At 72.4% G+C, this 230,686-nt stretch carries 112 protein-coding genes and 4 pseudogenes (2 of these 116 cut by a window edge); 65 read left to right on the plus strand and 51 right to left on the minus strand.

Annotated features, from left to right (window positions below):
* The 3 genes in view from D7231_RS01865 to D7231_RS01875 are tightly spaced (at most 7 nt apart) and all read right to left on the minus strand, a layout consistent with a single transcriptional unit that may run on beyond the window.
* Positions 1-2,532, minus strand: partial view of a hypothetical protein gene (locus tag D7231_RS01865; protein WP_120753106.1) — the 5' portion only. It extends 951 nt beyond the left edge of the window; 2,532 of the gene's 3,483 nt are visible here — the first part of the coding sequence; its start codon is at positions 2,530-2,532; its stop codon lies off the left edge, out of view.
* A complete protein-coding gene (locus D7231_RS01870) occupies positions 2,529-4,841 on the minus strand; it encodes a hypothetical protein (RefSeq protein WP_120753107.1) in 2,313 nt (770 codons plus the stop codon). Before D7231_RS01870 ends, D7231_RS01865 begins: the two co-directional genes overlap by 4 nt.
* A 7-nt stretch (positions 4,842-4,848) precedes the next feature.
* Positions 4,849-7,461, minus strand: a complete 2,613-nt coding sequence (locus D7231_RS01875; protein WP_120753108.1) for a DUF6603 domain-containing protein — start codon at positions 7,459-7,461, stop codon at positions 4,849-4,851.
* An 835-nt stretch (positions 7,462-8,296) separates the two neighbouring features.
* Here D7231_RS01875 and D7231_RS38400 point away from each other — a divergent pair.
* A complete protein-coding gene (locus D7231_RS38400; RefSeq protein ID WP_120753109.1) occupies positions 8,297-8,704 on the plus strand; it encodes an alpha/beta hydrolase fold domain-containing protein in 408 nt (135 codons plus the stop codon).
* Entirely contained in the window at positions 8,658-8,861 is a 204-nt protein-coding gene (locus D7231_RS01885; RefSeq protein ID WP_147449671.1) for a hypothetical protein, read from the plus strand. Before D7231_RS38400 ends, D7231_RS01885 begins: the two co-directional genes overlap by 47 nt.
* A 446-nt stretch (positions 8,862-9,307) precedes the next feature.
* Here D7231_RS01885 and D7231_RS01890 read toward each other — a convergent pair whose 3' ends face one another.
* Both D7231_RS01890 and D7231_RS01895 read right to left on the minus strand, forming a co-directional pair.
* Positions 9,308-9,679: a VOC family protein gene (locus D7231_RS01890; RefSeq protein WP_120753111.1), complete on the minus strand. Its 372-nt coding sequence runs from the start codon at positions 9,677-9,679 to the stop codon at positions 9,308-9,310.
* 105 nt (positions 9,680-9,784) lie between these two features.
* The gene (locus tag D7231_RS01895) at positions 9,785-10,417 is read right to left on the minus strand and encodes a TetR/AcrR family transcriptional regulator (RefSeq protein WP_120753112.1); all 633 of its coding nucleotides are present in this window, start codon (positions 10,415-10,417) and stop codon (positions 9,785-9,787) included.
* Between the two features lie 137 nt (positions 10,418-10,554).
* Here D7231_RS01895 and D7231_RS01900 point away from each other — a divergent pair, with 137 nt between their 5' ends.
* Positions 10,555-10,974, plus strand: a complete 420-nt coding sequence (locus D7231_RS01900) for a DUF6463 family protein (RefSeq protein ID WP_120753113.1) — start codon at positions 10,555-10,557, stop codon at positions 10,972-10,974.
* A gap of 63 nt (positions 10,975-11,037) precedes the next feature.
* Here D7231_RS01900 and D7231_RS01905 read toward each other — a convergent pair.
* Positions 11,038-11,994 (minus strand): annotated as a pseudogene (locus D7231_RS01905) (extracellular catalytic domain type 1 short-chain-length polyhydroxyalkanoate depolymerase); the annotation flags it as partial.
* A gap of 433 nt (positions 11,995-12,427) precedes the next feature.
* Here D7231_RS01905 and D7231_RS36400 point away from each other — a divergent pair.
* From D7231_RS36400 to D7231_RS01915, 3 genes are all read left to right on the plus strand, one after another.
* The gene (locus tag D7231_RS36400) at positions 12,428-12,571 is read left to right on the plus strand and encodes a hypothetical protein (RefSeq protein WP_158673701.1); all 144 of its coding nucleotides are present in this window, start codon (positions 12,428-12,430) and stop codon (positions 12,569-12,571) included.
* The gene (locus tag D7231_RS01910; RefSeq protein ID WP_120753114.1) at positions 12,568-13,740 is read left to right on the plus strand and encodes a methyltransferase domain-containing protein; all 1,173 of its coding nucleotides are present in this window, start codon (positions 12,568-12,570) and stop codon (positions 13,738-13,740) included. The genes D7231_RS36400 and D7231_RS01910 overlap by 4 nt, the downstream gene beginning before the upstream one ends.
* Before the next feature lie 193 nt (positions 13,741-13,933).
* Entirely contained in the window at positions 13,934-15,115 is a 1,182-nt protein-coding gene (locus tag D7231_RS01915; protein ID WP_120753115.1) for a cytochrome P450 family protein, read from the plus strand.
* Between the two features lie 52 nt (positions 15,116-15,167).
* Here D7231_RS01915 and D7231_RS01920 read toward each other — a convergent pair whose 3' ends face one another.
* Positions 15,168-16,412 (minus strand): helix-turn-helix domain-containing protein, encoded by a 1,245-nt coding sequence (locus D7231_RS01920; RefSeq protein ID WP_120753116.1) that lies wholly within the window; start codon positions 16,410-16,412, stop codon positions 15,168-15,170.
* Between the two features lie 318 nt (positions 16,413-16,730).
* Here D7231_RS01920 and D7231_RS01925 point away from each other — a divergent pair, with 318 nt between their 5' ends.
* Both D7231_RS01925 and D7231_RS01930 read left to right on the plus strand, forming a co-directional pair.
* A complete protein-coding gene (locus D7231_RS01925) occupies positions 16,731-16,922 on the plus strand; it encodes a hypothetical protein (RefSeq protein WP_120753117.1) in 192 nt (63 codons plus the stop codon).
* A 207-nt stretch (positions 16,923-17,129) separates the two neighbouring features.
* Positions 17,130-18,050, plus strand: coding sequence for a LysR family transcriptional regulator (locus tag D7231_RS01930; protein ID WP_120753118.1), 921 nt, complete (start codon positions 17,130-17,132; stop codon positions 18,048-18,050).
* Between the two features lie 143 nt (positions 18,051-18,193).
* Here D7231_RS01930 and D7231_RS01935 read toward each other — a convergent pair whose 3' ends face one another.
* Positions 18,194-19,783, minus strand: a complete 1,590-nt coding sequence (locus D7231_RS01935) for an amino acid adenylation domain-containing protein (protein WP_120753119.1) — start codon at positions 19,781-19,783, stop codon at positions 18,194-18,196.
* A gap of 348 nt (positions 19,784-20,131) precedes the next feature.
* Here D7231_RS01935 and D7231_RS01940 point away from each other — a divergent pair, with 348 nt between their 5' ends.
* Positions 20,132-22,582, plus strand: a complete 2,451-nt coding sequence (locus tag D7231_RS01940; protein ID WP_120753120.1) for a condensation domain-containing protein — start codon at positions 20,132-20,134, stop codon at positions 22,580-22,582.
* A 66-nt stretch (positions 22,583-22,648) separates the two neighbouring features.
* Here the strand turns inward: D7231_RS01940 and D7231_RS01945 are convergent, their stop codons facing one another.
* A complete protein-coding gene (locus tag D7231_RS01945; protein ID WP_120753121.1) occupies positions 22,649-23,233 on the minus strand; it encodes a CGNR zinc finger domain-containing protein in 585 nt (194 codons plus the stop codon).
* 278 nt (positions 23,234-23,511) lie between these two features.
* Here D7231_RS01945 and D7231_RS01950 point away from each other — a divergent pair, with 278 nt between their 5' ends.
* The 18 genes and pseudogenes from D7231_RS01950 to D7231_RS02035 form a co-directional block, all read left to right on the plus strand.
* Positions 23,512-24,816, plus strand: a complete 1,305-nt coding sequence (locus D7231_RS01950; protein WP_241999546.1) for an MFS transporter — start codon at positions 23,512-23,514, stop codon at positions 24,814-24,816.
* A gap of 278 nt (positions 24,817-25,094) precedes the next feature.
* Entirely contained in the window at positions 25,095-25,376 is a 282-nt protein-coding gene (locus D7231_RS01955; protein ID WP_120753123.1) for an acyl carrier protein, read from the plus strand.
* The gene (locus D7231_RS01960) at positions 25,373-28,531 is read left to right on the plus strand and encodes a non-ribosomal peptide synthetase (RefSeq protein ID WP_120753124.1); all 3,159 of its coding nucleotides are present in this window, start codon (positions 25,373-25,375) and stop codon (positions 28,529-28,531) included. The genes D7231_RS01955 and D7231_RS01960 overlap by 4 nt, the downstream gene beginning before the upstream one ends.
* A 147-nt stretch (positions 28,532-28,678) precedes the next feature.
* Complete coding sequence (locus D7231_RS01965) at positions 28,679-29,419, plus strand: SDR family NAD(P)-dependent oxidoreductase (RefSeq protein ID WP_120753125.1); 741 nt, start codon at positions 28,679-28,681, stop codon at positions 29,417-29,419.
* A 6-nt stretch (positions 29,420-29,425) separates the two neighbouring features.
* The gene (locus D7231_RS01970; protein ID WP_120753126.1) at positions 29,426-30,736 is read left to right on the plus strand and encodes a glutamate-5-semialdehyde dehydrogenase; all 1,311 of its coding nucleotides are present in this window, start codon (positions 29,426-29,428) and stop codon (positions 30,734-30,736) included.
* A gap of 24 nt (positions 30,737-30,760) precedes the next feature.
* Positions 30,761-31,039: an acyl carrier protein gene (locus tag D7231_RS01975; RefSeq protein ID WP_120753127.1), complete on the plus strand. Its 279-nt coding sequence runs from the start codon at positions 30,761-30,763 to the stop codon at positions 31,037-31,039.
* Complete coding sequence (locus D7231_RS01980) at positions 31,036-32,403, plus strand: TrpB-like pyridoxal phosphate-dependent enzyme (protein WP_120753128.1); 1,368 nt, start codon at positions 31,036-31,038, stop codon at positions 32,401-32,403. Before D7231_RS01975 ends, D7231_RS01980 begins: the two co-directional genes overlap by 4 nt.
* A complete protein-coding gene (locus D7231_RS01985) occupies positions 32,393-33,604 on the plus strand; it encodes an acyl carrier protein (RefSeq protein ID WP_120753129.1) in 1,212 nt (403 codons plus the stop codon). The genes D7231_RS01980 and D7231_RS01985 overlap by 11 nt, the downstream gene beginning before the upstream one ends.
* Positions 33,604-35,145, plus strand: coding sequence for a class I adenylate-forming enzyme family protein (locus D7231_RS01990; RefSeq protein WP_120753130.1), 1,542 nt, complete (start codon positions 33,604-33,606; stop codon positions 35,143-35,145). Before D7231_RS01985 ends, D7231_RS01990 begins: the two co-directional genes overlap by 1 nt.
* On the plus strand, positions 35,129-36,484 hold the full coding sequence (locus D7231_RS01995; RefSeq protein WP_199739284.1) for a type III PLP-dependent enzyme domain-containing protein: 1,356 nt from the start codon (positions 35,129-35,131) through the stop codon (positions 36,482-36,484). Before D7231_RS01990 ends, D7231_RS01995 begins: the two co-directional genes overlap by 17 nt.
* A complete protein-coding gene (locus D7231_RS02000; RefSeq protein ID WP_120753131.1) occupies positions 36,484-36,756 on the plus strand; it encodes an acyl carrier protein in 273 nt (90 codons plus the stop codon). Before D7231_RS01995 ends, D7231_RS02000 begins: the two co-directional genes overlap by 1 nt.
* A complete protein-coding gene (locus D7231_RS02005) occupies positions 36,753-37,961 on the plus strand; it encodes an acyl-CoA dehydrogenase family protein (protein ID WP_199739285.1) in 1,209 nt (402 codons plus the stop codon). Before D7231_RS02000 ends, D7231_RS02005 begins: the two co-directional genes overlap by 4 nt.
* The gene (locus D7231_RS02010) at positions 37,954-39,099 is read left to right on the plus strand and encodes an acyl-CoA dehydrogenase family protein (RefSeq protein ID WP_199739286.1); all 1,146 of its coding nucleotides are present in this window, start codon (positions 37,954-37,956) and stop codon (positions 39,097-39,099) included. The genes D7231_RS02005 and D7231_RS02010 overlap by 8 nt, the downstream gene beginning before the upstream one ends.
* Positions 39,096-39,794 carry a 4'-phosphopantetheinyl transferase family protein gene (locus D7231_RS02015; RefSeq protein WP_120753132.1) on the plus strand — a complete coding sequence of 233 codons (699 nt, stop codon included), beginning with the start codon at positions 39,096-39,098 and terminating at the stop codon, positions 39,792-39,794. Before D7231_RS02010 ends, D7231_RS02015 begins: the two co-directional genes overlap by 4 nt.
* Positions 39,785-40,756: a hypothetical protein gene (locus D7231_RS02020; RefSeq protein WP_120753133.1), complete on the plus strand. Its 972-nt coding sequence runs from the start codon at positions 39,785-39,787 to the stop codon at positions 40,754-40,756. Before D7231_RS02015 ends, D7231_RS02020 begins: the two co-directional genes overlap by 10 nt.
* 2 nt (positions 40,757-40,758) lie before the next feature.
* Entirely contained in the window at positions 40,759-42,288 is a 1,530-nt protein-coding gene (locus D7231_RS02025) for an amino acid adenylation domain-containing protein (RefSeq protein ID WP_338419809.1), read from the plus strand.
* Positions 42,289-42,302: 14 nt separating this feature from the next.
* On the plus strand, positions 42,303-42,806 hold the full coding sequence (locus D7231_RS02030) for a flavin reductase family protein (RefSeq protein ID WP_120753135.1): 504 nt from the start codon (positions 42,303-42,305) through the stop codon (positions 42,804-42,806).
* Between the two features lie 112 nt (positions 42,807-42,918).
* A pseudogene (locus tag D7231_RS02035) lies at positions 42,919-43,281 on the plus strand (NAD(P)-dependent oxidoreductase); the annotation flags it as partial.
* Between the two features lie 350 nt (positions 43,282-43,631).
* Here D7231_RS02035 and D7231_RS02040 read toward each other — a convergent pair.
* Together D7231_RS02040 and D7231_RS02050 are read right to left on the minus strand one after the other, a co-directional pair.
* The gene (locus D7231_RS02040; RefSeq protein WP_120753136.1) at positions 43,632-43,964 is read right to left on the minus strand and encodes a DUF6083 domain-containing protein; all 333 of its coding nucleotides are present in this window, start codon (positions 43,962-43,964) and stop codon (positions 43,632-43,634) included.
* An 814-nt stretch (positions 43,965-44,778) separates the two neighbouring features.
* Positions 44,779-45,552 carry a class I SAM-dependent methyltransferase gene (locus tag D7231_RS02050; protein ID WP_199739287.1) on the minus strand — a complete coding sequence of 258 codons (774 nt, stop codon included), beginning with the start codon at positions 45,550-45,552 and terminating at the stop codon, positions 44,779-44,781.
* 180 nt (positions 45,553-45,732) lie between these two features.
* On the opposite strand from D7231_RS02050, the gene D7231_RS02055 reads away from it, so the two are divergent.
* The gene (locus D7231_RS02055; protein ID WP_228775452.1) at positions 45,733-46,650 is read left to right on the plus strand and encodes an IS5 family transposase; all 918 of its coding nucleotides are present in this window, start codon (positions 45,733-45,735) and stop codon (positions 46,648-46,650) included.
* Here the strand turns inward: D7231_RS02055 and D7231_RS02060 are convergent.
* From D7231_RS02060 to D7231_RS02075, 4 genes are all read right to left on the minus strand, one after another.
* On the minus strand, positions 46,607-47,152 hold the full coding sequence (locus D7231_RS02060; RefSeq protein ID WP_120753139.1) for a hypothetical protein: 546 nt from the start codon (positions 47,150-47,152) through the stop codon (positions 46,607-46,609). The two genes, D7231_RS02055 and D7231_RS02060, sit on opposite strands and share 44 nt — an antisense overlap.
* A 213-nt stretch (positions 47,153-47,365) precedes the next feature.
* Positions 47,366-47,797, minus strand: coding sequence for a spore germination protein GerW family protein (locus tag D7231_RS02065; protein ID WP_120753140.1), 432 nt, complete (start codon positions 47,795-47,797; stop codon positions 47,366-47,368).
* 156 nt (positions 47,798-47,953) lie between these two features.
* Positions 47,954-48,871, minus strand: coding sequence for an SGNH/GDSL hydrolase family protein (locus D7231_RS02070; protein ID WP_120753141.1), 918 nt, complete (start codon positions 48,869-48,871; stop codon positions 47,954-47,956).
* A gap of 768 nt (positions 48,872-49,639) precedes the next feature.
* Positions 49,640-50,416: a MerR family transcriptional regulator gene (locus tag D7231_RS02075; RefSeq protein WP_120753142.1), complete on the minus strand. Its 777-nt coding sequence runs from the start codon at positions 50,414-50,416 to the stop codon at positions 49,640-49,642.
* A gap of 294 nt (positions 50,417-50,710) precedes the next feature.
* Between D7231_RS02075 and D7231_RS02080 the strand changes: the two genes are divergently transcribed.
* A complete protein-coding gene (locus D7231_RS02080; RefSeq protein WP_120753143.1) occupies positions 50,711-51,937 on the plus strand; it encodes a serine hydrolase domain-containing protein in 1,227 nt (408 codons plus the stop codon).
* Positions 51,938-52,096: 159 nt separating this feature from the next.
* Positions 52,097-52,471, plus strand: a complete 375-nt coding sequence (locus D7231_RS02085; protein ID WP_120753144.1) for a glycoside hydrolase family protein — start codon at positions 52,097-52,099, stop codon at positions 52,469-52,471.
* An 800-nt stretch (positions 52,472-53,271) separates the two neighbouring features.
* Here D7231_RS02085 and D7231_RS37310 read toward each other — a convergent pair.
* Entirely contained in the window at positions 53,272-53,442 is a 171-nt protein-coding gene (locus tag D7231_RS37310; protein WP_194962540.1) for a hypothetical protein, read from the minus strand.
* Positions 53,443-53,514: 72 nt separating this feature from the next.
* Between D7231_RS37310 and D7231_RS37315 the strand changes: the two genes are divergently transcribed.
* Positions 53,515-53,859, plus strand: a complete 345-nt coding sequence (locus tag D7231_RS37315; RefSeq protein WP_241999519.1) for a MarR family winged helix-turn-helix transcriptional regulator — start codon at positions 53,515-53,517, stop codon at positions 53,857-53,859.
* Positions 53,860-53,923: 64 nt separating this feature from the next.
* Here the strand turns inward: D7231_RS37315 and D7231_RS02095 are convergent, their stop codons facing one another.
* Positions 53,924-54,502, minus strand: a complete 579-nt coding sequence (locus D7231_RS02095) for a hypothetical protein (protein WP_120753145.1) — start codon at positions 54,500-54,502, stop codon at positions 53,924-53,926.
* Positions 54,503-54,780: 278 nt separating this feature from the next.
* On the opposite strand from D7231_RS02095, the gene D7231_RS02100 reads away from it, so the two are divergent.
* Both D7231_RS02100 and D7231_RS02110 read left to right on the plus strand, forming a co-directional pair.
* Positions 54,781-55,029: a hypothetical protein gene (locus D7231_RS02100; protein ID WP_241999520.1), complete on the plus strand. Its 249-nt coding sequence runs from the start codon at positions 54,781-54,783 to the stop codon at positions 55,027-55,029.
* Positions 55,030-55,384: 355 nt separating this feature from the next.
* Positions 55,385-56,017, plus strand: a complete 633-nt coding sequence (locus tag D7231_RS02110; RefSeq protein ID WP_194962484.1) for a MerR family transcriptional regulator — start codon at positions 55,385-55,387, stop codon at positions 56,015-56,017.
* A gap of 105 nt (positions 56,018-56,122) precedes the next feature.
* Here D7231_RS02110 and D7231_RS02115 read toward each other — a convergent pair whose 3' ends face one another.
* From D7231_RS02115 to D7231_RS02130, 4 genes are all read right to left on the minus strand, one after another.
* Entirely contained in the window at positions 56,123-56,332 is a 210-nt protein-coding gene (locus D7231_RS02115) for a hypothetical protein (RefSeq protein ID WP_120753147.1), read from the minus strand.
* Positions 56,333-56,828: 496 nt separating this feature from the next.
* Positions 56,829-57,287 carry a hypothetical protein gene (locus D7231_RS02120; RefSeq protein WP_120753148.1) on the minus strand — a complete coding sequence of 153 codons (459 nt, stop codon included), beginning with the start codon at positions 57,285-57,287 and terminating at the stop codon, positions 56,829-56,831.
* Positions 57,288-57,515: 228 nt separating this feature from the next.
* Positions 57,516-58,463, minus strand: a complete 948-nt coding sequence (locus tag D7231_RS02125; RefSeq protein WP_241999521.1) for an ATP-grasp domain-containing protein — start codon at positions 58,461-58,463, stop codon at positions 57,516-57,518.
* Between the two features lie 367 nt (positions 58,464-58,830).
* On the minus strand, positions 58,831-59,013 hold the full coding sequence (locus D7231_RS02130; protein ID WP_120753149.1) for a hypothetical protein: 183 nt from the start codon (positions 59,011-59,013) through the stop codon (positions 58,831-58,833).
* 632 nt (positions 59,014-59,645) lie between these two features.
* On the opposite strand from D7231_RS02130, the gene D7231_RS02135 reads away from it, so the two are divergent.
* A complete protein-coding gene (locus tag D7231_RS02135) occupies positions 59,646-60,446 on the plus strand; it encodes a MerR family transcriptional regulator (RefSeq protein ID WP_120753150.1) in 801 nt (266 codons plus the stop codon).
* Positions 60,443-61,657, plus strand: a complete 1,215-nt coding sequence (locus D7231_RS02140; protein WP_120753151.1) for a glycosyltransferase — start codon at positions 60,443-60,445, stop codon at positions 61,655-61,657. The genes D7231_RS02135 and D7231_RS02140 overlap by 4 nt, the downstream gene beginning before the upstream one ends.
* Before the next feature lie 57 nt (positions 61,658-61,714).
* Here the strand turns inward: D7231_RS02140 and D7231_RS02145 are convergent, their stop codons facing one another.
* Positions 61,715-62,698 (minus strand): isopenicillin N synthase family dioxygenase, encoded by a 984-nt coding sequence (locus D7231_RS02145; RefSeq protein WP_120753152.1) that lies wholly within the window; start codon positions 62,696-62,698, stop codon positions 61,715-61,717.
* Between the two features lie 191 nt (positions 62,699-62,889).
* Between D7231_RS02145 and D7231_RS02150 the strand changes: the two genes are divergently transcribed.
* Positions 62,890-63,888 (plus strand): Lrp/AsnC family transcriptional regulator, encoded by a 999-nt coding sequence (locus D7231_RS02150; protein ID WP_120753153.1) that lies wholly within the window; start codon positions 62,890-62,892, stop codon positions 63,886-63,888.
* On the opposite strand, the gene D7231_RS02155 is transcribed toward D7231_RS02150, so the two are convergent.
* The 3 genes from D7231_RS02155 to D7231_RS02165 all read right to left on the minus strand — a co-directional run bounded on the left by D7231_RS02155 (position 63,876) and on the right by D7231_RS02165 (position 69,068).
* The gene (locus D7231_RS02155) at positions 63,876-65,093 is read right to left on the minus strand and encodes a bifunctional class I SAM-dependent methyltransferase/NUDIX hydrolase (protein ID WP_241999522.1); all 1,218 of its coding nucleotides are present in this window, start codon (positions 65,091-65,093) and stop codon (positions 63,876-63,878) included. The two genes, D7231_RS02150 and D7231_RS02155, sit on opposite strands and share 13 nt — an antisense overlap.
* An 88-nt stretch (positions 65,094-65,181) precedes the next feature.
* On the minus strand, positions 65,182-67,137 hold the full coding sequence (locus D7231_RS02160; RefSeq protein ID WP_241999523.1) for an ABC transporter ATP-binding protein: 1,956 nt from the start codon (positions 67,135-67,137) through the stop codon (positions 65,182-65,184).
* A gap of 26 nt (positions 67,138-67,163) precedes the next feature.
* Positions 67,164-69,068: an ABC transporter ATP-binding protein gene (locus D7231_RS02165; RefSeq protein WP_120753155.1), complete on the minus strand. Its 1,905-nt coding sequence runs from the start codon at positions 69,066-69,068 to the stop codon at positions 67,164-67,166.
* 522 nt (positions 69,069-69,590) lie between these two features.
* Between D7231_RS02165 and D7231_RS02170 the strand changes: the two genes are divergently transcribed.
* Complete coding sequence (locus tag D7231_RS02170; RefSeq protein ID WP_120753156.1) at positions 69,591-70,361, plus strand: TetR/AcrR family transcriptional regulator; 771 nt, start codon at positions 69,591-69,593, stop codon at positions 70,359-70,361.
* A 103-nt stretch (positions 70,362-70,464) separates the two neighbouring features.
* Here the strand turns inward: D7231_RS02170 and D7231_RS02175 are convergent, their stop codons facing one another.
* From D7231_RS02175 to D7231_RS02185, 3 genes are all read right to left on the minus strand, one after another.
* Positions 70,465-72,597, minus strand: a complete 2,133-nt coding sequence (locus D7231_RS02175; RefSeq protein ID WP_120753157.1) for an FG-GAP repeat domain-containing protein — start codon at positions 72,595-72,597, stop codon at positions 70,465-70,467.
* Between the two features lie 76 nt (positions 72,598-72,673).
* On the minus strand, positions 72,674-73,849 hold the full coding sequence (locus D7231_RS02180) for a transglycosylase family protein (RefSeq protein ID WP_120753158.1): 1,176 nt from the start codon (positions 73,847-73,849) through the stop codon (positions 72,674-72,676).
* A gap of 118 nt (positions 73,850-73,967) precedes the next feature.
* On the minus strand, positions 73,968-75,467 hold the full coding sequence (locus D7231_RS02185; RefSeq protein WP_120753159.1) for a C40 family peptidase: 1,500 nt from the start codon (positions 75,465-75,467) through the stop codon (positions 73,968-73,970).
* 388 nt (positions 75,468-75,855) lie between these two features.
* Here D7231_RS02185 and D7231_RS02190 point away from each other — a divergent pair, with 388 nt between their 5' ends.
* Positions 75,856-76,623, plus strand: a complete 768-nt coding sequence (locus D7231_RS02190) for an ArsR/SmtB family transcription factor (protein WP_120753403.1) — start codon at positions 75,856-75,858, stop codon at positions 76,621-76,623.
* Positions 76,624-76,729: 106 nt separating this feature from the next.
* Here the strand turns inward: D7231_RS02190 and D7231_RS02195 are convergent, their stop codons facing one another.
* Entirely contained in the window at positions 76,730-77,752 is a 1,023-nt protein-coding gene (locus D7231_RS02195; RefSeq protein ID WP_277875529.1) for a helix-turn-helix domain-containing protein, read from the minus strand.
* 134 nt (positions 77,753-77,886) lie between these two features.
* Here D7231_RS02195 and D7231_RS02200 point away from each other — a divergent pair, with 134 nt between their 5' ends.
* Positions 77,887-78,921: a saccharopine dehydrogenase family protein gene (locus D7231_RS02200; RefSeq protein ID WP_120753161.1), complete on the plus strand. Its 1,035-nt coding sequence runs from the start codon at positions 77,887-77,889 to the stop codon at positions 78,919-78,921.
* A gap of 111 nt (positions 78,922-79,032) precedes the next feature.
* Here the strand turns inward: D7231_RS02200 and D7231_RS02205 are convergent, their stop codons facing one another.
* The 4 genes and pseudogenes from D7231_RS02205 to D7231_RS37320 all read right to left on the minus strand — a co-directional run bounded on the left by D7231_RS02205 (position 79,033) and on the right by D7231_RS37320 (position 81,011).
* Positions 79,033-79,602, minus strand: coding sequence for a MepB family protein (locus D7231_RS02205; RefSeq protein ID WP_120753162.1), 570 nt, complete (start codon positions 79,600-79,602; stop codon positions 79,033-79,035).
* Between the two features lie 96 nt (positions 79,603-79,698).
* Positions 79,699-80,292 (minus strand): hypothetical protein, encoded by a 594-nt coding sequence (locus D7231_RS02210; RefSeq protein ID WP_120753163.1) that lies wholly within the window; start codon positions 80,290-80,292, stop codon positions 79,699-79,701.
* A gap of 147 nt (positions 80,293-80,439) precedes the next feature.
* Positions 80,440-80,664 (minus strand): annotated as a pseudogene (locus tag D7231_RS02215) (Rid family hydrolase); the annotation flags it as partial.
* Positions 80,616-81,011, minus strand: a complete 396-nt coding sequence (locus tag D7231_RS37320) for an amidohydrolase family protein (protein WP_241999551.1) — start codon at positions 81,009-81,011, stop codon at positions 80,616-80,618. The gene D7231_RS37320 and the pseudogene D7231_RS02215, both read right to left, overlap by 49 nt.
* Positions 81,012-81,019: 8 nt before the next feature.
* Here D7231_RS37320 and D7231_RS38265 point away from each other — a divergent pair, with 8 nt between their 5' ends.
* From D7231_RS38265 to D7231_RS02235, 4 genes are all read left to right on the plus strand, one after another.
* The gene (locus D7231_RS38265; RefSeq protein ID WP_338419811.1) at positions 81,020-81,169 is read left to right on the plus strand and encodes a TetR family transcriptional regulator; all 150 of its coding nucleotides are present in this window, start codon (positions 81,020-81,022) and stop codon (positions 81,167-81,169) included.
* 131 nt (positions 81,170-81,300) lie between these two features.
* Positions 81,301-81,564, plus strand: a complete 264-nt coding sequence (locus D7231_RS38270; protein WP_338419812.1) for a hypothetical protein — start codon at positions 81,301-81,303, stop codon at positions 81,562-81,564.
* Positions 81,565-81,755: 191 nt separating this feature from the next.
* Complete coding sequence (locus tag D7231_RS02230; protein WP_120753404.1) at positions 81,756-82,628, plus strand: alpha/beta fold hydrolase; 873 nt, start codon at positions 81,756-81,758, stop codon at positions 82,626-82,628.
* Positions 82,629-82,696: 68 nt separating this feature from the next.
* Positions 82,697-83,302: a YdcF family protein gene (locus tag D7231_RS02235; protein WP_120753164.1), complete on the plus strand. Its 606-nt coding sequence runs from the start codon at positions 82,697-82,699 to the stop codon at positions 83,300-83,302.
* Between the two features lie 26 nt (positions 83,303-83,328).
* On the opposite strand, the gene D7231_RS02240 is transcribed toward D7231_RS02235, so the two are convergent.
* Together D7231_RS02240 and D7231_RS02245 are read right to left on the minus strand one after the other, a co-directional pair.
* A complete protein-coding gene (locus D7231_RS02240; RefSeq protein WP_120753165.1) occupies positions 83,329-83,802 on the minus strand; it encodes a hypothetical protein in 474 nt (157 codons plus the stop codon).
* A gap of 57 nt (positions 83,803-83,859) precedes the next feature.
* The gene (locus tag D7231_RS02245; RefSeq protein WP_120753405.1) at positions 83,860-87,228 is read right to left on the minus strand and encodes an ATP-binding protein; all 3,369 of its coding nucleotides are present in this window, start codon (positions 87,226-87,228) and stop codon (positions 83,860-83,862) included.
* A gap of 342 nt (positions 87,229-87,570) precedes the next feature.
* Here D7231_RS02245 and fabD point away from each other — a divergent pair, with 342 nt between their 5' ends.
* From fabD to sbnA, 7 genes are read left to right on the plus strand one after another with little or no spacing between them, the layout of a single operon-like run.
* Entirely contained in the window at positions 87,571-88,449 is an 879-nt protein-coding gene (fabD, locus tag D7231_RS02250; RefSeq protein WP_120753166.1) for an ACP S-malonyltransferase, read from the plus strand.
* Positions 88,450-88,452: 3 nt separating this feature from the next.
* A complete protein-coding gene (locus D7231_RS02255) occupies positions 88,453-88,734 on the plus strand; it encodes a phosphopantetheine-binding protein (protein ID WP_120753167.1) in 282 nt (93 codons plus the stop codon).
* Complete coding sequence (gene asnB / locus D7231_RS02260; RefSeq protein WP_120753168.1) at positions 88,722-90,719, plus strand: asparagine synthase (glutamine-hydrolyzing); 1,998 nt, start codon at positions 88,722-88,724, stop codon at positions 90,717-90,719. The genes D7231_RS02255 and asnB overlap by 13 nt, the downstream gene beginning before the upstream one ends.
* Positions 90,716-112,087: an SDR family NAD(P)-dependent oxidoreductase gene (locus tag D7231_RS02265; RefSeq protein WP_120753169.1), complete on the plus strand. Its 21,372-nt coding sequence runs from the start codon at positions 90,716-90,718 to the stop codon at positions 112,085-112,087. The genes asnB and D7231_RS02265 overlap by 4 nt, the downstream gene beginning before the upstream one ends.
* The gene (locus D7231_RS02270) at positions 112,084-121,128 is read left to right on the plus strand and encodes a non-ribosomal peptide synthetase (protein ID WP_120753170.1); all 9,045 of its coding nucleotides are present in this window, start codon (positions 112,084-112,086) and stop codon (positions 121,126-121,128) included. The genes D7231_RS02265 and D7231_RS02270 overlap by 4 nt, the downstream gene beginning before the upstream one ends.
* The gene (locus D7231_RS02275) at positions 121,125-121,337 is read left to right on the plus strand and encodes an MbtH family protein (RefSeq protein WP_120753171.1); all 213 of its coding nucleotides are present in this window, start codon (positions 121,125-121,127) and stop codon (positions 121,335-121,337) included. Before D7231_RS02270 ends, D7231_RS02275 begins: the two co-directional genes overlap by 4 nt.
* Positions 121,331-122,335 carry a 2,3-diaminopropionate biosynthesis protein SbnA gene (gene sbnA / locus D7231_RS02280; RefSeq protein WP_199739290.1) on the plus strand — a complete coding sequence of 335 codons (1,005 nt, stop codon included), beginning with the start codon at positions 121,331-121,333 and terminating at the stop codon, positions 122,333-122,335. Before D7231_RS02275 ends, sbnA begins: the two co-directional genes overlap by 7 nt.
* On the opposite strand, the gene D7231_RS02285 is transcribed toward sbnA, so the two are convergent.
* From D7231_RS02285 to D7231_RS02315, 7 genes are all read right to left on the minus strand, one after another.
* Positions 122,314-123,042, minus strand: coding sequence for an SDR family oxidoreductase (locus tag D7231_RS02285; protein ID WP_120753172.1), 729 nt, complete (start codon positions 123,040-123,042; stop codon positions 122,314-122,316). The genes sbnA and D7231_RS02285 overlap by 22 nt on opposite strands.
* A gap of 146 nt (positions 123,043-123,188) precedes the next feature.
* Positions 123,189-124,508, minus strand: coding sequence for an aminotransferase class III-fold pyridoxal phosphate-dependent enzyme (locus D7231_RS02290; protein WP_120753173.1), 1,320 nt, complete (start codon positions 124,506-124,508; stop codon positions 123,189-123,191).
* 75 nt (positions 124,509-124,583) lie between these two features.
* Complete coding sequence (locus D7231_RS02295; RefSeq protein ID WP_120753174.1) at positions 124,584-125,414, minus strand: TauD/TfdA family dioxygenase; 831 nt, start codon at positions 125,412-125,414, stop codon at positions 124,584-124,586.
* A 13-nt stretch (positions 125,415-125,427) separates the two neighbouring features.
* Positions 125,428-126,192, minus strand: coding sequence for a 3-oxoacyl-ACP reductase FabG (gene fabG / locus D7231_RS02300; protein ID WP_120753175.1), 765 nt, complete (start codon positions 126,190-126,192; stop codon positions 125,428-125,430).
* Positions 126,185-127,621 (minus strand): coproporphyrinogen-III oxidase family protein, encoded by a 1,437-nt coding sequence (locus D7231_RS02305; protein WP_120753176.1) that lies wholly within the window; start codon positions 127,619-127,621, stop codon positions 126,185-126,187. Before D7231_RS02305 ends, fabG begins: the two co-directional genes overlap by 8 nt.
* 58 nt (positions 127,622-127,679) lie before the next feature.
* A complete protein-coding gene (locus tag D7231_RS02310; protein ID WP_158673702.1) occupies positions 127,680-131,759 on the minus strand; it encodes a type I polyketide synthase in 4,080 nt (1,359 codons plus the stop codon).
* Between the two features lie 181 nt (positions 131,760-131,940).
* The gene (locus D7231_RS02315) at positions 131,941-132,852 is read right to left on the minus strand and encodes a helix-turn-helix transcriptional regulator (RefSeq protein ID WP_158673703.1); all 912 of its coding nucleotides are present in this window, start codon (positions 132,850-132,852) and stop codon (positions 131,941-131,943) included.
* A gap of 679 nt (positions 132,853-133,531) precedes the next feature.
* On the opposite strand from D7231_RS02315, the gene D7231_RS02320 reads away from it, so the two are divergent.
* Complete coding sequence (locus D7231_RS02320; RefSeq protein WP_120753179.1) at positions 133,532-134,242, plus strand: hypothetical protein; 711 nt, start codon at positions 133,532-133,534, stop codon at positions 134,240-134,242.
* 49 nt (positions 134,243-134,291) lie between these two features.
* Entirely contained in the window at positions 134,292-135,560 is a 1,269-nt protein-coding gene (locus tag D7231_RS02325) for an SDR family NAD(P)-dependent oxidoreductase (RefSeq protein WP_120753180.1), read from the plus strand.
* 28 nt (positions 135,561-135,588) lie between these two features.
* Here the strand turns inward: D7231_RS02325 and D7231_RS02330 are convergent, their stop codons facing one another.
* Positions 135,589-135,936, minus strand: coding sequence for a VOC family protein (locus tag D7231_RS02330; RefSeq protein WP_120753181.1), 348 nt, complete (start codon positions 135,934-135,936; stop codon positions 135,589-135,591).
* A 215-nt stretch (positions 135,937-136,151) separates the two neighbouring features.
* On the opposite strand from D7231_RS02330, the gene D7231_RS02335 reads away from it, so the two are divergent.
* The 6 genes and pseudogenes from D7231_RS02335 (at position 136,152) to D7231_RS02360 (ending at position 211,822) form a co-directional block, all read left to right on the plus strand.
* Positions 136,152-137,189, plus strand: coding sequence for a GDP-mannose 4,6-dehydratase (locus D7231_RS02335; RefSeq protein ID WP_120753182.1), 1,038 nt, complete (start codon positions 136,152-136,154; stop codon positions 137,187-137,189).
* A gap of 246 nt (positions 137,190-137,435) precedes the next feature.
* Positions 137,436-166,001 carry a type I polyketide synthase gene (locus tag D7231_RS02340; RefSeq protein ID WP_120753407.1) on the plus strand — a complete coding sequence of 9,522 codons (28,566 nt, stop codon included), beginning with the start codon at positions 137,436-137,438 and terminating at the stop codon, positions 165,999-166,001.
* Positions 166,002-166,012: 11 nt separating this feature from the next.
* On the plus strand, positions 166,013-171,379 hold the full coding sequence (locus tag D7231_RS38735) for a type I polyketide synthase (protein ID WP_120753183.1): 5,367 nt from the start codon (positions 166,013-166,015) through the stop codon (positions 171,377-171,379).
* A gap of 50 nt (positions 171,380-171,429) precedes the next feature.
* A pseudogene (locus tag D7231_RS38740) lies at positions 171,430-178,293 on the plus strand (SDR family NAD(P)-dependent oxidoreductase); the annotation flags it as partial.
* A 311-nt stretch (positions 178,294-178,604) separates the two neighbouring features.
* Entirely contained in the window at positions 178,605-179,795 is a 1,191-nt protein-coding gene (locus tag D7231_RS02355) for a cytochrome P450 (RefSeq protein WP_120753185.1), read from the plus strand.
* A 209-nt stretch (positions 179,796-180,004) separates the two neighbouring features.
* Positions 180,005-211,822 carry a type I polyketide synthase gene (locus D7231_RS02360; RefSeq protein ID WP_479685687.1) on the plus strand — a complete coding sequence of 10,606 codons (31,818 nt, stop codon included), beginning with the start codon at positions 180,005-180,007 and terminating at the stop codon, positions 211,820-211,822.
* An 89-nt stretch (positions 211,823-211,911) separates the two neighbouring features.
* Here the strand turns inward: D7231_RS02360 and D7231_RS02365 are convergent, their stop codons facing one another.
* The 7 genes from D7231_RS02365 to D7231_RS02395 all read right to left on the minus strand — a co-directional run bounded on the left by D7231_RS02365 (position 211,912) and on the right by D7231_RS02395 (position 223,384).
* Complete coding sequence (locus D7231_RS02365) at positions 211,912-212,778, minus strand: ABC transporter permease (RefSeq protein ID WP_120753187.1); 867 nt, start codon at positions 212,776-212,778, stop codon at positions 211,912-211,914.
* A 97-nt stretch (positions 212,779-212,875) separates the two neighbouring features.
* Entirely contained in the window at positions 212,876-213,877 is a 1,002-nt protein-coding gene (locus D7231_RS02370; protein ID WP_120753188.1) for an ATP-binding cassette domain-containing protein, read from the minus strand.
* A 121-nt stretch (positions 213,878-213,998) separates the two neighbouring features.
* Positions 213,999-219,350 (minus strand): type I polyketide synthase, encoded by a 5,352-nt coding sequence (locus tag D7231_RS02375; protein WP_120753189.1) that lies wholly within the window; start codon positions 219,348-219,350, stop codon positions 213,999-214,001.
* 67 nt (positions 219,351-219,417) lie between these two features.
* A complete protein-coding gene (locus D7231_RS02380; protein ID WP_120753190.1) occupies positions 219,418-219,612 on the minus strand; it encodes a ferredoxin in 195 nt (64 codons plus the stop codon).
* A gap of 76 nt (positions 219,613-219,688) precedes the next feature.
* A complete protein-coding gene (locus tag D7231_RS02385) occupies positions 219,689-220,867 on the minus strand; it encodes a cytochrome P450 (RefSeq protein ID WP_120753191.1) in 1,179 nt (392 codons plus the stop codon).
* Between the two features lie 29 nt (positions 220,868-220,896).
* Positions 220,897-221,952 (minus strand): DegT/DnrJ/EryC1/StrS family aminotransferase, encoded by a 1,056-nt coding sequence (locus D7231_RS02390; RefSeq protein WP_120753192.1) that lies wholly within the window; start codon positions 221,950-221,952, stop codon positions 220,897-220,899.
* Positions 221,953-222,004: 52 nt separating this feature from the next.
* Positions 222,005-223,384, minus strand: a complete 1,380-nt coding sequence (locus D7231_RS02395; protein ID WP_120753193.1) for a glycosyltransferase — start codon at positions 223,382-223,384, stop codon at positions 222,005-222,007.
* A 714-nt stretch (positions 223,385-224,098) separates the two neighbouring features.
* Here D7231_RS02395 and D7231_RS02400 point away from each other — a divergent pair.
* The 5 genes from D7231_RS02400 to D7231_RS02425 all read left to right on the plus strand — a co-directional run bounded on the left by D7231_RS02400 (position 224,099) and on the right by D7231_RS02425 (position 228,779).
* Positions 224,099-224,746: a LuxR family transcriptional regulator gene (locus D7231_RS02400; RefSeq protein ID WP_120753194.1), complete on the plus strand. Its 648-nt coding sequence runs from the start codon at positions 224,099-224,101 to the stop codon at positions 224,744-224,746.
* A 289-nt stretch (positions 224,747-225,035) separates the two neighbouring features.
* Positions 225,036-225,890, plus strand: a complete 855-nt coding sequence (locus D7231_RS02410; RefSeq protein ID WP_277875530.1) for an amidohydrolase family protein — start codon at positions 225,036-225,038, stop codon at positions 225,888-225,890.
* Positions 225,891-226,105: 215 nt separating this feature from the next.
* Positions 226,106-226,573, plus strand: a complete 468-nt coding sequence (locus tag D7231_RS02415; protein WP_120753196.1) for an RICIN domain-containing protein — start codon at positions 226,106-226,108, stop codon at positions 226,571-226,573.
* A 181-nt stretch (positions 226,574-226,754) separates the two neighbouring features.
* Entirely contained in the window at positions 226,755-227,735 is a 981-nt protein-coding gene (locus D7231_RS02420) for an LGFP repeat-containing protein (RefSeq protein WP_241999524.1), read from the plus strand.
* A gap of 45 nt (positions 227,736-227,780) precedes the next feature.
* Positions 227,781-228,779 (plus strand): alpha/beta hydrolase, encoded by a 999-nt coding sequence (locus tag D7231_RS02425; protein ID WP_277875531.1) that lies wholly within the window; start codon positions 227,781-227,783, stop codon positions 228,777-228,779.
* Positions 228,780-228,962: 183 nt separating this feature from the next.
* Here D7231_RS02425 and D7231_RS02430 read toward each other — a convergent pair whose 3' ends face one another.
* Positions 228,963-229,733 carry an SDR family NAD(P)-dependent oxidoreductase gene (locus D7231_RS02430; RefSeq protein WP_120753199.1) on the minus strand — a complete coding sequence of 257 codons (771 nt, stop codon included), beginning with the start codon at positions 229,731-229,733 and terminating at the stop codon, positions 228,963-228,965.
* 121 nt (positions 229,734-229,854) lie between these two features.
* On the opposite strand from D7231_RS02430, the gene D7231_RS02435 reads away from it, so the two are divergent.
* Positions 229,855-230,493, plus strand: a complete 639-nt coding sequence (locus D7231_RS02435) for a TetR/AcrR family transcriptional regulator (RefSeq protein WP_120753200.1) — start codon at positions 229,855-229,857, stop codon at positions 230,491-230,493.
* Positions 230,494-230,608: 115 nt separating this feature from the next.
* Positions 230,609-230,686, plus strand: partial view of an eCIS core domain-containing protein gene (locus D7231_RS36915; protein ID WP_199739291.1) — the start only. 1,875 nt of this gene lie beyond the right edge of the window; only the first 78 of its 1,953 coding nucleotides appear in the window; it begins with the start codon at positions 230,609-230,611; its stop codon lies off the right edge, out of view.

A 230,686-nucleotide genomic window follows, 5' to 3' on the forward strand; every position in this document is an offset into this window, starting at 1 on the left:
TGCGTACACCGTGAGCGAGCCGTCGACCAGGTTGGGGACGATCCAGCCGGCGAGCGGATTGCCGTCGTCCAGGTGGGTGGCCGGGTCCGTGCCACGGGCGGCGTCCATGAGGTCCAGCCCCAGACGCGCGGCCTGCGGCAGGCGCGGCGGCAGCTGGATGACGTGCTCGGGAGCCGCCCCCAGAGCCTCGGGGACGCGCTGCGGGCGCAGCGCGTCGGCCACCACCGGGTGCCGGAGGCCGCTCGCCCCGCCGGTGCCCGCCGGGGTGATGACGTCCAGAGAGCGCCCGAAGGAGTCCACCAGGGTCAGCCTGAGGAAGCGGAACTGACCTGCGCGCAGCTGCTGGAAGCCGGAGTCCGGCCAGCCTTCGAAGGGCACTGGCAGGGGGCCCGGGTCGGGGCTGGTGCGGTAGGCGTCACCGATCAGCTCCACCAGCTCCGGCGGCGCGCCCAGCGGCGGGACGCCCTGGCCGGGGTCCTGGCCGATGAGCATGTCGCGCAGCCCCGCCAGAGAGCTGGACAGCACGTCCCCACGAGCCACCCGGTCGGCCAGCGCGTCGCAGTGGGGGGAGAGTTCGGGGTCCTCGGGCGCGTACTGCCGGAGCTGGTCGGCCAGGCTCCGCGGCAGGTGGTCACTGAGCAGCGTCCGGCCGGTGTAGGTGCGCGCGGCCTCGGGGAGGGGCTGCGGGCAGGTGTAGTGGTCGCCGTCGAACTCCCACTGGTCGTGCGGGAGAGGGTGGTATTCGACCTCCCAGAGCAGGTGGAGGGGGTGCCACGGCTGTTCCCAGGGATCGTTGCCGAAGGCCGGGGCGGTGCCGGTGCGCGGAGTCGCTGCTCCTGTGTCCGCCGGGCTGCCCGCCGGGCGCGCGGCGGCGCCGCTCGGGTCGAGCAGGAACGCTTCGCGCAGCAGGGCGCGGGCGGAGTCCGGCATGGCGGAGTGCTCGCCGGCGCCGAGGTCGAGCGTGTTGCACGCGAGGTCCGGCCGCTCGGCGGTGAACACCGCGTCGGTACCGGGGAGTTGTACGGAGGTCACGATCCGGTCGCCGAATCGGCAGCGCAGCGTCGCGTCGTCCGAGACGGGCAGGGTGCCGGCGCCCTGGAGAACGACGGCCGGGTCCAGGGCTCGGTGGAAGGGGGCCGGGGCCACACGCTTGAGGCCCCAGCCGGCGGGCAGGCCGTGTGCCCGGGCGTACTGGCGGACCGATTCCGTCAGTTGCGCGGGCGTGTCTCCGCCGGGGAGGGCGGACCGGAGGCGCTCGGCCGCTTCCCGGCCGGCGCGTACGCGCGCTGCGAGGCTGCCCTCGCGCCCGGGGTCGAGCTCTTGCGTCAGCTGCTGGTGGTGGTAGCCGCGCGGCAGTACGGGCAGGCCCTGGAGGCGCCACATGCCGTACAGCCTCCGGCGCAGCCCGGCCAGTTCGCGCTCCGCCCGGTCGTAGGCGTGCTGCGCGGCGTTCAGGGCGGCCTCGACGGACCGGGCCCGGCGCTCGTCCTCGGGGGAGGCGGCCTCTTCCGCGGTGCCGGGCGGCACCGCGTGCCAGGCGTACGAGGCCGTGCCCTCGCCGAAGCCGGCGGCGAGCAGGATGTCGGTGAGGCGGTGCGCGTTGTCCGGGTCGTCCGCCCGGGTGAGGGTGTTGGACTGGAGCTGGTCGAACAGCGCGGGCGCGAGGGTGAGGGACGGGTCGGTGGCCGCCTTGTCGGCGGTCAGGGCGGTGAACGCGGAACGGGCACTGTCGGCGACGGCCACGGTCGGGTCGGGCCGCTGCTCGCCGGAGGGGTCGTAGTGGGGCAGCACGCTGTGGACGCGGCCGGTGTAGACGGTGCGGGTGCCCGGGGGCGGGGTGCCGTCCGCCTGCCAGCCCAGGGTGGCTTCCAGGGCCTCGCGCGCCCGCGGGTCGGCGAGCGGGTCGTCGGAGGCCGACGCGTGCCAGCCGACGACCTGGTAGCCCAGGCGATCGAACCGGTGAGGCAGGTACGCCAGGGGGTCGTGGAAGGAGAAGACGTTCTGGCAGTGCGGCTGGAACGCGGCGAAGGACAGGGTTCCCGGGCCGGTCGCGGTCAGGAAGGTGGGCCGGTCCGCCGCGGATTCCGTCCACTGCGCGGCCTCGGTGCTGCGTCCGATCCGGGTCGGCGTGACGTGACCCCCGCCGGGGCGCAGATAGGGCACGCTGCCCGTGCGCTTGTCGAGGAAGTCGCTCTCGACGACCCATGCGGCGGTGGCGTAGTCGCCCGCAGCCGTGTAGGCGTGCCGGACGACCAGCCAGCGGTTCGGCGCGGGCGGGAGCGTGACCTCGCCGCCGGGCGTGGTCGCCCGGCGCAGCGCTGCCGGGAGCTCCCAGTGCAGGTACACGCCGTCGTGGCCCGCCTCCTGGGAGAACTCGGTGTCCGTACTCGCATAGGGCGACGGCTCCGGGGAGCGGTGGACCCCGAGCAGGTGGTAATTAGGCAGCCACCGGAGGAAGGAATCCTTCCTGCGCACCTGGTCGTTGACGACCAGGGCCCGGAGCCTTACGGGGACCAGGAGGTCGGTGTTCATCGGGTGGTTCCTTTGGTTCCTTCGAAGGAGAGGGTCAGCTGCTCGGGCGCGCGCACCAGCTGCACGGCGAACTCGGCGGGGGAGAGCGGGGATCCGGGCTTGACGTCCTCGGCGAGGCGGGCCGCCAGCCTGCCGACGTTCAGCACCCGTGCCCCGGCGGGGGTGGTGACGGTCAGGGCCGGGTCGGCGCCGACGGGCACCGAGCGCCCCAGCGGCCGGCCGACCTCGCCGGGGGCCAGGCTGCGCAGCGCCACGTTCCCCTCCTCGTCGACACCGAAGTGCAGCCCCTGGGGCGGTTCGCTGATCGTCAGGCGGTCGGGCATCCGGTCGAAGAGCATCAGCAGGACGTCGGCGCCCAGGGCCTCGCTGCGGATCACCTCGACCGGGGCGTTCCCGGACGCGGCGCCGGCCTCGAAGCGCAGCGTCGGCCAGCCCGGGACGAGGGCCGAGCGCAGCAGCAGACCGGCGGTGGGCACGGGCCCCTGGCCGTCGAGCAGGTCGTCCAGTTCGGCGTCGGTCGTGGCGTCGGCGCCGGGGTGCCGGTCCAGGCTGCGCGCGCCGTCGAGCAGGGCGTGGAGCCAGCCGCGGTCGACGTGGAACAGACGCAGGCTCTCGGGCGGGAGCATCCGCTGGTCCGGGACGAGGTAGTCGAACGGCACTCCGCTGAGCGTGCGCAGCGTGGCCAGCCATGCCGCTGCTTCCCGCGCGTCCGGGGACGGGGAGGGAGACGGTGACAGTGACGGCGGCTGCTGCTGCGGCTCCGGCTGCGGGGCGGAGGAGCGCGGCGGTGCGTCGAGACGGTACGTGGTGGGGGTGGCGCGTACGGCTTGGGGGTGCGGCTCGGGCTCGTCGGGAGTGGCGCTTACGGTCCGGGGCTGCGGCTCGGAGTCGTCGGGGGTGGCGAAGGACGCGGCCAGTGCGTCGAGGGCGTCGCCGCGCAGCAGCTCCTCGAACTGCTCGCGCGGCGTCGGGGCGGCCGCGGGGGCGGCTGCGCGGGGGGCCGGTCCGGCGGACAGGGAGCTGTGGAAGAGCTGCCGGCGGTACGTCGCGTACTGGCGGTCGGTCGCCCGGCGCAGCCGGCCCTGGTGGCGCAGGCGGACCAGGGTCGTGGCGAAGCCGGGGTCGGCCAGGGCCAGGGCGCGGCCGACGTTCCAGGCGCAGGCGTAGCCGGTGGCGAAGGTGCCGGTGTGCGGCTCGTGGAGCAACAGCCCGTCGGCGTCGGGGAAGTGGCCGTCCGCCGGCCGGGGCAGCTCGGGTGCGACGCGGGGGAGGAACGGGCCGCTGTACCACGCGAGGGCGCGCTCGCCGGAGTCGGTGATGTGGGTCATCGGGACCATGCCCTGCTCCAGCAGGGTGCCCAGCTCGTCCGGCAGCCCCGCGCCCGCGGCGGGGGCCGGGCGCAGCGGGGCGGCGCTGTGTTCGCCGTTCCCCGGGGCGAAGCGCCCGGCCAGCCGGCCGAAGCCGTCGCCGGATGCGGCGCAGGAGGTGAACGTCCAGCTGTGCAGGGACACCAGGCGCACGGGCTTGCCGCCGGCCTGCGGCCCCGGCGGCGTGTGGCCCTCCAGCGAGACCAGGTGGGCCACGTACCGGCCCCGGTCCGCGTCGGGAAAGCGGGCCGTGGTGATGACCGCGCGTGCGTCCCGGCCCGGCCGGCTGCTCTGGCCGTCGGCGGGCGCGGCGTCCTCGCCGCCCGAGCGGACGTGGGCGAGGAAGGCGAGATCGGACGGCTCCGGGAGCAGCTGTGCCAGCAGTGCCTGCGGAACGTCGACGACCCGGCAGGGAGTGTCGAGCAGGGTGGGGTCGACGGCGTCCCGGTCCAGGGCGGGCCCGGAGACCGCGGCGTCGCCGTCGAGGAGCGCGCGGACGGTCACCGAGGCGGTGGCGCCGAGGGCGTTGGGGTCGCCGGGCAGCTCGCCCTCGCCGAAGAGCAGCAGCGCCGTCCAGGGGGCCCGGGCGGGGTTCCGGATGCTGCCGGTGAAGGGCTCGCGCTCCCACGGCAGGGACGCGGGGTTGAGCGTGATGTGCGGGAGCAGGCCGTGGAAGGGGCCCTGGCTGTGCGCGGCCGGGTACACGGCGTGCACCCAGGAGGGGTCGAGGCGGAACTGCGAGGCCCGTACGCCGACGATCTGTGCCACCGGGTCGAGGCGGGCGCCCGGCAGGTGTTCGGCGGGGAGCTGCTGGTCGACGGTGATCCGGTAGCGGCCGGCCTCGATGCCGGGCAGCAGGTGGTCGTGGAAGGTGACGGAAGTGACGGAGGTGGCGGGAGTGTCGTCCGCTGGTGCGGACTGCTCGGTCGGGTGCGTGGTCATGAGGTCCTCACGAGTGGGCGAGTCGCAGGGGCGGGGAGGAGAAGGCCGCTTCGCGGGCGTAGCGGTCGAGCGCCGCGCCGGCGTCGAGCGGATAGCCGGCGGCGGACAGGGCGGCGAGTGCGGCCCGCCGTGCCGCGGTCTGCTCGGGCGCGTCGACCCGCAGCGCGCCGGTGCCGTCGGCCTCCTCCCGCTCCCCGCGGACCCCGGCGGGGGCCGCGTCCGGGTCGAGCGGCAGGATCCCTTCGGGCAGCGGGGCGTGGTCGAGGCGGCCGCTCCGGCTGGAAGCGGCGGCCCCGGGCAGGCGTGGGGCCGGTACGGCGATGCGCGCTCCGCTGACCAGTCCGCGGACGAAGGGGTCCGCGCCGAGTGCGTCGTCGGCCTTCCCGGCGCCCCACAGCGCGGCCGGCTGCGGCGTGCTGTGGACGCTGACGCTCCAGTCCTGCCAGTGGTCGGCGGGCAGCCGGCGCCAGAGGCCGTCCTCGGTCTGCTTCTCGACCGTGACCGAGAGCGTGACGTCGAGGCCGGTCTTGGCCATCGGACGGATGCTGACCTTGGCGGGGCTGTTCCCCGTCCCGTTCACCCCATCGGTGGGGCGGTTCCCCGTCTCGTCCACCCCGTTGACCGTCAGCGCGGAGGCGGGGAAGGCGGTGCCGACGGTGAAGGCGAAGCCGTCGGCGGAGGCGGTCCAGGTCTCCGGACCGCCCGACGGCGGCGCCTGCGCGGCGTGGTCGGGGTGGAGGCCGTCTACGGGGGCGAGCGTCAGCGGGTGCTGCGGCAGCAGCGTGCGGAACTCTTCCCAGCCGATGGGCGCGGGACCGGTCCTGGGCTCGCCGAAGTCGATCGGGATGGAGATGCCGAGCACCTTCACGTGTGCGGTGCCGCCGAACGGCGGGCCCCACACCGACAGCCGGGCACCCAGAGACGCCTCGCCGCTCCAGCCGAACAGCAGCCACACCTGGGCCGTGATCTCCGCCCACACGTCCACCTCGTAGTGGAACGGCGCCCACTCGACCAGGGCGTCGAACCCGACGTCGACCCGGGCCTTGGCCCACGAGCTGTCGTACCGCAGGTCCAGCCGGCCGCCGGCCATGACGGCCGAGGGGGTCAGCGCGAAGTAGCTGGTGCCCTTCAAGGTCACCGAGGAGCCGGAGGTCCAGTCGACGCCGACCGGGTCCGCCCGCGGGTAGTGGGCGGGCGGGGCGTAGCGCGGGTGGTAGCCGCCGATGGTGAAGACGAAGTCACCGGGGTGGTCGCTGTTCCCGAACCACAGGCGCAGCGCCGCCCCGCCGGTCAGGTGCACGGACCGGTCGAGCAGGAAGCTGTCCGGGGCGAGGCGGGCGTCGACGGCCAGCATGTCCGCGGAGCGCCGGTAGACCGCGGAGATGTCCAGCTCGCCACTGGCGTACGGCTCTCCCATCTTCTTCTCCGGGTCGGGGAACTGGGCCTTGGCCGAGCCCAGCAGCCCCACCACCAGGTCGTCCGGGCCGAACTCGGCGAACGCCAGGGCCTTGCAGTGGACGATCTCGAAGACGTCCGCGTTCAGGCCGAGGGCCAGCCAGGTGCTGCCCTCGTGTGGAGTGATCCAGGCGGGAGCGTCGTCGGTCCCCTCGGTCAGCTCCTTGAGCACGTCCAGCGGCTCGGGCGGCGTGTCCTGGCCCGCTCCGTCGATCCCGCGCAGCAGGGGGAACCCGGCGACCTGGTCGATGGCGGGCACGCGCAGGCTGCTGTTGTAGCCGAAGCCGGCCTTGACGCCGGTGACCCGGAAGGCCGGCGGGCCGCCGAACTTCGCCCCCAGCTCGGCGTACAGGAAGAGCGACCGCGTGCCGTTCTTGAGGCTCTCGTACGCGCCGATCGCCGTGAAGCTCGCACTGGGGGTCTTGATCAGGGCACTGCCCTCGATCAGCCGGTCATAGGGCGAGTCCTCGGTGACCGGCTTGTTCAGGAACGCGCCGGATATCTCCAGCGGCGGCTTACGGAAGGACAGGCTCAGCCCGTCGAGCCGGCCGGAGGGGGTGAAGTCCTTGCCGTCCAGGGGAATGCCCAGACCCAGCCCGTCCACGCCGAGCTCCAGGGGGCCGGCGTGCACTGCGGCGTCACAGAGGACCCAGATCTTCTCGTCCTGGTAGCTGGCGCCCAGGCGCCGCAGGAGCAGCGGGCCGAAGGAACGGTCGAGAGTGACCCATGCGGCGGCGGGAGTTGCGGGGTCGTCGGGTGCGGCTAGTGCTGCTGGGTCGGTGGGTGCGGCTGGTGCCGCCCATGGCCCGGCGGCCGGCGCAGAGTTGAGCAGTTTCGGGTTGGGGGCTCCGTTCTCGCGGCCCTCGGTGGGCTTCGCGCCGGCGAGGCGGAGCATCAGGGGGGTGCGCTGCTCCCCTCCCCACTCGTAGTCCAGGGCCACCAGGGCGCGCCCGCGGGTCTCCTCGGGAAACCTGGGGTGGGTGCCGTCCAGGCGGGAGATCTGTTCGTTGAGCGCCTTCACCTGCTCGGCGGTGAGGGCGTCGGAGGCGACGACGGCTTTCACGCCGGTGATGCCGAGGTCGTGTTCGGGGGAGATGCGGTCGCCGACCAGGGGGAGGTCGCTGAGTTTGGCGGCGAGTCGCGCATCGACGAGTAGGGCGAACAAGAGGCACCTTCCGGGCCGGGAACGGGAAATCGAAGGGGAGGAGAAAAGGATTACGTCTCGGAGCAAGGGCTGTTCGGCATCAGGCCGGCGTCCTCGGTGAGTTCGGTCCTGGCGAGCCGGGTCCGCCTCATCGGCTCCGCGCCCTCTCCACAAGTGCCGCAACGCACAGAGGCACTGGCGATTCCCCTTCTCGCTATATCTTCCGTCGGTCACAGTGCCCCGCCCGGCGGGCGAAGGCCGCGGGCGTCATGGTCGAGCGATGCGAGCCGACAGTCGAGCGGTGAACGCTCAATCATGTTCAAGGATCAACCGAATCGGTTTGTTCAATACTTGACCGAATTACCGGCGATCGACTACGCGCAAAGCAGGCGATGATGCAACGTCATAAATCTATGCGCACACCTGATCCGCAAGCCAATTGCCGGTGTGTGGTGTGCTTCACATGTGCCCGTCGGTCCCGTTCCGGGATGGCCCTGCGACGGCTCGCGCGGCTGTCGCCGCGGTGTCATCGAAATTTTCACGAAGGGATTTCTGGGCTATCGTCAATACGGCCCGCCCGGCAGGGGCCGGGCCGCCGGCGCGTCTGCGGGTCTCCTGGGAACCCGCTAGGAATCCGCGCATGCAGGCGAGTTGGCGCCTCCTTCGGTGTCTGCTGTTTCCGTCGGCGACTTCGCCGCGGCAACCGGAGGTTCGGGGGCACCTGGTGAGTGCCATCGCCGCCTCCCGAATGCGGGGCAGGTCCGACAGGACGGCCAGGGCCTGACCGTGACCCGACTGCGCGTCACCCTGTCACGCGGGGGCTGGTCGCTCGGTCGCGGCCGCAGGCCGAGGGCGTGTGTCCGGCGGTGGTGTTTTTTCACGGGGTGGCTGGATTGTCGGCGACCTGGACACCCACGACAACGTATGCCGCCGGCTGTGCCGCGACCTGGAGGCGGTGGTGGTCAGCGTCGGCTACCGGCTCGCCCCCGAGCATCCCTTCCCGGCCGGGTACGACGACTGCCTGGCCGTCGCCCGCCATGTCGCGGCTCATCGCGCCCGGTTCGGCGGGGGCCCGCTCGCGCTGGCCGGGGACAGCGCGAGCGCTGACTTCGCCGCGGCGGTGGCACTGGCCCTGCGCGACGACGGCACCCCGGTCGCGGCCCAGCTCCTCGCCTGCCCTGCCACCGACCTTCAGTGGCCGCACCGCGTATCCCTCGATGGTGGAGAACGCCACCGGGCACCTGCTGACCGCAGCCGAGTGTGAGAACGACATCCAGCCGTACACCGGCGGCGACCCCGCCGGGCTCATCCACGGTTTCCTCAACTACGACACCCTCGTCCCCGCAGCCGACGCCGCCGTCACCCGGATGTACAACGACTTCCACGAGCTCGTCCACGGCGCAGCAACGCTGGGGCAATGAGTTGATCCTCGACGGCCGGCCTGCTCCAAACGAGTGAACGCAGTCACTCACACGAGGGTAGCCAGTCAATGAGCGTGGACCGAGAGCGGCGCGGGTGAGACAACGGCATTGCAGGCCGTCCAGGAGACGAGTTCACCTCACTCCCGGCCAAAAGGAGTCGACATGCGTCGTATCGCTATCGTTGTTTTCGCGACTCTTCTCGGTATCTCCCTGACGGGACTTGCGGGGCCGGCTGTGACCGCAGCCGAAGCCGCACCCACAACCGTCACGGCTAACCAATGCATGTTGGGGGGCGGAGACGTTGTCGTAGTCTCACCCACCCTGAAAATCTGTTCCGGTGGTATTTTCAACGGCCAGATCGTTAAGGGCTAATAGTTGTGTCGTGGATAATGCGGCGCGCTATCCCATGTCTTCAGTCTCGATTCGAAGCCCACTGAACCTGTCCGTCAGCCTCGGCAGATGCAGAAGGGGTGACCGGCCGGATCAGTGAGAACCCGCGCTGCGGCGGCATCATGAGGCTGGTGATCGGGCTTGCCCGCGCCCAGCTCCAGCAGCCGGGCCTCGGCTTCGTCCAGATCTACGACGTCGAAGCAGAGGTGCATCTGCTGGGGAACGGTCTGGTCAGGCCAGCGCGGCGCCCGGTAGCCGTCGACCCGTTGAAAGCCGATGAAGAGCCCGTCCGCACGGCTGAGACCCGCGAAGTCGGCGTCTGACTTCGGATGAGGTTCGAAGCCTGCGGCTTGCTGATAGAACGCCGCCAAAGCCGGCGGATCAGGGCAGTCGAGCGTAATCGCAACCAGCTTCATCTGTAGGGACATGGCACCTCCGGCCGGCCAGTGGACGTTCGTATCGAACACCCTGATGAACACCCTAGAGACAACTGCCTATGACTGAATGGGAAACCGGTAAGGAGAACGGCCCTGTCAGCGCGGCTCGTTGGCCCTGGCGGGGTCGCTGTGGCGCCGGTCGGCCAGGGCGGTGATTCCTGCTGCGGCGGCGGTGACGAGGTCGGTGACCATCGCGTCGTCGACGGGCAGTTTGATGATGTACAGGGCGGATGCCAGGGAGCCGAGCAGCAGTAGGTGGGCCATGGCGGGGTCGACGGTCCCGGCCAGCTCGCCGCGGGCCACGGCCTGTTCGATGATTTCGGCGAAGGCGGCCTGTTCGGCGGCCAGGAAGGTGTCCTGGAACCGGGTTTCCAGTTCGGGATTGACGGCAATTTCGCTGATCAGGGCGGGCGCCAGCTGTCGGGCCGCCGGGGCGGCCATGCGGATGTGAAACGCGCGGACCAGCGACAGCAGGTCCCCGTGCAAGGAGCCGGTGCCGGCCAGGGGAGGCGGCTGCTGGTCGTACATGGTGGCAGCGAACGCCAGCTCGGCCTTGGAAGCATAGCGGCGGTAGATCGCCGCCTTGCCCACCCCGGCGCGCGCCGCGATCTGATCGACGGTCAGAGCCGGGTAGCCGACTTCGTCGATCAACTCACGCGTTGTCCGAAGGATCTTGTCATCAACGCGACTGTCTCTGGGGCGTCCACCCCGTTGCCTTCTCGCCGTCATGCCTGCACTATACGGAACGAGAGTATCGAAACCGTAGTACCGGAACTATGGTTTGAAGATCTCGTGCTCCTGTTCCGCAGAGACAACCGCGGCGAAGCCGCACTGCGCGGGCTTCGCGACGAGAACGGAGAACTCGAATGATCAAGTGGGCCGGCTGGATCATCACGTTTTTCGGAACCGCACACACGCTCCTCGCCCTGACGGCGGAGAGGGCCGCGCGCCACGCCGGAACATGGTTCAGCGGCGGACTCTGGAGCGAGGACCTTGCCGACATGAGTCCGGCGGGCAGCGCGTACTGGCTGAGCCTGGAAAGCTTCGGCATACCGCTCGCTCTGGTCGGCCTGACGGTGCTGTGGCTGGACCGCCGAGGCATCACCCCGCCGGCATTCATCGTCTGGACGCTGGCGGGCTGGACCGTCGTCGACGCTGTGGTCCTCCCGTTCACGCCCTGGCCGCTCATCGGGCTCGCCTGCGCCCTGCTGCTGATCGGAGCCCGCCGCGCCCGCAGCGCCCGCCAGGACAGCCCCGCGCCCAAGGCCGGGCTTCCACGAGCGTGAACATAGGACGCGCCAATGACGGTGGCATGTCGGTGTGAGGCTCCAGCAAGTTCGTCGCTACGAGCCGTCCAGGCCCCAGAACCGGGCCGTGTAGTAGCTGGAGCAGAGGGAGTTGAGGTAGTAGGTACCGCTGGTGCCGCACTGATCGGAGCCGTTGCCGGGGTTGACCGCAAGTCCGTGGCCCATGCCGGTGACGGTGTACACCTGCACGGCAGGCCTTCCGGCGGTGTCGTTGTAGGTGTCCAGGATGGTGTTGCCGGGGAGGGGCCGGGTGCTGGAGGGCGTCTGGCTGATTCCCTGGACGTTGGTCCACTGGTCACGCAGTTCGGTGGCGTTGGCGGGCGCGACGGTGGTGTCGGCGGTGCCCTGCCAGATCGCCAGGCGTGGCCAGGACGTGGTGCCGCCGGGGGCCGAGGCCCGTACCAGGTCGCCCCATTGCGCGGGCGTCTTGTTCGGCGGGCTGAACATGCAGGTGTAGGCGGCGATGACGGAGTCGGCGCAGTGGGCGGGGATGCCGGAGTCGATGGCACCGCCGGCGAACACGTCGGGGTAGGCGGCGAGCATGTCCGCGGTCATCGCACCGCCGGCGGACAGCCCGGTGATGTAGACGCGGCGGGTGTCGCTGCCGTACTGGGCGACGGCCTTGTCGACCATCTGCTTGATGGACAGTGACTCGCCCTGGCCGCGCGCGGCGTCGCCGGGCTGGAACCAGTTGAAGCAGGAGTTGACGTTGTTGGCACTGCTGGTCTGGGGGAAGACCAGGGCGAAGCCGTACTGGTCGGCGTACTTGGGCCAGCCCGAGTGGCTGTAGTAGTCGTTCGCGCTCTGGGTGCAGCCGTGCAGGGCGATGACGAGAGGGGCGTTGGCGGGCAGGCCTTGGGGAGCGTACGTGTACATGGACAGGTTGCCGGGGTTGGACCCGAAGCGCGTGACCTGGGTGAGACCGCTGCCGGCGGACGCGGGCGGTGCGGCGCTGAGCAGGCCCGCGGCGAGCGCGAGGACCGCGATCGCGGTGGACATCCAGCGGCGGCTGCCTCGTGCCGGGCTGTGGGTGATGGGCTGCTGTGCCATGGACTACTCCTTGGCCTGGTGACATCGCCTCGGGGGCCGGTGCTGGTGCTGGTGCCGATGTGACGAGCAGCATGCGGCGGTCATTCCGGTTCGGATATGTGCGGGGCATCCAGGCTTCGTTCCGGTGTTGTGTGACGGCTCGCTAGGCGGCTCGCCATGACGTCCTCCATGGCCGACGACTTCCGGACCGGCTCCAGCCGATCGTCCTGTGCCATCACGCTGCCGGCCTACGACGGCCTACGACGGCCTACGACGGCCTACGACGGCCTACGACGGCCTACGACGGCCTACGACGGGCCTCGGGGCATCTACCGCAACCGCCGCGATTGCGCCAGACTGCGCCCCGTCCACCGGTCTCACCGACACGAGAGGGAGCAACGCCATGGCAGGCAGGCACTCCGGCGGGAACGCGCAGCAGGAGGACTGGGACCCGGACAAGCACGGCGGCAGCGGCAGCGGTGAGCCGACGTCCGACGGCAGCACTCCGCAAGGCAGCGGCGACCACCGTAAGGACGACGACAAGTGACACCACGGTTCGCCGCGCTCCGGGCCGCGTGCACGGACGATCTCGCGGCGAAGGGCTACTTCGACCGTGCGCCGTGGGTACGCGACGCGGTCTTGACGGTCGAGCGAGAACGGTTCGTCCCGCGCGACGTCTGGGTGTGGACCAAGGACGGCTACCGCGCCCTCTCCTGCGGCAAGGAGCCGGAGGAGTGGGCGAAGGCCGTCTATGACCCCGTCAAGGCGGTCGTCACCCAGATCAACGACGGAAAGGACACCCCCTCCACCGCGGAGGGGGCGGAGGGGTTCGTGTGCGGCTCCGCGACGTCGTCCGTGTCCGCGCTGGACATCGTCTGCATCAAGCTCGGGCACCTCGACCTCGGCCGCGGGCACAAGGTCCTCGAAATCGGCGCCGGCTCGGGCGTGAACACCGCGCTCCTGGAAGAACGCGCGGGACCGGGGAACGTCGTCACGATCGAGCTGGACGAGGCCCTGGCCGAGCTGGCCCGGCACAACCTGTTCGCTGCCGGGTACACGGCTCGGGTGGTGTGCGGCGACGGCGAGGAAGGTTACGCCGACGGCGCCCCGTACGACCGGCTGATCTGCACCGCGTCGGCCCGGTCCATCCCCCGGGCCTGGCGTGAGCAGGTGCGCCCCGGCGGGATCATCCTCACCCCGTACGGGACGCTCTTCTCCAACAGCGGGCTCCTGCGCTTGACCGTCGGCGCCGACGGCACGGCCGAGGGCCGGTTCGTGCACACTGCTGCGTACATGTGGCTGCGCGCGCACCGGACGCCCGGCGGCCGGCCCCCGAACGTCGGCGCCGAGCGGCTGTCGGCGTCGCCGGCGGACCCGGACAAGGTGCTGGACGGCGACTGGCACGCTGACTTCACCGTCGGGCATTTGGTTCCCGGCCTGATGATGCAGCGCATCGTCGGCGACGAACCGCGCATCCTGCTGTGGGACGGCGAGCAGTCGTTCGCGTCCGTGTGCTGCGACGGCTGGGACGAGAGCGACAGCGTCATGCAGCAGGGCCCGAGGTCCCTGTGGGAGGAGGTCGTGGCGGCCCGGGAATGGTGGGACGAGCAAGGTCGCCCGGAGATCACCCGGTACGGGCTGACCGTCACGGGGGACGGCGAGCATCACGTGTGGCTTGACGCTCCGGAGCACCGCCTGCCCCAGGGCGGGGCCTGAGGCATGCCGTTCACTACCAGGGCGTGCGCCCTGGTAGTTCGCTGGGTAGCCGCGCCTAAATGCGTACCCAAGCGCATTGCTTGACCAGTCTTTGACCCACCTTCATAAGGTAATGTGCTGGCAAAGGGATGGCTGTATCCGTCGAGCCCGGACCGGGCCGCGGCAGACCCGGCGGAGCAGCAAGGAGATCACAATGAGCGACCCGCTGTCGTGCCCGGAGTTCCTCCAGGACCCCTACCCCTTCTACGACGAACTCCGGGCGGCAGCGCCTGTGCAGCAGGTGACCGCCGGATCCGGCGGCAGGCCCGGCTACCTCGTCACCGGCTATGCCGAGGCGAAGACGGCCTTCACACACCCGGGACTGTCCAAGGACACCGCCCGGTTCTTCGCCGGCCGCTCCTCCGGCCGCAGCCTTCACCCCGCGGTCGCCCGCACCATGCTCGCCACCGACCCTCCCGAGCACACCCGCCTGCGCCGCCTGGTGACCAAAGCGTTCACCGCGGGCGCCGTGACCCGCCTGCGCCCATACGTCCAGCACACCGTCGACGGCCTCCTCGACGCCCTTCCCAAAAACGGTGAAGCCGACCTTGTCGCCGGCCTCGCCATCCCGCTGCCGGTCACGGTCATCTGCCAGCTGCTCGGCGTGCCCGAGGCCGACCGGGACCAGGTGCGCACCTGGTCGAACGACCTGTTCGCCGCCGGGCAGCCCCAACGGATCGACGCTGCCTCCCACGCAGTGGCCGGATACATGGCCGATCTCATCGAGGCCAAGCGTCGCGTCCGGGACGACAGCCTTCTGCACGACCTCATCACCGCCAGGGACGAAGGCGAACAGCTCACCGAGGACGAGCTCGTCTCCCTCGCCGTTCTCCTGCTCGTCGCCGGCCATGAAACCACCACGAACTTCATCGGTAACGCCGTGCTGGCTCTCCTCCAGCACTCCGCCCTCCTCGACCGCGTACGAAGCGATCCTGAAAAAATCGGCACCCTGCTGGATGAACTGCTGCGCTACGACTCGCCGGTCGGCATCGCCACCTTCCGGTACAGCACTCAAGCGATCACCCTCGGCGGGGCCGAAATCCCCGCCGGTGTACCCGTGCTCATCTCGCCCGGAGCAGCCAACCGAGACCCTGCCCGATACCCGGCGCCCAACCGTCCCGACGCCGATCGCGACGCCAGGGGCCATCTGGCATTCGGCTACGGAATCCACCGTTGTTTGGGCGCGCCGCTGGCTCTGGCCGAGACGGAGACCGCCCTCCGCACGCTCCTGACCCGGCACCCTGGACTTCGCCTCGCGGTAGCGCCCGAAGAGCTGCGGTGGCGTTGCACGCGGCTCATGCGGGGCCTGGAATCCCTGCCGGTGCTCACGCAATAGCTCGATCCCCTCACCCGATGCCCTCACTCGGCAGGCCCCGCCCTCCCCGGAGTCAGGAGCCCGCCGAGTCCAAGGGGCCGTGGGTGTGTTCCAGGGCCTCGGCGAGGATGCGCCAGATTTCTGCGGACAGGTCTACGTTGCACGCCCTGTGGGCTTCTTCGCCGAGTTCCTTGAGCTGTTGCAGGCCGTTCCTCAGCCGGCCCTCCGTGATCAGCAGCCGCGCGTCGAGAACTCCGAGGCGGATGCGGTCCCTGTAGGTCAGGAGCAGTTCGTCCTGGTGCAGTTCGTCCAGGAGGGCGCGGGCGTCGGTGAAGCGCTGGTCCTCGAAGGCGAGGTGGGCCTTGAGGGTCAGGAGTTCCTGGGCGAGCAGGGGAGTGCAGGCGAAGGCGAGCGCCGACTCCGCCTCCTTGAGGCGCTCGGCGGCGGTGCCGGTGCGAGGCGGCGCGCTCTGGAGGGACAGGGAAGCCGCTGCCAGTCGCAGGCGGATCCACAGCGTGAGGTCGGAGTAGCTGTCGAGCCCGTCGATGGCGCGCTCCAGGTACTCGCCGGCGGCCTGTTGATCGCCCTGCCGGAACCGTACCGTCGCGGCAGACCACAAGGCTTCGGCCTTGAGGGTTCCGTTGCGGTCTCCGATCAGCTCGATCAGCTCGTCGACGTGGGCGCGTGCGTCGGGGAGGCGGCCCTCTTCGGCCTCGGCGGAGACCAGCACCATCAGAGCGGCACCGGTGTCGGAGACCGAGAGGCGGGATTCCTTGGCGATGCGGACGGCACAGCTCGCGACGTTGATGGCCCGGTTCACCTCGCCGGTCGAGCGCAGGCAGCGGGCGAGCGACACCCAGGCCCGGCACCGCAGTTCGGGCAGGCCGAGTTCATCGGCGATCCGGCTCAGCTCTTCGAGGCAGACGAGCTCCCGGGTCTTGTCGCCGCGCTTGTTCCACCGGCGGGCGACCATCCAGAGCGCCTGCCAGCGCAGGAGCGGGTCGGTGCAGTCCGTGCGGTCCGTGCGGTCGAGGCAATCCAGGAGCGCGTCCATGGCCTCCTCGCACTCCGCGGAGGCGGCGATGCTCAGGGCCTGGGCGAGGGTCGTTCCGCTCGGGGGCATGTCGAAGGCGCTGAGGTCGACGTCCAACCGCTTCGCCAGGTAGGTGACGACGCGCTCGGTGGGCGGCCGCGCGCCTGATTCGAGGCGCGACAGATAGCCTGTGGAGATTCCGTCACCCACGAGTGCAGCCTGGGAAAGCCCACGCATGCGCCTCAGTTCCTTGAGACGTTGCCCGAATCGCGGCTGTTCTAGCATCCGAATCCCATTATTCAGGGTGTTCAACGGTGTTCCCCCGTGGCGGACGGGACGTCCCGTCGCCGTAACGGGGAGTCGATCCCCGCAGGGAAGTGTAGAAGTGATCATGGAAGGTTGGCAACTGCTTTGCCCGCCCTGTACTTGAGTTTCACCCCGGCCCATGCTCGATGCGGATCTTGACTTGTCAGTTCTTGGCAAGTCGTTGCCATGCTGAACTGGCCAACACTACGATCCAGTTCAGCAGCCGGCACCGCAGGGTTGTCTTCCCTTCCCTCTCCTTAGCGGCCCGGTTTTCTGTGCTCTCTTACTGGAGAAAACGTGAACAAGTCCGTCCGCAGACTGCTCATCGGTGTTCCCCTCCTTCTCGCCCTGTCATCCGCGGCCTTCACCGCGGCAGACATTGACTGGCCGGCCTCGGGCAACGGCACCACCCCACCGGCCCCCGCCGGCATCGTGGCGGCGGGTCCGTCCGCCCACGACATCGACTGGCCGACGCCTGGCGAACGGTAGAGGAGTCGCCTCCGCGTAAAGCGAGCAGTACGGGCATATCAACTACCGCAGAATGCAGAATCAAGCGAGATGGGGGAGATTGGCGTGATTCGATTCAGGATGTGTGCTCGTGTACGCGCCACGCCGGAGATGGCCGGGCGTGGCACCGTCTCCGACGGCAACGGCACGAGTAGTACCGGTTCCACCGCGGTGTTCGTGAGCTGACCGATGAACATCAAACATCTCTGCGCGTTCTTGGCGGTCGCCGAGGCCGGCAGCTTCACCGAAGCGGCCCGCCTCCTGGGACTCGCCCAGCCGACGGTCACCGCTCGGATCAAGGCCCTTGAGCAGACGCTCGAAACGTGCCTCCTCCACCGTACGGCCGAGGGAGCCCGGCTCACCCCCGCAGGCCGCCGGCTGCACCGTTACGCGCGCCGCATCGTACGGCTCAGCGAACTGGCCCTGGAGTCCGTATCGGGCCCCGCCGGTACCCCGCCCTCGCTGGTGATCGGTGCCGCCGAGTGCCTCACCACCTACCGGCTGATCCCGGTCATCGAGTACCTGCACCTCAGGCACCAGGCGCTCGAGGTGTCACTGCGGTCGCTGAGCGACGACGCGGTGTCGCTCGTGCGCGACGAGCAGGTCGACTGCGCGTTCTTCATCGGCTCCCGCACCACGGCGGAGGACGTCAACCACCTTGTGCTGCGCCCCGAACGCCTGACCCTGGTGGCTCACCCGTCGCACCCGCTGGTCGGCGCACCCGTACGGTCCACCGCGGACCTCGCCCCCCACACCGTGGCCTGCGCCCACCGGGGGAGCGGCTACCAGCACAGCTTCGAGACCGCGCTGGCCGAAGCGGGGGGATCGGGTGCCGGCATCCTCGCCCTCGGCTCGGTGGACGCGGTCAAGCGCAGCGTTGGTGAGGGCATCGGCATGGCGCTGTTGCCCACCGTCGCCGTCGCTGAGGAACTTCGGCTCGGGCAGCTGCGGTGCATCGACTGGCAGCCGCCGTTCGAGGTCTTCTCCCAGTGCGTGTGGCGCCGCGGCCTTGAGGACAACCCCCTGTTCCGCACGGTGCTCGACGCGGCGCAGCAGGTGATGGAAGAGCAGGAGGCGCCGTTAGACCGCGAGCTGGAGCCGGCCTGCTGAGTACGCGAGACCTGCTGAGGACGCGAGGCACGCCCGGCCGAATGCCTCCGGCCGCAGCAGAATGACGACCGGGTTCCCGCGGAGGGAGCCCGGTCGTCGCATGTCCGCCGGGGAGGACGGGAGCGGACAAAGTAAAGAGCGGATCAGGCGGCGGCCGACGGCTTCTCCGTGACGAGCATGGCGGCCAGAACTCCCCGGTCCACCTTGCCGTTCGCGTTGAGGGGCAGCGCGTCCAGCGCGGTGATGCTTCCCGGCACCATGTACGCGGGGAGCCGCTCGCCGAGTCGCTCAAGGAGGACTTCCGTGTCCTGTACGGAACCGGTGTACGCGGCCGCGAGGCCGGTCTCGCCGTCGGGGCCGTGCAGGGCGACCACGACGGCTTCCGTCACCCCGGGCTGCGCGAGCAGCGCGGACTCGATCTCGCCGAGCTCGACGCGGTATCCGCGGATCTTGAGCTGGTGGTCGAGCCGCCCGAGGTGGACGAGCACGCCGTCGGCGGTCGTCACACGGTCGCCCGTGCGATACCAGTGCCGGGATGTGAGCGGCTCCGAGCCGTCATAGGGACGAGCCCGGCCCCCGTCTCTCTCCCCGTCCCTCTCCTCATCGAAGGAGAAGAACCTGCCCGCATTGTCGGCCGGGTCCAGATATCCGGGGAACCGCTGCGAGCCGCGTACGCACAGCTCGCCCTCCTGGGCGGGCCGGCCGGCCTCGTCGACGACGAGGTGCTCCTGCCCTGGGTAGGGAGTGCCGATGGGAACGGTTCCGTTGGACGGCCGGGGCCAGTCCTCCGTGCGCGCGGGCAACCGGAACTCCGTCCAGGTCACGGTCATTTCCGTGGGGCCGTACGTGTTCTCCAGCGTGGCGTGCGGGGCCGCGGCGCGCCAGGCCTCCGCGTGGGTCACGGTCAGCGCCTCACCGCAGAACAGGCTCCAGCGCAGCGTCGGCATGGAGCCGGGCTCCAGCGCGCGCAGCCGCAGGGCGATGGAGGCCACGGACGGGACGGAGTTCCAGTGGGTGATGCGCCGGCGGTTGACGAACCGCACCGGCGAGAGCAGTTCGCGCTTGCCCGGCACGACGAGCGTGGCACCGGAACCCCACGCGGCGAACATGTCGTACACCGACGGATCGAAGGTCAGGTCGAACGTCTGGGAGACGCGGGCGCCCGGGCCCAGTTCGTAGCGCGGAATGACGTGGCCGAGAAAGGCCGAGACGTTGCGGTGCGTGATGGGCACGCCCTTGGGCCGTCCCGTCGAGCCCGAGGTGAACAGGATGTAGGCGAGGTCGTCGGGCCCGGCCGCGGACTTCGGGAGCGTGGGCACGGGGCCCGTGCACAGTCCGGCCATCCGCTCGGCGGAGACGCGCAAGACCGGAACGGGCATCTCCGCGTGGCCGGGCGCGCTCTCCTCGGCGATGACGAGATCCAGGCGTGCGTCGCGCGCGATCGTCGCGTTGCGGGACGCGGGGAAGGCCGGGTTGAGCGGCACGACCGTGGCGCCGAGCCGCTGCACGGCGAGGTACCCGGCGTACGCGGTCGTGCTCCGCGCCGCCAGCAGGCCGACCCGGGACGGGACGCCGCCGTGCTCGGCGACGAGCTCGCCCGCCAGCCGGTGGGCGGCGGCGTCGAGTGCGGCGTAGGTCAGGTGCTCCCCGGCGACTTCGAGTGCGGTCCGCCGGTCGCCGTGCTCGGCGACGGAGCCGGCGAACCAGTCGTACATGGTCCAGGTGGCGTTCATGGTGTCCGGTCCTCTTCCGTGACGCGTTCCGTGACGCCTCCCGTGGCGCGTTGCGGGGTGCTTCGCGCGGCGGCGCACTGCAAGGGCGCGGGAACTGCCGGCGCCGGTAAAAGGGAAGGGAATTGATGCCGAGGGCGTCGCGAGGATGGTATTTATACGCGGCCGAAATCCGTCAAGGGCAGGTGTGCCGGACCGGGCGCGGCCATAGAGAATCCGAATCCCGTGTTTGCCGTCGCCGCCCTCCTGCGGCGATCATGCCGCTGCCCTCTCGATTCCGTGCAGACGGCTGTATGCGGCTGTACACGGCTCACACGGCTGTACACGGCTCCCGATTCCCGGTGAGGACCCATGACTCCGGCACCCGAAGAACTCCCCAGTTCGCCCGCTCAGGAAGCCCTGTGGTGGATTCAGCACCGCGCTGAGCGCAAGGACCTCTACAACCTCACCTGGCGGCTTCGGGTGAACCGGCTCGACCGGGCGGCCCTGGCCGCGGCCTGGCAGCTCGTCGTGGACCGGCACGAGGCCCTGCGCACGGGCTTCGCCCGCCGTGGAGAGGCGGTCGTGCAGCTGATCCACGCCACCGGCGAGGGGACGCTGCAAGAGGTGGGCTGGGACGAGGCGCCCGGCGACCGAACGCCCGAGGCGCTGCTCGATGACGTGGCCGCACAGTTCCACGCGGCACCGTTCGACCTGGAATCCGTGCCGCTGGCCCGGCTTGCGCTCGTCGCCGCGGGTCCCGTCGAGGAACTGCTGGTCACGGTGCACCACTCGATCCTTGACGGCTGGGCGCTGCAACTGGTGATGGACGACCTGAAGGCCGCCTACGAGGCGGTGCTGGAGCGCGGGCCGGGTCTCGACGCCGCGCAGGTGTTCCCGGAAGCGGCCGTGCCGTACCGGGAGTTCGGGCAGCAGGCCCGGACCGGTCCGCGGGCCGTCAGCGACCGTGCGTTCTGGACCGGGCAGCTGCGCGGAGTGAAGGCGGCCGCACTCGTGCCCGACGGCCCGTCCGGAACACACTCCTCCGGAGCGGCGCTGCGGCACCGGCTCTCCGGCGGTGCCCGGGCGGCCGTCGCGGCCGTCGCCCAGCGGGTGGGCTGCACGGCCTTCGCGGTGCAGCTCGCCGCGGTCCGCGCGGTGCTGGCCCGGGGCGGGGCATCGGGACGGACCGCCCTCGGTGTCGTCGTGGCGAACCGCATGAGCCCGGAGGACCAGCGGCGCGTCGGGTACTGCGCCAACACGGTGCTGCTGCCGGACGCGGTCACGGACGACGAGGGCTTCGACGACGTCGTCGGCCGTGCGCGGGACGGCCTCTGGGGGAGCCTGCCCTACCAGCACGTCGGCTTCTCCGAGGTGTTCGCAGAGCTGTCCGCGAAGGACCGGGCGGCCCTCGGCTCGACGCCTCCCGTGCTGATCACCCACCACGGAGGAATAGGCTCCGGGCTCTCGCTCGGCCACGAGCCGGCACAGCTGCTGCCCAGCCCCTCGACCAGCGCACGATGCCAGCTCCTAGTCGGCATCTTCGAGGAAGGGGGGCACACCGTCCTGGAGATCGAGTACGACACGGACCAGCTGCGGGAGAGCACCGTACGGGCCTTCCTGAACGACATCGAGAGCGTGCTGCTCGCTTCGGCCTCCCCGGGCGTGCTCGTCCGTGACCTCCAGGTCTCCTCGCGGTCCGCCGCGGGCGTCCCCGCGCTGCCGCAGAGCGCCGCCGCCCCCGAACGCGCCGCGTCATCCGCCGAGCCCGCCGCTGACGTGCTCGCCCACTGGCAGCGCGTGCTCGGCACGGACGTGCGCATGGACGACGACTTCTTCGACGCGGGCGGGCACTCATTGCAGGTCCTCGAACTCGTCGCCCTGGTGGAGACGAACACGGGCCGGCAGCTGGACGTGGCGGAGTGGCTCGACGAACCCACACCGCGGCGGATGGCCGAGCTGCTCGCACCGGCCGGAGCGGACGCGCCGGGCAGCGGCCCGGCCGTCGCCCGTGACAGCGGACCCGTGACCATGCGGGACGGAGAGCCCGGCGGCCCGCACCTGCACCTGGTCCACGGTGCGGGCGTGGGCAGGATCCCCTACCGCGCCCTGGTCGACGCGCTGCCCGCCGACTGGCGGGTGACCGTCAGCGAGGACGACGGTACGGGCGCGACGACCGTCGAGAGCGAGAGCGACGGTGCGGGCGCGACGACCGTCGAGGCCATGGCGGAGCGCTACCTCGAACCGCTGCTCTCCGACGGGCGGCTGCCGGACCTGCTGGGCGGCTGGTCCATGGGCGGGCTGCTGGCCCACGCGATGGCGGCCGGGCTCAAACGGCGCGGCCATCGCTGCCCGCCGCTCCTCCTGCTCGACTCGCCCACCCCCGGCGCCTTCAGCGATCCCGACCGGGGCGATCTCGACGCCTTCGCGCGCAACGTGCTGCGCGCCGCGGACGCGGCGGTGCGGCCACCGGACCGGCTGCACCTGGAGCAGCGGGCCGAGCGGGGCATCGGTGTGCTCGCCGCGCTGCTGCGGGCCGCCGGGGGCGAGGCACCGGCCGAGGCGCTGCACGCCCGGTACACGTTGCACGCGCGGCACGTGGCGGCCATGAGCCGGTACCGGGACGCGGCCGTCGCCGACGCCCCGGGGCTGCTGGTGGCCGCCGATCTGACCGACGAGGACGTGGCGCGGTGGCAGCGTCTTTTCACCACTGAGCCGGTGACGGTGCGCCTGCCCACCGACCACTACGCACTGCTGCGGGGCGACGCCGTCCGCCAGGTCGCCGACCTCGTGGCCAAGCTGCTGCCGGCCACGGTCCGCTGACGGCGGCGCTCCTGCGACGCGCGACGGGGCGGATCCGTAAGACCGGGCCGGCCTGCCTGAGATCCCTCAGGCGGGCCGGCCCGTCGACGTTGCAGCCTGCTTCGCGCTGTACCGGCGGGCCTTGGCGCGGTTGCCGCAGATGCGCATCGAGCACCAGCGGCGGCTGCGGTTCTTCGAGACGTCCCAGAAGACCCAGGCGCAGCCGTGCTCGGCGCAGCGCTTGAGCCGGGCCGCCTCACCGGTGACGGTCAGCTCGCTCCAGGCGATCGCGAGGCCGGCCAGCGCCTTCCTGACCGGCGGCAGCCCGGGGACGGGGGAGAGGGCGGGGGAGGGGGCGCCGCCGTCGCCGGTGCCGCGGCGGACGGTGATGAGCACGGGCAGTTCGCGCAGTGCGTCGTCGGCGCCGGCCAGGAGTGCCGTATCGGCGGTGTCGCCCACGTGGACGCCCAGCTCCTCGCGGATGCCGGTGCGCAGGCGCAGGCACAGGGCGTGGTCCTCGGCGCCGACCCGGCGGCCGCGGTCGAGCAACCCCTGGTCGGCCAGCCAGGCGGAGAGTCCGCCCGCCGTGTCGAGCTCGTCGGTTCCGAGCTCCACGTCGACGGTGTTGGCAAAGGCTTCGATCAACCGGGCCGAAGCCGGGGCTTCGAGCATGAGCCACCTCCTAGGAAGGTCACCAGACTACATCCGGCTAACCGGCTAAAAGATTGACCGGGTAGCGGAGGCGGTCCGCGCTGTGCCAGACTCGACCCCTCGGTGATCACCAGTAAAGCCGTTAGACGGTTAGGGGACGACTGATGAGTGACCAGGTCCAAGCGACTCGCGTGGATGAGCGTGCTGAGGAGCCCGCCCCGCGTCACGCCGCGGAGCCCGTCTCACAGCACACCGTGGAGTCCGCCCCGCGGCGCCCCGCGGACTCCGTCCCGCAGCACATCGCGGATTCCGCCGCCGAGCCCTCCGCGCGCCAGGGCACGCGCAACACCGTCGTCCTCCTGGTCTTCACCGCGATCACCAACCTCGCCGACGGCGTCACCAAGATCGCCCTGCCGCTCCTCGCGACCCAAGCCTCCGGCTCCCCGGCCCAGGTCTCGGCGGTCTCCCTCACCCTGTCCCTGCCCTGGCTGCTGGCGGCCCTCCACGTCGGGGTGCTGGTCGACCGCGCCGACCGCCGCCGCCTGCTGTGGGCGGCCAACGGCCTGCGGCTGCTGGCGCTCGGCGCGCTGATCCCGGTCGCGGCGGACGGGGGCATCACCATCCCCGTGCTCTGCGCCGCCGGCGCGGTGCTCGGCGTCGCCGAGGTCATCGCGCTCACCGCGGCCTCGGCCCTCATCCCGGCGCTGACCCCGCCGGAGGGCCGCGAACGCGCGAACGCCTGGATCGCCGGGGCCGAGACCGTCTGCAACGAGTTCTGCGGCCCCTTCGTCGGAGGCCTCCTCCTCGCGGCCGGCACCGGCCTCGCCCTGGGCGTGACCTGGGTGTCGTACCTGGCCGCCGCCTTCGTCCTGATCCTGCTCGCCGGACGCTTCCGCGCAGCCCGCCCGGCCACGGCCACGGCCACAGTCGCGGCCACGGCCACGGCCACGGAGACGCCGGCGCCGGCGCCGGCGCCCGAGAGCGTCAACCAGCAGATCGCGGGCGGACTGCGCTACCTGTGGCGGAACGTGCTGCTGCGCACCATGGCCCTGATCCTGACGGTCCTGTGCGCCTGCTGGGGCGCCTGGCTGGCGCTCATGCCGCTGTTCGCCACCGACGTCATGGACGTCACCCCCCGCGAGTACGGCGCGATCCTGAGCGCCCTGGGCATCGGCGGCCTGGTCGGCGCCCTCGCCGTCACCCGGGTGAACCGGCTCTTCGGCCGCCGCTGGGTGATGTTCGCCGATCTGGTCGGCACCTTCGCGATGATGGCCGTGCCGGCGCTGACCACCAGCGTCTGGGCGGTCGCCGCCGCGGCCTTCGCCGGCGGCATGGGCGGCACGCTGTGGACGGTGAACTCCCGGACCATCGCGCAGCACCTCGTCCCCGACGGAATGCTGGGCCGCTACAACGCCGTGAGCCGCCTCTTCAGCTGGGGCGCCATGCCCATCGGCGCCGGCCTGATGGGACTGCTGGCCGAATGGCTCGGCCTGCGGCTCGCCTTCGCGGTCTTCGCCGCCTCGGTCGCCGTCACCATCCTCCCCTTCCTGCGCGTCCTGACGCGCCACGCGCTGGCGGAAGCCTTCGCCGAGGAGCGCGCGTAACGCACGGCGGCGCGCCGGGCCCCCGAAGGGCACGGCGCCGCGCAACGACACAGCCCCTCCCCTCCGAAGAAACGACATAGCACCTCCCCTCCGAAAAGAGGAGGCCGGAACCACCGGCCTCCTCTTTTCCATTGAAAAATCCTATGGCAACTCCCGTGCACGGCGCCCCATCAACTCTGTCGATGGGAGTGCAGATCTCCGGTTGACCCTCCTTCGGAAATTCCTGAATGATCAGCCGGGCGTCATCAAGAGCGACCGTTGCCTGAGGAGTCTGCGTAATGAACCGTACGGACGACGTGACCGACGGGGAAATCATCTCGGTTATCAGAAGGCACGTGCGCGTGCCTTTCGAAAGCCATTCCCTGCTGGCCGAGGCCGGACTGGATTCACTGTCCGTCCTGCGGATCGCCAGTGAACTGATACCCGACCCGGACCAGGAAATCGACCCCACCGGACTGGCCGCGGTCCGCACGGTCGGCGACCTCCGGCAGTGGCTGCACGGCCTCCTCTCCTCCACCGCGGCAGAAGGTCTCCGATCCTCCGTGGAGAGCGTCCGATGACCGTCGCACCGCAGCTCGCCACGCTGCCGCTGACCGGCGCCCAGCAAGGGCTCCTCGTCGTGCACCGCACGGTGCCCGTACCGCACCTCTACAACGTCGTGGCCGAACTGGAACTGGACCCGGAACTCACCCACGACCACCTCGGCACGGCGCTCACCGCAGTCCTGGCCGTCCAGCCCGCGCTCCGCCTCGCCGTACGCGAACGGCCCACTCCGCACGCGACCCTGGGCACGGTCCCCGACCAGGCCCCCCTGCACACCGAGGCCACCGGCACGGCGCACTTCGCCGCACGCCGCGCGGAACTGCTGGCCGAACTCGGCGCCACCGTCTTCGACCTCGCACAGGCCCCGCTGCTGAAGGCCGTCCTGCTGCACACCGACGACCGCTCCCGCGCAACGCTGCTGCTGGTCGTGCACCACCTCGTCTTCGACGGCTTCTCGCTGCGCCAGTTCGTACGCGACCTCGACGCCGCCCTGCGCGGCGACCTCGACACCGAGCGCGTGCGCACCGCCCGCGAACGCGCCCTGCACCGGGAGCTGGCCGCACAGGTCGCGGCCGCCGACGGCGACGACGTCGAGCAGGCGGCCGCCGGCCTCGCCGAACGCCTGCGCGCCGTGCCCGCCACCGTCCTCAACCCCCGCCCCGGCCGGCCCGCCGGCACCGGCTTCACCGGCGCACGCCACGAGATCCGGCTCGCCCCCGAGAAGTCACGAGCCCTCGACGACCTCTGCTCGGCGCTCGGCGTCAGCCCGTTCGTGTTCTTCTCGGCCGCCTACGCGGCACTCCTCGCCCGGCACTCGGCCAACACCTCGGTCGTCTTCGGCACCCCCGTGATGGCGCGCCGCACCCTGGGCTCCTTCGACCTGTGCGGCTTCTTCGTCAACACGCTCCCGCTCGTCGTCGACGTCCGCTGGGACCAGCGCTTCGACACCTTCGTCAAGGAGACGGTCCAGGCCGAGGCGGACCGGGTCAGGAGCAACGCCGCCGTCTCCTTCGACCGCATCGTGCGCCACGCGGACCCGGACCGTACGACCAACCGCAACCCCGTCTTCTCCTGCATGCTCGCCATGCAGGACGCGACCGGCGCGGAGCCCGGCTCACCCGTCCGCCGCGTACGCGAACACGGCAACGGCACCGCCAAGTTCGACCTCTGGCTGGGCGTCACCCCCGGCCCCGACGGCTGGCTCCTGGAGCTGGAGCACGACCGCGAGCTCCTGCCCGAACCGCTCGCCCACGCCCTGGCCGACTCGCTGACCACCCTGCTGGCCCGGGCCGTCGAACACCCCGGGACCGTGCTGGCGGACCTCTTCGCCGACGCCCCCCTCGCCGACTCCCATGCCCACGACGGCTACTGGCGCCGGCCGCCCCACCCCGGCCTGCACCGCTGGGTGCACGCAGCCATGACCCGGCGCCCCGGCGCGATCGCCGTCGAAGAGGACGGCCGCTCCCTGACCTACGGCGAGCTCGACGCGCTCGTCCGCTCCGCCGCGGCAGGGCTGGCCCGGCGCGGCGCCGGCCCCGGCACCGTCGTCGGCCTCACCACGCCGACGCTCGTGGACACGGTCGTGGCCGTCCTGGCCACGCTCGCCCGGCGCGCGGTCTTCCTGCCCCTGGACCTGACCCTGCCCGCCGACCGGCTCGCGTACATGACCGAAAAGGCCGGCTGCCGGCTGGTCATCGGCCGCGGACCGGTCGACGGCACCGAGGTGGTGACCCTGCCCGAACTGACCGCAGCGGGCGGACAGGACGGCCCGGACCCCTCGCCGCACGGCGAAGGAAGCGCCGAGGACGGGGTGTACATCATGTTCACCTCCGGCTCCACCGGCCGCCCCAAGGGCGTCCTGATGGACAACGGCCCGCTGGTCAACCTCACCGCCTGGCAGCTCGACGCGCTGGAGATGGGCGAAGACACCCGCTTCCTGCAATACGCGCCCCTCGGCTTCGACGTCTCCTTCCAGGAGATCCTGCCCACCCTCATCGCCGGCGGGACCCTTGTCTCCCGCGAGCCCGCCGACCGCAGGGACCTGCCCGCGGTCCTCGCCCGGGTGCGCGCCCACCGGGTCTCCCACGTCTACCTCCCCGTCGCCGCGCTGCGCCCCTTCACCCGGGCCGCCCAGGACTCCGGGGACGACCTGCCCCACCTGCGCTACCTGTGCGTCTCCGGAGAGCAGCTCCTCCTCGACGACGGCATCCGGCGCTTCTTCGCCGACCGCCCGCACATCCGCCTGGTCAACCTCTACGGCCCCACCGAAACCCACGCCGTCACCACGCACCGGCTCACCGCCGACACGCAGCCGTGGCCCTCCCACGTCCCCATCGGCCACCCCATCACCCACGTGAGCGCCCACGTGGTGGACGCCACCGGCCACCTCGCCCCCCGCGGCGTGCCCGGCGAGCTCCACCTCGGCGGCGCCTGCCCCGCGCAGGGCTACGTCAACGACGCTCAGCGCACGGGCGAACGCTTCCTGCACGACCCCCGCGCCGGGCAGGACGGCGCCCGCATGTACCGCACCGGCGACCAGGTGCTGCGTGACGAACACGGCACCCTGCTCTTCCTGGGCCGCGACGACGACCAGGTCAAGATCCGCGGCTACCGCGTCGAGCTCGGCGAGCTGGAAACCGCGGCCGCCGCTCACCCCGGCGTACGCCTCACCGTGGCCGCCGTCCTCGGAGACGGAGCCGACCGGCAGCTGATCCTGTTCTTCGTACCGGAGGCCGGCAGCGCAGCTCAGCCCGACGACGTCCGCCGGCACGTGGCCGGCGCGGTCCCGGGCTACATGGTGCCCTCCCGGATCTTCGCGATCGACTCCGTGCCCACCACCCGCAACGGCAAGGTGGACCGCACGGCCCTCCTCAAGGAGGCCGGGCAGGCCATCCGCGAGGAGGCCGACCGCTCCGGAACCGGGGCGGTCACGACGACCGACGACCCGCTACAGGCCTGGCTCCAGGAACTGTGGGGCAAGCTGCTCGGACGCACCGACGTCCCTCTCGACCGCTCGCTCCTGGCCTACGGCGCGCACTCGCTCAACGTGATGACCGCCCGCGCCGCGATCGAAGAAGAGCACGGCGTGCAGATCCCGGTCCTCGACTTCTTCCGCGACCCCACCATCCGCGCCCAAGCGGCATGGATCAGCACGGCACGCGGCGGACAGTGACGCAGCCCCCCGCCCCGATGCACGCCTGCTCATGGAGCTCACCCGGCGACCGGGCCCGCCGAACAGTCCGCTGATCACCGCCCGCGCCGGCCCCTGCCCGGTCGAGTTCCCCGCCCGCCCGACCACCGCACCACTGGAGACCGCACGATGACCGACCCCGCCCCCCTCGCCGTCGTCACCGGCGGCACCCGCGGCATCGGCCTCGCCCTGTCCCGGCGCCTCGTCCGCCTGGGCCACCGCACCGTCGCCCTCTACCGCTCCGACAAGGAAGCGGCACGCGCGGCCGCCGACGAGCACGGCCTGATCGCCGTACAGGCCGACGTCGCCGACCGCCGCTCCGTGCGCGAGGCCGCCCGGCACATCCTCACCGAGCACGGCACCCCGCGCGTGCTGGTGAACAACGCCGGCATCAACATCGACCGCCCCTTCCTCGACCTCACCGAATCCGACTGGCACCGCGTCCTGGACACCAACCTGTCCGGCCCCTTCCACCTCACCCAGGCGCTCGCCCCGGCCATGCTCGCCGCCGGAGACGGCACGGTCGTCAACATCGGCGCCACCACGGGCATCCGCCCGCGGCTCAACGGCGTCAACTACGCCGCGGCCAAGGCGGGACTGCTCCAGTTCACCAAGTGCCTGGCACTGGAGCTCGCCCCCACCGTCCGGGTCAACTGCCTGATCCCCGGCATGACCGAAACCGAGGAGCTCATCACCCGGTTCCGGCTGAACGAACCCCAGCACCGCGCCGCCGTGCTGTCCGAGATCCCGCAACGACGCATCGGCTCCACCGACGACATCGCCGACGCCCTCGAATACCTCGTGGGCCCGCTCAGCGGCTACGTCACCGGCCAGAAGCTGATCGTCGACGGCGGGCAGTTCATGTGGTAGGAGATCATGACCGAGGCCATCCTCACATCAGCCCGCGCTGCCCTCGCAGCCGCCCCGCCCACCGGCGACCCGGCGTACGAACGCTACTGCCGCGAGCTCGCCAAGCGCCTGGCCGCCCACTGGCCGGCCGTCCTCGACGCCAACGCCCAGGACCTCGCCCGCGCTGAGGAACGCGGCCTGTCACCCGTCCTCCTCGACCGGCTGCGGCTGACCGACGCCCACCTCGGCCGGCTGGAGCACCTCACCGAAGCCGTCCTGAACGAACTCGGCCGGGTCACCGCCCGCGACCCCGGAGTCCCCATCGGCGACTGGGGAGTGCGCCTGCGCTCGCCCAAGCCGCTCGGCGTGGTGTTCATGGTCTACGAAGCACGCCCCACCGTCACCGTGGAGGGCGCCCTGCTGCCCGTCGCGGTCGGCAACGCCGTCCTGCTGCGCGGCGGCAAGGAGATCGCTCGCACCAACGAGGCCCTGTCCGCCGTGGCACGCGAGGCCCTGGAGGCCGCCGGGCTCCCCGCCCACCTGGTCACCGTCCTCGACGACCCCGACCGCGCACAGTTGCGCGCCCTGCTCAAGCGGCCCGACGCCGTCGACGTCCTCATCCCGCGCGGCAGCCCCTCGCTCATCGACTACTGCCGCAGCGCCTCCACCATCCCGGTGATCGCCAGCGGCGGCGGCGTCAACCACGTCTACGTGCACAAGAGCGCCGACCTCGGCCTCGCCGCCGAGGTCGCCCTCGACAGCAAGCTGCCGGAGCCGACCGCCTGCAACACCGCCGAAATGATGCTCGTGGACGCCGAGGTCGCCGACGACCTCGTGGCCGCCGTGCTGCACGCCGCCGAACGCGACAACCGGCAGGTCACCGTACGCCTCGACCCGCGCGTCCCCCGGCCCGGCGGCGAAGCGGGTGGCGACAGCGGCGCCGGCGGCGAGCGGCCCTGGCGGATCGACGAACTCCAGGAGCACGACCTCGGCCGCGAGTTCCTCGACGCCACCATCGGCGTGCGCGCGGTCGAGGGCCTGGACGAGGCCCTGGCACACATCCGCCGGCACGGCTCCGGCCACACCGAGGGCGTGCTCGCCGCGGACCGCGGCGTGAGCGAGGAGTTCACCCGCCGGGTCGACGCCGCCGCCATCGTCGTCAACGGCTCCCTGCGCCTGCACGACGGCCCCACCCTCGGACTCGGCTCCGAGATCTCCATCAGCACCGGCCGCATGCACGTCCGCGGCCCGGTCACCCTCGGCTCCCTCGTCACCCACAGCTGGGTCGTCGAGGCGCACGGCACGCTGCGCAGCTCCGTGACCGCCCACCGCCCCTGACCCTCGACCTTCCACGGAGGAAACATGATCACCGGACTGGACCGCGACGCGGTCGCCGAGTCCGTCAAGCGCGTGGTCATCGCCGAGTCCCGGCTGTCCCTCAAGCCGGCCGACATCGACGACCACGAGCCGCTCAACGGGGAGATCCTGCGCGTCAACTCGCTGGGATTCGTGGGCATGCTGGTGCGCCTGGAGGACGAGCTCGACATCGTCCTCCCCGACGACCTCTTCGTCGGGCGCAGCTTCGAGACCGTCCACGACCTGATCGAGATCGTCCTGCTCGGGGCGGAGGCGTCGCAGTGAGCCGCACCGAACCGCCCACCCGGTGGCGCAGCGTCCTGCCGCACCTGGACGAGCAACCGCCCCCGGACCTGACCCCGCCCACTGCCGGCGGCGGCAGCGTCCAGGTCAACCTGCCGATGCAACTCGTGCGGCAGAGCGTGCAGCAGAAGGAGTACTGGGACATCCCCGCCGAGGTCGTCGACGCCTACCGGGCGTTCCGCCCCACGCCGCTGTGGCGGGCCAGGGGCTTCGAGCGCGCCGTCGGGGCACGGGTGCCCGTCTACGTGAAGTACGAAGGCGGCAACATCTCCGGCAGCCACAAGCTCAACACCGCCCTCGCCCAGGCCTACTACTACGCACGGGCCGGCGTCCGCGAGCTGGTCAGCGGCACCGGCGCCGGGCAGTGGGGCACCGCCCTGGCCGCCGCCTGCGCGATGTTCGGCATGAAGTGCACCATCTTCATGGTCGGCAACAGCCTGCGCCGCAAGCCCTACCGCGGCACGCTGATGCGTACCCTCGGGGCCACCGTGCACGCCAGCCCCAGCACCCTCACCGACGTCGCCCGGCGGAGCGAAGCCGGCGTCAACAGCCTCTCGCTGGCCATCGGCGAGGCCGTGGAGTACGCCGCCCGCACCGAAGGCGCGGCCTTCTGCATCGGCAGCGGCGAGACGTACAGCATCCTGCACCAGTCCGTGATCGGCCTGGAGGCCGCCGACCAGCTCGCCGGCCTCGACGCCGAGATCGACGCGGTCGTGGGCTGCGTCGGCGCCGGCTCCAACTTCGGCGGCATCGCCCTGCCGTTCTTCTCGGCCGCCGCCACCGTCGGCACCCGGCCGCCGCTCCTGGTGGCCGCCGAGTCCAGCACCACCCCCAAGCTCACCCGCGGAACGTACGCCTACGACCACACCGACGCCACCGGCACCGGGCCGATGGAGGCCATGTACACCATCGGCAGCGCGTACCCGATCCCCGACTCGCACTCGGCCGGGCTGCGTTTCCACGGCGCCGCCAAGGTGCTCTCCGCGATGCGCCACCGCGACCAGATCGAGGCCACCGCCGTCGGCCAGGTCGAGGCGCTGGAGGCGGGCCGCCTGTTCACCCGTGGCGAGATGGTGCTGCCCGCCCCCGAATCCGGCCACGCCCTGGCCGCCGCCGCCCGCCTGGCCGGCTCCGGCGCCGAGGGCAACAACGGACCGCTGCGCGCCGAGAAGGGCGTCGTGGTGTGCGTCAGCGGGCACGGCTACCTCGACCTGGGCGCCTACCAGCAGCTGCTGGACGGCGAGCTGAGCGACGAGGCGCCCGACGCGCAGGCGCTGCGCCTGGCCATGGGCGACCTCCAGCGGGTGGACCGGCTCGCGGAAGCAGGATCCGGCCATGAGCGCTGACGTCCTGCCCGCCACCGTGGACTGGCCGCTGTTCGACTGCGTCCAGGTCAACCTGGCGCTCCTGGCCGACCGCCTGCACGGTGCGGGCACCCACCTGAACCTGGGCGCCGTGCTGCGCTTCCGGCCGGCCCCCGGGCTGGGCGGCCTGCCCACGGTGGAGCGCTCCGCCGAGGAACAGATCGCCGACGCGGCCCCCGCCCTCGGACTCACCGTCCAGGACCTCCGCACGACCGCGGCGGGGGAATCCGTCCGGCCGGCCCCGGGCCGCTACGTGATCGCCGACGCGTACCACCTGCCGTGGGTGCCGTACTTCGGGCAGCGCCACATGGACCACAGCTTCCTGCTGGAGACGGCCGCCGACGGCAGCGCCGTCGCGGTGGACGGCTACCACAACGAGACGCCGTGGGGCAGTGCCCGCCCGGTCAGCCACCCGCTGAGCCCCGCCCAGTTGGCAGCCGCCGTGCCGGGACCAGCCCTGGTCGCCACGCTCGGCCCGGCCGGCGGGCCGCTCACCGCGCCCCGCCCCGGACTCGACCTGGCGGACGAAGAGACCACCGACCGCTACGTCGCCGCCTACGCCGAACACCCCGACCGGGCGGCCGCCCTCGACCGGCTCACCCTGGAGACCTGGCTCCTGGCCCGCTCCCGCAAGCTGCACGCCCGCTTCCTCACCGCCCGTGGCCTGCTCGCCGACCTCGCTGCCGAAGAGGAGGCGGCCGCGCACGTCAAGGCCTGGGAGTCCCTCGCCGAGAGCGTCTACCTCGCCTACCGCCGCGTCGAACGCGGCCGGCCCGAGCCCCGGGAGCTGTCCACCCGCCTCGCCGGTCAGCTCCGCCGGGACCGGGAGGTCTTCGGCACCGCTGAACCCCGCACACCCCAGCAGGGCCCGGACGACCGGCCCGCGGTACCCGCCGCGCTCCGCGAGCGCGTCGCCGCCGTCGCCGCCGCGGTGCTCAGGACCGATCCGGCGGCCCTGCTCGACGGGCAGCCGCTGGCGGCCGTACCCGGCTTCACCTCCTTCCGGGTGGTGGAGATCGTCGAACGCCTCGAACGCGAACTGTCCGTGGAGTTCGCCGCGGACGACCTCGTCCCCGAGCACCTCCACCACATCGACGGCATCTGCCGCATCGTGCTGCGCGCCCTGCCCACCGGGACGGCCCGGCCGCCGGCCCGACCCGCCGCCCGCACTGGAGTCAACTGATGCCCGACCCCACCCACCTGCTGCACGACCTGCTCGACCAGGCCGCCGCCCGGTGGCCCGACCGGCCCGCCGTCACCAGCGGCGACCACACGCTCAGCTACCGCGAACTCGACGCCGCATCACGGTGCCTGGCCGCTTGGATGCACGCGAGCGGGCTGCGGCGCGGCGACCGGCTCGTCGTCTGCGCACCCGGATCCACCGCGCTCCCGCCGCTCGTCTACGCCGCCTCGCGGGCCGGCGTGGCCTTCTCGCTGCTGCACGAGCAGGTCCACGGCATCCAGCTCGACCACGTCCTCGACGACTGCGAGCCGGCCCTGCTCGTCACCGACGACACCGCCTCGCAAGCCGCCGCACAGCGGCGCGGACTGCGCACCGCCACCACCGGGGAGATCGCCGCACTGGCCTTCGCCGCCGCACCCGTGCCCGCTTCCGTGCCTGAGGCGGTGCGGCCCGGCCCCCTCACCGTCGACCCCGTATGCCTGATCTACACCTCCGGCACCACCTCGCTGCCTAAGGCCGTCGTCTCCACCCACCAGCAGCTGACGTTCTCCGTCGACGCCATCCAGACGGTGTTGAACTACCGACCGGACGACGTCGTCTACAGCCCGCTGCCGCTCTCCTTCGACTACGGCCTCTACCAGCTCTTCCTGGCCACGCGGGCCGGCGCCCGCGTCGTGCTCGGCCGGCCCGCCGAGGTCGGCCCCGCCCTCCTCGGCAACCTCGTCCGCGCGGGCGCCACCGTGCTCGCCGCCGTCCCCTCGGTCGCCGACGCCCTGGCCCGGCTGCTGCGCAGGGCACACCAGGACACCCCGCCGCTGCGGCTGCTCACCAACACCGGAGCGGCCATGCCCGGTCAGACGCTGCAAGCCCTGCGAGCGGCGCTGCCGGACCTGCGGGTGCAGCTGATGTTCGGCCTGACCGAGTGCAAGCGCGCCACCATCATGCCGCCCGACGGCGACCTGGAACGGCCCGGCTCCAGCGGCCGCGCACTGCCCGGCACCGAGGTCTTCGTCATCGGCGAGGACGGCCGCCGCAAGCCCCCGGGCGAGGTCGGCGAGATCGTGGTGCGCGGCCCCAACGTCATGGCGGGCTACTGGCGCCGGCCCGAACTCACCGCGCAGCGCTTCCACCGCGTCGAGGGCCTCCTCCCTCAGCTGCACACCGGCGACTACGGGTGGGTGGACGAAGAGGGATTCCTGTACTTCGACGGCCGGCGCGACGACATCTACAAGGAGAACGGTTTCCGCGTCAGCGCCACCGAGGTCGAGGCGGCCGCCCGCCGCGTCCCCGGGGTCAGCGCCGCCGCTGTCCTGCCGCCGCAAGGCGCCACCCCCGCCCTCCTGTTCGCCGTCAGCGAGCCGGCCGCCGGCGAGCCGACCCCCGCCGAGGTGCTCCAGGGCATGCGCGAACAGATCGAAGAGTTCAAGATCCCGCGCCGCTGCCTGATCGTCGCCGCCCTGCCGCTGACCGGTAACGGCAAGGTCGACCGCAAGGCCCTGGCCGCCCTCACCCAGGAGGTCACCGGTGCCCGAGCCCAGTAGCACCCTCCGGTCCGTCCGTACGGCCCTGCCTGTGCCGCCCGAGGTCCTGGCACACATCCCCACTCCCGCGTACGTCTACGACGTGGCCGAAGTCCGCCGCAACCACGACGCGCTGCGGGACGCACTGCCCGCCGGCGCGGGCCTGTACTACTCCCTGAAGGCCAACGCGCACCCGTCCCTGCTGACCGTGCTGCGCGAGCGCGGGGCCCACCCCGAGGTGTGCTCCACCGGCGAGCTCGACGCGGCGCTCGGCGCGGGCTGGCCGGCCGCCGACGTCCTTTACACCGGGCCCGGCAAACGGGACGAGGAGATCGGTTACGCGCTGAGCCTGGGCGTGCGGCAGTTCTCCGTGGACTCCCCGTACGCGATCGACCAGCTGGACCGTCTGGCCGGCCGTGCCGGAATCGCCGCCCAGTGCCTGCTGCGCGTCAACGACGACCAGCCGGTGCCGGGCCAGGGCCTGGCCATGACCGGCGTGGCCTCGCAGTTCGGCGCCGACACCCGATGGGTGCTCGACGAGCCGAAACGTTTCGTCAGTCGTCCGCACGCCGAGGTCACCGGTTTGCACCTGTACATGGGCACCAACCTCGGCGACGTCGACGCCCTGCTCGGCCAGTTCGCCCGCTCGCTCACCACCGCCAAGACCCTGACCGCGGCTCTGGCGGAGCACGGCGTCCGCATCCGGGTCCTGGACCTCGGCGGCGGCTTCGGCGCCCCGTTCGCGGCGGAGGGCGAACGGATCGACCTCTCGGCACTGCGGCCCCGGCTCACCGCGCTCCTCGACGCGGAGCTCCCCGGGCGGCACCACGACGGCACTCACGTCGTCTTCGAGTCGGGCCGCTACCTCGTGGGCACGGCCGGAGTGCTCCTCGCGGCCGTGCTCGACGTCAAGCGCTCGCACGGCAAGGACGTGGTCGTCCTCGAATCCGGCATCAACCACCTGGGCGGCATGTCCGGACTGCGGCGACTGCCCACCCTCAACCCCCGCCTGGTATCCGGCGGTAGCGGTAGCGAGGGCGGCGGTGAGGGCTACGGCCAGGGTGGTGGTGGGCGCGGACCGGCCCTGGACGCCCTGGTCGCCGGCCCCCTGTGCACCCCGCTCGACACCTGGGCGCGCTCAGCGAAACTGCCCGCGCTCCGCCCCGGCGACCTGCTGGCCGTCCCCAACGTCGGTGCCTACGGGCTCAGCGCCAGCCTCGTCGCCTTCCTCGGCCACCCGCTGCCCGCAGAGGCCGTGATCGACAGCGACCGCCCCGGCGCGGCCCCCGACGTCACCCGCATCAACCTCACCCGTACCGCCGTCCCGGCCCCGGCCGGCCCCACCCCTGGAGCGAAGTGATGGACGCCCGATTCTCCGAACTGCTCACGCCCTTCCTGAAGTTCCTCGGCGAGCAGGAGATCACCCCCGACGCGTCGCTGCGCGAGCTCGGCCTCGACTCGATGCAGGCCATCGAGCTGCTCTTCGCCATCGAGGACACCTTCGGCGTGACGCTGCCCGACGACGACATGAACGACACCACGTTCGCCACCGCCGGCAGCCTCTGGACCGTGATCAGCGCGGCCATCGACGCCCAGGGCGCGGCGGACGGCACCCGAGTGACCGCCGCATGAGCGCCGCCGCACACGCCACGACCCCGCCGGCCGCCCCCGTGGCACCGCTGACCGCCGCGTCCCTCGCCCAGCGCACCGACCAGGTCGCCGCGGTGGCCGCCGAGCACCTGGCCCGTACCGACCGCGACGCCTCCTTCCCCGTCGAGGCGCTTGCCGAGATGCGCCGCACCGGCCTGCTCGGCCTGCTCGTCCCCGCCTCGCACGGCGGGCTCGGCGGCACCACCGAGGACGTGGTGACCACGAGCATCGCCCTCGGCCGCACCGACATGTCCGTGGCCATGATCTTCGCGATGCACTGCCAGCAGGTCGCGGCCCTGGTGCGCTACGGCAACCAGCGGCTCCGGGACGAACTGCTGCCCGAGATCGCGGCGGGCCGCGTCTACCTGGCCTCGGTCACCACCGAGGCCGGCAAGGGCGGCCACCTGCTCAGCTCCGAGTCGGCCCTCACCGCCCGCGACGACGAGCTGCTCATCGACCGCTTCGCCCCCATCGTCACCGGCGGCGAGTACGCGGACGGCTTCCTCGTCACCATGCAGAGCCCCGCTCCCGCGTCCCCCAACCAGGTCTCGCTCGTCTACGCCCACCGCGACCAGCTCACCGTCGAACGCTCCGGCGACTGGCAGCCGCTGGGCATGCGGGCCAGCCACAGCGTCGCCCTGCGCCTGACCGGCACCGTCCCGGCCCACCACGTGGTGGGGGAGCACGGCGACTTCCGGACCATCGTCACCACGGTCTTCGCACCCATGGCCCACCTCGGCTGGTCGGCCTGCTGGCTCGGCACCGCGGCCGGCGCGCTCTCCCGCGTCGTCAAGCTGCTGCGCGGCCCGCAGAGCCGCGGCCGCGTCAACCTCGACTCCGAGCTGCTGCTCACCCGGCTCTCCCAGGCCCGGCAGCGCATCGAGACCGTCCACGCCCTGCTCGCCCACACCCAGCAGGTCGTCGCCACCACCGACGACCTCAGCGTGCCGCGCGTCCAGCTCCTGCTCAACAGCCTGAAGATCACCGCGGCCGAGGAGTGCCACCAGGCCGTCGACGGCCTCATCGACGCCGTCGGAATGCGCCACGGCTACCTCAAGGACTCGCCCACCCGCCTCGAACACAGCCTGCGCGACCTGCGGTCGGCCGCCCTGAACTACAGCAACGACCGCCTCCACCTCGTCGACGGCAAACTCGCCCTCCTCGACGCGGAGGTGCGCCTTGCCTGAACTGCTCCACGCGGAACCCGGCACCGCCGCGAGCCACCGCCCCCGGGCGGCCGCCGCACTGGCCGCCGTGCCCGCCGACGCCACGGCTTCCCAGGTGTGGGCGGCGCTCGGAGCGGCGGGAATCCTGCGCGACCTCTACGACCGGGGCGCCTCCCGGCCTGCCGCCCCCGACCCCGGACGGCTCTCCGAACTCCTCGGCGCCGTCGACGCCCGCGGCGACAACGGCATCACCCTCAGCGTGCTGGTCCAAGCCGCCAGCGCACTGCCCCTGCTCGCCGCCTGCGCCCCGGAAGCCGGACCCGTGCGCGCAGCCCTCGACGAGACGCTCTCCGGCACGGCCACGGTCGCCCTCGCCGCCACCGACGACGCCGCGGCCGGCTCGGACCTGACCGGCCTCGGCACCGAAGTGACGATCGGCCCGGACGAACTGGTCCTCACCGGCGGCAAGCGCTGGATCACCACCGCATGGGAAGCCGACCGGCTCCTGGTCCTCGCCCGCCACCGGCCCGGACGCCACTTCACCAGCTTCACCTGGGTCCTCGTCCCCGCCACGGCCCCCGGCGTGCGCATCCGGCCGGCCGGCACCGACCTCCTCACCGGCTCCGCGACCGGGCACGTCGAATTCGACGCCGTCCGGCTCCCCGTGGACCACCTCGTCGGCCGCCCCGGCCGCGGTATGGCGGCCTTCGCCCGCCACATGGGCACCGAACGGCTCGCCGGCGCCCTGTGGGCGGTCGCCCTCACCCGCCGCGTGCTCGCCGACACCAAGCAACGGCTGACCCGCCGTCACATCGACGGACAGCCTCTGTGGCACAACGACGTCGTACGCCAGCGCTACGCCACCTGCCTCGTACAGGTGCGCCAGCTGCGCGCCCTGTGCGACAGCCTCGGGGAGCAGGTCGTGGACCGGCACGACCTCGCCGCGGCCGCCCTGCTCAAATCCGCCGCCGGACTCGTCGCCGAACCGGTGCTCGCCACCTGCGCCCAGCTCCAGGGAGCCGACGGCTTCGCCCGCGACGGTGCCCAGCACATCCGCAGCGAAGCCGCCGTCCTGGGCATCGGCGGCGGTGTCACCGAACTGGTCCTCGGCACCGTAGCCGACAACGCCGACGCCCTCCTCGCGGAGCTGTCCCCATGACGACCCTGACAGCCCCGACAGCCCTGACAGCCCTGACAGCTCAAGTGACACCCGGCGTCTGGATAGCGCAGGACGAGCGCGACCGATGGATCCCCGCCGACCCGCACCCCCACGACCGGGCGGCCGCCGCGAACCTGCCGCGCTGGCGCGTCACCGAGTTCCTGGCCGCCCGGGCGCTCCTGCGCCACCTCCTGCGCGCCGTCCTCCCCGAGCAGGCGGACGCGCCCGTCCACGCCGGCGAACACGGACGCCCCGTCCTCGCCGGGCACCCGGACACCGGCATCAGCATCTCGCACGACGGCGCATCCATCGCCGTCGCGGTCGCCCCCCACCGCCGGGTCGGCGTCGACGTCCAGCAGCCCGCGGACAGCGCGCCCGACACCCTGCTGCGCCGCTGCCTCGGCAAGCACGCCCGGACCGTCAGCACGCTCCCCGAACGGCAGCGGGCGCTCGAACTCGCCTGGGTCTGGACCGTCCAGGAAGCCTGCGTCAAAGCGGCCGGAACCGGCCTGTCCGGCCGGCCCTGGACGATCGACGTCCCTCCCGGCCGACCACGCGGGCAGTGGGACGCCTACGAGTGGATCAGCCTGCGCGAGCGGTCCCGGACCCCGCTGAGCTGCGCCTTCTCTGCACTGTCCAGCTCTGTCCCGCACAGCTCTGTTTCCCGCAGCGACGTGGAGACCTTGTGTTCCTGACCGAAGCCCCGGCCACGATGCCGGATCTCAGCTGCTACACGACGAACCTGCTCGCCCACCTCACCCCGGACGTCCCCGATGTCCGGCGCCGCCTCGCCGAAGGCATCCGCCTCGCGGTACGCACCGACCTGCCTTCCGGTGAACTGGCCTTCTCGCATCACCCCAGGGTGGACACGACCGACGACGGCCGCGAGCTGGCCTACCGCGGCGCCGCCGACTGGCAGGCCGCGCGTAGTGCCCTGCTCGACGCCCTGCACCGCGAGCACCGGGTCCTGGCCGTCGGCAACACCCGCCATCTGCCCTGGGCGGCCGCCCACGGACAGGCGGACGCCCCGCACTGGCTGCTGATCCGCGATCACCGCGACGACCGCTGGCTGATCGCCGACCACTTCGCCGCCCTCACCCCGTTCGGAGAGCAGGAGCCCTACCTCGGCTGGATCAGCGACGCGGAGCTCGCCACGGCCCTCGCGCCGCTGACCGAGCCTCCGCGGGAAGTCACCCGCCGGGACGGGCTCGCGCTCGGCCAGGAGGTTCCGCTTCCGCCCGTCGGGCACTACCGCTGGCTGGACCGGCAGCCCGTGACGCGGGCTTTCGGCGCCGCGCCTGCGCCTGCGCCCGCACCTGGCCCCGGGACCTGGACCCTGGATCTGGAGGCGTCGCTGACCCGGATCGCCGACGTCTTCCGCACCGATCCCACGGCCCTCGCCCGGTACGGCGACGACCTCTGGGCCGCCGCCCGCCACCACGCCTACCAGCTGGCGTTCGCGGTCACCGACGCAGGACTCGACCCCGAGCGGGCCGCCGCGGTGTCAGCCGCCTGGAACGAACTGCCCAAAACCCTGCGATTCGCGGCCCAGTCCGCCGCCCGCGGCCGGCCGCGCCCCGCAGTGGTCGACCGCTCCATCGAAGCGCTCCTCACCGCCCAGCAGGCCCTCAGTACGGACCTCCCCCGGAAGGGATGATCATGAGTCGGACCCTGTACGAGTGGTTCGCCGCCGCCGTCGACCGCCACGGCGGCGAGCCCGCCCTGGAAGCGGGAACGGACCGGCTGACGTACCGGCAGCTCAGCGACCTCGCCGACCGGGTGGCCGGTGAACTCGTCGCCGCCCACGGCGCGGTGCCCCGCCGAGTGGGCCTCCTCGCCGAGCGCAGCGTCCTCGCCTACGCCGGATACCTGGCGGTGCAGCGGCTCGGCAGCACCGTGGTGCCCCTCAACCCGTCCTTCCCGGCCGCCCGCACCACCGCCGTCGCCTTCGCGGGCGAGCTGGACATCGTCCTGGTGGAGGGAGACACCGACGCGGCCGCCGCCCTGCCGGTCCCGGCGCTGCCCCTCACCCGGGAGGCGACCGCCCCCGTCGCCCCGCTCCCCGCGTACGCGGGCGATGCGGACGCCATCGCGTACATCCTGTTCACGTCAGGCTCGACGGGCGCTCCCAAGGGCGTACCGATCCGGCACCGCAACGTCTCCGCCTACCTCGACCACATCGTGCCCCGCTACGCGATGGGGCCCGGCAGCCGCGCCTCGCAGACCTTCGACCTGACGTTCGATCTGTCGGTCTTCGACATGTTCGCGAGCTGGGGGAGCGGGGCGACCCTCGTGGTGCCCGGTCGCGACGACCTGATGGCCCCGGCACGCTTCGTGGCCGCCAAGGAACTGACCCACTGGTTCTCCGTCCCCTCCGTCGTCTCCGTCGCGCGGCGACTGCGCAGCCTGGCCCCGGGCAGCATGCCGACCCTGCGCTGGAGCCTGTTCTGCGGAGAACCCCTGACCTTGCAGCAGGCCGAGGCGTGGCGGGCCGCGGCGCCCGGCAGCCGCGTCGAGAACCTCTACGGCCCCACCGAGCTCACCATTAGCTGCACCGAGTACCGGCTCCCCGCCGACCCGGCCGACTGGCCGCGCCCCGCCAACGGCACGGTGCCGATCGGCACGCCCTACCCGGGCCTCGAACACGTGGTCCTCGACCCCGAAGGACTGCCGAGCGAGGACGGCGAACTGTGCGTCCGCGGCGCCCAGCGCTTCCCCGGCTACCTGGACCCGGCGAACGACGCCGGCCGCTTCGTCGTCTACGACGGGGTGCGGGCGCAGGCGTTCGACGGCAGCGGGCCCGTGACGGACGACCTCTGGTACCGCACCGGCGACCGCGTCACCCGGCAGCACGGACAGCTCGTCCACCTGGGCCGCCTCGACCAGCAGGTCAAGGTCCGCGGCTACCGCGTGGAACTCGGCGAGATCGAGGCCGCACTGCGTGACCAGCCCGGCGTACGCGACGCCCTGGTCGTGGCGCTGCCCGGCGCCGACGGCGAATCCGACCTCGAAGCGGTGTGCACGGGGGCCGACCCGGCGCCCGAACGCCTGCTGGCCGCACTGCGGCTCCGGCTCCCGTCGTACATGGTGCCGCGCGGCGTCACCGTCTACGACGAGCTGCCGCTGAACACCAACGGGAAAGTCGACCGCAAGACCGTGACCGCCGAGATCGCGGCCCAGTACGCCTGAATGCGGGGAAACCGATGACCACCGAAAGCCTCCTGCCCGCACGTCCCACCGTGTCGGACGACGCCTTCCGCCACGCGATGGCCCGCCTGCCCACCGGCGTCGCGGTCGTCACCGCACAGGGCCCCGGCGGACCCGTCGGCTGCACCGTCAACGCCGTCATGTCCCTGTCCCTCCGGCCTCCCGCGCTGCTCGTCTCGCTCGCCGCCGCGAGCCGCACGCTGGAACAGATACTGGACAGCGGCTCCTTCGCGGTCAGCGTCCTGTCGTGGGACGCCCGGCACCTGGCACGGCAGTTCGCCACGGGCACCGCGGCCCAGCGCTTCGACGGCGTGTCCTGGCAGCCGCAGCACGGCGTGCCGGTGCTGACGGCGGCCTCCGTGGCCGCGGTGTGCGACGTCAGCGACACGGCCCACATGTTCGACCACACGCTCGTCGCCGGCACCGTGACCTGGACCCGCGCCGACGAGCGGACCCCCACCGTGCTCTACGGCAACGGCCAGTACGAGGTGGGCCGCTGACGGCCGCCGCGTACTGCCCATAACTGCTCGTAACAGCCCGTAGAGGAAACACCCACTCCCCACCGATCCCCACCGAGGATTCGCATCTCCCATGAGCAGACCGGTCGTAACGCTCGGCATCGTCGGCCTCGGCCGCATCGGCGTGCTCGTCGCGCAGCGCATGGCGGCCTTCGACATGGAAACCGTCGCGTACGACCCGTACGTACAGTCCGAGCGAGCCGCAGAGATGAGCGTGAAGCTCCTGTCGCTGGACAAGCTGCTGGAAGTCTCGGACTTCATCACCGTGCACCTGCCCAAGACCCCGGAGACGACGGGTCTGATCGGCGACGAGGGCCTGGACGTGTACGCCTCGGAGCTGTGCACGGACTCCCCGCTCTTCCGGTTCGACCAGGTGGTCTGCACCCCGCATCTCGGCGCTTCGACACACGAGGCCCAGGAGAAGGCGGGCATCGCCGCCGCCCGCTCGGCGTGCCTGAGGCCGAAGCGAAGGGAGCGAGCACAGCTGGCCCGGGGGCGCTGCATCGGAGGGTGGTGGGGCAGGGCGAGGCTCAGCAGCTGTGTCAACTCGCCGGCCCTGCCTGCGTCAAGCTCGGGAGAGGCAAGCAGGGCCGGGCGTAACAGCCTTGCTGAGGGCGGAGACGAGTGCCTGTCTGTTCGAAGCGGACATCGTGGATGAGGAGTTCTTCGGCGCCGTGGTCATCCACAAGGTCGGATTGTGTTGTCGTTACTGAAGGGACGTTCGTCGACAGAACGGGATGTGATCGCACGGGGCCTACTGGGGGACACCGGGGTTGCCGGGCGGCTCCTCACCGCCAGGCTGTCGGGTCAGGGTTCTGCGGTGATCCCTTCGATGGGTAGGCCGTCGAGGGAGCGGTTGCGGAGCCACCTGGCTACGAAGATCGGGCCGAGGTGTTCCGGGTGGTGCCGGCGTCGGCTGCAGACGCGCCGGTGTTCGATGTAGCACTTGCCGCCGGTGCCGCGGCCGGCGACGGCGTAGCCGTCAGCGGTGATGGACCAGCGGAGCGTCTCGTCCTTCGCCTCGGCGGCGGGGACGGTCTCGGGTTCGAGGCGGATCCATCCGCCGGTGGTCTTGGGTCGGAGTTTCTGAATGCGGCCGCATTCGGGACATGCGGCGTCTGGTGTGCTGTTGACCCCCATTTGAGGGAGCTTGCCGGGTCGGGGTTCGGGGGGTCAGGGGTTCGCTGGCCGTTTGTGCTGGTGGCTGTGGGTGCGGGTGGGCTGCTGGTCGGCCCGCGGGGTGTCGCCGAGCCCGGTCGTGTGCAGGGCGGCTGGCTGGTGACACGGCCTTGTCAAAGGTTTCCCGGCCTCGCTCGGGGCTGGGTTCGTTGATTCTGGAGCGGGGTGAGCTTGATGGGTATAGATGGCGTGAACGGTTACAACGTCTGCGGGGGGAGATCATTATTGCTCCGCCGACGGAGCCGGAGGAGGATGACGATTGAGCGTGATCCGGATGGCCGGCGCTGGTTCGCGCGCTTTCAGGTGAAGCCGGAGCGGACGGTGAAGCGCCCGTCGGAGGACACGCAGTGTCCGGATCATCCGGGGACACGGCTGGAGCGGATGCTGGGTCGGCGTTGGTTCTGCCCGGAGCGTGGAGGGGCCCTACCTTGTGGTCGGGGCCTCTGCGGCCGGGCTATGTTGTCAAGCGAGGTCGCTGGAGTCGGTGTTGGCGCCGCACAGGACGACCATGACGGTTTCGTCCCGGCCCGGAATCCAGGAGCACCACGCCGGCCCGTCTCCTGACGAGCTGGTGCCCCTCCGCTGTGGCCTTCAGCCTGATCAGGTGCCCCTGAGCGGCTGTTGTTGTTCCGATCTCGAGCGGTGTCGCTCGAACGGGAGTCTCAGTATCAGGTGATCGCGGTGGGTGCCGGGCATGAGAAGGCGGCGTACATGGCCGTCTCGGCGCAGGCCGTCGGGTGAGGCTCGCCGTGGTCCCCAAGGAGGACCGTCGCCCCTACTCGGGTCGCCGACGCGCGAGATGGACGATGATGTCGGCGGCGATCTCGACCGTCTCGGGCAGGACCCGCGTGATCGCGTCGTACGCCTGCTGGCGCCTTGATTGCGGCAGTTGGAGATACGCCGAGACGGTCGACAGGTAGCCAACGTAGCCAGGAGCGCTCATCGTCAAGCGCCGCGTGACGACGGCCTGCTGAACGTCGAGGAACCACGGAGACCGTTGCAGCTCCGTACCCGGCCACTGCATCTCCTCATCCGGAGCAGTCCCGTCGGGAGACGGAACCTCATCGGTTTCCAGGAACGGCGCCCGTGCCGCGCGCGCAGAATCCTCGACAGTTGGGTCAGCCAGCTGAACCGGGCCACCGAATGAGGCGAACACACCCTCCGGCTCCAGCAGCGCGGCCACTCGTGACCACCGATCCTCCGGGCGTGTCCAATGCAGGGCTGCCGCCGCATAGACCAACCCATAGGTTTCACCTGGCTGCAGGTCCTCAAACGCGGCCCGCACGGTCGTCACGTTCGCGGGCACGGTCTTGTTCAGCTCGGCGAGCATGGCGGCGTCGGGCTCCGTCGCCGTGACCGTGACCCCGTGCTCAGCGAACAGGCGGGTTGCTTTGCCTGTCCCCGCACCGATCTCCAGGGCCGTCCGAACCGGCCGGCCCGCGTACGTCATCACCAAGTCGAAGAGCTCTTCGGGATACCCCGGCCGGAACCTTTCGTAGGCTTCCGCGATCGCGCCGAAGCTCAGTGCACGAGCAGACATGCCGAGCATCCTGGCACGATCGGGGCAAACAGCGCTTGGCAATACTCAGTGGCTTGGCCTTCCGATCTCGAGAGGTGTCGGTCGAGCGGGAGTCTCGATCGGATGACTCCGGCAGATGCCTGGCATGAAAGCAGGGCCTCTTGGTAGCTCGAAGGGTGTCTACGCCAACAAGCAGTCCAGAAGGCCCTGTTGTCGCAGTTCTACGCCTTCGCGGAGGCAGGGTCCACTTCGGCCGCCCTCGTGTGTGACTGCCTCGCTCACCGGTTCGGGAACGCCGGCGACCACGGGGCGCGCGAGCGCCGCTACCCGACGGACATGTCCGACGCCGAGTGGACGGCGGTGCGGCCGCTGCTGCCGATGCCGGCCTGGCTGCGAGGCCGGGGCGGACAGCCGGAGGCCCACTGCCACCGCGCGATGTTGGACGCGATCCGCTACCAGGTCGACAACGGGACGAAGTGGCGGGCGATGCCAGCCGACTTCCCGCCGTGGGACCGGGTCTACGCGTTCTTCCGCCGCTGGCGCGACCACGGTCTGGTCCGCGAGTTCCACGACCGGCTGCGTGGAAAGGTCCGGGAGAAGGCGGGGCGGGAGCCGGAGCCGAGCGCGGGCGTGATCGACTCCCAGTCGGTCAAGGCGGACGCCGTCGTCGGCGCCGACAGCCGGGGCTTCGACGGCGGCAAGCTGATCAACGGCCGCAAGCGCCACGTGGTGGTCGATACCCTCGGCCTGCTGCTGGGGGTGATGGTCACCTCGGCGGACATCGGCGACCGCGCCGCCGCCCACGTCCTGCTCGCCCGGGTCGCCGCCGCGTACCACCGGTTGGCCCTGGTTTGGGCCGACGGCGGCTACACCGGCAGGCTCGTCGAGTACAGCCTCACCGTCCTCGCCCTGGTCCTGGCGATCGTCAAGCGCAGTGACGACATGCGCGGCTTCGTCGTGCTGCCCGAGCGCTGGATCGTGGAGCGGTTCTTTGCCCACCTGATGCGAAGCCGCCGCCTGGTGCGCGACTTCGAGCGATCCACCACCAGCGCGGAGGCGATGGTCTACTGGTCCGCGACGATGCTCATGACCCGTCGCTTTGCCCGGCCACGGCCTTCGCGAGCGTGAACCGGCCCGGCGCCGGCTCGACCAGCCACCCGCGAGCTGTCAGCCGCTTCGCCTTCGACCGCAACGCCTCGATCTTCGCAGGCACCGGATCCAGGCCGAAGCAGCCGGCCATCTCCTGGCAGGTCAGCGGTCCCTGGCCGAGACGGTCTCGGTCCGCGAGAACCTGCACGATGCGCTGATAGTCCGCCGACAGCGCCGACCAGGCCAGGCCCGCACGCCACATCGGTACCACCGATTTGGACTTCGCCGCCTCCGAAGGTGCAGGCAGCGCGGGCGGTTCACCACGATCCGACGGCTCCTCGGAGGCGCCCGGGTCGCCGGCGTCGCCTTCGCCCGGGGACAGCACCTCGTCGACGCGTGAACGGGCGATGACCCACTCGTTCCACTCCCGCTCGGCCACGACCAGCTCGGCCTGGATACGGTCGGCCTCCTCCCGCAGGTCGTCCATACGACGGCGAGCGGTCAGCTCGCGCTGTTCCAGCAGCCCCACGACCGACGGCATCCCCGACCTCCACCAGAGCGACGACTCGACACCTCACCACTCTCCGAAACCGCCGACCCCATGCCTGAACAGCGGAAACGCAGCCCTCAAGCCCGGAAAGACAACAGCCGCTGACGGGCCACAGACCAGACTGAAGGCTGCCCTCACATCCGCTGAGCCGCGAAGGGTCAGGGAGAAACAGATGCACTCCTGGCCGCCGGAAAGGCGGCCTGCTCACCCAAGACGGTGCTTGGTAAGGCGACGCGCGAGGAGTGGGACGGCGGTGCCTGCCAAGAGAGCGGCGATCGGTATCGCGACGTCCACCCAGGGATTCCGGAGCGGCTTGTACACGGCGGTGCCGTCCTTGATCTCGATGAAGCCGCGGGGCCGGGCCATGACTCCTCCGCCTCCTCCACCTTCGCCGTTCATCGCTGCTCCGGCCTTGCGCCCCGCACCACCCCCGAAGCCGAAGCCGAAGCCGATGCCGACCTCGGCGACCGGGATGACAGTGATGCCCTCGGCGGTGACGGGCTCGCCGTACACGATCGTCTTCGAAACCCGGCTCCCGAGCTCGTCAGCCAGACGCTCCATCAGGGCGGCGGGGGCGTGGGTAGCGGGCGTGTTCACGGCCGGGGCAGGCCGGTTGGTGTCGTGCGGGGCAGCCATCGATGTCTCCTTCGGTGCTGTGTGCGGCGATGCCGAGGTAACGCCCACGCCGGACTCGCCGCCCTCCACGGACTCATCTTCAACACCCTGGCAGCCGCAGCAGGAGACCTGCCGGCGTGCGGTTGTTGCTCCCGCCGGACAATTCTCCGGATGCGGTCAGCGCCGGGAACGGGAGCCGTCCTGGAGCGCGCCGAGCACGGCCTCGGCCATGGCCCGTTCGCCGTTGGCATTGGGATGGACGGCGACGGCCGGGCGAGTGGGCCGGGTGAAGAGGCCTTCGACGTAGCGGTCGTCGAACGGCCGGCAGGCGTCGTGGCCGGTGGTGACGGCCGTGGTATCGACGTAGAGGGCGTCGTGCGTGTCCGCCTCGCTCAGCAGCATGGCGTTGAGGCTGTGCAGGACGCCGCGCAGGTAGGGCTGGTCGCCGTCGGCGACGCGCAGGGACTGGCGGCAGCCTTCGGTGTCGTCGCCGATCACCTCCGGGTAACCGACGAGTGCGACGCGAGCGTGCGGGGCCCGCTGGTGAATGGCAGTGAGGACGTCGGCGACCTTCGACGCAGTGCTGTCGATGCGCTGCTGGAGCTCGTCGGTGCCGCCTTGTGCGTAGCGCCGCTCACAAGGGTTGCCGCGGGGGACTGGTGTGCCCAAGGGAGTCGTACACAGGAGAATGATCTCGCCGAACATGATGTCGTTGCCGCCGATGCCCACGGTGACGAGAGTGGTGTCAGGGCTGAGCGCGTCGAGCTGAGCGGGGTTGCCCATCCCCTGCTGCGGCTCCCACATGTCGTCCGTCTTGGCGCCGCTGCAACTGACGTCGGTGAAGTCCGTGATGCCCAGCGCTGTGCGCGTGAGGGAGGGGTAGTCGGCGTCGGACCGGGCGCACCTCAGGTGCACCTGGCGGGGGACGAGAGGTCCGGAGGTGAAGGAGTCGCCCAGAGCGACGTAGCGTTCGCCGACCGCGGCGGCTGGGGACGGTGTGGCAGATGCGGGGGTAACGACCCCCGCTCCCAGCACCGCGGTGACACCGAGCGCGGCGAGGGTTGCCCGGACTCTGCTCCGATTCCGGCGTTGCATGTGCATCTCCTGTGCTCAAAGGGGGGTTCTGTTCCTAGCGGTGTCCAAGAGTTGAGTGCAGTGGAGTAGGGCGTCAATCAACGGCTGTGCGCAACAGCCCGGTTCCGGACGGCCGATGGGCTGGGCTTGACGACTCGCCGCCGGGGTGTCAGTTCCGGGCGGCAGAGTGGATACCGATCCGGCCGGTCAGACCATGCTCGCCATGACGGTGACGATGACGTCGCCGAGGAAGACCCGCCGAGTAATCCGAGCCGTTGCGCCGGCGCCAGCCCTTCGACCTTTTGACGGTGCAGGTCAGGAGGCACGGCCAAGCATGGGCAGCTGCCGCGATACGGCTGAGCCCGGCGTGGGCTCAGCCGCTCAGCTGATCAAGATCGTGGCTGAGCGTCCATCTGTCCCTGGTCGGTGACTGTGGCTCAAGCCGCCAGCGGTTCCGGACTGTCCCCGCGCACGAGCTCCGCCATGGCCCGCACAGTCTCCACCGACCACACAGGCCGGACCACCCCTGCGCCCGACAGGTAACAGGGTGGCCCGGTTTTGTTTGCGGTTGTTGTACTCGGCCTTCCCGCTGCGCAGGTTGAGGAGGGCTGCGGGTGGCGCTATGAGGGCGAATCCCCCTCCGCCCGCCGACGGGCGCAGCCGCCAGGCCGTGCGTGAAGCGGCCCAGTTATCTGCGGCAAGAGGGAAGTGGTGCCAACCGTCGCACAACTGCCCGCTGGGAAAGGCCTGCTCGCGCCGGGCTGAGGCGGAGGACCGGTACGGCGGCCGTCACTGACTCGGAACGGCGATGCCGGCTGCGCGCAGGTTCGCCTCGACCAGCGTGTTCAACCGGGCGATGGACGGCGACTGGTCCTCCCGGTGGTGGTTGACCATTCCGTACCGGGAGGCGGCGTCGGACTGGTTCCGAAACCCGGTCGGCATCGCCAGCAGCGCGCGGTTGGTGAGCAGCTTGTCGGCCAGTATGGACGCCAGCTCCTCGATCCGCGGGTCGTCCGGATCCCAGGCCCTCGCATCCCAACCGCGCTTGGTCAGCTCGACGGACTCGGGATCGTCGAGCGAATGTTCAAGCCGGGTCAGGAAGCTGTCGAAGATCTCCGGGACCAGCGCCCGGGCCAGCACCAGAGCCTCCCGTTGACCAGCCACGTAGTCGGGACTGAAGCCGAGTTCGGCGAGTCGGTCCAAGACCGCGCAGGCCCGGTCGGGCAGCAGGGCCCGGTCGCCATGGTCGAGACGGTGCAGCCTGTCGCGGCGCGCGATCAGGTCTTCGATCCGTTCGGTGAGCTGGTGATGGACGTTGTCCAGGGTGGCAGCGAACGTCTTGGGATCGGCGTCGAGCAGGCCACCGATCTCGGCCAGCGGCACGCCGGCCGCGGCCAGGGTCCGGACCTGGACCAGCCGGAACAGCTCGCCCGATCGGTAACGGCGGTAGCCGGAACCGTCGCGATCCGGCTCGGCGACCAGGCCGAGCCGGTGATAGTGCCGCACGGTCTTGATCGTGACACCGACGAACGCCGCCGCCTGACCGATCGTGAGCCCGTCAGCCATCGGGTCAGCGCACCTCCAGATCGTGGGCGGCTGCGGTCTCGCGAACCGCGTCGGCCGGGAAGTCCGGACGATCACAGGAGCGAGGATAGCGCGCACCGGTTTTAGCCCATCCTCCTGCCGCTGAGGAGGACCGGGACGCCTGCGATCGGTGCCGGTCACCCCTTGATCGCGATAGCGGGTTGACCTTGACCTTGACCTTGGGTCAAGGGTGCAGGCTCTTCACATGGCCGCTCGAAGGGCCAGGCAGCCACCAGGGCCGCCGTGGGAACTAACACTGTGAACAGGAGATTCATCATGGGAACAAGCAACAGCGGCTTCTCCGACGCAGGGCTGCGCCGACTGCGCGAGGTGCTGGCACGGCATGTCGAGTCCAAGAAGATTCCCGGCCTTGTCGTCCTGGTCAGCCGCGGCGGCCAGACACACGTCGAAGCGATCGGGACGATGCGTCATGATGGTGGCTTGCCGATGCGCCGGGACACGATCTTCCGGATGGCGTCCACGTCCAAACCGGTCACGATGGCGGCGGCGATGATCCTGCTCGACGAGTGTCGGCTGCGGCTGGACGAGCCGGTGGATCAGTGGCTGCCGGAACTTGCCGACCGCCGGGTGTTGAAGCGGCCCGACGGACCGCTGGACGACACCGTGCCGGCGCAGCGGCCGATCACCGTACGGGACCTGCTGACCTCCACGTTCGGGCTCGGAGTGGACTTCGAGTCGATGGCTTCCCCGATCAGGGCCGCGACCTTCGAGCGTCTCGACTACAGCGTGGCATCCGGGCCGGCGCCGGAGCCGGACGAGTGGATGCGCCGCCTCGGCGAGCTGCCGCTGCAGTACCAGCCCGGAGTGCGGTGGCAGTACGACCTCAGCAACGAGGTAGTCGGTGTGCTTGTCTCCAGGGTCACGGGACAGTCGTTGGAGACGTTCCTGCGCGAACGCATCCTCGATCCGCTGGGGATGAAGGACACCGCCTTCCACGTGCCCGCCGACAAGATCGACCGACTGCCGCCCCTGTACGGGCCCGACCCGCAGACCGGCGAGTTCATCGTGTGGGACGAGGCAGCAGGGGGGAGGTCCAGCGTGCCCCCCGCGTTCCAGGGCGCCGGCGGCGGGCTGGTCTCCACCGCCGACGACTACCAGGCCTACTTCCAGATGCTGCTGAACCACGGGATGCACGGGAGTGAACGGATCTTGTCTCGGGCCGCCGTCGAGCTGATGACCACCAACCGTCTCTCGCCCGAGCAACTAGCCGCCCGGGAAGCCATGTTCAGCAACGTCGCCCACCTGTCGTCCGGCCAGGGGTCGAACGGCGGCTGGGGCTTCGGGATGGCGGTGCGCACCTATCGCGGCGACTACGCGCCCATCGGCCAGTTCGGCTGGTTCGGCGGTACCGGCACCACCGCCTACGCAGACAGGACCAACCAGCTCACCGGAGTCCTGCTCACCCAGGTCGGACTGTCCACCCCGGATTCGCCGCGTGCCATGAACGACTTCTGGACCACGCTCTACCAGGCCATCGACTGACAACGAGCTCGACCGTTACTTTGCGGCTGGGGCCTCGGCAACGGCTCGGTCGGCGCAGCCCTCGCCGCCCGCGCGCTGCTCCGGCGCCGGCCGGACGACCCCGACCTCACCAAGGCGCTGCCGCTGCTGGAGCGGGCCTGCACCGCGCAGTTCCTCCACATGTCCGGCCTGTGCCACAGCAGGGCCGGCCTCATCTGGATGCCGGCGCAGGCCACAGCACAGGACGACGCCGCGCCGGACCTTGCCGTGCGGGGCGATGCCGCAACAGCGGAGACTCCTGGTACATGCCGCACATGGGCCGGTGCAGCGCTCGACCGGCAGCTGACGCGGCTCGCCTGGCACCTGGTCCGCCACCAGGACCGGGTGGCCTTCCCCGGCCACCAGCTCTACCGCCTCTCGACCGACCTCGCCACCGGCTCGGCCGGCATCCTGCTCGCGCTCCACGCAGCGCTCACCCGGAAGGGCACGCCCCTTCCCCTCCTGGACCACCGCGGCGGCGCAGTGCCGACCGCGGTGAGCAAGAAACAGCGGTAACGCGGTAACACCACCGCTGACCGATCACCCCCGCCCTATTGACCCGATTTCACAGGGAGAGGTGTGTCATGGCCTTTGTTCTCGACCTTCAGGCCCTGGAAGAGGAGTCCGAGTCCGTCATCGAGTCGCTCTGGTGCAGCCACTGGACCACGCGCACGTGTATGTGACGACCGGCCGATGAGGGGTGCGGGACCGTCCCGGGATGTTGGCGGGGACGGTCCCGCGCCCTTGCTGTAATCCCTCCAGGCCGCGGTGGGCGTCAGGTGGCGTTGACGGTGACCTTCCACTGCAGGCTGGGGTGCTGGCACTGGTGATCAGGGCGTGTGGGCCTGCATGTGCGCTGAGCGGTGATGTAGCTCTTCCCGGGGCCGTCGACGCGGAACTCCGCGGTGGCGTCTCCATCCGGCGTTTCGTGACTGTCGGTACGGGTGAGCACATCGGTTGAGGACGCTTCGGGCGTACTCCACGTCCACTGCTCGCCATTGCCCCGGACGGTGCGAAGACGGACGCTGACCTGGTCGCCGGTGTGGAGGCTGAGAACGCGCCGATTCGAGGCGTTGGACAGAGCCGAGGAACCGGTTGGCTGATCACGCGGTCCGAGCGGGTCCGGCCCAGGATCCCGGCCGACAGCCGGCCGGGGAATGAGCGAGCCGCGCGGCGTCGCCAGTGCTGGTCACAGCCGAGAAAGTGCGCCGACGACTACTGGCGAGGCGTTTCGGCCGCCAGGCCGTCAACGTGGGCGGCAACCCGCTGGAGCAGTTCCATCAATTCCTCGTGCTCCTCGGGCGAGAGGCACTCCATCATCCGGGCTCGTCGGCAGACAGGAATGCCGCCATGGTCTCGTCGAGTTCAGCGATGGAGATCGGGCCGTACGAGATGGTGTTGAGCACCTGCCACGCCCGCCGGTTCAGCCCGTCTGCCGCGAACAGCCGGCCGAGGCTCTGCTCGATGGCCCTGTCGATGTGCTTCAACCAGTAGCCGAGCGGCCGCTGCTCGCGGACGTTGGGCAGCCGAGTCGGCCGATCGACCCCACGCTGTTCAACGTGCTGGACGCTGTCGAGGACCGTGGCGATTCGTGCGCCGTCACGGGCGTTGCCACCGCGCTGGGCGTGGATCAGCCGAGGGCCAGCCGGCTGGTGCTCCGTACCGTCGAGGAGGGGTGGCTGGCCCGCCGGACGGCCCCGTCGGACGCCCGTCGCACGCTGCTCACCCTGACCGACCGCGGGCGGGAGCAGCTCGACCGCACGCACCAGTTCCGGCAGGAGCTCTTCGCTCGGGTGATGGCGGACTGGCCGGACGCCGACCGGTCCGAGTTCGCCCGGCTCATCACTGCGTTCGTGACCTCGTTCGCCGAAGTGGTCTCCGGCACTGACCAGCCTCCGCGGTAAGCACGGCGGTCACAGCCACAGTGGGTGCCGACCCCCGTACGGCACCCTGCAGCGGCGAAGCGTCCTATGAGCCGGTACGGGACGGCATCCAGTGGTGGGTGGTGAAGTCGCCCTTTTCCAGGGTCTCGAAGGGGGCGCTGCTCACACACTTGCCGACGCTGTTGACCGGGAGGCCGTCCATAGCCCAGCTGTAGCCGAGCCGGTCCTTCTTTCCGCCTTTGCCGCTGTCGAGGATGGTGAAGCCGAACCGTTTGCCCTTCAACTCGGCGGCAGAGGGCATCGGTACTCCCGGTGCGGCCTTGACCTGGGCGTCGGTGACGATCCCCGTCGCTACGGCGACCGGCCCGCCGGTCAGCAGGCAGTCGATGCGGCCCTTGAACCGCACGTCGAACTTCTTGCCGTACTGGTGGCTGACGTCGAAGGTTCCTCGGGCCTCGCCGCCGAACCCATGCGCGTCGATGGTGAAGTAGGCGTTGTCACCGGGGTTCCGCTTCAGCTTGCCGGAGCCGACGACGGAGGGCTCGTCCTTGCTTTCTGCTGCGGCTGATCCGCCGGCTGTCGTCACGCTGACGACGGCAGCGGCGGCGCAGACGCCCAGCGATACGGCGGCGGTGGCGAAGGAGCGGCGGCGTATCCGGGTCATTGTTCCTCCTGGTCGTCATGGAGAGCGGCCGGGTCCGTGTCGGTTGCGCATTTCGCGTACCTCCCGGCCGCTCGCATTCAGCCTGCCGGTCCTCACCGCCAGACCACATCACTCCTCAGGCGGCACTCGTTCCGCCGCACGGTGGAACGATGCTCCTCCTACGAGGCGACATCGGTCCCACATCTCAGCGGTATGGCGGTCCGCTTGCCCCCCCACCTGCCCGGGCGAATGCGGGCGCGTCGTGAGGTGCCGGCCACCGTGCGGGATCATGCAGCCGGATGATCTTCTCAACGCCATTCCGACCTCCGCCGAGCCCGATTACCCGGGCGACGAAGAGCTGGAGACAGCAGTGGGGTGCGCCGTCGCTCATCCTCAGCAAGCTGGGCGACCTCGACGGGAACACCGCCGGCAGCCACTGCGCGTTCGGCTGGCCCGACACCTCCTACGGAACCGGGGTGTCCTACCGCGACGCCGACGGCCCCGTAGTCCATCTGCTCCAGCTCGCGGAGGACGAGGACCTCGGATGAGGCTGGGGCGACGCCGGAACGATGTACTTCACGATCCCCGCGAAGGCATTCACGGCAGGGGACTTCAGCAGCGCCAGCCCCCCGAGGTAGGCCACCGGCCGGGCCAGGGTGGGATGGCTGAGGGCGGGGCGGAACGACACCTGGTCACCCACCACGCAAGGGGTGCTCACCAGCTCGGTGGCAGGTGTCAGGCGCGGTCGCCGGTGCATCAGGTGGGCCAGGTCCGTAGGGGAGGCGGGTGCGGACGTGGCGGCCGGTAGGGGGAGGGCCCGGCCGCGCCAGAAGGCGTTGCCCTGATGGGGCCGGTGTTCCCCGTAGTGTCCGCCGGCCCACTTCACGGAGGGTGGTCAGCGCCATGACCAGCAGCGGCAGGAGCTGCAGCGCGTGCATGCCGACTACGTGCGGGACCCGCAGATCGCCGCCGGTCGTCGACCAGCCGGTCAGCGGCATGGAGGGACCGCCGTCCGGCACACCGACGCTCATCCGTGCCCTGCTCGACGTGGGCGGCATGAAAGTCGCCGAAATCGCAGACGTACTGACGGCCATCGACGATCCCGTGCGTCCACTGCACAAAGTGCTCGGCGCCGCCGCGGACCGGCTCGCTACCGCGGACACCGAGCGCGATGACACCGAATCGGCGGCCGCGCATGCCGTCGTCGCCGACCTCATCTCCCGGCGTGGCTGGCAGGCGCACGAGTCGGCCCCTGCCGCGGTCGACCTGTCAAAGGCCCTTGCGGCAAGGGCCCGGTTGGGGCACGAGGCGTTCGTCGAGGTGCTCGACGACTACGCCGATGCCGCCGAGCAGATTGCCCGCGCCGGCCTCGCGTACGTGGACCGGCGCGTGGCGGTCGAGAGCATGATGGAAAGCGTGGTGATCGGAACCGTACTGGGCGAGGCGGTGTTCAGCGCGCTGCGCAGACTGGCCCACGTGGATGCCTCGGCGAAGCTGTACGGCACAGAGGGGCCGCCGGAGCGGACGACGGGCTGAGCTGGCCGCAAGCTGGAAGGGGCCCACCCGAACGGCAGCGCCGCAGGGGGAGGGGCTGGGCGAACACGATGGTTCGACCAGCCCCTTACGGCTGCGCCGTATCGTTCAGCACGTTTCCGTCTTGCCGTAGTTGCCGAAGGTGCAGTGGTAGGCCGCCCCCGAGCCCGGGGGAATGGTGAAGCAGTCGCTGTCCGGCCCCCAGCCGATGACGACTCGTGCCCGCTGCGTGTTGCCGCATGCGTTCCACACCCACGCGACCTGCCCGGAAGCCTCGTTGTAGATGTCCGTCGAGACGCAACCTGGGACGTCCCCCATCACAGATGCGTCCTGGCCAGGGGCGGCGACCGCGGGTCCTGCCGCACAGGCGAGGGCGGCCGCTGCCGCCGGCAAGGTGAACAGAACTTTGCGTGACACAGTGGACCGGTCGCCACCCCCGCCCGCAGGGTCCGGCGTTCCCCCGTGGGCCTCCGGATACCCGGCCGTGATGCCTGCAACCCTCCCTGCTCGGGAGCGGATCGGCGAACCACTCGCGGGTCACGTGAGGCGGCGACGCCCCACGTGTTTTCACTTGTTTCCACCTCAGAGAAGAGCACCGGCGGAACCGGCCCTGCCTACTACGGCCTTGCAGCTCGCGAGGGGAAGTGGGTGGCTGGGGCCGCTTTCGACTGCCGACGCCGTCGAAAAAAGGAGTCCCGGAAAGCTCAGGATGAGAGGAAGCGGGGTGAGGGCGGCTCCTGAGCCGGTCGGCTCGAGTCGTCCGCCGCCGCTGCCGGCGCGAGGCCAGGACGGTGATCAAGGCGGGCCACCCAGCTCAGCCCGGCTCAGGCCCGAAGCCCTCGGCCCTCGCTGTACGCCCTGCCCCCGCCGTCCCTGCGATTCCGGCTGTCCCGGCTGCCTCCGCCGGATGCGAGGTGCCCGTTGCCGGGGGACGGCCGGCCGGGGTCGGCCGGTAGACGACGAGCGGGCAGACACCACAGGCGCGCGGTTCGTCCTGCGCGAACCATCGGCATTCGGCGCGGATTCCGCACCGCGGGAGGCCGTCAGCCTGGTCCGGCCCGGCTTCGGGCCGGGCGCCGGCCAATCGGCCGATCAGGGAACAGTGCCGGCCACTCCAGTGCTCGCAGGCCTCTTGCGCACAGGTGTCCGCGAACCGGAAGCGGGACTCCGGGTCGCCGTGTCCTGTGCACGCCTCGATGAACCGCTCGTCGACGGGCATGGTGGGGCGCACGTAGCCGAGGCGCCCGTCCTCTCCCAGCATCGCGATGAGCACGGCTCCTTCGTGGCAGGCGGAGCTGGGGCACAGTGTGCCTCGTTCCACGGTTCCCGGGGTCGGTACCGGATCGGTGCCGGAGCCCGCGGGCGCCACCTAGACCTCGACCTGCCGCACGCGGATGCCCTGGGTACCCTCAGCCGAGCACCGGGCTGTGCGCCGCGCGACCTGACGCCTCCGGCAGGGTGAGGGGCCGGTGGTCCGTATGCCGGCCGGCACGCTTCACCGTCATGAAGGTCGTGAAGCTTCTGCATTCGACAGAAGAAAGTCGAAGAAGTGGTCGGCCAACGGTTCCCCCAGCAAGGGCTCGAGGAAGAGGAACTGCCCCTGAGGGTTCACTTCGAGCCAAACGGGTTCGCCGTGCGGTGTGAGCTTGATGTCGATGATCCCCATGCGCAGGTCGAGTCGCTGCAGTACTGAAGCGACTTGCCGGGCCACTTCCGCCGGGACGCTCCATTTGGAGATGGGGACACTCAAGTCAGGGCGCCAGTCAAGGCGGTCCGTCTCGATCAAGGCAGCGTAGAAGCGATCGCCGAAGCAGTTGAGTCTCACGTGCCGCCTGCCAGGGATGTACTCCTGGTATACGGCAGGGCACGCGGTGAAAGACTCCTCGGGGATGGAAGAGGGATCATCGATGTACTGAGTGAACATCAACGGGCCGCTCGCGCCGACCACTGGCTTGACGATGATCCGTCCCACCTGCCGAGCGAAATCAATGACATCCTGGCGCGATTGAGAGACGAGGGTCCGTGGAACGCGGAACCCCGCCTCCTGCGCCACGGAAAGCTGGTACAGCTTGTCCGCGGCGCGGTCGGTCGCCTCCGGTAGCGATACCCACAGGCCTCGATAGGCTGCCGAGAGGATCCCGCCGAGGGCGCCACGGCAATCGTTGTTGACCAGACGTCGCTGAAAGTCGTCCGCTGTCAGAGCCGAGACCTGCTGATTCGCCCTCATTCTCCGCCACCACAGCACCGAGACATCGGCTAGAGGCAGGGCAACCCCATCGGACGTCAGGACCGTGGCGGACGGGTCTCCGTCAGAACTCCACGCCAGGCTGTGCCGCCCGCTGATCCGGTCGCACTCCATGATGTGGAAATCGGCGTACCCGCGGCGGGCGGCGGCTTCCCGAACGGCAAGGGTGTGGAGATCGTCCCTGACGGACACCGTGAGGATCATTGCTCAGGGCAGTCCACGCAGCAATCGTCGCTGCAACCGCACGAACAGGACTCGGACGCCGACCCTGCCATGCGGCTGGCATCGATCCTGAGGCCGGTGGTGGCACGAACGGCCTCTTCCCAAGCCTGGAGTTCATCGGGAGTCTCCAGACGAACATAGGAATCAGGCTGTGCTCTGAGGACGACCGGGGGAGGCACCGCAGAACCGATGCTTGTCAAGCCCTTCGTCCTGCCTACGGATTCCCCAAGTTGAAATGTTGCCATTGAGATCATCTCCGGGGAAGGTGTGAGGTGTGGCGTGGATGTTCCCCTGACTCCATGACAGCACCACCACCGTGTCGATGCACGTTCTGACGCCATAGGTTTAGTCAGTCGGGAGGGTAGTCGTGGTAGTGGCCCCAGCCGAGGACGTCCTGCTCGGGCGGGGTCTTATAGACGTCGTCCTTCGTCTCTTCCCGCGCTTTCCCGGCTCGTTCCGCCTCGCCCCGTCGCCGGTGCTTGTCCTCGGCGGCATGGGCCTCCTTGTGTTTTCTCTTCGGCAGCCAGCTCATGGCCCGAATCCCATCTTTCTCGCACTTCAACCTCAATTTCAGGTTCACACGCGTAGGCGGGGCGTGCATCCCTCCCGACGGTCTCGAAAGACCTGGGAGGGTCGCAGTCCCGGCTCGTCGAGCGACTGAAAGTGACTGTGCGGGGACTGGGGTAGTGCTTATTTGAGCCTCCCGGGTCGACCGGCAGGTCAGCCCCGGCAATCCGGACCTGGGGCGGAGCCCGCCACCCGCCTGTGCCGACCTTGGGCAGCAAGGGCGCCGGAAAGATCACCACCGGTGTCCTGCCGGCCCGGGTCGGCCGGCGCCTATCGGCCAATGGGCGTGTCTTCATCCGCCGCGAGGATGACCGGCTGCGGGGTCTGCCCTGGTCGTCCGCCACCATCGGCCTCTCACGCCCGCCGGCTGTGGGCCGGGCCCGACGGAATCTGGACGAGCCGGGGGACCTTCTACCGCCGGGGCATACGCCTGACCGGGCTCGGTGGCCTCCTGGCGGCCTCCGCCGTCGGCTACCTGCTGCTCGGCGGCTGACATGGACGGGTGAGTCGCTCGTCCCTACCCGCGGAACCACAGCGGCGAATTTGACCCTCCCCTTACGTCAGGCTTCAGTCTGATGCCGACGAAAGGGCAGGTGGATGAGCTACTCCGTGGGGCAGGTGTCGGCTTTCGCCGACGTGACGGTGCGTACTCTGCACCACTACGACAAGGCGGGGCTGCTCTCGCCCAGCGAGCGCAGCCACGCCGGATACCGGCTCTACAGCGAGGCCGACCTGGCACGTCTCCAGCAGATCCTCTTCTACCGTGAGCTGGGCTTCCCCCTCGATGAGATCGCTGCGATCTTCAAGGAGCCGCAGGCGAACGCCGTGGAGCACCTGCGAGCCCGCCAGCGGCAGCTGAGTGAGGAGATCGCCAGGTTGCAGCGGCTGGCCGAGGTGGCGGAACGAGCCATCGAGGTCCAGCAGACAGGGGTGTCCCTGACTCCTCAGGAGCGCTTCGAGGTCTTCGGTGAGATCACCTTCGACCTGAGCTACGCCACCGAGGCGGAGCGGAAATGGGCGCACTCGGAAGGGCAACGCGAGGCGATGGCGCGCGCCGCCGCCCACACCAAGGAGGACTGGCGCCGGCTCATGGGCGAAGCCACCGCCTGGCGCGCGGAGCTGCTCGCGGCCTTCGACGACGGGGAGCCGGCCAACGGCGAGCGGACCATGGACCTGGCCGAGGAGCACCGCCTGCACATCTCCCGCTGGTTCACCACCTGCCCGCCCGACATGCACCGGCGCATCGCGGACGACTTCCTAGCCGACCCGCGCGCCTTCGCCCTGGTCGTACCGCCGTCGCAGCAGCGCCCGGGCCTGGCCGCCTACATGTCCAAGGCGGTCCACGCCAACGCCGCCCGCCACGCAGGCGGCCCCGCCGACTCCGAGGAGCACCGATGAGGATCCTGATCGCCGCGGCCGGATCGCGCGGCGACGTCGCGCCCTATACGGGCCTGGGCGCCGCACTGCACCGGGCCGGGTACGACGTCGCCCTCGCCGCCACGGACGCCTTCGCGCCCCTCGTGGGCGCCGCCGGGCTGGAATTCCGCAGCCTCCCCGGCGACACACGGGCGCGTGGTGACGTCACCGACAGACGTGAACTGATGCGCACCGCCGCCGCCTTCATCACCGAACTGGGCCAGGGGTTCGCCGACGCGGCCGACGGTGGCACGGATCTGCTCCTGCTGTCGGCCACCACGGCCCCGCTCGGCTGGCACCTCACCGAAGCCACGGGCATACCGAGCCTCGGCGCGTACCTCCAGCCCACCGCACCGACCGGTGACTTCCCGCCCGTCGTCACAAGCTCCCGCTCACTGGGCCGCCTCGCCAACCGCGCAACCGGACGCTTCGCCCTCCGCATGGCCGACCGCGTCTTCGAACGGGCGGTCACAGAACTGCGCCACCGTCTCCAACTGCCCCCGCTCCCGCCCTCCGCCATGCGGCGACGGCAGGAGCAGGCGAACTGGCCCGTCCTGCACGGCTTCAGCACGGCATTGGTGCCCCGCCCCTCCGACTGGCGTTCCGGTCTGGAGGTCGTGGGCACCTGGTGGCCCCACCACGATGCGGCCCAACTGCTTCCCACGGAACTGGAGGACTTCCTTCACGCCGGGCCCCGGCCCGTCCTCATCGGCTTCGGGAGCATGGCGGCCGGGGACGGGGAACGGCTGAGCGAGATCGCCGTGCGAGCCTTGCGCCTCGCCGGGCTGCGCGGCATCCTTCAAGGCGGCAGTGCCGGGCTCGCCGCCGAGGGCGACGACGTGCTCACCATCGGCGACGTGCCGCACGCCTTGCTGTTCCCGCGGCTGGCGGCGGTCGTCCACCACGCCGGAGCGGGAACCTCGGCCGCCGCGTTGCGCGCCGGAGTGCCCGCGGTCACCGTCCCGGTGACTGCGGACCAGCCGTTCTGGGCGGGACGGCTCGCCACCCTCGGCGCCGCCACCGACCCGATCCCCTTCCGGTCCCTCACCGCCGAACGGCTCGCCGACGCGCTCACCCGGGCAGTGAAACAGCAGACCTACGCGCGAGCCGCTGAGAGAGTGGCGCGACACATGGCGACCGAGGACGGGACAGCCCAGGTTCTCAAGGCCGTCCAGCGACTGACGAAAGGCTGATGCCGGCGCGTTCCCGGTGGTGGGGAGGCGCACGCCGCCCGCGGCCCGCAGTGCCGGTTACGGCAGGGCGATTTCGGCGACCTTGGACCGGACGTAGGCGCGGGCCGTGACCGGCGAGTGGGATACCCGGCCGATCGGGGCGGGGAGTGACTCGACGACGGTGTACGGATCGCAGTCGTAGAAGTAGACCAGGGACATCAGCTCTTCGGACGGGGCGTCGGCGGGCGGGGCCGGTACGCGGTGGCGCCCGGAGCGCCAGCGGTCGCCGGTCCAGCGGGCCATCAGGTCACCGATGTTGACGGTGAGCGCCTCGGGGTCGTAGGGGGCGTCCTGCCAGCCGCCGTCCTCGGTGTGGATTTGCAGGCCGCCCTTGCCGGGCTGGCGGTCGAGGACGGTGATGGTGCCGAAGTCGGTGTGCGGGCCGACCCGGAACTGGCCCGGCCGCGGCGCTCCCGCGGTGGTGACGGCGGGATACCAGTTGAGGGTCAGGGTCCAGTCGGGGCGGGTGGTGTGGCGGGTGAAGAAGTCGAGGGGCCGGCGCAGGGCCGCCGCCAGGAGTTCGAGCAGCTCGTCGGCGAGCGCTCGCATGGAACGTGCGTAGAGTGCGAGGAGGGGTCGCAGAGCCTGGGGTTGGGACGGCCAGGTCTCCGGCAGCAGTCCGGACCCGACCGGTCCGGCCCCGGCGGGGAGCGCAGCAGTGTCGTCGTACGGGCCGGGGGCCACCGACCAGGTCTCCAGCAGGTCCGGTGGCGTCACGAGGCCTTCTGCCCGGCCGGTGGCCACCGCTCCCGGTCCGCGCCAGCCGTACTGGCCGGCCTGGGCCAGGAACGGCAGCTTGGCGTCGACCGGCTGATGGAAGAACATGCGGGCCGCGGCGCGGATCGCGGCGGGCAGGCCGGGGGGAACGCCATGACCGGTGACGAGCAGGAAGCCCGCTCGCTCAAGCGCCCCGTCGACGGCCGCGGCGAGACGCTCGCGGCTCCGGCGGTCACCGGTCCGCCACAGCGAGAGGTCGATCGTGGGAAGGGTGGAAGCACTCATGCCGCTCTCCTCCTGCCTCTAGTCCTGCCGCGTCCGGGATGTCGTGAAACGGCCCGGTCATAGTCCTTCCCGAGGGCGGGCGTCACCCAGCCGCCCGCCGAGAAGTGGGAGGAACAGGCAAGAGCGGCCGGTGGTTCGGGAGAATACGGCAGGGCACGGGCCACGGCGTGAGCGCAGGGGAGGTCACGGTGATGGGCACAGAATCGGGCTCGGGCACCTTCGACACTCTGGAACTGGAGTTGCTGCACGCCCTCCAGCTCGACGGACGGGCGGCACTGAGCCGCATCGCGCACCGGCTGGGCACCTCGGAACGCACGCTGGCCCGCCGCTACAGCAGACTGCGCACACTGGGCCTGCGCGTCGTCGGCCAGCCGGTCCCGGCACGGCTGGGGATGACCCGCTGGCTGCTGCGTCTCCACTGCGCTCCCGGTTCCGCGGGCTCCGTCGCCCACGCCCTTGCCCGCCGGGCCGACACCAGCTGGATCTCACTGGCCTCCGGGGGCACCGAGCTGTACTGCGCCCTCACCACCCCCACGCCGCACGAGCGGGACGCCCTGCTCCTGGAGAAGCTGCCCCGCACCCCCGGCCTGACGGGCATCGGCGCACACTGCCTGCTACGCCTCTTCACCGACATCACCAGCACCTGGTACGCCCACGGCATACCCTTCGGCCCGGCCCGCAGGGACGGGGAAGCGGGCGCTCCGGTGCCGGCCCCGGAGCGCCCCGAACTCCCCGGGCCCCTGACCCTGGACACCACCGACCGGGCCCTCCTCGCCGAGCTGGCCGAGGACGGCCGGGCCGGCCTACCCGAGCTCGCGGCCGCCACCGGCCGCTCGCCCTCCAGCGTCCAGCGCCGCCTCGAACGCCTGAAAGGCCAGGGCGCACTGGGCTTCTCCGTGGATTTCGCGCCCCGGCACCTGGGTTATCACCTGATGACCCACCTTTGGCTGCGCGTGACCCCCGGCCACGTCCCGGCCGTCGGCCGCGTCCTGGCGACCCACCCGGAAATAGCCTTCGCGGCCGCCACCACCGGTCCGCACAATCTCGTGGCCACGGGCATCTTCCGCGGCGACCACGATCTCCACCACTACCTCGACCACCGCATCGGCTCGCTCCCCGGCATCCAGTCCGTCGAGACCGCCCCCATCCTCCACGAGGTCAAACGGCTCTCCAGGCCTCAACTTTTCTGACCGCGAGCAACTTGAGGTGTGATCCGGAGGGGCGGAGCGATCCGGTAGGCGTGGGCGGGCGGATGGTCGACGGGAAGCTCCGGCCGCCACGCGCGAAGGCCCTGGGCGGACGGTACGAAGAGCGGGCCCGGCAGTGCGTCCGCTCTCGCCCACTCCCACCGGCTCACCAGCTCCGGCTCCATCCCCATCGGGCTCCCTGCGTACGCAGGGACCACGGTGACTGCGGTTGCCCGGTTCGTGCCGCCGACCTCGTCCAGCAGCAACGCGATCACCTCCACGTCCTCCGTGCGCGCGGACAGCGAGGTCTCCTCACGCAGCTCACGGACCGCGGTCTCCTCGATGGACTCCCCGGGATCGACCTTCCCACCGGGGCACTCCCAGACCCCGGAGCGGTGCCGGCCCAGCAGGATCCGCCCCTCGGCATCGGTGACGATGACGCACACCCCGAGAACGGTCTGGGCGACGGGCGGCCGTGTGCCGCGCTGTCGGCTGGCCACCCGTGCGCGCGGAACGGTCTGCTGCCGGCGCGCGGTGATCAGCTGGCAGACCACCGGGTCGCCGTCCACGGGCGACGGCAGAAGCGTGACGTTGTCGACGAGGAACCCGGCCTCGACGAGCAGGTCCTCCCACAGGGCGGGAGTGAGGACCCACATCGAGGTCGTGAGCATGCCCTCGCTCCCCAGCCGTACGCCTTCGGGTCGCGGACTGACTGCCGTGGACGGACCGACGCCGTCCCTGTTGGTGTGCAGGACCGAGAAGACCAGCCGTCCGCCGGGACGGAGATGGGGAGCGAGCGCCGGGAGGAGCCGGTTCGGGTCGATGAAGCCGACGGAGTGCATCGCGTACGCGACGTCGTACGGCTCCTTCTCCTGGCGGAGGTGGTCGAGGATGTCGGCCTGGACGAAGCGCACGCCGGCCTCGTCCTCGCCGTAGCGGTCGAGTGCCCGCTGGTGCTGGGTGGGCGAGCCGTCGACCGCGTCGACGACGGCACCGTGGGCGCGGGCGAGGTGCACGGCGTAGCGGCCGGTGCCGCTGCCGATGTCGAGGACCCGGCAGCCGGTGAGGTCGCCGAGGACCTCGTCGCCGGGCCCGTCGCCGTAGAATCCCCAGTCCATGCGGTCGGGTTCGGGCGGGGTGCTCCCGCGGTCGAGATGGAAGCGCCCGAAGTCCGTCCACACCTGGCGGTCAGCGGCCGTGTCGTTCATGAACATCCCCTCGTCTCTTCCTTGGTACTGGCGTCGCCCCGGGCCGACGCGTGGTCGGTGCTCGGCGGGTGCGGGTGCGGGGCGCCGCTCACCGTTCGCCGCCGTTCTTCACCGCGTCGGCCGGAGGGCGCGGCCCCGGCACGGGGGCGTCCTGATACTGCTGGTACTGCCGGGCCTGCATCTCGTACAGCGTTCGATAGTGACCTGGTTCGAGAGCCATCAGATCGGCGTGACCGCCGTGCTCGATCAGGCGCCCGTCGTGGAGGACGTAGATCACGTCGGCGTTGGCCGTGGCCGCGAGCCGGTGGGTGATGAGCAGCACGGTGGTGACGCCGTCATCGGTGAAGGAGCGCAATGAATCGAACATGTCGATCTCGGCTTTCGGATCGAGCGCGGCGGTCGGTTCGTCGACGATCAGCAGGTCGCGTTCCCGGTAGACGGCGCGTGAGACGCCGATGCGCTGCCACTGGCCTCCCGAGAGCCGCACTCCGCGTTCGAAGTCCTTGACCGCGATGGAGTCCCAGCCGTGGGGCAGTTTCTCGACCACGGTGCGGATGTCGGCCCGCTCGGCCGCGGCTTCGATCTTCTCCTGGTCCAGCGGCCGGCCGGCGTCGCCGATGTGGATGTTGGCCCGGACGGTCATGGGCCAGCAGTCGACGTCCTGCGGGAGCAGGGCGACCCGGTCGAAGACGCTTTCGCGGTTGGCCTCGCGGACGTCGACGCCGTTGTAGGAGACGGTCCCCGCGGTGGGCAGGTAGAGGCCGGCGATGAGGCCGGCGAGCGTGGTCTTGCCCGAGCCGTTCTCGCCGACCAGGGCCACCACCTTGCCCTTCGGGATGGTGAGCGACACCCCTTGGAGCGCGTCGCGTTCGGCACCGGGGTAGCGGAACGTGACGTCCTGGAGCACGACCTCGACGCCCTCGCCCTCCACGCCGGCGCCATGGTCGGGGATGGCGTGCTGGGCGCCGAGCTTGATGGAGTTGTTCATGTCGGTCAGGTACAGCGACTCCTCGCACATGCGGTTGAGCTGGGAGACGATCTGGTTGAGGTAGCCGGTGGCGTTGCGGATCGCCAGCACCGCTGTCCCGGCCGCGGCGAGTGGCATCCCGCCGACGACCAGCAGCCACCACAGCAGTCCGTAGGCGAGGATGCGGGCGGTGCCGGACATGGCGGCCGTAACGACCTCTGTTCTCGCCTCGGCGCGCGCCAAGCGGGCCTTCTCCGCCGCCGCGGTGCGGCCCATGTCTTCCTGCGCGTGGATCAGCAACCGCCCGGCACCATGGACCCGTAGTTCCGGGGTCGCGCCGGCCCGGGTGATCGGCCAGAGCAGGACGTCGGTGGCACGGCGGTGGTCGATCCAGGCGTGCTGAGAGGCGTAGGCGCGGCGCATGACGACGACCGCGCCCCACCAGCGCGGTGCCGCGATGAGCAGAAGCGCGGCGAGCAGCAGGGGGTGCAGTGTCGCGAGAACGACGGCGGCTGCGCCGAGGCTCATCAGACCGCTGATGATCCATACCGAGCTCGACAGCATGCGCCGTACGGAGTCGGTGCCGTACTGGCCGAGGGCGAGCTGACGGTGGATGTCCTTGTCTTCCATCGCGGACATCTCGACGCGCGTCATCATGCCGTAGTACGCCGTCCGGCATGACAGCTCGATCTTCGGATACAGGCGCCCCTCGACCTGGACGATCAGACATCCCAGGAGCACCGACCCCGCCGAGGAAGCGCCGCCGAGCAGGAGCGCGGGCAGGGCCTCGCGCAGCTTGTCCGGGGTGGGCCCGCCGGCGAAGAGGTGCACCAGCACCTGGTTCGTCGCCACGAGCAGGAACGCCGACATCGCGCCGGAGGCCAGTTGCGCGGCCACCAGCACCACCAGGGCGCGGGGATCTTCACGCCACGCGATACGGCCGATCATCGCGAGCATGCTGGGGAACTGCCGGGCCATGGCCCAGAAGCTCATGCGCAACAACGGGTCGGAGTACTTCGCCCATGCCTTGTCGTGCCGCAGCGCGCCGGAGAACAGGAGCATCTCGCTCTCCGACAACGGAGCCCGCTTCTTGTCCGTCACCGTCACAGGCCCCGTCCCCCTCGGTCCAGACTGAGTTCGTAGAGCTCCTGGAAGAGCCCGCCGCCCTTGACGAGCTGGTCGAATGTGCCGTGCTCGGCAATGCGCCCCTTATCCATGACGATGATCCGGTCCGCCACCTTCGTGTTGATCAGCCGGTGCGTGACCACCACCGTGATCCGGCCCGGGGCGATCTCGCGCAGCAGCCGGAACATCGCGTGCTCGCCGCGCGGGTCCATATCCGAGGTCGGCTCGTCCATGACGACCACGGCCGGCCGCCGGTACAGCACGCGGGCGCAGGCGATGCGCTGCCACTGCCCGCCCGACATCGACACTCCGCCCCACAGCTCCGTGGCGAGCAGGGTGTCGAGGCCGCGGGGGAGTTCCTCGAAGGCTCCCCGCATCCCCACTGCGTCGACGGCTTCCCACACCCGGTCGTCGTCGAGGGTGACGGGCTGGCCCATGGTGATGTTGTCGCGCGCGGAGACGGGCCAGTAGCCGAACTGCTGGGTGACGAACCCCGTCTGCTCCCACACCTCGTTGACGTCGATGCGGGACACGTCCGCGCCGTCCCAGAGGACTTGCCCCTTGTCGGGGGTGTAGAGGCCGGTCATCAGGCGGGTGAGGGTGGACTTGCCCGACCCGTTCTCGCCCAGCACCGCGACGAGTTCACCCCGGCGCAGCGTCAGCGAGACCCCGTCGACCGCGGGGCGGTCCTTGTTCGGGTAGGTGAAGACCGCGTCCCGGACCTGGATGGTCTCCGGCTCGCGCGGCGCCGGGACGGTGCCGGCCGCGGGCATCAGGGCTTGGGACCGTTCGATGAACTGCTTCCAGTCCCCGAGGAACAGCGACGAGTGGAACAAGGATGCCGCGTAGTGCACGACGTTGGTCAGGTTCCCCAGCGCGGTGCGCACCGCGAGGACAGCGGTCGCCGCGATCGCCAGGGACATGCGGCCGGACACGGTGAGCCACAGCAGCGTGCCCCACGCCAGCGACAGGCACAGGCCACCGAAGACGGCCGCGACGAGGTTCGCGCGCAGCTGCCGGCCCGCCCCGCTCAGGGTCCGGTCGTCCAGGCGCTTGGAGAGGGTCCGGTACCAGTACGACAGGTACCCGGCCATGCTCATCCCGCGGACTTCGTCAGCGAGCTTGCCCGCGGTGACGTGCCAGCGCATCATGCCGCGCACGTTGCGGCCCGTGCTGTTCGCGGTGTGCACCTGGTGCTCGATCCGCGCCTCCGCCATCGCCCCCACCCCCGACGGCAGCACCGCCAGGACCAACACCGGCAGCATCAGCGGATGCAGCGCGGTCAGGACACCGAACGCCGCCACCAGCTTGATCAGCGCCGACATGAACGACTGCACGTCGTAGATCAGCCGGTCACAGCGCACCGAGCCGGTCTCGGCCGCCTCGTGCTCTTCGGAGAACTCCGGCCGCAAGAACGCCGACAGCTCCACCCGCAGCATCGCCTCGACTACCGCGACGTCCGCCGCCGTCATCAACCGCGGCTTCAGCCGCCCGACCGACCACGACGCCAACCCGTACGCGACCCTCCCCACGCCGGCCGCGACCGCGATCACGACCAGTGCCGGCAGCGCCTGGTGCACCCGGTGCGACACCGAACCGGACCCGAGGACCGGCACCATCGCCCGAGCCGTCGCCGCCAGCGCCACCGCCGACCCGATCCCGTAGACGACCTGCGCACCGACCATGACGAGCACGTCACGGCGGTCGATCCGCCACGCCATCTTGAACACCTGCGTCAGCACGGCCGGGATCGTCGTCACCAGCTGCCAGACGCCGTACTGGTCGAACGCCGACTTCGTCCACTGCGCCTTGCGCTCGATATCCACCGGCTCCGGATACGGCGGCCGTGTCCGGGCCTGTTCGTCTCCTTGCACACTCTTCATGAACGTCCTTCCTGATCATGTTCGAATTGCAAACGCACCTCCGTGGCATTTGTGAGCCGATCCTGGTGGTGATGCATCACGCCTCCTCGTTGACGAGCGGGTCGGACGAGTGATCGGAAAACGGCCCCCGGGCGGATGTGGTTACGGCCATTCGAGGGCGTTTTCTCGTGCAGGAATTCGAGTGACCGTCAATCGGCTTGCGATCGCTGGGCGGGCGGACCGCGGGGTGGTGTGCGATTCACTCGGCCGTGGCCGCTCACCCGATCCGGGCCTTGTGTTGCTCCCGGAAACGGCAGGCCTCCGCCCGCCGGCCGGTGGTTGCCGGTCGGCGGGTGCTGCCTCTTTGCAACTGACCGGGTGATGCCCCGGAAAGGATGGTCGTGTGGCGTCGCCGGCTTCCCGGCCCCGGCCGGTTGTCTGCGGCAGGCGGTCCCGTACAGCGTGCGTCTTCCGTACGATGTACACGCGTCCGTACACCGTGCCGCCCGGGGGCTGTCCCGGGCCCGAGAAAGAGGAGGCCGCATGCCGGTCGACGATGATCAGCCGAAGCAGACGATCCCATCGGTGTGGACCCGGCCCCAGCGCCGCAAGCGGGAGCAGCCCACGCTCAGCCGGGACCAGATCGTGTCCGTCGCCCTGGAGCTGCTGGACGCCGACGGCATCGACGCGCTGAGCATGCGCAAGCTCGGCACCCGCCTGAACGCCGGGGCCACCTCGCTGTACACGCACGTGGCCAACAAGGACGAACTGATCGAACTGGTCGTGGACGAGATCTACGGCGAGATCGAGGTGCCCGGCCCCGACACCGCGGACATGCGGACCGAGTGGCGCTCGGCCGTCACGAGCTGCGCCCAGAGCCTGCGGTCCGTGTTCCACCGGCATCCCTGGATCGTCTCCGCGCTGGGTGAGGCGGGCGTGGTCTCCCTGGGGCCGAACGCGATGCGGCTGTCCGAGGGCATGCTCGCCGTCTTCGAGGAGGCCGGCTTCTCGCTGGAGCAGGCGGACCTCGCCGTGAACGCGGTCGTCTCGTACGCCATAGGGGTGTCCACCACCGAGGCCGCGTGGCTGTCCAGGCTCGCCCGCAGCGGTCTGAGCGAGCAGGAAGGCGTGGACAGCCTGTGGCCGGCGGCCGAGCAGGCCGCGCAGGCGTACCCGCGGCTGCGCAGGCTGTACGCCACGCAGCACCTCCAGGACTCGGGCGGCACCCGCAACGACAACTTCGGCGACGGGCTCGACTGCGTCCTCGACGGCCTGGAGATCCGGCTCCGCCGTACGCGGGGCGCCGCGGACTGAAGCACACCGCCGCCGGGACATGCCCGTGCCCCCGCTTCCGCCTTCGACGGCGGGAGCGGGGGCACGGGTGGGAGTGGGGGTGGCGGCGGCGGATCCCGGCGGACTACCAGCCGGTGCCGATCCGGGTGCGGTCGCCCAGGGCGTTGGTGCCGGTGCCCGTGCCCGGGTAGAAGTAGAGGCTCCCGGTGGCGCCGGCGGGTGCCTCGACGGCGTCGACGTCGCCCTTGCCGTCGCGGTTGAAGTCCGCGCCGACCAGCTGTCGCATGGTGTCCCAGCCGGTGCCGATCCGGGCACGGCCGCCCAGGGCGTTGCCGCCGTCGAGCGAGCCGGAGCCGGGGTACGCCCAGAGGTTGCCGTCCCGGTCCACGGCCACGAGGTCGGCCTTGCCGTCGGCGTCGAGGTCGCCCGGGCTGGTGAGCTCGGTCATCGTGTCCCAGCCGGAGGCGATGCGGACGCGGCTGCCCAGGGTGTTGCCGCCGTTGAACGAACCGGAACCGGGGTAGGCCCACAGGACACCGTCCTTGTCGACGGCCAGCAGGTCGGGCTTGCCGTTCCGGTCGGCGTCCATCGTGGTCAGCTCCCGCATGGTGTTCCAGCCGGTGCCGATCCGGACCCGGTCCCCGAGGGTGCTCATGCCCTTGGCGGCACCGGTGCCCGGGTACGCGTACAGGATCCCGGTGCCGGAGTCGACGGCGAGCAGGTCGGCCTTGCCGTCCCCGGTGAAGTCACCGGCGGCGAGCTTGCTCAGACCGCCCCAGCCGGTGCCTATCTGCACGCGGTCGCCGAAGGTGCCGTTGCCGGTGCCGGGGTAGAGCCACAGCTTCCCGGTGGCGGTCTCGATGCCGACCAGGTCGGGCTTCCCGTCGCCGGTGAAGTCGGCGGAGGCCAGCCGGGCCATGCCCGCCGGGGCGGGGTCGTCGGGCCAGGTCGTGTGGACGACCATCCGCCGGTCGTCGGCCTCGTTGGCGATCCACAGCTCGTCGCTGCCGGGCCAGTAGGAGAGGTTCTCGATGTTCACGCCGGTGCGCGTGACGAGGCGCACCGGCTCATCGGGCCTGGCGTGGTAGAGACAGCTGGGGATGTCCACGCCACCGTTCTTGGCGTCGACGAACTCCGGGCAGGGGCCCGCGATGGCGAACCGGCCGTTGTTCATGGCGATGCCCTGTGTGCCGCCCATCGGGGAGGCAAAGGCCTCCGACGCCTGGACGCGTCCCGAGGCGTCGGCCTTCAGCCGGCCGGTGACCGGGTCGATGGGCCAGCGCACGACCGGCGCCGTGGCCTTGCCGAACTTGTCCTCCACGCTGTACGGATCGCCCTCCGCGGTGACCAGGGCGGGCTGGGAACCGCTGAGGTCCAGTGATGCCGCGGTCAGGCACGGGCGCTGCGGGACGTTCGCCGGCGGGTATGTCCCGCAGCCATCTCCTCCCGCGCCGGTGTACGCGTAGCTGCCGGTGCGCGGCAGGACGTAGTCGAAGCCGCCCCCGTGCGTCCGGCCGGCCGCGTCCACGCCGACCGAGGCGTCGGCGGTGGTGTCCATCTTCCAGATGTCGTTGAGATCGAACACGTCGAAGCCACTGCCGATGGACGCGACATAGAGGCGGCTGCCCGCCCAGACCACGCCGTTGGCGTGCCCGCCCAGGGCCGCGAAGTTCTTGCTGTCGTCGGAGAGCCCGGCCAGGAGGACGTGCCGATAGGTGACATGGGACGGATCGGTGACGTCGGCGAAGGTGATCCGCTCCCGCTTGTCGCCGGACGCGCTCCAGCCGGCGATGAGCACCTTGCGGCCGTTCACCAGAGTCTGCGCCTGGGGCGATTCACCGGATCCGGCGAGGCCCTGCGGATACCAGGCCGTGGTGCCGTCGTCCTCGGACGACCAGCAGAAGCCCTGTGCCCCGGCGATGTCGGACGGGTGACACAAGGAGCGGGCCGAGGTCACGTTCGAGGTGTCGGCCAGGACGCCGTTGATGCCGGTGCGCTTGAGGGAGGGATGGGCGGACTGGAACGTGGAGACGCGGCCCGCGTCGCGGCCGTTGTCCCACTGGAATCCCAGACCGTCGGTGCTGATGCGGGTGACGGCGTTGTAGGTGGCGATGCCCCCGTCGGGGACGGCGGGGATAGCGGGGGCGGCGACGGCCGGGCCGCCGGTGGCGAACCCCACCGTCAGGGACGCCAGCGCCCCCAAGGCCGCGGCGATGCCTCGGGCTGCGGCGCGGGTTCCGCGGACTGGTCTGGTCATGGCGATGACTTGCCCTTTCCGGAGAATGAGGTGGGGCCGCCGCCGCGATGAGTGCGGCGGCGGCCCGTGAACGGCATCAGGAATAGGCGTTCCAGCCGCCACCGAAGTCGGTGGGGTCGGTGTACGTACCGTCGCCCTTGCCCCAGTAGACGAGGGCGTGGCCGTCGGACTTCCGGCGCACCATCAGGTCCGGCACGCCGTTCTTGTTGATGTCGCCTACGCCCGTGATGACGTCGTACCGGTCCCAGCCTGCGCCGAGGTCGGTGGGGTTGGTGTAGCTGCCGTCGCCCTTGCCCCAGTAGACGAGGGCGTGGCCGTCCGACTTACGGCGCACCATCAGGTCCGGGACACCGTTGCCGGTGATGTCGCCTACGCCCGTGATCACGTCGTAGTTGTCCCAGCCTGCGCCGAGGTCGGTGGGGTTGGTGTAGCTGCCGTCGCCCTTGCCCCAGTAGACCAGCGCGTGGCCGTCGGACTTCCGGCGTACCAGCAGGTCGGATACGCCGTTCTTGTTGATGTCGCCGATGCCGGTGATGGCGTCGTAGTTGTCCCAGCCTGCGCCGAGGTCGGTCGGGTTGGTGTAGCCACCATCCCCCTTGCCCCAGTAGACGAGGGCGTGGCCGTCGGACTTCCGGCGTACCAACAGGTCGGACACACCATTGCCGTTGAGGTCACCGGCACCCGTGATCGCGTCGTACCCGTCCCAGCCGCCACCCAGGTCGGTGGGGTCGGTGTACGTACCGTCGCCCTTGCCCCAGTACATCAGCGCGTGGCCGTCGGACTTCCGGCGCGCCAGGAGGTCCGGGACCCCGTTGCTGTTGATGTCACCGACATTGACCAGCGGCGACATTGCGGGGCCGGCTTCCTCGTCCGGGTAGGGGTCGGGCCCGCCCTTGCTCAGGCCGGTCCCGGGAGCGCATGTCCACGCGCCCGGGCCCTGATCTTTGAGGATCTTCTCGGCTATGAGTATCTGCTGCTTCTTCGTGGCCAGATCGGGGCGCGCCGCGTATGCGGTGCCGCCGTAGTGCTGCCAGTTGTCCATGTTGATCTGGAGGCCGCCGTAGTACGTGTGGGTGGGGTCGACGGCGCTCCAGTTGTTGGTGCTCTCGCATTGGGCGACCTTGTCCCAGGTGGCGACCGACGCCGCGCTCGCGGGAGTGGCGCCGAGGGCGCCCGCGGCGAGGGCAGTGGTGAGGGAAAGGAGCACGGCAGCCTTACGGAGCCGCTCGGTGGTGGGAACGCGGGTGTTCACGGGCGTGGGAATCCTCGCTGTGTGGGGCGATCGGGTGAGGTGGTGCTGAGGTGGTGCTGACGGCAGGGGCCCGGGTGGGTGTCCAGCGACCGGGCCCACTGCCGACGGGGGCCGGGGGTCAGGAGTAGTTGTCCCAGCCGGCGCCGAGGTCGGTGGGGTTGGTGTAGCTGCCGTCTCCCTTGCCCCAGTAGACGAGGGCGTGGCCGTCGGACTTGCGGCGCACCATCAGGTCCGGGACGCCGTTGTCGTTGATGTCGCCTACGCCCGTGATGGCGTCGTACTGGTCCCAGCCGGCGCCGAGGTCGGTGGGGTTGGTGTAGCTGCCGTCTCCCTTGCCCCAGTAGACGAGGGCGTGGCCGTCGGACTTCCGGCGTACCAGCAGGTCGGATACGCCGTTCTTGTTGATGTCGCCGATGCCGGTGATGGCGTCGTAGTTGTCCCAGCCTGCGCCGAGGTCGGTCGGGTTGGTGTAGCCACCATCCCCCTTGCCCCAGTAGACGAGGGCGTGGCCGTCGGACTTCCGGCGCACCATCAGGTCCGGCACGCCGTTGCCGTTGATGTCACCCACGCCCGTGATCACGTCGTAGGCATCCCAGCCTGCGCCGAGGTCCGTCGGGTTGGTGTAACCGCCGTCTCCCTTGCCCCAATAGATCAGGGCGTGGCCGTCCGACTTCCGGCGCACCAAGAGGTCGGACACACCGTTCTTGTTGATGTCGCCGATGCCGGTGATGGCGTCGTACTGGTCCCAGCCGGCGCCGAGGTCGGTGGGGTTGGTGTAGCCGCCGTCTCCCTTGCCCCAGTACACCAGCGCGTGGCCGTCCGACTTCCGGCGCGCCAGGAGGTCCGAGACGCCGTTGCCGTTGATGTCACCGACGTTGACCAGCGGCGACATGGCGTTCGCGGACGAGTTGTCGACGATCTTGTCGTAGCGTCGCGGGGAGAAGCCGGACCTGCCGAAGTAGGGGTAGTCGACCGTGCGGTGAACGGCTCTGCCGGTGCTGCCGCCGGCCTCCTCGAAGGCGTCGTACTGCGTGTGGGCCGCGTCCTTCCAGCCGTTGAAGATGACGACATGGCCGTCGTTGCCCGCGGCGGGGTTGAGCAGGATGTCGCCCGGCTTGAGGTCCTCCTTGCCTATGGAGGACGTGAATTCGGTCAGGGTGGGGGTGGTCTCGCCCCAGTTGTTCGCCGAGGAGGTGGCGAGGTTCCAGGCCATGGAGACGAAGCCCGAGCAGTCCGTGCGGTACTTGTGACCGTACTGCGTGAGGTAGGAGACCTGGCTGTACGGCACGGCGTCGTCCGTCCAGGTCTTGGCTCTGGTGATGACCTCCTCACGGCTGATCGGGCCGCCGACGCTCGAGTCCGTGAACAACGAGCGGCCCTTGGCCGCCGGAGCGGCCGCGTCCAGCTGGGCCCGGGTGGCGGTCGTCGGGTTCGGCACCGTCGGGGTGAAGCGGGTGATCGTGCCCAGGTCCACCGCGCTCTTGGTCCGCGTGCTCTTCGTCTGCACGCTCTTGGTGGGCGCGGCGGCAGGCGAAGCGGCCGCTGCGAGGTCGAGGTTCGTGAGGGTGACCGCGCCGACGACGGCGGTGGCCAGGGCAATGCGGACTGGCAGGTTCATGACAGTTCCCTTGTCAGGCGTGAAGTGTGAGGCATGGGCAGGACTCGCGGGAGATCCGCGCGGTCACTGAAAAGAGGCGGTGCGCACAGCCGGCCCGGAAGTGGGGTTCGGCATCAGGGGCAGGTCGGGCCCGGTGATTGGACCTTTACGGGCTTCGGTACTCCCCGATCCGGACCCTTCGACATGACACCCCCCGGTCATCAACGCCGTGCGCTTTCTGAGAACACCGTACGCCCGTCCGTACAGTGTTCGCAACCTCCGTACGCCGTGCGCTCAAGTGGCTTCCCGGCTGCTTGGCGTGGGCGGCGGTCCGACGTCGAGCGGCCGCAACCGCCTCACTGCTTGACATGCAGGCATTTGCCTGCATGATTGAGGTGTGAGCAGCGAGATGGACCGGGTCTTCAAGGCCCTGGCCGATCCGACCAGGCGGTTCGTGCTGGACAGGCTGCGCGAGAACAACGGCCAGACGCTGGGCGAACTGTGCGAAAGCGTGCGGATGGCCCGGCAGTCACTGACCCAGCACCTGGGCGTGCTGGAGGCCGCGAACCTCGTCAGCACCGTCCGCAGGGGCCGCGAAAAGTTGCATTACCTCAACCCCGTGCCGCTCCACGAGATCCAGGAGCGGTGGATCAGCGCCTTCGATCAGCCCCGGCTGGACGCGTTGAGCGCACTGAAACAGAAAGCGGAATCCTCCATGAATGCTGAGAGCGAGCCTCGCCCGGAGTTCGTCCACACCACCTACATCGCCGCCACCCCGGAAAGGGTCTGGCAGTGCCTGATGGACCCGGAGGCGACGGCGGCGTACTGGTACCACCACAACGTCTCCGACTGGCAGCCCGGATCGCCCTGGGCGCACCGCCGTGTGGACGGCTCGGGCACCGATGACGTGGTGGGCACCGTGGCCGACGTCGACGAGCCGCGCCGGCTGACCCTGACCTGGGCCGGTCCCGGCGAGGACCGGCCGCACGGCGAATCCCGGGTCACCTTTGAACTCCAGCCCTACGGTGACACCACGCGTCTCACGGTCACCCACGTCAACCTGCGGGACGACAAGGAGTACCGCGCTGTCTCCGGCGGCTGGAACTTCGTGCTGGCCAACCTCAAGACCTACGTCGAGACCGGCACGACGCTGCCCGTCCCGGCCTGGCGCCCCTGAGAAAGGCTGGCCCGGGCGCCCCTGAGAAAACACAGCCCGGCGCATGCTCGGTGCATGCGCCGGCACCGTCCGCACCGGGTGTGCCGGGCCTCGGACCCGTTGTCGTTCAGGCCGGACGCGGCCGCGAGCGGAAGGTGCGGCGGTAGGTATCCGGGGGCACGCCGACCGCCCGGTTGAAGTGCCGGCGCAGCGTCGTGGCGGTGCCCATGCCGGTGGCCGCGGCGATGGCGTCGACACTGTCTTCGGTGGTCTCCAGCAACTCCTGGGCGTGGCGGATCCGCTGAGCCAGCAGCCATTGCAGCGGGGTCGTGCCGGTCACCGACCTGAAGTGGCGGCCGAGGTGGCGCGAGCTCATCCGGGCCTGGCGGGCGAGGTCTTCGACGGTCAGCGGATGGTCAAGCCGTTCGCTCACCCATGGGAGCAGCTCGGCGAGCGGGTGATTGCCCTGTGCGGGCACGGGAGTGGTGACGAACTGGGCCTGGCCCCCGGGCCGGTGCGGCGGAACGACCAGGCGGCGGGCGAGCGCGTTGGCGGTCGACGAGCCGTGGTCGAGGCGGACCAGGTGCAGGCACAGGTCCATCGCCGCGGCCTTGCCGGCGGAGGTGAGCACGCTGCCGTTGTCCACGTAGAGGACGTCCGGGTCCACCTCCACGCGCGGATAGCGGGCGGCCAGGGCCTCGGTGTGCACCCAGTGCGTCGTCGCGCGCCGCCCGTCCAGCAGGCCGGCGGCGGCCAGCACGAACGCGCCCGTGCAGAAGGAGACCACGCGCGCCCCCGCTTCGTGGGCCGCGCGCACCGCGTCGACGAGGCCGGCCGGCGGGTCCTCGTCGACATCGGCCCAGGCGGGGACGATCACCGTGCCGGCGCGCCGGAGGTGGTCGAGTCCGTAGTCGGGCTCCAGTGTGAACCGGCCGACCCGCACCGCGCCCGGCCCGCAGGCCACGACGTGGTAGTCGGGGCCGGCCCCACTGGGAAGGCTGTCGCCGAAGACCTCGTAGGCCACGGACAGCTCGAAGTGGAGCATGCCGTCGGTGACGGCCAGGGCGACAGTGCCAGCGTCAGGGCCAGTGAGGGCGTCAGTGCCAGTGCAGGCGTCACTGCCAGTGCCAGTGCCGGCGTCAGTGTCCACGTCCGGAATTGTACGGGTCATGTCGTTCCGGACACTCGTGTGAGAGACCCCCACTCGCCAGGATGTCCGTAACGGATCGCCGGTGGAACGTCATCGGATCCTCATCGGATCGTTTCAACAACGGGGGAGAACCCATGGGATCGAAGCCTGCCGTAGCGGTGTTCGGCGCGTACGGGCACACCGGCCGCTTCGTGGTGGCACACCTGCGAGAACGCGGGTTCGTCCTCGTGCTCTCCGGTCGCGATGCTGGCAAGCTGGAGGCGCTGGCCGCGTCCGCGTCCGCTTCCGGACTCGACGCCCGTCCGGCGTCGGCCGGGAACCCTGACTCGCTCGACCGCGCGCTGGCCGGCACGGCGGCGGTGATCAACTGCGCCGGGCCCTTCGCCACCACAGCCGCCCCCGTCATCGAGGCGGCACTGCGCGCGGGCATCCCCTATGTGGATGTCACGGGCGAGATCGAGTCCGGCGTCGATACGTTCGCGGACTTCACGGACCGGGCCCGCGCGGCGGGAGCGGTGATCGTCCCCGCGATGGCTTTCTACGGAGGCCTCGGCGATCTGTTGGTCACCGCGGCGATGGGCGACTGGACGGCGGCCGACGAGGCACACATCGCCTACGCGCTGAGCAACTGGCACCCCACCACCGGAACACGCGCCACGAGCAAGGTCTCCCGCCTGCGGCGAGGCGGCCGGCGCATCCGCTACGCCGGTGGGCAACTGGAGTACCGTGACGACGCGTCACCGAACCTCCAGTGGCCCTTCCCCGACCCCATCGGCTCCAGGGCCGTCATAGGGGAGTTCACCACGGTCGACGTCGTCACCGTTCCCAGCCACCTGTCCATCTCCGACGTGCACACCCACATGACGGTCGAGGCGGCCAGGGAGGTGCTGGCCCCGGACACGCCGACGCCCGCCGCGACCGACGCGTACGGGCGATCCGCGCAGACCTTCCTCGTCGACGCCGTCGTGCGCCGCGGCGGCACCGAACGCCGTGCCGTGGCGCGGGGCCGGGACATCTACGCCGTCACCGCCCCGCTCGCGGTGGAGGCGGTCCACCGCATCCTCACCGGCCGGACCCGGGCGACGGGCGTCGCCTCCGCAGGCAAGATGTTCGACGCGCCCGACTTCCTCCGCGCGCTGTCGCAGCACATCTCCGTGGAACTGCACTAGCGGCGCGCAGAGGGCCGGGAAACACTCCGTCCGGCACGTCCCCGCGTAAGCCCGTGTGCCCATGAGCGGGGCTCGGCCGCCACTCCCGCACGGGGCAGTTCCAGCGTCGGCCTACGGGTGGTAGAGCTCTTGGGCACGAGCGGAGTCGACGGGACCGTCCTGGTCCAGGGGCAGGAAGTAGCGCAGCTGCCATTCCTGCGAACGGCCGGCCTGGCGGTTGGTGGTGGTCACCCAGGGCGGGTAGACGCGGAAGGCTCGTTTCCCACCGGAACCGTCCACTGATACGACGCCGTGCCGGCGGAGCGCGTCTATGGGAAAGACGAACTGGCCGAAGTGGTGGTGGTCACGGCTGCTGATGACGAAGAGGTCGACGGGGTCCGTGACGTCGAAGGGCTGGATGGGCCCGCCCGGGGACCTCTTCCACACGGTGACGAACTGGCCGACCTTGGTGGGGGTCGTCTTGGCTACGCGGAACCGGACGGAAAGGCCGTCAAGGGTGAATTCGTGCGCGGCGTACTCGGCACTTTCGGATTCGGGAATCGGCTGCGAGCAGGTGAATCCGCAGGGGTCGTAGACGAGCTCTTTCGCCGCTAGGAGATCACTGTGGGCCGGGGTGGTGTCCGACCACGGTTCGAGTCCATGGGCGTGCGGAGTGGATGAGGACTCGTGGTTCGCTGTCATACGTCCACCCTGTCACAGGGGCGTTCCCAGGAAGCGTCCGAGCGCGGCATGGACTGTGTCGACGAAGACGTCACGGTCCTCATCGGTTACCGCTCGTCAGAGAGGAAGGAAGGTGACCACGGCCGTGCCGTCGTTGTGGTCGATCTCGCCGCCGGCCAGACAGAGCTTTCCGTCGGCCAGCGAGCTGTAGACGTTGTTGCCGTTGAAGTGGTGGCCCACGAACCACGTCCCGCCGGTGACGGTGCCGGTCCACTCGGCCACGCGCGTGCCGTCCTCGCGCGGCAGCGTGGAGACGGTGCCGGTCAGGGTGCTCTCGCCGGCCGGGTGTCCGCCCTTCGAGGCGGACCAGTGGTCGGTCTCGGTGATCGAGGGGGTGAGGAGCTGGTTGGGGCTCGCCTGCAGGCAGCCGGTGACGGACTTGACGGAGCCCTTGAAGGTGCCGTGCCAGGTCCGGGTCCTGATCAGGGGGAGCGTGGAACAGGAGTAGTCGCCCGACCAGCTGGTGGTCGTCGGGCGAGGGGTTGCTCTGAGGGGCGGGTCGAAGGTGTAGTGGATCCGCCCGACGCAGGTTCCGGTCGCCGGGCTCGTCGCCGCACCGTTGGCGGAGGCGGAGGCGGGCGCGGGCAGGCCGAGCATCAGAAGGAGGGGAAGGACGCCGGCGGAGACCGGGAGGATGGCGCGCTTACGCATACCGCGGTGATCCTTTCGGGCCGGAATTCACTTTGCCCTGCCCAGTCTTCGGGCGGGTCGCGGCCCCTACCACCGCGCCCGGGCGGCGTGTGGTTGCACCACCCGGCGCACGAACGTACCCGCGCCGGTCAACTCCCTCGCATCACGTCAGTCGATGACCGCGGTGGCTTCGATCTCGACCAGGTGGTCGGGTGTGTCCAGGGCTGCGACACCGAGCAGAGTGGCCGGTGGGACCGGTGTGCTCCCCAGCTTCGCGGCCGCCCGAGCGATCCCCTCCAGGAGCAGGGGCATCTTGTCAGGGGTCCAGCCGACGACGTAGGCGGTCAGTTTCGCCACATCGTCGAAGGAGCCGCCGACCCCGGCCAGGGCGGTGGCGTGCAGCGGTACCCGCAGCCGCTCGGCGGTGGCGTGGGAATGGCCGCGAGTGCCTGGAACCGGTGCGGGTTGGTGCTGACGACCTGCGCGAGTGCGTCGTTCGCCTCCCGCGCGACGCTCACGGCGTCGGCCGGCTCGAGGTTCTGCACGCCCGGTGTGGCCAGGGACAGTACCGCGACGTCCACGCCCTGATCGTCCATGTCGGCCAGGCGCTGCTCGCCGACATCGCGCAGCCGGCGCGCGACCGGGGCGTCGCCGAAGCCGAGTTGCGGGATCTGCGGCACTCCCGCCTTCGCCCAGGCATCCAGCAGGACCGGCAGTACGACGTGTTCCTCAAGGCCCACGATCCGCGGTGACCACCCGCGCGGTCGCGGCCGCCGCCGGGGTGCAGGCCCCGGCGATCTACCGCCTGTTCGGCGACAAGGACGGGCTGCTGGAGGCCGTGGCGGAGCAACGGCTACGTCACGTTCCTCGCGGCCAGGCACGCGGACCGCCACGCTGAGGACCCCGTCGAGGACCTGCGCGCAGGCTGGGACCTTGCCGTCGAGTTCGGGCTCGCCAACCCCGAGCTGTACGCCCTGATGTACGGCGAACCCAGGCGCGGAACCACCTCGGCCGCTTTCCACGCCGGCATTGCAGATCCTGCTGGGACGCATCCGCCGTCTCGCTGCGGGTGGCTGGCTCCGCGTCGACGAGAAGCTCGCAGCCGCCCTCGCCCACGCCAGTGCGCGCGGCACGGTGCTCACCCGGCTGTCGCTGCCCGAGGGCCAACGCGACCAGGCCCTGCTCACCGCCATGCGCGAATCGATGGTCGCCGCCGTCACCCACGACAAGCCCGCCGTGCAGGACGCGGGCCCCGCCGGCGCCGCCCGAGCCCTGTGCGCCCTCCTGCCCTAACAGATGGCGCTGAGCGGCGCGGAGCAACACCTGCTCAGTGAGTGGCTCGACCGCCTGGCCTCGGACGGCTGACAGCAGCCCGGTCCACGCCCAACTCGCCGTCTGAAGCGTTCCCTACGCCCCCCGCTGTCGGCCAGGAGGCCACCGAAATCCAGATGCCGGGTCGCGGCCTGTTCATTACGATCCGGATCATGAGTACTCACCATGACAGTCCTACGTTCGTCCTGGTGCACGGGTCCTGCTCCAGCTCGTTCATGTGGGCGCCCGTCCAGCGGGAGCTGGCCTTGCGCGGTCACCGCAGCTTCGCCGTCGACCTGCCGGGCCATGGCTTCGACGCCCAGTATCCGGTGGCCTATCAGGCCCCGCAGGACCTCGAAGCCTGGGCAACCGAGCCTTCGACGCTGGCCACGGTCACCTTGCAGCACAACGTGGACATGGTCGTTGACGTCGTTCGCCGAGTAGCCCAGTACGGGCCCGTGGTGCTGGTGGGTGCCAGTCTTGGTGGGACCACTGTCACGCAGGTAGGCAATGCGATCCCCGAACTGGTGGACCGGCTTGTCTACATATCCGCGTGGTCGTGCGTACAGCGGTCCAGCCCGGTCGAGTACATGCAGGAGCCCGAGTTCGCCGACAGCCTGATCGCCCCCCTGTACGCGCTGAACGTGGGCGACCCGGCCGAACTCGGAGTCGGGCGGGCCAATTACCGCACGGCCGATCCCGCCCTGCTCGCCGCCATCAAGGCGGCGGTTATGGCGGATGCCACCGACGAGCAGTTCCGCGCCTTTCTGAACATTCTCCAGCCCGATGAGTCCCTCGCCGTGATGTCGGCTGACGCCCGCGGGCAGGCTGACACCTGGGGAACGATCGCCCGCACGTATATCCGGCTCACCAGTGACCGTACGCTTCCGGTGGCGATGCAGGACCGCCTGATCGCCGAGGCTGACGCGCTGACTCCTGACAACCCCTACGACGTGCACACCCTGGATACCAGTCACACGGGATTCGTCCTGCGACCGGCGGACGTGGTGGGAATCCTGGAGCAGCTGATCGCTGAGAACTTGTAACAAACCGGCTCGTTTGTAGCGCGGTTGGCGCCTTCGCTCCCCAATGCCGGATGCCCTAGGGTCGCCGCATGCGACGAAGGTCAGGAGTGGCGGTGGCCGGGGTGGCGGCCCTGGCCTGGGGCGAGTGGTTGAACCGGCGCTGGTCTCGGGCTCTCGTCGGGAACAGCGAGGGCGCTGCCGAGGCCGAGGCCGTGGTCGTGCTGGGGTTCCGGAACCCCCGAGCGACGGCGAACTTCATCAACCGCTGGCGAGTCCGTGCCGGAATCCGCTCCATCGCCGCTGACAGTGCGCGCGGCACTCGCGTGATCTTCAGCGGCGGTACGGCCGGCAGTGGCCGTGCGGAGGCCCTGTTGATGGCTGACTACGCGAAGTCGGGCCTCGCGTTCGACGGCACAGTGCTCCTTGAAGACCGAAGCCGGACGACATGGGAGAACATCACGAATGTGATCCCGCTGCTTGAGGATGCCGACCGCATCAAGATCGTCTCCCAGCCGGCTCACGCGCTCAAGGCCCGCGCGTATTTGCGGCGCCGGCGTCCTGATCTTGCCGAGAGGCTCGTGCGTGCGGATGACTACCGCCCCGGCGAGTGGATGGTCGCCAAACCGTTGCTGGCTCTGTACGGACTTTGGACACTCCGCGGTCTCAAGACCGACGAACGGAAGATCCTGCCGTAGGCACCGGCGAACGCGCCTCTCACCGGTCAGGTGAGGTTTTCCTGCGCCCAGCGGGCAATGCCACCGAGTTTGGCCGCTGCTATGCCGATATCGCCGGTCCGGACGGGTTGATCGGCCTCGTAGTCGTAGCCTTCGAGGCCGCTCTCCTCCGCGAGTATCCGGGCGATCTGATATGCCTCCACCATGATCGGTAGTGCTTGTTGCCCCGGGTAGCGGTAGGGGATCTGGATGTCGGCCGAGTCCCCTGTGTAGTCCAGCTGTAGATGACCGGCAGGCCCGTCACGCCACAGGGTCAGGCTGTAGGGGTAATTCTCGGTGGTGACCGCACCGACCTCCTGCGATATCCGCTGTACGAGCCCGTCCCAAACCACACGTTGGTCACTGGTCAGGCTCATGGGCTTGAGGTCGGCGTCCGGGTCGTAGGCGGAGTTGATCTCCTCCAGGGTTTCGTCGAAAGTACGGCCCGGGAGAACCCGCAGGAACTGGATGTCGTAGGTCACCGTCCACAGCCTACGTGCCCACGCCCGCTATGCCCGAAGTCGCGCGGGCGCTCTGTCTCAGTACCCCGCCCCCGTCAGCACCGCCTCCGCCGCGTCCCGGCCTACCAGTTCGTGCAGGAGGCGTGTGGCCGGTAGGGACGGGTTGAGGTAGACGTACTCGCGTCGGCGTTCGACGACGGCGAGCATCCTGTGGAGCGTTTCCGTCGCTTCCGCCCGGCGCCCGGAGTGAAACTGGGCCTGACCCAGCAGGCCCAGGTGCAGTGGGAGGCGCACGCGCGTCCGGGACGGGCACAGTTCGTCCAGTGATGTGTGCATCAGTGCCAGCCCCTCGTCCTCGCGGCCGGAGTGCGTCAGGGCCCACCCGGTGGGCAGGCTCAGCATCGCCTTCCAGTAGAGCAGTCCGTGGTCACCCGCGACCCGCGCCCCCTCGCTGCCGGAGGCGAGGGCCGTGTCCACGTCGCCCTCCCAGGCGGCCACGACGGCGTTCACGTACAGGGCGAAGGCCCGGTCCGAGGGCCTGCTCTCGTAGTCGGTCAGGCGCAGCAGCTCGCGACGGCGCTCGGCCGCCGTCCGCCGGTCGCCCAGGAGCCAGTGGGTGAACGTGTCGTACGAGCGGCAGGAGACCCGCGGGTCGTGCTGGAACGTCCGGGCCAGCGAGTGGCCCTCCCTGGCGAAACGATCCGCCATCTCGACGCCGTGCTCCAGCTCCGCCAGCGCCTCGGGCAGCCGGCCGCGCACGTGCAGCACGATGCCCTCCCCGTACGCCGCGCCCAGCACCGCCACCGGCTGCCCGGTCCGCCCGGCCAGGTCCCGCAGCAGCCCGGAGAACTGCCGGGAGTCGTCGTAGCGGCCCGTGACGAGGAGCGCCGCGCACAGCGCCCACAGCACCGACGGGTCCTCGGCGCTGTGCGTCACTTCGCTCAGGGCGCGGCCCCGGCCCAGCGCCGCCTCGGCCTCGGCGTCGCCGTAGCCGCGGGTCGTGGCCAGCACCTGCCCGAGCTGGATGTGCAGCCGCTGCTCCAGGCCCGGCGCCGAGGGGTCGTCGGCGGGCAGGAACCCGGCCAGGTGCACCGCCCGCCGCAGCCAGGTCTCGACCTGCTCGTACGCCAGGTGGTGTTCGGCCCGCTCGGCGGCGCGCAGCAGCCGGGGCAGTTTCTCCCCGGGCGGCAGCGCGTCCTCGGCGTGCCACGAGTGGTGCGCCACCCGCTCGGTCTCCTCGTCCTCCATCCGCCCGCGCCCGCGGGCGCACAGCGCCTCGGCGACCCTCGCGTGCAGCCGGTGCCGCTCCTCGCGGGCAGGCTCCTCGGCGAGCGTCTCCTGGACCAGGGCGTGGGCGAAGTGCAGCCGTCCCGGATGGTGCGGGTCCTCCCCGAGCAGCCCGGCCCGGATGGCCGACTCCAGCGCCTCGGCCACGGGTTCGTCCGCGGTGGCGGTGCGGTGCAGCAGGTCGGTGTCCACCTCGGTGCCGATGACCGCGCAGAGCCGCAGCACTCGCAGGACCGGTTCGGGCAGCGCGGAGAACCGCTGCCGCAGCGCCTCGCGGACGCCCGTCGGCACTTGGGCGAGGAGCACGGCCGAGGCACCGGGGTCGTGCAGGTGACGGACGTCGCCGAGGAGGGAGAGGAGCTGCATGACGAAGTACGGGTTGCCCTTGCTCCGCCGGTGCAGCGCCTCGACGACCCCGGCGTCCACGCCCGGCCCGGCCTGCGCCTCGACCAGGGCCGCGACGGCGTGCCGGGGCAGCCCGTCGAGCCGCAGGGTCTCGCTGCGGGGGCCGCGGACCACCTCGGCCAGCAGCCGGCGCATCGTGGCGTCGGACTCGATCTCGAAGTCACGAGCCGTCAGCACGATGCTCAGCGGGTGGCCCAGGCGGCGCACGCCGAGCAGTCTGAGCAGGTCCAGGGACGCGGTGTCGGCCCAGTGCAGGTCCTCCAGGAGCAGCACCAGCGGGCGCTCGGCGGCCAGGGCCAGGAGCACTTCGCAGACCGCGTCGTGGGTGAGGAACCTGGCCTGGGCCCAGTCGAACTCGGGGACCGCAGCGCCGCCCGGCCCGGCGGACCGCTCGGGCATCAGCGGGGCGAGCAGCGCGCCGAACGGCGCCGTCGCCGCGCGGAAGGCGTCCGGCCGGGTGGCCGACAGCCTGCGCAGGACCTGCGTCCACAGCCAGTAGGGCGGGACGCCCTCGCCGGGGAAACAGTGGCTCCAAGCGACTTCGAGGCGCTCGTCCGCGGCCTCCAGGTGCGGGGCGAGCTCCATCAGCAAGCGGGTCTTGCCGACCCCGGCGGGGCCCAGCACGGACACCACGTGCCCGTGGCCGGTGAGCGCCCCGGCCGCCGCCGACGCCAGGCGGCGCAGTTCCTGGTCCCGGCCGGTGAACGGCCAGGGCGCCGAGGGATCCTCGGCCCCGGTCCCGGCAGCCGCGGCCCGCGCGCTTCCGGTCCGGGCCGGTACGGGGGCGGGCGCCTCCCGGGACGGGCCGGCCTCCGGCGTTCGCGCCGCCGCGACAGGCGTGGGCGCGGCGGGCGCGGCCGCGGCGGGCGTGAGCGGAGGGGCGGGGGAGAGGGCCGCGGCGGCCTGTGCCCCGGCCTCGCCGGAGCCGGCCGGGCCGTCGTCGCACAGTTCCTGCCGCAGGATGGCGGTGCGCACCCGCTGGAGCTCCACGGCGGTGTCCACGCCGAACTCCTCGACCAGGTGGCTGCGCGTCCGCTCGTACACCTCCAGCGCCTCCGCCTGCCGCCCCAGCCGGGTCAGCGCGGTCATCAGGTGGCCGACCAGCCGCTCGCGCATCGGGTGGTTGCGTACTTCCCGGTCCAGGTCGGCCGCCACCTCCGCGGCCGCGCCCAGGGCGAGCCGGGCCTCGGCGTAGGACTCCAGCGCGGCCAGCCGCACCTGCTCGAGCCGGGCGGTCTCGTCGGCCAGCGGCGGGTGGGCGGAGAACTCCCTGTACGGGGAGCCGTGCCACAGCCCAAGCGCCTCTGCCAGCTGATCCCGCGCGGTGAGCGGATCGCGCTGTTCCAGGAGCCGGCGCCCGGCGGTCACGAGGTCCTCGAAGCGGCAGGAGTCGACCTGTTCCGGGGCGAGCTGGAGTGCGTAGCCGGGCGCCCGGTAGCGCAGCACCGACGGTGCCCCCGGCTCAGCCGCCGCGTCCAGGGCCCGGCGCAGGTGGGAGACATGGCTCTGGAGCGTGGCCACGGGCTGGCGCGGCGGCTCGTCCCCCCACAGCTCGTCGACGATCAGCTCGGTGGGGACGACCCGGCCCAGCCGGATGAGCAGCAGCGCGAGCAGGGCCCGCCGGCGCGGCGGGCCGAGCGGCAGGTCCCGCCCGTCGCACCGCGCCGACATGGGGCCGAGCACCCGCAGCAGGGGTCCGGCCGGGTCCGTCCGCTCAAGCAGCGGCGACGGGCTCGGCGTCCGGAGTGCGTGCATGTCGGTCCCCATAGTTCTCGCGTCTTGTCCCCGCTTGTTCCCGCGTCGTTCCCGCGCGTGCGGCTGTGCCGGCGGAGCGCCGGGCGGCGTCGTACGCGCCGCCCCCTCCAGAACGTGATCTTGGCATAGCGGACAGGCCGTTCCAAGGCCGTCAAACCAGTAATCGGCAAGCAACCGGCAAGCGGGCCGCAAGAGTTGTGACAAGGGAACTACAGAGCTTTGCAAGATCCGCCAGCGCGTGCACCAGGGGCCCGCAAGGACCCCGTCGCACGATGACCGGCGTCGGAGTCCCCGCCGGCCGAACCGCACCGCGGGGGAGCCGATATCGAGCTGAGAGGCGCCATGGCGTTCGCAATTCTCTTCCCCGGACAGGGGGCGCAGTTCCGAGGAATGGGCGCGGACGTCTTCGACCGCTATCCCGGCCTCACGCAGTTCGCCTGCGACCTTCTGGGGTACGACCTCCCGGCCCTCTGCCGCGACGATCCCGGTGAGGTGCTCTCGCGCACCGAATACACCCAGCCCGCGCTCTACACCGTCAATGCCCTGCGGATGTTCGAGCGCGAGCACCGGGAGGAACGGCGCGCCGATTACTACCTCGGGCACAGCCTGGGGGAGTACAACGCGCTCCTGGCGGCGGGCGTCCTCGACTTCGAGACCGGCCTCAGGCTCGTCAAGAGGCGCGGGGAGCTGATGGCGGCGGCGTCCGGCGGCGGCATGACCGCCGTCATGGACGTGCCGGCCCCCCGGCTGCGGGAGATCCTCGCGGAGGACGGCGTCGAGGATGTTGACGTGGCGGGCTTCAACACCGACACGCAGATCGTCGTCGCCGCTCCCGCCGAGGTGCTGCGCGCCGCCCACGAGGCGTTTACCCGCCGGGACGTCCGCTTCGCCCCGCTGCGCGTCAGCGCGCCGTTCCATTCACGCTACATGGAGCCCGCGCGCGCCGCGTTCGAGAACTACCTCCGGGAATTCACGTTCCGCGAGCCGGCCACCCCCGTGATCGCCAATGTGACGGGCCGTCCCTACGGAAAGGGGGACGTCGTCCGGCTGCTGAGCGAGCAGCTCGTCGAGCCGGTGCGCTGGACCGACGCCGTCCGCCACCTGCTGGCCCTCGACCCCGGGACGGAATGCGAGGAAGTGGGCGGCCGGTCCCTCCTCCGCATGGTGCAGAAGATCCGGCGGTCCGCCGACCGGACCCCCCTCCGCGAGACCAGGACGTAAGACATGAACAGAACAGACAAGATCCGGCAGTTCATCGAGGACCGCTTCCTCGTCGAATTCGGCGGCGAGGTGACCGACGACAGCGACCTCTTCAAGGCCGGGGTCATGGACTCCTTCGGCTACATCCAGCTCATGAGCTTCCTGGAGGACGAGTTCTCGATCGGCGTCACGGACGAGGAGATGCTCACCGACGTCTTCGTCTCCCTCGACGCGATCGACGCCTTCGTGGCCCGGAAGCTCGCCGGACAGGGCGCCGGGCAAGGGGACGCCTCATGTGCGGGATAGCCGGCTTCCTCGCGCCGTCGCTCGACCCCGGCGCCGCGCCCGGGATCGTCACCTCGATGCTGTCGCTCATCCGGCACCGGGGGCCGGACGAGGCGGGCTACTACCTGGACGACGGCTTCGCGATGGGCACGGTCCGCCTCGCGATCGTCGACCTCGACACCGGCTCGCAGCCCATGTCCGACCCCACCGGGCGCCACTGGATCTCCTTCAACGGCGAGCTGTACAACCACGTCGAGCTGCGCGAGGAACTGCGGGCCCTGGGCCGGCCGTTCCGCACGCACTGCGACACCGAGGTAGTCCTCCAGGCGTGGCTCCAGTGGGGGCCGCAGTGCCTCACGCGCTTCAACGGCGCCTTCGCCTTCGCGATCAGGGACGCGGACACCGGCGGCCTCGTCCTGGCCCGCGACCGCTACGGCAAGCGCCCGCTCTTCTACGCCGAGCACGACGGCGGCCTCCTCTTCGCCTCGGAGATGAAGGCGTTCCGCGCCTTCCCCGGCTTCCGCTTCACCCTCGACCCGCGCGAGCTCGCCTCGGTCTTCGCCGTATGGACGCCGCTGCCCGACCGCACCCCCTTCGCGGGCATCCGGCAGCTCCCCATGGGCGGCGTCCTCACCGTCCGGGACGGCCGGCGCACCCTGAGCACCTACGAGGAACTCGCCGTCGACGCCCCGCCGTTCGAGGGCGCCGAGGAGGACGCCGCCGCGTACGTCCGCGAGACGCTGCGCGCGAGCGTCGAGATGCGCCTGCGCAGTGACGTCGAAGTCGGCGTCTACCTCAGTGGCGGCCTCGACTCCTCCATCGTCACGAAGCTGGCGACGGACCTCTCGCACAGCGAGGTGCGGACGTTCTCGGTCGCGTTCGAGAACGCGGAGTTCGACGAGTCCGAAAGCCAGCGGGTCGTGGCCTCGCACCTGGGCACGCGGCACTCGTCCGTCACCGTGTCCGCCGCCGACATCGCCGAGCACTTCCCCGCGGCCGTCCACCACGCCGAGGTGCCCTCCTTCCGCACCGCGTTCGTCCCGATGTACCTCCTGTCCCGGCACGTACGGGACGCCGGGATCAAGACGATCCTGAGCGGCGAGGGCGCCGACGAGGCGTTCCTCGGCTACTCGCTGTTCCGCGAGACGATGCTGCGCGCGGCGTGGCACGAGCTGTCCGCCGAGGACCGGAAGGCGGGGCTCGCGCGCCTGCACCCCGAGCTCGCCCACTTCGGGCCCGCGCACCAGAAGCACATGGCGGGTCTCTTCCAGCAGTTCTCCCAGGAGCGCCTCCCGGGCCTCTTCTCCCACGAACTCCGCTACCAGAACGGCCGGTTCGCCGCCCGCCTGCTCAAGGACCGGAACGTCGACCCCTTCGCCGACGCCCTGGACATGGTGCGCACCGCGCCCGGCTACGCGGGGCTGAGCGCCGTCCAGAAGGCGCAGTGGCTCGAATACAAGACGCTCCTCGCCGGCTACCTCCTCTCCACCCAAGGGGAGCGCATGGGCCTGGCGCACGGCGTCGAGAACCGCTGCCCGTTCCTCGACCCCGCGGTGGTACGGGCCGCCGCCTCGGTGAACCTCCGCTTCGACGACGGATCCGAGGAGAAGGCCATCCTCAAGAAGGCCTTCCGCGGCGAACTGCCCGCCTCCAGCCTGGCCCGCCGCAAGCAGCCCTACCGCGCCCCCGGCAGCGCCGTGTTCAAGGACCGGCGGCCCGACTACCTGGAGCTGGTGCTCTCCGACGCCGAGCTCGGAAAGCTCGACTGGGCCGACCCCGTCTTCGCGCGGAAGCTCGTGGCGAAGATCATGACCACCCCCGCCGAGGAGATCAGCACCAAGGAGGACCAGGCGTTCGTCTACCTGCTCTCCACCGCGCTCCTCGACCAGCAGTTCGTGCGGGACACGGCGGGGCCGCACGCTTCACCGGAAGCCGATCTCAAGATACGGACGGTCGTCGACAAACGGCGGGCCCTGCCGCGCGCCGTCGCCGGAGGAATGCGATGAACACGGACACAGACACAGAACCGGGAAACGCCGGCGACATCGCGATCATCGGCCTCGCCCTGCGCCTCCCCGGCGCGGACACCCTGGAGGAGCTCCGGCGGCACCTCGACGCCGGCCGTTCGCTGATCTCCGAGGTGCCGGCCGAACGCTGGTCGAAGGAGCGGTACTTCGGCGACCCCCGGCGCGGAGCCGAGAAGACCAGCAGCATCTGGGGCGGCTTCATCGAGGACGCCGACCGGTTCGACGCCTCCTTCTTCCAGATCTCCCCGCGCGAGGCCGAGACGATGGACCCGCAGCAGCGGTTCGCCCTCGAACTCGCCTGGCGGGCCATCGAGGACGCCGGGTACCGCGCGAGCGCGTTCGCGGGCACGCGGACGGGCGTCTTCATGGGCGTCTGCCACGCCGACTACGCCGAGCTCATGGAGCGCGAGAAGGCCCGTACCGACGCCTACTTCCCCACCGGCACCGCCTACTCGATCATCTCCAACCGGGTCTCGTACTTCCTCGACCTCCAGGGCCCCAGCATCACCAACGACACCGCCTGCTCCAGCTCGCTGGTGTCCGTCTACGAGGCCGTCACGGCCCTCCGCAACGGCGACTGCACAACAGCCTTGGCCGGCGGGGTGAACCTCTGCTGGTCGCCGAAGCACTTCGTGGCGTTCAGCCAGGCGAGCATGCTGTCCCGTACCGGCGAGTGCCGCGCCTTCGACCAGGGCGCCGACGGCTACGTCCGGGGCGAGGGCGGCGCGGTGCTGCTCCTGAAGCCCCTCGCGCGGGCGCTCGCGGACGGCGACCCGGTCCACGCCGTCATCAAGGGCGTCGCGACCAACCACGGCGGCCGGACGAGCTCGCTGACGGTCACCAACCCGGCCGCGCAGGCGAACCTGATCGAAGGGCTCTACACCCGCGCCGGCATCCGGCCCGAGACCGTCACGTACATCGAGGCGCACGGCCCCGGCACCCCCGTCGGCGACCCCATCGAGATCATCGCGCTCAAGCGTGCCTTCCACGCCCTCCACGAGGCGCAGGGCACCCGCCCGGAGCCGGAGTCCTGCGGCATCGGGTCGGTCAAGACCAACATCGGACACCTCGAAGGAGCCGCCGGCGTCGCCGGGATGGCCAAGGTGATCGGCGCCCTCGCCGGCCGGCGGCTCCCCGCGACCGTCAACTTCGAGGTCCGCAACAAGCTCATCAAGCTCGACGGCAGCCCCTTCCGCATCGTGCGCGACACCGAGCCCTGGGCCGAGCCGCCCACCGGGGCCGACGGGCGGCCCGCGCCGCGCCGCGCGGGCGTCAGCTCCTTCGGGTTCGGCGGCACCAACGCCCACGTCGTGCTGGAGGAACACATACTGGAGGAACACGTAACGGACCACCCGGAGCGGCAGCCCGCCGTCCGCACCGGTCCGCACCTCGTCCCCCTCTCGGCCAAGACCCCCGACCGGCTGCGCGCCGTGGCCGAGGCGCTCCTCGCCCACCTCCGCCCGCCGGAGCCCGGCGACGCCGCCGCGGCGCTCCGGCAGCCCCAGGACCTCGCCGACATCGCGTACACCCTGCGGACCGGCCGCGAGCCGATGCCCACCCGTGTCGCCTTCGTCGTCGCCTCCGTACCCGAACTCAACGAGGCGCTCGAAGCGTTCCTGGCCGGCACGCTCGCCGGCGCCGAGGCACACCCCGGCGCGACCGTACGGGCCGCAGGCGCGCCCCCTGAGGACGGCCTCCTGGAGGCGGCCGGACGCTGGGCCCGCGGCGACGCCGAGGACCTGCCGGAGCCGCAGACCGCCGACGGCGACGCGAAGCCGCGCCGCGTCCGGCTCCCCGCCTACCCCTTCGCCCGCGAGCGCCACTGGTTCAAGACCCCGGACGCCGAGCCCGCCCAGGGCCCCGCCGCGCTCCACCCGCTGCTCCACCGCAACACCTCCGGCCTCGCCGGACAGCGGTACACCTCCACGTTCACCGGCGACGAGCCGTTCCTCGCCGCACACCGGGTGGGCGGCGCGCGCGTCCTGCCCGCCGTCGCCTACCTGGAGATGGCCCGCGCCGCGGTCGCGGACGCCACGGGACACACCCCGGGGCACCCGGCCCCGGCCGTCCGCCTCCGCGACGTCGTCTGGGCGCGCCCGCTCATCGCCGGTGACGCGCCCGTCGACGTCCACGTCGGCCTGGCGCCCCGGGCCGGGACCGAAGGAGCGGGCGGAGAGCTCGCGTTCGAGGTGACCGTCACCCCCGGCGACGCCACGACGGCCGTGGTCCACGGCCGCGGTACCGCCGAACTCCTCCCGTCCGAGGCGCTGGGGGAGGCGGGGGAGCCGGAGACGCTCGACCTCGGCGCGCTCCGCACCGCCTGCCGCACACCCCACGCCCCTGAAGACGCTTACGCCGCCTTCCGGGCCCAGGGCCTCGACTACGGGCCCGCGATGCGCGGCCTGGACGAGATCCTCCTGGGCGAAGGACAGCTCCTCGCCCGCATCCAGGAACCCGCACCCGCCCCGGACAGTAGCCCGGACGAGGGCTTCGTCCTGCCCCCGAGCGTGCTGGACGGGGCCTTCCAGTCCTCCCTCGTCCTCATGGCGCAGAGCGCCGGCACGGCCGGCCCGACCATGCCGTTCGCCCTGGAGCGGATCGACATCCACCGCCCGTGCGCGGCGGTGACCTGGGCCTGGGTCCGCCGGCGGCCGGGCGGCGGTGCGGCTGCCGCGTTCGACATCGACCTCTGCGACGCGGAAGGCGTCGTCGGCGTACGCCTGCGCGGGCTGGTCCAGCGGACCGGCGCCTCCTCTGCGGAGTCCCCGGCACTCGCCGGACCGCGTGTCGTCACGGCCACGTGCCGGTGGACGGACGCGCCCGCCGCCCCTTCGGCGACGGAGACCGGCCCGGAGACGGTGCACGCCTTCCTCACCGGGAAGGCCGCGGCCCGTATGACTCCCGGCCTCGCGGGCACCCCCGGCCTGACGCTCACTCACCTCCCCGACATCGCGCCCGGCCGCGTCGCCGACGGCATCGACGCCGCGCTCGGCCTCGTCCTCGCGCACGTCCAGCAGGTCCTGGCGGCGCGCCCGAGGACGCCGCACCGCTTCGTCGTCCTCGTCGACGACCGCGTGCCCCGGCACTTCCACGCACCGCTCACCGGCCTCCTCGCCACCGTGGCCCTGGAGAACCCCCTGGTCTCGGGGCGCGTCGTCCGGGTCGCCGGCCTCGACACCACGCCGCCCGAGCGGATCACGGAGATCCTCCGTACGGAGGCCGCCGACCCGGAGCCCGCCACCGAGATCCGCCGCGCGGCCGACGGCACCCGCCAGGCGTGGCGCCCCGCCGACGTCGCGCTCGGCGCGGGGCCCGAGGTCCCGCCGCTGAAGGAGGGCGGCGTCTACTGGGTGACCGGCGGTCTCGGCGGTCTCGGCCGGCACGTCGCCCGTTACTTCGCCCGGCGCCCCGGCGTGACCGTCGTCCTCAGCGGGCGTTCGGCCGCCGGACCCGCGAGCGAGGAGGCCCTCGCCGCGCTGCGGGCGGCGGGCGTCGACGCCCACTACCTCCCCGCCGACACCGGCAGCGCCGACGACGTCGCCCGCGCCGTCCGCGAGATCACCCGCGAGCACGGCTCCCTCGACGGGATCGTCCACGCCGCCGGGGTCCTCCGCGACGCCTACGTGCTCCGCAAGGAGCCGGCCGACCTCCCCGCGGTGCTGGAGCCGAAGGTGCGCGGCGTCCTCAACCTCGACGCCGCGACGCGCGCCCTCGCGCTCGACTTCTTCGTCGTCTTCTCCTCCGTCGCGGGCGTCTACGGCAACCCCGGGCAGGCGGACTACGCGGCCGCGAACGCCTTCCTCGACGCCTTCGCGCACCACCGGCAGGCGCTCGTCGATGCCGGGGAGCGCACGGGCCGCACGGCCGCCGTCAGCTGGCCGCTCTGGGCGGACGGCGGGATGACCGTGGACGACGTGACGCGCGAGTCGATGCGCCGGCAGCGCGGCTGGGAACCGCTCCCCACGGAAGAGGGCCTGCGGGTCCTCGGCCGCGTCCTGGACGACGCCCCGGCACACGTCGTTGTCGCCTACGGAGCCGACCCGAACCTCGCCCACCTGCCGGCGGGCCCGCACCCGGAGCCCGTGGGCGCCGCCGAGGCCGCGGCGGCCCCGGATGACGGCGCGCTCCAGGAACGGGCCGAGGGCCTCCTGAAGGAGCTCCTCGGCGAGGTCATCCACCGCGACCCCGCCACGATGGAGGCGACGGTCAACCTCATCGAGTACGGGATCGACTCCCTCAGCATCCTGGAGATGACCGCCCGCCTCGAAGACCGCTTCGGGCCGCTCTCGAAGACCCTCTTCTTCGAGTACCTGAACATCGAGGGCGTCGCGGGCTACTTCGTGGAAGCGCACCGCGAGCGGCTCGAAGCCGTCCTCGGCGCGGCCCCCGGCGCCGCAGAGGAGACGCCTCCGGCGCCTCGGGAGGCTCCCGCGCCTGCCCCCGCCCTCACGGCGTCACGCGACGACCGCCATGACCGCGACGACCGCCGCGACATCGCCATCATCGGCATCTCCGGCCGGTACCCGGGCGCCGGCACCCTCGACGAACTCTGGACGCTCCTCGAAGAGGGCCGCCACACCTTCGAAGAGGTCCCGCGCGACCGCTGGGGCCACGACGCCGTGTACAGCCCCGACCGCTCCGTCCCCGGCAAGAGCGCCATCCGCACCGGGACGTTCCTGCGCGACATCGACAAGTTCGACCCCCGCTACTTCCGCGTCTCCAAGCGCGAGGCCGAGCGGATGTCGCCGGAGGTCCGCCTGTTCCTCCAGGCCGGGGTCGAGGCGCTGGAGGACGCGGGCTACTCGCGGGAGACGATCCAGCGCCGGTACCAGGGCGACGTCGCCGTCCTCGCCGGGACGATGAGCAACCACTACAACCTCTACGGCTTCCAGAACAGCCTCACCCGAGGAGCCCCGGCGACCGGCAGCTACACGGGGACGCTCCCCAACATGCTGTCGTACTTCTACGGGCTCACGGGGCCGTCCATCTTCCTCGACACCATGTGCTCGGCGTCCTCGACCTGCGTCCACCAGGCCGTGCAGATGCTCCGGGCGGGCGAGTGCCGGATGGCCGTCGCCGGCGGCGTCAACCTCCTCCTGCACCCGTACAACCTCATCACCTCCTCGCAGGAGCACTTCACCACGGCGACCTCCGACGTCATCCGCAGCTTCGGCCTCGGCGCCGACGGGACCATCCTCGGGGAGGGCGTCGGCGCCGTCGTCCTGAAGCCGCTCGCCGACGCCGAGCGCGACGGCGACCACATCCACGCCGTCATCAAGGGGACCGCGCTCAGCAACGCGGGCGTGCGCAACGGCTTCACCGTCCCCAACCCGCACATGCAGGCGCGCGCCGTAGAGAAGGCGCTGGACGACGCCGGGGTCGACGCCCGGACGATCAGCTACGTCGAGGGCCACGGCTCGGGCACCTCGCTCGGCGACCCCATCGAGGTCAAGGCGCTGACCACGGCCTTCGGCAAGCACACCCGGGACACCGGCTTCTGCGCCCTCGGCTCGGTCAAGTCCAACACGGGCCACCTTCTGGCGGCCGCGGGCATGGCCGGCCTCGCGAAGGTCGTCCTCCAGCTCCGGGAGGGCAAGCTCGCGCCGTCCCTGCACAGCGCCGAGCTCAACCCCGACATCGCCTTCGCGGACACCCCCTTCCGCGTCCAGCGTGAACTCGCGGACTGGAAGCCGGCCGTCACGACGGACGGCGGGCACGAGACCGTCCACCCCCGGCGCGCCGGCCTCACCTCGATCGGTGCGGGCGGCATGAACTCGCACATCATCCTGGAGGAGTACCGGGCCGCCACGGAGGAGCCGTACGCGCACGACGGCAGCGAGCAGCTCTTCGTCTTCTCGGCGATGACCGACGCCGCGCTCGCCGAAGTCCTCACCCGCTTCCGCGCCCACCTGGCCGGCGCGGCGGAGGACGGGCTGCCGTCGATCGCGCACACCCTCCGCGTGGGCAAGAACGAACTGCCGCGCCGCTGGGCGTTCCTCGCCGGGGACCGGCGCGCGGCGCTCGCGGCCGTCGACCGCTACCTCGCGGGCGACCGCGACACCGGCGCCGCGCTCGCGAGCCACGACCCGCGCGCGGCCACGGCTGCGGTCACGGCCCGCACGCTCGCGACGGCGTGGCTGGGCGGCAAGAGCGTCGACTGGAGCGAGCTGACCGGCCCCCGCCCGCCCCGGCGGGTCTCCCTGCCGGCCTACCCCTTCGAGCGGGTGCGCTGCTGGGCCGAGGAGGAGCCCGGGGCGCCGTCCGTGACCGCGCCGCTCGCGCTGCGCGAGAAGCTCCACCCCTTCCTCGGCCGCAACGCCTCCGACGTCGAGGGCCTGCGCTACGTCCTCGACGTGCGCCTCGACGACCTCCTCGACTACGGCCACCGGCACGACAAGGAACGCGCCGTCGCCCCGACGTTCGCCGCCGACCTCGCCCTGGCCGCGGCCAAGGCCTCCGGGTTCGCCGCCGCGCCGGTCGTCCGCGGCCTCCGGCTGCCCGGCGAGGTCCCGTGGGCGTCCACCGCCCGCCTGATCACGTCCCTCACCGTCACGGGTGCCGAAGCGGCCTCCGGCGTCGTGTCCGCCGAGGACTCCACCGGCGCGCGCGTCACCGTCGCTGAGTTCGACGTCTACCCGGGCGGCGCACCGGCGGACCACCGGCCCGGCCTGCCGGTCGGTGCGCTCGAACGGGACGCCGTACGCGCCCTGACCCGGGACGAGTTCCTCGCGGAGCTCGCCGAGGGCGGCCTGGAGCACGACCCGCTGTACTGCGGTGTGCAGGGCGCGTACTGGCTGCCCGACGGCCGGCTGGTCCTCGCGCTCACCGCGCCGGAGCTCCGGCAGGACCACAGCGCACGCCACATCACCCTCGCGCCGCACGTCCTCACCGCCGCCGCCCAGGGCCTCCGGCTCGTGGCGAAGCGCGCGCACGCGCCGCGCTGGGCCCGGACCACCCCGTACGGGATCGAGGAGATCCGGGTTTCCGGCGACCCCGCCGACGTGGCGTACGTGCTCTTCGAGCCGGCGCCCGGAGGCGATGGCCTCCGCGGCCACGTACGGCTGCTGGACGGCGACGGCCGGGCCGTCGGCGAGCTCACGGGAGTGCGGTGCGGTGACGACGCATCACCACGAGACGCCTCGCTACGGGACCCATCGCCAGGAGACGCCTCGCCACGAGACGCATTGCCACGAAAGGAAGAAGGCATGACGCGGCCCGAGCCCCTCGGGGCACCACGGCCCGCCACGGAGCCCCTGCGCGCCGGGGGAGCGGATCCCGGTACCGGGATCGTCCCGTTCGCCGTCGCCGAGCTGCGCGACATCGCCTCCGGGATCCTGAAGTTCGCCCCCGACGAGCTGGACGGCCGCACGACGTTCGACGCCTTCGGCTTCGACTCGATCTCGCTCGTCACCTTCTCCGGGCGGGTACGGGAGCGCTTCGGGGTCACTCTGAGCCCCGCGGTCTTCTTCGACCTGCGGACGCTCGACGCGCTGGGCCGCCACCTCGCCGAGGAGTTCGAGGAGCCCGTCCGCGAGGCGTACGCACGGTCGCTGCCGGCGGACGACGCCCCCCGCAGCACCCCGGCTCCTGCCCTCTCCGCGGCCCCGGGCACGCCGATGCCCATCGCGGTCGTCGGCGCGGCGGGCCGCTTCCCCGGCGCGCCCGACCTCGACACGTACTGGGCGAACCTGGCCGAAGGCAAGGACTCCGTCACGGACTTCCCCGTCCACCGCTACGGGGCGGCCTACGCCCAGGTCGTCGAGGACGCCGACTTCCCCAAGCGCGCGGGCGTCCTCGACGGCGCCGACGGGTTCGACGCGGGGTTCTTCCGCGTCTACCCGCGCGAGGCCGAGCTGATGGACCCGCAGCACCGCCTGGCCCTGGAGACGGTCTGGAACGCCGTCGAGCACAGCGCGTACACCCCCGCCGCCCTGCCGAAGAACACCGGAGTCTTCCTCGGCGTCTCGGGCAACGACTACGCGACGCTGCTCACCACCCACGGCGTCGAACCGGACGCCTTCACCTCGACGGGCAACGCGCACTCGATGCTCGCCAACCGGATCTCGTACGTCCTCGACGTGCGCGGCCCGAGCGAGCCGGTGGACACCGCCTGTTCGAGCTCACTGATCGCCGTCCACCGCGCGATGGAGGCCATCCGGTCGGGAGCCTGCGACGCCGCGGTCGCCGGCGGCGTGAACCTCCTCCTGAGCGTCGACACGTTCGTGAGCGCGCACCGGGCCGGGATGCTGAGCCCCGACGGCCGGTGCAAGACCTTCGCGAGCGACGCGGACGGCTACGTGCGGGGCGAGGGCGTCGGCGCGGTCGTCCTGAAGCCGCTCGCGGCGGCCGAGCGGGACGGCGACGCGATCCTCGGCGTGCTCATCGGCAGCGCCGAGAACCACGGCGGGCGCGCCAACTCGCTGACCGCGCCCAGCGCCGACGCGCAGGCCGAGCTGGTCGCCGCCGCCATGGGCGCCGTCGACCCGGACACCGTCGGCTACGTCGAGGCCCACGGCACCGGCACCGCCCTCGGCGACCCCGTCGAGGTCCGCGCCCTCACCACCGCGTTCCGCCGGCTGGGAGCCCGAGGCCGGGGCACGTGCGGGCTCGGCTCGGTGAAGACGAACATCGGCCACCTGGAGGCGGCGGCGGGCATCGCCGGCCTGCTGAAGGTCCTGCTGGCCATGCGGCACCGCGTCCTGCCCGCGACGCTCAACTGCCGCGAGATCAACCCGTACATCGAGCTCGACGGCGGACCCTTCCGCATCGTCCGCGAGCAGGAGCCGTGGCGGCGCCCGCGCGACCGCGAGGGCGCGCCCGCCCCGCGCCGGGCCGGCGTGAGCAGCTTCGGCTTCGGCGGCGCGAACTGCCACGTCGTGGTCGAGGAGTACGAGGACCACCCGGGTGATGACAGAAACGAGGAGTACGAGGCTGTGGATGCCACGGATGCCACCCACGACACCGGTCGTGGGGGCGGGCGTGCGGACGGCGCGCAGGTGCTGATCCCGCTGTCGGCCCGCACGGGCGAGCAGCTCCACGAGCGCGCGCGGGACCTCCTCGCATACCTGGAGAAGACGGACGCGCCCGCGGGGCTCCCCTCGATCGCGTGGACCTTGCAGACCGGGCGCGTGGCCATGGCCGAACGCGTCGGCTGGGTCGTCGCCTCGCGCGGCGAACTCGCCGCCAGGCTGCGGGAGTTCCTCGCTGGTGGCGGGAGCGTCGCCGGTGGCGCGCGGGGCCGGGTCGCCCACGACGGGGGCCCCACCGCGCAGACGCCCCCACGGCCCGCCCCCACGGCGGGCGTCGGCCTCGCGGAGCTCCTGGCCCGCTGGGCCGGAGGCGCGGACGTCGACTGGCGCACCCTCCACGGCGCCCGCCCGCCGAAGCGGGCGCACCTGCCGGTGTACCCCTTCGCGTACGAGCGCCACTGGATCCCGGAAGGGACGGGGGTCCAGGGGGCCCTGGCGCCCAGGGAAGCCGTGGAGATCCAGGCGGACCCCGGGACCCGGGAAGCCCCGGGAACTCCGGCGGCTGCGGCAGCCGCCGGCACGGCGCACGCGCCGGTGGCGGCCGGGGCCGTGTCCGCTGGGGCTGTGCCTGTCGGGCCAGTGTCTGCTGGAACCGTGCCCGCCGGGATCGTGCCCGCTGGGGCCGTGTCCGCCGGCACGGGGGCCCTTCCCGTGCACCTCCGGACCGGGGCACGCCCCGACCACGGTCGTGACGGCGCGCTCGCGCGGCCCCTCGCGCCGCGGAACGCCGGCCCCGCGGCCACCGATGGCGCCGAAACCACCGCCCCCACCGGCACCGTCCTCCTCGTCCCCTCCTGGGTGCCGAAGCCCGCGGCCGCGGACGGTGCGGGCGAGCGCCCGTACGATCACCGCGTCGTGATCCTCTGCGGCGCCCTCGCCCAGGCGCGGGCCGACGTCGAGCGGAGCATCCCCGGGGTCCGCTGTCACACCGTCACCACGACCGCGCGCCGCGCGGACAGCCGCTTCACCGACCTCTCACGGCAGGTCTTCGAGGCCGTGCGCGGGCTTGCCGCCGAAGAGCGCGACGGCACGACGCTCGTCCAGGTCGTCACGCCATCGGGCGGCGACGACGACACCGTCGGCACGGCCCTCGCGGGCCTCCTGCGCACCCTGACCCTGGAGCACCCCCGGATCACGGGGCAACTCCTCGGCCTCGACGGCGTCTCCACGGGCGGCGCGGTCGCCGCGCTCGTCGCGGAGAACGCGCGCAGCGCCCACGAGGACGTCGTCGTCCGCCACCGCGACGGCGAACGCGCCGTACGCGAGTGGACCCCGGCGTCGCCCGGCGCGGGCGCGGCGGACACGCCCTGGCGCGCGGGCGGCGTCTACCTGATCACGGGCGGGGCGGGCGGCATCGGCGCCGTCGTCGCACGCCGGATCGCCCGCGACGTCGCCCGGCCGGTGCTCGTCCTCGCCGGACGGCGGCCACAGGACGGGCGTGTGGATGCGCTCCTCGGCGAGCTGCGGGCCGCGGGCGCCGAGGCACGCTACGAGCGGGCGGACGTCTCCCGCTGGGAGGAGGTGCGCCACCTGGTCGCGCGGATCCGCGAGGACTCCGGCGGCATCCACGGCATCGTGCACTCCGCGGGGGTGCTCCACGACGCCGCGCTGACGCGGCAGACCCCGCAGGGGTGGGCCGAGGTCCTCGCGCCGAAGGTCGCCGGAACGGTCCACCTCGACCGGGCCACCGTGGCGGCACCGCTGGAGTTCTTCCTCACCTTCTCGTCCGGCGCCGCCGTCACCGGTAACCGCGGCCAGGGGGCGTACGCCACGGCGAACGCGTTCCTGGACGAGTTCGCCGCGCTGCGCACCGCGCGCGTCGCGGCGGGGCAGCGGTCCGGCCGGACGCTGTCTCTCGCCTGGCCGCTGTGGAAGGACGGCGGGATGACCGTCGGCGACGCGGCGCGCGCCGCCCTCCGGCGCGACCGCGGCCTGGTCCCCATGGAGTCCGCCGACGGCATCGCCGCCCTCCTGGACGCGTGGCGGCTCGGAGCCGACCGGGTGTGGGTGCACCACGGCGACACGGCGCGGGTGCCGGGCCGTCGGCCGTCGGCCACGGCCAGGACCGCCGTGGACCGGCCCCGCACGACCGAGGAGAGGACGGCGCCGGCCGCCACCGCGCGGGACGCCCTCCGCCTCCTCGTGGACCTCTTCGCACGCGTCACCAAGTCCGCCCCCGGCACCGTCGACCCCGACGAGCCGCTGGGCGCCCTGGGACTCGACTCGATCATGGTGGTGCAGTTGAACAAGGAGCTTTCCGCCGTGTACGGCGACGACGTCTCGAAGACACTCTTCTACGAACGGCCGACGCTGCGCGCCGTCGCCGAGCACCTCGCGGCGGAACACACGCCCGGGACCGCGGAGGCGGGCACCGCCCCGGCCACGCGTCCCGCCGCCCCCGCCCCCGCCGCCCCCGTCGTACCGGCGACGCCCGCGCCCCGCGAGCCGATCGCCGTCATCGGGATGAGCGGCCGCTACCCGGGCGCCGGGAACGTCGCCGAGTTCTGGGAGAACCTCAAGGCCGGACGGGACTGCGTCCGCGAGATCCCGGCCGACCGCTGGCCGCTGGAGGGCTTCTTCGAACCGGACCGCGAGAAGGCCGTCGCGACCGGCCGCAGCTACAGCAAGTGGGGCGGATTCGTCGACGACTTCGCGGGCTTCGACCCCCTCTTCTTCAAGATCGCACCGCGTGACGCCTACGCGATGGATCCCCAGGAGCGCCTCTTCCTCCAGGCGTCCTGGGAGGTGCTGGAGGACGCGGGCTACACCCGTGAGGAGCTCGCGCGCCGCCACGGCCGGCGGGTCGGCGTCTTCGCGGGCGTCACCAAGTCGGGCCACGCCCGGCACGGCGCCGGACGGCTCCCCTCGGGCGAGACCGTCGTGCCCGGCCTGTCCTTCGCCTCGGTCAGCGCGCGCACCTCGTACGTCCTCGACCTGCGCGGCCCCAGCCTGACCGTCGACACCATGTGCTCGGCGTCGCTCACCGCGATCCACGAGGCGTGCGAGAACCTCCACCGGGGGTCCTGCGAGGTCGCCCTCGCCGGCGGCGTCAACCTCTACACGCACCCGCTCGACTACACCGAGCTGTGCCGCTCCACGATGCTGTCGTCCGACGCGCGCTGCCGGAGCTTCGGCGCCGGCGGGGACGGCTTCGTCCCCGGCGAGGGCGTCGGCTGCGTGCTGCTGAAGCCCCTTTCCCGCGCCCTCGCCGACGGGGACCGCATCCTCGCCGTGATCCGGGGCACGAGCGTCAACCACGGCGGGCGGACCCACGGATACACCGTCCCGAACCCGGGCGCCCAGGCCGAGCTCGTCCGCGACGCCCTGGACCGCGCGGGCGTCTCCGCCCGCGACGTGAGCTACGTGGAGGCGCACGGCACCGGCACCGAGCTGGGCGACCCGATCGAGGTGAAGGGCCTCACCACCGCGTTCGAACAGGACACGGACGCCAAGGGGTTCTGCGCGATCGGGTCGGTGAAGTCCTCGATCGGCCACCTGGAGGCCGCGGCCGGCGTCGCCGGCCTCACCAAGGCCGTCCTGCAACTGCGCCACGGGCAGCTCGTGCCGAGCCTGCACGCCGAGGAACCGAACCCGAACGTCGATCTCGGCCGGACGCCGTTCTTCGTCCAGCGCGAACTCGCCCCCTGGCGGCCCGAGGGCGGCCCGCGGATCGCCGCGGTCTCCTCGTTCGGCGCGGGCGGCTCGAACGCCCACGTGATCCTGGAGGAGTACGGCGACGCCTCCGACGCCTTCGGCGCAGGCGACGGCTCGGACGCTACCGAGCACGTCGTCGTCCTCTCCGCGCGGACGCCGGAGCGGCTCCGCGCCGCCGCCGCGCGCCTGGCGGACTTCCTCGACCACGAGGAGAAGCAGCACCGGACCGTCCGCCCGGCCGACCTGGCCCACACCCTCCGCACCGGCCGCGAGGCGATGAAGGAACGCCTCGCCGTCGTCGTGGCCTCGACCTCCGAGCTGCGCCGCGTGCTCCGCGCGTACCTCGATGCGGGCGAGCCGGTGCCGGGCCTCCACCTGGGCACGGCCGGCGGCGCCCAGGGCGCCGTCGCCGAGATCGCCGCCGACGCCGACCTCCGGGAACTCCTCGTCGCGCGCTGGGCCGCCGCCGGGAAGCTCGACAAGCTCGCCGCCCTCTGGGCCGGCGGCGTGGACCTCGACTGGCACGCCCTCCACGACCCCGCCGCCCGGCGCATCTCCCTGCCGGCGTACCCCTTCGCCCGCGACCGGTTCTGGATCGGCGACCTGGAGCCGGCGGAAGGGAACCACCCGCAAGGGACCACCGGCACGGACCGGACGACCGCGGCGACAGAGCTGACAGAGCTGACGGAGCTGCACACTCAGCCCCGTACGCCGGCGACACCCGGTGACCGTGCCCCTGCCCCCCTCGCCTCCTACGTTCCTCAGGTCGTCCACGAGAAGATCGCGGCCGCGCTCGCCATGGACGAGGACGCCCTCGACGGCAAGCTCGCCTTCGCCGACTACGGCGTCGACTCCATCCTCGCCGTCCGCATCGTGCACGAGCTCAACGAGGCCCTCTCGCTGACCCTTCCGACGAGCGTCCTCTTCGACCACAGCTCGGCCGACCGCCTCACCGCGCACCTGCTCGCCGACCACGGCGACAGCATCGGGCCCCCGGCCGCCGCGGCCCTCACCACCACCGCGCCCGCCGAGGAGCAGCCGCGCGACGTGCCCCGCCCGCCGTCCGGCGCGCGGGAGCCGATCGCCGTCGTCGGGATGAGCGGCCGCTTCGCCGGAGCGGACTCGCTCGACGAACTGTGGCAGCACCTCGCCGACGGCGACGAACTCGTCACCGAGGCCACCCGCTGGGACCTCACCGGCACCGGTGACGACGCGTCGGACCGCTGCACGCGCGGCGGGTTCCTCGACCGGATCGACACCTTCGACCCGATGTTCTTCAACATCTCCGGCGTCGAGGCCAGCGTCATGGACCCGCAGCAGCGGCTCCTCCTGGAGGAGTCGTGGAAGGCCCTGGAGGACGCCGGACACGCAGGCCGCACGGCCGACCGCCGCGTCGGCGTCTACGTCGGCTGCTGGGACGGCGACTACCAGGAGGTCGTCGGAGAGGACGCGCCCGCCCAGGCGTTCTGGGGCAACACCGCCTCCTTCGTCCCCGGCCGCGTCGCGTACTTCCTTAACCTCAAGGGCCCCGCGATCGCCGTCGACACCTCCTGTTCGAGCTCCCTCGTCGCCATCGACCTCGCCTGCAAGGACCTGTGGTCGGGCGAGACGGAAATGGCCCTCGCGGGCGGCGTCTTCGTCCAGGCCACCCCGCGGCTGTACGAGCTCGCCGGGCGCGCCGGAATGCTGTCGCCGACCGGCCGCTGCCACACCTTCGACCAGCGCGCCGACGGCTTCGTGCCCGGCGAAGGGGCCGGCGTCCTCGTCCTCAAACGGCTGTCCGACGCCGTCGCCGACGGGGACCACATCCACGGTGTGATCCGCGGGTCCGGCGTCAACCACGACGGCGCGACCAACGGGATCACCGCGCCCAGCTCCGTGTCGCAGGAGCGCCTGCTCCGCGACGTCTACGAGACGTTCGACATCGACGTCGAGCGGATCGGGCTCGTCGAGGCGCACGGCACCGGGACCAAGCTCGGCGACCCCATCGAGTTCCGGGCGCTCACCCGGGCGTTCCGAGCGGATACCGACAAGTCCGGCTACTGTGCGGTCGGTTCGGTCAAGACCAACCTCGGCCACACCCAGTTCGCGGCCGGCGTCGCGGGCGTCCTCAAGGTTCTCCTTGCGATGCGGCACGGACGGATTCCCGCCTCGCTGCACTTCGAGACGGCGAACGAGGCCGTCCCCCTCGCCGGCAGCCCCTTCTACCCCAGCACCAGCACCCACGCCTGGGAGACGCCCGGCGGCGCCCCGCGCCTCGGCGTCGTCAGCTCCTTCGGCGCCAGCGGCACCAACGCCCACCTCGTCCTCGAAGAGGCCCCGGCCGCGCGCCGCACCGCCACCGCCACGCCGCGCCCCGCCCACCTCGTCGTCCTCTCCGCCCGGTCCCGTGAGCAGCTCGCCCGGCAGGTCGCCGGCCTGGCCGAGCACTGCCGCCGCGAGACCACCCTGGACACCGGCGACGCCGCCTGGACCCTCGTCGCGGGCAGGGAGCACTTCGCCCACCGCTTCGCCTGCGTCGTCCGCGACCGCGCCGAGCTCCTGAGCGTCCTCGACGAAGGCCTCGACGGCCCGCGGGCGTTCACGGGCGAGGCCGCCGCCTCCCGGAAGAAGGACACCGGGGCCGACACCGGCCGGGACCGGGGCGAGGAGTGCCTGCGCCGCTGCGCCTCGCCGAGCGGCACGGACCACACCTACCGCACGGACCTCGGCACGCTCGCCGAGCTTTACGTCCGCGGCACCGCGCTGGACTACGACCGGCTGTTCCCGGCGGGCGCCCACCTGCGCGTACCGCTGCCGACCTACCCGTTCGCCCGCGAGAGCCACTGGGCCGCGCCGACACCCCCGGCGGCCGCGCGTACCACCGCGCCCGCCGCCCCGTCACATCCCCTCGTCCGGGCGACGTCCCCCGTGTCCGGCGAGCCCGGCGCGCTGACCGCCACGACGACGCTCACCGGCGACGAGACCTTCCTCCGCGACCACACGGTGCACGGGCAGCGGATCCTCCCCGGCGTCGCCCACCTGGAGATGGCGCGCGAGACCGCGGCCCGCGCGCTCGGCGCCGACGCCACGACGCCCCTGCGGATGCGGAACGTCACCTGGGTGCGGCCGCTCGCTGTCGAGGACGGACCCCAGGACGTCGACGTCCTGGTGAGGCCCGCGCACGACGGCGCCCTCACTTTCAAGGTCGCCTCGCGGGCCGCCGAGCCCGTCGTCTTCAGCGAAGGCACCGTCGCGCTCTCCGACGCACCGCGCCCTGAGCCCGTCGACCTCGCGGCCCTGCGCGCCGAGTGCCCGACGGCGGTTCCCGCCGCACGCGTCGCCGAGGCCCTGCGGGCCATGGGCATCCACCACGGGGACACCCTCCGCGCCATCGACGAGGCGTACGCCGGCCGCGGCGTGGTCCTCGCCCGGCTCGCCCTGCCGGCCACGGCGGAGCCCACCGGCGGCCCGTACGTCCTGCACCCGTCCCTGATGGACTCGGCCGTCCAGGCGTCGATCGCGCTGCACCTCACCGGCGACGGATCGCCCGGGGACACGGCGGTGCCGTTCGCGCTCGGACAGCTGGAGCTGTTCGCGCCCTGCACGGCCTCGATGTGGGCCGTCGTCCGCGTCGCGGACAGCAGCGCGGAGGTGAGCCCGCTCAGCCGGCTCGACATCGACCTCGTCGGCCCCGGCGGAGAGGTCCACGTCCGGATGACCGGCTACGCGTCCCGCCGTGTGACCGAGCCCGTACCCGCGCTCCACGCGCCCGTCTGGGACGCCGTCCCCGCCGAGACGTTTGAGGCTGCCGTACCGTCCCGCAACCAGCGCGTCCTCGTCGTCGGGGGCACCCCCGAGCAGCGCGCCGCGCTCACCGCCGCCCACCCGGACGCCGAGCACTGGCGCCTCGCACCCGGCGCCCCCGCCGACGAGGTCACCCGCGCCGTCGAGGCCGCCGGCCCGGTCGACCACCTCCTGTGGCTCGCCCCCGGCACGGAGCTCGCCCCGGCCGACGCCGCCGGCTTCGTCGCCGCCCAGGAGGACGGCGTCATCGCCGCCTTCCGCATGATCAAGGCCCTGGTGCGCACCGGCCACGACGCGCGCCCCCTCGGCATCACCCTGGTGACCCACCGGGCCCTCGCGACCCACGCCCACGAGGACATCCGGCCCGCCCACGCAGGCCTCCACGGCCTGTTCGGCTCGCTCGGCCGCGAATACACCAACTGGACCGTCCGGCGCGTCGACCTCGACGGCACCGACTGGCCCGCGGACCTCACGGCACTCCCCGCCCGCTCGGGCGGCGACACCTGGGTCCGGCGCACCGGCCAGTGGCTCGCCCGCCGGCTCGCCCCCTGCGAGGCCGGTCCCCGGCCCGCGGCCCCGTACCGTAAGGGCGGCGTCTACGTCGTGATCGGCGGCGCGGGCGGCCTCGGCACGGCCTGGACCCGGCACGTCGTCGAGGAGTACGGCGCGAAGGTCGTATGGCTCGGCCGGCGCGCCCACGACGCCTCCATCGACGCGAAGCTGCGCGACATCCGTAGTGGCAGTGGCGGACTCGGCGAGGTGAGCTACCTCTCCGCCGACGCCACGGACCCCGCCGCCCTCCGCCGTGCCCACGCCGAGATCACCGCCCGCCACGGCCGGATCCACGGCGTCGTCCAGGCCGCGCTCGTCCTCCGCGACCAGACCCTGGCCGCCATGGACGAGGCCACGTTCCGCGCGAGCCTCGCGGCGAAGGTCGACGCGGCCGTCGCCATGGCCGAGGTCTTCGCGGACGAGGCGCTCGACTTCGCCCTGTTCTTCTCCTCGATCCAGTCGTTCGCGACCGCCGCCGGCCAGGGCAACTACGCGGCCGGCTGCACCTTCGGCGACTCTTACGCCCACTTCCTCTCCCGGCACCGGGACTTCCCCGTCAAGGTGATGAACTGGGGCTGGTGGGGGAGCCTCGGCAGCGTCGCCTCCGACTTCTACCGCGAGCGTATGACCCGCTCGGGCCTCCTCTCGATCGAGCCCCCCGAGGCCATGGCCGCCCTCGACACCCTCCTCGGCGGCCCGCAGGACCAGCTGAGCTTCATCAAGATGACGAAGCCCGGCGTGCTGGAAGCCGTCGACCCGGCCACCCGTACCACCGTGTACCCGCGCACGCCGTCCCCCGTCGCGCCCGGCGCGGTCACGGCCCGCCCCCTGGAGCCGGCCGACCGGAAGGCCCTGGACACGGTCGCCGCATGGCGGGCCGAGGAGCGCGACCCGCTCCTCGCCAGGATGCTCCGCGCCCACCTCGACGCCCTCGGCGCCGCCCCCCGCCCCGGAGACCCGCACACCGACCTCACGGCGTTCCGCGACCGCGCCGGCATCCACGAGCGCTACACGCCCTGGCTGGAACACTCGCTCCGCGCCGTGCCCGCCTCGGCCCCCTCGCTCGACGAGGTCACCCGCGAGTGGGACGAGCGCCGGGCGGCCTGGTCGGCCGAACCCGACCGGAAGGCCGAACTGGAGCTCGTCGACACCATGCTCCGCGCCCTGCCCGGCATCCTCACCGGCCAGATCCGGCCCACGGACGTCATGTTCCCGCGCGGCTCCGTCGAACTCGTCGAGGGCTGCTACCGCAACAACCAGGTGGCGGACACCTACAACCGCGCCATGTGCGACGCCGCCGTCGCGATCGTCACCGAGCGGCTGGCCGCGGACCCCGGCGCGCGGCTGCGCGTCCTGGAGATCGGCGCCGGCACCGGAGGGACGAGCGCCGGGATGTTCGCCGCGCTGCGCCCGTACAGCGAGCACATCGAGACGTACACGTATACCGACCTGTCGCAGGCGTTCCTCAACCACGCACGCGCCTCGTACGGGCCCGACGTGCCGTACCTGACGTGCGCCCGGCTGGACGCCGAACAGCCCCTCGCGGGCCAGGGGATCGACCCCGGAAGCTACGACCTCGTCATCGCCGCCAACGTCCTGCACGCCACACGTGACACCCGCAACACCCTTCGCAACGCGAAGGCGGCCCTCCGGGACGGGGGCTGGCTCCTGCTGAACGAGCTCTCCGCGTTCGAGATCTTCGGACACCTCACCTTCGGGCTGCTGGAGGGGTGGTGGCTCTTCGAGGACACCTCGCTGCGCGTCTCCGGCTCGCCCGCGCTGTCGCCCGAGAGCTGGCGCGAGGTGCTGGAGGGAGAGGGCTTCCCGTCGGTCGTCATGGTTCTGCCGGAGGCGCGTGAACTCGGCCAGCAGATCATCGCCGCCCGCAGCGACGGGATCGCCCGGCAGCGGGTCGTCGTGGGCCGCACGCCCGGAACGACGGGGGAGCGGAGCCGCGGCGCGGCGGCGAAGCGGGCCCTGACGGAGGCGGTCTCGCCGAAGGCGTCCCCCTCCGGGGCCGTGACCACGAAGTCGCCCCTGACGGAGGCGGTTCCGCCGAAGGCGTTCGCTACGGAGACGGTGACCGCACAGCGTTCCCTGGCAGGGGCCGTGGCGCCGAAGCCGTCCGCCACGGAGCCCGTGACGCCGAAGCCTTCCCCCGTGGAGGCGGCGCCGGTGGCACCGGCCGCCGTCGCCGGTCCCGCACCGGCGGCAGCGTCCGTACCCGAGCCCACCCCCGCCCCGCGGGCCCTCCCCGCGCCGGAGAAGCGCGCCCACTCGGCGACAGCGAACAGCAACGGCACCGAGGCCCGTACGGTCAGCGGCACCACAGTCATCGCCCCCGATCCCGGCGCCCTCGCCGTCCTCCGTACCCAGGCCATGTCCGGCTACCTCCGCGACAAGGCGGCCGCCACGTTGCGGATCCCGGCCGAGAAGATCGACCCGTCGGTGCCCCTCGCCGACTACGGCATGGACTCCATCCTCGTCCTCCAGCTCACCAACGCCCTGCGCGAGGACCTCGGCGACGTGCCGACCACGCTCCTCTTCGACGTGGAGAACGTCGAGGTGCTCGCCGAGCACTTCCTCGGGACCGGCACCGACCGGGTGGACGCGCTCGTCACGAGCCTGCTGCCCGCCCCGGCCGAGGAGCCGGCGCCCGAGCCCGCAGAGGAACCGGCGCCCGCACCCGCTTCCGAGCGGTCGGGCCTGTCCCAGGCCCAGCTGGGCCTCTGGCTCACCCAGCGGATCTCCCCGGACACCACCGCCTACCACGTCCCCCTCGCCTTCGAGGTGCACGGCGAGCTCGACGAGTCCGCGCTCGAAGCGGCCGTCCGCTCCCTGACCGGCAGGCACCCGGTGCTCGGCGCGGTCTTCCGCGAGGACGACGGCGTGCCGTACATGGAGACCGACGGGTCGCGCCGCATCCCGTTCGAACGCGCCGAGCTCGTCGCGGAGTCGCACGCCGCGCGGGTCGCCCGGGTCCGCGCGAAGGTGGCCGCCCCGTTCGACCTCGCGGACGGCCCCCTCGTCCGCGCGCACCTCCTGACCTTCGTGACGCCGGACGGCACGGAGGAGGCGTGCCGCGTCCTGCTGGTGACGGCGCACCACATCGTCGTCGACGGGATCTCGGCCGGGCTCCTCGTCCGCTCGCTGACCGAGGCCTACCGTGCCGCCGTACGGTCCGAAGGAGCCCCGGAGGCCGCCGAGAGCGCCGGGTACGCCGAGTTCACGGCCTGGGAAGCCGCGCTGCTCGACAGCCCCGAGGGCGAGGCCCACCTCGCCTACTGGGCCCACGAACTGCGCGCTCCCCGGCGGGCCCTCGCCCTCCCCGGCGACCGGCCCCTCGACCCGGCGGCCACCCCGCGCGGCGAGGAGGTGGCCGCGAAGCTCACCCCCGAGCTCTCCGCGGCGCTCACCGCCCGCGCCCGTGAGCGGCGGGCGGGCCCGTCCGTGGTCTTCCTCGCCTCGTACATGGCGTTCCTGCACCGGATCACGGGGGAGTCCGACCTCGTCGTCGGCCTCCCGGCCGCCGGCCGGCCCGAGGCCCGCTTCCGCGACGTCGTCGGCCACTTCGTGAACCTGCTGCCGATCCGCTGCGCCGTCGACGGCGACGCCACCTACGGAGACCTCCTCCAGGCGGTGCGGCGCGCGGTGCTGGGCGGCCTCGAACACGCCGCCTACCCGTTCCCGGCGATCGTCCGCGCGCTCGACGTGCGGCGCGACGGGACCCGGTCCCCGCTGGTCCGCACCAGCCTCTCGTTCCAGAACTTCGAAGAGGCCGCGCTGTTCACCGACGGCCCGGCGACGGGCCCCGGCGAGCTCCGCCTCCGCACGTTCGAAGGCGTACGCCAGCAGGGTGAGTTCGAACTGGAGGCGGAGATCTTCCAGGAGGCCGACGGCTTCCGGATCTTCCTCAAGTACGACGCCAACCGCTTCGACGCGACGACTGCCCAAGGGCTGCTCGACGCGTGGTGCGCGCTGCTGGAGCACATGGCGCATGCGCCCGACGGGCGCGTCGGCGACCCGGCGCCGTCCGCCGGGGAGGCGGACGCGGCGGCGACGCTGTGCGCGCTCTTCGCCGAGACCCTCGGCCGCGGGCACGTGAGCCCCGGCGACGACTTCTTCACCCTGGGCGGCGACTCGCTCCAGGCCACCCGGCTGGCCGCACGGGCCGGCCGAGCCCTCGGCGTCGAACTGTCGACGCGGGAGGTGTTCGCGGCGCCGACCCCCGCCGCGCTGGCGGCGCTGGCGGCACGGCCCGCCCGCGAGGCCGTCCCCGCGCGCCCGGTGCTCCGCAGGATGTTCCGAGAAGGAGATGCTTCATGACCCCGTTGTCGTTCGCGCAGCAGCGACTGTGGTTCCTCCACAAGCTGGAGGGACCCGGCGCCACGCACAACCTTCCCTTCGCGCTACGGCTGACGGGAGAACTGGACACCCCGGCCCTGGAAGCGGCCCTCCGCGATGTGATCGGTAGGCACGAGAGCCTGCGCACCGTCTTCCCCGAGACCGAGGGCGTGCCCCGGCAGCTGGTCCTGGACCCGGTCGAGGCATGGACCGGCATGAAGGTCGTGCCGGTCTCCGAGGACGGCCTGGCCGCCGAGAGCGAGGCCGCGGCGCGGTACGCGTTCGACCTGTCCTGCGAAGCGCCCCTGCGGGCGACGCTGCTGCGGCTGTCGGAGCGGCAGCACGTCCTCGTCGTCACCCTGCACCGGATCGCCGGCGACGGCTGGTCGCTGGGCCCCCTGGCCCGCGACCTGTCGACGGCTTACGCGGCCCGGCGCGAGGGCGCGGCACCGGACTGGGCCGAACTTCCCCTGCGGTACACGGACTACACCCTGTGGCAGCGCGAGCTGCTCGGCGCCGGCGACGACCCCGGCGGCCTGTCGGCGCGGCAGAGCGCCTACTGGCGGCAGGCGCTGGACGGCGCCCCCGAGGAGCTGGCGCTGCCCCACGACCGGCCGCGCCCCGCGGTCGCCTCCTACCGGGGCGGGCACGTGCCCTTCGCGCTCGGCCCCGAGCTGCACGCCGGTCTGCGGCGCGTCGCCCGCGAGCACGGCACGACGCTGTTCCTGGTCCTCCAGGCCGGCCTCGCCGCCATGCTGTCCCGCATGGGCGCCGGGGAGGACGTCCCTGTCGGCTTCGACGTGGCCGGGCGGCCGGACGAGGCCCTCGACGACCTCGTCGGCCTCTTCGCCAACACCCTGGTCCTGCGCACCGACGTCTCCGGCGACCCCACGTTCACCGAGCTGCTCGGCCGGGTACGGGAGCGTGCCCAGGAGGCGTACGGGCACCAGGACGTGCCCTACGAGCGCCTGGTCGCGGCCCTCGCCCCGGCCCCCTCCGCCGCCCGCCACCCCCTCTTCCAGGTGGCGCTGCTGCTCCGGCACCAGCAGGCCGAGTTCGCCTTCCCCGGCCTGCGGACCCGCCCGGAGCGGCCGGGCACCGGCACCTGCCGCTTCGACCTGTCCTTCTCCCTGGCCGAGCGGCTGGGTGAAGACGGCACGCCGGCCGGCCTGGACGGCTCCCTGGAGTACGCCGCCGAACTCTTCGACCACCCGACGGCCGCGGCACTGGCCGCCCGCCTGACGCGGGTCCTGGAACAGGCCGTGGCCGAGCCGGGCACACCCGTGGGCCGCCTGGAGGTGCTGTCCGCGCAGGAGCGCCACGACGTCCTGGAAGGCTGGAACAACACCGCCCGCGAGGGCGGCGTGGGCGACATCGTGGAGTGCGTACGCGAACTCGCCGAGGCCCGCCCCGACCGCATCGCCGTCGTGGACGGCGCGGGCGAGGTCAGCTACGCGGCCCTGGCCGCGCGGGCCGCCGGTGTGACGGCCGGGCTGCGGGAACTCCCCGAGTGGGGGCGCGGTCAGGTGGCCGGCCTGCTGGGCGGGCCCGGCACCGGCTTCGTCGCGGGTGTCCTCGGCGTGCTGGGCGCCGCGGGCGCGTTCGTCCCGCTGGACCCCGCGGCCCCCGCCGGCCGCTCCGCGGGCGTCGTCGCCGACGGCGGCGTGCGCGTCCTGCTGGTGGAGGAGGGGCTGGAGCCCCTGGCCGCGCGGATCGTGGCCGAGGCCGGCACCGCCATCACCGTGCTGCCGCTGCGCACCGCTGCCGCCGACTCGCCGCGCCCCTGGCCGGTGGCCCCGGCCTCCCCGTTCGACCTCGCCTACGTGATCTTCACCTCCGGTTCGACCGGCCGCCCCAAGGGCGCCATGGTCCACCGGGGCGGCATGGCCAACCACCTCTCCGCGAAGGTCGACGACCTCCGGCTGACCGCCGAGGACATCGTCGTCCAGAACGCCCCCCTCACCTTCGACGTCGCCGTCTGGCAGATGCTCGCCCCGCTGGCCGTCGGCGGCCGCGCCCGCATCGTCGACCACACCACCGCCGCCGACCCCGAAGCCCTCTTCGGCGTCGTGGAGGACGAGGACGTCACCGTCCTGGAAGTCGTCCCCTCCCTCCTGCGCACCGCACTCGACGCCTGGGACGCCGGCCTGCGCGCCCCCCAACCGGCCGCGCTCCGCTGGCTGATGGTCACCGGCGAAGAACTCCCGCCCGAGCTGTGCGACCGCTGGTTCACCCGCTACCCGGACGTCCCCGTCGTCAACGCCTACGGCCCCACCGAGTGCTCGGACGACGTGACCCACGCCGTCCTCACCGGCCCCGTCACCGGCGCCCGGACGACCCCCATCGGCAAACCCGTGCGCAACACTCGCCTCTACGTCCTCGACGAGGTGCTGCGCCCGGTGCCCGTCGGCGTCCCCGGCGAGCTGTACGTCGCCGGGCGCGGCGTCGGCCGCGGCTACGTCGCCGACCCGGTGCGCACCGCCTCCGTGTTCGTCGCCGACCCCTACGCCCCCGCCGCCGGCGAGCGCATGTACCGCACCGGAGACCAGGTGCGGCGGCGGGCCGACGGGCAGCTGGAGTTCCTCGGCCGCCGCGACTTCCAGATCAAGGTCCGCGGCCACCGCGTCGAACTCGGCGAGATCGAGGCCGCCCTGCGCGCCGCGCCCGGCGTCACCGGCGCCGTCGCCTCCCTCGCCCACGACCCCGCCGGACGGCCCCAGCTGTGCGGCTACGTCACCGGCGACACCGACCCGGCGGCCGTCCGCGCCCACGTGACCGGCCTGCTGCCCGGCTACATGGTCCCCGCCGTCGTGACGGTCCTGCCCGCCCTGCCGCTGACCGCGCACGGCAAGACCGACCGCAAGGCCCTGCCCGCCCCCGACCTCTCCGCCGTCACCGCCACCGCCTCCCGGCCCCCGCGCACCGCGGCCGAGGAGCTGCTGTGCGGCCTCTTCGCCGAGATCCTCGGCCTCGATGCCGTCGGCGCCGACGACGGCTTCTTCGACCTCGGCGGCCACTCGCTGCTGGCGACCCGGCTCGCCTCCCGCGTCCGCACCGCCTTCGGCGCCGAACTGCCCGTACGGGACGTCTTCGAGGCGCCCACCCCCGCCGGGCTGGCCCTCCGCCTGGACGCCGCCGCGGCAGCGCGCCCCGCACTGGCCCGCCGGCCCCGCCCCGAGCCGGTCCCGCTGTCGTACGCGCAGCAGCGGCTGTGGTTCCTCCACAAGCTGGAGGGCCCCGGCGCCACCTACAACATGCCCGTGTCCGTACGGCTGTCGGGCGAACTGGACGTCCCCGCCCTGGAGGCGGCCCTGTGCGATGTGATCGGCCGGCACGAGAGCCTGCGCACCGTCTTCCCCGAGACCGCGGGCGTCCCCCGGCAACTGGTGCTCGACGCGGCCGAAGCATGGCCCGGCCTCACCGCCGTGCCCGTCGCCGAGGGCGACCTGGCGGAGGAGATCGCGGCCGCGGCCCGGCACGGATTCGACCTGTCCTGCGAACCCCCGGTCCGCACCACCCTGCTGCGGGTCTCCGAGCGGGAGCACGTCCTGCTGTTCGTCCTGCACCACGTCGCCGGCGACGGCTGGTCCCTCGGCCCGCTGACGCGCGACCTGTCCGAGGCCTACCGCGCCCGGCACGCCGGGCACGGCCCCGGCTGGGCGGAACTGCCCGTCCAGTACGCCGACTACACGCTGTGGCAGCGCGAACTGCTGGGCACCGAGGACGACCCGGACAGCGTGATGTCCCGCCAGGTGACCTACTGGCGCGAGGAACTGGCCGGCGCCCCCGAGGAGCTCGCCCTGCCCTACGACCGGCCGCGGCCCGCCGTCGCCTCCCACCAGGGCGGCTACGTACCGTTCGAGGTGGGCCCCGAGCTCCACGAGGGCCTGCACCGGGTGGCACGCGAGCACGGCGCCACCCCGTTCATGGTGCTCCAGGCCGCCCTGGCCGCCCTGCTCTCCCGGCTCGGCGCCGGCGAGGACGTCCCCGTCGGCTTCGGCGTCGCCGGCCGCCTGGACGACGCGCTCGACGGGCTGGTGGGCTTCTTCGTCAACACCCTCGTCCTGCGCGCCGACCTCTCCGGCGACCCGACGTTCGCCGGACTCCTCGGCCGCGTCCGCCGGTCGGCGCTGGCCGCCTACGCCCACCAGGACGTGCCGTTCGAGCACCTCGTCGAGACCCTCGCCCCGGCCCGCTCGGCCGCCCGCCACCCGCTCTTCCAGGTCGCCCTCGTCCTCCAGAACAACCGGCGCGGCGAGATCGACCTGCCCGGCCTGCGCACCCGGATGGAATGGGCGGGCACCGGCACCTCCCGGCTCGACCTCTTCTTCTCCCTGGACGAACGGGAGGACGCCGCGGGCCGCCCGGTGGGCCTGGACGGTGTCGTGGAGTACGCCACCGAACTGTTCGACCGTGCGACGGTCGAAGGCCTCGTAGGCGGCCTCCTGCGGGTGCTGGAGCAGGCCGTCACCGACCCCGGCATCCCCGTGGAGCGGCTGGACCCGCTCTCCGCACGGGGCCGCCACGACGTGCTCGACGGCTGGAACGACACCGCCGTGGAGCTGTCCGGCCCGGCGACCCTGCCCGCCCTCTTCGAGGCCCGCGCCGCCCGTACACCCGCCGCGGCGGCCATTGACCACGGCGGCGAGGAGACCACCTACGCCGAACTGGACACCCGCGCCGGCCGGCTGGCACGGCAACTGACCGCCGCCGGCGTGGGCCCCGGCGACCTCGTGGCACTCTCCCTGCCCCGCTCCGCCGAACTGGTCGTCGCGGTCCTGGGCGTGCTCAAAGCCGGCGCCGCCTACCTGCCCGTGGACCCCGGATACCCGGACGCGCGGATCCGCTTCATGCTCTCCGACGCCGCCCCGAAGCTGCTGCTGACGGACGGCCCGACCGCGAAGGCGCTGCCCGGGACCGGTGTGGAGCACCGGCTCCTCGACGACCCGGCGACCGCCGCGGCACCGGAGGCGCCCGCACGGCCCCCGCGCCCGGACGACCCGGCGTACGTCATCTACACCTCCGGCTCCACCGGCCGCCCCAAGGGCGTCGTCGTCCCGCACAAGGGCCTGCCCGCCCTCGCCGCCGCACAGGCCGCCGGCCTCGCGGCCGACGCCACGAGCCGGGTGCTCCAGCTCTCCTCGCCCAGCTTCGACGCCTCCGTCTGGGACCTCCTCATGGCCCTGGCCGCGGGCGGCACCCTGGTCCTGCCCGACACCGACGGGCCGCTGACCGGCGAAGCGCTCGCCGAGACCCTCGCGGCACGGAACGTCACCCACCTGACGATCACCCCCACGGCCCTGGAGGCCGTACCCCCGGGCGCCGAGTCCGCGCTCGCCGCCCTGCGCACCGTCGTGACCGCGGGCGAGACCTGCCCCGCACCCCTCGTCGAGCGGTGGGCACCCGGGCGCCGGATGGTCAACGCCTACGGGCCGACCGAGGCCACCGTGTGCGCCACCATGAGCGACGCCCTCTCGGCGGAGGCCGTGGGCACCGGACCCGTGCCCATCGGCCGCCCGGTCACCAACGCCCGCGTGTACGTCCTGGACGCCCGGCTGCGCCCGGTGCCGCCGGGCGTGACCGGCGACCTGTACCTCGCGGGCCCCGGCCTCGCCCACGGCTACCTGAACCGGCCGGGCCTGACGGCGGGACGCTTCGTCGCCTGCCCGTTCGGCGCCCCCGGCGAGCGGATGTACCGCACCGGCGACGTCGCGGCCTGGACGCCCGGCGGACAGCTGGTCTTCCGGGGCCGGGCGGACGAGCAGGTGAAGGTCCGCGGCCACCGCGTCGAGCTCGGCGAGGTCGAAGCCCGCCTCCTGGAACACCCCTCGGTGGGCCGGGCCGCGGTCGTCGCCCGCGAGGAGACCCCCGGCGACGTGCGCCTGGTCGCCTACGTCGTCCCCACCTCCGGTACGGACGCCCCCGGCACGGACGCCTCCGGCGGGGAACTCGTCGACGAATGGCGCGACATCCACGACCAGGTGTACGCGGCCTCCGGGCCGGCGCCCTGGGGCGAGGACTTCCGCGGCTGGGACAGCACCTACGACGGCGAGCCGATCCCGCTGGAGCAGATGCGCGAGTGGCGGGACGCGACGGTGGCCCGGATCGCCGAGCTGCGGCCGCGCCGCGTCCTGGAGATCGGCGTCGGCGCCGGACTGCTGCTGTCCCGGCTGGCCGGGCACTGCGAGACGTACTGGGGCACCGACTTCTCCCCGGCCGCGGTGGCGAAGCTGACCGCCCACGTCGCCGCCGACCCGGAGCTCGCCGCGAAGGTCGAACTGCGCTGCCTGCCCGCCCACGACGCCGACGGACTGCCGGCCGGCTTCTTCGACACCATCGTGATCAACTCCGTCGCGCAGTACTTCCCCGACGCCGGCTACCTCTCCCAGGTCCTCGGCACGTGCCTCGGCCTGCTCGCACCGGGCGGCACCGTGTACGTCGGCGACGTACGCAACCTGCGGACACGGCGCGCCCTCCAGGCGGGCGTGGCAAGCCACCGCCCGGCCGACGGCACATCCAGTGCGGACGACACCTCCGGGCAGGACGAGACCGGCACGGCGGACGCGCTCGACCACGCGCTCGACGCCGAGACGGAGCTCCTGGTGGCCCCGGAGTTCTTCACCGCCCTGGCCGCCGCCGACGACCGCGTCACCGGCGTCGACATCCGCCTCAAGCGCGGCCTGCACCACAACGAGCTCACCCGCCACCGCTACGAGGCCGTGCTCCGCAAGACCTCCGGCCCGGACACCGAAGCGGCCGCGCCCCTCCTGCCGGTCGACGGCCTGGAGGAGCTCCCCTGGGAGCGGCTCGCCACCAGTGGTACGGGAGCCGACGGCATCGCCGCCCTCGCGGCCCGGCTGGCCACCGGCGGCACCGGACTGCGGATCACCGGCGTGCCCAACGGCCGTCTGCTCGGCGAGTTCTCAGCCCTGGCCGCACTCGGCCGCCCCGGCGACGCACCCGAGCCCCCCGTCCAGGGCCCGGGCGCCGACCCGGAGGCGCTCTGCCGGCTCGGCGAAGCCCTCGGCCTGCGGCCCGTCGCCACTTGGTCGCCCGCCCGGCACGACACCTTCGACATCGCCTTCCTGCCCGCCGGCACCACCGGCCCCGTGGCCGCTTACACCCACCCGGAGGCCGACCCCGACCCCGCCGCCCATGTCAGCACGCCGCTGGGCGCCCGCGGCCACCGGGAGCCCGGCGCGGGCACCTCCGCCGCAGCCGCCCTGAAGCGGCACCTCGCCGAGGTCCTGCCCGCGTTCATGGTCCCGTCCGCCTACGTCACCCTCCACCAGCTGCCCATGACGGCCAACGGCAAGCTGGACCGCAAGGCCCTGCCCGAACCCGTCCTCGCCACCGCGCCGGCCGGACGCGCCGCGCGCACCCCCGCCGAGGAACTGCTCCGCGGCGCGTTCGCCGACGTCCTCGGCCTGGCCGCCGTGGGCGCCGACGACAACTTCTTCGACCTCGGCGGACACTCGCTGCTCGCCACCCGCCTGGTCAGCCGGATCCGGTCGGCGCTGGGCACGGAGCTCAGCCTCCGCGACCTTTTCGGCGCCCCCACCGCCGCCGAACTGGCCGCACTGGTCGCGGAACGCCGGTCGGAGGCGGGCCGCCCGGCACCGGCCCCGTACGAGCGCCCCGAGCGCATCCCGCTCTCCCCGGCCCAGGACCGCACCCTGCGGATCGGACTGGGCAACGCATCGGCCTCCAGCGCCCTGAAGAACATGCCGCTCGCCCTCCGGCTCACCGGCGACACCGACCGCGCGGCCCTGGAAGCCGCCCTCACGGATGTCGTCCACCGGCACGAAGCGCTGCGTACCCTCTTCCCCGGCCCCGACGGCGACCGCCACCAGCGCGTCCTCGCACCCGAGGACGCCTGCGTCACCCTGCCGGTCGTCCCCGCCACCGAGGCCGAGCTGGCCGACCGGGTCCGCGACGCCGCCCACCACGAATTCGACCTGCGGACGGAACCGCCCTTCCGGGCCGTGCTGTTCGAGGCCGCCGAGCGCGAACACGTCCTCGTCCTCGTATGGCACCACATCGCCGGTGACGGCTGGTCGGTCGGCGTGCTCCTGCACGACCTCGCCACCGCGTACGCCGCCCGGCGCTCGGGCGACGAGCCCGGCCGGGAGCCGCTCGCCCTCCAGTACGCCGACTACACCCTGTGGCTGGCGGACCTGCTGGGCGACGCCTCCGACCCGGAGAGCCTCGCCGCGCGCGGGCACGCCTTCTGGAGCGAGACGCTGGCGGACCTGCCTGTGGAGGTGACCCCGCCCCTGGACCGGCCACGGCCGGACCACCCCACCCACCGGGGCGCGACCCTCCCCTTCGAGATCGCCCCGGACGTCCACCGCGGCCTCCGGGAACTGGCCGCACGGCAGGACACCACCTTGTTCATGGTCCTGCACACCGCCCTCGCCGCCGCCCTGACCCTGACCGGCGCCGGCACCGACATCCCCGTCGGCACCCCCATCGCGGGCCGGGTGGACGAAGGCCTCGACGACCTCGTCGGCCTCTTCACCAACTACCTCGTCCTGCGCCTGGACACCTCGGGCGACCCCGCCTTCACGGACCTCCTCCGCCGGGCCAGGGACGCCGACTTCGCCGCCTACGAGCACCAGGAGTACCCCTTCACCGGCATGGTCGACGCCTGCGACCCGCCCCGGCACCCGGGGCGCCACCCGCTGTTCCAGACCATGCTCGTCCTCCAGAACTACGCCGGAACCGCCCTGGAAATGCCCGGGCTGGCGGTCGAGTCGTTCCCCGTGGACCACGCGTCGGCCCGCATCGACTTCTCCCTCCTGCTGACCGACGCGCCCGGCGCCGACGGCATGAGCGGGCACGTCGAGTACGCCGACGAGCTGTTCGACCGCGAGACCGTCGAACGCTTCTGCGCGGTCCTCACCGACGTCCTGTCGGCCGCCTGCGACCGCCCCGGCCTCCCCATCGGCCGGACGACCCCGGCCCCCGCGCCCGCAGGGCGCGCCCTGACCGCCGCGACCTCCGAAGGAGACCAGCTGTGAACCCGTTCGACGACACCGACGCGACGTTCCTCGTCCTGACCAACGCGGAGGGCCAGCACTCGCTCTGGCCCGCCTTCGCCGAGGTTCCCGCCGGCTGGACCGTGGCGTTCGGCGAGGACACCCACGCGGCCTGCGTGGAGCACATCGAGGCGAACTGGACCGACATGCGGCCCAAGAGCCTCGCCGAGCTGACGGACGCGCAGTGCTGACCGCGGAACCCGGCATCCTGTCGACGATAGGCGCGACGCCTCTGGTCGAACTCGTCAGGCTCTTCCCGGACAGCCCCATCCGCGTGTTCGCCAAGCTCGAAGGGTTCAACCCGGCGGGCAGCATCAAGGACCGGCCCGCCCTGAGCATGCTGGAGGACCGCATCCGCCGCGGCGACCTCGTGCCCGGCGAGTCGGTGGTCGTGGAGTCCAGCTCCGGCAACCTCGGCATCGGCCTCGCACAGGTCTGCCGTTACTACGGCCTACGGTTCATCTGCGTCGTCGACCCCAGGGCCAACAAGCAGAACATCGACATCATGCGCGCCCTCGGCGCCGAGGTGGAGATGGTGACCGAACCCGACCGGGAGACCGGCGACTACCTCCCTGCCCGCGTGGCCCGCGTACGCGAGCTGGCCCGGACCGTCCCCGGCGCCTACTGGCCCGACCAGTACGGCAACACCCTCAACGCCCTCGCGCACCGGACCACGATGCGGGAGATCCACGAGGCGCTGCCCGGCGGCCTGGACTACCTGATCTGCTCGGCGAGCTCCTGCGGCACCCTCCGCGGGTGCGCGGAGTACATCCGCGCGCACAGGCTGCCCGTGAAGATCGTGGCCGTGGACGCGCTGGGCAGCGCCATCTTCGACCCCAGCCCGCCCGCGGTCTCCCGGCTCCTGCCCGGGCACGGGGCCGCGACCCGGCCCCCGCTGCACGCACCCGACCTGGCCGACACGGTCGTCCACGTCGGCGACCTCGACTGTGTCACCGGCTGCCGCCGGCTGGCCGCGACCGAGGCGATCCTCGCCGGGGGCTCCTCCGGCGCGGTCGTCAGCGCCCTCGACAGCCTGCGCCACGCCATCCCGGACGGCTCCACCTGCGCGATCGTCCTGCCCGACCGCGGCGAGCGCTACCTCAGCACGATCTACAACGACGCCTGGGTCTTGGAGAACTTCGGCCGGATCCCCCGGCCGCACGCGGTTCAGGAGAGCCAGTCGGCGTAGCGGGTGGGGGCGAGGTGGGCGTTCTTGTCAGTGAGGACGTCCCCCTTGACGGCGGCGAACATGCCGGCGGTGGGATCGGTGACGACGGTGCGGCCGTCGGACTTGTGGGACAGGGTGATCCGGCCCAGCTCGTCCAGGGTGAAGACCTCGGGTCCGCCGATGTTGCGGATGCCCCCCAGCGGGGCACCCGCGGCGACTTCCGCCACCGCGTCGGCCACGTCCTTGGCGGCGATCGGCTGGATCGGCGTGGGAGGCAGCCGGACGGTGTCGCCGTCGGTGGTCCAGGACATGGTCGCGTCCATGAATTCCATGAACTGCGTCGCGCGGACGATCGAGTAAGGGATCGCTCCGGCCGCGAGGATGTCCTCCTGGAGCACCTTGGCCTTGTAGTAGTCCAGCTCGGGGACCTTGTCCACGCCGACGATCGAGAGGATGACGAAGTGCCGGATACCACCCTTCCGGCCCGCGGCCAGAAGATTGTCCATCGAGGTCTGGAAGAAGGCGAGGGAGTCTTTGTCGAAGGTGGGGGAGTTCGTCAGGTTCACGAGGACGTCGGCCCCCGCCACCGCCTCGTCCAGCCCCTTGCCGGTGATGACGTCGACTCCGGTGGACTGTGAATGGGGTACCGCCTCGTGCCCGGCGGCGTTCAGGCTTTTGACGACCTGCGACCCGATGAGCCCGGTACCGCCGATGACCGCGAATTTCATGACACGCCTTCCGCAGGTGCGGGCGTCTGGTCAGTGGCCGACTGGAGCGGTCGGCCGCAATAGGGTTATAGCAGGCCCTCGATTCCGCACGTCCGGAACCGGACACCTACGTGTCGGACGTGCGCACCCACGCTGATGTCGCGGCTTCAGCGTCGATTCCTCACCTTGCGCTGTCCGCTCTTGCGGACCGCGGTCACCACGTGGTCGACGAGCCGTTCCTCTTCCCCGCTGCTCAGGCACGCGGGCGGTGCGAGCATGACCGTGCCGCCCTGCTGCCGCGTGTACGCCCCGAGGTCGTACACCGTCTGCTGGACGTTCCCGGCGGTGTCGGCGCTGTCCAGCTCGACGCTCACCGCGAGCCCCTGCCCGCGAACGTCGAGCACACCGTCCGCGCCCCGCAGCTCCCGGCCGAGCACGCTCAGCAGCCTGGCGCCGATGTCGCGAGCCTCGGCAACGGCCCCGGTCGCGCGCATGTGCTCCAGCGTCGCGCTCGCCGCCGCGCAGGCCGCGGGCGAGGCCGACATCGTGTGCCCGTAGGACACGATGCTCCCGGAGGGAAGCCGTTCGAGCACCCCGTTGTCCACCGCGACCGCGGACAGCGCGCACACGCCGTTGGTCAAACCCTTGCTGAAGGCCGTCAGGTCAGGGCGTACGCCCTCGTGCTCGTGCGCGAACCACGCCCCGGTCCTGCCGAGGCCGGTGAACACCTCGTCCAGCACCAGCAGCGCCCCGTACTCGTCGCAGATCCGGCGGATGTCACCGAGCAGCCCTTCGGGCAGCCGGATGCCGCCACCGACGTTCAGGAGCGGCTCGACGAGCACCGTGCCCGCGTGCGAATCCGCCAGGATCGCCCGCAGCTGCCCGGCGATGTGCCGGCGCGCCTGCTGCGACCGCAGCCCCTCGCCGGTGAACTCGCCGAACGTCAGGTGATGGACGCCCGCCCCGCACCGGTCCGGTGTGCTGCTGGTCTGCGGCAGGCCGGACAGCGACTGGCACAGCGCGGTGGAGCCGTGGTAGCCGCGCTCGAAGGTGACGATGTCCTGCCGCCGGCTGCCGGCGGCAGGGCCGGCCGCGGCCCAGTACAGCGACGCGATCTTGACGGCGAGTTCGACCGCCTCCGAACCGCTGTTGGCGAAGAAGAACCGCTCGCCGTCGCGTCGCCGGGCGGCCCGCAGCCGGTCCGCCAGCAGGTGCGCGGGCCGGGCGAGTCCCTGGGACATGTCGATGTGAGCCAGTTCCCGCAGCTGCGACAGGTAGGCGTCCAGGACCGGCTCCACGCCGTGACCGCAGAGCACGTTCAGCGCGCCCGATGTCGCGTCGATCACCCGGTGCCCGCCGCTGTCGACCAGCCACGAGCCTCGTCCGGATACGAACACCGGGCCGGAGTGGTCGTGGGGCGCCCGCCAGGGACGCCCGAGAGCCGAAGCCGCCCCTTCCGTCCCTTCCTTGGAATCCCTGGAATCCATCGTCGCCCAGCTCCTCTTCTCGAACCATGCCCACGGGTCGAAGGGAGCGTGCTCCCCTCATGGAGTGATCTCCGGTCATGGAGTGAGCTCCGGCGCGTTGATGTGCAGGCTGCGCAGGAGCAGACGCGGGTGCCTGGGGTCGTCGGTGAAGTCCTCCCTGGAGTGGGCCAGCACGTCGTTGCGGAAGATCAGGCACTCGCCCGCCCGGAGCAGCAGATCGACGCGGACGTCCGGGTCGGCCCGGCGGTCCCTGAAGTACCGCAGTGCGCGATCGAGCGCCGCCCGTTCCGCCGCGTCCCCCGGATACCAGTGCTCGACCTGTCCCTCGCCGTACCGGGTGGCGTAGTTGCCGTCCCCCAGGCCGGCGAACACGGGCCCGACAGCCTCGCGTTCCACGCCGGGCAGCGTCGAGCGTCTGCCGAGGATCGTGCCCCGCAGCAGGACGTCGGCCGCCTCGGGATCCTCCGTCCGCAGCTCGCCGAATACGCGTCCGGTGTTGAGCAGCGACGTCCTGCCGCCCCGGCGTGCCGGGGACACGCAGTACAGCAGGGTCGTCCTGATGGTCCCGATGTCCTCAAGGAGCCCGTCCGTATGCCAGCCCTGTGCCGCGCACGTGTGGAAGACCGGATGGTCCGAGTCCCCCTTCCGGGTCACCTCGGTGACGCTCGGGGCGTCCCGGTCGCGGTAGAGCAGCGGGACGTAGGGCTCCCCGAGACCGAAGTCGGCGCGGATCGTGCCCATTTCCCGGTGGGCTTCCGCCTTCGACACGGTCGTCAAGGGGCTCCGCGTCACCGCGAAGCCGAACGTCTCCAGCACGTCCAGCGTCTCACCGGGCTTCAGCAGATCGGTCACGTATCCGCGGCCGGGCGGGGTGAGCTCCGCGTAACTCGACTTCGTCAGTTGCATGCCTCGTGCCCAGTCACAGGACAAGTCCTCCGGATATTTCGATCACCTGACCGGTGATGTAGCGCGCGCGGTCCGAGGCGAGAAAGCACACCAGTGCCGCGACGTCGTCGGCCGAGCCGAACTCCTGGGTGGGGATCATCGATTTCAGGCGGTCGGCGTGCTGCTCGGGGATCGCGGCCGTCATATCCGTGTGGATGAACCCGGGAGCGACGGCGTTGACGGTGACGCCGAGGCCGCCGACCTCCTTCGCCAGTGCCTTCGTGAAGCCGATGATCCCGGATTTGGAGGCCGAATAGGCCGTCTGGCCGGGTGCGCCGTGGATGCCGGAGGCGGAGGTGATGTTGATGACGGTTCCGTTCCGCTGCTTCACCAGCGGCATCACGAGCGGCCTGGTGACGTTGAACATGCTGCCGAGGTTGGTGTCGATCACCTCGTCCCACTGCTCCCGGCGCATCCGGGCGAAGCTGATGTCCCGGGTGATGCCGGCGTTGTTGACCAGGACGTCCAGGCCTCCGCCCAGGGACTTCAGCGCCTCGGCCGCGAACTTCTCCGCCCCCGCGCCGTCGGACACCTCGCCCGGCAGCGCCGTGCACCGCTGCTCGGGGTAGGCGGTGCGCAGTTCGTCGCGGAGCGCTTCCGCCCGGTCGGAGCTGTGGTGGTAGCCGAAGGCCACGTCGGCGCCCTGTGCCAGCACCATCCGCACTACCGCGGCGCCGATGCCGCGCGAGCCGCCGGTCACGACGCACTTCCGGCCGCTCAGTGGAAGGGCGTCAGCCATGCTCCGCTCCTTCGTCGTCGACCAGCACCAGTCCGGCCTTCTTGGCGTGGGCCTCCCGCTCGCGGAGGGCGCGGTAGCGCTCCTCGGCCAGCAGCGCGGAGACCAGCGGCGTGTAGAACGGGCCGTCGCCGACGAGCCTGATCCGGTCCGGCTCGATCTCCGCGAGGTCGCGCTCGGCCAGCGCGTCCCAGATCGTGGCGAACTCCTCGTACACGTCGACGTTCATGGCCCGGCGGATTCCGGCCCGGTCGATCTCCATGCTGAGCAGCTTGCGGAAGAGCGTGGCCAGGAGCCAGTCCGCGGGCTGGTGCCGGAAACCCCGCTCGATGGGGAACCGTCCCTCGTCGATCGCCTTCTTGTACAGCGCCAGGTTGCGCTGGTTGATGAAGGACCAGGAGCGGCCGTCACCGAGCGAGGCGTCGCCGAAGAAGGAGACCGCGGCGTACCCCAGGCCGACGGCGTCGGAGGTGTCCCTGGTGGTCTCCGGGCGGTAGCCCTCGCGGAAGAGACGTGTGGTGGGGTCGCCGGGCTTGCGGAAGCTGTAGGCCCCGTGCTGCTCGTACCCCCGGTCGAGGAGGAAGTCGCGCGCCTCCCGGTACATCTCCAGGTTGCTCAGGGTGCTGGGGAGTTCGTGGAAGCGGTTGAGCGCGAAGTCGGTCGGGCCGCCCACGTTCAGCTCGTAGTGGGTGATGTCGTGGACCTCCCAGGAGACCAGGGTCTCCAGGTCCTCCAGCATGGTCTCCACGGTCTGCCGGGGCCAGCCGAAGATCACGTCCACATTGGCCGCCAGGCCGAATTCACGTGCCCATTCCAGGCTCTGGACGACGTGCCGGGTGGTCTGCTTGCGCCCGCTCAGACTGTTGAGCCGTTCGTTGACCTGCTGCACGCCCATGCTGATCCGGTTCATCCCGGAGTCGCGGATCGCCTGCATCTTGTCCCGGGTGAACAGCTGGGGGATGCCTTCGAGCGTCACGTCGGCGGCCGGTGAGATGTCCGGGAAGAAGCTCCGGACCAGGTCCATGATCTTGTGGTACATGTGCGGCCGGTACAGGTTCGAGGTGCCTCCGCCGAAGTACGCCGTGGTGAGGACGGAGCCCTCCCAGCGTTCCCGGTAGAGCTCCGCCTCGCGTTCGACGTACCCGTAGTAGTCCTCCAGTGCGTCGTTGCCCCGGAACTCCTCCACCGGGAACAGGCAGTACCCGCACTTTCCGGGGGTCGTCTTGATGCAGTACGGGACGCCGATGTAGAGGTAGACGCCCGCCTGACGGCCGTCTTTTTGCAGCCGGCGGCGGTCCTCGGTGATCTCGTCCATGGGCACCGTCAGCTCGTTCCAGTACCGGGGTGACGGGAAGCCGTGCTGGACCTTGTTGACCTGCCGTTCTTCGAGATGGGTGTCGAGGTATTCCTTGACGAATGCGGAATCCAGCATGAGGCGGGCCCTTCCGTGCCGTCGGATTCTGCTGTGTGATCGGTGGGCGGTGTCCCGTTCAGGCGGGCGTGGGTGCGGGCGCGCCCGCGGGCCCCTGGTCCGCCGGGTCGAGGGCCAGCACCCGGTTGAGGAGGAAGTCGGCCAGGTCCTCGATGGTCTGGTAGTCGAGGGCCTCCATCGCCCTGAAGCGGAATTCGAGCTTTTCCTGGATGCGCCGCTGCAAGTCCGTGACCTTCAGCGAGTCGAGACCGATCTCCAGCAGCGCGAGCGAGGGGTCGATTCCGTCCCCTTCGAACTCCAGCTCGGCCGAGGCCCTGCCGAGGGTCGCCTGCACCTCCTGGACGATCCACCGGGTGACCGCCTGCCGCCGCTCCTCGTGGGGGAGCGGCGCGAGCTCGTCCAGGAGTTCCTGGCGGGACCGGCCGATCCGGTGACGGTTCTCCTCAGTGTCGGGTTCGGTGCTGCCCGCGCCGCCGGCCAGCGAGCCGGCGTGCCGGTACTCGACGCCCTCCAGCTCGGCGACGACGTTCCCCTCGTCGTCCGTGACCAGCAGGTCGACGACGAACGCGGTACGGGAGTCGAGCGGGCGCCGCCGCACCTGAGCCCAGATCTGGCGGGGCAGTTGCCCGGCCAGCGTCATGTGCCGGATCGAGGCCGGGAGGTATCCCCCCGGCGGCAGTCCGGCGTCGGCCGCGAGGAAGAGGGCCGCGGCCAGCTGGAGGCAGCCGTCGAGCGTCGTCGCCGACCGGTGGGCGTGCCCCTCGGCGGGCGCGCCGTCGGGGACGACGGTGATCCGGGCGAGGGCTTCCTCCCGGTCCGGCGTCGCGACCCACAGTTCCCGGACGGTGGAGAAGTGGTACCCGTGCTCCAGGCCGTCGTCCCGCAGCTTGCCGTACAGCTTCGCGGGGGCGACCGGGGTGGGAATCTCCGCGCGCAGTGCCTCGGGGAGCCTTCCGCCCTGCGCGACTCCGCCTCCGTCCCCGGCGCCGCGGACGGCCCTGATCGTGCCGTGGCAGTGCTCGGCCCACCGGGCCCCCGCACCCGCCCCGGCGCTGCCGGCGATCGCGAAGCGCCTGGCACCCTTCGCTTCCGGTCCGGCGTCCGTCAAGGTGACCCGGGCCACGGACTTCCCGCCGCGTACGAGGACGAAGGGGCGGGTGAAGCCGACGTCGGTCAGCTCCACCGGCACGCTGCCGCCCCCGGCTCCGGCCTCGGCGTGGGCGCGGACGGCCAGCTCCAGATAGCCGGTGGCCGGGAAGACGGTCGCCCCGTGCACCCGGTGGTCGGACCACGGCGCGGCGGTGGTCAGCTGCTCTTCGTGGACGTGGGCGCGGGCGGACGGCTCGGGCCCGGGGGAGGGGACTACGGGCGCGGGGACTACCGGTGCGGGGACCACAGGGGCGGATACGGCAGGAGCCGGGTTCGCGGACACCGGGTCCGCGGATGCCGGGCTTGCGGGCGCACTCTCCGATGCCTCGGTCCACCAGTACCGGTCCTTGCGGAAGGGGTACTGCGGCGCGGCCGAGGTCCGCCGGTACCGCGCGCCCCGGTAGAGCTGGGCGAGGTCGAGACCGGCGCCGGAGGTGAACAGTGCGCCCGCTGTCGTGAGCAGGCGCCGTACGTCGCGCCGGTCCTGGTCCAGGGTCGGGAGCGCGGTCACGCCCGCCGCGCCGAACGCCTCTGCGACGTGCCGGATCAGGGCGGAGTGCGGTCCGACCTCGACGACTACGGTGCAGCCCGCGTCGACGACCGTACGCACGGCGTCGTGGAACCGTACAGGCTCCCGCGCCTGGGCCGCCCAGTACTCCGGCCCCTCGTCGCCGGTCAGGCGCCGGCCGGTGACGCTGGAGATCACGGGCACGGGCGCGGTACCGGACGCGGTCGAGGGGTTCGGCTCGAACGCGGCGGCGCACTTGTGCAGCTCGGGCAGGACCGGGTCCATCAGGTGCGAGTGGAAGGCGTGGGACGTGCGCAGCCACGCGGTCTCGACCCGCGCCTTCTCGGCCAGCGCCGCGATTTCGTCCACCACCTCGGCCGTGCCGGAGACGACGACGTTCCGCGGGCCGTTCACCGCGGCGATCCCCACCGCGTCCTCCCGGCCGGCCAGCCAGCTCCGTACGGTCTCCTGATCGGTGCTGACCGCCAGCATCCTTCCCTTGCGCGGAAGTTCACTCATGAGCCGCCCGCGCAGCACGCTGAACCGGGCCGCGTCCTCCAGCGTCAGCAGGCCGCCCGCACAGGCGGCGACGACCTCGCCGATGCTGTGCCCGGTGACGGCGGCCGGCTCGACGCCCCAGGAGCGCAGCAGCGCGGCGAGGGCGTACTCGACGGCGAACAGCGCCGGCTGGGCGAAGCGGGTGTCGTGGATCTCCCGCGCGGCGTCCTCGTCGAAGAGCAGCCGGCACAGCGGGACGTCCAGCTCTTCGTCCATCACCTCCGCGCACCGGTCGACCGCCGCGGCGAACACCGGCTCCTGTTCGTACAGTTCACGGGCCATGCCCGGGTACTGCGTGCCCTGTCCGGAGAAGACGAAGGCCACCTTGACGGCCTTCCTGGCCCGTCCGGTGGAGACCGAGCCGGGGGCGCGGCCGGTCTGCCACTGCCGCAGGCTGTTGGCCAGCTCGCTGCCGCTGCGACCGGTCACCGCCAGCCGGTGGCGCATCGAGGCCCGGCCGACGGCAGCGGTGAACACCGCCTCGGGGAGGGCCTGCCGCCTGGTTCGGGAGAGGAAGTCCGCCCAGCGGCCGGCGAGCTCACGCAGGCTCTCCGGCGACTTCGCGGACAGCGTCAACAGCTCGTCGGAGCGTCGTACGGCCTCCGGGGCGTCCTGAGCGGGCCGGGAGGGCGGCGCCTCCCGGAGCACCGCGTGGGCGTTGGTGCCGCTGTAGCCGAAGGAGTTGACGGCGGCCAGCCGGGAGACCTCACCACGGGGCCAGTCCACCGGCTCGTCGGGGATCTCGACCGGGACACCGGTCAGGTCGATCTGCGGGTTGAGCCGGTCCAGGTGAATGCTGGGATAGATGGTCTCCCGGTCCAGGGACAGCGCAGCCCTGACCACTCCGAGCAGGCCGGCGCCCGCCTCGATGTGGCCCACGTTGCTCTTACCGGAACTGACGTACAGCGGCTGCCCGGCGGAGTGGGCGGCACCGTAGGTCCTGGCGATGGCGTCCATCTCGATCGGGTCACCGACCGGCGTGCCGGTGCCGTGCGCCTCCACGTACCCGACCTGCGCCGGATCGACGCCCGCGGCGGCCAGTGCGGTACGGATCACCCGCTGCTGGCTGCGGCCGTCGGGCGCGGTCAGCGTCCTGGAACGGCCGGTGTGGTTGATCGCGGTGCCCACCACACTGGCCAGGATCGGGCTGCCGTCCGCCTCGGCCAGCGACTGGCGCTTCAGCAGCGCCGCCACGCAGCCTTCGCTGCGCACGTAGCCGTCGGCGCCCGCGTCGAACGTGCGGCACCGGCCGCCGCGCGAGAAGAGGCCCAGCTTGCCGAACGAGATGTGCACGTTGGGCGCCAGGATCGCGTTGGCCCCGGCCACGATGGCGGCGTCGCACTCGCCGGTGAGGATGGACTGCCGGGCCAGGTGGATGGCGACCAGCGATCCGGAGCAGGCCGTGTCCACGCTCACGCACGGCCCCTCCAGGCCGAGGAAGTGCGCGATCCGGCCCGCGCTGACGCTGTTGGCGTCGCTCATCGCCTCGTACGCGGTGATGGCCTCGGGGCCGGCCTTGACCTTGAGGGTGACGTAGTCGTGGCCCATCAGGGCGAGGAAGACGCCGGTGTTGGTCCCCGCCAGTTCGTCGGGATTCTGCCCGGCGTTCTCCAGGGCGTGCCACACCGTCTGGAGCAGCATGCGCTGCTGCGGGTCCATGTAGGCGGCTTCCATGTCCGAGATCCCGAAGAACCCCGCGTCGAACCGGTCGATGTCGTCCACGAAACCGCCGTGCCGGACGTAGGTCCGGCCGGCCGCGAGCGGGTCGGGGTGGTAGTACTCGTCCACGTCCCACCGGTCCCGCGGGATCTCACGGATGCAGTCGCGGCCCTCCTCGAAGACGGCGCGTGCCTCGTCCAGATTGTGCACGCCTCCGGGGAGCGTGCAGCCGACCCCGACGACAGCAATGGGTTCCGTTTCCAAGGGGATGCTCCTTCGGTGATTCCGGCGGGTCCGGCGACGCCGATGACGCCTTACGTCATCTCCTCCTGCGGGATGAATGCGGCCGAGGCTGTCCATAGCGAACGAGCAGCACGCTTCCCGGCCAGGGCCTGATTTTTCCGGCCATCGCGGGCCGCGTCATTGCCCAGGTGCGACCACCTGGTTAGCTGGTCGCGCCCCGGCGGAGCCGCTCGTCGCGGAACCTGCCCGGCGGCAGCCCGTACCTGGCACGGAACGCCCGGCTGAAGTCGGAGGGCTGGGCGAAGCCGTTGCGCAGGCCGATCTCGCGGATGGGCACCGATCGCAGCTCCACGTCGCAGAGTTCCCGCCGGCAGCTCTCCAGCCTCCGCTGGCGTATCCAGTCCGACGGCGTACCGCCTTCCTCCTTGAACAGCCGTTGCAGGTGGCGGATCGAGACGTGGTGCACCGAAGCGACCAGGCTCGGCGTGAGGCCGGGATCGGCGAGGTTGCGGTCGATGAATCCGCGCATGCGCGTCATCAGCTCGTGCTGCTGGGCCGGCGGTCCCGCCTCCCCGACGTCGGAGAAGTGCCGTTCGAGCACCGCTGCGGCCAGTTGCAGGGCGGCGTCGCCGAACCGGGCCGCCTCCGGCGCGCGCAGCCCCGGCGCCCGGGTGGCCGCTTCGACGAGGAACCGGCGGAGCAGCGCTCCCGAGGCCGCGGCGTCGCGCACCTCGTACGGCGGCTCGCCCGCACCCGGCAGGACCGTCGGCACCGCCGACCCCGGGAAGACCATCACGACGGCCTCGGCCACCTGGTTCCTCGCCCCCGGGCCGATGCCCAACGGGAGCCGGGTGTCGCACAGCGCCGCCGCCTCGTCCCGGACGACGAGCTCGCGCTCGGCCCGCGCGACCCTTATCGCGCCGAGCGCACTCAGCACGAGGGCGTGCTGACCCGGGCCGGCCTCCAGCGTGTGCGGACCGGAGCCGGCCGCGCGGAACTCGACCCGGTACGCCGTGACGCTGCCCAGCTCGGTGGTGTGCAGGACCGGATAGACGCCGCGGAACGGCGGGTTCTGATGTACGGGCCCACCCGTGAGCTGCACCTGTGCGTACACGGTCCCGCTCGCCGGCCGCCTGTTTCCGCAGCGGACCCGGTCGTCTAACGGCATCTCCTTGCTGCTTCGCCTCGACATCGGAGATCTCCCCGCTTCAGCAGATACGTCGGTTCGTCAGTCCGATCGCCGGGCAGGCCTCGGCAAAGTCGTGTGAGATTGTCCCGAGGAATGGTGATGGGCCTGCGCGGCCATCCTGGTTTCCCTGGTTTCCCTGGCTTCCTGAGCTACAGCCTCATAGTCAGCGTGAGTATGCAGCCGTCGCGCCGGAACGGACAGGGCGCAGCCGTACCGGAACCCCGGCGCCCTGCATGCGACCTCTTCGGATGGATGCGCTGCCACCTGCGGGAACCCGCGTGCCTCCTCGGTGCATCCCTCAACTATCCCACGGTGAAACGGCCTTCCCGGTCTTCCCGGTATTCCGGGGGATGAAGTGAACTCGCGGTGGCGGAGTTCCCGCTGATGACGGAAGAAGGGCCCATGGCGTGGGGCGCGCGGATTTCCAGGGCGGCGCCACCGACCGGTTCCGGCGAAACACCGCTGTCATTACCAGGGCGCGACCGATCACATGGCCCCTCGCGACGAGCTGTGCAAGGCAGCCGGAACGCAGGTGGATTTCCGAGGCACTATCGGGTCGCGACCGGTCCGGGTGAGGACGCGGTGGTCAGCGGAGGGAGACACAGTGACCGGAGACCAGGTGACCGGAGGCACGGCGGCCCGCGACGTGGAAGCGTCCGAGGATTTCGACGAGATCGCCGACATCCTGACCGACGCGTTCCGCGACACCCCGGTGACCAGCTGGATGGTCCCGCACGGGCTCCCGCAGCGGGAGCGGTACATCACGGGCTTCATGCACGCCTGGGTACGCTTCATGGTCCAGCACGAGGGAACCGCCCTCATCTCGCCCGACCGGGACGCCGTCGTGGTCTGGGAACCGTCCGAGCGCGCCGCCCCTCTCACCGCCGAGGAGCACGAGGCGTTCCGCGCCGACATCGTCGCCGCGACCGGTCCCGTAGCCGAACGCTGCCTCACGCTCATGGACCTGGTCGACGCGCACTATCCCCCTGACCTGCCGCCCCACATCCACGGCGCGCTGGCCGCCGTCCGGCCCGGAACCACGAACCGGGGAGCCTTTCTCAGCCTCGCGGTCGCCACGCTGAAGCACATTCATCCCCGGGGGCTGGGCGTCTACTGCGAGGGCACCTCGGAGACGAGCACTGCCTTGTGGGAGCGGCTGGGAGCCAAGCCGATCGGCCCGAAGATCCGGGTCCCGCAGAGCGACATCGCACTCACACCGCTGTTCATCCACCCGGACGACATCGCCCGTCACCCGGCGGTGTCCATGCTCCTGTCCGCTCCGACGACTCCGACAACTTCGACGACCGGGACATAGGTTCCCGTCCGGCGCACGACACCGCGCGGCACAACGAAAGGACGGCACCGTGATCCCTAGTCAGCGCAGGCCGGCAGGCGAGTCGCCGGCCGGCCGGGTGTGCCTGGTCACCGGCGGAACTGCGGGCCTCGGCCGGCCTCTGGCCCGGGCCCTGGCCGACGCCGGCGCCCACGTGCACGTGGGCGCCGGCGTCGGCGACCACTCCGCGCCCGGTCCGGAGCGCAGCGCCGGTGACCCCGAGCGGGCACCCCAGGACACGTCGATCACGGTCACCGATGTCGACGTGACCGACCGCGCCGCCCTCGAAGCGTGGATCGCCGCCGTCCACGCCGAGCACGGGCGGATCGACGTCCTGATCCACAACGCCGTCCGCATGCATGGCGCTGCTGACGCCGAGGGGATGACCGTCGAGCAGGCGCAGTCGGCCATGCGCGCGGGATACGACGCGCTGGTCTGCTCGGTGCGGGCGGTGCTGCCGCTGATGCGCTCTGCCGGCGGAGGGCAGATCGTGGCGGTGGGGCCGGGGGAGGGGCGGATGTCCGGCGAGGGCGCTGCCGCTTCCTGCGCCGCGGTGAAGGCGGCCGTCGAGGCGTACACCGAGATGCTGCGGAGCGAACTGGCCGGATCAGGATCCGGCATAGGCGTGACCCTGGTGCGGACGGACACGGCCGGCAACGGCTTCCGGATGCCCCGTATCGCCGACTTCCTTCCGTCCGTCTCACCGGAGGAGGCCGCGGATGCCGTCGTCCACGCGATCCGGCACCGCCGTCCGTCCGTCGACGTACCCGGCTCCCTGACCCTGCTCCACCGGGGCTTCAAGGTCGCTGCGGCCGGCGTGGCGAAGTGCGAGGGCCTCGCACTGCGGGCCATCAAGAAGGCCGATGCGAACACCTACTTCCTGCGTGCCATGTCCACCATCGCACCGAGCGTCGATCGCGCCGCCCACCGCTTGACCGGCGGCCGGGTGCTCGTCATGCCCGCCTTGCTGCCGTCCCTGATGCTCACCACGACCGGCAGCGTCAGCGGCCGGCCCCGCCAGGTTCCGCTGCTGTGCCACCCCGAAGCCGACGGCAGCTACCTCATCGTCGCCAGCAACTCGGGCAAACCCCACCACCCCGCGTGGTCCCGGAACCTCCTCACCACCCCCCAGGCGGCCATCACGCGCTTCGGGCGCACCGTCAAGGTGACCGCCACCCTCCTCGACGGTTCCGAGCGAACCGCCGCATGGGACCACATGGTGAAGTTCTGGCCCCCGTACGAGGGTTACGCCCGCAGTTCCGGCCGCAACCTGCGGATCTTCCGCCTGGCCCCCGCCTGAATCAGCGACCGCGGCGCGCGGGAGGACGTCAGCGGTGGCCCAGCACGTTGACCACCCGGCCATTGGGATCGCGGACGAAGAACCGCCGCACGCCCCACTCCTCGTCCTGGAGGGGGTGAACGATCTCCGCGCCGCTGTCCCGCACGGCCGCATAGGCCGCGTCCACGTCGTCCACCTCGACACTCATGTCGGGGACGACCGGCGCGGTCTTGTCGCCGGCAATGAAGCTGACCTGCGCCGCCGGACTGGACGGCGAGGCGAGCGTCATGACCCAGCCGTGGTTCATGACCTCTTCGAAGCCCAGCAGGCCGTAGAACTCCCGGCTCTCCTGCGCGGCCTCCGACCGGACATTGGGCACGACACGGCGAACGGCCATCGGTCCTCCAGGTGAAGCGGGCCTGCCTCCGAGACCCTCCAGGAGTACTACGGCGCACCCGTCATTGCACGCACTTCGAGCCGGCGGCTCCGCGGTTCGCGGGCGAAGACTCGGAAATTCCGTAGCCCGCTCCGTGATTCCGTGAGCCTGCCGACCGTTGGGTGAGGACTTGCGGCCCTCGACCGGCTTTGTCCGTGGCAGTGAAAGGGGACCGAATGTCCAAGCGCGCGCTGATCACCGGAATCACCGGGCAGGACGGCTCGTACCTCGCCGAGCATCTGCTCGCCGAGGGCTATCAGGTGTGGGGGCTGACCCGAGGGCAGGCCAACCCGCGCAAAGACCGGGTGGCCAAGCTGATACCCGACCTCGCGTTCGTGGACGGTGACTTGATGGACCAGGGGAGCCTGGTCTCGGCTGTGGACCTGGTGCAGCCGGACGAGGTGTACAACCTGGGGGCCGTCTCCTTCGTGCCCATGTCCTGGCAGCAGCCCGAGCTCGTCACCGAAGTCAACGGCACCGGGGTGCTGCGCATGCTCGAAGCGATCCGGATGGTGAGCGGGCTGGGCAAGTCCACGGGCGGGAGCGACGGCCACGGCCAGATCCGCTTCTACCAGGCATCCTCCTCGGAGATGTTCGGGAAGGTGGTGGAGTCGCCGCAGAGCGAGCAGACCCCCTTCCACCCGCGCAGCCCCTACGGGGTGGCCAAGGCCTACGGCCACTACATCACCCAGAACTACCGGGAGTCCTACGGGGTGTTCGGGGTCTCGGGCATCCTCTTCAACCACGAATCCCCCCGCCGCGGAGCGGAGTTCGTGACCCGGAAGATCTCCCTCGCCGTGGCGCAGATCAAGCTGGGCCTCCAGGACAAGCTGCTCCTCGGCAACCTGGACGCGGTGCGCGACTGGGGCTTCGCGGGGGACTACGTCCGTGCGATGCACCTGATGCTGCAACAGGACAAGGCCAGGGACTACGTGGTGGGCACGGGCCGGATGCACTCGGTGCGGGACGCCGCGCGCATCGCCTTCGAGGCCGCGGACCTGGACTGGGAGGAGCACGTCGTGGTCGACCCGGCGCTGGTGCGGCCCGCCGAGGTCGAGACGCTGTGCGCCGACTACGGCGACGCCCGCCGGGAGCTGGGCTGGGAGCCGGAGACCGGCTTCGTGGAACTGATGCGGATGATGGTGGAGTCCGACCTCCGCCAGGCCGGCCTCGAGCGTGACCACGGCGAGCTGCTCGCCGGGGCGAGCTGGTAGGGCTCGCCGGAAGAAGACACCTGCTCATCCCCCATCGCGGAGCCGGGAACGGCCGACTCTACGGGTTTTCGTGGACACGCCTGCCGAGACTGGGCGCGTGGTGCGGGGGAGCGGGGCAGTGCCCCGTGCGGGGCCTCCAGATGATTCGTTCGCTGTGGGAAAGCCGTCCCGGGTGTGCCGGATGTCCACATCGAAACCCCCTGCTGTCCGTCGGTCTTGAGATGGGTTGAGTTGAACGTGGCGAAGGTGGACAAGGAACAGAAGCTCCGGGACTACCTGAAGCGGGCGAGCGCGGATCTGCGGCGCACCCGGCAGCGGGTGGACGAACTGGAGACCGCGGCCCGTGAGCCCATCGCGATCGTGGGCATGAGCTGCCGCTTCCCCGGGGGCGTGACGACCCCCGAGGAACTCTGGTCCATGCTCGCCGACGGCCGGGAGGGCATCACGGGGTTCCCCGCCGACCGCGGCTGGGAAGCACTGACGGAGAACGCCGGAGAACCGCAGGAGTTCTCCGGCGGGTTCCTGCACGACGCGGCCGAGTTCGACGCCGGATTCTTCGGGATCTCCCCGCGCGAGGCGCTCGCGATGGACCCCCAGCAGCGGGTGCTGCTGGAGTCCTCCTGGGAGGCCTTCGAACGGGCCGGCATCGACCCGGCCGCGGTCCGCGGCACCCGGACGGGCGTGTTCGTCGGGGCCATGCCCCAGGAGTACCGGGTGGGCCCGGACGACGACGCCCAGGGCTTCGTCCTGACGGGCGGCGCCACCAGCGTCCTGTCGGGCCGGCTCTCGTACTTCTTCGGGGCCGTGGGCCCGGCGGTGACGGTCGACACCGCCTGCTCGTCCTCCCTGGTGGCCCTGCACCTGGCCGCCCACTCCCTGCGCCGGGGCGAGTGCTCCCTGGCGCTGGCCGCGGGCGTCACGGTGATGTCCGCACCCACGACCTTCGTGGAGTTCAGCCGCCAGGGCGGGCTGGCCGCCGACGGGCGCTGCCGCTCCTTCGCCGACGCGGCCGACGGCACCGGCTGGGCCGAGGGCGTGGGCGTACTGGTCCTGGAACGGCTCTCGGAGGCCCGGCGCAACGGGCACGAGGTCCTCGCCGTCATCCGGGGCTCCGCCGTCAACCAGGACGGCGCCTCCAACGGCCTGACCGCGCCCAACGGGCCCTCCCAGCAGCGGGTGATCGAGCAGGCGCTGGTCAACGCGCGTCTGTCGGCCGACGAGGTCGACGTCGTCGAGGCGCACGGCACGGGCACCGCCCTGGGCGACCCCGTCGAGGCCCAGGCGCTGATCGCGACCTACGGCCGCAACCGCGCCGAGGACCGCCCGCTGCTGCTGGGCTCCGTCAAGTCGAACCTCGGCCACACCCAGGCGGCGGCCGGCATGGCCGGCGTCATCAAGATGGTGCTGGCCATGCGGCACGGCGCCCTGCCCCGCACGCTGCACGTCGACGCGCCGTCCTCGCACGTCGACTGGTCGGCGGGAACCGTACGGCTGCTGACCGAGCAGGTCTCGTGGTCGCAGGGCGAGCAACCGCGCCGGGCCGGCATCTCCTCGTTCGGGCTCAGCGGCACCAACGCGCACACGATCCTGGAGGAGGCGCCGGCCGAGGCCGAACTCACTGACTCCTCCGAACCCACTGACTCCTCCGAACCCGGCGGGACCGCCGAGCCTACGGAAAACATCGCCGCCGGTGCCGTCCCCTGGCTGATATCCGGCCGCACCCGGGAGGCCCTGCGCGCCCAGGCCGCCAGGCTGCTGGACCTCCTCGCCTCCCGCCCCGGCCTCGCACCCGCGGACGTCGCCTACTCGCTGGCCACGACCCGGTCCGGCTTCGAGCACCGCGCCGCGTTCACCGCCGCCGACCGCGACCGGGCCCTCGAAGCCCTCACCGCGCTGGCCGGAGACAAGCTGGAGCCGAGCCTGGCCCGGGGCACGGCGCAGAGCCGCGCCAAGCTCGCCTTCCTCTTCGCCGGCCAGGGCTCCCAGCGGGCGGGCATGGGGCGTGAACTCCACGCCCGTTTCCCCGTCTTCGCCGCCGCGCTCGACGAGATCCTCGCCCACTTCGACCAGGGCCTCGACCGTCCCCTCAAGGACGTGCTGTTCGCCGCCGACGGCACACCCGAGGCCGGGCTGCTGAACGAGACCGGCTACGCGCAGCCCGCCCTGTTCGCGATCGAGGTCGCCCTGTACCGGCTGACCGAATCCTTCGGCGTCAAGCCGGACTTCCTCGCCGGGCACTCCATCGGCGAGATCGCGGCCGCACACGTGGCCGGGGTCTTCTCGGCGGCCGACGCCGCGGCCCTCGTGCTCGCCCGCGGCCGGCTCATGCAAGCGCTGCCCGCCGGCGGCGTCATGATCTCGCTGGAAGCGACGGAGGACGAGGTCCTGCCCCTGCTCCAGGACCGGCAGGACAGCGTCTCGATCGCGGCGGTCAACGGGCCCGCCGCCCTCGTCGTGGCCGGCGAGGAGGGCGAAGCCGAAGCCGTCGCCGCGCACTTCGCCGCGCTGGGCCGCAGGACCAAGCGACTTCAGGTCTCGCACGCCTTCCACTCCCCGCTCATGGAACCCGTCCTGGAGGAGTTCCGCACCGTCGTCGCCGGCCTCACGCCGCAGGCGCCCGTCGTTCCCGTCGTCTCCGGCCTGACCGGCACGCTCGCCACGGTCGAGCAGCTGACCTCCCCTGACTATTGGGTGGACCACGCCCGCCACGCTGTCCGGTTCTCCGACACCGTGGCCTGGCTGAGCGGCCACGGCACCGGCACCTTCCTCGAACTGGGCCCCGACGGAGTCCTGTCCGCCATGGTCCGGGCATGCCTCGACGACACGGGTGACGACACCGCCTCCGCCACGCTCGCCGTCCTGCGGCCGGGCCGCCCCGAGAGCGAGACGCTGACCGCCGCGCTGACGGGCCTGTACGTCCGCGGCGCAGCCGTCCGGTGGGAGCCCTGGTTCGCCGGCACCGGCACCCGGCGCACGGACCTCCCCACGTACGCTTTCCAGCGCCGCCGGTACTGGCCCAAGGGCACGCCCGCCCAGGGCGCCGACATCCGCGCCGCGGGCCTGGGCGCCGCCCGCCACCCGCTGCTCGCCGCGGCCGTGTCGGTCGCCAACTCCGACGGCCTGCTGCTGACCGGCCGCCTGTCGCTGCGCACCCACCCCTGGCTGGCCGACCACGCCGTCCGCGGCACGGTGCTGCTCCCGGGCACCGCCTTCCTGGAACTGGCCGTCCGCGCGGGGGACGAGACGGGCTGCGGCCGCGTCGAGGAGCTCACCCTGGCCGCGCCCCTGGTCCTGCCCGCGGAGGGCGGTGTCCAGGTGCAGGTGTGGGCCGGCAGCCCGGACGAGTCCGGCCGCCGCGCCCTGAGCATCCACTCCCGCCCCGACGGGCCCGAGGAACTCCCCTGGACGCAGCACGCCGCCGGCACCCTCGTCGCCGGTGAGCAGCGCGCCGACTTCGACGCCACCGCCTGGCCCCCGGCCGGCGCCCGGCCGCTCGACCTCGACGGCTTCTACGACCGCATCGCCGGCAGCGGCTTCGCGTACGGCCCCCTGTTCCGGGGCCTGCGCGCCGCCTGGCGCAGCGGCGACGACGTCTACGCCGAGGTGACGCTGCCGGAGGCGGGCGCCTCCGACGCCGCTTCCTCCACCGGGTCCTTCGGCATCCACCCGGCCCTGCTGGACGCCGCGCTGCACGCGTCGGCCTTCGCCGGCCTGGGCGAGCAGGGCCACGGCGGCCTGCCCTTCTCGTGGCAGGACGTGACCCTGCACGCGAGCGGGGCGACGACGGTCCGGGTGAGGCTGACCCGGACCGACGACGACGCGGTGGCCGTCGCCGTCGCCGACACCACGGGCGCCCTCGTGGCCTCCGTCGGCTCGCTCGTCCTGCGCACGATGCCGGACGAGCAGCTGACCGCCGCCGCGTCCCTCGTGCGCGACGCCTTGTTCGAGCTGCGCTGGACGCCGCTGCCGGAGCCCGCCGCGCCGGAGCCCGCCGCGGTCGCTGTCCTCGGCCCGGACCTCTTCGGCCTCGCCGAGGCGCTGACCTCGCCGGACCGCACGGTCACGGCCCTGCCCGGCACGGACGCGGCCGAGATCCCTGACGTTGTGCTCGCACCCGTCGCCGGCACCACCGGTGACGAACCGGTCGCCTCCGCACACGCCCGCACCGCCCACGTCCTGCAACAGCTGCGCAGCTGGCTGGAGAACGAGCGGTGCGAAGGCTCGCGGCTCGTCTTCGTCACCCGCGGCGCGGTCACCACCGACGACCGCCGGGCGCCGGACCCGGCGGCCGCCGCCGTCTGGGGCCTGGTGCGCGCCGCACAGGCCGAGCACCCGGGCCGCTTCGGCCTGGTGGACCTCGACCCCGCCGACTCCGCCGCACCGCGGCTCGCCGCGGCCCTCGCCGCGGACGAGCCCCAGACCGCCCTCCGCGGCGGCACCGTGCTCGGCGCCCGCCTCTCCCGCTCCCGGGCGACGGCGAGCGAGAGCGACACGCCGTGGAACCCCGAGGGCACCGTGGTGCTCACCGGTGCCACCGGCGGCCTGGGCCGCGTGCTGGCCCGGCACCTGGTCGCCGAGCGCGGCGTACGGCACCTGCTGCTCGTCAGCCGCCGGGGCGCCGCCGCCGAGGGCGCTGATGAGCTCGTCGCCGAACTGGCCGCGCGGGGTGCGCAGGTCACCGTGGAAGCCTGTGACCTCGCCGACCGCGCCGCCGTGGAGCGGCTCCTGGCCGGCGTGCCCGCCGAGCACCCCGTCACCGCCGTCGTACACAGCGCCGGCATCCTCGACGACGGGGTCGTCGAGTCGCTGACCCCCGAGCGGATCAGCGCGGTGCTGCGGCCCAAGGCCGACGCCGTGTGGCACCTCCACGAGGCCACCCGGGGGCTGGACCTGGCCGCCTTCGTCGTCTTCTCCTCCCTCGCCGGCACCGTGGGCACGGCGGGCCAGGGGAACTACGCCGCCGCGAACGCCTTCCTCGACGCCGTCGCCCAGCTGCGCCGCGCCGAAGGGCTGCCGGGCCTCTCCCTGGGCTGGGGCCCGTGGGCGCCCACCGGCGGCATGACCGGCGGGCTGACCGACGACGACCTCCGGCGCCTGGCCCGCATGGGCACGCCCGCGCTCACCGAGGACCAGGGCGTCGCCCTCTTCGACGCCGCGACCGCCACGACGGCCGCCGTCCTGCTGCCGGTCAGGCTGGACCTGTCCGTCCTGCGGGTCCGGGGCGAGGTGCCGGCGCTGCTGCGCGGCCTCGTCCGCACCTCCGCCCGCCGCTCGGTGGTCTCCGGCTCGGAGACGGCCGTGAGCCTCGTCCAGCAGCTGTCCCGGCTGGACGAGACGGACCGCGAAGAGGTGGTGCGCGACCTCGTGGCCGGTCAGGTGGCCGCCGTGCTCGGCCACTCCGGCGCCGCCGAGATCGACGCGGAGCGCCCGTTCCGGGAGCTGGGCTTCGACTCGCTCACCGCCGTGGAACTGCGCAACCGGCTCCGTACGGCCACCGGTCTGCGCACCGCGGCCACGGCGATCTTCGACTACCCGACCGTCGCCGCGCTCGCCGCGCACGTCCTCGGCGAGCTCATGGGCTCCGAAGCCGCCGCCACGGCGGCCGCCCCCCGGGCCGCCGGCGACCAGGACCCCGTCGTCATCGTCGGCATGAGCTGCCGCTACCCGGGCGGCGTCGCCTCGCCCGAGGACCTGTGGCGACTGGTCAGCGAGGGCACCGACGCCGTCTCGGGCCTGCCCACGGACCGCGGCTGGGACCTGGACGCCCTCTACGACCCTGACCCGGACCACCTCGGCACCTCGTACACCCGCTTCGGCGGATTCCTGCACGAGGCGGCCGAGTTCGACCCCGGGTTCTTCGGCATGAGCCCCCGTGAGGCGCTCGCCACCGACACGCAGCAGCGGCTGCTCCTGGAGGCGTCCTGGGAGGCCGTCGAACGCGCCGGCATCGACCCGGTGTCCCTGCGGGGCAGCCGCACCGGCGTGTTCGCCGGCGTCATGTACAACGACTACGCCGCGACCCTGGCCGGCGGACAGTTCGAAGGCCACCAAGGCAGCGGCACCTCGCCGAGCATCGCGTCCGGCCGCGTGTCCTACACCCTCGGGCTGGAGGGCCCCGCCGTCACCGTCGACACGGCGTGCTCGTCCTCGCTCGTCGCCATGCACTGGGCGATGCAGGCGCTGCGCGCGGGGGAGTGCTCCCTCGCCCTGGCCGGCGGCGTCACCGTGATGTCCACGCCTGGCGCCCTCATCGAGTTCTCCCGGCAGCGCGGCCTGTCACCGGACGGCCGCTGCAAGGCCTTCTCCGACAGCGCCGACGGCGTCGGCTGGGCCGAGGGCGTGGGCGTGCTCGTCCTCGAACGCCTCTCCGACGCCCGGCGCAACGGACACCGCGTCCTGGCCGTCGTACGGGGCTCCGCCGTCAACCAGGACGGCGCCTCCAACGGGCTGACCGCCCCCAACGGCCCGTCCCAGCAGCGCGTCATCCGCCAGGCGCTGGCCGGTGCCGGCCTGTCCGTCGCGGACGTCGACGCGGTGGAGGCGCACGGCACCGGCACCACGCTCGGCGACCCCATCGAGGCCCAGGCCCTGCTCGCCACGTACGGCCAGGACCGCGACCCGGCACGCCCCCTGCTGCTGGGCTCCGTGAAGTCCAACATCGGCCACACCCAGGCCGCGGCCGGCGTGGCCGGCGTCATCAAGATGGTCATGGCCATGGGCCACGGCGTGCTGCCCCGCACCCTGCACGCCGACGAGCCGTCCTCGCACGTGGAGTGGGACGCCGGAGCGGTACAACTGCTCACCGAAGAGGCCCCCTGGCCGCAGACGGGCCGGCCCCGGCGCGCCGGAGTCTCCTCCTTCGGCTTCAGCGGCACGAACGCCCACATCGTCCTCGAAGAGCCCCCGGCCGCCCCCGCCCCGCGCGACGAGCCCGCACAGCCGCCGCTCGTGCCCGCCGTCGTGCCGTGGACCCTCGCCGCCAAGAGCCGGGCGGCGCTCCGCGACCAGGCCGCGCGCCTGCGGTCCTTCCTCGACGACCGCCCGGCGCTCGACCCGGCCGACATCGGCCTGTCCCTCGCCACCACCCGCTCGGCCTTCGACCAGCGGGCCGTCGTCACCGGCGACCGCGACGACCTGCTGCGCGCCCTCGCCGCGCTCGCCGCCGACCGGCCCGACGCCGCCCTGACCGAGGGCGAGACCGGCGGCACCGGCAAGCTGGCCGTGGTGTTCTCCGGGCAGGGCAGCCAGCGCCCCGGCGCCGGCCGTGAACTCGCCGCCCGCTTCCCCGCGTTCGCCCGGGCCGTCGACGAAGTGACCGCCGCCCTCGACCCGCACCTGGACCGCCCCCTCAAGGACGTTCTGTTTGCCCAGGAGGGCACCCCCGAGGCGGAGCTGCTGGGCCGCACCGAATGGACCCAGCCCGCGCTGTTCGCCATCGGCGTCGCGCTCCACCGCCTGCTGCGCACCTGGGGCATCCGCCCCGACGTGCTGCTCGGCCACTCCATCGGCGAGATCACCGCCGCGCACATCGCGGGCGTCCTCTCGCTGCCCGACGCGGCCCGCCTGGTGACCGCGCGGGGACGGCTGATGCAGGAGCTGCCCGCCGGCGGCGCGATGATCTCCCTCCAGGCCACCGAGGACGAACTCGCGCCGCTGCTCGCCGGGCGCGAGCACGAGGTCTCCATCGCCGCCGTCAACGGCCCCCGCAGCGTCGTGGTCGCCGGAGACCTGGCCGCCGCCGAGGGGATCGCCGCCCACTTCGCCGCCCAGGGCCGCAAGACCAAGCGCCTGGACGTCAGCCACGCCTTCCACTCGCCGCTCATGGAGCCCGCGCTCGACGGGCTGCGCGAGGTCGCCGCCGGGCTCACCTACCACGCGCCGGACGTGACCGTCATCTCCGGCCTGACCGGGCGCCCCGCCACCGGCGGCGAACTGCGCTCCGCCGACTACTGGGTCGCGCACGCCCGCGGCGCCGTCCGCTTCGCCGACACCATGCGCGCCGCCCACGAATGCGGCGCCGGCACCTTCCTCGAACTCGGCCCCGACAGCGTGCTGTCGGCCGCCGCCCAGGACGCCCTCGGCGACGACGCGGACGCGCACATCGTCCCGGTGCTGCGCACCGGGCGCGGCGAGGAGCGCTGCGCGGCCACCGCGCTCGCCCGCCTCCACGTCCGCGGCACGGCCGTCGACTGGCCGGCGTACTTCGCCGGCACCGGGGCACGCACCGTGGACCTGCCCACGTACGCCTTCCAGCACGAGCGCTACTGGCCCGAGACCACCGCTGCCGCCCTCGCCGCGCAGGCAGCCTCCGACCCCGCGGACGCCGAGCTGTGGGGCGCTGTCGAACGCGGCGACGCCGCGGGGCTCGCCGGCCTCCTGGGCCTGCGCGACGAGCAGCACGCCTCTCTCTACGCGCTGCTGCCCGCCCTGTCGTCCTGGCGCCAGCTCCGGCAGGAGAAGGCGCTGCTGGACTCCACCCGCTACCAGATCGCGTGGCGGCCCGCCGGGGCCTCCGCCGCACCCGTCCTCGACGGCACCTGGCTGGTCGTCACCGCCGGGGGAACCGACGGCGACGAGATCCTGGACGCGCTGCGCGGCCACGGCGCCCAGTTCGAGACCCTCGCCCTGGAGCACCACCGCGACCGGGCCTCCCTCGCGGGGCTGCTCGACGCCGCGCGCGGCGAGGGGCGGGCCTTCTCCGGCGTCCTGTCCCTCCTCCCGCTGGCGGACGGGGCCGAGCGGGCCGACCGGGCCGCCCTGCCGCTCGGTGCCGAGCCGCCGGCCGGGCTCGCCCTCACCCTCGTCCTGACCCAGGCCCTCGCCGACACCGGCTTCGACGCCCCCCTGTGGACCCTGACCCGGGGCGCGGTCTCCACCGGCCCCGCCGACCCCCTCACCGCCCCCCTCCAGGCGGCCGTCTGGGGCCTGGGCCGCGTCGCCGCCCTGGAGCACCCGCAGCTGTGGCGGGGCCTGATCGACCTCCCGGCCGTCCTCGACGCGCCCGCCACCCAGCACCTCGTCAGCGCCCTCGCCGCGCGCGCCGGTGAGGACCAGCTCGCGATCCGCACCGAGGGCGCCTACGGCCGGCGCCTCGTGCGGCACCCGCTCGCGGAACTGCCGCCGGCCGACGCCTTCACCGCCCGCGGCACCGTGCTCGTCACCGGCGGCACCGGAGCGCTCGGCGCCGAAGTCGCCCGTTGGCTCGCCCGCAGCGGCGCCGAGCACCTCCTGCTCACCAGCCGCCGCGGCCCCGACGCCCCCGGCGCCGCCGAACTGGCCGCCGAACTGGAGGACCTGGGCGCCCGGGTCACCCTCGCGGCCTGCGACACCGCCGACCGCGACGCGCTCGCCGCACTGCTGGCCTCCGTACCGGACGAGCACCCGCTGACCGGTGTCGTGCACGCCGCCGGCGTCGGCCAGGCGGCTCCCCTCACGGAGACCCCCCTCGACGACGCCGCGGCGGCGATGGCAGCCAAGCTGCTCGGCGCCGCCCACCTGGACGCCCTCCTCGACGGCCACGACCTCGACTTCTTCGTCCTGGTCTCCTCGATCGCCGGGACCCTGGGCAGCGCCGGGCAGAGCGCCTACGCCGCCGCCAACGCCTACCTCGACGCCCTCGCCGAACACCGCCGCGCCCGCGGCCTGTCCGCGACCTCGGTGGCCTGGGGCCCCTGGGCCGAGGCCGGCATGGCCGCTCACGAGGGCTTCGCCGACCAGCTCCGCAAGCGCGGGCTGCGCCTGCTCGCCCCCGCGACGGCCCTCGCCGAACTGCGGCGCGCGGTCGTCCAGGAAGACGTCACCGTCACGGTCGCCGACATCGACTGGGAGCGCTACCACCCCCTCTTCACCTCCGCGCGGCCCAGCGCCCTCTTCGACGAGCTGCCCGACGTGCGGGCCCTGGCGCACACCGGCGCCGAGAGCGCCGCGCCGGAGTTCGCCGCACGCCTGCGGGGCCTCGACGAGGCCGGCCAGGAGCGGCTGCTGACCGACCTGGTGCGCGCCGAGGCGTCCGTGGTCCTCGGCCACGCCTCCGCCGAGGGCGTCGCCGAGCGGCGGGCGTTCCGCGAGGCGGGCTTCGACTCGCTGACCGCCGTCGAGCTGCGCAAGCGGCTCGCCGCGCTCACCGGCCTGCCCCTGCCCGCCACCCTGGTGTTCGACTACCCGACCCCCGCCGCCCTCGCCCGCCACCTGCGCGCCGAACTCCTCGGCACGCAGGCGCAGCCCGCGCCCGTGGCCCTGCCGTCGCCGGGCGGCTTCGACGAGCCCGTCGCCATCGTCGGCATGAGCTGCCGCTTCCCCGGCGGCGTCCGCTCCCCGCAGCAGTTCTGGGAGCTGATCGCCGACGGGACCGACGCCATCACCGACTTCCCCGTCAACCGCGGCTGGGACACCGGCCTCCACCACCCGGACCCCGACCACCCCGGCACGACGTACTCCACCCAGGGCGGCTTCCTGCACGACGCGGGCGAGTTCGACGCCGGCTTCTTCGGCATCTCGCCGCGCGAGGCCCTGTCGATGGACCCGCAGCAGCGGCTGCTGCTGGAGACCACCTGGGAGGCGTTCGAGCAGGCCGGCATCGACCCCACCGGCCTCCACGGCAGCCCGACCGGCGCCTTCATCGGCTCCACCTACCAGGAGTACGGCTTCGGCGTCGACGACAGCTCCGCCGGCCACCTGGTGACCGGCACCAGCCCCAGCGTGCTCTCCGGCCGGCTCTCGTACCTCTTCGGACTGGAAGGCCCGGCGGTCACCGTCGACACGGCCTGCTCCTCGTCCCTGGTCGCCCTGCACCTGGCCTGCCAGTCGCTGCGCAACGGCGAGAGCTCCCTGGCCCTCGCCGGCGGCGCCACCGTGATGACCAACCCCCACCCGTTCATCGCCTTCAGCCGGCAGCGGGCCCTCGCGGGCGACGGCCGCTGCAAGGCGTTCGCCGACGGCGCCGACGGGATGACGCTCGCCGAAGGCGTGGGCATCCTCGTCCTGGAGCGGCTCTCCGACGCGCGCCGCAACGGGCACGAGGTCCTCGCCGTCGTCCGCGGCAGCGCCATCAACCAGGACGGCGCCTCCAACGGCCTGTCCGCGCCCAACGGCCCCTCCCAGCAGCGCGTCATCCGCCAGGCCCTCGCCACCGCCGGCCTGGCCCCGGCCGACATCGACGCCGTCGAGGCGCACGGCACCGGCACGGCCCTCGGCGACCCCATCGAGGCCCAGGCCCTGCTCGCCACGTACGGCCGGGACCGCGACCCGGCACAGCCGCTGCTGCTGGGCTCCGTGAAGTCCAACATCGGCCACACCCAGTCGGCGGCCGGCGTGGCCGGCATCATCAAGATGGTCATGGCCCTGCGCCACGGCGCCCTGCCGCGCACCCTGCACGCCGGCACCCCCTCCCAGCACATCGACTGGACCTCCGGCACCGTCTCCCTGCTGACCGACGGGGCCGACTGGCCCGAGGGCGAGCGCCCGCGCCGCTGCGCGGTCTCCTCCTTCGGCATCAGCGGCACCAACGCCCACACGATCCTCGAAGAGGCACCCCGACCGCAGGAGACACCCTCCGTACCGGAAGCGGAGCCGCTGCCCCCGGCCGGTGGCGTCATCCCCTGGGTGCTGTCCGCGCGGACCCCGGGCGCCCTGCGCGCCCAGGCCGCCCACCTCGCCGCCCACCTCGACGGCGCACCCGTGACCGCCCTCGACGCCGGCCACTCCCTGCTGACCTCCCGCACGCTCTTCGAGCACCGCGCCGTCGTCATCGGCTCCGGCACCGGCTCCGGCGGCGACGAGGCGAGGGCCGCCCTCGGCGCCCTCGGCGAGGGACGCTCGCTCCCGGGCGTCGTCCAGGGCGTCGCCGACACCGACGGCAAGACCGTGTTCGTCTTCCCCGGCCAGGGCTCCCAGTGGGCCGGCATGGGGGCACGGCTGCTGGAGGAGTCCCCGGTCTTCGCCGAGCGCCTGACCGAGTGCGCCACGGCCCTGTCCGCGTTCACCGACTGGTCGCTGCTCGACGTCATCCGCCGGGCCGAGGGCGCCCCCACCCTGGACCGCGTCGACGTCGTCCAGCCCGCCTCCTGGGCCGTCATGGTCTCCCTGGCCGAGATGTGGCGCGCCCACGGCATCACCCCCGACGCCGTCGCCGGCCACTCCCAAGGCGAGATCGCCGCGGCCGCCGTCTCCGGCGCCCTCTCCCTGGAGGACGCCGCCCGCGTCGTCGCGCTGCGCAGCCAGGCCATCGGCCGCGTGCTGGCCGGATCCGGCGGCATGATGTCCGTCCCGCTGCCCGTCGCCGACGTCGAGCGCCGCCTGAGCGCCTACGAGGGCCTGTCCGTCGCCGCCGTCAACGGGCCCCGGTCCGTTGTCGTCTCCGGCGCCACCGCCCCGCTGGACGCCCTCCAGGCCGAACTGGTCGCCGAGGACATCCGCGCCAAGCGCGTAGCCGTGGACTACGCCTCGCACTCCGCGCAGGTCGAGCTGTTGCGGGACGAGCTGCGCGACGTCCTCGCGCCGGTCCGCCCGCGCCCCGGGCACGTACCGTTCTTCTCCACGGTCACCGGCGACTGGCTGGACGCCGGCTCCGGCGGCTTCGACGCCGACTACTGGTACACCAACCTCCGCACGACCGTGCGCTTCGAGCCCGCCGTACGCGAACTCCTCGCACACGAGCACCGGTTCTTCATCGAGGTCAGCTCGCACCCGGTGCTCGCCATGGCCGTCCAGGAGACGGCCGAGGACGCCGGCCGCCCGGCCGTGGTGCTCGGCACGCTCCGGCGCGACACCGGCGGCACCGACCGCTTCCTGACCTCCCTCGCCGAGGCGTTCGTCCGCGGCGCCGGCGCTGACTGGACCCGCGTCTTCGACGGCACCGGCGCCCGCCGGGTGCCCCTGCCCACGTACGCCTTCCAGCGCGAACACCTGTGGGCCGTTCCCGCCAAGGCGCGCGGCACGCACGAGGAAGCGCCCGCCGACGCGGAGTTCTGGACGGCGGTCGAGCAGGAGGACGTCGACTCCCTCGCCTCCAGCCTGCGCCTGGACCGCGGCTCCCTGGCCCCGGTGCTCCCGGCGCTGGCGCACTGGCGCAAGCGCCGCCGCGAGCTGTCGACCGTGGACTCCTGGCGCTACCGCGCCACGTGGAAGCCCCTGACCGGGCTGCCCGCCGCGACCCTGACCGGCACCTGGCTCGTCGTCACCACCGAAGGGGCCGACGCCGGCGCCGTCACGGACGCCCTCGCCGCCCACGGCGCCGCACCGCGCACGCTCGTCCTGGACGAGAGCTGCGCCGACCGCGCGGTCCTGGCCGCGCGCCTGGCGGAGCTCAGCGACGTCACGGACCTCACGGGCGTGGTGTCCCTGCTGGCCGGCGCCGAGGAGCCGAGCAGCGACCACCCGGCGCTCACCACCGGGCTCGCCCTGACCGTCGCGCTCGTCCAGGCGCTCGGCGACGCCGGCATCGAGGCACCCCTGTGGTGCCTGACCAGGGGAGCCGTCTCCACCGGCCGCGCGGACCGGCTGACCCGGCCCGCCCAGGCCCAGATCCACGGCCTCGGCTGGACGGCGGCCCTCGAACACCCGCAGCGCTGGGGCGGCGTCGTCGACCTGCCCGAGCACCTCGACCGGCGCGCCGCCGAACGCCTGGCCGCCGTCCTCACCGGCCGCACCGGTGAGGACCAGGTCGCCGTCCGCGCCTCGGGCGTCCTCGCCCGCCGCGTCATCCGCGCCGCCTCCGCCACCGGCGAGCCGGCCCGCCCGTGGTCGCCCCGCGGCACCACCCTCGTCACCGGCGGCACGGGCACGCTCGCCCCCCACCTGGCCCGCTGGCTCGCCGGACAGGGCGCCGAGCACATCGTGCTGACCAGCCGCCGCGGCCCGGCCGCGCCCGGCGTGGCGGACCTCCTCCAGGAACTGGCCGAACTGGGCTGTGAAGCCACCGCCGTCGCCTGCGACCTCACCGACCGCGACGCGGTCGCCGGCATGCTCGACGCGCTCAAGGCCGACGGCCGCACGGTCCGCACGGTCGTGCACACCGCCGTCACCATCGAGCTCGCGCCGCTCGCCGAAACGACCCCCGACGCCTTCGCGAAGGTCGTCGGCGCCAAGGTCACCGGCGCCCGGCACCTCGACGAACTCCTCGACGACGACGAGCTCGACGCCTTCGTCCTGTACTCCTCCACGGCGGGCATGTGGGGCAGCGGGGCGCACGCCGCCTACGTCGCCGCCAACGCCTACCTCAACGCCCTGGCCGAGCACCGCCGCGCCCGCGGCGCCCACGCGACGGCCGTCTCCTGGGGCATCTGGGCCGACGACCTGAAGCTCGGCCGCGTCGACCCCGGCCAGATCCGCCGCAGCGGACTCGTCTTCATGGACCCCCAGCCGGCCCTCACCGGCCTGCGGCAGGCCCTCGACGACGACGAGACGGTCCTCGCGATCGCCGACGTGGACTGGGAGCGCTACCACCCCGTCTTCACCTCGGCACGGCCCGCACCCCTCTTCGAGGACCTCCCCGAGGTCCGGCGGCTGACGGAGCGGACCGCCGAAACCCCGGCCTCCGCGAACGAGTTCACGACCAGGCTCCTCGGGCTGGCCGCCGGCGAGCAGGACCGCCTCCTGCTGGACCTCGTCCGCGCCGAAGCAGCCACCGCGCTCGGCCACGCCTCACCCGACACCCTCTCCGAACAGCGCGCCTTCCGCGACGTCGGCTTCGACTCGCTCACCGCCGTCGACCTGCGCAACCGGATCGCCGCCGTCACCGGGCTCGCCCTGCCGAGCACGATGGTCTTCGACTACCCCAACCCGCTCGCACTCGTCGCCTTCCTGCGCGACCAGATCGCCGGCACCCGCACCGGATCCGCCCCGGCCGGCCGGGCGCCCGCGGCGGCCGGCGCCGCCGACGAGCCCATCGCCGTCATCGGCATGGGCTGCCGCTACCCGGGCGGCGTCGCCTCCCCGGAGGACCTGTGGCGGATCGTCACCGAAGGCGTCGACGCCACCGGCGAGTTCCCCACCGACCGCGGCTGGGACACCGAAGGCCTCTACGACCCCGACCCCGACCGCCCGGGCCGCACCTACTCCACCCGGGGCGGCTTCCTCCACGACGCTGCCGACTTCGACGCCGCCTTCTTCGGCATCTCGCCCCGCGAGGCCCTCGCCATGGACCCCCAGCAGCGCCTGCTGCTGGAGACCTCCTGGGAGGCGCTGGAGCGCGCCGGCATCGACCCCGCCACCCTGCGCGGCAGCAGCACCGGCACCTTCATCGGCGCCAGCTACCAGGACTACGCCGCCCGGGCCGCGAGCCCGGAGGGCGCCGAGGGACACGCCATCACCGGCACCATCTCCAGCGTCCTGTCCGGCCGCCTGTCCTACACCTACGGCTTCGAGGGCCCGGCCGTCACCCTCGACACCGCCTGCTCCTCCTCCCTCGTCGCCCTGCACCTGGCCTGCCAGTCGCTGCGCAACGGCGAGAGCTCCCTCGCCCTCGCCGGCGGCGTCAGCATCATGGCCACGCCGTTCCCCTTCGTCGGCTTCAGCCGGCAGCGGGCGATGGCCGCCGACGGACGCTGCAAGGCCTACTCCGACCAGGCCGACGGCATGAGCCTGGCCGAAGGCGTCGGCCTCGTCCTCGTCGAACGGCTCTCCGACGCCCTCCGCAACGGACACGAGGTCCTCGCCGTCATCCGCGGCTCCGCCGTCAACCAGGACGGCGCCTCCAACGGGCTGACCGCCCCCAACGGCCCGTCCCAGCAGCGCGTCATCCGCCAGGCCCTCGCCAACGCCGGAGTGTCCGCCACCGACGTCGACGTCGTCGACGGACACGGCACCGGCACCGCCCTCGGCGACCCCATCGAGGCCCAGGCCCTGCTCGCCACGTACGGGCAGGACCGCGACCCGGCGCAGCCGCTGCTGCTCGGTTCCGTGAAGTCCAACATCGGCCACACCCAGATGGCGTCCGGCGTCGCCAGCGTCATCAAGATGGTCATGGCCCTGCGCCACGCGTCCGTCCCCCGGAGCCTGCACATCGACCAGCCCTCCACGCACGTCGACTGGAGCTCCGGCGCCATCCGCCTGCTCACCGAGCCGCAGGACTGGCCGGACGCCGGGCACCCGCGCCGCGCCGGCGTCTCCTCCTTCGGGCTCAGCGGCACCAACGTCCACGCCGTCCTCGAACAGGCCCCCGACGAGCAACCGGAGGAGCGACTGGAGGATCGGCCGGAGGAGAGCCCGGCGGATCCGGCCGGTGTCCTGCCCCTGACACTGTCCGGACGCACCGAAGCGGGCCTGCGCGCCCAGGCCGCCCGGCTCCTGTCCCACCTGGCCGACCACCCCGGAACCCCGCTCACCGACCTCGCCTTCTCCCTCGCCACCACCCGCTCCGCCCTGGAGCACCGCGCCGTCGTCGTCACCGACGACCACGCCACGCTCGCCCGCTCCCTGACGGCCCTGCGCGACGGCACTGCCGACAGCGGCCTGATCACCGGCGGCCGCGGCCGCGGACGCCTGGCCTTCCTCTTCACCGGCCAGGGCAGCCAGCGCCCAGGGATGGGACGCGAGCTGTACGACCGCCACCCGGTCTACGCCGAGGCCCTGGACGCCGTACTGGCCCGCTTCGACCTCGAACTCGACCGCCCGCTGCGGGAGATCCTCTTCGCCGCGCCGGGCACCCCCGAGGCCGCGCTGCTCGACGACACCGGCTACACCCAGCCGGCCCTCTTCGCCCTCGAAGTGGCGCTGTTCCGCCTCGCCGAGTCCTGGGGCCTGCGCCCCGACCACGTCGCCGGGCACTCCATCGGCGAGTTCGCCGCCGCGCACGCGGCCGGAGTCCTCTCCCTGGAGGACGCCTGCACCCTCGTCGCCGCCCGCGGCCGCCTCATGGCCGCCCTGCCCGCCGGCGGCGCCATGGCCTCCGTCGAGGCCACCGAGGACGAGGTGCTGCCCCTGCTCGCCGCCCACGAGGGGCGCGCCTCCGTCGCCGCCGTCAACACCCCCTCCTCCCTGGTCGTCTCGGGCGACGAGGACGCGGTCCTCGCGATCGCGGCCCGCTTCGAGGAGCTCGGCCGCCGCACCAAGCGGCTGCGCGTCAGCCACGCCTTCCACTCGCCCCGCATGGACGCGATGCTGGAGGACTTCGCCCGCGTCGCCGCCGGGATCACCTACGGGACGCCCTCGGTGCCGTTCGTGTCGACCGTCACCGGCGCGCCCGTCACGGCCGAAGAACTCGGCTCGCCCGACTACTGGACCGGCCAGGTACGCGGCACCGTCCACTTCGCCGACGCCGTGCGCCGGCTCACCGAGCAGGGCGTGACCACCTTCTTCGAGCTCGGCCCTGACGGCGTGCTCTCCGGAGCGGTCCGCGCGACCGCCGACGAGGAGAGCGGCATCGCCGCCGTCCCGGCACTGCGCCGCGACCGCCCCGAAGCGCCGGCCCTCACCAGGGCCCTCGCCACCCTGCACGTGCGCGGCGTACAGATCGACTGGAACGCCGTCTTCGCGGGCACCGGTGCCCGCCGGACCGCGCTGCCGACCTACCCGTTCCAGCGCGAGCGCTACTGGCCCGAGACGGCCGTCGTGACCTCCGCCCCGGCCGGCCCCGCCGACGAGGCGGACGCCGTCTTCTGGTCGGCGGTCGAACGCGCGGACCTCGCGTCCCTCGGCACCTCCCTGGACCTGGACGACGACACCCTCACCACCGTCGTACCCGCCCTGGCGTCCTGGCGCCGCAAGCGCCGCGAGCAGGCCACCGTCGACGGCTGGCGCTACCGGGTCACCTGGAAGCCCCTGACCGGCGCGGCCGGCTCCGGCCCGGCGCACCCGGACGGAACCTGGCTCGTGCTCGCACCGGCCGGCGCCGCCGACCCCGCCTGGCTCGACACGGTCACCGGCACCCTCGGCACCGCCGCCGTACGCGTCGACGTCACCACACCGCAGCGCGCGGACCTGGCCGACCGGCTGCGCGAACTGACCGGCGAAGGACACGAATTCACCGGAGTGCTGTCCCTGCTCGCGGCGGACGACACGGCCGACACTGGCGACTCGTACGGCGAGGACGGAGTCCCCTCCGGCCTGCTGCTCACCGCGGCGGCCGTCCAGGCCCTGGGCGACGCCGGCATCGAAGCACCCCTGTGGTGCGTCACCCGCACCGCCGTGGCCGTCGGCCGCTCCGAGCGGCTCGCCCGCCCGGCCCAGGCCGCCGTCTGGGGCCTCGGCCGCGTCGTCGCCCTGGAGCACCCCGGGCGCTGGGGCGGTCTCCTCGACCTCCCCGACGAGCTCACCGGCACCACCCTGCGCCGCCTGGCCGGCGCACTCGCCGGAAACGGCGGCGAGGACCAGCTCGCCGTACGCGCCACCGCCACGTACGCCCGTCGGCTCGCCCACCACCCGGTCGGGGACGCCCCGGCGCCCGCCGAGTTCCGGCCCGCCGGCACCGTGCTCGTCACCGGCGGCACCGGCGCCCTCGGCGGCCGCGTCGCCCGCTGGCTCGCCGAGCGCGGCGCACGCCACCTGCTGCTCGTCAGCCGGAGCGGCCCCGAGGCCCCGGGTGCCGGCGAACTGCGCACCGCACTTGAGGACGCGGGAACCCGCGTCACCATCGCCGCCTGCGACACCGCCGACCGCGACGCGCTCGCCGCCGTCCTGACCGCGATCCCCGAGGAGCACCCGCTCACCGCCGTCTTCCACACCGCGGGCACCGTCGACGACGGCGTCGTGGACACCCTCACACCCGAGAAGTTCGCCGCCGTCCTGCGCGCCAAGGTCACCGCCACGCTCGCCCTGCACGAGGCGACCCGCGGCCACGACCTGACCGCCTTCGTGCTCTTCTCCTCCGTCGCCGGCACCCTCGGCGCGCCCGGCCAGGGCAACTACGCCGCCGCCAACGCCTTCCTCGACGCCTTCGCCGAGCACCGCCGCGCCGCGGGCCTGCCCGCGACCTCCCTCGCCTGGGGCCCCTGGGCCGAGGGCGGCATGGCCGCCGACGGGGCCGGCATCGACAGCCGCGTCCGCCGCGGCGGCTTCACCCCCATGGCGCCGGACCAGGCACTCACCGCCATGCGCCACGCCATTGAGCACGACGCCACGGTGCTGACCCTCGCCGACATCGACTGGGGCCGCTACGCTGACGCGTTCACGGCCCTCCGCCCCAGCCCCTTCGTCGGCGACCTCCCCGAACTGCGCCGGCCCGGCACCGCGCCGGCCGCCGGAGCACCGGAGGCCGCACCGCGGGAACCGGCACTGCGCCGGCAGCTCGCCGGCCTGAACCCGTCCGCACGCCCCCGCTTCGTCCTCGACCTGCTGCGCGGGCAGGTGGCCGCGGTCCTCGGCCACTCCGGCACCGGCAGCATCAGCGCCGACCAGCCCTTCAGCGACCTCGGCTTCGACTCGCTGACCACCGTCGAACTGCGCAACGCCCTGACGGCCGCCACCGGGCTCAAACTGCCCGCCACGCTCGTCTACGACTACCCGACCCCCCTCGCCCTCGCCGGCTTCCTCCTCACCGAACTCCTCGACACGCTGCCCGGCACCGGCCCGGCCGCCGCCCCGGCCCCGGCCGAACGGGCGGCGGACGACGACCCGATCGTCGTCGTCGGCATGAACTGCCGCTTCCCCGGCGGCGTACGCTCCCCCGAGGACCTCTGGCAGCTGCTGGTCCGCGGTGAGGACGCGATCTCCGGATTCCCCACCGACCGCGGCTGGGACCTCACCGAGCTCGCCGGGGGAGCCTCGGCGACCCTTGACGGTGGTTTCCTCGACGGCGTCGGCCTCTTCGACGCCGCGTTCTTCGGGATCTCGCCCCGCGAGGCGCTGGCCATGGACCCGCAGCAGCGCTTGCTGCTGGAGACCGCCTGGGAGGTCTTCGAGCGCGCCGGGATCGACGCGACCACCCTGCGCGGCAGCCGCACCGGCGTCTTCGTCGGCACCAACGGCCAGGACTACGTCAACCTCCTGCGCCGGGGCACCGCCGACGTCCGCGGCCACGTCGCCACCGGCAACACCGCCAGCGTCATGTCCGGCCGGCTCTCGTACGCGTTCGGCTTCGAAGGCCCGGCCGTCACCGTCGACACGGCCTGCTCGTCGTCGCTCGTCGCCCTGCACATGGCCGCGCAGTCCCTGCGCTCAGGCGAGTGCACGCTGGCCCTGGCCGGCGGCGTCTCGGTCATGTCCGGCCCCGACTCGTTCACCGAGTTCACCGTCCAGGGCGGGCTGGCCCCCGACGGCCGCTGCAAGCCCTTCGCCGAGGCGGCCGACGGTACGAGCTGGTCCGAGGGCGTGGGCGTCCTCGTCCTGGAACGGCTCTCCGACGCCCGCCGCAACGGCCACGACGTCCTCGGCGTCGTCCGCGGCACCGCCGTCAACCAGGACGGTGCCTCGAACGGCCTGACGGCCCCCAGCGGGCGGGCCCAGCAGCGCGTCATCCGCCGGGCCCTCACCGACGCCGGCCTCGCCCCCGCCGACGTCGACGCCGTCGAGGCGCACGGCACCGGCACCCGGCTCGGCGACCCCATCGAGGCCCAGGCCCTCATCGCCGCCTACGGCCACGAGCGGCCCCGCCCCCTGCTGCTCGGCGCGGTCAAGTCGAACCTGGGCCACACCCAGGCCGCCGCCGGCGTCGCCGGCATCATCAAAATGATCCTGGCGATGCGGCACGGCGTGCTGCCGCAGAGCCTGCACATCGACACCCCGACCACGCACGTCGACTGGACGGACGGCGCCCTCTCGCTCGTCACGGAGCGGCAGGAGTGGCCGCGGACCGGGCACGCCCGGCGGGCCGGAATCTCCGCCTTCGGCGTCAGTGGCACGAACGCGCACGTCATCGTCGAGCAGGCGCCGGAGCAGGCGGAGCCGGTCACGGAAGAGCCCACTGCCGGGCCGGGCCCGGTGCCCTGGCCGGTGTCGGCCAAGTCCGGGGCCGCGCTGACGGCACAGCTGGAGCGGCTCACCGCGCTGACCGGCCGGTCACCGGCCGCCGACGTGGGGTACTCCCTGGCCACCGGCAGGGCCGCCTTCGCCCACCGGGCGGTGCTGCTGGCCGACGGCGAGCGGATCTCCGAACTCGCCCGCGGCACCGTCCAGGACGCCGCCGGGAAGCTCGCCGTGCTCTTCTCGGGCCAGGGCTCCCAGCGGGTCGGCATGGGCCGCGAGCTGTACGCGCGCTTCCCGGTGTTCGCCGAAGCGCTCGACGCGGTGACGGCCCACTTCGACGCGGAGCTGGACCGGCCGCTGCGGGACGTGATGTCCGGCGACGCGGACGGGCTGGAGGAGACCGGGTTCACGCAACCGGCGCTCTTCGCGGTCGAGGTGGCGCTGTTCCGGCTGGTCGAATCCTGGGGGATTCGCCCGGACTTCGTGGCGGGGCATTCGATCGGTGAGATTGCGGCGGCGCATGTGGCGGGGGTGTTCTCGCTGGAGGATGCGTGCACGCTGGTGGCGGCGCGGGCCCGTTTGATGCAGGCGCTGCCGGCGGGCGGCGCGATGGTTGCCGTGCAGGCGCCCGAGGCTGAGGTGGCCGGGCGGCTGGTGGACGGTGTGTCCGTCGCGGCGGTCAACGGCCCGGAGTCCGTCGTTCTCTCCGGGGACGAGGCCGAGGTGCTGCGCATCGCGGGGGAGTTCGCGGCCGAGGGACGTAAGACGCAGCGGCTGTCGGTGAGTCACGCGTTCCATTCGCCGCTGATGGAGCCGATGCTGGAGGATTTCCGGCGGGTGGCCGAGGGGCTGTCGTTCAACGCGCCGGGCATTCCGGTGGTCTCGAACGTGACCGGCAGCCTTGCTGCCGTGGAGCTGATCTGCTCGGCGGATTACTGGGTCCGCCACGTCCGGGAGACCGTGCGCTTCGCGGACGGTGTCCGTACGCTCGCTGCCGAAGGCGCTTCCGTCTTCCTGGAGCTGGGCCCGGACGGCGTGCTGACGGCGATGGCCCAGCACGTCCTGGACGACGCCCCCGTCGCTGTCCCGGCGCTGCGCAAGGACCGCCCCGAGGAGACGGCGCTGCTGACCGCCCTCGCCCGCCTGCACGTCGCGGGCACGGACGTGGACTGGGCCGGGGTCTTCTCCGGCACCGGCGCCCGCCGCGTCGACCTGCCCACCTACCCCTTCCAGCACGAGTGGTTCTGGCCGGAGAGCGCGCCCGCAGAGCAGGACCGGGACGGAGCCCAGGACCCCCTGGACGCCGAGTTCTGGGCCGCGGTGGAGCGCGGGGACCTGGAGTCGCTGTCCGCCGACCTCGATCTCGACAACACTGCGCTCTCTGCCCTGGTGCTCGCCTTGTCCACCTGGCGCCGCACGCGCGCCGAGCGCTCGGCCGCCGACGGCCTGCGGTACCACGTGACGTGGAAGCCGCTCACCGGGACCGCGTCGCGCACCCTCCGCGGACCGTGGCTGGCGCTCGTCCCGGCGGGAAGCGCCGACGACGCGTGGACCGCGGCCGTGGTCGCGGCCCTCGGTGACGGGGCCGTCCTCGTGGAGACCGACGCGACGGACCGGGCCGCCCTGACCGGCCGCCTCGCCCAACTCACTGCCACGGAAGGGGAAACCGGTTTCGCGGGCGTCGTCTCGCTGCTCGCCGCCTCCGGCGACGAAGCCGTACCCGTGCCCGTGCCCGTAGGCCTGGCACGGCCGGACGAGGTCGTACGGGCCCTGGCGGACGCCGGCGTCGACGCCCCGCTGTGGTGCGTCACCCGCGGCGCGGTGTCCGTGGGCGACGCGGACGCCGACGTGAGCACGGCCCAGGCCGCGGTGTGGGGCCTCGGCCGCGTGGCGGCCCTGGAGTACCCGGAGCGCTGGGGCGGTCTCGTCGACGTGACGCACGTGCTCGACCGGCGCTCCGCGGAGCGGTTCCGCACCGTCCTCTCCGGCACGGACGGCGAGGACCAGGTGACGCTGCGGCCCTCCGGCACCTTCGGGCGCCGGCTGGTGCGCGCCGCGACGGACGCCCGGGCGGCGTCCTGGCAGCCGTCCGGCACGGTCCTCGTCGTCGGCGAGGCGTCCGGCTCCGGTGGCCACGTCGCCCGCTGGCTCGCCGGGCAGGGCGCCCGGCACGTCGTGCTGGCGTCCGGCCCGTCCGCACCGGACGCGGCGGAGGAGCTGAACGCCGAACTCGGCGGCACGGGCACCGGGCTGACGTACGTCACCTGCGACCCGGCCGACGGCGACGCGCTGCCGGCCTCCCTCGCCTCCGCTCCGGAGCCCTTGACGGCGGTGGTGTACGCCGACGGGCCCGGATCGTCTTCCGCGGACGACCCGGAGATGGCCCTGGCCGCGCTGCACGCGGGCGTAGAGAACGTTGCGGCCGTGGCCGCCGAGGCGGCCGGCGACCGGCCCCTGGACGCGTTCGTCCTCTTCTCGACGATCGCCGGCACGTGGGGCGTGAACGGCAGGAGCACGGAAGCGGCCGCCGGGGCCCTGCTGGACGCCCTGGCCTTGCGGTACCGCGCTCGCGGACTGCCTGCCCTGTCGGTCGCGTGGGGCGCCTGGACGGACACCACCGACGGCAGCCTGGCCACGCACCTGCGGGCCAACGGGCTGCCCGCGATGGACCCCCGGCCCGCCCTGACCGCGCTCGCCCGTTCCGCCGGTGACGACGCCGCCTCGGTGACAGTCGCCGACGTGCAGTGGGATCGGTTCGCACCGGCCTTCACCCGTAACCGCCGTAGCGCCCTCTTCACGGACCTGCCCGAGGCCCGCGAGGCCCTGGCGGCCTCCGGCGGCACCGTCCCGGGCACGGCGGTCGCCGCGTCCGGGCTCCGGACCGGCCTAGCGGCCCGCCCGGCCGGGGAGCGCACCGAGGCGCTGCTGGCCGTGGTCCGCGCCGAGGTGGCCTCGGTGCTCGGGTTCGCCGACGCCGACGCCGTACCGACCGGGCAGCCCTTCAGGGACCTCGGTTTCGACTCGCTGACCGCCGTCGACCTCCGCAACCAGCTCGCCACCGCGACGGGCCTGTCTTTGCCCGCCACGCTCGTCTTCGACTACCCGACGGCCGAGGCCCTGGCCGCCCACCTGCTGGCCGAACTCGACGGTGAGGACGGCGAGGAGGACACCGCGGCGGTGGCGGCACGCCCACGCGGCGCCGCCACCGCCGACGACCCCGTGGTGATCGTCGGCATGAGCTGCCGCTACCCCGGCGGGATCCGCTCACCCGAGGACCTGTGGGACTTGCTGTCGGCCGGCGGCGACGCCATCGGCGGCTTCCCCACCGACCGCGGCTGGGACCTGGACCGGCTGCTGCACGGCGACCGGGACGGGCGCGGCGCGACCGTCGCCCGGGGCGGCGGATTCCTCCACGACGTGGCGGACTTCGACCCCGGCTTCTTCGGGATCTCCCCGCGCGAGGCCATGGTGATGGACCCGCAGCAGCGCATCCTGCTGGAAGCCTCCTGGGAGGCCCTGGAGCGGGCCGGCATCGACCCGGCCGGGCTGCGCGGCGGTGACACGGGCGTGTTCATCGGCGGCGGCTCGGGCGACTACCGGCCCGAGGCGGGCCAGCTCGGCCACGCGCAGACCGCACAGTCGGCCAGCCTGCTCTCCGGCCGGGTGTCGTACTCCCTCGGCCTGGAAGGCCCGTCCGTCAGCGTCGACACGGCCTGCTCGTCCTCGCTGGTCGCCCTCCACCTGGCCGCCCAGGCCCTGCGCAATGGCGAATGCCCGATCGCGCTGACTGGCGGCGTGACGGTGATGTCCACCCCGGTGAACTTCGTCGAGTTCGGCGAGATGGGCGCCCTCGCCCCCGACGGCCGCTGCCGGGCCTTCTCGGCCTCGGCGGGCGGCACCGGTTGGTCCGAAGGCGTGGGCGTCCTCGTCCTCGAACGCCTCTCCGACGCCCGCCGCAACGGGCACGAGGTCCTCGCCGTCCTGCGCGGCTCGGCCGTCAACCAGGACGGCGCCAGCAACGGCATCACCGCCCCGAACGGCCCCTCGCAGCGCCGCGTCATCCGGCGCGCGCTGGCCGACTCCGGCCTGGCACCGGCCGACGTGGACGCCGTGGAGGCCCACGGCACCGGCACCACCCTGGGCGACCCGATCGAGGCCCAGGCGCTGCTGGCCACGTACGGCCGGGACCGCGAGCAGCCGCTGCTGCTGGGGTCGCTGAAGTCCAACATCGGCCACACCCAGGCGGCCGCCGGCGTCGGCGGCGTGATCAAGATGGTCCTGGCGATGCGGCACGGCGTGCTGCCGCGGACCCTGCACGCGGACGAGCCCTCGGCGCACGTCGACTGGACCGCGGGCTCGGTCGAGCTGCTGACCGAGGCGACCGAGTGGCCGCGGACCGGCCGACCGCGCCGGGCCGGCATCTCGGCGTTCGGCGCCAGCGGCACCAACTCCCACGTCATCATCGAGCGGCCCGAAGAGGCCGCGAAGGCGCCCGAGCCGGCCGGGGAACCCCGCGGCCTGCTGCCCGTACCCGTCTCGGCCGCCGCGCCGGACGCGCTGCGGGACCAGGCACGGCAGCTGCACGCCTACGTGACCCGTCGCCCCGGACTCACCGTCGCCGAGCTCGCGCTGTCCGCCGCGACGACCCGGTCGGCGTTCCCGTACCGGGCCGCGGTCCTCGCCGAAGGCCGTGACGAGCTGCTCCAGGGCCTGGCCGCGCTGGCCGGCGGCACCGACACACCGCAGGTCGTCCGGGGAGACGCGGAGGCACGCCGCGGGAAGCTGGCGGTGCTGTTCGCCGGCCAGGGCTCGCAGCGCGCCGGCATGGGCCGGGAACTCGCCGAGCGCTTCCCGGTGTTCGCCGAGGCACTCGACGCGGTGCTGGCGCACCTCGACGGTGAGCTGCGGCAAGTGATGTTCACCGACGCGGAGCGCTTGAACGAGACCGGCTTCACCCAGCCCGCGCTGTTCGCGATCGAGGTGGCGCTGTACCGGCTCGTCGAATCCTGGGGCGTCCGGCCGGACTTCGTCGCCGGGCACTCCGTCGGCGAGATCGCCGCGGCCCACGTCGCCGGGGTCTTCTCCCTGGAGGACGCCTGCCGGCTGGTCGCCGCACGGGCGCGGCTGATGAACGGCCTGCCCGCGGGCGGCGCCATGGTCGCCGTACGGGCCCCCGAGGACGAGGTGCTGGCGCACCTGACCGACGGCGTGTCGATCGCCGCGGTCAACGGCCCGGAGTCCGTCGTCCTCTCCGGTGACGAGAGCGCCGTCCTCGCCCTCGCCGAGAAGTTCGCGGCCGGCGGGCGGAAGACTACGCGTTTGCGGGTCAGCCATGCGTTTCACTCCCTGCACATGGACGCCATTCTCGAGGACTTCCGGCAGGTCGCCCGGGGCATCACCTACGACGCCCCGGCGATCCCGCTCGTGTCCAACCTCACCGGCGAGCCGGCGGCCGAGCAGCTGGTGTGCTCCCCGGACTACTGGGTGCGCCACGTCCGCGAGGCCGTCCGCTTCGGCGACGGCGTGCGCACCCTCGCCGGGCGCGGCGTGTCCGTCTTCCTGGAGCTGGGCCCCGACGGCTCGCTGAGCGCCATGGCCCAGGACACCCTCGACGCCCTGTCCGCACGGGCGGTGACCGTACCGGCCCTGCGCAAGGACCGCGGCGAAGAGACGTCCGTGGTCACCGCGCTCGCCCGGCTGCACGTCGGCGGACTGAGCCCGCACTGGCCCGCCGTACTGGACACCGACGGGACCACGCCCCGCCGCACCGACCTGCCCACCTACCCCTTCCGGCACCAGCGGTTCTGGCCGGAGACGCCCTCCGCCACCGACCCCCGTACGGCCGGGGGCGAGGACGACGGCTTCTGGTCGGCCGTGGCCGACGAGGACTTCGACGCGCTGGAAGCGACCCTGAACGTGGACGGCGACGCCCTGTCCAAGGTGCTGCCGGCGCTCGCGGACTGGCGCCGCCGGCGCGGCGACGAGAGCACCGTCGACGGCTGGCGGCAGCAGATCACCTGGAAGCCGCTCACCCTCGCCCCCTCCCGGGCCGCGGCGGGCAACTGGCTCGCCGTGCTCCCGGCGGGACACGCCGGCGACCCCTGGGTCGCGAACGTCCTGACCGCCCTCGGCCCGGACGTGACACGCCTGGAGACCGACGGCACCGGACGCGAGGAACTCGCCGGCCGGCTGCGGGAGACGTCCGCCGGCGGACGCGTGTTCACCGGCGTGCTCTCCCTGCTCGCCCTGGCGACCGCACCCGCCGGCGGGGCGGACGCCCCCGAAGGCCTGGCGCTCACCACCGCGCTCATCCAGGCACTGGGCGACACGGACATCACCGCACCCCTGTGGTGCGTCACGCGCGGCGCCGTCGCGGCCTCGCCCGCCGAGCCGGTGCCCGGCGCCGCCCAGGCAGCGGTGTGGGGACTGGGGCGCGTCGCCGCCCTGGAGCACCCGCAGCGCTGGGGCGGCCTGATCGACCTGCCCGAAACCCTCGACGAGCGGACGGCGGACCGCTTCGCCGCGGTCCTCGCGGCCCCCGGCGACGAGGACCAGATCGCCGTACGGCCCTCCGCCGCCCTCGGCCGCAGGCTCGTGCCCGCACCGGCCGGGCGCGCCGCACAGGAGTGGAACCCCGCCGGCACCGTCCTGATCACCGGCGGCACCGGGGCCCTGGGCTCCCGGGTCGCCCGCGAACTGGCCCGCGCCGGGGCGCGGCACCTGCTGCTCGTCAGCCGCCGGGGCCCCGACGCGCCCGGCGCGGCCGGACTGCGGGCCGAACTCACCGCGCTGGGCGCCGAGGTCACCCTCGCCGCCTGCGACGCCGCCGACCGCGACGCGCTGGCCGCCGTCCTCGCCGGCATCCCCGCCGAGGCACCCCTGACCGGCGTCGTCCACACCGCGGGCGTCCTCGACGACGGCGTGCTCGACGGCCTCACCCCGGACCGCTTCGACGCCGTGTTCCGCGCCAAGGCCACCTCGGCCCTGGCCCTGCACGACCTCACCCGCGACCTGGACCTGGCCGTGTTCGCCCTGTTCTCCTCGACGTCCGCCGCGGTCGGCAACCCCGGACAAGCCGGCTACGCCGCCGCCAACGCCTGCCTCGACGCCCTCGCCGAACAGCGCCGCGCCGACGGCCTCGCCGCGACCTCGATCGCCTGGGGAGCCTGGGGAGGCGGCGGCATGGCCGGCGACGACCGGGCGGCCGCCGCGGCCCGGCGCACCGGCATCCGCCCCCTGGACCCGGACCTCGCCGTCACGGCGCTGCGCCGGGCAGTCATGGGCGGCCGGCCCACCGAGGTCGTCGTGGACGTCGAACACGACGTGTTCGTACGGCACTTCACCGCCGTACGCCCCAGCCCGCTCCTCGCGGAGCTGCCCGGCGGCACCGCACCCCGCCCGGCCGGACACCCGGACGAGGAAGCTCCCGGCACGGCCCTGGCCGAGCGGCTGACAGGTCTGCCGCCCGCCCAGCGCTCCGCGGCCGTCCTGGACCTGGTGCGCACCCGGGCCGCCGCCGTGCTCGGACACCCCACGGCCGACGCCGTCGGCGCCGACCGGGCCTTCCGGGACCTCGGCTTCGACTCCCTCAGCGCCGTCGAACTGCGCAACCGGCTCAACGCCGCGACGGGACTCAGCCTCGCCGCCACACTCGTCTTCGACCACCCCAACCCCGAGGACCTCGCAGGCCACATCCTCGGCCTGCTCGTCCCGGAGGACGAGGCGAGCGGGACGGACGCCGACGACCTCGACCAGGCCGGCCTCAGGGCCCTGCTCGCCTCCGTCCCCCTGGCCCGGCTGCGCGAGAGCGGCGTCCTCGAACCCCTGCTGAAGCTCGCGGCCGAGCACAGCGCCGTGACCGGCGGCGAGGCCGCCACGGCGGAGGCGCACGCCTACGACGAGTCGATCGACGCGATGGACGTCGACGACCTGGTGCGGGCGGCACTCGACGGCAATTCCCACCACGAGCGCTGAAAGAGCGGACCATGACCCCATCCAGCGAAAACGTCGTCGCGGCTCTTCGCGCCTCGCTGAAGGAGGCCGAGCACCTGCGCCGGCAGAACCACAAGCTCGTCGCCGCGGCCAGGGAGCCGGTCGCGATCGTCGCGATGAGCTGCCGCTACCCCGGCGGCGTGCACTCGCCCGAAGACCTGTGGGAGCTCCTGGCCGCGGGCAAGGACGCGATCGGCCCGTTCCCCACGGACCGCGGCTGGGACCTCGACGCCCTGCGGGACGCCGGCGTCGACCGGCGCGGCAACGCCGTCAGCCAGGAAGGCGGCTTCCTCGACGGCGCGGGGGACTTCGACGCGGACTTCTTCGGGATCTCACCGCGCGAGTCCCTCACCATGGACCCGCAGCAGCGGCTGCTGCTGGAAACCTCGTGGGAGGCGATCGAACGGGCCGGCATCGACCCGCAGTCCCTGCGCGGCAGCCGCACCGGCGTCTACATCGGCACCAACGGCCAGGACTACGCCTACCTGCTCGTGCGCTCCCTGGCCGACGCCACCGGCGACATCGGCACCGGAATCGCCGCCAGCGCCACGTCCGGCCGGCTCTCCTACACCCTGGGCCTGGAAGGCCCGGCGGTGACCGTCGACACGGCGTGCTCCTCCTCCCTCGTGGCCCTGCACACGGCGGTCCAGGCCCTCCGGGCCGGCGAGTGCGCGCTGGCCCTGGTCGGCGGGGTCAACGTCATGTCGTCCCCCGGCTCCCTGATGGAGTTCAGCCGGCAGGGCGGGCTCGCGGCGGACGGCCGGTGCAAGGCGTTCGCGGACGCGGCCGACGGCACCGGGTGGTCCGAAGGCGTGGGCGTCCTCCTCGTCGAGCGGCTCTCCGACGCCCGCCGCAACGGGCACCCCGTCCTCGCCGTCGTCCGCGGCTCGGCCGTCAACCAGGACGGCGCCTCCAACGGCTTCACCGCGCCCAGCGGCCCCTCGCAGCAGCGAGTGATCCGGCAGGCCCTGGCGAGCGCCGGGCTCGCGGCGGCGGACGTCGACGCGGTGGAGGCGCACGGCACCGGAACACCGCTCGGCGACCCGATCGAGGCCCAGGCGCTACTGGCCGCGTACGGGCGGGAACGCGACCCCGGACGGCCGCTGCTCCTCGGGTCGGTGAAGTCCAACCTCGGCCACACGCAGGCGGCGGCCGGCGTGGCGGGAATCATCAAGATCGTGACGGCGATGCGGCACGGTGTGCTGCCGAAGACGCTGCACGTGGACGCACCGTCCTCGCACGTCGACTGGTCCTCCGGGGCGGTGGAACTGCTCACCGAGGACCGGGAGTGGCCCGCGGCCGGCCGGCCGCGGCGGGCGGGCGTCTCCTCGTTCGGGATCAGCGGCACGAACGCGCACGTGATCCTGGAGCAGGCCGAGGAACTGGTGCTGGACCCGTTGCCGGACTCGGTGCCCGCACCCGGCACCGTGCCGTGGCCGGTGTCGGCCAGGTCCGAGGCGGCGCTGGCGGCGCAGATCGAGCGGATCTCGGCGCTACGGGGCGCGGCGTCCCCGGTGGACGTGGGCTTCTCGCTCGCCTCGGGCCGTACGGTCTTCGAACACCGGGCGGTGCTGCTGGCACAGGGGCCCGACGTCGAGCTGTCCGAACCGGCCAGGGGCCGCGCGGAGACGGGCCGCCGGATCGCGGTGCTGTTCTCGGGGCAGGGCTCGCAGCGGGTGGGGACGGGCCGGGAGTTGTACGGGCGGTTCCCGGTGTTCGCGGAGGCGCTGGATGCCGTGCTCGGGCATTTCGACGCCGAGCTGCGGGAGGTGATGTTCTCGGACGCGGAGCGTCTGGAGGAGACGGGCTTTACGCAGCCGGCGTTGTTCGCGGTCGAGGTGGCGCTGTTCCGGCTGGTCGAATCCTGGGGGATTCGCCCGGATTTCGTGGCGGGTCATTCGATCGGTGAGATTGCGGCGGCGCATGTGGCGGGGGTGTTCTCGCTGGAGGATGCGTGCACGCTGGTGGCGGCGCGGGCCCGTTTGATGCAGGCGCTGCCGGCGGGCGGCGCGATGGTTGCCGTGCAGGCGCCCGAGGCTGAGGTGGCCGGGCGGCTGGTGGACGGTGTGTCCGTCGCGGCGGTCAACGGCCCGGAGTCCGTCGTTCTCTCCGGGGACGAGGCCGAGGTGCTGCGCATCGCGGGGGAGTTCGCGGCCGAGGGACGTAAGACGCAGCGGCTGTCGGTGAGTCACGCGTTCCATTCGCCGCTGATGGAGCCGATGCTGGAGGATTTCCGGCGGGTGGCCGAGGGGCTGTCGTTCAACGCGCCGGGCATTCCGGTGGTCTCGAACGTGACCGGCAGCCTTGCTGCCGTGGAGCTGATCTGCTCGGCGGATTACTGGGTCCGCCACGTCCGGGAGACCGTGCGCTTCGCGGACGGTGTCCGTACGCTCGCCGCCGAAGGCGCTTCCGTCTTCCTGGAGCTGGGCCCGGACGGCGTCCTCACGGCCATGGCCCAGGACATCCTCGCCCCTGCCGGCGGGCAGGTGGCCGTACCCGCCCTGCGGAAGGACCGGCCCGAGGAGCAGGCGCTCCTGACGGCCCTCGCGCGCCTGTACGTGGCAGGCGTCGGCGTGGACTGGGCGGAGCTCTTCGCCGGCACCGGCGCCCGCCGCGTCGACCTGCCCACCTACCCCTTCCAGCACCAGCGGTACTGGCCGAAGCCGGCCGTCGCGGCGGGCGACGTGTCCGCCGCGGGCCTGATGCCCGCCGGGCATCCCCTGCTGGGCGCGGAGGTGCCGCTGGCGGACTCCGCCGAGACGCTGTTCACGAGCCGGCTGTCGACGCGGACGCACCCCTGGCTGCTGGACCACGTGATCGACGGTGTGCCCGTCCTCCCTGCCGCCGGCTTCCTCGAACTGGCCGTCCGCGCGGGCGACCGGACCGGCTGCGACCGGGTCGGTGAACTCTCCTTCGCCGAACCCCTCGTCCTGGCCGAGGACACCGAGACGCTCCTCCAGGTGCGGGTCGGCGCTCCCGACGCGGAGGGCGCGCGCCCGGTGTGCTTCCACGCGCGGCCCGCGGACTCCGCGGACCAGGCGTGGACGGAGCACGCGAGCGGCGTGCTGCTGAAGTCCGCGGCGCCGGCAGCGGACTTCGACGCGGCGGCGTGGCCGCCCCACGGTGCCGTGGCCGTGGACCCGGAGGACTTCGCCGGGCAGGACGAGCACGGCCCGGCGTTCCGGACCGTACGCGCGCTCTGGCGCCGGGGCGGCGAGACCTTCGTCGACGCCGCGCTTCCGGACGGGGCGGAGGATGCCGGGGCCTTCGGGCTGCACCCGGCGCTGCTGGAGGCGGCGCCCCGGGCCGCCGGGGGCGACCAGGGCCTCACGCCGGTGTCCTGGACCGGGGTGTCGCTCCACGCGAGTGGCGCTCCGGCCGTGCGGATCCGCATCGCCGAGGCCGGCGGGGGCGCTTTCTCCGTCGCCGTGGCGGACACCGAGGGAGCTCCGGTCCTCTCGGCCGACGCGCTGGTCCTCGGGGCCCGGAAGACCGTACGGCAGCCCGCGCGGGAAGGTGCGCTGCTGCGGCTGGAATGGGTGGCGGCCCCGGACGCACGGGCCTCCGGCGAGGTGCGGAGCGTGACGCTCGGCGCGACGGGCCTGTCGTCGCTGGGGGAAGTCCCGGACCTGGTCGTGGTCCCGGTCTCCGGCACGGGGGACGACGTGCCCGCTTCCGCGCACGAACTCACCGCACGCGTCCTGGGGCTGGTGCAGGAATGGCTGGCGGAGGAGCGGTTCGCCGCGTCGCGGCTGGCGTTCGTGACCTGCGGCGCGGTGTCCGGCGACGATCTCGCCGGCGCCGCGGTGTGGGGTCTGGTGGGGTCGGCGCAGTCGGAGAACCCGGGCCGGTTCGTCCTGGTGGACGCCGAGGACGGCGACGTCCCGGCGGCGCTTCGGGCCCTGCCGGACCCGGCGGTCTCGGACGACGACCGGTTCGTCGTACGCGAAGGCGCCGTACGCGTGGGCCGGCTGGCCCGGTGGGCGGCGGAGGAGGAGGGCGACACGGCACCCGCCTCGCCCGCGTGGGACCCGGACGGCACGGTGCTGATCACGGGCGGTACCGGCGGCCTGGGCGGCGTACTGGCCAGGCATCTTGTGGCCGAGCGCGGCGTGCGGCACCTGACGCTGGTGAGCCGCCGGGGCGAGGCCGCCCCGGACGCGGCCCGGCTGCGCGGGGAACTGACCGCCCTCGGCGCCGGAGTGGCCGTCGCGGCGTGCGACGTGGCCGACCGCGAAGCCGTCGCGCGGCTGCTGGAGACCCTGGACCGCCCGCTGACCGCGGTCGTCCACACGGCGGGCGTGCTGGACGACGGCGTGGTCACCTCGCTGTCCGCACCGCGCCTGTCGGGCGTGCTGCGGCCGAAGGCGGACGCGGCCTGGCACCTGCACGAGCTGACCCGGGACAGGGAGCTCGCCGCCTTCGTCCTGTACTCCTCGGTCTCGGGTGTCATGGGCAGCGCCGGCCAGGGCAACTACGCCGCCGGCAACGCCTTCCTCGACGCGCTGGCCCGCCACCGCACGGCGCGCGGCCTGCCCGCGCAGTCCCTGGCCTGGGGCGCGTGGGCGCAGGGCAGCGGCATGACGGGCACCTTGTCCGAGGCGGACATGCGGCGCATCGCCGCGTCCGGGGCCCCGCCGCTGTCGGCGGGGCAGGGCCTGGCACTGTTCGACGCGGCCACCGCGTCGGGCGAGACGTGCCTCGTCCCGGTCGGCCCGGTCGCCGCGGGCACGCGGATCCCCGGCGAGGTGCCGCCGCTGCTGCGCGGCCTCTTCAAGGGTCCCCGGCGTACGGCGGCGAGCTCCGCCGGCGGCGCTGAAGCCGCCCCGGCGCTCGGCCACCGGCTGCGGGAGGCACGGCCGGAGGAGCGCACGCGCCTCATGACCGATCTCGTACGGGCCGAGGCGGCCGCCGTGCTGGGCCACGCGTCGCCCGACGCCGTGGACGGGCGGCGGGAGTTCCGCGACCTGGGATTCGATTCCCTGACCGCCGTCGAGCTCCGCAACCGGCTCACCGCCGCGACGGGCACGCGCCTGCCCGCGACCCTCGTGTTCGACTACCCCAGCCCGGCCGCGCTCGCGGCCCACCTCGTCCCCCGGCTCGTGGACGAGGCCGTGGCGGACGCGGGCTCTGCGCTCCTCGCGGAACTCGCACGCCTCGACTCCGCGCTCGCCGCCGGCGAGCTGGACGCCCGTACCCGGTCGGCCGTCTCCGGCCGGCTCTTCCAGATGCTGGAGAAGTGGCGAGGAGCCGAGGCGGAGGCCGGCGGCGCCCAGGTCGCCGAACGGATCGAAGCCGCCAGCACGGATGAGATCTTCGCCTTCATCGACAACGAGCTCGGCCGTCACAGCGCTCACTGAGCCCCGCTCACCGAGCCCGGCCTCCACATTTTTCGGAAAGGTTTCGCGTCATGCCCGAAGACAGCAAGCTCGTTGACTACCTCAAGTGGGTCACGGCCGATCTGCACCAGACCCGCCAACGGCTGCTGGAGGCCGAGTCCGGCAAGCAGGAGCCCATCGCCATCGTCGGAATGTCCTGCCGGTTCCCGGGCGGGGTGCGGTCGCCGGAAGAGTTCTGGCAGTTGCTGCACGAGGGCCGGGACGGCATCTCGGCGTTCCCCACGGACCGCGGCTGGGACCTCGGCCTGCTGACGGGCGACGGTGACGGCACGCGGGCGGCCGCCGAGGGAGGCTTCGTCGACGCCGCCGCGTTCGACGCCGGCTTCTTCGGCATCTCGCCGCGCGAGGCCGTGGCGATGGACCCCCAGCAGCGGCTGCTGCTGGAGACCTCCTGGGAAGCCCTGGAGCGGGCCGGCATCGACCCCGGCTCCCTGCGGGGCAGCGAGACCGGGGTGTTCGCCGGGACGAACGGCGTCGACTACGTCGGCGTCGTGATGAACTCCCGCGAGGACGTCGAAGGCCACGCCAGCACCGGACTCGCCGGCAGCGTCCTCTCCGGGCGGATCTCGTACAGCCTCGGCCTGGAAGGGCCGGCGGTCACCGTCGACACCGCGTGCTCGTCCTCCCTCGTCTCGCTGCACCTGGCGGCCCACGCCCTGCGCTCCGGCGAGTGCACGCTGGCGCTGGCCGGCGGGGTGACGGTGCTGTCGAGCCCGATGAGCTTCGCCGGGTTCGCCCGGCAGGGCGGGCTGGCGGCGGACGGCCGGTGCAAGGCGTTCGCGGACGCGGCCGACGGCACGAGCTGGTCCGAGGGCGCCGGCGTCCTCGTCCTGGAACGCCTCTCCGACGCACAGCGCAACGGCCACGACATCCTCGCCGTCGTCCGCGGCTCGGCGGTGAACCAGGACGGCGCGTCCAACGGCCTGACGGCGCCCAACGGCCCGTCGCAGCAGCGCGTCATCCGTCAGGCGCTGGCGAACGCCGGACTGTCGGCGTCCGAGGTGGACGCCGTCGAGGCGCACGGGACGGGCACGACGCTCGGCGACCCGATCGAGGCCCAGGCGCTGCTGGCCACGTACGGCCAGGACCGCGACCCCGGGCGCCCGCTGCGGCTGGGATCGGTCAAGTCGAACATCGGGCACACGCAGGCCGCGGCGGGCGTGGCGGGGATCATCAAGATGGTCCTGGCGATGCGGCACGGCGTCCTGCCGAAGACGCTGCACGTGGACGCGCCGTCGTCGCACGTGGACTGGTCGTCCGGCGCGGTGGAGCTGCTGGCGGAGGCCGGGACGTGGCCCGAGGCGGACCGGCCGTGGCGGGCGGGCGTGTCGTCGTTCGGAATCGGCGGCACGAACGCCCACGTCATCGTCGAGCAGGCGCCGGCCGCCGAGGAGCCCGGCGCCGACGACGAGCCGAAGATCTCACCGGCGGCCGTGCCGTGGCCGCTCTCCGCGAAGTCCGAGGGAGCGCTGGCGGAACAGCTGGCGCGGATCTCCGCGCTGACCGGCGCCTCACCGCTCGACACGGGCTTCTCGCTGGCCACGTCCCGCGCCCGTCTCGAACACCGCGCGGTGCTGCTGGCGGGGGAGGACGGGACCGTCGAGGTCGCGCGCGGGCTCGCCGGGGACATGGCCGGAAAGCTCGCGGTGCTGTTCTCGGGGCAGGGCTCGCAGCGGGTGGGGATGGGCCGGGAGCTGTACGGGCGGTTCCCGGTGTTCGCGGAGGCGCTGGACGCCGTGCTCGGGCATTTCGACGCCGAGCTGCGGGAGGTGATGTTCTCGGACCCGGAGCGCCTGGAGGAGACGGGCTTTACGCAGCCGGCGCTGTTCGCGGTCGAGGTGGCGCTGTTCCGGCTGGTCGAATCCTGGGGGATCCGGCCCGATTTCGTGGCGGGGCATTCGATCGGTGAGGTCGCGGCGGCGCATGTGGCGGGGGTGTTCTCGCTGGAGGACGCATGCCGTCTGGTGGCGGCGCGTGCGCGGCTGATGCAGGCGCTGCCTGCCGGTGGTGCGATGGTCGCCGTCCAGGCGGCGGAGGACGAGGTGACCGCGCGGCTGGTGGACGGGGTGTCCATCGCGGCGGTCAACGGCCCGCAGTCCGTCGTTCTCGCGGGTGATGAAGCCGAGGTGCTGCGGATTGCCGAGGGATTCGCCGCCGAGGGCCGCAAGACGCAGCGGCTGGCGGTGAGTCACGCCTTCCATTCGGCGTTGATGGAGCCGATGCTGGAGGAGTTCCGCGAGGTCGCGGAGGGTTTGTCGTATGAGGCGCCGCGGATTCCCGTGGTGTCGAACGTGACGGGTGGGATCGCCACCGGGGAACTGGTGTGCTCGGCCGGCTACTGGGTGTGGCACGTCCGCGAAACGGTCCGCTTCGCCGACGGCATACAGACGCTCGCCGCCGAAGGCGCCCGCGTGTTCCTGGAACTGGGGCCGGACGGTGTGCTGACGGCCATGGCCCAGCACACCCTCGACGACACCTGCACAGCCGTACCGGCCCTCCGCAAGGACCGCCCCGAGGAGACGGCTCTCCTCACCGCCCTCGCGCGCCTCCACGTGACGGGTGTGGAGGTGGACTGGCCGGCCCTCTTCGAGGGGACGGGCGCCCGCCGCGTCGACCTGCCCACCTACCCCTTCCAGCACGAGCGGTACTGGCCCAGGCCCGCCGCGCTCACCGGGGACGTGACCGGCGCCGGCCTCGCCCCGGCGGAGCACCCCCTGCTGGGTGCGATGCTCGCGCTCGCCGACTCTGGCGAGGTCGTGTTCACGGGCCGGCTGTCCCTCCGGACCCACCCCTGGCTCACCGACCACGCCATCGGCAGCAACGTCCTCTTCCCGGCCACCGGCTTCCTCGAACTGGCCCTGCGCGCCGGCGACCAGCTCGGCTGCGACCGGGTCGAGGAGTTCGTCCTCCTCACCCCGCTCGTCCTGCCCGAGGAAGGCGCCGCACAGGTCCAGGTGCTGGTCGGAGCAGCCGACGAGGTGGGCGCCCGCACGATCTCCGTGCACTCGCGCGCCGACGGCGCGCCCGACGGGGAGTGGGTCCAGCACGCCACCGGCAGGCTGACCGACGGGGAGGAGCGGACCGAGGACTTCGGCGCGCAGGAGTGGCCGCCCCGGGACGCGGTGGCCGTCGACCTGGAGGGCTTCTACGAGGGAACCGGGTACGGTCCCGCCTTCCAGGGCCTGCGCTCGGTCTGGCAGCGGGAGAACGAGGTCCATCTCGAAGCCGCGCTCCCGGAGGGCGCCGCCGGTGAGGCCGGGGCGTTCGGCATCCACCCGGCGCTGCTGGACGCGGTGATCCAGTCCCACCGGATGGCCGGTGTCGGCACCGACGACCAGCTCCTCATGCCCTTCGCCTGGCGCGGCGTGTCCCTGCACGCCGGCGGGGCCGCGGTCGTGCGGGCACGGGTCACGAGAACGGGCGACGACAGCGTGTCGATCGCGGCGGTCGACGTCGAAGGCGCGCCCGTGCTGTCGGCGGAGGCCCTGGTCCTGCGCGGCACGTCGGCGGCGGCCCCGGCCGCGCGCGGCGCGGGACACGACGCGCTGCTGTCACTGGAGTGGGTGCCCGCGCCCGAGGCGACGGCTGCCGAGGTGCCGGACGCCGGGGTCCGGTGCGTGACCCTGGGCGCCGGCGCCGACCGGTTCGGCGCGGGCGCGTCGGTCGCCTCCCTGGCCGGCCTCACCGGCGACGAAGACCTGGTACTGGTGCCCGTGTCCGGCACGGACACCGACGGGCCCGCCGCCGACCTGACCGCCACCGACGTACCCGCTTCCGCGCACGAGCTGACAGCCCGTGTCCTGGGCCTGCTCCAGGAATGGTCCGCCGGAGAGCACCGCGCCGGGTCGCGCCTGGTGTTCGTCACCCGCGGCGCCGTCTCCGCCGACGACGGCGAGACCGTACGGGACCTGGCCGCGGCCGCCGTGTGGGGTCTGGTGCGGTCGGCGCAGTCGGAGAACCCCGGCCGGTTCGTCCTGGTGGACGCCGCGGACGGCGACGTCCCGGCCCTGCTCCCCGTCCTGCCGGGCCTGCTGGCCGGCGGCGACGAAGGGTTCGTGGTGCGCGACGGCGCCGTCCGGGTGCCCCGGCTGGCCCGCCCGGGCGCCGGAGCGGGCCTGCTGCCCCCCGCCGGAGTGCCGTGGCGGCTCGGCACGGGCGCCGGGGGAAGCCTCGACGACCTGCTGCTCGCGCCCTGCCCGGAGACCCTGGAGCCGCTCGCGCCGGGGCAGGTGCGGCTGGCGGTCCGGGCCGCGGGCGTGAACTTCCGCGACGTCCTCAACGCCCTGGGCATGTACCCCGGCGAGGCCGGGCTGCTCGGCGCCGAGGGCGCCGGCGTGGTGACCGGAACCGGGCCCGGGGTGACCGGACTGCGCCCGGGCGACCGCGTGACGGGCATGCTGTTCGGCGGCTTCGGCCCCGTGGCCGTGGCCGACGAACGGCTCCTGACCCGTATCCCCGACGGCTGGTCGTACGAGCGGGCGGCGTCGGTGCCGCTGGTCTTCCTGACCGCCCTCTACGCCTTCACGGATCTGGCGGACCTGCGGCCCGGCGAGAAGGTCCTCATCCACGCCGGCGCCGGCGGTGTCGGAATGGCGGCGATCCAGCTGGCGAAGCACCTGGGCGCCGAAGTGTTCGCCACGGCCAGCGAAGGCAAGTGGGACACCCTGCGCGAGCTGGGCGTCCCCGACACCCACATCGCGTCGTCCCGCACCACCGACTTCGAACAGCGCTTCCTTGAGGTCACGGGTGGCCGCGGTGTGGACGTGGTCCTCAACGCCCTCGCCGGAGAGTTCGTCGACGCCTCGCTGCGGCTGACCGCCCCCGGCGGCCGGTTCCTGGAGATGGGCAAGACCGACATCCGCGACCCCGAGTCGGCCACCGGAGTCCGCTACCGCGCCTTCGACCTCGCGGAAGCCGGACCCGAGCGCACCCAGGAGATGCTGACCGAGCTGCTGGAGCTGTTCGCCGACGGCGCGCTGCGCCCCCTGCCGGTCGCCACCTGGGACGTACGCAGGGCCCCCGAGGCGTTCCGCCACATGAGCCGGGCCCAGCACATCGGCAAGATCGTGCTGACCATGCCGCGCGCATGGAACCCGGACGGCACCGTACTCATCACCGGCGGCACCGGCGGCCTGGGCCGCGAAATCGCCCGTCACCTGGTGACCGAGCACGGCGTGAAGCACCTGACGCTGGCGAGCCGGAGCGGCCCGGACGCGCCGGGAGCGGCGGAACTCCGCGACGAACTGGCCGGCCTCGGCGCCCGGACGACCATCGTCGCGTGCGACGCGGCCGACCGCGAGGCGGTGGCCGCGCTCGTGGCCTCGGTCCCGGCCGGGCACCCGCTGACGGCCGTGATCCACACGGCCGGCGTGCTGGACGACGGCGTGGTGACGTCGCTGACCGCCGACCGGCTGTCGGCCGTGCTGCGCCCGAAGGCGGACGCCGCCTGGCACCTGCACGAAGCCACCCAGGAACTCGACCTGGCCGCGTTCGTCCTGTTCTCGTCCATCTCAGGCGTGACCGGCACCCCCGGCCAGGGCAACTACGCCGCCGGCAACGTCTTCCTCGACGCGCTCGCCCGGCACCGCACGGCGCGCGGCCTGCCCGCCCAGTCCCTGTCGTGGGGCGCGTGGGCGCAGGACAGCGGCATGACGGCCGGGCTGTCCGAGGCGGACATGCGGCGCATCTCCTCCTACGGGGCGGCCCCCCTCTCCGTCGGCCAGGGACTCGCCCTGCTCGACGCGGCGGGGGAGTGCGCCGCCGCCCACCTCGTCGTGCTCGGCCGGGCCTCCGGGCCGGTACGCGCCGCCGGCCCTGTACCGCCCGTGCTGCGCGGCCTGGTCAAGTCCGGCCGCCGTGCCGCCGCGGCCACCGCCACCGGCGGCGGCGCGGCCGCACAGTTCGCCGGGCGGCTGGCGGGGCTGGGCGAGGGCGAGCGCGCCCGCCTCGTGACCGACCTGGTGCGGGCCGAGGCCGCGGCCGTACTGGGGCACGCGTCGGCCGAGGGCGTCGAGGTCCACCGGGACTTCTTCGAGCTGGGCTTCGACTCCCTGACCGCGGTCGAGCTCCGCAACCGGATCGCCGCGGCCACGGACCTGCAACTGCCCGCCACCGTGGTCTTCGACAACAGGACCCCCGAGAACCTCGCCACGTGGCTGCACAGCGAACTCGCCGGGCGGCCGGGCCCGGACGGCACCCCCTCCGGCGCGGGAGACGGCGGCCCGGCCGCCGGGCGGGAGGTCGACTCGCTGGAGCGGATGTTCCTCGCAGCCGTCGACAGCGGCCGGACCCTGGAGGCCCGGCGCATGGTCACGGCCCTGGGGGCCATCCGCCCGACCTTCGAGAACACGGCCGAGCTGGAAGACCTGCCGCTGCCGACCACGCTCGCCGAGGGCCCCGGCAGCCCCCGGCTGATCTGCGTCAGCACGCCCACCGCCAACGGCGGCGTCCACGAATACGCCCGGTTCGCCGCGCCCTTCCGCGGCCGGCGGCAGGTCTGCGCCCTGCCGCTGGCGGGCTTCGCCGCGGGGGAGCGGCTGCCCGCCACGGCCGCGGCCGCGACCAGGATCATCGCGGAGAGCGCGCTGAACGCGAGCGACGGCGAGCCCTTCGTCCTGGCCGGGCACTCCTCCGCCGGAGCGTTCGCCTACGCGGCCGCGGGCCTGCTGGAGAACACGTGGGGCATCAAGCCCGCGGCCGTGGTGCTGCTGGACACCCTCAGCATCCGGCACGAGAGCAGCGAGGACATCGACTACCTCGGCCTGATGCGGCGGTTCTTCTCGGTCGACGAGATCTCCCCGGTGCGGATGACCAACTCCAGGCTGTCCGCGATGGGCTGGTGGATGACCCTGCTCAAGGGGATCGACGCGCAGCCCACGACCGCCCCCGTGCTGACCGTCCTGGCGGCGCGGCAGGCCGAAGGCGTCGCGCCCGCCGCCGGGGCGGACGGCGAGGAGCAGGGCGCCCTGGTCCCCGGGGCCTGCGTCCGCAAGGTCGACGCCGACCACTTCTCCATGGTCAAGGCGGACGCCCCCGCGACCGCGGAGATCGTGGAGAGCTGGCTCGGCACCCTCGGCGGAGCGTGACGGCGACCTCATCTCCCCTACGGGCCACCGACATCCCCCCTCCGGGCCCCCGACCGAACGCGTCACCAGTACCGACCCATGTGTGAAAGGCAGGACCGGCCATGACCGCTTCCCCCCGAGAGCTGCCCTCCCTCGGCCTCGAACCGCCCGAGTTCCTCCGGGTGAGCCCGCTGCTGCGCGGCCTCCAGGAGCAGGCGCCCATCTGCCGGGTGCGCACCCCCGCGGGCGACGAAGGCTGGCTGGTGACCCGCCACGCCGAGCTCAAGGAGCTGCTGCACGACGAGCGCTTCGGCCGCTCGCACCCCGACCCGGCGAACGCGGCCCGGTACGTCAGGAATCCGTTCCTCGACCTGATGATCACCGATACCGACGCCGACGCCGGCCGCCGGACGCACACCGAGACCCGCCGCCTGCTCACCCCGATGTTCTCCGCGCGGCGCGTGCGCGAGATGGCGCCCAAGGTCGAGGCCGTCGTGGAGGCCGCGCTGGACGAATTCATCGCCCAGGGCGCGCCCGGCGACCTGCACGGCGGGCTCTCTACACCGGTCGCCCTGACGGTGCTGTGCGACATCATCGGCATCCCCCCGCACAGCCGCGGAGAGCTGATGACGCTGCTGGCCCGGATGGCCCTGCTGGACAGCCGCGAGAGCGTGGAACGCGGACAGCGCGACCTCTTCGCGTTCGTCGAGGGGCTGGTCGGGCAGAAGCGCGCCGAGCCCGGCGAGGACATCATGACCCGCCTCTCCGAAGGCGGACTCCCCGAAGCACGCGTGGCACCGCTGGCCGTGGGCCTGCTCTTCGCCGGGCTGGACAGCGTCGTCACGATCATGGACCACGGGGTGGTGCTCCTGGCCGGCCACCCGAAACAGCGCGCGGCGGCCCTGGCCGACCCGGCCGCCATGACGCACGCCGTGGAGGAAGTGCTGCGGGCGGCCAAGGCCGGCGGGTCGATCCTGCCGCGCTACGCCACCGAGGACGTCGAAACCGGCGGAGTGACCATCCGGGCCGGGGACCTGATCCTCTTCGACTACAGCCTCCCCAACTTCGACGAGCGGGCCTTCGACGCACCGGAGCGGTTCGACATCACCAGGGCCCCCAACCCGCACCTCACCTTCGCCCACGGCATCTGGCACTGCATCGGCGCCCCCCTGGCGCGCATCGAGCTCAACACGCTGTTCACCCGGCTGTTCACCCGGCTGCCCGGCCTGCGCCTGGCCCTTCCGGCGGACGACCTGCGGCTTCTCGAAGGCCAGCTGTCCGGCGGCTTCACCAAGCTGCCGGTGACCTGGTAACCACGACCGCCCGGCCCACCCCCCACCCCCCACCGACGCCCGTATGCGCGCTCCCGCCCTCGCCCCGCGAGAGGGGCCCGCGCATACGGGCGTCGTGCTCTACGGAATCCCGGAGTCGCCCTTGAGGAGGATGGCACTTGATAACGGGTCACACGTGAGTGTCGACGCTCTGTGCCCCAGAACCGGCATTCCACGAGGAGTTGGCGTTCCTGATGTCGAACGAGGCCAAGCTGCGCGAGTACCTCAAGCGCGCCATCGCAGACCTCCACGAGACGCGGCAGCAACTGGGCGAGACGGAGTACCAGCAGCGCGAGCCCATAGCGATCGTCTCCATGGCCTGCCGGTTCCCCGGCGGCGTCCGCTCCCCGGAGGAGCTGTGGGAGCTGCTGCGCGGCGGCGGCGACGCGATCTCCGCGTTCCCCGGGAACCGCGGCTGGGACCTCGACGGACTCTACGACCCCGACCCGGAGCACCCGGGCACCGCCTACGCCCGCGAGGGCGGATTCCTCCACGACGCGGGCGAGTTCGACCCCGGCTTCTTCGGGATCTCCCCCCGCGAGGCCCTCGCCATGGACCCGCAGCAGCGGCTGCTGCTGGAGACCGCGTGGGAAGCCGTCGAACGGGCCGGCATCGACCCGGAGTCCCTCGCGGGCAGCAGCACCGGCGTGTTCGTCGGCACCGGCCACAGCGGCTACGACGCGGCCGGCGGCCGGCGGCCGGACGAGGTCGGCGGCCACCTGCTCACCGGCAACGTCATCAGCATCGCCTCCGGCCGCATCTCGTACGTCCTCGGCCTCGAAGGCCCCGCCCTGACCGTGGACACGGCGTGCTCCTCGTCACTGGTCTCCCTCCACCTGGCGGCGCAGGCGCTGCGGCGGGGCGAATGCTCCCTCGCCCTCGTGGGCGGCGCGACCGTGATGTCCACCCCGCAGATGTTCGTGGAGTTCTCCCGCCAGCGCGGCCTGGCCCCCGACGGGCGCTGCAAGCCCTTCGCGGCCGCCGCCGACGGCACCGGCTGGAGCGAAGGCGTCGGACTGCTCCTCGTCGAGCGGCTCTCCGACGCCGTGCGCAACGGCCACCCCGTGCTCGCCGTGCTGAAGGGCTCGGCCGTCAACCAGGACGGCGCGTCCAACGGGCTGACCGCCCCCAACGGCCCCTCCCAGCAGCGGGTCATCCGCCAGGCGCTGGCGAGCGCAGGACTCTCGGCCCCCGACGTCGACGCCGTCGAGGCCCACGGCACCGGCACCAGGCTCGGCGACCCCATCGAGGCCCAGGCCCTGCTCGCCACGTACGGACAGCAGCGCCCCGCGGACCGGCCCGTGCTGATCGGCTCCATGAAGTCCAACATCGGGCACACCCAGGCCGCCGCCGGCATCGCCGGCGTCATCAAGATGGTCCTGGCGATGCGGCACGGAGAGCTGCCCGGCACCCTGCACCTGGACGCGCCCACCCCGCACGCCGACTGGAGCGAGGGCGAGGCCAGGCTCCTCACGGACACCGAGCCCTGGCCCGCGGCGGACCGCCCGCGCCGCGCCGCCGTCTCCTCCTTCGGCATCAGCGGCACCAACGCCCACGTCATCCTGGAACAGGCGCCCCCGCGCGAGACCGAGCCGGCGCCCGCCCCGGCCGCCCGGCCCGGCGCGCTGCCCTGGATCCTGTCCGCGCGCACCGGCGAGGCCCTGCGCGCCCAGGCCGCCCGGCTCGGCCGCCACGTCCGCGCCCGCACCGGCCTCGAACCGGCCGCCGTCGCCCACTCCCTCGTGGCCACCAGACCCCTCATGGAACACCGCGCCGCCGTCGTCGCGGGCGACCGGGACGCCTTCCTCAGCGGCCTGGACGCCCTCGCCGAAGGCCGCACCGCGTCCGGCCTGGTGACCGGCATCGCCGCCACCGCACCCACCGCGTTCCTCTTCACCGGCCAGGGCTCCCAGCGGCCGGGAACGGGGCGCGAACTGTACGGCGCCCACCCCGAGTTCGCCAAGGCCTTCGACGCGGCGTGCGCCGAACTCGACCCGTACCTGGAACACCCCGTCCGCGACGTCGCCTTCGCCGAGGACGGCACGGACGAAGCCGCCCTGCTCGACCGGACCGCCTACACCCAGGCCGTCCTCTTCGCCTTCGAGACCGCCCTGTTCCGGCTCCTCGAATCCTGGGGCACGGCACCGCAGTTCGTCGCAGGCCACTCCATCGGCGAGCTCGCCGCCGCCCACGTGGCCGGCGTCCTCTCCCTCCCGGACGCCGCACGGCTCGTCGCCGCCCGCGGCACCCTCATGCAGGCACTGCCCGAAGGCGGTGCCATGGTGGCGATCCAGGCCACCGAGGACGAGATCCGCGCCTCCCTCACCGGCCACGAGGACCACGCCGCCCTCGCCGCGGTCAACGGCCCCGACGCCGTGGTCGTCTCGGGCGACGAAGAGGCCGTCTCCCTGATCGCCGCCCGCTGGGAGGAACAGGGACGCCGCACCAAGCGGCTGCGCGTGAGCCACGCCTTCCACTCCCCGCGCATGGACGGCATGCTGGAGGACTTCCGGCGCGTCGCCGAAGACCTGGAGTTCCACGCCCCCCGCATCCCGGTGGTCTCCACGGTCACCGGAGCGCTCGCCACCGACGAGGAACTGCGCTCGCCCGCGTACTGGGTCCGGCAGGTCCGCGACACCGTCCGCTTCAGCGACGCCGTACGCACCCTCGAGGCCGAAGGCGTCACCACGTTCGTGGAGATCGGCCCCGGCGCCGTGCTCACCCCCATGGCCGGCGACGCCCTCACCACCGTCGAACAGCCCGTCCTCGTCCCCCTCCTGCGCACCGGGCGCCCCGAGGCACAGGCCCTCGCCGAGGGCATCGCCATCGCCTCCGCGCACGGCACCCGCGTCGACTGGGCCGCCTGCCTCGGCACCCTCGGCGCCGCCCGCGCCGACCTGCCCACCTACGCCTTCCAGCGCCAGTGGTACTGGCTGGAGGAGCCCGGGCCGGCCGACGGGCAGCCGGCCGCCGCCGAAGCCGGCGAGGCCGGATTCTGGGAAGCCGTCGAACGCGAAGACCTGGAAGGGCTCTCGGCCGTCCTGGCCCTCGACGGCAACGAGGCCGGCTCGCTCGGCAGCCTCCTGCCCACGCTCTCGTCATGGCGCAAGCAACGCAAGGCCCAGGCCCTGGCCGACAGCTGGAGCTACCGGGTGCACTGGGCACCCCTCACCGCACCCGCCGGCCCCGCCGCCGGCGGAGACTGGCTCGTCGCCCTGCCCGACAGCGCCGTCGACGACCCGTGGACCACCCGCCTCCTCGACGCCCTGCGCGACCGCGGCCTGCGCACCGAACTCCTCGTCCTGCCCGGCACCGGCGACCCGGCCGAGCCTCTCACCCCGCCCGCCGGCCCCGTCGACGGCGTGCTCTCCCTGCTGGCCCTCGACGAACGACCGCACCCCCGCCTGACCTCGGTGCCCCGCGGCCTCGCCGCCACCACCGCCCTGCTGCGCACCCTGGAGACCTCCGGGATCCGGGCCCCGCTGTGGTGCGCGACCCGCGGCGCCGTCGCCGTCGACGAGCGGGATCCGCTCACCAGCCCCGTACAGGCCCAGGTGTGGGGATTCGGCCGTGTGGCCGCACTGGAATCCCCGCAGCACTGGGGCGGCCTCGTCGACCTCCCCGAGGACCTGGACGGACGGGCCGTCTCCGCGCTCCTCGGCGTGCTCGGCGCGCGCGAGGACCAGGTCGCGATCCGGCTCGCCGGAACCTTCGCCCGCCGGCTGGCACGGCCCGCACCCGGCCGCGACACCGGCACGGAGTGGAGCACGCACGGCACGGTCCTGGTCACCGGCGGCACCGGCGCGCTCGGCGCACAGGTCGCGCACTGGCTCGCCGACGCCGGCGCGGAGCACCTGGTGCTCACCAGCCGCCGCGGCCCGCAAGCCCCCGGCGCACAGGAACTGACGGCCGCACTCACCGAACGCGGCACCCGGGTCACCGTCGTCGCCTGCGACGCCGCCGACCGCGACGCCTTGGCGGCCGTCCTCGCGGACATCCCCGCGGACCTGCCGCTGACCGGCGTCGTCCACACCGCCGGCGTCATGGACGCCGGCATGCTCGACGCGCTCACCCCCGAGCGCTTCGACACCGTGCTACGCCCCAAGGCCGCCGCAGCCCAGCACCTGCATGAGCTCACCCGGGACTTCGGCCTGGAGACGTTCGTCCTGTTCTCCTCCGTCGTCGGCGTCCTCGGCAACGCCGGCCAGGCCAACTACGGCGCCGCCAACGCCTTCCTCGATGCCCTCGCCGAACACCGGCGCGGGCAAGGGCTGCCCGCCACCTCGGTGGCCTGGGGCCCCTGGGCGGACCTCGGCATGGCGGCGGACAAGGGCGTGGCCGGCCGGGCGAGCCGCGACGGACTGATCGCCATGGCTGCGGCCCCCGCCCTCGCGGCCCTCCGCCGCACCCTGGCCCGGGGCGAGGCGAACGCGACCGTGGCCGACGTGGACTGGACGGCCTACGCCCCCGCCCTCACCGCCGTCCGCCCCAGCCCCCTCCTCGCCGACCTGCCCGAAGCGCGCCACGCCCTCGCCGCCGGCACCGGCCCGCGCGAGAACCGCTCCCCGCTGCGCGACCGGATCGGCGCACTGCCCGCCGCCGAACAGCAGCAGGACCTCCTGCACGTGGTCCGCGAAGAGACCGCGAAGGCCCTCGGACACGCCTCACCGGACACCGTCGACGTCCAGCGGGCCTTCCGCACCCTGGGCTTCGACTCGCTGATGGCCGTCGAACTGCGCAACCGCCTGTCCGCCGTGACGGGCCTGCGCCTGCCCGCCACCCTGCTGTTCGACCACCCCACCCCCACCGCGGTCGCCGGATACCTGCGCTCCGAGATCCTGGGCACGGCCGGCCCCGCAACCGTCGTGGAACGCACGGCCGCCGTCCTCGACGAACCCGTCGCGATCGTGGGCATGGCCTGCCGCTTCCCCGGCGGAGTGAGCTCCCCGGAGGCCCTCTGGCAGCTGCTGGCCGAGGGCGGCGACGCCATCTCCGGCCTCCCCGCCGACCGGGGCTGGGACCTCGGCCGGCTCTACCACCCCGACCCCGACCACCAGGGCACGACCTACGCCCGCGGGGGCGGCTTCCTCGGCGGCGTCGGCGACTTCGACGCGGACTTCTTCGGCATCTCGCCGCGCGAGGCCCTCGCCATGGACCCGCAGCAGCGGCTGCTGCTGGAGACCGGCTGGGAGGTCCTCGAACGGGCCGGCATCGCCCCGGAATCCCTGCGGGGCAGCAGCACCGGCGTCTTCGCGGGCACCAACACCCAGGACTACCGCACGGTTCTGGACGCCGCACAGGACGAGGTCGCGGGCCACGCCCTCACCGGCAACTCGATGAGCGTGGTCTCCGGCCGCGTGTCGTACACCTTCGGCTTCGAGGGCCCGGCGGTCACCGTGGACACGGCCTGCTCGTCCTCGCTCGTGGCCCTGCACATGGCGGTGCAGTCGCTGCGGTCGGGCGAGTGCACGCTGGCCCTCGCGGGCGGCGTCACGGTGATGGCCACCCCGTCCTCCTTCGTGGAGTTCGCCCGGCAGCGCGGCCTGGCCCCCGACGGCCGCTGCAAGCCCTTCGCAGCCGCCGCCGACGGCACCGGCTGGAGCGAAGGCGTCGGACTGCTCCTCGTCGAGCGGCTCTCCGACGCCCGGCGCAACGGGCACCAGGTCCTCGCGGTCGTGCGCGGCTCGGCGGTCAACCAGGACGGCGCCTCCAACGGCCTGTCCGCGCCCAACGGCCCCGCCCAGCAACGCGTCATCCGCCAGGCCCTCGCCAACGCCGGCGTGGCCGCGTCCGACGTCGACGTCGTCGAGGCGCACGGCACCGGCACGACCCTGGGCGACCCCATCGAGGCCCAGGCACTGATCGCCACGTACGGACAGCAGCGGCCGGAGGGCCGGCCGCTGCTGCTGGGCACGGTGAAGTCGAACATCGGCCACACCCAGGCCGCGGCGGGCGTCGCAGGCGTGATCAAGATGGTCATGGCCATGCGCCACAGCGAGCTTCCGCGCACCCTGCACGTCGACGAGCCCACCCCGCACGTCGACTGGACCGCCGGCGCGGTCGAACTGCTCACCGAACCGGTGGACTGGCCCGGGACGGAGCGCCCGCGGCGGGCCGCCGTCTCCGCGTTCGGCATCAGCGGTACCAACGCGCACGTGATCCTGGAGCAGGCGGATGCCGCGGAGCCCGTAGCGGATGCCAGCGAGCCCATGGGGGGAACGGAGCCCACCGAGCCGGCCGCCGCTCCCGAAGCCCCGGTCCCGCTGCTGCTGTCCGCCAAGAACGAGTCGGCCCTGCGCGCCCAGGCGGCCCGTCTGCTGTCCCGGCTCGACCGCGAACCCGCCCCGCGCCTCGTGGACGCCGCGTACACGCTGGCGACCCGCACGGCCTTCACCCACCGCGCTGCCGTCCAGGCCGGGAGCCACGACGCGGCGAAGCGCGCCCTGACCGCGCTCGCCGCGGACACCGCCGACACCGGACTGACCACCGGCGCGGCAGTCACCGGCAAGGACGCCGTCCTCTTCTCCGGCCAGGGTTCGCAGCGGTTGGGGATGGGCCGGGAGCTGTACGGCCGGCACGCCGTCTTCGCCGAGGCTTTCGACGCGGTGTGCGCGGGCCTGGACGAGCACTTGGAGCGTCCGCTGCGGGACGTGGTCTGGGGTGACGACGCGGAACTGCTGAACCGGACGGTGTACGCCCAGGCCGGGCTCTTCGCGATCGAGGTCGCCCTCTACCGGCTGGTGCAGTCCTGGGGCGTGCGACCGGAGTACGTGGCCGGTCACTCCGTCGGCGAGATCGCGGCCGCACACGTGGCGGGCGTCTTCTCACTGGAGGACGCTTGCGCGCTGGTGGCGGCACGCGGCCGCTTGATGCAAGCGCTGCCCGAGGGCGGCACGATGGCGGCGATCCGCGCCACCGAGGACGAGGTCAGCCCCCACCTGACCGACGACGTGGCGATCGCGGCCGTCAACGGCCCGTCGTCCGTGGTGGTCTCGGGCGCCGCGGCGGCCGTCGAGACGATCCGGGCGCACTTCGAGGGCGAAGGGCGCAAAACCAGCCTGCTGCGGGTCTCGCACGCCTTCCACTCGCCGCTCATGGACCCCATGCTGGCCGACTTCCGCGCCGTCGCCGAACGCCTCACCTACGGCGAGCCGGAACTCACCGTCGTCTCCAACGTGACCGGCGGCACGGCCGCGCAGGACCAGCTGCGCACCCCCGAATACTGGGTGACCCACGTCCGCCGGGCCGTACGGTTCGCCGACGGAATACAGGCCCTGCACACCGAAGGCGTGACGCGCTTCCTGGAACTGGGCCCCGACGGCACCCTCTCGGCCATGGCCCGCGAGTCGCTGCCGGACGAGGCCGTGCTCGTCCCCGCCCTGCGCAAGGACCGCCCGGAAGAGACCACGCTCCTCACGGCCCTGGCGCAGCTGCACGTCCACGGCGCCGCCATCGACTGGGCCGCCCTCTTCGCCGGTACGGACGCGCACGTCGTCGACCTGCCGACGTACGCCTTCCAGCACCAGCGGTTCTGGCCCACACCCGGCGCCACCGGCCTCGGGGACATCAGCGCCGCCGGCCTCGAAGCGGCCGGGCACCCGCTGCTGAGCACCGCCGTGGAACTGTCCGACAGCGACGGACTGCTGTTCACCACGCGCCTGTCGCTCCAGTCGCACCCGTGGCTGGCCGACCACGTCGTGATGGGCTCGGCCCTGCTGCCGGGAACGGCATTCGTCGAACTCGCCCTCCGCGCCGCCGACGAAGCCGGCTGTGACCGCATCGACGACCTGACCCTGGCCGCCCCGCTCGTCCTGCCCGAGCACGGCGGCGTGCAACTGCAACTGCGCGTCGGCCCCGCCGACGACTCCGGCAGCCGCACCCTCAGCGCCCGCTCCCGCCAGGAGGGCAGCGGCGACCGGCCATGGGTCCAGCACGCCACCGGCGTGCTCGCCACGGGGGAGCGGCCGGCCGGCTCCGGCCACGACTTCCACGCGGAGCCTTGGCCGCCCGCCGGAGCCGAGCCCGTCGACCTGACCGGCCTCTACCCGGACCTCGCCGAGAGCGGACTCGACTACGGGCCCCACTTCCAGGGCCTGCGGACCGCGTGGCGCCGGGGCGACGAAGTGTTCGCCGAAGTCGCCCTGCCCGACGCCGCCGAAGCCGACGCGCCCGCGTACGGCCTGCACCCGGCGCTGCTGGACGCGGCCCTGCACGTCTGCGCCTTCAACGGAGTGGACCGGGGCATCGTGCCCTTCTCCTGGGAAGGCGTCTCGCTCCACGCCTCCGGCGCCTCCGCCATTCGGGTCCGGGTCGTCCGGCACGGCTCCGACACGCTGTCCGTCGACGTCGCCGACACCACGAACGAACCGGTCGCCTCCATCGGCACCCTGGTCCTGCGGGCCATCTCCGCCGGACAGCTGGAAAGCGCCGCGAGCCCGGCCGGGCACGACGCGCTGTTCCGCGTGCAGTGGACCCCGGCACACCTGCCCACGGCAGAGACCGCGGAGACCGCGGCCGGCTCCATGGCCGGGTCCATGGCCGAATCCGTGGTGACGATCGGCTCCCTCGACGGATCGCCGTTCGACAGCTACCCGGACCTGGAGGCCCTGGCCGGGTCCGGCCGCGTGCCGCGAACGGTCCTGGCAGCGGTGGGTGCCGGTGCCGGCGACACAGTGGAGTCCACGCACGCCGCGACCGCCCACGCGCTGGATCTGGTGCAGTCCTGGCTGGCCGACGAACGGCTCGCCGGGTCGCGCCTGGTGTTCGTCACCCGCGGCGCGGTCTCCGCCGACGAGGGCGAGACCGTACGGGATGTGGCCGCGGCCGCGGTGTGGGGTCTGGTGCGGTCGGCGCAGTCGGAGAACCCGGGCCGGTTCGTCCTGGTGGACGCCGCGGACGGGGACGTTCCGGCCCTGTTCCCCGTCCTGCCGGGCCTGCTGGCCGCCGACGACGACCAGTTCGCCGTGCGCGACGGCGCCGTCCACGTACCCCGGCTGGCACGCCTGGGCAGCGGCGCGGCACTGCTGCCGCCCACCGGAACGCCCTGGCGGCTGGACACGGGGGCCAAGGGCAGCCTCGACAACCTGCTGCTCGCACCCTGCCCGGAGGTTCTCGACCCGCTCGGCCCGGGACAGGTCCGCGTGGCGGTCCAGGCCGCCGGCGTGAACTTCCGCGACGTGCTGAACGCCCTGGGCATGTACCCGGGCGAGGCAGGCGTACTGGGTGCCGAGGCGGCCGGTGTGGTCACCGAGACGGGGCCCGGCGTCGAGGGGCTGCGCCCGGGCGACCGGGTGATGGGCAAGGTGTTCGGCGGGTACGGCCCGGTGGCCGTCTGCGACGAGCGGCTCCTCGCCAGGACACCGGAAGGCTGGACGGCCGCCGAGGCCGCTTCGGTGCCCCTGGTCTTCCTGACCGCCTTCTACGCCTTCACGGATCTGGCGGACCTGCGGCCCGGCGAGAAGGTCCTCATCCACGCCGGCGCCGGCGGTGTCGGAATGGCGGCGATCCAGATCGCGCGGCATCTCGGCGCGGAGGTCTTCGCGACGGCGAGCGAGGGCAAGTGGGACACCCTGCGCGAGCTGGGCGTTCCGGACGACCACATCGCGTCGTCGCGTACCACCGACTTCGAGGAGCGCTTCCTTGAGGTCACGGGTGGCCGCGGTGTGGACGTGGTCCTCAACGCCCTCGCCGGAGAGTTCGTCGACGCCTCGCTGCGGCTGACCGCTCCCGGCGGCCGGTTCCTGGAGATGGGCAAGACCGACATCCGCGAGCCGGAGTCCGTCGCCGGACTGCACTACCGTGCGTTCGACCTGGCCGAGGCCAGCCCGGAGCGCAACCAGGAGATGCTGTCCGAGCTGCTGGAGCTGTTCGGCTCGGGTGTGCTGCGGCCGCTGCCGGTGGCGACGTGGGACGTGCGGCGGGCTCCGGAAGCCTTCCGCCACATGAGCCGCGCCCGGCACGTGGGCAAGATCGTGCTGACCATGCCGCCGGCCTGGGACGCGAACGGCACGGTGCTGATCACCGGCGGCACGGGCGGCCTGGGCCGCGTGCTCGCCCGCCACCTGGTGACGGAGCGGGGCGTACGCCACCTCCTACTGGTGAGCCGCAGCGGTCCGCAGGCGCCAGGCGCCCAGGAGCTGTGCGAGGAACTCGCCGGGCACGGCGCCGAGGCCGGCGTCGTCGCGTGCGACGTGACCGATCGGGATGCGGTGGCCGCGCTTGTCGCGTCGGTTCCGGACGCGCATCCGCTGACCGCCGTGGTGCACACGGCCGGCGTCCTTGACGACGGTGTGGTGACGTCGCTGACCGCCGAGCGGGTGTCAGGCGTGCTGCGGCCGAAGGTCGACGCGGCCTGGTACCTGCACGAGGCCACCCAGGACCTCGACCTGGCGGCGTTCGTCATGTTCTCCTCCGTCTCGGGCGTGACCGGCACCCCGGGGCAGGGCAACTACGCCGCCGGCAACGTCTTCCTGGACGCTCTCGCGCACCACCGCCGGGCGCTGGGCCTCCCCGCGGTGTCGCTGGCGTGGGGCCCGTGGTCCCAGGACGGCGGCATGACCGGCACCCTGTCGGACGCCGACCTCCAGCGCCTCGCCCGCTCGGGCATGCCCGCACTCGCCCCCGCGGAGGGAGTCGCCCTCTTCGACGCGGCACTGGCCGCCGACGAGGCACTCGTCCTCCCCGTACGCCTCGACCTGGCCGCACTGCGGAAGCAGGGAGACGTGCCCCCGCTGATGCGCGGACTGATCAAGACGCGCGCCCGGCGCTCGGCCGTCGCCGGCTCGGCAGCGGTGGCCGGCCTTGCGGGCCGCCTGTCCGGGCTGGGCGCGCTGGAACGGCGCGAGGTGCTGCTGGACCTGGTGCGCGCCCAGATCGCGGGCGTCCTGGGCCACGCGAACCCGGAGACGATCGACTCGGCCCGGGCCTTCAAAGAGCTCGGCTTCGACTCCCTGACCTCCGTCGAACTCCGCAACCGGATCAACAAGGCGACCGGCCTGCGCCTTTCGGCCACGGCCGTCTTCGACTACCCCACGGCGGACGGGCTCGTCGACTTCCTGCTGGACGAGCTGTTCGGCGCGGAGACGGGGTCGGTGCCGGGGACGGGGATGCCGACGCCGGTGGCGGCAGCGGCGGCCGTCGCCGACGACCCTGTGGTGATTGTCGGGATGAGCTGCCGCTATCCGGGTGGGGTGACCTCGCCGGAGGAGCTGTGGCGGCTGGTGTCGGACGGCGTGGACGCTGTCTCGGACTTCCCGGACGACCGCGGCTGGGACGTGGAGGCGCTCTACAGCCCCGACCCCGAGGCACTCGGCACCGCGTACACCCGCTCCGGTGGATTCCTTCACGACGCGGGGGAGTTCGACCCCGAGTTCTTCGGGATGAGCCCCCGGGAGGCGTTGGCGACGGACGCGCAGCAGCGTCTGCTGCTGGAGTCGACCTGGGAGGCGATCGAGCGCGCCGGCATCGACCCGGCCACCCTGCGCGGCAGTCAGACCGGTGTCTTCGCGGGCGTGATCTACAACGACTACAGCGACCTCCTCGTCGGCGATCAGTTCGAGGGCTACCGGGGCAACGGCAGCGCGGCCAGCGTCGCCTCCGGCCGGGTCTCGTACACCTTCGGCTTCGAGGGGCCGGCGGTTACTGTCGACACGGCGTGCTCGTCGTCGCTGGTGGCACTGCACTGGGCGGCGCAGTCACTGCGGACGGGCGAGTGCTCGCTGGCGCTCGCCGGCGGTGTGACCGTGATGGCGACCCCGACGCCGTTCGTCGAATTCGCCCGGCAGCGCGGCCTGTCGGCCGACGGGCGGTGCAAGGCCTTCGCCGAGGCCGCCGACGGCGTCGGCTGGGGCGAGGGCGTGGGCATGCTGGTGCTGGAGCGGCTGTCGGACGCGCGGCGCAACGGTCACCGGGTGCTGGCCGTGGTGCGGGGCAGCGCTGTGAACCAGGACGGCGCGTCGAACGGCCTGACGGCGCCGAACGGGCCGTCGCAGCAGCGGGTGATCCGCCAGGCGCTGGCGAGTGCCGGCCTGTCGGCGGCGGACGTCGACGCGGTGGAGGCGCACGGTACGGGTACGACGCTGGGTGACCCGATCGAGGCCCAGGCGTTGCTGGCCACGTACGGCCAGGACCGGCCGGAGGACCGTCCGCTGCTGCTGGGCTCGGTGAAGTCCAACATCGGTCACGCACAGGCTGCTTCGGGCGTTGCGGGTGTGATCAAGATGGTGATGGCGATGCGCCACGGTGAGCTTCCGCGCACCTTGCACGTCGACGCGCCGTCGTCGCACGTGGACTGGTCGGCCGGCGCCGTCGAGCTCCTCACCGAGCCGGCTGAGTGGCCGGCGTCCGAGCGTCGCCGCGCGGGCGTCTCGTCCTTCGGCGTCAGTGGGACGAACGCGCACGTGATCCTGGAACAGCCCGAGCCGGAGCCCGCCTACGTGGTGGAGGAGGCCGGGCCTCAGGCAGTCGAGCAGGGCGCGCCGGTTCCCGTGCTGCTGTCCGGGAGGAGCGAGTCGGCGCTGCGGGCCCAGGCGGCCCGCCTGCTGTCGCAGCTCGACCGCGCGCCCGGGCAGCGGCTCACGGACATTGCGTATGCGCTGGCCACGGGCCGTGCGGCCTTCCGGCACCGGGCGGCGGTGCTGGTCACTGACGAGGACGGCCTGTCGCGTTCGCTGTCCGCGCTGGCCGAGGGCCGGAGTGAGCCGGACATCGTGGCGAACGGCGAGGCCGGTTCGGGCAAGCGTGCCTTCTTGTTTTCGGGTCAGGGTTCGCAGCGGTTGGGGATGGGCCGGGAGTTGTACGGCCGGTTCTCTGTCTTCGCCGAGGCTTTTGACGCGGTGTGCGCGGGCCTGGACGAGCACTTGGAGCGTCCGCTGCGGGATGTGGTCTGGGGTGATGACGCGGAGCTGCTGAACCAGACTGCATACGCTCAGGCCGGGCTGTTCGCGGTTGAGGTGGCGTTGTTCCGGCTGGTGGAGTCCTGGGGCGTGCGGCCGGACTTCGTCGCCGGGCATTCCATCGGCGAGGTTGCCGCCGCCCATGTCGCGGGCGTCTTCTCTCTGGGCGACGCTTGTGCACTGGTGGCGGCGCGGGGCCGGCTGATGCAGGCCTTGCCCGAAGGCGGTGCGATGGTGGCGATCCGGGCCACCGAGGACGAGGTGGTTCCTCATCTGACCGAGGACGTGGCGATCGCGGCGGTCAACGGTCCGTCGTCGGTCGTGGTCTCCGGCGCGGAAGAGGCTGTGCTCGCGGTCGCGGCGTACTTCGAGGGCGAGGGACGCAGGACCAGCCGGTTGCGCGTGTCGCACGCGTTCCATTCGCCGTTGATGGAGCCGATGCTCGCCGAGTTCCGGGAGGCCGTGGCGGGGCTGACGTTCGGTGCTCCGGTCGTGCCGGTGGTGTCGAACGTGACGGGCCGGCTCGCCGAGCCCGGTCAGCTGTCCTCGGCGGAGTACTGGGTCCGCCATGTGCGCGACGCCGTACGATTCGCCGACGGCGTGAGCACCCTGCGGGCGCAGGGCGTGACCGCCGCCCTGGAGCTCGGTCCCGATGGTGCGCTCTCCGCGCTCGCCGCGGAGTCCGTGCCGGACGAGATCGCATTCGCTCCTGTACTGCGCAAGGACCGGCCGGAGGCAGCGTCCGCACTGGGGGCCCTGGCCCAGCTGTATGTCCGGGGTGTGCCGGTGGACTGGGCGGCTGTGTTCGCCGGTACGGGCGCGGGTACGAGTGCGGGTGCTCGGTGGGTGGACCTGCCGACGTATGCGTTCCAGCGTGAGCGGTTCTGGCCTTCGGGCGGGGCGGCGCGTGCCGGAGACGTGCGCTTTGCGGGCTTGGGCTCGGCGGGGCACCCGCTGCTGGGTGCGGCAGTGGAACTTGCGGGCTCCGGCGGCCTGTTGTTTACGGGCCGGCTGTCGACGTCGTCGCATGCATGGCTCGCGGACCATGTGGTGATGGGCTCTGTGCTCGTCCCGGGTACGGCACTGGTGGAGCTGGTTCTGCGGGCGGCCGATGAGGTCGGTTGCGATGTGCTGGAGGAGCTGACGCTGGCGGCGCCTCTTGTCCTGCCGGCTTCCGGTGGCGGCGTGCAGGTGCAGGTATGGGTCGGTGAGCCCGATGGTGCTGGTCACCGTGCCGTGGCAGTGCACTCGCGTGAGGGCGAGGACCTGTGGACCCTGCACGCCAGCGGCGCCGTGACCACGGGTGCTGAGGCAGCGGTGCTGGATACGTTCGATGCAACGGTGTGGCCGCCGCGAGGCGCCCGGTCCATGGATGTGGCGGGCTGCTACGAGCAGTTCGCAGCGGCCGGATTCGCCTACGGTCCGGCCTTCCAGGGCCTTGAAGCCGCCTGGAAGCTCGGCGACGACGTGTTCGCCGAGGTCCGGCTTCCCCAGGGCGTAGACGGTGGCGCGTACGGTCTGCACCCGGCCCTCTTCGACGCCGCACTGCACGCGTCGCTGCTGGGTGGGGGAGGCGATGAAGGCAGCGTCCCGTTCTCGTGGACGGGGGTGTCACTGCACGCTTCCGGCGCCTCGCACCTTCGCGTCCGTATCCGCGACCTTGACGGCGGTATGGCGATCGCGATGGCGGATGCGAGCGGTGCGCCGGTGGCCTCGGTGGAGGCACTGGCCGTACGTCCGCTCTCTGCGGGGCAGCTGCGGACCGAGGGCCGGGACTCCCTCTTCACGCTCGACTGGATCCCTGTCGCGCTCACGGACGAGCGTGCCGACCTCGGCACCGGCCCGGACGGAGTGCCCTTCCGCGACTTCGCGGAGCTGAAGTCGGCTGCTGAGGCCGGTGTCCCCGAGACGGTCCTGGTCACGCCCCCTCACGAGGCCATCGGCACGGTCGAGTCCGTGCATGGTGCGGCTGCATGGGCGTTGGGTCTGGCGCAGTCGTGGCTGGCGGACGAGCGGTTCGCGGATTCGCGTCTGGTGTTTGTGACGCGGGGTGCGGTGTCCGGTGACGATCTGGCCGGGGCTGCGGTGTGGGGTCTGGTGCGGTCAGCGCAGTCGGAGAGCCCGGGTCGCTTCGTCCTGGTGGACTTGGACGGTGATGCTGATGTGTCGATGTTGCCGCGAGCGCTGGCGTGCGACGAACCTCAGCTGTTGGTCCGTGATGGTGAGGTTCTGGCGGCGCGTCTTGCGCGCGTGCAGGGCCGGGATGCCGTCGATGGGGTTTGGGACACGTCCGGCACGGTTTTGATCACTGGTGGTACGGGTGGTCTCGGTCGTGTGGTGGCGCGTCACCTGGTCGCCGAGCATGGCGTACGGAGCCTGCTCCTGGTCAGTCGTAGCGGCCCGGCCGCCGAAGGCGCCGAGGAGTTCGCGGCCGAGCTGGGCGTCGACGTGAGTGTCGAGGCCTGTGATGTGACGGACAGGGCCGCTGTGGAGGAGCTGGTCTCCCGGCACCGGATCAGTGCTGTCGTGCACACTGCCGGTGTCCTCGATGACGGCGTCATCGGCTCGCTGACGGAGGATCGTCTGTCGGCTGTTCTGCGACCGAAGGTCGACGCAGCGTGGAATCTGCACGAGGCGACGAGGGACATGGACCTTGACGCGTTCGTGGTCTTCTCTTCCGTCGCGGGTACGTTCGGCAGCGCGGGTCAGGCGAACTACGCGGCGGGCAATGCCTTCCTCGACGCCTTGGCACGTCACCGCCGGGCGCACGGCCTCCCCGCCGTATCGCTGGCGTGGGGCCCGTGGGCGCAGGACAGCGGCATGACCGGCACCCTCTCCGAGGCGGACGTTCAGCGGATCGCCCGTTCCGGGATGCCCTCGCTCTCCACCCGAGAGGGCATGACACTCTTCGACGCGGCGCTCGGCACTGCCGAGCCGGCGTTGCTCCCCGTCCGCCTGGACCTTGCGGCTCTGCGGGCGCAGGGCGAGCCCCTGCCCCTGCTGCGCGGTCTGATCCGTACGCGTGTCCGGCGCACCTCCGCTTCCGGCTCGGCCACGGCGTCCGGTCTGGTGCAGCGGCTGGCAGGGCTGGCCGAGGGCGAGCGGCGCGCGGTGCTCCTGGACCTGGTACGTGATCGGGTCACGATGGTCCTGGGCCACGCGAGCCCGGAGACGATCGACCCGGCGCGGGCCTTCCGGGACCTCGGGTTCGACTCCCTGACCGCGATCGAGCTCCGTAACGGGCTGGGCAAGGTGACGGGTCTGCGGCTGTCGGCGACGGCCGTGTTCGACTACCCGACCGCCGAAGCCTTGGCGGGCCACCTCCTCGACGAACTGTTCGGCACGGACGCGGAGGTGGAGACGGCGTCGCTGATGTCGGCCCTCCCGTCCCTGACGGACGACCCGGTCGTCATCGTCGGGATGAGCTGCCGTTATCCGGGTGGGGTGACCTCGCCGGAGGAGTTGTGGCGGCTGGTGTCGGACGGAGTGGACGCGGTCTCGGACTTCCCGGACGACCGTGGTTGGGACGTAGAGGCGCTCTACAACCCCGACCCCGAGGCGCTCGGGACCTCGTACACCCGCTCGGGCGGTTTCCTGCATGAGGCCGGCGAGTTCGACCCCGAATTCTTCGGGATGAGCCCCCGGGAGGCGTTGGCGACCGACGCGCAGCAGCGTCTGCTGCTGGAATCCACGTGGGAGGCGATCGAACGGGCGGGCATCGACCCGAGCGCGCTGCGGGGCAGCCGGACGGGTGTCTTCGCGGGCGTGATGTACACCGACTACAGCGACCTCCTGGTCGGCGATCAGTTCGAGGGCTACCGGGGCAGTGGCAGCGCGGGCAGTGTGGCGTCGGGCCGGGTGTCGTACACCTTCGGCTTCGAGGGCCCGGCGGTTACGGTCGACACGGCGTGCTCGTCGTCACTGGTTGCACTGCATCTCGCGGCGCAGTCACTGCGGTCGGGTGAGTGCTCGTTGGCGCTTGCGGGTGGTGTGACGGTGATGTCGACGCCGACGACGTTCGTGGAGTTCTCGCGGCAGCGGGGACTGTCGGCGGATGGTCGGTGCAAGGCGTTCTCGGACGCGGCTGACGGTGTCGGCTGGGGTGAGGGCGTGGGCATGCTGGTGCTGGAGCGCCTGTCGGACGCGCGCCGCAATGGACACCGGGTGCTGGCGACGGTGCGAGGCAGTGCTGTGAACCAGGATGGTGCTTCCAATGGCCTCACTGCTCCCAACGGGCCGTCGCAGCAGCGTGTGATTCGTCAGGCGCTCGCGAGTGCGGGCCTGTCGGCGGCGGATGTCGACGCGGTGGAGGCGCATGGCACGGGTACGACGCTGGGTGACCCGATCGAGGCTCAGGCGCTCCTGGCCACGTACGGGCAGGAGCGGCCGGAGGGCCGGCCGCTGCTGCTGGGCACGGTGAAGTCCAACATCGGCCACACCCAGGCGGCTTCGGGCGTCGCGGGCGTGATCAAGATGGTCATGGCGATGCGCAACGGTGTTCTGCCGAAGACGCTCCACGTCGACGCGCCGTCGTCGCACGTGGACTGGCCGGCCGGCGCCGTCGAACTTCTCACCGAGCCGGCCGAGTGGCCGGGGTCCGAGCGCCGCCGCGCGGGCGTCTCGTCCTTCGGAGTCAGCGGGACGAACGCGCACGTCATCCTGGAACAGCCCGAGCCCGCTGACGTGGCGGACGAGGCGCCGGCGGTGGAGGCCGGTGTGCTGCCCTGGGTGCTCTCGGGCAGGAGCGAGGCGGCACTGCGCGCCCAGGCGGCGCGCCTGCTGTCCTTCGTGGCCGCCCACGACGAACTGCCTGTAGGAGACATCGGCTACTCGTTGGCCGTGGGCCGGTCGAGCTTCACCCATCGCGCGGTGGTGTGGGGCATGGACCGAAGCGATGTGCTGCTTGCCCTGTCGACGGTCGTGGTCGGCGAGAGCGGCCCGGGTGTGGTCGTAGGTGCGGTTGGTGCCGGTAAGTCGGCGTTCTTGTTCTCGGGGCAGGGTTCGCAGCGGTTGGGCATGGGCCGGGAGCTGTACGACCGGTTCTCTGTCTTCGCCGAGGCTTTCGACGCGGTATGCGCGGGCCTGGACGAACACCTGGAGCGTCCGCTGCGGGACGTGGTCTGGGGTAACGACGCGGAGCTGTTGAACCAGACGGTGTACGCGCAAGCTGGACTGTTCGCGGTTGAGGTGGCGTTGTTCCGGCTGGTGGAGTCCTGGGGCGTACGGCCGGATTTCGTCGCCGGGCATTCCATCGGCGAGGTTGCCGCCGCCCATGTCACGGGCGTCTTCTCTCTGGGCGACGCTTGTGCACTGGTGGCGGCGCGGGGCCGGCTGATGCAGGCCTTGCCCGCGGGCGGTGTGATGGTGGCGATCGAGGCGGGAGAGGCCGAGGTGGTGCCGCTGCTGACGGAGGGAGTCGCGATCGCGGCGGTGAACGGTCCGTCGTCGGTGGTGGTCTCCGGCAAGGAGGACGCCGTTGAGGCGGTCCAGGCGCACTTTGCAGGCGAGGGGCGCAGAACCAGCAGGTTGCGTGTGTCGCACGCCTTCCATTCACCCTTGATGGAGCCAATGCTGGAGGATTTCCGCGCGGTCGCCGAGCGTGTGGCGTACGGTGCGCCTGCGGTGCCGGTGGTGTCGAACGTGACGGGCCGGCTCGCCGAGCCCGGTCAGGTGTCCTCGGCGGACTACTGGGTCCGCCACGTCCGCGAGGCCGTACGGTTCGCGGACGGGGTGCGGGCTCTGGACGCCGAGGGTGTGACGCGGTTCCTGGAGATCGGCCCGGACGGCATCCTGTCGGCCATGGCCCGGGACTCGGTGTCGGAAGACGCCGTGCTCACGCCTGTGCTGCGCAAGGACCGGCTTGAGGACGCGACGGCTCTGGATGCCTTGGCTCAGCTGTATGTCCGGGGTGTGCCGGTGGATTGGGCGGCTGTGTTCGCCGGTACGGGTGCCCGGCGGGTCGACCTGCCGACGTATGCGTTCCAGCGTGAGCGGTTCTGGCCTTCGGGCGGTGCGGCGCGGTCGGGTGATGTGCGGTTCGCGGGTCTGGGCTCGGCGGGGCATCCGTTGCTGGGTGCGGCAGTGGAGCTGGCCGGCTCCGGCGGTCTGCTCTTCACAGGACGTCTCTCGACGTCGTCGCATGCGTGGCTTGCGGATCATGTGGTGATGGGTTCTGTGCTGGTGCCGGGTACGGCGCTGGTGGAGTTGGTTCTGCGGGCGGCCGATGAGGTTGGTTGCGATGTGCTGGAGGAGCTCACGCTCGCTGCACCCCTTGTCCTGCCGGCTTCCGGTGGCGGTGTTCAGGTGCAGGTGTGGGTCGGCGAGCCGGATGATTCGGGCCACCGTGCCGTGGCGGTGCACTCGCGCGAGGGCGAGGAGCTGTGGACGCTCCACGCCAGTGGCTCGCTGACCACGGGTCCCCGGCCGTTGACGTTCGACGTCACGACGTGGCCCCCCGTAGGCGCTGAATCCATTGACGTGTCGGGCTGCTACGAGCAGTTCGCAGAATCCGGATTCCATTACGGACCGGCGTTCCAGGGCCTCCAGGCCGCCTGGAAGCTCGGCGACGACGTGTTCGCCGAGGTCCGGCTTCCCCAGGGCGTCGACGGTGGTGCGTACGGTCTGCACCCGGCTCTCTTCGACGCCGCACTCCACGCGTCGGCGTTCGGTGGGGGAAGGGACGAGGGCGGTGTCCCGTTCTCGTGGAGCGGGGTGTCGCTCCATGCCTCCGGCGCCTCACACCTCCGTATCCGCATCAGCCGCGTCGAGAGCGGAATGTCGATCGCGATGGTCGATTCGGCCGGTGCGCCGGTCGCCTCCGTGGACTCCCTGATACTGCGGCCGGTCTCCGCCGACCAGCTGCGGAGCGGCGATCGTGACGCGCTCTTCACGCTCGACTGGACGCCTGTGCCCCTTACGGACGCACGCGCCGAGTCCGGCTCCGGTCCGGCCGGAGAACCGCTCCGGGTGTACACGGACCTGGAAACCCTGACCGGAACCGAGGTCCCCGAGACCGTACTGGTCGGACACGCCGCTGGTACCGCCGACACCGTGGAATCTGTGCATGGTGCGGCTGCGTGGGCGTTGGGTCTGGTGCAGTCGTGGTTGATGGATGATCGGTTTGCGGGTTCGCGTCTGGTGTTTGTGACGCGGGGTGCGGTGTCGGGCGACGATCTGGCCGGGGCTGCGGTGTGGGGTCTGGTGCGGTCGGCGCAGTCGGAGAGCCCGGGGCGTTTCGTCCTGGTGGATCTGGACGGTGATGCTGATGTGTCGGTGTTGCCGCAGGCGCTGGCATGTGACGAGCCTCAGCTGCTGGTCCGTGATGGTGAGGTCCTGGCCGCGCGCCTTGCGCGAGCGCAGAGCCGGGACGCCGTCGATACGGTGTGGGACACGTCCGGCACGGTTTTGATCACTGGTGGTACGGGTGGTCTCGGTCGTGTGGTGGCGCGTCACCTGGTCGCCGAACACGGCGTACGGAGCCTGGTCCTGGTCAGCCGTAGTGGCCCGGCCGCCGAAGGCGCTGATGACCTTGTGGCCGAGCTTGAGCTGCATGGCGCGACTGCCGTCGTCGAGGCGTGCGACGTAACCGACGCGTCTGCGGTAGCGGAACTGGTGGCACGCCACCCCGTCACCGCCGTCGTACACACCGCCGGTGTCCTCGATGACGGCGTCATCGGTTCACTCACCGGGGAACGTCTGTCGGCCGTTCTGCGACCGAAGGTCGACGCGGCCTGGAACCTCCACGAGGCGACCCGGGACATGGACCTTGACGCGTTCGTCGTCTTCTCCTCCGTGACCGGCACCTTCGGGAGCTCCGGTCAGGCGAACTACGCGGCCGGCAACGCCTTCCTCGACGCCTTGGCACGTCACCGCCTGGCGCACGGCCTGCCCGCCGTATCGCTGGCGTGGGGCCCGTGGGCGCAGAGCAGCGGCATGACCAGCACGCTCACGGAGGCCGACCTCCAGCGAATCGCCCGCTCCGGGATGCCGGCCCTGTCGGCTGAGGAGGGTGTCGCCCTTTTTGACACCGCGCTCGCCACCGCCGCTGCCGCCACCGAACCGTTCCTGCTCCCCGTCCGCCTGGACCTTGCGGCCCTACGGGCACAAGGCGAACCGCAGCCCCTGCTGCGCGGCCTGATCCGTACCCGAACCCGTACCTTGCGCACCTCGGCCTCCGGCTCGGCCACGGCGTCCGGACTCGTACAGCGCTTGGCAGGGCTGGCCGAGGGCGAGCGGCGCGCGGTGCTCCTGGACCTCGTACGCGATCGGGTCGCGGTGGTCCTGGGCCATGCCCGCCCGGAGACGGTCGATGCGGCGAAGGCTTTCCAGGATCTCGGGTTCGACTCGCTCACCGCGATCGAGCTCCGTAACGGGCTCGGCAAGGCGACGGGTCTGCGGCTGTCGGCGACGGCCGTGTTCGACTACCCGACCGCCGAAGCCCTGGCGGGCCACCTTCTCGACGAACTGTTCGGCACGGACACGGAGGAACTACTGCCGGCGCCCGCTCTGCTGCCGCTGACGGACGACCCGGTCGTCATCGTCGGGATGAGCTGCCGCTACCCCGGCGGCGTCACCTCGCCCGAGGAGCTGTGGCGGCTGGTGTCGGACGGCGGGGACGCCGTATCCGGCTTCCCGACCGACCGCGGCTGGGAGATCGACGACACGTACGACCCCGAGCGCGAGGGCGCCATCGCCACTCGCTCCGGTGGATTCCTCCACGACGCGGGGGAGTTCGACCCCGGCTTCTTCGGTATGAGCCCCCGAGAGGCCCTGACCACCGACGCGCAGCAGCGTCTGCTGCTGGAGTCGACCTGGGAAGCGCTTGAGCGTGCCGGCATCGACCCGGCGACCCTGCGTGGCAGCCGCACCGGTGTCTTCGCCGGCGTGATGTACAACGACTACTCCCAGCTGCTCTCCGGGCGTGAGTTCGAGGGGTATCAGGGCAGTGGCAGTGCGGGCAGTGTGGCGTCGGGCCGGGTGTCGTACACCTTCGGCTTCGAAGGCCCAGCTGTCACAGTCGACACCGCGTGCTCGTCCTCCCTCGTAGCACTGCATCTCGCGGCGCAGTCGTTGCGGTCCGGTGAGTGCTCGCTGGCGCTCGCGGGTGGTGTGACGGTGATGTCGACCCCGCTGACGTTCGTCGAGTTCTCCCGCCAAGGCGGCCTCTCACCGGACGGGCGCTGCAAGGCGTTCGCCGACGGCGCCGACGGCGTGGGCTGGTCCGAAGGCGTCGGCATCCTGGTGCTGGAGCGCCTGTCGGACGCGCGCCGGAATGGTCACCGGATTCTGGCGACGGTGCGAGGCAGCGCTGTGAACCAGGACGGCGCCTCCAACGGCCTCACTGCCCCCAACGGGCCGTCGCAGCAGCGTGTGATTCGTCAGGCGCTGGCCAGCGGTGGCCTGTCCACCGCGGACGTCGACGTCGTCGAGGCGCACGGTACGGGTACGACGCTGGGTGATCCGATCGAGGCCCAGGCGCTCCTGGCCACGTACGGGCAGGACCGTCCCGAGGACCGTCCGCTGCTGCTGGGCTCGGTGAAGTCCAACATCGGGCACACCCAGGCTGCTTCGGGCGTTGCGGGTGTGATCAAGATGGTGATGGCGATGCGCCACGGTGAGCTTCCGCGCACCTTGCACGTCGACGCGCCGTCGAGTCATGTCGACTGGAGCGCGGGGGCGGTGGAGCTGCTGACCGAGCCGGCCGCTTGGCCGGAGGGCGACGGGCCGCGGCGCGCCGGTGTCTCGTCGTTCGGGATCAGCGGGACGAACGCGCACGTGATCCTGGAACAGCCCGAGCTGGAGATCGAGCCGGAGACCGAGCCTGAGTCTCAGGCGGCCGAGGCCGGCGAATCGGCGGTGGACGCCGATGGGCTCGCGCCTCTGGTGGTGTCCGGCAAGTCCGCGCCCGCGCTGCGGGCCCAGGCGGCACGGCTGCTGTCCTACCTCGAGCGCGAGCCCGAAACGCGGCTCACGGACGTCGCGTACTCACTGGCAACGAGTCGCTCGGGCTTCCACCACCGCGCGGTGGTGCTGTCCGCGGACCGGGACACGCTGCTGCGCTCTCTGTCGGCGCTGGCCGAGGGCCGGGCTGACCAGGGCATCGCGGCGGAAGGCGAGGTACGTCCGGGGAAGCGTGCGTTCTTGTTCTCGGGTCAGGGTTCGCAGCGGTTGGGGATGGGCCGGGAGCTGTACGGCCGGTTCTCCGTGTTCGCTGAGGCCTTCGACGCGGTGTGCGCGGGCTTGGACGAGCACCTGGAGCGTCCGCTGTGGGAGGTGGTCTGGGGCGATGACGCGGAGCTGTTGAACCGGACGGTGTACGCGCAGGCCGGCCTGTTCGCGGTCGAGGTGGCGTTGTTCCGGCTGGTGGAGTCCTGGGGTGTACGCCCTGACCATCTGCTGGGCCACTCCGTCGGTGAGATCGCGGCAGCCCATGTCGCCGGTGTCTTCTCCCTCCCTGATGCTTGTGCGCTGGTGGCGGCGCGGGGCCGGCTGATGCAGGCCTTGCCCGCGGGCGGCGCGATGGTGGCGATCGAGGCGGGAGAGGCCGAGGTGGTGCCGCTGCTGACGGAGGGCGTCGCGATCGCGGCGGTCAACGGTCCGTCGTCGGTGGTGGTCTCCGGCGCCGAAGAGGCTGTACTGGCAGTCGCGGCGCACTTCGCGGGTGAAGGACGCCGGACCAGCAGGTTGCGTGTGTCGCACGCCTTCCATTCACCCTTGATGGAGCCGATGCTGGAGGATTTCCGCGCGGTCGCCGAGCGTGTGGCGTACCGTGCGCCGGGCATTCCGCTCGTCTCGAACGTCACAGGCGAGCCGGCCACCACCGAGCAACTGTGCTCGGCGGAGTACTGGGTCCGCCACGTCCGCGAGGCCGTACGGTTCGCTGATGGCGTGCGTACGTTGAGGGCACAGGGCGTGACCTTGTTCCTGGAGCTCGGCCCCGACGGCGCCCTCTCCGCACTTGCCGCGGAGTCCGCGCCGGACGACGCCGTATTCGCCCCCGTACTGCGCAAGAGCCGCGCCGAGGAACAAACGCTGCTCACGGCCCTGGCTCAGCTGTATGTCCGGGGTGTGCCGGTGGATTGGGCGGCTGTGTTCGCCGGTACGGGCATGAGCACGGGTGCTCGGTGGGTGGACCTGCCGACGTATGCGTTCCAGCGTGAGCGGTTCTGGCCTTCGGGCGGAGCGGCGCGCTCTGGTGATGTGCGGTTTGCGGGTCTGGGTTCGGCGGGGCATCCGTTGCTGGGTGCGGCAGTGGAGCTGGCGGGCTCGGGCGGTCTGCTCTTCACAGGTCGGCTGTCGACGTCGTCGCATGCGTGGCTTGCGGGCCACGTGGTGATGGGTTCCGCGCTGGTGCCGGGCACGGCACTGGTGGAACTGGTCCTACGGGCGGCTGATGAGGTCGGTTGCGATGCGCTGGAGGAGCTGACGCTCGCTGCACCTCTTGTCCTGCCGGCTTCCGGTGGCGGTATTCAGGTGCAGGTGTGGGTCGGCGAGCCGGATGATGCCGGTCGCCGAGCCGTGGCCGTGCACTCACGTGAGGGCGAGGAGCCGTGGACGCTGCACGCCAGCGGCGCCGTGATCAGCGGAGCCGTACCCCTGCCCTTCGACACCACAACCTGGCCTCCCACGGGCGCTGAATCCATTGACGTGTCGGGCTGCTACGAGCAGTTCGCAGAATCCGGATTCCAATACGGCCCGGCCTTCCAGGGCCTCGAAGCCGTCTGGAAGCTCGGCGACGACGTGTTCGCCGAGGTCCGGCTTCCCCAGGGCGTCGACGGTGGCGCGTACGGCCTGCACCCGGCCCTCTTCGACGCCGCACTCCACGCGTCGATGGCAGGCGCGGGAGCGACCGATGGCGCTGTCCCGTTCTCGTGGAGCGGGGTGTCACTGCACGCCTCCGGCGCCTCGCACCTTCGCGTCCGCATCCGGGACGTTGACGGCGGTCTGGCGATCGCGATGGTGGACGCGGCCGGCATGCCGGTGGCTTCGGTGGAGGCGCTGACCGTACGCCCGCTCTCTGCAGAGCAACTGCGGACCGCGGACCGGGACTCTCTGTTCACGCTCGATTGGACCCGCATCGGGCTCTCCGGTGACCCGGTCGGTTCGCTTGCGGTACTCGGCGAGGACACCCAGGGCCTCCTGAACGGGCTCGCCCTGCCGAGCCACGCGGATCTTGACGCCCTCGCAGAAGCCGGCATCCCCGACGTCGTGCTCGTCCCGGCCTCTGCCGGGACCGCCGGCACGGTGGAGGCCGTGCACGCAGAGACTGCCCATGCGTTGGATCTGGCGCAGTCGTGGCTGGCGGACGAGCGGTTCGCGGACTCGCGTCTGGTGTTCGTGACCCGGGGCGCGGTCTCCGGCGACGATCTCGCCGGTGCCGCGGTCCACGGCCTGATCCGTACGGCTCAGGCCGAGAGTCCGGGACGCTTCGGCTTGGTGGACCTGGACGGCGGCGAAGCCGACACGACGTTGCTGTCGAAGGCACTCGCTTCCGACGAGCCTCAGCTGCTGTTCCGCGAAGGCCGGGCCCTCGCGGCCCGTCTCGCCCGGGTGGAGTCGCAGGACACTGCTGATGTCCCCTGGAACGCTTCCGGCACGGTTCTGATTACCGGCGGAACGGGAGGCCTGGGACGGACCCTCGCCCGGCACCTGGTCGTCGAGCACGGTGTGCGGAGCCTGGTCCTGGTCAGCCGCAGCGGTCTCGCCGCGGACGGCGCCGAGGATCTCGTGGCCGAGCTGGGCGTCGATGTGAGTGTCGAGGCGTGCGATGTGACGGACAGGGCTGCTGTGGAAGAACTGCTTTCCCGGCACCCCGTCACCGCCGTCGTGCACACTGCCGGTGTCCTCGATGACGGCGTCATCGGTTCGCTGACCGGGGATCGTCTGTCGGCTGTTCTGCGGCCGAAGGTCGACGCGGCGTGGAATCTGCATGAGGCGACGAGGGACATGGACCTCTCCGCGTTCGTGGTCTTCTCCTCCGTCGCCGGTACGTTCGGCAGCGCGGGCCAGGCGAACTACGCGGCGGGCAATGCCTTCCTCGATGCCTTGGCGCGTCACCGCCGGGCGCACGGCCTCCCCGCCGTATCGCTGGCGTGGGGCCCCTGGGCGCAGGACAGTGGCATGACCAGCACGCTCACGGAAGCCGATCTTCGACGCATTGCCCGTTCGGGCATGCCGGCCCTGTCGGCTGAGGAGGGCGTCGCCCTCTTCGACACCGCCCTCGCTACCGCGGCGACCGAACCGTTCCTGCTCCCCGTCCGCCTGGACCTCACGGCCCTGCGGGCACAAGGCGAGCCGCAGCCGCTGCTGCGCGGTCTGATCCGTACCCGTACCCGGCGCACCTCGGCCTCCAGCCTCGCGACCGTATCCGCCCTTGTGCAGCGTCTGACCGGACTGTCCGCAGCGGACAGGCGTGAGGCACTGCTGGACGTCGTACGCAGCCGGATCGCGACGGTCCTCGGACACGCCGGATCCGCGGAGATCGACCCGGACCGGGCCTTCCAGGACCTCGGCTTCGACTCCCTGACGGCCGTCGAGCTGCGCAACCGGATGAACGAGGTGACCGGTCTGCGGCTGCCGGCGACGGCTGTGTTCGACTACCCGACGGCGAATGCGCTGGTGGGCTTCCTGCTGGACGAGCTGTTCGGCGCGGAGTCGGCGACGGAGACGGAGATGCCGACGCCGATGGCGGCATCGGCGGTCGTCGCCGACGACCCTGTGGTGATCGTCGGGATGAGCTGCCGCTACCCCGGCGGCGTCACCTCGCCGGAGGAGTTGTGGCGGCTGGTGTCGGACGGTGTGGACGCCGTATCCGGCTTCCCGGAGGACCGTGGCTGGGACGTGGAGGCGCTCTACAACCCCGACCCCGAGCACACAGGAACGAGCTATACCCGCGCGGGCGGGTTCCTGAAGGAGGCGGCCGAGTTCGACCCGGCGTTCTTCGGGATGAGTCCCCGGGAGGCGTTGGCGACGGACGCGCAGCAGCGTCTGCTGCTGGAGTCGACCTGGGAGGCGATCGAGCGTGCCGGGATCGACCCGGCGACCCTGCGCGGCAGCCGGACCGGTGTCTTCGCGGGCGTCATGTACAACGACTACGCCAGCCTCTTCTCCGGACCCGAGTTCGAGGGGCACCAGGGCAACGGCAGCGCAGGCAGTGTGGCGTCGGGCCGGGTGTCGTACACCTTCGGCTTCGAGGGCCCCGCGGTCACGGTCGACACCGCGTGCTCGTCCTCCCTCGTAGCAATGCATCTGGCGGCGCAGTCGTTGCGGTCGGGTGAGTGCTCGCTGGCGCTTGCCGGCGGTGTGACGGTGATGTCGACGCCGACGACGTTCGTGGAGTTCTCGCGGCAGCGGGGACTGTCGGCGGACGGGCGCTGCAAGGCGTTCTCGGACGCGGCTGACGGTGTCGGCTGGGGCGAAGGCGTCGGCATGCTGGTGCTGGAGCGCCTGTCGGATGCACGCCGCAACGGTCACCGGATCCTGGCGACGGTGCGAGGCAGTGCCGTGAACCAGGACGGTGCTTCCAATGGCCTCACTGCTCCCAACGGCCCCTCTCAGCAGAGGGTGATCCGGCAGGCCCTGGCGAGTGCGGGCCTGTCGGCGGCGGATGTCGACGCGGTGGAGGCGCATGGCACGGGTACGACACTAGGCGACCCGATCGAGGCCCAGGCACTCCTGGCCACGTACGGACAGGACCGTCCCGAGGACCGTCCGCTGCTGCTGGGCTCGGTGAAGTCCAACATCGGGCACACCCAGGCTGCTTCGGGCGTTGCGGGTGTGATCAAGATGGTGATGGCGATGCGCCACGGTGAGCTTCCGCGCACCTTGCACGTCGACGCGCCGTCGAGCCATGTCGACTGGAGCGCGGGGGCGGTGGAGCTGCTGACCGAGCCGGCCGCTTGGCCGGAGGGCGACGGGCCGCGGCGCGCCGGTGTCTCGTCGTTCGGGATCAGCGGGACGAACGCGCACGTGATCCTGGAACAGCCCGAGCCGGAGACCGAGCCCGAGCCTGAGCCGACTGAGGCTCGGGAGGCGGCGGACATGGGCAGGCTCGTGCCGTTGGTCGTGTCCGGCAAGTCGGAGACGGCCTTGCGAGCCCAGGCCGCACGACTGCTGTCCCACCTCGATGATGAGCCCGACCTGCGGGATGCCGATTTTGGGTACTCATTGGCGAGGGGCCGGTCGAGCTTCACTCACCGCGCGGTGGTGTGGGGTACGGACCGCAGCGACGTGGTGCGCGCCCTGTCGGCGGTCGCGGCCGGCGAGAGCGGCCCGGGTGTGGCCGTGGGTGCGGCGAGTGCCGGGAAGTCGGCGTTCTTGTTCTCGGGTCAGGGTTCGCAGCGGCTGGGGATGGGCCGGGAGCTGTACGACCGGTACGCCGTCTTCGTCGAGGCCTTCGACGCGGTGTGCGCGGGCCTGGACGAACACCTGGAGCGCCCGCTGCGGGACGTGGTCTGGGGAGACGATGCGGAACTGCTGAACCGGACTGCATACGCCCAGGCCGGGCTCTTCGCGATCGAGGTCGCCCTCTATCGCCTGCTGGCATCCTGGGGCGTGCGGCCGGAGTACGTGGCCGGTCACTCGGTCGGTGAGATCGCGGCCGCACATGTCGCCGGTGTGCTCTCTCTGGGCGACGCTTGCGCGCTGGTGGCGGCGCGGGGCCGCTTGATGCAGGCCCTGCCCGCGGGCGGCGCGATGGTCGCCGTCCAGGCGGAAGAGGCCGAAGTGCTCCCCTACCTGACTCAGGAAGTGTCGATCGCGGCGGTGAACGGTCCGTCGTCGCTGGTGGTCTCCGGCAAGGAGGACGCTGTCGAAGCGGTCCGGGCGCACTTTGCAGGCGAGGGGCGCCGGACCAGCAGGTTGCGTGTGTCGCACGCCTTCCATTCACCCTTGATGGAGCCGATGCTGGAGGACTTCCGCGCGGTGGTGGCGGGCTTGTCCTTCGCTGAGCCGGCGGTGCCGGTCGTCTCCAACCTGACGGGCCGGCTCGCCGAGCCCGGCCAGCTGTCCTCGGCGGACTACTGGGTCCGCCACGTCCGCGAGGCCGTACGGTTCGCGGACGGGGTGCGGGCTCTGGACGCCGAGGGCGTGACGCGCTTCCTGGAGATCGGCCCGGACGGCGTCCTGTCGGCCATGGCCCGGGAAACCCTGCCCGAAGGGGCGTCTCCGGTTCCCGTCCTGCGCAAGAACAGGGACGAGGAGCCGGCCGTCATCGGAGCCCTGGCTCAGCTGTACGTTCAGGGTGTCGGGGTGGACTGGGCGGCTATGTTCGCCGGTACGGGTGCGAGTACCCGGCAGGTGGACCTGCCGACGTACGCGTTCCAGCGTGAGCGGTTCTGGCCCTCGGGCGGAGCGGCGCGAGCAGGGGACGTGCGGTTCGCGGGTCTGGGCTCGGCGGGGCACCCGCTGCTGGGTGCGGCGGTGGAACTGGCCGGCTCCGGCGGTCTGCTCTTCACGGGCCGGCTCTCGACGTCGTCGCATGCGTGGCTTGCAGACCACGTGGTGATGGGTTCCGCGCTGGTGCCCGGCACGGCACTGGTGGAACTGGCCCTGCGGGCGGCCGATGAGGTCGGTTGCGATGTGCTGGAGGAACTCACGCTTGCTGCACCTCTCGTCCTGCCGGCTTCGGGTGGCGGTGTGCAGGTGCAGGTGTGGGTCGGCGAGCCGGATGATGCCGGTCGCCGAGCCGTGGCGGTGCACTCGCGTGAGGGCGAGGAGCCGTGGACGCTCCACGCCAGCGGCTCACTGACCACGGGCGCCGAACCGTCGACGTTCGACACCACGACTTGGCCTCCCACGGGCGCTGATCCCGTCGATGTGACCGACTGCTACGAGCAGTTCGCGGACTCCGGATTCTCTTACGGCCCGGCGTTCCAAGGACTCGAAGCAGTCTGGAAGCTCGGCGAAGACGTGTTCGCCGAGGTCCGGCTTCCCCAGGGCGTCGACGGCAGTGCGTACGGCCTGCACCCGGCCCTCTTCGACGCCGCACTCCATGCGTCAATGGTGGGCGCGGGGGCGACCGACGGCGCTGTCCCGTTCTCGTGGACGGGGGTGTCACTGCACGCCTCCGGCGCCTCGCAGGTGCGGGTGCGCCTGAGCCCCGCCGAGGACGGTCTGTCGATCGCGATCACCGATGCGGCCGGAACGCCGGTCGCCTCCGTGAACTCGCTCGTCGTACGTCCGATCGCCGCCGACCAGTTGCGGCCGGGCGGCGGCCGGGACTCCCTCTTCACCCTCGACTGGACTCGCATCGAGCTCACCGACGAGTCCGTCGGTTCGCTTGCGGTACTCGGCGAGGACACCAAGGGCTTCCTGAACGGGCTCTCCCTGCCGGCCCACGCGGATCTGGACGCCCTCGCCGAGGCCGGGGCGACCGTCCCCGAGGTCGTACTGGTCGAGCTGTCCTTCGATGCCGCCGACACCTTGGCGGCCGTGCACGCCGCGACCGCGCATGCGCTGGATCTGGCGCAGTCGTGGCTGGCGGATGACCGGTTCGCGGACTCGCGTCTCGTGTTCGTGACCCGGGGCGCGACGGCCGGTCGGGACCTCGCCGGCGCCGCAGTTCAGGGGCTGATCCGTTCCGCGCAGTCGGAAAGCCCGGGACGTTTCGGCCTGGTGGACCTGGACGGCGGCGAAGCCGACATGACGTTGCTGTCGAAGGCACTCGCTTCCGACGAGCCTCAGCTGCTGTTCCGTGACGGCCAGGTTCTTGCGGCCCGTCTCGCCCGAGCGGGTACGCAGCCCACTGCCGATGTCCCCTGGAACGCCTCCGGCACGGTTCTGATCACCGGCGGAACGGGAGGCCTGGGCCGGACTCTCGCCCGGCACCTGGTGACCGAGCACGGTGTACGGAGCTTGCTCCTGGTCAGCCGTAGTGGCCCGGCCGCCGAAGGCGCTGATGACCTCGTGGCCGAGCTTGAGCTGCATGGCGCGACTGCCGTCGTCGAGGCGTGCGACGTGACTGACAGGTCTGCGGTAGCGGAACTGGTGGCACGCCACCCCGTCACGGCCGTCGTGCACACTGCCGGTGTCCTCGATGACGGCGTCATCGGTTCACTCACCGGGGAACGTCTGTCGGCCGTTCTGCGGCCGAAGGCCGACGCGGCGTGGAACCTCCACGAGGCGACGAGGGATCTGAACCTCTCCGCGTTCGTGGTCTTCTCTTCCGTCGCCGGCACGTTCGGCAGCGCGGGTCAGGCGAACTACGCAGCGGGTAACGCTTTCCTCGACGCTTTGGCGCGTCACCGCCGGGCGCACGGCCTCCCCGCCGTATCGCTGGCGTGGGGCCCGTGGGCGCAGGACAGCGGCATGACCGGCACCCTCACGGAAGCCGACCTCCAGCGATTCGCCCGCTCGGGCATGCCGGCCCTGTCCGCCGAGGAAGGTGTCGCCCTCTTCGACACCGCCCTCGCTACCGCGGCTACAGAACCGTTCCTGCTCCCCGTCCGCCTGGACCTCGCGGCCCTGCGGGCACAAGGCGAACCGCAGCCGCTGCTGCGCGGCCTGATCCGTACCCGAACCCGTACCTTGCGCACATCGGCCTCCGGCCCGGCGACCGTGTCCGGCCTCGTACAGCGCCTGACCGGGCTGTCCGCGACGGAGGCGCGTGAGGTCGTCCTGGAGACCGTACGCGGCCAGGTCGCGGTCGTGCTCGGCCACGACGGCGCCGCGGAGATCGACCCGGACCGGGCCTTCCAGGACCTCGGCTTCGACTCCCTCACCGCGATCGAGCTCCGCAATGGGCTGAGCGCTCTCGCCGGGGTCCGGCTCCCCGCGACGCTGCTCTTCGACTACCCGACGCCCGCGGAACTCGTCGACCACCTTCTGACCCGGATCGCACCCGAGCCGGTGTCCGGCCCGGAGGCGATCCTCGGTGAGCTCGACAGGCTGGAGAAGGCGTTCGGCGGACTCGACGTCACTGACGAGGCACACGGGCAGATAGCCGGTCGCCTGGAAGTGCTCATGGCGAAGTGGGGTGCCCTACGGGACGCCGGTGCGGGAGCCGGCCGGGAAGGCGCTTCGGAAGAGGAGGAGTTCGACTTCGACTCCGCATCCGACGACGAGGTGTTCGACCTCCTGGACAACGAGCTCGGACTCTCCGACCCCGACCCGTCCTGACCAGACACGCACGACGAAGCGGCCCGTACCGGATGTTTCCCGGTACGGGCCGCTTCGCTGTGCGCCGTCAGAAAGACGAAGAGAAACCGTCAGGACGTGAGAGGACGGCGGAACCCCACGACCGCGAGCCAGCCGCCCACGACGGCGAGACCCGCGCTGATGAGCACCGCGGGGAGCAGGGACCCGGTGCCGGGCAGGTCCAGCGCGAGCGCGCGCGTCGTGTCGATCGCGTAGGTCAGCGGGTTGGCCCGGGCGACCGCGCCCAGCCACGCGGGCAGGTCGTCGACCGGGACGTAGGCGCTCGAAGCGAACATCAGGGGGAAGATCGCGATGACCGCGAGGTTCTGCATGGGCTCCGCCCGCCGCAGCCACGCGGCGGCCGCGATGAACACCCACCCCAGGCTCCAGGCAAGGAAGAGCGTCAGCCCGGCCGACGCGAGCAGCTTCCCCGCGCCGCCCTTGGGGGAGTAGCCGAGAACGGTGACGGCCAGCACGATGACGACCGCGATCTGGATCGCGGCGCGGACCAGGTTCGCCAGGCTGCGGGCGATGAGGAGCGAACTGGGATGGACGGGGAGGGAGCGCAGCCGGGCGACCATGCCGTTCTTGAGGTCGTCCACCACCCCGATCCCGGACTGGATCGCGGAGTGCACCGCGTTGTCCACCAGGACCGCGGGCATCACGAAGTCGAGATAGCGGACCCCTTCGGGGAAGTGTGGTGGCAGGCCCATTCCGCTGAACACCTGCGTCAGCATGAACAGGATGATCGCCGGCTGCGCGAGGCTGAAGAGGATCACGCTGGGATCGGTCGCCAGTGCCCGCAACGACCGGCCGGTGAGCACTTGGATCTGGGTGAGGAACGGACTGCCGTCCCATGCGACCGCCGGCCCCGGAGTGTCTTCCGGGGCCGGCGGCGGTGCTGAGTTCGGTTTTCCGACGAGTTGTGGTGTGGTCATGGAGTCTCCACGATCTGTGCGTTGAGCGATGTGCGTGAGTGATCCACGTGGTGGTTTACGTAGCGATTCACAAGGCGATTCACGTGGTGGGAGCGATTCACGAGGTCCCGGCGCCCGGAGCAGCGATACCGCTGCTCCGGTCCGCCAGGGTGAGGTACACGTCGTCGAGGGTCGGTTCGCCGAAGGTCAGCTCCGTCGCCTCGACCCCCACTTGGTCGAGGGCCCGGAGCACGACCGCGATGTCCTTCGAGGCCTCGATGACGACGACGATGGTGCCGTTCTCGCGGTCCACCACCGGCTCCAGGCCCGCCCGCCGCACGGCGGCGCAGGCCACGGCCGGGTCGGCCGCGGCGTCCGGGGTCACCGTCACCGTGCGCTGACCCACCGTGGCCTTGAGCTCGGCGGCGGTACCGCTCGCGATCACCGCGCCGGCGGAGAGCACGGTGATGGAGTCGGCGAGGCGGTCCGCCTCGTCGAGGTACTGCGTCGTGAGCAGGACCGTGGTGCCTTGGGAGACGAGCCCCTCCACGATCTCCCACAGGTTCAGCCGGCTCGACGGGTCCAGGCCGGTGGTCGGCTCGTCGAGGAAGATGACGTCGGGGTTGCCGACGAGGGACGCGGCCAGGTCGAGCCTCCGGCGCAGGCCGCCGGAGTACGTGCCAGGCCGGCGCGCCGCGAAGTCCTGGAGCCCGAACAGCTCCAGCAGCTCGTCGGCTCTGGCCCGGGCCGTCCTGCGGTCCGCACCGAGCAGCCGGGCCAGCAGGACGAGGTTGTCCCGCCCGGAGAGCTGGGCGTCGACCGAGGCGAACTGGCCGGTCAGACCGACCCGTTTGCGTACTTCCCACGGCTGGCGCACGACGTCGAAGCCGGCCACCGCCGCCCGGCCCGAGCTCGGTGGCAGGGCGGCGACGAGGACGTTGACGAGCGTGGTCTTGCCCGCGCCGTTGTGCCCGAGGAGGGCCAGTACGGTTCCCCGGCGCGCGGATACGCTCACCGAGTCCAGCGCGCGTACGGAACCGAAGACCTTGCTGACGCCGTCAGCCTCGATCATGATGTCCCCGGTCGTCCGGGCGGCGATGGGCCGAGCGAGCCCGCTCATGCGATCTCCTGCGAATGAGTATGTGGTGCTGGTGCTGGTGCTGGTGCTGGTGCCGGTCCTGGAACTGGAGCCGGAGCTGGTGCTGAGGACGGACAACGGACAACGGGCGGGGGCCCGCATGTCATCCGGTGCCGTCCAACAGGCGGAACAGGTCGTCGTCGCTTGCCGACTCCAGCGACTCCAAGTCGAGCGCGCCTGCCGCGCCTGCCGCAGGCGCCTCGATGGCGCCTCCGGCCGCCGCGGCTTTCAAGCGTGCCGACGTCTCGGGGGAGAGCGTGGCGCCGGACGCGAGCAGTGCCTCCAACTCGGCCACGATCGAAGCCGCGTCGCGCGCAGGCCCCGGAGTCGCGAGCTGCTCGCGTACGAGCCTTACGACGGCATCCGGCGTCGGGTGGTCGTACACGAGCGTGGAGGGGAGCTTCACCTCCGTGGCCGCGATGAGCCGGTTGCGCAGCTCGACCGCGTTCACCGAGTTGATGCCCATGCTCTTGAACGTCCGGCCGCCCTCGTCGCTGCGCGTCTCCCGGCCGCCGAGGGCGGCGGAGACCTCGGCGAGGACCAGGGCCAGGACCAGCGCGTCCTGTTCGGGACCGTCGAGGCCGGACAGCCGGGCGGCCAGGGCCGGCGGCTCATCCGCTCCGTCAACGGACCTGCCGTCAACGGACCCGCCGCCGGCGGCCGTCGCACCGCTCCAGCCGCCCGCACCGCCCCCGATCGCCACCGAATCCGCCGGAGCGTACGCCAGCCAGAAGTGCCGGCGCTGGAAGGGATAGGTCGGCAAGGAGACAGTGCGAGCCGCGGGCAGCACCGCGCGCCAGTCAACGGACACGCCGTGGGCGTGCATGCGGGCGGCAGCGGTGAGCAAGGACTGACGCTCGCCCGCTCCGGTGTCCAGGGCCGGCACGACGGTGGCCCCGGCGTCCGGGGTCGCGGACGCCAGGCACTCGTCGATCATCGGAGTGAGCTGCGGGGTGGGGCCCAGTTCCAGGAACCCGGTGACGCGCTCGTCCCGGAGCCGGTCGATCACGGTCTTGAAGCGCACGGGCTGCCGTATGTGCCGCACCCAGTGGCCGGGGTCGTGGGCGTCGTCATCGGTCATGGGCCGGCCGGTGAGGGTCGAGACCAGGGGAATGGCCGGCGCGGCGTAGGAGAGCGTACGGGCGACCTGTCCGTACTCGTCGAGCATGGGGTCCATGAGCGGGGAGTGAGAGGCGATGCTCACCGCGAGGTGCCGGCTCTTGTGGCCGGCGGCGTTGAGCCGGTCGGTGAGGGCGGCCAGCGGTGCACGCGCGCCCGAGAGCACGAGGGAGTGCGGCCCGTTCACGGCGGCGAGCGACACGGTGTCCCGCAACCCGGCGAGCCACGGCGTCAGTTCGTCCTCCGTGATCCGGACCGCCGTCATCGCCCCGCCCACCGGCAGGGCGCCCATCAGCCTGCCCCGGGCCTCCACCAGGGCGCACGCGTCCTCCAGGCCGAGCACGCCCGCCGCGTGGGCGGCGGCGATCTCGCCGAGCGAGTGCCCCACCAGGCGGTCCGGGACCATTCCCCAGGACTCGACGAGCCGGTACAGGGCGACCTGGACCGCGAACAGCGCCGGCTGGGCCCAGGCGGTGTCATCGAGGAGGGCCGCCTCCTCGGAGTCGGGCGCCGCCCACATCACCGAGGTGAGCGGCCGTTTCAGCATCCGGTCCATGACGTCGCACACCTCGCGCAGCGCGTCCCGGAAGACGGGGAACGCCTCGGCGGCCTCGCGCCCCATGCCGGGGCGCTGGCCGCCCTGCCCGGAGAAGACGAAGGCGAGCCCGCCCGGCGCGGAGTCCGCCAGGGTGACGCCCGCGGCCCGCTCGCCGCGGCCGAACTCCTGCGCCGCGGACAGCAGCTCCGCGCGGCCGGTGCCGCTCACCACGGCCCGGTGCCGGTGCAGGGCGCGGGTGGTGGCCAGGGAGTGGGCGACGTCCTGGGCGGACAGCCCCAGGTCGGCCGCGACCCGATCGGCCAGCCGCTGTGCCTGGGCGCGCAGGGCCGTCCGGCTGCGGGCGGACAGGACCCAGGGCGCGGCCACGTCCGAGGCCGGCGCCGCGGCCTCCACAGCCCCCGTTGCCCCTGTAGCTTCCGCTGCTTCCGTTGCCTTCGTCGTGCCCGTGGTGTTCGTAGTGTCCTCGGCCGGGGCCTCCTCCAGGATCACGTGGGCGTTGGTGCCGGTGAGCCCGAACGAGGACACGCCGGCCCGGCGGGTCCGTCCGTTCTCCCGCGGCCAGGGCCGGGCCTCGGTCAGCAGCCGCACCGAGCCGGCGGACCAGTCCACCCGCGACGACGGCGCGTCCACGTGCAGGGTCCGGGGCAGGACGCCGTGGCGCATCGCGAGCACCATTTTGATGACCCCGGCGATCCCGGCCGCGGCCTGCGTGTGCCCGATGTTCGACTTCAGCGACCCGAGCCACAGCGGCCGCCCCTCGGGGCGCGCCTTGCCGTAGGTGGCCAGCAGGGCCTGGGCCTCGATCGGGTCGCCGAGCGGGGTGCCGGTGCCGTGGCCCTCCACCGCGTCGACGTCCTGCGGCGTCAGCCGGGCGTCGGCCAAGGCCTGGTGGATGACGCGCTGCTGCGCGGGCCCGTTCGGTGCGGTGAGCCCGCTGGAGGCGCCGTCCTGGTTCACGGCGGAGCCGCGTACGAGCGCGAGGACGCGGTGCCCGTTGCGCCGGGCGTCGCTCAGCCGCTCCAGCAGGAGCAGCCCCGCACCCTCCGACCAGGCGGAGCCGTTCGCGGCGTCCGCGTAGGCCTTGGAACGGGAGTCCGGGGACAGCGCGCGCAGCCGGGAGAAGTGGGTGAAGGGCGTGGGGGACGCCATGACGGTGACGCCGCCGGCCAGCGCCAGGGTGGACTCGCCGGACTGGAGCGACCGGCAGGCCAGGTGCAGGGCGACGAGGGAGGACGAGGAGGCGGTGTCCACCGTCAGGGCGGGGCCCTCCAGCCCGTAGGTGTACGCGACGCGCCCGGAGATCGCGCTCGCGGAGGTCCCGGTGGTGAGCATGCCCTCCCACTCGCCCTGGGCGAGGGGCGCTCCGGCGGCGTAGTCGCGGTGCATGGCTCCGGTGAACACGCCGGTGCGCGAGCCCTTGAGGGCCGTCGGGTCGATGCCCGCCCGTTCGAAGGCCTCCCAGGCCGCTTCGAGGAGCAGCCGCTGCTGCGGGTCCGTGGCCGCGGCCTCCTGGTCGGACAAGCCGAAGAAGCCCGCGTCGAAGCCGCCCGCGTCGTGGAGGAAGCCGCCTTCCCGGGCGTAGGTGGTGCCGGGGCGGTCGGCGTCCTCGTCGAAGAGCCGGTCGAGGTCCCAGCCGCGGTCGGCGGGGAAGCCCGACATCGCGTCGGTCCCCTCGGCGAGCAGGTCCCACAAGGCCCGGGGGGCGTCGGCGCCGCCGGGCAGCCGGCAGGCCATGCCGATGATCGCCACGGGTTCGGCGGAGCCGGTCGCGGCCGCCGGGGGAGCGTCCCCGGCCATCGCCTCCTCCTGCCGGGCCAGCACGCGCGCGACGGCCCGCGGAGTGGGGAAGTCGAAGGTCAGAGTGGTCGGGAGCGGCAGTCCGGTCTCCTCCCGCAGCAGATTGCGCAGCCGGATCGCGAGGAGGGAATCGACGCCGAGCCGGCGGAAATCCGTATCGGGCGAGTAATCAGGGGAGTGGTGGGAGTCGGTGTCGGGGGAGAAGCCGGGGGAGGAGGGGCGCGCTGCGCCGCCGTGCCCGAGCACCCTGCCGACGCAGTCGCGTACGAGCTCCAGGGCTTCGTCGGCCGTCTGCGGCGGGGCCGCGCCGGGGCGCGCCGGGGCGGGCGCGGCCTCGGTCCCGGCCAGGAGCCGCTCCAGCGCCCGGCGGTCGAGCTTTCCGGCGGGGGTGAGGGGGAGCGCCCGTACGGTGACCAGCTCCAGGGGGATCTTGTGGTCGGCGACCCCGAGCCGGCGCAGGAACGCCGTCACTTCTGCCAGGCCGATGGCGGGGTCCGCGCGGTCGGTCACGACCAGGCACGGGTACTCGCCGAGCCGGGGGTCCGGGGCGCCGACCACGGCCAGGGGGCCCAGCCCCGTGACGTTCGCCAGGAGATCCTGGACCTCGGTGGCGCTGACCTTCCGGCCGCCCACGTTGATCAGCTCGGTCGCCCGGCCGTGCAGGACCACCCGGCCGTCCGCGCCGATGTCCGCGAGGTCGCCGGTGCGCAGCCAGCCGTCCTCGGTGAGGGCGGAGCGCGTCAGCTCCGGCTCGCGGAAGTACCCGCGGAACAGGCCCGGGCCGCGGAACTGTAGTTCGCCCCTCTCGCCCGCCGGGCACACCGCGCCGTGCTCGTCGACGACGCGCACCCCGGAGCCGTTCACCGGCCGGCCCACGCCGCCGAAGGGGTCAGCGGCCCGGGTGCAGGTGCCGGTGCCGATCTCGGACATCCCCCACACCACGGTGAGGCCGCAGCCCAGGGCGGCCTCGACCTCCGCGGCGAGCGCGGGGGGAACGGGGGCTCCCGCCGTGCGCACCTCGCGCGGCAGGAAACCGGCGGGCTCGCCCGTTGCGGCGAGCCGGGCGACGAGGTCGTGCAGCTGGGCGGGCACCGCGAAGACGACACCCGGACCGTGCCGCCGCGCCAGTTCCAGGAAGCGATCAGGGTCCCAGCCGGTGAGTAGCACCTGATCGCAGGCGGTGAGCAGCGCCGCGTGGAGGGATTGCAGGCCGAACAGGTGGGACAGCGGGCAGGCGGTGATGACCGGGCCGCGGAAGGTGTCCGCGGCCTCGGCGGTGACCGCGGCGGTGTTCGACAGGAGACCGTCGTGGCTGTGCACGCAGAGCTTCGGCCGGTCCGACGTCGTCCCCGACGAGGGGACGAGGACGAGGGGCATCTCCGGGGTGACGTCCACCGGCTGGGGCCCGGCGCCCTTCCAGTCCGTCAGCAGGTCGTCCAGCGGGATGACTTCCGGCTCCCCGGGACCTGTCCCGCCCGCCCTTGCTACCCCGCCTGTCCCGTCGGCCCCGCCCGTACCCGCCGTCAGTACGACCCGCAGCGACGGCACGTCGCGCAGCAGCGCACGGGCCGTCGCCGCGGCCTCGTCGCCGGGGCCCGCGAGGACGAGGAGGACGGGTTCCGCGCGGGTCAGCAGCGCGTGGACGTCGGCGTCCGGGGTGCCGTGGTGGACGGGCAGCAGCACCGCTCCGACGGCCGCGACGGCCAGGTGCAGGGTCTCGAACTCCCAGCAGTTCGGCAGCCGCACCGCGACCACGTCGCCGGGCGCGACGCCCGACTCCTGGAGGCCGCGGGCCATCGCGGCGACGTCCGCCCGCCACTCCTGCCATGTCCACGAGCGGTCCCCGTCGACGACGGCCACCGCATCGGGGGCGGAAGCCGCGGCGGCCTCGAACACGCCGGGGAGGGTGAGCCCTCTCAGGGCGGCGGCCGTGTCGGCGGGCGGATCGATCGCGTAGTCATCTGTGTGGAGGGTCACCATCACTCCCGGATCTCGAGCGCTTTCGTCGGTTGGGGGACGCGGCCGGCGGATCACCCCGGGGCGGGCGTCAGTCCTCGTGCACGGTGACGGCCCGGGACGGGCAGAGGCCGGCGGCCAGCCGGACCGCGGACTCCTCGCCGGCGCCGGGCTCGGCGAGGAGCAGGGTCACCAGCCCGTCGTCGTCCTGGTCGAAGACCTGCGGTGCGGTCAGTACGCACTGGCCCGCTCCCACGCAACGGCCGGTGTCGGTGGTGATGCGCATGTCGATGTCTCTCCTGCGGTGGATTCGGGTCCGCCGGACGGCCGGTGGCGCGCCCGGCGGACAGACCGGTCGCCGGCTACCAGCGGACCGGCAGCGCGTGCAGCCCGTGCACCACGCCGTCGTGCTTGAAGGACAGGCCCTCGGCGGGCACGGCCAGTTCGAGGGTGGGGATGCGCTCGAAGAGCTTGCGGTAGGCGATCTCCATCTCGACCCGGACCAGGTTCTGCCCCAGGCACTGGTGCACGCCGTAGCCGAAGGCGACGTGGTGGCGGGCGGACCGGGAGGGGTCGAAGCTGTGGGGGCACTCGAAGCTGGCCTCGTCGTGGTTGGCCGCGGCGACCAGGGGCACGATGCCCTCGCCCGCCCGGACGAGCTGCCCGGAGATCTCCACGTCCTCGACCGCCACCCGCAGGGACACCAGGTCGGCGACCGAGTGGAAGCGCAGCGTCTCCTCCACGGCCCGGTCGTCGCCGATCCACTCGGGGTTCGTCAGGAGGGTGACCACGCCCAGCGCGATGTTGTTGGCCGTGGTCTCGTGACCGGCGATGAGCAGGAGCATCAGCACGCCCGACAGCTCGTGCGGGGCGATCGTGCCGGTGGCCAGCAGCCTGCTGACCAGGTCGTCGGCGGGCCACTTCTGCTTGATGGCCACCAGCCGGTTGATGTAGCGCAGCAGGTCCTTGGCGGCGGCGCCGCGCTGCTGATCGGTCGAGGAGCGGATGGCGACCAGGGTGCGCGTCCGGGACTCGAAGAAGTCGCGGTCCGCCGGCGGTACCCCGAGCAGCGCGGAGATCACCAGGGACGGGATGGGCAGCGCGAAGTCGGCGACGAGGTCGGCGTGGTCGCCCGCGGCCAGCATCGCGTCGAGGCGCTCGTCCACCGTGCGCTCGATCGCCGGGCGCATCGCGCGGACGCGCCGGACGGTGAACTCCGGGATGAGCGCCTTGCGGAACCGGTCGTGCTCCGGGGAGTCCAGCCCCACGAACCAGCCGGGGATCTGGTCCTGCTTGGGTACGCCCAAACTCTCGCCGACGTTCGGGAAGCCCGGGTGCTCGGGGTTGGAGCTGATCCTCGGGTCGGTCAGTACGGCGCGCACGTCCTCGTGCCGGGTGACCAGCCAGACCCGGTCGCCGTTGGGCAGGCGCGAGAGGACCAGCCCCTGCTGCTCGCGGAAGCCGGCGTAGCCCGGGGGCGGGAAGGGCACGCCGGGTTTGCGCAGCGGGAAGTCGACTGCCTGCGGTTCTGCTTGTGTCATGTGCGGATGTCCTCTTTCGGGCGGTTCGGTCAGACGCCGTAGAACGCGCGGACCCGGCCGATCACGAAGTCCTGGTCGGCGGCGGTCAGCCCGGTGTGCGTGGGCAGGTACAGCCCGTCCTCGGCGAAGACGTTCGCCTTGAGCGAGGGCCAGTCCGGGTGGAAGTACATGGGCTGCCGGCTCATCGGCTTGAAGAAGAGCCGCGTCTCGATGGAGTGGCCGGCCAGGAACGCCCTGAGCTCCTCGCGGCGTTCGGCCCGGATGTCGTACATCCACAGCACGTCCCGCGGCGGCATCAGGGTGAGCCCGGGGACGTCGGCGAGACCTTCGTCGTAGCGCTTCTCGATCGTCCGGCGCGTCTGAAGGATCTCGTCCAGCCGCTCGACCTGGCCGAGGGCGACGGCGGCCTGCATGGCCGTCATCCTGAAGTTGTAGGCGACCTTCTTGTGCAGGAAGCTGTGGTCCTTGGTGAAGGCCATGGCGCGCAGGTGCTCCAGCTGCCCGGCCAGCCTGGGGTCGTCGGTGAGGCAGATACCGCCCTCGCCCGAGGTGATGATCTTGTTGGCGAAGAGCGAGTAACAGGCGATGTCGCCGACCGGGCGGATGCCGTGGGCCTCGGCGGAGTCCTCGACGACGCGCAGGTTGTGCTGGAACGCGATGTCCATGATCGCGTCCATGTCGCAGCGCCGGCCGTAGACGTGGACGGGCATGATGGCCTTCGTCCGTGCGGTGATCTTCTCCTCGATGTGGGTGACGTCGATGTTGAGGTCGTCCGCGCAGTCGACGAAGACGGGCGTCGCGCCCGTGTAGGTGACCGCCCACGCGGAGGCGACCATGGTGAACTCGGGGACGATCACCTCGTCGCCCGGGCCGATGCCCAGGGCCCGCAGGGCCAGTGTGAGGGCGGCGGTCCCGGAGGAGCAGGCGACACCGTGCGCGATCGCGTTGTAGTCCGCGAAGGCGCGCTCGAAGCGCTGGATCATCGGCCCCTGGGACGATATCCAGCCGTCGCTGACGGTGGCGGTGACGTATGCGAGCTCTCGGCCGTCCAGGGCGGGCCTGGACACGGGGTACTTGAACGACATCGTCGGTCTCTTCCTTCTCGGATGGTCCGGGTGCTCGGGTGCTCGGGCGTCCTCAGGCCAGGGCCGGGAGCCCGAGGATCAGCGAGGCGGCGGTCTCCCGCCCGCCCGCCGCGCGTTGCAGGGCCCCGAGCCGCTCCGCCTTCTCGGCGAAGGAGGGGGTGCCCAGTACTCGGGTGAGCTTGTCGACGACATCGCCGACGGACAGGGCCTGCGGCCGGTCCAGGGTCAGGCTGATGCCGAAGTCCCGGCCGCGGACCGCCTGGTCGAAGCAGTCCACCCACAGCGGCCGGACCACGAGCGGCTTGCCGAAGTACACGCCCTCGTTGAAGCCGTTGCCGCCGCCGTGCGTGAAGAACACCTTCACGTTCGGGTGGGCGAGGACGTCGTGCTGCGAAGGGACCCAGCTCTCGATGCGGAGGTTGGCCGGCAGCGACTCCTCCGGCGGCAGCAGGTGCTGCTGCTCCTTGGCCAGCTTCCACAGCACCTGGTGCCCCCGGCCTTCGAGCCGGCGCGCGACCTCCACGACGGAGGCGACTTCCGCCCGGGTCAGCCGGGTGATGGTCCCGAGCCCCATGTAGACGACGGACGACTGGGCGTCCAGCCAGCCCGAGAGGTCCTTGTCGTCCGGGGCCTCCGGCAGCGGCGGGACCATCGCGCCGACCAGCCGCATCTTGCCGGGGATGGTGAAGGGGTAGTCCAGCTCCGCGATCGAGTTGCACAGGACCATCTCGGCCTTGTCGACCCGCGCCATCAGGCCGACCGACGGGAGGCCGAGCGCCTTGCGCCGCCGCTGGTCCTGCATGACGACCTTGCTCATCTCGGGCGTGCAGAAGATCGCCATGGTTCGGATCTTGAACAGTTCGTTGCTGATGCGCTGGGCGAGGCTCATCCCGGCCGGCAGCCCGGTGTGGGGCACCGGGAAGCCCTTCGGGGTGTACCCCTTCCCAAAGGGGGTGAAGGCCGTCAGCACGTTGCTCGGCAGGAACGGCACGCTCAGCACGTACGGGATCCCCCGGGCCACGGCCAGGTCGATCGCGAACCCGCTGATGCAGTCGATGACCATCAGCGCCGGCCGCACCTTGTCGACGACGGCTTCGAGCCGGCGGTACTTCACGTGTTGCAGAGCGGGCTTGTAGGACTGCTTGATGACCGCGCGGTGCGCCCTGAAGCGCGAGGTCTGGGTGACCTCGCGGTAGACGTCGTCGTCCCATGTCACCGCGGACAGCTCGGAGATGACCTCGCCCAGGGAGGCGAACTCCACCGGTGAACGCTCCGCGATCCGCTGCACGTCGTCGCGCCGCGGCTCGTCGGTGGCGAACCAGAGGTCCTCCACTCCCTGGCGCGAGAGCTCACCCGCCAGGACGAGCAGCGGGTTGAGCAGGCCGCTCTCCGGAAGGCTGACGAAGAGGATCGGCCGTCGGGCGGAGTCCATGGGTTCCCTTTCGGCGGTGGCGGGTGCGCGTCGAGCACGCCCCCACGCGGGTCGGCTGGCCGTGCCCACCTTTGATCTCACGCCGGGCGCAGGGAAATCCGTAGTCTCTTCCGCGGTCTCTTCCGCCCGCGGCCCGGGGCCTCGCCGGACCTCGCCCTCAGTGGCGCGCACGGCAGGTGCCGTGCCCCTTCCGGCGCAGGTCGCGCCGAGATCGGCAGGGTTCCGTAGAAATTCTCGACGTTTTTTCGGGAGCATGGAACCAAAGGCGTCGCGCACCCGTCCGGTGCGCTCGTCCGCGCTTTCCCGAGGTGAATTGGGCGCGACGATCGAGCGTTCTCCATTCGGCATACGGCCGTGGAAGCAGAGTTGTCCGACACCCACTGCTTCGGAACTCCAACTTCCGTTCTACTGGCGGGTAGTGATCGCGTGGGGCCGGAGAGTGAAGAACTGCCTCGGGCGTGGCGCAAAGACGCGAGTATTGGCGTGATTTCGGCCGTACGGAGCGACCGAAGCCGTAGTTGCGTACCGAACCATTTCTCGATGGAAGCCGCAGGTTTAAGTAACACCGTATGGCGGTCGTTGCCCACCGGTCGGTAGGTAACTAGCCTTCCAATTCATCCCATCTGCACGCAGTTTCATGAAGGGGATCTTCCTTTGCTGAATTCAGTCCCCACGCTCATTGATTCCGCCGCGTTAGAGACGGACGGCGACTCGATGGGCCGGCCCGGCGGCGCGGACGCGCACCAGCAGCCGGACCAGCAACCGGACCAGCACGGCATGTGCGTGGCCGGGCTCGACGCGGCCCTGACCATCCAGCAGGCGAACCAGGAGTTCTTCCGGCAGTTCAACGGCTCGTCCGAGGAACTGTGCGGCCGCAGCATCCGCGACGTGGTGCACCCGAGCGTCCAGCAGCCGCTGTTACGCCGCTTCTCCCACCTGCTCGAAGGCAAGCACCAGCGCTTCGTCACCCCCGTCATCGCCGTCCGCCCCGGCGAAGAGTCCGCCTTCACCGTCCCCCTCACCGCGATCGCGGTGCGCGGCGGACTGCCCGGCACGAACGCGATCCTGGTCATGATGCCCACGACCGCGGGCACCGAGGAGACACGGGTGGTGACCAACCGCAAAAAGGTCCTCTCGGCCATGGACGCCCGCATCCTCGAAGGCATCGCCGCCGGTATATCCACCGTCCCCCTGTCCTCCCGCCTCTTCCTGAGCCCGCACGGCGTCGAGTACCACGTGACCTGCCTGCTGCGGAAGCTCAAGGTGCGCAACCGCACCGCGCTCGTCTCCCGCGCCTACTCCATGGGCGTGCTCAAGATAGGAACTTGGCCGCCCGAAGTCGTCGACGACTTCGTGAAGTGAGCGGGGTACGAGGACCGGTGCGAGGGCCCCCGTCCTGGCCAGTCCTGTCCCGTCCTGTCCCGTCCTTGTCCTGTCCTGACGGTGGTCACGGGGGCGTCATGAGGGATCTCGTCCTGCCGCAAGTGCGGAGGCTCGCGGCAGGATGAGGCCCATGACTACCGACGTTTCGCCTTTGCGGCAGCCCGACGCAGCCGAGCGTGAGCAAGAAGAGCGGCATGAGCAAGAGCGGCATGGGCAAGAGCCGCATGAGCAAGAGGGGCACGGGCAAGAGCAGCACGAGCGCCGGCACGTGAGACGCTTCTGGCAGGAGCTCGGGCTGCCCGGACTGATCGACGTCCACACCCACTTCATGCCCGACCGGGTCATGCGCAAGGTGTGGGCCTACTTCGACGCCGCCGGTCCGCTCACCGGCCGCCCGTGGCCCATCAGGTACCGCACCGGCGAGGACCAACGCGTCGCCGGGCTGCGCGCGTTCGGCGTGCGCCGCTTCACGGCTATGCTCTACCCGCACAAGCCCGGCATGGCAGCCTGGCTCAACTCCTGGGCCGCGGACTTCGCCGCCCGCCACCCCGACTGCCTGCACACCGCCACCTTCTTCCCCGAGCCCGGCGCGGCCCGCTACGTGCGCCGCGCCGTCGAGCAGGGCGCCCGCGTCTTCAAAGCGCATCTCCAGGTCGGCGGTTACGACCCCAACGACCCGCTCCTCGACCCCGTCTGGGACCACCTCGCGAGCCGGGGCATACCCGTCGTCGTCCACTGCGGTTCGGGACCCGCCCCCGGCGCCCACACCGGACCCGGCCCCACAGCCCGCCTGCTGCGGCGCCACCCCGGAACACGCCTGATCATCGCGCACATGGGACTCCCCGAGTACAGCGACTTCCTCGACCTGGCCGACCGCCACCCCGGCGTGCACCTGGACACGACCATGGCCTTCACCGACTTCACCGAGGCCGTCGCCCCGTTCCCGCGCCGGGAGACCGCGCGCCTGCGGGAGCTCGGTGACCGCATCCTCCTGGGCACCGACTTCCCCAACATCCCCTACACCTACCACCATGCCCTGGAGTCCCTGGCCCGGCTGCGGCTGGGCGACGACTGGCTGCGCGCCGCCTGCCACGACAACGCCGCCCGCCTCTTCGAGGTGTGACTCCCGGCGCGGCCCCGCCGCCGTTTCCGGCCCCCTTCCGTACCCCCGTCCCTTCCCTTCCGTACGTCCATCCCTACCGGGAACCGCCGGCCGCCGTCACTCCGGATCGTTCCGGATGCCGCGCCCCGAGGCCACGCGGCTACCTTGCGGGCCGTCCGGTCACACCGCCTCGTGCGGTCGGGAAGGCACGGAACGGAAGGAACGGAACAGACCACATGCGCAGCATGCGAACGCTCCTGCTCGGCGGGTCCCTCGTCGTCACCTCACTCGTCGCCACGGTCCCCATGGCCTCCCCGGCCTCCGCGGCTCCCGCGGGTGCCGAGGACGTCGTCCAGTCCTTCAGGAACCAGGCGACGGGCAAGTGCATGGACGACACGAACAACGGCTTCCGTACGTGGAGCTGCAACGGCAGCACCCCGCAGAAGTGGTCCGTGCACGTCTGGGAAGACGGGACCCGCCAGCTGAGGAGCGCCAACACCGGCCGCTGCGTCGAGGACACCGACAACGGCTTCCGGACGGTGGGGAGTTGCAGCTCCGCGCCCGAGCAGAGCTGGTGGGTCAAGGTCTGGGGCGACGGCACCGTCCGCTTCCAGAACCAGGCCACCCTGCGCTGCATCGACGACAGCAATCAGGGCTTCCGTACGTGGGCGTGCAACGACAGCCCGTACCAGAGCTGGTCGTGACGCCGGCCGCGGCCGCTCACGCCTTCGCTCACCTCTTCTTCTCCTCACTGTGAGGCGAATCCCGACACACCCGATGCATCCGACGCACCCGATGCGCCCGACACACCCGACGCAAAGGAGCAAGCACGTGCATGGCAGATCCGTATGGCGCGCGAGATCCGGAACGGCAATCCTCCTGCTCGTGACGGCCCTCTCCGCCGTCCTGGCCCGCCCGGCGGCAGCGCAGGGCACCGGAGGCGAGCCCGTGCCCGGCCCCCTCGGGCACCCCATGACGGCCGAGGCCTTCTGCGGCGTCCCCGGCGAGCGCGACATCGCCGTGACCCGCAAGGTCTACGAGGTGGGCCAGCGCCGGAACGTCTCCGCGAAGGTCATGCTCGCAGGCTTCGAAACGGGCTGGGTCGAGTCCCACATGAACAATCTCGCTTGCGGGGACCGCGACTCGCTCGGCGTCTTCCAGCAGCGTCCCTCGCAGGGCTGGGGCAGCCCCGAGCAGGTCATGGACGTCGGCTACGCGGCCAACAAGTTCTTCGAGGTCGCACAGCAGATGGAGCCCCGCTTGGAGGGCAGCACCGCCGGGCAGCTGGCCCAGGCCGTCCAGCGCTCCGCCTACCCGGACCGCTACGACCAGGTCGAGGGCCACGCGATCGCCATGCGCGATGAGGCGTTCCAGCCGTACGGGACGATCGGCGCCAAGTACGACGGCACGGGCGGCCCCGGCGGTCCCCTCGGGCGGCCGCTGCGCGCCGAGGAGGACGCCATGCTGGGCGGGCGCTTCCAGCTGTTCCAGAACGGGATCGTCATCTGGCACCCCGACGCGGCCTACGCGATCTACGGCGACATCCTGAGCAAGTTCTGGGCCACGGACTCCGAGCGCCGCTGGGGCTTCCCGACGATGGACGAGGCGGACGCCGGGCGGGCGCCCGACGGGACGCGCGGCCGCTACCAGTTCTTCGAGCAGGGCCTGTTCCTGTGGTCGCCGCAGACGGGCGCGCACCCCGTGCACGGCGAGATCTACAAGGCCTTCCACGCGGCCGGTCACGAGGCGGCGCTGGGCTACCCCGTGACCGATGAGGTGGACGAGGCCGGCGGCAAGGCCCAGAAGTTCCAGAAGGTCACCATCCACTGGAACCCCTCCAGGGGCACCTGGACCACCGACAACTGACACGAACACCTACCGCATATCCAACGTCCGGGCCAGGAGGTCCTGTTGAACGAGCACCGTCCCACCCGCAGAGGTCTCCTGAAGGCCGCTGGAGGCCTCTCCGCGGCCATGGCCCTGGGCGGCGGAGGCGTCCTCGCGGCCGCGTCGACGGCCAGCGCGGCCGGCGACGGCCGCGGACTGCGCATCGTCGAAGCGGGCGAGTCCGACCCCCGCATGTGGTACTACCGGTTCGAAACCCCCGCGATCGGCTGGAAGCCCGCCGTCAACGTCCTGCTTCCCGACGACTACCACACCAGTGGCCGCAGGTACCCCGTCCTGTACCTGCTGCACGGCGGCGGGGGCGACTTCATCGAGTTCGACCGCCAGGTGAACGGGGGCATCCGCGCGTGGACCGCCGGCAAGCCCCTCATCGTCGTCATGCCCGACGGCGGAAAGGCCGGCTGGTACTCCAACCCGGTCAGTTCCTTCGTCGGCCCCCGTAACTGGGAGCAATTCCACATCGAGCAGCTGATCCCCTGGATCGACGACAACTTCCGGACGTACGGCGAGTACGACGGCCGCGCCGTCTCCGGCTTCTCGATGGGCGGCTTCGGCGCCCTGAAGTACGCGGCCAAGTACTGGGGCCACTTCGCCTCCGTGAGCGCCCACTCCGGCCCCGCCAGCCTGCGCGGCGTCGCCGACGGCATCGCCGGCGGAGTCGTCCACTGGGCCAACGCCTCCTCCGCGGTGGCCGAACTCGGCGGCGGCATGGTCTACGGCATGCCCTGGGACCAGAACCGCGTCAGCATGGACAACCCGTGCGAGCGCGTCGAGAGCTACCGCAACAAGCGCATCTTCATGGTCGCCGGCACCAGCCCCGCGCCGACCTTCTGGGACAAGTTCAACGAGACCGGTGTGCTCCAGACCCAGCGCGAGTGGCGCGGCTACCTCGACCGGGCCGGCATCCCATACGAGTGGTACGAGGAGCCCGGCGGCCACTTCGTACGGGAACACCTCTTCCGACGGGACCTCGACGGCATCATCGACCGCCTCCGCAAGGCGTAACCACGACGCGGCCCGCCCGCCCCGGCGGACCACACCCGCAGACAGCACGCCCAGGGCCTCCCGGCCACCACGATCCGCCCACCGCGGACGAGCCCGGGAGGCCCTGGGCGTTGCGGGAGAGGGAGGCCGCGGCGGCGCCCTCGATGTCCGAACCACGGGGGCATCGGGTCTTCGGGCCCGGCGTCATTGGGCGATGACGGCGACGCCGGTGCGTCCGCCGTCCACGTCGAGGACGGTGCCGTGTACGAAGTCCGCCTCGTCGGAGGCGAGGTAGACCGCTGCGCGGGCGATCGCGTCGGGGCGCCCGAAGCTGCCGGCCGGGGTGCCCTTCATCATGATGTCGCCGGGCTGGTCCCCGGTCTCGGCCGGGTCGGGGGTGCGGACCACGCCGGGGGAGATGGCGTTGACGCGGATGCCGCGAGGGCTGTACTCGGCCGACCACGCGCGGGTGAGGGTTTCCATCGCGCCCTTGGACGAGCTGTAGACGGCGCCGACCGGAACGCCGAGCCGAGCGATCCAGGAGCCCAGGTTGATCACCGCGCCGCCGCCGGCCTCGATCATGGTGGGTGCCACCGCGGCGGTGAGGAAGAACGGGGCCTTGACGTTGACCGCGTAGATCCGGTCGAAGGTCTCTTCGTCGGTGTCGGGGGTGGAGGGGCTCGGGTAGATGCCGGCGTTGTTGACCAGGATGTCGATGCGGCCGCCCAGGGCGCGGGTGGCCTCGTCGGCGAGGGCGCGGGAGGCGGCCGCGTTGCCGTCGAGGTCCGCGCGCAGGAAGTCGGCCTTGCCGCCCGCGGCACGGATCGTGGAGACGACCTCCTCACCGCGCTCCCGGTTGCGTCCGGAGACGGCGACGTGTGCGCCCTCGGCGGCGAAGGCGACGGCGATCGCGCGGCCGATGTTGCTGGTGGCGCCGGTCACCAGGGCGGTCTTGTTGTGCAGGCGATTGCTCATGATGCGACCTGTTCCCATCTCCGCAGGGGCTTGTGAGGCCGATGGTGGCTCGCGAAAAATGGACCTGCAAGTCCAGTCTGAGGAGTACGCTGGACCGACCGGCTCAGGAGGAGGGAACGTCATGCGCGGACCGCTGACGGCCAAAGGTCAGGCGACACGTGGCCGGATCATCCACGGCGCTGCCGAGGTGCTGCGGGAAAAGGGCGTAGCGGCGGCGACGCTGGACGACATCCTGGCCCGCACGCGCACCAGCAAGAGCCAGCTGTTCCACTACTTCCCCAGCGGCAAGGACGAACTGCTCCTCGCCGTCGCGCAGTTCGAGGCCGACCAGGTGCTCGACGACCAGCAGCCCTACCTCGGATGCCTGGACTCCTGGGATGCCTGGTACCGATGGCGCGACACGCTCATCGAGCGCTACGAGGAGCAGGGCGACCAGTGCCCGCTCGGATCACTGTTCCTCCAGATCGGCCGGAACACCCCGGGCGCGCGCGCGATCGTCACCGAACTGCTTCGCCAGTGGCAGGAGCACTTGGCGACGGGGATCAGGGCGATGCAGGACGCCGGACACGTGCCCGCCTCACTCGACGTCGACCGGACGGCAGCGGCACTGCTGGCGGGAATCCAGGGCGGCGTATCGATCCTGCTCTCGACGGGCCACTCCGCCCACCTCCACGCAGTGCTCGACGAAGGAATCACATCACTCCGCAACGCCGGCAGCGCGCCCGGTCTCTCAGCGCCGGCGGGGATACCGACGCGCTGAGTCACATCGGCGGAGGCGACCGGCGGTGGCGAGAGGCGGAGCCGGTGAGCCCCGGTCGCACGCCACCCGCCTTGCCCGCGGTGGCGTGCGGCCGGGGCGTGGACATACTGGTGGCATGGCCGAGCATGTGCACCGGGCGGGCCGAGCTGAAGTGGCGGCCTCGCCACCGCAGCGTCCCGTCATGCTCAGCCGC

This window comes from Streptomyces klenkii, assembly GCF_003626645.1.
Taxonomy (GTDB): Bacteria; Actinomycetota; Actinomycetes; order Streptomycetales; family Streptomycetaceae; genus Streptomyces; species Streptomyces klenkii.

Excerpts from the sequence above, each read along its gene's own strand:
- asnB (WP_120753168.1), top strand. The coding sequence starts at position 88,722 with ATGTGCGGGATAGCCGGCTTCCTCGCGCCGTCGCTCGACCCCGGCGCC.
- D7231_RS02025 (WP_338419809.1), top strand. The coding sequence starts at position 40,759 with ATGAGTCGGACCCTGTACGAGTGGTTCGCCGCCGCCGTCGACCGCCAC.
- D7231_RS02070 (WP_120753141.1), bottom strand. The coding sequence starts at position 48,871 with ATGCAACGCCGGAATCGGAGCAGAGTCCGGGCAACCCTCGCCGCGCTC.
- D7231_RS02155 (WP_241999522.1), bottom strand. The coding sequence starts at position 65,093 with ATGAACGACACGGCCGCTGACCGCCAGGTGTGGACGGACTTCGGGCGC.
- D7231_RS02030 (WP_120753135.1), top strand. The coding sequence starts at position 42,303 with ATGACCACCGAAAGCCTCCTGCCCGCACGTCCCACCGTGTCGGACGAC.
- D7231_RS02095 (WP_120753145.1), bottom strand. The coding sequence starts at position 54,502 with ATGACCCGGATACGCCGCCGCTCCTTCGCCACCGCCGCCGTATCGCTG.
- D7231_RS01930 (WP_120753118.1), top strand. The coding sequence starts at position 17,130 with ATGAACATCAAACATCTCTGCGCGTTCTTGGCGGTCGCCGAGGCCGGC.
- D7231_RS02175 (WP_120753157.1), bottom strand. The coding sequence starts at position 72,597 with ATGACCAGACCAGTCCGCGGAACCCGCGCCGCAGCCCGAGGCATCGCC.
- D7231_RS02265 (WP_120753169.1), top strand. The coding sequence starts at position 90,716 with ATGAACACGGACACAGACACAGAACCGGGAAACGCCGGCGACATCGCG.
- D7231_RS01920 (WP_120753116.1), bottom strand. The coding sequence starts at position 16,412 with ATGCTAGAACAGCCGCGATTCGGGCAACGTCTCAAGGAACTGAGGCGC.
- D7231_RS02365 (WP_120753187.1), bottom strand. The coding sequence starts at position 212,778 with ATGACCACACCACAACTCGTCGGAAAACCGAACTCAGCACCGCCGCCG.
- D7231_RS02115 (WP_120753147.1), bottom strand. The coding sequence starts at position 56,332 with ATGGGGGACGTCCCAGGTTGCGTCTCGACGGACATCTACAACGAGGCT.
- D7231_RS02165 (WP_120753155.1), bottom strand. The coding sequence starts at position 69,068 with ATGAAGAGTGTGCAAGGAGACGAACAGGCCCGGACACGGCCGCCGTAT.
- D7231_RS02150 (WP_120753153.1), top strand. The coding sequence starts at position 62,890 with ATGGGCACAGAATCGGGCTCGGGCACCTTCGACACTCTGGAACTGGAG.
- D7231_RS02000 (WP_120753131.1), top strand. The coding sequence starts at position 36,484 with ATGGACGCCCGATTCTCCGAACTGCTCACGCCCTTCCTGAAGTTCCTC.
- D7231_RS02065 (WP_120753140.1), bottom strand. The coding sequence starts at position 47,797 with ATGGCTGCCCCGCACGACACCAACCGGCCTGCCCCGGCCGTGAACACG.
- D7231_RS02255 (WP_120753167.1), top strand. The coding sequence starts at position 88,453 with ATGAACAGAACAGACAAGATCCGGCAGTTCATCGAGGACCGCTTCCTC.
- D7231_RS01915 (WP_120753115.1), top strand. The coding sequence starts at position 13,934 with ATGAGCGACCCGCTGTCGTGCCCGGAGTTCCTCCAGGACCCCTACCCC.
- D7231_RS02395 (WP_120753193.1), bottom strand. The coding sequence starts at position 223,384 with ATGGACTCCGCCCGACGGCCGATCCTCTTCGTCAGCCTTCCGGAGAGC.
- D7231_RS01940 (WP_120753120.1), top strand. The coding sequence starts at position 20,132 with ATGACTCCGGCACCCGAAGAACTCCCCAGTTCGCCCGCTCAGGAAGCC.
- D7231_RS01965 (WP_120753125.1), top strand. The coding sequence starts at position 28,679 with ATGACCGACCCCGCCCCCCTCGCCGTCGTCACCGGCGGCACCCGCGGC.
- D7231_RS01990 (WP_120753130.1), top strand. The coding sequence starts at position 33,604 with ATGCCCGACCCCACCCACCTGCTGCACGACCTGCTCGACCAGGCCGCC.
- D7231_RS01885 (WP_147449671.1), top strand. The coding sequence starts at position 8,658 with ATGGTGGAGAACGCCACCGGGCACCTGCTGACCGCAGCCGAGTGTGAG.
- D7231_RS01955 (WP_120753123.1), top strand. The coding sequence starts at position 25,095 with ATGAACCGTACGGACGACGTGACCGACGGGGAAATCATCTCGGTTATC.
- D7231_RS01890 (WP_120753111.1), bottom strand. The coding sequence starts at position 9,679 with ATGTCCCTACAGATGAAGCTGGTTGCGATTACGCTCGACTGCCCTGAT.
- D7231_RS02110 (WP_194962484.1), top strand. The coding sequence starts at position 55,385 with ATGACCAGCAGCGGCAGGAGCTGCAGCGCGTGCATGCCGACTACGTGC.
- D7231_RS01985 (WP_120753129.1), top strand. The coding sequence starts at position 32,393 with ATGAGCGCTGACGTCCTGCCCGCCACCGTGGACTGGCCGCTGTTCGAC.
- D7231_RS02375 (WP_120753189.1), bottom strand. The coding sequence starts at position 219,350 with ATGGTGACCCTCCACACAGATGACTACGCGATCGATCCGCCCGCCGAC.
- D7231_RS02230 (WP_120753404.1), top strand. The coding sequence starts at position 81,756 with ATGAGTACTCACCATGACAGTCCTACGTTCGTCCTGGTGCACGGGTCC.
- D7231_RS02100 (WP_241999520.1), top strand. The coding sequence starts at position 54,781 with ATGATCTTCTCAACGCCATTCCGACCTCCGCCGAGCCCGATTACCCGG.
- D7231_RS02210 (WP_120753163.1), bottom strand. The coding sequence starts at position 80,292 with ATGCGTAAGCGCGCCATCCTCCCGGTCTCCGCCGGCGTCCTTCCCCTC.
- D7231_RS01945 (WP_120753121.1), bottom strand. The coding sequence starts at position 23,233 with ATGCTCGAAGCCCCGGCTTCGGCCCGGTTGATCGAAGCCTTTGCCAAC.
- D7231_RS02085 (WP_120753144.1), top strand. The coding sequence starts at position 52,097 with ATGTCCGGCCTGTGCCACAGCAGGGCCGGCCTCATCTGGATGCCGGCG.
- fabG (WP_120753175.1), bottom strand. The coding sequence starts at position 126,192 with ATGGCTGACGCCCTTCCACTGAGCGGCCGGAAGTGCGTCGTGACCGGC.
- D7231_RS01975 (WP_120753127.1), top strand. The coding sequence starts at position 30,761 with ATGATCACCGGACTGGACCGCGACGCGGTCGCCGAGTCCGTCAAGCGC.
- D7231_RS38735 (WP_120753183.1), top strand. The coding sequence starts at position 166,013 with ATGACCCCATCCAGCGAAAACGTCGTCGCGGCTCTTCGCGCCTCGCTG.
- D7231_RS02140 (WP_120753151.1), top strand. The coding sequence starts at position 60,443 with ATGAGGATCCTGATCGCCGCGGCCGGATCGCGCGGCGACGTCGCGCCC.
- D7231_RS02390 (WP_120753192.1), bottom strand. The coding sequence starts at position 221,952 with ATGTCGTTCAAGTACCCCGTGTCCAGGCCCGCCCTGGACGGCCGAGAG.
- D7231_RS02380 (WP_120753190.1), bottom strand. The coding sequence starts at position 219,612 with ATGCGCATCACCACCGACACCGGCCGTTGCGTGGGAGCGGGCCAGTGC.
- D7231_RS02430 (WP_120753199.1), bottom strand. The coding sequence starts at position 229,733 with ATGAGCAATCGCCTGCACAACAAGACCGCCCTGGTGACCGGCGCCACC.
- D7231_RS02330 (WP_120753181.1), bottom strand. The coding sequence starts at position 135,936 with ATGGCCGTTCGCCGTGTCGTGCCCAATGTCCGGTCGGAGGCCGCGCAG.
- D7231_RS01900 (WP_120753113.1), top strand. The coding sequence starts at position 10,555 with ATGATCAAGTGGGCCGGCTGGATCATCACGTTTTTCGGAACCGCACAC.
- D7231_RS01970 (WP_120753126.1), top strand. The coding sequence starts at position 29,426 with ATGACCGAGGCCATCCTCACATCAGCCCGCGCTGCCCTCGCAGCCGCC.
- D7231_RS02190 (WP_120753403.1), top strand. The coding sequence starts at position 75,856 with ATGGACCGGGTCTTCAAGGCCCTGGCCGATCCGACCAGGCGGTTCGTG.
- D7231_RS02200 (WP_120753161.1), top strand. The coding sequence starts at position 77,887 with ATGGGATCGAAGCCTGCCGTAGCGGTGTTCGGCGCGTACGGGCACACC.
- D7231_RS02435 (WP_120753200.1), top strand. The coding sequence starts at position 229,855 with ATGCGCGGACCGCTGACGGCCAAAGGTCAGGCGACACGTGGCCGGATC.
- D7231_RS02185 (WP_120753159.1), bottom strand. The coding sequence starts at position 75,467 with ATGAACCTGCCAGTCCGCATTGCCCTGGCCACCGCCGTCGTCGGCGCG.
- D7231_RS02170 (WP_120753156.1), top strand. The coding sequence starts at position 69,591 with ATGCCGGTCGACGATGATCAGCCGAAGCAGACGATCCCATCGGTGTGG.
- D7231_RS01935 (WP_120753119.1), bottom strand. The coding sequence starts at position 19,783 with ATGAACGCCACCTGGACCATGTACGACTGGTTCGCCGGCTCCGTCGCC.
- D7231_RS02050 (WP_199739287.1), bottom strand. The coding sequence starts at position 45,552 with ATGCTCGGCATGTCTGCTCGTGCACTGAGCTTCGGCGCGATCGCGGAA.
- D7231_RS02385 (WP_120753191.1), bottom strand. The coding sequence starts at position 220,867 with ATGACACAAGCAGAACCGCAGGCAGTCGACTTCCCGCTGCGCAAACCC.
- D7231_RS02415 (WP_120753196.1), top strand. The coding sequence starts at position 226,106 with ATGCGCAGCATGCGAACGCTCCTGCTCGGCGGGTCCCTCGTCGTCACC.
- D7231_RS02285 (WP_120753172.1), bottom strand. The coding sequence starts at position 123,042 with ATGAAATTCGCGGTCATCGGCGGTACCGGGCTCATCGGGTCGCAGGTC.
- D7231_RS02015 (WP_120753132.1), top strand. The coding sequence starts at position 39,096 with ATGACGACCCTGACAGCCCCGACAGCCCTGACAGCCCTGACAGCTCAA.
- D7231_RS01895 (WP_120753112.1), bottom strand. The coding sequence starts at position 10,417 with ATGACGGCGAGAAGGCAACGGGGTGGACGCCCCAGAGACAGTCGCGTT.
- D7231_RS02335 (WP_120753182.1), top strand. The coding sequence starts at position 136,152 with ATGTCCAAGCGCGCGCTGATCACCGGAATCACCGGGCAGGACGGCTCG.
- D7231_RS02040 (WP_120753136.1), bottom strand. The coding sequence starts at position 43,964 with ATGGGGGTCAACAGCACACCAGACGCCGCATGTCCCGAATGCGGCCGC.
- D7231_RS02290 (WP_120753173.1), bottom strand. The coding sequence starts at position 124,508 with ATGGATTCCAGGGATTCCAAGGAAGGGACGGAAGGGGCGGCTTCGGCT.
- D7231_RS01870 (WP_120753107.1), bottom strand. The coding sequence starts at position 4,841 with ATGACCACGCACCCGACCGAGCAGTCCGCACCAGCGGACGACACTCCC.
- D7231_RS02245 (WP_120753405.1), bottom strand. The coding sequence starts at position 87,228 with ATGCACGCACTCCGGACGCCGAGCCCGTCGCCGCTGCTTGAGCGGACG.
- D7231_RS36400 (WP_158673701.1), top strand. The coding sequence starts at position 12,428 with ATGGCAGGCAGGCACTCCGGCGGGAACGCGCAGCAGGAGGACTGGGAC.
- D7231_RS02205 (WP_120753162.1), bottom strand. The coding sequence starts at position 79,602 with ATGACAGCGAACCACGAGTCCTCATCCACTCCGCACGCCCATGGACTC.
- D7231_RS02130 (WP_120753149.1), bottom strand. The coding sequence starts at position 59,013 with ATGAGCTGGCTGCCGAAGAGAAAACACAAGGAGGCCCATGCCGCCGAG.
- D7231_RS02370 (WP_120753188.1), bottom strand. The coding sequence starts at position 213,877 with ATGAGCGGGCTCGCTCGGCCCATCGCCGCCCGGACGACCGGGGACATC.
- D7231_RS01960 (WP_120753124.1), top strand. The coding sequence starts at position 25,373 with ATGACCGTCGCACCGCAGCTCGCCACGCTGCCGCTGACCGGCGCCCAG.
- D7231_RS02145 (WP_120753152.1), bottom strand. The coding sequence starts at position 62,698 with ATGAGTGCTTCCACCCTTCCCACGATCGACCTCTCGCTGTGGCGGACC.
- D7231_RS02305 (WP_120753176.1), bottom strand. The coding sequence starts at position 127,621 with ATGCTGGATTCCGCATTCGTCAAGGAATACCTCGACACCCATCTCGAA.
- fabD (WP_120753166.1), top strand. The coding sequence starts at position 87,571 with ATGGCGTTCGCAATTCTCTTCCCCGGACAGGGGGCGCAGTTCCGAGGA.
- D7231_RS02060 (WP_120753139.1), bottom strand. The coding sequence starts at position 47,152 with ATGCCGTCGGTCGTGGGGCTGCTGGAACAGCGCGAGCTGACCGCTCGC.
- D7231_RS02075 (WP_120753142.1), bottom strand. The coding sequence starts at position 50,416 with ATGGCTGACGGGCTCACGATCGGTCAGGCGGCGGCGTTCGTCGGTGTC.
- D7231_RS02235 (WP_120753164.1), top strand. The coding sequence starts at position 82,697 with ATGCGACGAAGGTCAGGAGTGGCGGTGGCCGGGGTGGCGGCCCTGGCC.
- D7231_RS02125 (WP_241999521.1), bottom strand. The coding sequence starts at position 58,463 with ATGATCCTCACGGTGTCCGTCAGGGACGATCTCCACACCCTTGCCGTT.
- D7231_RS02135 (WP_120753150.1), top strand. The coding sequence starts at position 59,646 with ATGAGCTACTCCGTGGGGCAGGTGTCGGCTTTCGCCGACGTGACGGTG.
- D7231_RS02355 (WP_120753185.1), top strand. The coding sequence starts at position 178,605 with ATGACCGCTTCCCCCCGAGAGCTGCCCTCCCTCGGCCTCGAACCGCCC.
- D7231_RS02400 (WP_120753194.1), top strand. The coding sequence starts at position 224,099 with ATGGGCCGGCCCGGCGGCGCGGACGCGCACCAGCAGCCGGACCAGCAA.
- D7231_RS02080 (WP_120753143.1), top strand. The coding sequence starts at position 50,711 with ATGGGAACAAGCAACAGCGGCTTCTCCGACGCAGGGCTGCGCCGACTG.
- D7231_RS02005 (WP_199739285.1), top strand. The coding sequence starts at position 36,753 with ATGAGCGCCGCCGCACACGCCACGACCCCGCCGGCCGCCCCCGTGGCA.
- D7231_RS02270 (WP_120753170.1), top strand. The coding sequence starts at position 112,084 with ATGACCCCGTTGTCGTTCGCGCAGCAGCGACTGTGGTTCCTCCACAAG.
- D7231_RS02295 (WP_120753174.1), bottom strand. The coding sequence starts at position 125,414 with ATGCAACTGACGAAGTCGAGTTACGCGGAGCTCACCCCGCCCGGCCGC.